Raw genomic sequence first — 222,358 nt, forward strand, 5'->3', positions numbered from 1 at the left:
AATAAGCTTTTGGCAGTAGGATAGTTCATCTTCCAATACATCAGTTGTGTTTTTGGCGGGGAACTTGTCCTTCATTGATTCATCTATTTTGTAAACGGCTTTTCTTAGCTTTTTGGACCGATCCATCAAGATTTCCTTGGGGGTCTTCTGATTATAGCGAGATTTCGTATGAGTGGCATCAACGATAATAGCTTTGCTTTTGATGATTTCCTTTTCGATCGCAATTTTTACGGTTTTATTGATCAACATATCCAAAAGGTTGAGATCTTTCAAACGCAGTTTGCGAAATTTGGTCAATGAACTCGGCTCAATAACTGCCTCTTCTGGTGCCATATGAAGAAAATACTTAAAAGACATGTCATATTTTGAACGCTCAACTACATCAACATCCGACAAGTCATAGATAGTCTTCAACAATAAATATTTGAACATCCGAATAGGGTCGATGGCATTTCGACCGTTATCAAGACAATATTTATCCTTTAAGTTCGTCATACAAAAAAGAGAAGTCAACCAGTTCGTTCATTTTTCTCAATAGATTATCCTTTGGTACGACTATATTATATATATCCATAAATGGACTGAGGATCATTGATTGTTGTTTTTGAATCATAGAACTCACCTACATGAAATTGATACTATAATTATAAAACAAAAAAGGTATAACTTCCTCTATATTATGAGGTGTTATACCTTTTTACTATAAGGACTTTTTCAGTGGCCTCGTAATTTCTGCGCTGTTTTTTATCTGGGAAGAACTTTTTCAATACAAAGAAGTTCGGGAGGATCATTAACCTGATTGGTCAAGCGTATATGAGCAACATTAAAGGTTTTTTGATTTAATGTTGCGGCAAAAGCTGCGAGAGCTTCTTTCTCCTCTTTTCCCCGTTCATGTCCCGGGTAGATAACTAATAAAATAAGGCCATCAGGCTCCAGAAGATCTAAACATTTCTGAACAGCTTGAAGTGTAGTGTCCTTTTTGGTTGTTATTTCATGATCTCCTTTAGGAAGATAGCCAAGATTAAACATAAATAAGCGAATTGGCTCCTTGATGTAAGAATCAATGGTCTCATGCCCATCACGAATTAAGACAGCTCTGTCCTGAAGCTTTAATTGCCCCAGCTTCTCTCTGGTATTTATAATTGCCTCTTCTTGAATATCGAAAGCATAAACCTTTCCTTCTTCTCCAACTAAGCCGCATAAGAAAGCAGTATCATTGCCGTTACCCATTGTGCAATCAGCCGCTTTGTCTCCCTGCCTTAATTTTAACTGACAAATTTGCTTTGCTAATTCAACAACGTTTTTAAACATGTTCCTTCTGTCATTCAAGAATAATCACTTCTTCATTAAAAATTCACACTACTGAAGTGAACCTATTATGTATAATTATACTCGAGGAAACTATGATAACAAGTTTCCAGCTCAATCCCCAAATGCTATTTAGACTCTCGATTTTCCTCGGCAGCAATCTGCCATTGAGCGCGAGCCATATTCAAGATCTTTGCTTCTTCATTACGCTTTGGATGTTCAATAATTTTGGAAAAGTAGGAAACGGCTTTAGTATATTGGCCAAGTCGGCGACTCAGCTCCCCGATCATAAATAAGATTCTCAGTTCAGACATTGAACTCCCGTTAAAATCGGAATAAAGATAAGATTCTTCATATTCCTGAAGGGCTAACTGCAAAAATCGCTGTTCATCGTTTTGCTTATTTTCTGTTCTGTATATCCAAGCCAACCGCAAACACAAACCAGCTAATACGGAATGTTTTTCTTTCTTCAGGGTAGCAGAATATATTGCCAATTTCAAGGTTTCAATACCTTTAGCTGTATCCCTGAGCTGTCCAAGATCGTGCTTTCTCCATTCATAGGATATTTTGGCTTTAATGATTTCTTTGGTTCCTGTAGGAAAGTTCTTGGAGAAATCATCCGAAAAGGCAAACCCACATTCCGGACAAACCCTAACATAGTAAAGATGCGGATTAGGTGTACCCTCTTTGTAATGGGGACAAAAGTCACTATCAATTTTATAAGGAACAGCAGACCTGGAACGTACTTTTAAAGTACTAAAACTATGTCCGCAGCAAAGACAGTTTACTTCTTTTTCATAAAAATCTTCCAATTACTTGCACTCCTTTTTTGAGGGACTCAGAAAACACTTTATAAATATATATCTAATTTCGACTCCATTAGCTCTAATTCCTGCATATTTTACAAATCCAATCGCTCTATACCAATAAATGGGTTAATTTCATACTAATGGTTTAACATTTTTTTAATACAAACTATATGGCTGGTGAGCAAATCTAAGCTATAATAGTGTATGAACGTTCTTCGATTTTCCAAAGCCCCTCTCAACGAGGGGACTTTTTATAAATAAGAAACGATATTGTTCAACGGTTGACTAAAGAAGGGCAGGTAGAAGGCAGCTTTGAAAATAGAAAAAAAACGTGTAACCTATTTTTCACGTAGCCGTTGGGTTCCATTATTTTTGGGAATTTTAATGCTTTTAGTCTTGGGCAGACTTATAGACCTGCAAATAGTTCAGGCTTCCGATCTCAAACAAAAAGGCATCGAGCGACGAACAAACGATGAAAAAGTCCAACCCCAAAGAGGTGCTATTTTTGATGCTCAAGGAAACGTTTTAGCTCAAAGTATTCCCGTCAAAGAAGTTTATGCAGATCCCAAAACGTTGAATGACTTAATTTCCAAGAAGCAATTTAAAAGCACTAAAGAAGACGTTGCTAAAAAACTCGGAAGTCTCTTAGGAATCGAGCCCCAGGACATATTATCCGACCTTAATAAAACTAAACTTTCTTGGATTAGTCTGGCACATCACGTTGATGTTAAAATTGCAGATCAGATTATGGCCTTAAAAATTCCTGGAGTCGGCCTGACTGATGAAGAGAAACGCGTAAATCCTATGGGTAGTTTTGCAGCCTCAGCACTGGGCATAGTAACTCAAGATGGCCATGGTGTGGAAGGGATAGAAAGCTATTACGACAAAGAGTTGTATGGTAAGCCGGGATTTATCTCCCAAGAAGAAGATACCCGAGCGCGTTCCATTTTAGGTGCTCCTTCTCAAGGAGAAGCTCCAATTCCCGGCGATAACCTTACTTTAACCCTTGATTCAACCATCCAATATTTAATTGAACAGCAGCTTGACAATTTGGAGCAAACAACTAAAGCTAAGAGTGTTACAATTTTAGCGATGGATCCGAAGACAGGGCGCATTTTGGGGATGGGATCTCGCCCGACCTTTGATCCCTCCAACTATCAAAAAGTAACCCCTGATGTCCGCCGTAACCTTGCCATAAGCATGACCTACGAACCAGGATCAACGTTTAAGACAGTTACAGGCTCAGCCGCTTTGGAAGAAGGAGTAATAACCCCGAATTCAGTATTCTATGACCCGGGATATCTTCAAGTTGGACCTAAAGTAATCACGAACTGGGATTCTAATATAGCGTCCCGAGGAAACACCACCTTTACTCAGGGGATGCAATCCTCCTCCAACGTTGTTCTTGCACAAGTCGGCTTGAAACTGGGGATGGGCACCTTCTATACTTATCTCAGAGCCTTTGGATTTGGCGCTAAAACCGGCATTGATATTTCAGGTGAAGAAAGCGGCATTCTTGTTCCTCAGAACAAAGCCCGAGAGCTTGACCTGGCAACCATGTCCTTCGGCCAAGCAAATTCAGTAACACCTATTCAATTATTAACAGCAATTTCGGCTATTGCTAATGGAGGAACTCTTTACAAGCCCTATATTGTTGACAAAATAACAACACCCGATGGGCAGTTAGTCAAACAGCAAAAACCAACACCGGTTCGACAGGTTATTTCTAAAGAAACTGCGACTCAAATGACACAAGTCTTAGAGCAGGTTGTTAACGACGGAACCGGGTATCTGGCCAAAATCCCGGGAATTAATGTAGCCGGTAAAACAGGAACTGCCCAAAAGATTGATCCGGCCACAGGAGATTATTCAAGCACAGATTATATCGCTTCATTTGCATCTTATGCCCCAGCCGAAAATCCTAAAATTGCCTTGCTAGTTATAGTAGATACCCCCAAAATGGCAGATGGAGAACATGACGGTGGTCCAATCTGCGCCCTTCCTGCCAAAGCCATCCTCGAGGGAACTCTGCAATACTACGGTATTCCAGTAGCCAGCAATACCCAAAGCGATGTTTCAATTTCTCCCACTGAAGCCTCTGTTCGTCCCTCTCCAAAACCTGTAACACCTGAACGTACACCAAGTGCCGAGGAAACCGTTGTCCCTGATTTAACCGGACTAACCATGCGTCAAGCCGGAAGTGTCCTGAAAAAATCAGAACTTCACTTTAATTTTTCCGGAAGCGGTCTGGCAAATCAGCAATCACCTGCTCCGGGAAAAGTAGTCACTAAAGGAACAATGGTTAATATCACCTTTTCACCTTTATCGTCTCCATAACGGTCGCTGGAATAAAAAGCCGTATCTTTCAGTAATGAATTTTACGGCTTTTTTGTTTTGCAGCTGAATAATGAATTATGATTGATGTCACTGCTGTTATTCGAGTGAGAGGAAATAGTTCCCAAAGGCATGAGAACCGCTCCCACTTGAAGTGGGAGTCACACGATTGGATAAAAAAGTACCGATTGCCCAAATCGGTACTTACTTCTTAACTATGTAAACTTTCGGACAATATTTTTAACTATTTTTCAATTCCGAAATACCTTAATATCAAAGGAAAAAGATCTACAATCCGGGGATGTTTTAAATCAAATGGCATTCCTGTCACAATCATAGGTACTGTCGAATCCTCTTTTTCCAACGAGCCATGGCTGCCTCCTCCAGGATGAGTTGGTGCCCCTTCTGCATAATACTCAAACCCCGAGAGGGCAGAAACAACCACGCGATCACCCTGACGTGCTTCCAAAGCAGAGATAAGCCTCGAAAAAGCATCGGGATATTTACCAAACTCAATCATTTTCCTGTCGGTCACTTTGGCATCTACCACGGATAAATCTCCATCATAAGACCAACTTTGCCCGTAAACATCCAGAATAGGCCCCCCGCGGGAAAAGGAAAGCTGACTCTTAGTACCGCCCTGTAGAACAGTGTATTTATTTTCAGCGATTTTCCAGGAAATTTGGGCATTCCTCACATCTCTCGACAAGATATCGACAACTTGAGGTAAAATTACCTCTCGTCGTTGTAAGACATAAATGAAAGTCATTCGCTCATTGGGACAGATAACAATTTCGTGATGTTCTTCAGCCTCTTCCATTGGCCGTAATCGTCTAAAGGTCTTTAAAGCCTGATCTAAATTGATCAGGTATTCTGAGCCTAGCCCTACCGTAGACTGCGCATGATCTCCTGTAACAATAATGGCTGTTTTCTCAAGAGCCATTTCCCAGGAACCGAACTCATTGAGAATGGAAGCAATCTGCTGATCTGCCAATTCTAAAGAGGGAGCTGTTCGCAAAGGGCCGTAATGGTGAGAATTCTTATCATTATCTGGAAAGTAAACAACTGTAAAATCCGGCAGTACCCCCTCCTGAACAAGCTGACGGGCTATTGCACCGGAAAAAACATCATTAAAACCAAAACGATGAAAAGGCCCCCTCGGATAAGCAGATAACCGCTCGGAAAAAGGCAAATGGACAAGCTGACCTAACGTTAGATGAGAAGGTCCAAAAACCTCTGGCTCTCGAAGTTGAAATCCCGTTGCCAAAGCAATTGAAAAGGGAAGTTTTGCCTTAAATGGCTGAGATGCACGGTGCATAAAAAGATTGATATTCCCCGAACTAACCCCGAAAGCTTCTAATACTTCGTAAAGTGTCGGCGTTTCCACAGCAAGATGCTCATTATTTAGCTTTAATAACAAATTACGAATAACCTTTTCTGTGCCGATCTTTAAAACATTTTGCCAGGTTGCACCATAATCGACTATTTTTCGTATCGTTTCATTATACCAAATAAACCCGGGAACGCCATGTCGATCAGGTCCTGCTCCAGTAATCATAGAACTCGTGGCCACAGGTGTCATAGTTGGGAACGTCGAAACTACCTCTTCTATATAAGTCCCATGTTCCGCTAAAAATGCCAGCGCCGGAGCATTTCCTTCTGCCAGAATTCTTCCTAAGACGGTCGGATGCAAAGAGTCTATCACAAATAAGATGGCCTTTTTCATGATCGACCCCCTTTAAAATGTCCTGTAGAATTCATTATAGCAAAGTTTTCTCCCACTTGTCACGGAACACTCATTATAACAACAGATATAACAACCGTTATAACTGTTGTTTAAGAATTTCTTAAGTTGTTTTTAAGAATGAAATGATAGTGTAATTACAATAAGACTAGTGAGGAGAGTTGGACATGAGCATCATTTCAAACCAGGGCACAAGCGCAGCCTTCTTTACCATGGTACTATTCGTCACGGCCTGGTATCATGTTAAAAAAACAAAACAACAACTCCAGCGACAGAAAAATAATTAACCTCGAGCAAAGGTTTTAGATAACTTGTTCAAAGTGACCGCCACTTCAGCTCCAAACAGCACAATAATGCAGGAAATATAGACCCAGAACGTAAACAGCATAATGAAAGTCAAACTCCCATAGATCATCTCATAGCGTCCTAAATGCTCAGTGTACCAAACAAAAGCCACTCGTGAAAGATATATTCCTATGGTTGAAATCAAAGCACCTGCCAAAAGGTAAGGGCTGCGAATAGTTTGGGACGGTAAAAATCTGTAACAAAAAAGACATGTCAAATACAACAGCAAAGGAAAGGCTAAATGAGATATCCCATGGAAAAGAGCCAACCATAAAGGGATACTCTGATTGGGAGTAAGGAAACTTTTTACGAGAGCCAGAGATACAATCGTTGCCAAGGAGGAAATAATCGTTAGGCTGACGAGAATCATCAGCATGCCAAAGCCAACGAGATACTGTCTAATAAAAGATCGTCTCTTGCGCACTTCCCAGATTGTATCTAAAATCCGCTGAAAGGATACAAAACCGCCCACAGTAGTCCATAGCAGCCCAATAATTCCAATAACCCCCACTTTGTTCGAACCCAATAAAACCAATCTGGACACGTTTTGCGAGAAATAAAGTTTAGCATCCGGCAAAGCTGGAACATATGACTGATAAACGGCCGATATGAAGTTCTGTACAGTCTCCTGAGGAATAAAAATTGAAGCACCGTAGATCAAAAGAAGCAGCAGCGGAATCATGGATGAAAAGCCAAAAAAAGCTATAACTGCTGCCAGAGAAGCAATATTATGTTCCATAATTGACGTCATTAAAGTTCGGACAAAAGTTATGACCTTTTGGACCATAATCATCTGTTAATCTCACCAGCCTCTTGGAACAACTCTGATCTAGCATTCCCAAGAAACTGTTCCTTAAGCCAAATGCTTCCTAGAAAAGTTTACCTTAGAGTTTTCGACTTCCCGGTTTTATGGCAGGGATTCCCTGAGCACAAAGGGGACACTCCTCAGCAGCATAAGACTCAATTTTGAGCTGAAGCATAGAACTCTGGGGCACGCCAAAATCCACTGTCCCACCGCTGCGATCAACCAAAACCCCAACTCCCACGGGAACAGCTCCCATCTCTTGAACCACCGCAATGACTTCACGTACAGATCCGCCTGTTGTGACAACATCTTCCACTACCAGAACCCGTTCCCCAGGTGAAAGCATAAACCCTCTGCGCAGCCGCATGATCCCATTTTCCCGTTCCGTGAACAAGGCACGTACTCCGAGAGCCTTGGCAACTTCATGAGCTACTAGGATCCCCCCCATAGCAGGTCCTATTACAGTTTGAATTTTGAAGTCCCGAAAGAAATCGGCTAAGCCTTCTGCTAAAACTGCCGCCCGGTCGGGATACTGCAAAACTTGCGCGCATTGCATATACTGCCTGCTGTGTTTTCCGGACGTTAGGAGGAAATGCCCCTCTAACAAGGCATTGCTTTTTCTGAATAAGTCAAGATATTCTTCAGTTTTAAGTGTCTTACTTTCCTTCTTCATCTGATTTTCCGTCATTGCTTTTGCTCCTTTTTTTCTTTTCTTTGCTTTTCTCTATGTCTTATCTTAACAGGGTTTTATCTTAACCATAATCTCTCTAAAGCTTGTCTGGGATCCTGGGCACGAGTAATCGGCCTGCCAACCACAAGATAAGAGCTGCCCGCAGCTAAGGCTTCGTGTGGAGTTAAAACGCGCATTTGATCATTCGCTTCACTCCAAGCCGGTCGAATTCCCGGTGTCACAATCAAAAATTCCGGCGCAGTATTCCTGCGAATCTCCTTGGCTTCCTGAGCAGAGGCGACAACACCATCCAGGCCCGCCTTTTCGGCAAGTCTGGCCAACATACCAACATGATCTTCCAGTTTACGCTCTACTCCTAACTCTTCACGAAATTGGTGTTCCGACATACTGGTTAGAACTGTCACTCCTATAACTTTGGGCACAACTTCCAACGTATCTCCTTCGTCATGAACCGCAGCAGCAGCTCGGGCCATCATCTCATAGCCTCCGCTGCAATGGACATTGATCATATCTACTCCTGCTTGCACAAATCCTCGTATAGCCCGTTCAACAGTCGTTGGAATATCATGCAATTTTAGATCCAAAAAAATTGGGAATCCCAGTGCCCTTAATTCGCGAATCATTGCCGGGCCGGTATAAGCATAAAGTTCCATGCCGACTTTCAGCCAACAGCCGCTGCCTTGGAGAGCATTTGCTAAGACAAGAGCTTCTTCCCGCCCTTTGACATCCAAGGCGACCATAATTCTCTTATTTAAGTTTCTATCCACTCATAGCCCTCCTTTTTTCTATCGCTGATGTTCTATTAGGATTCTTGAAAAATCTAACCTCGATGGGCTAAACCTACTAATTCCTGTACCGAAGAATACCCTCTTTGTTCACAGTAATTGCGGATTCCTTCAACCACGTCCAAAGGAGCCTGGGGGTTATAGAAATTCCCTGTACCGATGCTGACAGCCGTTGCACCGGCTAAGAGAAATTCCACCGCATCCTGCCAGGAAGTAATCCCTCCCATCCCGATGATGGGTAAATCTACTGCCTCAGCCACTTGCCAAACCATCCGCACAGCCACAGGCCGAATCGCCGGCCCGGAAAGCCCTCCAAAGGTATTCGCCAAAACTGGACGCTGAGAATTGAGGTCAATACTCATGCCTAAGAGTGTATTAATCAGAGAAAGCACATCGGCTCCCCCTCGCTGGACTGCTCGCGCCATCTCCACAATATCCGTTACATTAGGAGAAAGCTTGGCAATAATGGGCAAATCCGTTTCAGCCTTAACGGCAGCCATGACTTCCTGTGCACTCTTGGGATCTGTCCCAAAATGCATCCCGCCATGTTTCACATTGGGACAAGATATATTAACTTCCAGAGCCGTTATGCCCGACCCCTTTTTTAAAGCCCGAGCCATACAGGCATAATCATCCAGAGAAAACCCCGATATATTAGCGATTACCGCCGTAGGAATCTTGCTTAGTTTGGGCAGATAAGATTTCAGGAATTCCTCCAGTCCCGGATTTTCCAGTCCAACAGCATTTAAAAGACCCGCCGGAGTTTCTGCGAGACGCGGAACAGGATTGCCCAAGCGAGGAAGCGGCGTGATCCCCTTTAAGGTTATCCCTCCCAACGCTTCAAGAGGACAGTAAGCCAGATACTCCTCACCAAATCCATAGGTTCCCGAAGACGTGATTATAGGATTTCGGAGGGTAATTCCGCCAAGCTGAGTTGTCAGATCAACAGGTTTCATTCCAGACAACCTCCTCGCCCCTAAAGATCGGCCCGTCTAAACAAACTTTTTTATGAATTAAGCGGCCGGCCTTATCTTTTAAAGTACATACACATCCCAGACATGCTCCCACAGCACAGCCCATTCGTTCTTCCAAGGAAACTTCTATGGGAACATCAAACCTTTGGCAGAGTTCAGTAACGCTTTGCATCATTCCTTTGGGACCGCAAGCAGCCACACTTACTCTGACTTCATTGGCTTCGGGTTTTGAGTCTGCCGGTTTAATTTGAGTTAACGCGCTATGAAGAGGTTCCGTTACTAAGCCCTTTTCGCCAAGGCTCCCGTCCAAGGTGCTGAGGCTTGTTTTTATTTCCAATTCCTTCCACGATGCCAATCCGGCACTTTCCATAAAGGACTTGCACTCTCCTCCCCAAAATAGCCGCACTTTCAAACCTTGACTAAGAGCACGCTGAGCTAAAGCAAACAATGGAAAAATGCCAATCCCTCCGGCAACCAACCAAAGTTCTCCCTCTTCAGGCAGTGAAAAACCATTTCCTAAAGGGCCCATGATACTAAGACTATCTCCGCAGCGAGCCTGAGCTAAAATTTCCGTTCCCCTGCCTTTAATTCTGTAAAGGAGCGTGATCTCATCACGCTCCGGAGAAATTTCGGCAATACTAATGGGGCGCCGCAATAAGGGATCAAAGGAAGCCCGCGCGGAATCCTGAACCTGAACCGTTACGAATTGTCCCGCCTGGGCAGTTTGAGCAGCAGGTCCTTGAAGAACCAGCCGTCTAAGCTTTTGATCAGTGTTGCCCAATTGTTCATGACTAACGACCAATCCCTGAGAAAGCATAGCATTCTCTCCTTTCTAAGGATACATTAAACTGTTCAGCTAAAGCTGAAGATCGGTGCTTCGGTGACGAAAGGGCCACCGAAGCAAGGTACGCAAACCACTCACACTTCGAAGTGGTAATCTTGATTGATAATAAGGTTCGCAAAATTGCGTGTCTGAGAATGATTATTTGTTTTCCACATCGTTACTTAGAGCGGCAGGAGACTGGGAGAAATGCTTTCCAAGACATGAAGCAGGGCCGCCGCCGTATCCAAACTCGTAAAACAAGGAATCCCATACTCTACTGCCGCTCTCCGGATGGCAAAGCCATCGCTTTCCTGAACCCGGCCATGAGTCGTCGAATTTACGACATATTGAATTTTTTGTTTCCGGATCCCCTCAATAATTTCATCGGAACCGTCATGAATCTTGGCAATCGGATCAACTCTTATTCCCTTATTCTTTAAATAGCGAGCCGTTCCTTCTGTAGCTAAGATACGAAAGCCAAGTTCCACAAAACGGCGGACGAGATCGACCCCTTCAGCTTTATCTCTATCCGCCAGGGTGACAAGTACCGTCCCGTAAGGGGTAAAGGAAAGCCCCGCACTTAAGAGCGCTTTATACAGTGCCTTTTCATAAGTCCTGTCCATCCCCATCACTTCTCCGGTGGATTTCATTTCCGGTCCTAAAGAAGGTTCAACCTTTTGCAGCTTGGAAAAGGAAAATACCGGCGCCTTGACTGCAACTCGATTCTCCAGCGGCCAAAGACCATGGGGTATTCCAATGTCCTCCCAACCCCTGCCTAAGATCACTTGGGTTCCCCAATCCACGATGGGTACGCCTGTAACTTTGCTCAAAAAGGGCACCGTTCTGCTGGACCTCGGGTTAACTTCCAGAACAAAGAGTTCCTTCTGATAAATAACATATTGAATATTTAAAAGGCCCTTAATGTTTAACGAACGTGCTAAGGACTCTGTCAGAGTAATAATTTTATGGCGCATAGCCTCTTCTAAGGATTGGGGAGGATAGACAGCAATCGAATCTCCCGAATGGACTCCTGCCCGTTCTAAATGCTCCATAATACCGGGAATAAAGACGTTCTCACCATCGGAAACTGCGTCAACCTCCACTTCCTTGCCGAGGAGATATTGATCCATCCAGATTTCTTGATCGGAAGAAGCACTGAAAGCACGCTTGACAACAAACTCTAACTCTTTCTCTTCATAGACGATTTCCATGGCCCGTCCGCCAAGAACGTATGAGGGACGAACAACTAAGGGGAAGCCTATCCGTTCTGCCACTTGACGAACCTCTTCCATAGTTGTTGCTCCTCCGCCTCGCGGCCGCTTAGCCCCTAATTCCTGTAAAACGCGATCAAAGGTTCCTCTCTCTTCTGCCCGGTCAATGTTTTCTACACTGGTGCCTAAAATACGATAGCCCCGTCTCTCTAAGCTGCCGGCTAAACTAATGGCCGTCTGCCCGCCAAACTGAACGATAACACCCTCAGGTCGTTCTTTATCGAGAATCGCCGAAACATCCTCCAGCGTCAAAGGTTCAAAATAGAGTCGGTCAGCAGTATCAAAGTCTGTAGAAACAGTTTCGGGATTATTATTGATAATAATACTCTCATACCCTCTCCGCCTCAAGGCCAAGACGGCATGCACGGAACAGTAATCGAACTCGATCCCTTGGCCAATCCGAATCGGGCCCGACCCTAGGACGACCACCTTAGGCTTCCTATGGACTTCTCCTTCATCTTCAACATCATAGCTGGAGTAAAAATAAGGAGTCGTCGCTTCAAACTCTCCGGCACAAGTGTCAACCATTTTAAATACGGGTAAAATTCCGTTCTTACGTCTAAAATAATAGATTTCATCTTCTGTGCAATGCCAGAACTCTGCAAGTTCAGAATCAGAAAAGCCCAATCGTTTACCTTTTCTTAATTTCTCTGTATCCCAAGGGAACCTTTTTAAAACTTCGGCAAAGTCTGTCAAACGTTTAATGATCATGAGAAAGTAGGTGTTCCAGCCTGTAAGATTGGTAAGTTCCTCGAGGGGCCATCCTCGTCTTATTCCTTCGGCCAGAACAAACAATTGGCGATCATCCGGGTGCTGACAGGCAGTTTTAAGCTCCTCATTCCTTAAATTCTCCAGTTCTTGCCAAAGAACACCGGATACTTTAATATCCAGCGAGCGAATAGCCTTCAGCAAGGCCGTTTCTAAATTCCTGCCAATGCCCATAACTTCTCCGGTAGCTTTCATCTGCGTGCCTAATTTGCGGTCCGCATCTGTAAATTTATCAAAAGGCCAACGCGGAATTTTAACAACAACATAATCTAAGGCCGGTTCAAAACAGGCAGAAGTTTTACCCGTTACGGCATTTCTTAGTTCCGTCAAAGCGTACCCCAGAGCGATTTTCGCTGCAACCTTAGCGATAGGGTAGCCTGTCGCTTTGGATGCAAGAGCACTGGAACGGCTGAGTCGAGGATTAACCTCAATAACTACATATTCCATCGTCGACGGATGAAGAGCAAACTGAACATTGCAGCCTCCCTCAATTCCCAAACCATTGACAATCCTGCGGGAAGCACTGCGCAGCATCTGAACTTCGCGATCGGTTAATGTTTGACAGGGCGCAACAACGATGCTGTCTCCCGTATGTATCCCCACAGGATCCATATTCTCCATATGGCAGATAGTAATACAGTTGCCAATACCGTCCCGCAAAACCTCAAACTCGATTTCCTTCCAACCGGCGACACTGCGTTCGACGAGTATCTGACTAATCAGACTTGCTTGCAGACCACTTCGGGCAATCTGTTCCAGTTCCTCATCACTTTCAACGATTCCGCCTCCCGTCCCCCCCAGAGTGAAAGCAGGACGCACAATCAAGGGATAACCCGTTTCCCCGGCAAACTTCAGAGCGTCCTCGATATTATCTACGATTTTGCTCTCAGGGATAGGTTCGCCTAAGCGCTGCATTAACTCCCGAAAACTTTCACGGTCTTCGGCTTGGTCAATGCTCTGCAAGGAAGTCCCCATCAGCGTGACACCACAACGTTCCAACACTCCGCGTTTTGCCAGTTGATAAGCTAAGTTAAGACCCGTCTGTCCGCCCATGGTCGGGATTAAACCGTCAGGTCTCTCTCGTTCGATAATCCGCTCTACGGATTCTACAGTCAAAGGTTCAATGTAAATCCGATCTGCCGTCTCGCGATCTGTCATAATGGTCGCCGGATTAGAATTGACCAGAATAACTTCAATTCCCTCTTCGCGTATTGCCCGACATGCCTGAGTTCCGGCGTAATCAAACTCAGCCGCCTGCCCAATTACAATGGGACCTGAACCAATAACCAAAACTTTTCTCCACTCTTGCTTGGGCATTACCTTCTCCCCTTCCTCAGGCTATTTTCGTCCACCATTTTCGTAAAATGATTAAAAATCTCACTATTTTCCTCAGGGCCGGGAGCCCCTTCCGGATGAAACTGGACGGATATTACCGGATATGTTGTATGCTCCATTCCTTCTACCGTTCCATCATTAAGATTACGCATGGCCACTTCAAAACCGGATCCTTTTAAAGAATCTTCCCTCACTGCATAACCATGATTTTGTGAAGTCATCGTTGCTTTACCTGTTCGCAGATCAAGGACCGGATGATTCCCTCCACGATGTCCATAAGGCAGTTTATAGGTCTCCCCGCCGGCCGCCAGAGCGAGAAGCTGATGCCCTAAACAGATACCTAAAACAGGCAGCTTATCATACAATTGACGGACCACATCAACGACTTCAGGCAGCTCGCTGGGATCTCCGGGGCCATTGCTTAAGACCAACCCCCTTGGGCGCTGCCTTAAGACTTCCTCAGCTGTTGATCCTGCCGGGAATACCATGATTCGATAGCCTCTCTGCTGCAGAGAGCGAAGAATATTTCGTTTGGCTCCAAAGTCAAGCAGGGCTATTAAAGGACCTGACCCCGGGATTTCATAAACTTCCTTAACTGTTGAACGATATACCCAATGTTCATTCGAACTGTCTTTCTGCTTCTGCCAAAAATCAAGCCCTTCTTCTCTTGTCTCAGTTAAAACTCCCGGCAAGGTGCCAAATTCCCTTAGATAGCGCGTCAGTGCTCTCGTATCAACACCTTTTAGTCCTCGAACATCATGCTGCTGACAATAGTCTTCCAAAGACCCCTCAGCATGCAGACTTCCCTCACCTTGAGAAAGCTCACGCACGATAAGCCCTTGCAGACGAGTTTTGTCAGCTTCATTTTCTTCATGATGCCAGCCATAATTTCCGATTTGTGGCTGAGTGAGTACCAGAATCTGCCCGGCATAGGATAAATCCGTAATCATCTCCTGATATCCACTCATGGACGTATTAAAGACTACTTCCCTTGCTGCCAATGAGGAAGAACATTTCTCCCACGCTCCAAACGTTTCCCCCTCAAAGGTTGTCCCATCCATAAAAACGAGATAAGCCACCTCGACACTCCCTCTCAACTCTCATAACATTTTAGGCCTTAAATTAAATAATACTAAGCAATGTTTCTCCATTAATTACAGAAGCATACGGTTTCTTTGGACTAACCGGCCCTCCACCCAGACCATCACTGGAAAACCTTGCAGGGTTTTTCCCAAAAATGGTGTATTTCTGGCTTTGGATACTAAATTGCTCGGCTCGATAACTTCCTTATAGCCCGGATCAAAAAGGACCATATCCGCAGGAGTTCCCGGCTTAAGCGTTCCTCCCTTTAACCCGAAGCGCTCAGCCGGAGAATAACTCCAGGCCTCAATTACCCGCTCCCAGGAAAGTTTTCCAGTGAGCACCAGATACTGATAGACAGCACTCAGAGCCGTTTCCAAGCTGGCAATACCAAAGGGAGCTTCGGCAAAAGGACGCGCTTTTTCTGCCTGGGTATGCGGGGCATGGTCTGTCGCAATCATATCGATAGTTCCATCCTGAAGCCCTTCAATAAGTGCTGCCCGGTCTTCTTGGGAAGCCAGCGGCGGATTTACCTTAAGGGCAGTATCTGTAAGATGAATATCTTCGTCACAGAATATAAGATGGTGAGGATTAACTTCCGCAGTGACATTCACGCCCCTTGCTTTCGCCCTTCGAATCAACTCCACGCTTTCCGCTGTAGAAATATGCGCTAAATGGAGTTTTCCGCCTGTTTCTTCTGTTAAAATCAAGTCTCGGGCAACAATGACACTTTCAGCGCTGGCCGGGATTCCTTTGAGTCCCATGCGCCCCGAGGCTCTTCCTCTGCGCATAAGTCCGTCTCCGGCTAAATAGTTGTCTTCACAATGGCTGATGATCGGCAGTCCTGTTAATTTAACATATTCTAAGGCCAGTCTCATAACTTCCGCATTCTGAATATTTTTTCCGTCATCCGAAAAGGCGACAACTCCGCCTTCTTTCATATCCGCCATCTCAACAAGTTCTTCGCCTTGCATCCCTTTAGTTACAGTTCCAATGGGCAGAACATGAGCATATCCGGCTCGTTCACCTTGAAGACGTACAAACTCCGCCAGGGCCCGCTTGTCAATAACCGGTTGTGTGTTAGCCATAGCTAAAATCGTCGTGAACCCTCCACGCACGGCAGCGCGAGAACCGCTTAAGATATCCTCTTTATCTTCCTGCCCCGGTTCACGCAAATGAGTATGAACATCGATTAAGCCTGGGAAAAGGAGCTTGCCCTGCCCGTCAATTGTCTCTATAGCTTCGCCCTGTACTTTAAATTGAACCTCTTCATCAGTCAGGGACGAGGAAATTGCCAGGATTTTTCCTTCTTTAACAAGAACACTCTGCGCACTCGCTAGTTTTTGACTAGGATCAACAACCCATACATCTTTAAGCCACAACATTAGCGGACCCTCCAATCAAGAGATAGATTAAGGCCATACGAATTGCCACACCGTTTGTCACCTGACGCTCAATTAAGGCTTGAGCACTGTCTGCCACCTCATCGGAAATTTCCACACCGCGGTTCATCGGACCGGGATGCATAACCACGCTTTGTTTACCGGTCTTCTTTAAGCGTTCACTCGTTAAACCATAAAGATGGCTGTATTCCCGCAGGCTGGGAAACAGTCCGCTTTTTTGCCGTTCCAATTGTAAACGCAGAGCCATCACCACATCGGCGCCCGGCAAAACGCTGTCCAAATCATGAGTCAGTTTAACCCCCAAGCCCCCCATCTCCGCCGGTGCCAAAGTCGGAGGACCCACCAAGGTAACATTGACTCCAAGTTTTCTCAGGCCCCAGACATTGCTCCGGGCCACACGAGAATGTAAAACGTCCCCAACAATAACCACATTTTTCCCTTCCAGGTCTCCCAGCTTTTCCTCCATCGTAAAAATATCCAGTAAAGCTTGGGTCGGATGTTCATGTTGACCATCTCCCGCGTTAATAACCCCTGCATCAAGAATATCCGCCAAAAAGCTTGCCGACCCCGAACTTGAATGTCTAAGAATGACTAAATCAGCGCGCATGGCCTGAATAGTTTTGGCAGTATCGTACAAGCTTTCTCCTTTGCTCACACTGCTTTGAGCTACAGCAATGCTTGTTGTATCCGCGCCTAAGACTTTAGCCGCCATTTCGAAGGACGTTCTTGTCCTTGTACTAGCTTCATAAAAAAGATTGACAACGGATTTTCCCTTAAGTGTCGGCAGTTTTTTAATGGGCCGCATCAAAATCCCCTTCATCACTTTTGCTGTCTGCAAAATCTGGCGAATTTCTTCCACATCCATCTCTTCTAACCCAAGAACGTCTTTACGCTGCAATTTCATCGTAACCCTCCTAATAATGCTGTCACTTTTTGGTATCCCCTTCGCTGCAACTTTTATCCAAAAACCAGATTGAGACTGAAAAAATCAAAAGTCCTCTCCCAAGAAGGGAGAGGACTAAAACAGGCATAGCCAAAAATCCTACTCGCCCCTTGCCCATCTCTCTGGATGGTATTTAAAGGGTTAGGTCATATTTTATTGGTATTCACTTGTTAACTTGCAATTAAACCCGTTCCAGGAGAAGTACCTCTTCTGCTTCATCAACTTCCTGCAAACAAACTGCGACGATTTCCCGGCGAGACGTAGGCAGGTTTTTGCCGACATAATCTGCGCGAATAGGAAGTTCCCGATGTCCGCGATCAACTAAGACAGCAAGCTGAATCCGCTCCGGCCGGCCTAAATCCATAGTGGCATCTAAAGCAGCACGGGCAGTACGTCCGGTATACAAAACATCGTCAATCAGTATTACCGTTTTCCCTTCAATGCTAACCGGGACATCCGTTTCATGGACAACCGGCTGAACATCAATCGTACTCAAATCATCCCGATACAGTGTTATATCCAAAATCCCCAGGGGTAACTGTACTCCTTCAAATTCCAGGATATACTTTTGGATACGCTCTGCTAAAGGTACGCCCCGACGCCGAATCCCTACTAAAATTAGTTTATCCGTTCCTTTATTTTTCTCCACAATTTCATGGGCAATCCTGATAACCGCCCGCCGAATTCCATCAGCATCTAATATCTTGCTTTTAACCGTTCCCTCCAAAGTATCCATCCCCTTCCTTCTGGAGTAACTTTAGAACACAGATCAGAGTGACAAAACAAATAGAACTGTCTCCCAAGCAGACAGTCCTTAACTTACTTCCGTCTGCCTTCCCAAGCCTCACAGGACTTCATTTAAAGGCCATTCAACTGTCATTAAGTTTACTTTAGGTTGGCAGAAATGTCAATCCTTCCTGCAAACACTTAAGAAGATTAGAGAACACTTCAGGCACCGGAACGTCAAACCTCATCCATTCCCCGCTCCGGGGATGTTTAAAGCCTAAATGGGCCGCGTGGAGAAGCTGTCCCTTTAGCCCGAACCTGTTTTTCGCAGGTCCGTAAACAGGATCCCCTAAAACGGGATGCTTCAGATAATTCATATGTACACGGATCTGATGCGTCCTGCCGGTTTCCAGATGTACTTCTATGTAGGTCGTATCCGGATAACGTTCCAGAACTTTGTAATGAGTGACAGCAGTTTTAGAATGATTCATAACAACAGCCATGCGCTTGCGATCCGACGGATCACGTCCGATAGGCGCATCAACAGTACCTGAAGGTTCATGGATCACGCCATGCACCAAGGCTAAATAGATTCGTTCCATACTGTGCACTTTAAGTTGACCAGCTAAGTTTTGGTGAGCATCATCATTTTTAGCCACTACTAAAATCCCTGAAGTATCCTTATCAATTCGGTGTACAATCCCAGGCCTTAAAACTCCGTTAATTCCCGAGAGATTACGACAGTGGAATAATAAAGCGTTAACAAGAGTGCCTGTCCAAGCACCGGGCGCCGGATGAACTACCATACCCTGCGGCTTGTTGACGACTAAGACATCCTGGTCCTCATAAAGGATATCTAAAGGAATATCCTCTGGCTCTGCCGTGGCCGGACGAGGCTTTGGCATTGACACTTGAACTCTGTCACCCTTGCGGACTTTATAATTTCCCTTTTTAATCTGCCCATTAACTTTAACGTATTCCTTGGCAATCAGATCTTGGACAAAGGACCTGCTCTTTCCTAAGACATGAGTCACCCCAACATCAAGTCGAATTCCTTCCGAAACTTCAAATTCTAAGCTTTCAATTTCCGTAGAACTATCTTCCAGTCCCAACTCAATCTCGTTAATTTCTTCGTTAAAGTCTTCATCAAGCTGTTCTGAGCCAACTACTTTTTTTGTTTCCACACCTAATTCTAACCATCCCATATTAAAATTCTATCATCTGCGTTCATTCTTGAATATTCGCTTTTAATGACTATATTTACCTATATTCTTTATTCGGTTTTTAAGACTCCCACTTTTATGAGTAGAGATGGGTCCTTCGTTAACTTCAGGTGGGGTAGAGTCCTCCTTCGCCGCTAAGTATTCCTATTGGGAAAGGCGGCCCCAACTTCTGCAAGCAGGAGCGGTTCTCATAGTAAAATTATTCCTGAGTATTGCTGGGCTTGAGATCCTGATCAGGAGTTTTGGGAACTTTCTCGTCCAGATATAACTTAAGCATCAGGAGTCCAACGCCAACAACGATCATACTATCAGCAAAATTGAAAACATAGGGCCAAACTTGCACGTCGATATAATCGACAACGCGGCCAATCACAAGGCGGTCATATAAGTTACCAAGAGCCCCTCCGCCAATCAAGCCAATAGCCAACCGCAGAAGCACTTCTTTTTGGGGAATTCGAAATTGACCATAAATTACCCCGCCCACAACCACAAGAGCTGTCACAACAAAAATCCAGGTACGTCCAGCCATCAAGCCGAAGGCGGCCCCTGGATTAAGGACATAGGTAATATGAAATACCTTGGGAATGACTATCAGTGATTCGCCCGGCACAAAATTCTTCTGAATCAACACTTTTAAGAGACGATCAACGATCCATACGCCAATCATTGCAAACCAGACCAACAATCCTTTAACCCCCCCTGTTCTTTCTCATCTTAACACAGGGGTTTAAGGAGAGCAAATTTTCCTTTTCGCAGGCAATTCATCTAAGTGCGCCCGTGTTTCTCACTATAATGGATTGTATTGCCTCGCCCTTCCGGTTCTCGGCCGGTCTCGATGGTTTCTATAAACTCGCTGGCTCCAATGACCTCATCAGAATCCTCATACAAATCATTGGGATCTGATATATCTCTATTCGTCCCTAAATCCTGAAGTGAATCAGACGTTCCATAACGGGCTACTGCCTGCCAAGCATCTTCACCATCAAATTCGACTCGATCCGTCCCGTCATTAAACGTTCGGGAAAAGGGACGATTGAGAATTTCATCTTCGACAGGTTCACGATGCAATGAATGCTGCTCCTCTTTTTCTTCCTCACGACTGCATTGAGTACATACCGTCGCATAGGGCACAAGTTCAAGCCGTTCATAGGGAATCTCTTGACCGCAGCGTTCACAGACTCCATAGGTGCCTTTCTCAAAACGCTCTAAAGCTGCATCAATAGCTTCAATCCTATGTACAGAACGATCATGATAGGCAACATCCTGGGAACGCTGATATACCTCAGTCGCCACATCGGCCGGATGGTTGTCCGCAACCGACAGTTCACCAAGAGACTCCCTCATATCTCCATTAATAAGTTCTGCTGCCATCTCCGTTAAGCTTTCCTTTTCCGCGCGCAGCGTATCGATTAGTTTTAGATAACGAGACCCATTATTCATCTCACTGCCCCTTTCCAATGCTCCAAGCAAGCTCCGTAAATTTTTAATCTCGTTTCAATAATCCTAGTGTTCCCACGCGCTGACTATTTACCCAAAAAACTTTAACAGAAAAAAACTCCGCATCACATAATTGTGACGCGAAGTTCGTCATCTATCACAGAAACTTAAGAACCTCAAAAATCTAATCCAAAAGAACCTCTAATTGCATGCCATTGGCGAGACTGAAAGCATTTCCTTCATCTGTATCAATGTGCATATCCAAGGCATAATTTGGGCTGACACGGATAAGAACTTGGTCGAAAATTCCGCCTCGTACACCTGGAACCACAACCCGGACATGGTCTCCATCCTTTAAGGAATATTTTTGAGCTTCTTCAGGTGTCATATGAATATGGCGAGCTGCAATAATAACCCCTTCATCAAGATGAACTTTTCCCTTAGGGCCTTCAACATCGATTCCTGGCGTCTCTGCAAGCTTTCCAGAGTCCCGGACCGGAGGTTTAACTCCTAATTTAAAGGTATCCGTGGCTGCTAATTCCACTTGAGACGCCTTTCTGGCCGGTCCTAAAACACGAATTCCCGGCATGGAACCTTTAGGACCAATAAGCGTCACCGTTTCTTCACAGGCAAACTGACCCGGCTGACTTAAATCTTTTGTTTTCGTCAACGTATGACCTGCACCAAAGAGTTCTTCGATATGCGCCTGGGACAAATGAATGTGTTTGTTGGAAATACCTACCGGAACCATAAAACTAGCCATTAGATTTATCACCCTCCATAGTTACTGCGAATGAAATCATAACATCTGCCCGAAAGAAATTTCCGGGTGCGAAATTTCATTAAATAATAGTATACTCCATTTCATCATAAAACGACACAAATCCAAGTATAAATATCATAATTAAATTTATGTTAAGCGATCTCATCTGAGCCTAGCGTTTCTTATTCCAAGTATCAGAACGATATTTGGAACGTAGTATTTCCTGCATTAAATATCGTTCAGTGTCTGTTAATTGACTTTGAATCAAGTCAATCTCCATAACTCTACAAAATCCGCGGCAGATCTCTCGCTCCAATTCCTCTCGCCCAATAGGCTGAGGCCAGATTTCATCCAAAGCACAAGCTTTTTTTTTAAATCGTTGCAGTAAACGTTCCCTCAGCTCTGCATTGGGAAATTTCAGAAGCCGAAACAGAAGATCGGCATCAAAATGGAGTAGGATCGATCCATGCTGCAAAAGCATCCCCTCTTTCCGCATCTGAGCGCTCCCCACCAATTTTCGGCCGTTGACAACAAGTTCATACCATGAAGGAGCATCGAAACAAGCCGCAGTAGTTGTTTCCTTCGCAACTCCGCCAACAGACATCTCTGCCGGAATTCCCAGGGCTTGAAATCCGGATAATAAGGCTTTGCTGATCTTCAAATAGGATTCCGTTACAGTCCCTGAAACATTCGGGTCCTTTTCCGGGGCAATGACACTATAAGTCAGCTCATATTGGTGCAAAACCGCCCGCCCTCCTGTCGGTCTGCGCACAATGTCAATTCCTTCCGCCTGACAGGCCCTTTCATCAACCTCTCGCTCATAGCTTTGAGCATAACCAAGGGATAAGGCTGCCGGGTTCCAGCCATAAAAGCGAAGAACGGGCTGAGGATCAGTAGCCTGAACCATCATCAGTAATAACGCCTCATCAATAGCCATATTTTCAGCTCCCGAGGCTGCAGCATAAGGCAGGTAACGCCACAAATCCATAGGATCACTCGCTTTCCTTTGATTTCTCCAAACCGCTCCGAACTTGAGCCCAAGCCCTTACCGCTTCATCTTGAGTCAGAGGCCTCGGATAATTATAGAGTTCTTGACCGGGCGTTTCGTTATAATACGGACGATTGCAGCCTGTACAACCCGAAGTTTGAAAGGGTATTCCCCCCCTTTTTTCTTTCAGCACATCGATAGAAATGCCATAGCTGATCAACTGTCCCTGTTCAAATATAAAATCGTCCTTCCGCCCTAAGTGATTTCGGATGAGATCATGAGCAACCTGAATCCGACGATAATGAGACAACTGAGGTTGAGCGACTCCTTCCATTCGCGTCCCCCGTACAGGGGTAAAAGCAAAGAGCGCTGTGGTAACACCATGATCGCAGAGAGATTGCAGACAATGAATCATTTCCTCGTCATTTTCCCCTAAACCGACAATCAAATGAGTTGCTATATGACCAGGAAACATTTGAGCAGACCTGAAAAGCAGATCCCTTCGTTCTTGCCATGAACCATCTTTACTGCGGGCATAAATCTCAGGAGTTGCAGCATCTAAAGCAATGCTTACATGATCAACACCGAGATTCAAAAGTTCCTCAACCTCCTCGAGGCTTCGGGGACCTGCCGACACGCAGATTGGCACTCCAGTTTCCGCTTGAACTGCTTTAACCCAATCCTTAGTCTCTTCTAGAGCTGCTTTATCCTGAACCACTTGAAAGCAAATTCGCTGCAGCCCATGATTGGCCTGAGAGACCCGTAATCCTTGGAGGAATACCTCATTGGCATAATCCGGCCAGCTAACCCTCGAGAGAAGATCTGCTCGAGCGCCACTCTCGCGGGCTTGTGCACAGAAAGCACAATTAAAGCGGCAGTGTTCTCCGACCATCAGGTAGGCAGTTGTAGGTAAAACATCAACCCTAACCTTTTTTAAACCCAAGACTTTAGCCGTACCCAGAGAACATCGTATCATAAAGCACAACACTCCTCACCGTGTATAACCTTAAGGCCCAATTCTTCTGCTCTTCGCCGAGCTCCCGGGGTCGGCATAACTAAACGATTCAAACCCAAATCAACGGCGGCTTCATCCAGAACCTGCCGGTATTTTCCCTTAGGACGCATGCATCCCAAAACTAAAGGTATCTTAGAGAAACGGATCCTTGCCCTAGCCAAAAAGTCAATAACCTCCTCCACAGGCAGAGGCCGCCTATCGGCATAGCGTGTTCCCGGTGTCGGAATAAACACATTAAAAATCAACCCCCGAATATCTAGTTCGGAAAGCACTTCCAAAGCCGCCTCTTCCCCCTGCCACTCTCCCCCTTTCAGGCCTAATGTTACATGGGGCATCACCGGCACTACGTCCTGCAAAGCAAGAAAAACCCGGCGGTAATCCTCCGGGCCAAAATCCAAGCCATACACTTCACGTATCGTTTCCCGATCTGCTACGAAGTCAAAAGAGATGACATCAGCCAAATCTTTAAGCAAAGGAACTTCCTCATCGCTTAATAATCCCACGTGAAAATTCAAACGAACATTTCTTTTAAGCCTGCGCAGAAATTCCAAATGTTCCGGGAAAGGGACCTTCCCCTCCCGTGTACACCCTCCACTGATAAGTGCACTGCGAAATGGATAACTCTGATTAAGAGCCCCGCGAATTTGAATCTCTTCGACACTAGACATCCCCGTCAGGTAATGTCCGCCGCAATGAGCGCAATTAAGAGCACAGGAATGACCTGTAAGAGTGATGCTCTCTGTCTGAGTGGGAAAGTCAAAGAAGATCTCATCGTTAAAATTCGCCCGCCGCACCATCCATGCCCGTTGAATAAGGCTCAAGCCATCTTCATGCTCCATCTCTCTTCATCCTCACTTAAATTAAAACTCATCTCTGATAGTACCGTATTATAACTTGGATATCTACCCCGAAAAGACTACAGACCATAGACCTCAAAGCAAGGCACCTTCGCCCCCAAGAGTGAACTCATTGCATGGAGAGGCGGTAAAGCCCACAAAGGCTGCGCGGGGCAGCGGAGCCAGTGGTTCACATCAGGTACTACCCTGTGGTTTGGCACGAAAGTGTCCAGTGGACATTTTCGCTCGAAGCGGCAATCCCCAAAGAGTACTTATCCGCTGAAGATAGCTGACCCTAGCGACCTAATTTCATTCTTCCAAAGGCGTCCCATTTAGGCTGCATGAGTACCTATCCTGGAAAAACTAGGGACTCTAAAGCAAGGCAGCTTCGCCCACAAGAGTGAACTCATTGCATGGAGAGGCGGTAAAGCCCACAAAGGCTGCATGGGGCAGCGGAGCCAGTGGTTCACATCAGGTATTACCCTGTGGTTTGGCACGAAAGTGTCCAGTGAACATTTTCGCTCGAAGCGGCAATCCCCAAAGATTACTTATCCGCTGAAGATAGCTCCCATGCGGCCGAGTGGGCGAGCCTCGGAATGCTGAGTGAACGGTGTGGGTGAAGATGCCTGACCCAAACGACCTATTTTCATTCTTCAATGGCTTTACATCCAGACCGTTAGTGGAAAAAAACCGCCCCAAAGAGCGGCATATTAAAATCACCCTAGTTCTCAGACAAATGAATTACTTCTTCCGATACCGCAAATCAGGCTTCCGCACCGCAGCCACCTCATCTAAACGAGTCACTAAAGTAGTATGCGGAGCATTCTTGACCAAATCCGCATCTTCACGGGCTTCCTCAGCAATCTTAATGAGGACCCGGGCAAATTCATCGAGAGTTTCGGCGCTTTCCGTTTCGGTAGGCTCAATCATCATTGCCTCTTCAACAATCAATGGAAAATAAATCGTGGGCGGATGATAGCCATAATCCAATAAGCGTTTGGCAATATCTAAGGTGTGAACTCCTGTCGCTTTCAAGGTCTTCGGCGTAATTACAAATTCATGCTTACAAGTACGATCGAAGGGGAGATAATAATGGTCTTTGAGCACTTGCATTAAATAATTGGCATTAAGCACTGCATTTTCAGACGCTGTCTTGAGCCCTTCTCCCCCCAAGGCCCGAATATAAGCGTAAGCCTTAACGAGCACCGAGAAATTAGCGTAAAATGAACGAACCCGGCCAATTGAAAGCGGCAGATCGTCCTCTAAGCCAAAGGTACCGTCATTCTTTCGAACCACAATAGGCTTGGGCAGGAAGGGCAGCAAAAATTCCTTTACTCCGACGGGACCGGCACCAGGTCCTCCGCCCCCGTGAGGCGTCGAAAAGGTCTTATGCAGATTAAGATGAACAACGTCAAACCCCATATCTCCGGGACGAGCAATACCCATGATGGCATTGGTATTGGCACCGTCATAGTACAATAAGCCGCCGACATCGTGAACAATCTTGGTGATTTCCAGAATATTTTCGTCAAACAGGCCAACGGTATTGGGGTTTGTCAACATTAGAGCAGCGACTTCATCGCTGGCAACTTTTCTTAGAGCCTCCAGATCTACGCCGCCACGCTCAGTGGAAGGCACCTGAATGATATCATAGCCGACCATTGCAGCCGTCGCCGGATTGGTTCCATGAGCTGAATCCGGAACGATGACCTTCGTACGTTTCCGATCCTGCCTATGTTCATGATAGGCTTTAACAATTAACATCCCCGTCATCTCTCCATGAGCGCCGGCTGCAGGCTGGAGAGTAAATCCATCCATTCCCGCCAGCTCACACAGATCTTCCTGAAGCTCGGCCATAAGCTGCAGAGCCCCTTGAGTTAAGACCTCCGGCTGATAAGGATGGAGGGCCGAAAACCCAGAGAGACGAGCCAAAGTTTCATTCACTTTAGGGTTATACTTCATTGTACAAGATCCCAGGGGATAAAATCCAGTATCTACTCCATGATTAAAGGTTGAAAGCCGAGTAAAATGCCGTACAACATCAACCTCGGACAATTCAGGAAGCTGAGGTTCCTGACGGGTAAGCATATGCTCGGGGATCATTGTCTCAACGGGGATTTCCGGAACATCACATTTTGGTAAACTGACTGCATTTCTGCCAGCAGCGCTGAGTTCAAAAATTAGCGGTTCTAATGCTTTCATTGGATTTCCCCCAATCTGGCCACAAGCCGATCAATGTCAGCTTTACATTTAGTCTCGGTCACACAGAAGAGAAGATGATGATCAAGTTCTGGGTAGAATCGCGCTAAATCCAATCCGCCAATGATTTGATCTTTGAGAAGAGCCTCATTGATTTTCGAGGGTTCCAACGCTGTCTTTACCACAAATTCGTGGAAGAAAGGCCGTTGAAAGGCTAAACTCATGCCTGGAAGCTTGACGATCTCCTGAGCGGCATAATGGGCATTTTGGAAATTCAAATTGGCCAATTCTGAAACTCCTTTTTTCCCCAAAGCGCTCAAATGCATGGTAAAGGCTAAGGCACAAAGGGCTTCATTGGAACAAATATTAGAAGTAGCCTTTTCTCTTCGAATATGCTGTTCGCGAGCCTGCAAGGTCAGAACATAACCTTTTCGCCCGTTTTTATCTGTCGTTGCTCCTACAATCCTTCCCGGCATTCTCCGCACATACTTGTCTCGACACGCCAAAAAGCCTAAATAAGGACCGCCAAAATTAAGAGGATTTCCAAAGGCCTGACCTTCTCCGACAACAATATCTGCCCCGCATTCTCCCGGAGTCTTCAGCAGGCCTAAAGACACGGGATTAACAGCCATCACGGCAAGCGCCCCTTTTCCGTGAGCAGCGACGGTAATTTGTTCTGCCTCTTCTATATTGCCGAAAAAGTTTGGTGTCTGCACCAGCACGCCTGCTATACCTTCCTGAAGCTTAGCTTCTAAGGCTTCAAAGTCTGTTACTCCATCCTTGGACGGAATTTCGATCAATTCAACCCCTCGCGGCGGCAAATATGTTTTAAGAACATCACGATATTCCGGATGGACTGTCTCCATAACTAAAATTTTGTTTCTCTTTGTGGCATCACAGGTCATGAGTGCAGCCTCAGCTAAAGCCGAAGCGCCATCATACATGGAGGCATTTGCCACATCCATTCCCGTTAACTCACAGACCAACGTCTGATATTCATAGATAGCTTGAAGCGTCCCTTGCGAAATTTCCGGCTGATAGGGCGTATAAGCAGTATAGAATTCAGAACGAAGCAATAACTGATCCACAAAACTCGGGATATAATGTTCATAAGCACCAGCTCCCAAGTAAGAACTGTACTCTTCAACGTTCTTATTTTTAGCAGCCAATCCTTTGACATGTTTAACTAATTCTTGTTCCGACATTCCTCCGCGAATATTGAGAGGCCGTTTTAAGCGAACTTCTTTGGGTACATCTGCAAAAAGGTCTTCTACGGACTCAACCCCAATACGGGCTAAGAGCCGCTCTTTTTGGCTGTCCGTATTTGGCACGAAGTTCATACTAGTGTTCCTCCTCAGCCACAAACTCCTCATACTCAGCAGCAGTCATTAAAGTATCCAAAGGGGACAAATTCTCTGCCTCAACTTTTATCAGCCAGCCATCTCCATAGGGATCACTATTTAACAATTCCGGTGAGTCGATCACTAAAGTATTTACTTCAACAACCTTACCGCTTACAGAAGCCGTGATATCTGAAACTGCCTTAACTGATTCAACAGTTCCATAGGATTCTCCCGCGGTTACCCTATCTCCTACTTCAGGCAGTTCAACGAAAACAACATCTCCCAGACTTTCCTGGGCATGATCAGTAATCCCAAACGTTACGATATTCCCTTCTGTCTTCGCATATTCGTGTTCTTTGTTATACTTTAATTCTACTGGATTCATGGTATCATCCTCCTCAATATTTTTGTTATCCGGTTTTCAAGACCCCCACTTCTATAAGTGGGGCTGGTTCCTTCGTAAACTTCAGGTGGGGTAGAGTCCTCCTTCGCCGCTAAGTATTCCTATTGGGAAAAGCGGCTCGGCAATAATGTCCACTGGACATTATTGTATCTGAGCCCCGATGTTCAGCTTTAGCGTAAGCAAGTTCACTTTATCCGCTAGCTCCGTTTATAAAACAAACTGGGAATAATCTTTGCTTGAACAGCCTTTCCGCGAATCACCACGTCTACCGTTTCACCTAATACCGCTAAATCTGTGCGAATAAGACCTAAAGCAATATTTTTATCAAGAGTCGGGGAGTAGGATCCTGAAGTAACAAATCCGATCTCTTCCCCATTCTTTTGCAAGGGATAATGAGAACGGGCAATCCCCCGTCCGATCATTTCCAGACCAACAAGCTTTCGCGGCACGCCTTGCTCCTTTTGCTTCAGGAGCACATCCCGGCCAATAAAATCCGACTTATCTAATTTGACAAAGATACCCAGTCCAGCTTCTAAAGGAGTAATGTTCTCCCCTAATTCATTGCCGTATAAGGGTAAGCGGGCTTCAAACCTTAAAGTATCGCGAGCACCTAAGCCAATGGGTTGTATCCCTTTTGCCGAACCGACTTCCAGAATCCTGCGCCACAATTGTCTGGCAGACTGAGAGGAGGCATATATCTCAAAACCATCTTCTCCCGTATATCCCGTGCGAGAAATCAGGCATCTGATATCGTCGACTTCTCCATAGCAAAAGGTATAATATTTCAAGGCCGACAAATCAACATTTGTCAATCCTTGGAGGATTTTTTCCGCTTGCGGCCCTTGCAAAGCCAACTGAGCATATTGGTCCGAGATATTCTCCACGGTGACCTGAAAATTGTCGACTTGCTCAAGAATCCAAGAAAAATCTTTTGCTGTATTGGATGCATTGACAACAAGCAAAAAATGCTCGGGAGTATGTTGATAGACCAATAAATCATCTACGATTCCGCCATCCGGATAGCACATGGGAGAATAAAGGATTTTTCCATCTTCCAGCTTACTGGCATCATTTGTAATTATCCTTTGTACAAAAGACAGCGCATCTTTTCCTTGAACATCGATTTCGCCCATATGGGAAACATCAAAAAGCCCTGCATTTTTGCGTACTGCCTGATGTTCCTCGATCACTCCGGAATACTGAACCGGCATTTCCCAGCCGCCAAAATCAATAAGTTTTGCTTTGGCCGCTTTATGTTCTTCGTAAAGTGGAGTTCGCTTCAGTTCTGCCATTTTGGCACCTCCTCAATTCTGTATAGTTTTAACTGAAAACTGAAACTTAACCTCTTCCATCGTAAAAAATTAACTAGCCGCCGTAGATACAAAAAAGGACAAAAAAAGATGCCTTTCGCATCTTCTCTGTCCTTTAACCTGAGAGATTCGCCGTCTTCCGGCTTCCCCTTTGGTGTTCCCTGTGAAGAGAAACTCTCCAGAGTACCGTCTACTAGCCGTACCTTTGCCTGAGAGTTTCCCCCCTTGAAAAGCGACTTCAAGGGATTTTCTCCTTCGGCGTCTGGGACTTCTCCCAAATCTCTCCTGCTAGTATCATTCGGTAGCTGTTATCGTTATACAATATACTATGCTTTTTTTTTCATTTCGTCTATACCCTTTTTAAAAGTTTGACTGATTTTTTTCAATATTTAATTACTCAATTCGACAATTACCAATATTCGTAAAGATTCCCAAACCTTCAGACTTCTATAATTCCGGCCCCATAAATAACTAAAATCCCGTCCCTCCATAAAGGGACGAGATCAATTACATACCACCCTTGTCACTAACATTTTCAATAATAATAATTCTCGTTTACTTAGCCAAAATAATTAGTTATGAGTCCTTCAAGATTACTTTACGTATAATCGTCACTAATTTTGCTTGTCCCTCAGAATCGATAGGATCAACCATCCAAAGACACAAAAAAGAGACTTTACGTTGTTTCCATTCCTGAACCAGCGGTTCCATCGCTTCCTTAGAAAGGTATAAATGAGTGGAGTCTTGACTGGGAGTCAGACTTACCACAACACAACGCTGCTCAAGATCATCCATAATTTGAAAGGCACGATCAAGCAAATCGTCGCTTCCGGTCATCAGTACATCCCCAGGACGAAAATGATTACTGGCTTCAGCAATTCCCACACAAAGAATTTTCAAATCTTTGGTTTCTAAATCTAAATTATGGAAGTCAGGTAAAAGTTGGATCTCTTGGCCTCCTACTTTACCAACAAAAATCTTCCTTTCATCCTCATGCAACCCAAATCCTTGAATGAGAAAGTCAGAAGATATCTCACTAATCAATCTATTCATCGGTGACAATCCTTCTCTTTCCAAGTTCTCTTTTAGAACATTTTACCACGAATGCAGACAGCTTAGCAACAACTCCAGCAGCCTTTAACCCTTTAGGCTATACCTTCATTTCGCTCTTGCATCGTTTCTAAATCAAGATGGGAGAGCAAAAAGGACTTGAGTTGACTTCGAATCAAATCGCGTTTCCTAGATAATTCCTGTATTTCTCCCTGTATTTCTTCCCACTTTTCTTGAGCTTCAGACACTTTGGCTAACTTATTCTGTTCAGCTTCCTTCAGCAAAAGTTCAGCCTCATGACGTGCAGCTTGTTTTACTTCTTCCGCAGTTTGCTGGGCTAAGACCAGGGTTTGCTGCAATGTATTCTCAATTTGACGGAAATGACTAATTTCGGACTCTAAAGCTTTTACTTTTTCGCGTAATTCGAAGTTTTCAGTGTAGGCGGATTCAAATTCCTGACTCACAGTATCCAGGAATTTTTCCACTTCTCCGCATTGATACCCTCGAATCCCTTTATTGAATTGCTTATTGCGTATATCAAGAGGAGTCATTTGCATCATTGTTCCCTCCTACTGGCGTTGTGACTTATAAAGAATAAGCTGCCAAGCCGTACGTTCCTTGCGAGTCTGAGTACACTCCAATAGCTTAATACGTCCGCGTCCCCGGCAAGAAATAGTTTCTCCAGGCTGCAGTTTAAGTTCCGCTTTGTTAACTACCAGGCCTTCGCACCGTACCTTGCCCTGGTTAATCCATTCCTGTGCTAAAGTTCTTGATACACCAAAGGAATGGGCAAGAAGAGCATCTAAGCGTGATGAACTTACTGTAATCCGTTTTTCTTCTCCCTTGTCGGACAGAATATTCGGCTTTTGGCTGCATAATGCCGCTTTAATTTTTTCCCGTCCGGCTAGTTTCCAATAATCGATGATAAAGGGAGCAATATCGGCCGAAGTCACTAAATAATACGCGCCTTGACCGGCACAGATGTCTCCTAAAACCTCCCGCTCTATACCCAAACCCAACAGAGATCCGAGAATCTGGCTGTGTTCGAGCCGAGCTTGAGGATTCGCAGGCCAAGCCTCAAGAATTGCCAGATTGGCATCCTCAGAATCTAACGCCTCTCCCCAGGGGCCAATAACAATACGAACGCGTTCCGCGTCCGGAAACCCGCCTGCCAGTAAATAAGCTAACCCTTCTTTCCTAAGAATCCCTTCAAACCAATCCCGCAGGGCAAAACTTAAAAAAGGAGTAACTTGTTTAGTGTTATGACGAAGTACTGTATCTAGTTGATCTAAAAGATGAGCAGCCGTCAAACGTAGGTCCTTTTCGTTCCAAAACCCAAGCACACTGCGATCTATAGAAGGTTTCATCTAATAGAAAAGCCTCACAATCAATGATTGAATCAGATTTAAGACGATAATAGCAATCAAAGGAGAAAAATCCAGTCCCATACCCCCTGAACTAATCTGAAAACGCTGAAACGGTTTCAGTAAAGGATCGGTCACATCATATATGATTGTGATTAGAGGGTTTGGTTTTAATCTCGGGATATATGAGAGGAACGTTCGAATAATTATGGCAAAAATCAGGATTGTAATCACTTTATCGATAATCTGCGCAATTAGAGAAATCAATTAATAATCCCTCCTATTTTGACCAAAACAGACCTTTAACTTTCAGCTCATCTCGCATTTCCCCGGAAATATCAACGTTATTGGGAACAAATAGAAAAATCCCGTTGCCAACTTTCTGCATATTGCCGTTTAGGGCATAGGTTGTCCCGCTGATAAAGTCAACAATCCGTTTTGCTAATACCTTCTCAGCATTCTCCAGATTGACAATAACCGGCCGTCGAGATTTCAGCTGATCAGCGATATTTTGGGCATCTTCAAAAGTATTCGGCTCTAAAACGACGACTCGCATTTGTTTTTGCGTATGAATACTAACAACGGGAGCATTTTTTCTGCTGGTGCGTATTTCTTCTTGGTCAATTTTCTCTTTTTCCTGTTCTTCAAAAGCATCCTCTTCCGGTTCATCATCCGCAAATCCCATAATGCCAATCATCTTATCAATCAATTTTGCCATAGCTGGCCCTCCCTTTCATATATCTCTTTACATAGAGCTAATACTTCTTACCTACTGACTAGCCGCGTTCACCGAAAATTTGACGTCCCACTCGAACAAGAGTGGCTCCTTCCTCAATGGCTAATTCATAGTCTCGGCTCATCCCCATTGAAAGGTCCCGCAAATCAACACCTGGCCAGCTGCGAGATTGCAAAGAATCACGGAGATTTCTCAGTTGGCGGAAGAATTCCCGAGTATCTTGCAAGCTGGCCTCCAGAGCTCCAATTGTCATCAAGCCTCGAACGTTAACAAAAGGATACTCCTTAATTAAGTTTAAAAAATCCGGAACCTCCTCAGGAGCTAAGCCAGCTTTGGCAGGATCTCGAGCAATATTGACTTGGACCAATGCTGCCCAGATCAAACCTTGTCGTCTTCCGTGTTCATTTAAGGCTTCTAAAAGTGAAAGGCGATCCAAAGAATGAATAAGAGCAACCTTGTCATTCAAATATTTAACCTTATTAGTCTGCAGTCTGCCCACAATATGCCATTCACAATCATCCGGCATATGTGAAACCTTCTCCTGCCATTCTTGGATTCGGTTTTCTGCGAAAGCTCGCTGCCCAACCTGGTAAGCCTCCTGAATTTTTTGAATAGGCTGGGTCTTGGAAACCGTCAACAATTTTACTGCGGCACAATTTCTGTTGCTCCGCTCAATAGCTCGAAGAATTCGCTGACGAACTTCTATTAAACGTTGTTGAATACCCAAATCTTCCATTTCCTGAATATCCCCTTCGCAAAGAATTCTACGCTTTTCCTCCGTTTCCTGCTACGAAAGTCTGAAGCTAGATATTTTTTACCTTGCAATTAGCCCCTCAAGCCCATTTCGCGGATTCGTTACAACAGGTATCCCCACCGGCAAATTATCTACGCAAGCTTGTTGATCATTTTTATCAAGGACTTTAACTTTCTTAAAATGAATTACCCCTTCAGCCGAAATAAAGACACCCTGTTCCTCTCCCTGTGTCCAAAGAGCGCTTATAGGTACAAGAACGCCACTGGTCTGGGGGGCATAGTTCCAAGTTATCTCTTGATGTCTTTCAGTTGCTGACCCATCCACATAATGAGGAAACTGAACGATTATACCCATAGGTTTTTCAGATTTACGCATAATTTGAGCATCCATCGTTTGATTTCCTGCTGTTAAACGAATTGTTTTTCCAACAGTGAGATTATCAATACTTGGCAATTGGAGGAAAGCCATGGTCGGCAAAAGATTATTCACGATTTTACCCACAATCTCTCCCGCCTGAACTGTCTGACCAGGGACTTTAACCTTAGAAGTTTGTGCAGCCAATTTTTCCAAATCCATCGACATTATGTTCTCACTGGTAATGATTGTTTCTAAGCCATCGCTTTGATGAAAGAATAACCCACCCATATCCGCAGTTATCACAGTGCTGCCCGGCGAACTCTGATTACTTCCGGAAGAAGCTCCATTTTGCAGTACGGCCGCCAAAGTTTCCCCGCGCCTAAAGCGCTGACCATCTTTGCCGACAAACTGTATCGTTCCTGAACTGGGAGCTTTGACGGGCAGCTCCTGATTCGCAAAAACAGCAGAAACTTTTCGGACATGAGTAATGGTTCCAGACTGAGCTGCACTAAAAGTTATTGTCCCAGCGGAAAAATTCTCTCGATAGTAGCAAAAACCTCCTCCAAACAGGATTAAGAATAGAATCACCCAAAGCCCATATGGATTTCTTTTTTTTCTCTTCTTTTTCTCCATGGACCCCTCCCAGAACCAGTCTCTTTTTTGATGTTCGATACATAAGATCATCTGGAAACATTACTTGGCTCGAGGTAAATCACAGGTAAAAACAGTCCCGACACCAAGTTGGGAAGTAACATCAATAGTTCCCCCTACTCCTTCGACCATATGTTTTACAATACTTAGGCCCAAGCCTGTTCCCCCTTGTTCTCGGGAGCGGGCTTTGTCCACACGATAAAAACGCTCAAAAATCCTGGGCAGCATTTCTTCAGGGATACCACAGCCGGTATCGCCAAACTCCAAGCGAAGATACTCCGGAAAAACTTGCGCATTCAGCCATACTCTTCCCTCAGTTGTATATTTCACAGCATTCTCTAAAAGATTTAAGAGCAGCTGACTTAACAAATCTTCGCCTATAGAAAGAGGCGGCAAATCATCCGGCAGATTAACTTCAACCTCGATATTTTTGACTTGAGCAAAACTAAGAATAACCGGCTGAATCTTTTTATAGGCTTGCTGGAGATAACTTATTTTGCCGGGAGCGAGTCCTCCTCGGTTCTCCCGCCCTTCAAAATGAGCCAGCGTTAAAAGATCTTCAATTAAGCGCTGCAGGCGCAAGGTCTCGGCCTGAATAATCTTTAAGAAACGTTCACGTAATGAAGGGACATCCGCCGCACCATCCAGGAGTGTTTCTACAAACCCTTTAATGGACGTTAAGGGAGTTCTTAACTCATGAGATACATTAGCAACGAATTCTGTGCGCATTTGCTCCAGACGACGAAGTTCAGTAACATCATGCATAACAATCACGGCTCCTCGCGGCTGACCATGTTCATTTAAGATCGGATTAACTTGACTTTGGATAGTCTTTTGACCAAAGCGGGTTTCCCTCGTCGCACTCGGTTCGCCAGAAAGGACATTGTGAATTAGATGTTCCAGTTCTGAATCATAGGTCAGCTCCAGCAAATATTTTAACTTGCGTTCCGTATCCTGACGTTCAAAAATTCTATTCGCTGCTGCGTTAACTAAAACAACCCTGCCTACATGATCAACTGAGACAACTCCTTCTTGCATTCCTGCTAATATTGCCTCCATCTTGTGAGCTTCTTGAGTTCCGTTTTGGACAATCATCTCAACATGCCTCGAAAGGCTGTTCAGTTCAGCCGTAAATTCTCCGATTTCATCGGTAGAATCCGCAAAATCAATTCGTTCAAAGTTACCTCTCGCAATGCGTTGAGTGGCTAGATGAAGTTTTTCCAATCGCTTAGCTAAATAACTGGCATAAACATAAACGGCTCCCGCCGGAAAGCAGATTGCCAGGATTACTACTTCAAAGTCTATCTCCTGTCCGATCATTTTTAATTTTACGCTCTCACCAACCCAAAACAAAAGCAAGGACAATCCTGTCATAACAATGTACAGTCCTGTTAAGCGCCATTTTATGCTCATATTATTACCCTTTAAAACGATAGCCGATTCCGCGCAGAGTTTCTATGTACTCTGGATTCGAGGGATCACGCTCAATTTTTAGCCGCAAATGCCGCACATGGACATCTACAGTACGGGTATCCCCATGATACTCATAGCCCCAAATGCGTTCCAAAAGTTCGTCTCTTGAATACACTTTGCCAGGGTGGGCAGCAAAAACGCGTAAAAGCTCAAATTCTTTTGGCGTTAGCTCAACTTCTTCACCTCGGATGAGAACACGGAAACCATTAATGTCAATACGCAGCTCTCCTCGTACGATCATAGCTTCCGAATCTTCCGGGATATTCAAGCGGCGTAAACGAGCTTTAATTCTTGCCAGCAATTCCCGAGGACTAAAAGGCTTTGTCATATAATCATCTGCCCCAAGCTCCAAACCCAGAACCTTATCGATCTCTTCACCTTTGGCCGTTAACATAATAATCGGTATCTGCTGAAACTTTGTATTTAAACGAAGTCTGCGGCATACCTCTAAACCGTCCATTCCCGGAAGCATGACATCAAGAACAAGCAAATCCGGCTGTTCCTTTTCGATAGCTCCTAAGGCCTCCGGACCATCTTTCGCCACCCGAACCTGATATCCTTCCTTTTCCAGGTTAAATCTAAGCAGTTCTTGAATGGGTTCCTCATCATCCACAACCAATATTGTTGCCACCTAAATCCCCCCAATTCTAATCCAACCTGCCATCCGTCCCGTTCGAGCACCATCACGACGATGAGAAAAAAACCATTCCGGGTTATCTTTTGTGCAAAGGGCCGCCACTGAAATATTATCCCGATGAACACCTTTTTCCAACAATGTAGTTATATTCGCTTCCCACAAATCAAGCTGGTACTGTCCTTCTGAGATCGGACGCAGAAAGGGAGTTTCTGCGTAGTTGGCACGAAATTGACTGGCAACACGTTCATCAACAACGTAGCAGCAGGGACCGATACTGGGTCCGATGGCAGCCCAAGCCTTTTCCGTGCTGCCTCCGGCTTCTTCAAAACACTCTAATGCTCTACGGCCAATTTTCTGTAAGGTTCCCTTCCAGCCCGCATGAGCGATGCCGACCGCCTTAAGATCAGGATAATAGAAATAAAGAGGAACACAATCTGCATAGAATGTCATGAGACCAACGGAACTCTTTGTAATAAGTCCATCGACACCTGGTATAACAGTTTCTTGATCGCGGAGACCTCGGCCGCCATCTTTCTCATCAACCCATACAACCTTAGCTCCATGAATTTGCTCTCCCACGACAGCTCCCTGCCAGGAGACATCCCACAGGCCAAGCCAACGTGAACGATTTTCCAAAACAGCCCCGGCCTCATCACCAACATGGAGTCCCAAATTTAAACTGTCGTAGGGAGAATGGCTGACACCTCCCTTACGTGTCGAGAAGCCTATATCAATTCCTTCTTCAAGCCACTTTGAAATTGTTAGAACGGTGCTTTCTCCTTTTTTTTGCCAGTTCCAGTTCATCCTCTGACTCCTTTAATTTCTTTTTTAATATATCATTTAATAACCATAAGAACAAACCTGCTATTAGTCCTATTTCGACTATTACTAAAAAACATTGGCGAATATCCGGATAATATTTCTATAAAACTTGCCCTGTGCTGAACTAATACAAATAAAGACATAAGCACATGTTCTTAGATTTAAGAACCGTGACTTATGCCTATTACCACAGCTTAAGTACTTTTATCGGCGATCATCATTCTCCGGATGGTATTCAGGCAGATCTTGGGCATCAACTAAAATAACATCCACGCCAATTTTCTTAACCCGTTCCCAAGGAATTATAAAATCCTCAGGTTTTCCGCCGCCAAAAAGCCCCCAACTGCCTCTGGCAGGCCCTGGTACCACCATTCCTTTAACAATACCCTTTTCTAGATCCAAATCGAGATCCTTAATTGGGCCTAACCTTCGACCATCCTTGATATTGACAATATCCAATAAGCGTAAATCTGAGATTCGCATAGATTAATCCCCCCTGATCGAGGCTCAACTGTCATATATCATTATATGAAGGATGGTCTTTAAATAGCCTTGACTTTAAATATTTTTTATACGTACTTGCGCATATGCTGCATAGCCGCCTTTTCTAAGCGGGATACTTGGGCCTGGGATATTCCTATCTCATCAGCTACTTCCATCTGTGTCTTGCCATTAAAAAACCTCAACGATAAAATCAGCTTTTCCCGTTCGCTTAAACGCCTAAGGGCCTCGCGGACTGCAAGCCCCTCTACCCATCCATTGTCTGTCTGTTTATCATCACCGATTTGGTCCATAACAAAAATAGGATCCCCCCCATCATGATAAATCGGCTCAAACAAAGAGATAGGTTCTTGAATAGCATCTAAAGCAAAAATAACATCTTCACGCGGCAGAGACAGCTTACTGGCGATCTCAGCAACCGTTGGTTCACGCGAACACTCACAAACTAATTGATCTCTTACTTGCAAGGCCTTATAAGCAATGTCTCTAAGTGATCGGCTTACCCTAATGGGGTTATTGTCCCTTAAGTACCGGCGAATTTCTCCAATGATCATGGGCACAGCGTAAGTTGAAAACTTTACGTTTTGGCTAAGATCAAAGTTGTCAATCGCTTTCATCAATCCAATACATCCGACCTGAAATAAATCGTCAACATATTCGCCTCGATTTGTAAATCTTTGAATCACGCTAAGTACAAGGCGAAGATTCCCATGAATTAATTTTTCTCGTGCACTGCGATCTCCGGCTTGATAAATCACAAACAGCTCTTTCATTTTCGCACTGGATAGAACAGGTAATTTCGAGGTGTTCACGCCACAGATTTCAACTTTATTTAATGCCAACTTAAGAGCACCTCCCCAGACAATTCTGTTGGAAAGTATGCCCGTTGACCGTTTTACTTATTCTAACCGACAAAATTCTTTTCGTAATCTACGAATTATTCTTTTTTCGAGTCTTGAAATGTAGGACTGTGAAATACCAAGTCGATCCGCCACCTCCTTTTGAGTTTTTTCTACCCCATTATCTAAACCAAACCTTAATTCCATAATAATTTTTTCTCGGTTTGTCAGTCTTTCCATAGCTAAATGCAATAACTGCCGGTCAACTTGTTCTTCAATAGGTTTAGAGATGACATCATTTTCTGTTCCCAGTACATCAGAAAGCAATAACTCATTCCCATCCCAATCAATGTTTAAAGGTTCATCAAAAGATACTTCAGAACGAGTCTTGTTATTACGTCTAAGATACATCAAAATCTCATTTTCGATACAACGGGAAGCATAAGTTGCTAATTTTATCTTCTTTTGAGGATCAAACGTGTTAACCGCTTTGATTAAGCCAATGGTTCCGATAGAAACCAGATCTTCAATGCCTATCCCGGTATTTTCAAACTTTCTGGCAATGTACACTACGAGCCTAAGGTTGCGTTCAATTAAGATATCTCTGATCGAAGGATCACCCATTTCGAGACGTTCTAAGAGCATTCCTTCTTCGTCCGAATTTAGAGGAGGGGGCAGGGCTTCACTGCTTCCGACATAATAGATACCTCGTACCGAAAAGAATTTCCGGCGAAACACGACCCAAAAACGGTTAATTTTATCGAGAACATTACTCCACCACATCAATTATTCATCTCCACCTTTCTGCAATAGTTCCGGGTGCAGTAACGCTTGATATTCACCCTCCGAACTTAATATTTGTTTAACAAGAGCCACAGTTGCCTGGATTTGGTGAGGTCCATCCTTGTCAAAACAAGTGACCCGAGCAGGCCTGATCCCCAGAAGCCAACTCCGGCGATCAATGGTTTGAAAGGGAATAAAAACAAGACGCTTCATTAAATTCGGATTTTCTTTCCATAAGAACGGCCATGGATCCTTACTTTCCTCCCAGGGTATTTCCAGAAAGGACTGTATTTCATCGGGTATCGAGGCCGCTGCAGCCTCTTCTTGCACGAGTAAGACTGGATTGCCATTCAACGGGTCCTTCAGCTGATTGCCTGTATCCAACAAGGCTTTAAAATTGATGAGTTTTTGACCATCACCTTCGAAATCAATTTCCAGCTCAAAAAGGTTTTTTTCTAAGCGGCAGCGTCCTGTCTGCCATCGCTGCCAGCGGTCTTGTAGTATCCACCATAAAAATCCCGACAAGGGCAAAATCCAAAAAGTTCCTTTGACAAGGGTAAGTGTGTTGTGATCTAGGCCCTTATCAAACTGTATCCACCCCCATAAAGCATAAACAAACCCCCCGAGTCCGGCGGAAAAAAGCCAAAACCCCAGGAAGACTTTAAGAAAAACTTTCAAACTCCGGATAGGATAGGCTGCTAAAACCATGAGAAAAGGGATGAGCCACTTGCTCAGAGTCGTCCAGGGCGGACAGGAATAGCACACTAAAATTACCGGAATTTCCCCAAGCAATACCCCAGCCAGTATTCGTTTCGACCGAATTGGCAAATGAATCATTCGGCCCACTAGAACAAGAAGCAGTGCATCTACACTTCCATTTATGAGCATATCTAAATCAAGATAAGTCATCGCTCCATTCATTGACGCATCCTTTCCAGATCTCTACTAAAAATTATAGCTTAGCGACAGAGGAAAAAGCTGTCGCTTTCAGTGGTCCTGTTTGGGATTTTTTAGGAGAATGAATACGAGTCGTGTAGTTTTAGATCAAACTTGGCTGTTGCCAAGCCTCCATGGATCGACGAGTTAGAAAGGTCGGGTAAGTACAAGCGAAAATATAATATAGCCGGAAGTTACAGTTCCGCCCCAGAAACAGAGTTTTGGTGGTACTATGCAGCATGGTGATCCGACACACGAAAAAACCTGTCGGGAATGCTTGGTTCATTCCCGACAGGCATAAATGACGATCTTGTAGAGGATTAAGTTAACACCCTTGCTGTAGTTCTTGTAAAACGGCAACCACCTCTTGTGAGGCTTGAGCCATCTCACGAAGCAGTTGTCCCCCTCTCGTTTTGTCGCCTTGTTCTATCGCTGCGGCCGCTTCACGAGCCAGTTCATGAACTAGTTTATGCGGCGCTTCCAGCTTGGTCAAAACATTGGAGGAACGGAAGTGTAGGGAGTGGCTGCTTTCAACCCATTGACCTAAACGACAGTCATGATGGTCACCGATTTGTTTGGCAGTCAGATGCTCATACCCCAAAAGTAAGTTGTAAATTCGCCATGTCCATAAGAGATGGTCTGTTTTACACAATTCCAAAGCTTGATAATCGGACATATTAGGAACTCTTGTAACTTCTTCTGAACGAATCGTTTCTAGATCCCGACTAAGATCATAAATTCCTTGACCGGTTACTTCGGCGATGTTTTTAATTTCTTCAGCGGCCAGAGTTAACGTAGAAATGCTTCCGGCCGCTTCTTGAACAGCTGCACTCTGCTCTTCACTGCTGGCAGCAATGTTTTGGATATCTTCTGTGATAGACGTGAAATTTTCGATGATTCCCTCTAAGGATGATGCTGCTTCCTGCATTATCGTTTTACCATTGTACATCGTTTGCGACAGTGTCACAATTTTCTGATTTGTTTCGAAAGAACTCTGACTAAGAACAGCAATTTTCTGATGGATATCAGTCACTGATGTCGTTGTATGTTCGGCAAGTTTACGCACCTCATCCGCAACCACAGCAAATCCGCGGCCCTGCTCACCGGCACGGGCCGCTTCGATAGCTGCATTTAGAGCCAATAAATTTGTTTGATCAGCCACACCGGCAATAACCGTCACAATTTTCTCAATGTCCTTCATGGAATTCAATACTTCTTGAACCTGTCGGCTGACTATGGAAAATTCATCAAATGAACGTTCAACAAAGAGAATGGCTTCTTGTATTTTTTCACCTCCGGAAACAGCTGCCGTCGTCGCTTGCTCAACAAACCCTGAGGAATTGGTAGCAGACTGGGCTACCTGATCCGAAGAAGCGCCCAATTCCTCAGACTGGGCAGCAAGGCTTGTTAAATGATCCGCTTGTTCCTCCACCTTATGCAGCATTTGACGGATTGAGGTCATACTAATCAGTCGCTTGACAGAGTTATCGATATCCTTCAATGAAGCCGAAGATGCCTCCTGTCTCTCGGCAATGACGCGGTTAAGAATTTCCACCACAGGATAAAGGGGACTTGAAGTCTCAATATCGACTTCCAAGGACCTGGTAAAATCGGATTGGCTTAAAGCCTTATACATCTTTTCACAATCGGAATTAGGCGTAAGAATTTCGGAACTCTTACCTTTGAATAATCCCATACAGACATCATCATCCTTCTAATCTTAAATTCCCTAATTATTTTGCAACATTCTACATTATTCTTCGATTTCCTTCATAGAAAACTAAGTTTTTAAAAATAATTACTATCTGAAACTTATAATAGCAATTAATCAGAATACTCCCTTCGCAAACGCCTGCTAAATCAATTCGCTAATTGAGGATAAGATTTGTCAAATATTAAAGCACTCCCCAAAGGGAGTGCTTTAATACAGCTAAGAGCAATAATCATTAAGATGTTTTATATTCACTTACGGCGCCGCAGAAACTCGGGAATATCAATATCTACTTCTTTAGTTACCGGTTTAATGATGGTAGTTTCCTGAGACTTACTTTGCGCTCCCGAAAGGCCTGCGTATTGCTGATCAAAACCAGTAGCAATAACAGTAACCCTTAATTCCTCTTTAAGATTCTCATCGATTACAGCACCAAAGATAATGTTAGCCTCGGGATCTGCCGCTTCAGAAATAATTCCTGCCGCCTCATTGACTTCAAAGAGCGTTAAATTGATTCCACCCGTGATGTTTAGCAGCACTCCCTTGGCACCTTCGATTGACGTTTCCAGCAAAGGACTGGAGATAGCTTTCCGGGCAGCATCAACGGCTCGATTCTCGCCTGTGGCTTGTCCGATTCCCATTAAGGCAGAACCGGTATTAGACATAATAGTCTTCACATCTGCAAAGTCTAAATTGATCAACCCCGGTACTGCTATTAAATCCGAAATCCCCTGTACCCCTTGGCGCAGAACATCATCGGCAATCCGAAATGCTTCATGGATCGTCGTGTGCTTGTCCACAACCTGAAGCAAACGGTCGTTAGGTATTGTAATTAAAGTATCTACTTTACTTTTAAGTTCTGCAATCCCCTTTTCAGCTTGCATAGCCCTTTTACGTCCTTCAAAAGTAAAGGGCCTGGTCACAACACCTACTGTGAGGGCTCCCATCTCCTTTGCCACTTCAGCAACAATTGGTGCTCCTCCTGTACCTGTGCCGCCGCCCATACCAGCCGTTACAAAAACCATATCCGCACCCTTAAGAGCCTTAGCCAATTCTTCGCGGCTTTCTTCCGCCGCTTTAGCCCCGATATCAGGGTTTGCGCCTGCTCCAAGGCCTTTAGTTAACTTTATCCCAATTTGCACTTTTTGACTCGCATGTGAAAGCTGCAGAGCCTGTGAATCTGTATTAACAGTTATAAAATTTACCCCTTGTAAACCAGCGGTAATCATACGATTCACCGCGTTATTTCCTCCGCCACCCACACCAATTACCCTTATTTCGGCTATTTGGTTTAAATCAGTTTCAAATTCTAGCATCTAGGTTTAACCCCCTCGCTTATTCTGACCGAACACAAAGAAAAATGAGCCTTGTTATAACAATTCTCTCTAAAAGCACCTTAGGCAATAGATTATAATTTCTAACAAACTGCCGGCGCGAAAACTTAAAATCCACTTGCTTAACATTTTAATACATATGACCTTACAAATTCTATATGTACAGGCCTTATCCCTTTTTTTTAAAATAAAAACTTTCAGCAAAATGCATAGTTTATGCCCTGTATTGCTACTTTTTTAACAGGTGGCGCCGAATACTTCCAAGGTTATTGAACAAGCGCACGCCAAAGGCTACAATTGCCGCTAAATAAAGATCAACTCCAATTCGATCTCCCACATAGGCTAAAGCCGCTGCTAAAAGCATGTTGCTAAAAAAGCCGCTTAGAAATACAGTACTGTCGAAATGGTCCTCCTGAGCTGAACGAATACCTCCTAAAACGGAATCCAAAGCAGCTAAAATTCCTACAGAAAAGTATTTGGCGTATTCTATCGGGACAGAAAAAGGACTGACATACCCAATTGCTAACCCTAGCACTAAGCCTAATAGCGGTAACCACATTTATAAGATCCTCCCCCGACTCAGCGGCCAATAACCGGTTTGGCTGCTGTAAAATCAATATAGCGTACCCCTTGCTGGAATGATTTATACTCTTTATCATTAATTAATTGCCAAAGAGCATTTAATTTATCCTTCCATTCATTTGCTTGTCCAAGCCGAACCTCTACACCGCTTGTTAAGAACAATGTCATTTGCTGGACCGAGTTAACATTAAGTTCTCCTATCTGCCCCAATAGTTCCTTAGGAGCTTGTCCTAACAAACTAAGAGCCGCAGTTAGAGAAGGATTGCTTAAATTCTGACCTGGCCCGATTGTGTCCGAGACTTTAACTCCCGTTATGACCGGATGATCTGTTTTAGGCCAACTCTCTAACCGCCGTAAAAAAGTTCCCTGGGCATCTACCTCCAATACTCCTTTTGGAACAGCGACCAATGCTGCAGGCGTCCGTTCAGTAATCTGAATCACTAAAGTGTGGGGCAGCACCCTCTTAAAAGTTACATCTTGGACGAGAGGATGCAGAAAAATCTTATTCTTGAGATCTTCTTGATCGAAGAGTAACAGATTCTGTCCTTGAACTCCGTTGGCTAATTTTAAAATCTCATTTTCCGGAATAATACTTAGGCCTTGAACCTTAATAGTTCGTACGACAAACGCACTGGAGCGAAAGAATAAAGCCAAACCCAGTGCGAGTAATATTGTCAATGCCGTCAGATAGAGGAAGGTTGTATTTGTTTTCTTGGAAGTCATAGCGATTCCTCCTTGTTCCAAGTATAACGAATACAAACCTATTCTGTCATGCCCTTTGAAAAATTTTTTCGAAATAAATTCTTTACATTCTTCAGTATGGAAGAAATCCCTAACCTTTAGGTGCGACCCTCAGCATTTTTGCACCTATATGACGGTATTTTTCTTCTAAATTCTCATAACCCCGATCGATATAATCGACTCTTTCCAAGACCGTCGCTTCTTCAGCAGCTAAAGCGGCTAAAAAAAGAGCGGCCCCGGCCCTAAGATCTGTGGCCTCTACGAAAGCTCCTTCTAAATTTTTGACTCCGCGAATAATGACAGTTCTGCCTTCAACCTTAATTTGAGCTCCCATTCGACACAACTCATCCACATGCTGAAAACGGTTTTCAAAGATCGTTTCAGTGATAACGCTGGTCCCCTCTGCGCAGGCCAGCATAGCCATAAACTGTGGCTGCATATCGGTCGGAAATCCGGGGTAAGGCATTGTTTTAAGATCTATACTATGAATTTTGCCTTTCCGCTCGACCCTAACTGCATCATCAAGAAGAGTAATCTTGGCCCCTGCCTGACGTAATTTAGCAATAACAGGCTCTAGATGTTCCGGGACAACATTCTCAATCGTTAAATCTCCCTCAGTCATAACGGCTGCTATCATATGCGTTCCCGCCTCAATTCGATCCGGGATCACTGTATGCTCAGCCGGTCTTAGGATGTCTGCCCCGTCAATTCTCAGGACATCCATTCCCGCCCCACGCACTTTAGCACCCATTTTATTAAGGAAGTTTTGCAAATCAACTATTTCCGGTTCACGAGCAGCATTACGGATCACCGTAGTTCCCTTGGCTAAAACTGCTGCCATCATGATGTTTTCGGTAGCCCCTACACTCGGTACATCAAGATAAACTTCTGCCCCCTCTAAGCGATCTGCCCAAGCTTCTATATAGCCATGTCTTTCTTTGATCTTCACTCCAAGCTGCTGCAGACCTTTAATATGTTGATCCATCGGACGAGATCCTATGGCACACCCGCCGGGCCGTGAAATTTTCACCCGTCCATAGCGTGCCAATAACGGCCCTAATATTAAATTAGAGGCACGCATTTTCCGCATCAACTCTTCATCAACATCACAAAATTCCAAGGCTGCAGCATCTATGTTTAACCCTTCATTTTGACGTTGTACTTTGCAGCCCAAGTGTTCCAGAACCTCAATCATATGTCTGATATCCGCCAAAGCTGGGATTTCTAACAACGTGGAAGTTCCTTCGGCAAGCAGAGTTGCCGCAAGTAAAGGAAGGGAAGAGTTTTTGGCCCCACTAACACGAATTGTTCCCTCTAACCTTTGTTTTCCCGTAATGACATAGCGATCCATAGCCATAGTTTTTCTCCTCCTTGGTGTCACTACTTTCCTGGCAAACCTTTTATCCAGTTTTTAAGACCCGCAATTCTCACTTCCCCAAATATTTTATTTCCGTCTGCAAAGCAATCCCATATTTATGTTGAATATCCTCCTGAATCTCCGCGATCAGAACAAGGACATCGGAGGCTTTAGCTCCACCCGTATTAACAATGAAATTAGCATGTTTCGTTGAAACCAGAGCACCTCCAACGCTCTTTCCTTTCCAACCGGCAGTTTCAATCAAACGCCCTGCGGAATCGCCGGGTGGATTGCGAAAAATACTCCCGGCATTAGGAACTTCAAGGGGCTGATTAATAGCCCTCTGTCTTAAATTTTCCTGCATACTGCGTAAAATTGCCTCCTTGTTTCCCGGCGAAAATTTAAGGGTAGCTTCCATAATCCAAGCCTCTCCGCTCAAGGAGCAATAACGATAACCAAACTCTATTTCCTCTCTCTTAAGCCTTCGCCAAGATCCCTCTGTTGTGAGAATCGATACACTTTCGATTTGAGAAGCAATTTCTCCGCCGTGTGCACCGGCATTCATGATCACTGCCCCCCCAACAGAGCCAGGAATTCCACGTGCAAATTCTAAGCCGCTCCATCCACGATCTCCGGTTTCCTGAGCTAAACGTGCCAAGGGGTATCCTGCTTGAACTCTAACTGAATAATCATCCCAGTCGATAGACCGCAGTGACGTGGTTACCAGCGTAATCCCCGGAAGACCTTGATCAGATATTAAAAGATTAGAACCCCGGCCAATCAGCCAAAGGGGAACTTTGGCCGCCATTGCTCGTTCTATAACCTCTTTAAGATCGTCTGTCGTTTGCGGCCAATAGGCGAACTCAGCAGGTCCGCCGATTTTCCATGTCGTTAACTCCTTCAGTGAGTAATTCTTCTCCACACGTCCGGGCATTCCATCCAAAACCATTACCGTTCCACCTCAAATTATCCGTCATTATGTTATCTGTCCAAGCGGACTTAAGGGCAAATGTTATGTCGAGCCAGGAAACTCCCAGGTTCAGGCACATTGCTATTGACGCCGCTGCGGAGGGTTCCTCCGCAGGATTGGGCCGCCTGGGCAAATGCCCTACATAAGTCTCGCCCTCTCCTCTATAAAAGTCAATCCCCATTTCGTTTCGTTTCCATAGGACTTCTGAACTAGAGTTGGCCAAGCATCTTCCCATGGTCTCTTTTCCTGCCAGCATCGATAACCAGGAATCCGGCAGAACCCAGATAAAGCCGGGCCTTTCCTCACATTTCCATGTTCTATCCTTAGTTTGCCAGAGGATGGAGGGTTCGAAACCTGCTTCCTTTAAGATATGCCCCGCCAAGGGGTAACCTTCAGTCAAAACTTCCTGCTCAGAAAACGGTATAACAATTTCGTTTTCAAAAAAATTATGTAAATATACATTAATAGATTGAACCGACAGACTGTACTTCAAAATCTGCTGAGGCCGCCAATCAACGTCGTCAAGACCAGGCCAAACAACAACTTCGGTAAAAGGGCCGATTTCATTGGCGCTACAGGCAAATGGTTTTTCCAGCCAATCCTGAGACGAGACAGAGCTAATTTCCGGTCCTGCAGGATCAAGCTCGACAAAATCGAGATTGAATTCCTTAAAGAGAGCTCGAGCCCCATCAATTCCCGGAGCTCCGGAAGGAGCAACTAAGAGCAATCTTCTTCTCGGCCACACACGCCTCACTCCTCTTCTTTATTACTGCCATATCCTATGCATTGAGGCCAGAAGGTGTGAGCAAAGGAGAAGTTGGTTATTCACGTTCAAGACTTAAAACTAGTGCCACGCTGTCTCCAAACAAAGATTCACAATTTTATTTAAGGCTTGTGGTTTAGCCATTGCACGGGATGCGATGCCCATTTCTTTCAGCCGAGCTGGAGAAGAAATTAATTCCTCAACATCCTGCCATAACTTTTCCCCAGTTAATACACGGTCTAAGATCATTCGAGCAGCGCCGGAATCCACCATGGCCTGGGCATTATATTCCTGGTGATTCTCAGCAGCAAAGGGATAGGGCACCAAAATGCCGGGAACACCGGCAACTTGTATCTCTGCTAAAGATGCAGCTCCGGCACGGCCTATAAAGAGATCAGAACAGGCCAAGGCTTCAGGCATATCTTTTAAGTACTCAAGGATACGCCATTGGGGACTTTTCCAGGGAATCCCTTGAGCTTCCAAACCCTCAATGGTTTCCTGATACGTAACATTCCCGGTAGCCCAAATCACCTGTATCTCCGGACGCTGAAGCAGATGTTCCAGGACCACGGTCATAGCCTGGTTCAGAGTTCTGGCACCACGGCTTCCGCCTGTAACGAGGACAGTTAACTGATCCGGCTGCAATCCTAAATGCTTAGCACCGATGCTGCGGGTTACCCGGCCAATGTCTGGACGCACTGGCAAACCGACTAATTCTAATTTATTTTGGGTTCCAAAACGGGCCATACTTTCGGGAAACGTAACCATCACCCGCTTTACAACCTTGGCCAGGAGGCGATTGGTAATACCCGGTAAAGCGTTTTGCTCGTGGAGCATTGTTGGAATATGAAACAGGGCTGCCGTAAGTACAACAGGCCCGGATACATATCCACCCGTTCCAACGACTAAGTCCGGATGGAATTTACGCAATAAATCCTTGGTCTGCCAGAGAGCTTTTATACTTTCTCCCATAACTTTGATCGTATCCAAGCTCAGCTTCCGCGGGAGACCTTTACCGGAAATCCCGGCGAACTCTATGCCGGCCTCCGGTACCAAACGAGCTTCCATTCCGTTTCGAGTTCCCACATAAAGGATCTTAGTTTCGGAATCCCTTGCCAATAATCCCTTAGCAATAGCCAAAGCAGGATAAATATGCCCGCCTGTTCCTCCGCCTGTCAGCATTACACGCACCGATCTATACCCCTTCCTTACCTAATTTCCCGGGAAATTCGAAGCAAGACTCCGACACCCAGCATTGTAAAAACCAAGGAGGTTCCTCCATAACTGATAAAGGGCAGCGTTATCCCTGTTACAGGCAATACACCGCTTACAACCCCCATATTGATCATAGCTTGAATGGATATCATAGCCGTTAGGCCAACTGCCAACAGACCGGAAAAAACATCCTCAGATCTCATGGCCACACGAAATCCTCTCCAAGCGAACAGGAAAAACAACATGACAACTAACGTAGCTCCAACAAAACCAAGTTCTTCTCCAATCATGGCAAAAATAAAATCAGTATGATTCTCAGGCAAATAGAGGAATTTTTGCCGGCTTTGCCCTAATCCCAAACCAAATAGCCCTCCCGGCCCTAAGGCTAACAGGGCTTGGATCGTTTGATATCCGTTACCGAGAGGATCTGCCCAGGGATCAAGGAAGGCAAAAATCCTCCGCATTCTGTAGGGCGCAGCAGCAATTGCCGCTACGACCAAACCTAATCCGCTTCCGCCTAATCCTAAAATATGTGAAGTTTTGGCACCAGCAGCAATCAACATAAAAAAGGTTGTCGCTGCAATTACTAAGGTTGTTCCCAGGTCGGGCTGGAGCATAATCAGCCCTGCAATTAACCCCATCAGACCGAGAACGGGCAAAACCCCTTTGCGAAAGGATTGAATCTTATGAGGGTTTAAGGCCAGAAGATGCGCCATCACTAAAACCATGGAAAGCTTGATTACTTCGGAAGGCTGTATAGATAAAGGACCAAGGCCGATCCAACGATCGGCACCATTTACTCGCCGACCAAGTCCAGGCACTTTAACCGCCACCAACAGGACAATAGCAATGTAAAGGGCTGGTTTCGCAAATCGGCGCAGCATTTGTAAATCAACCCTATAACTCACCAACATAGCTAACAATCCCAAGGACACCCAAATCGATTCAGCCTTGAGAAAATGATAAGGATCATCGAACTGAATGTATCCTCGCACTGCACTCGAGCTATAGACCATAATAAAGCCTATCCCCAGCAAGGCTAAAATCGCGCCCAACAAAACCAAATCCGGTCGGTGATACCTTCGCACATAGAGTTCCCCCTTTATTGTTCAATGGGTTCCCTATAATGCCTACGCACTAACTCCTTAAACAATTCCCCTCTTTCCTCATAACTTTTAAACATATCCCAACTTGTACAAGCAGGAGACAGGAGAACAACGTCACCAGGTCTTGCCTCGGCAATTGCTTTCTCAACACCGTCAGCAAAACTCGAAGCCCGAATAATTCTCTCAACGCCTTCATCTCTTGCCGCCTGTTCCATCTCGTCCGCCGCCATTCCCAACAAAACCAGACTCTTAACCCTTACTTTAACGATTTTCATAAAATCATGAAAGTCGAGCCCTTTATTTTTACCTCCGGCAATTAGGACTAAGGGTTCTTCAAAAGCCAGCAAAGCCTTAGCCGCCGCATCCGTGTTAGTTCCTTTGGAATCGTTCACGAAAAGAATATCGTCAAAGGTGCCGACAATTTCTTCTCTGTGTTCTACCCCCGGAAATTCTGCAAGGCCTTCGGCAATCTCGGTCCAAGAAAGCCCCAAGGCCTTAGCTGCTGCTGCGGCAGCCATGACATTTTCCAAATTATGTGCACCGCGCAATTGAAGCTTCCGGCGTGAAATGATAGGAATGATTCTACCGTTTTGCGCATAAACAATGTTGTCTTGATGTAAGCTGATACCATTTTCCAGAAATGATGTGGGGCTGAAATAAAGAACTTGGCCCGTCAATGCAGCTCCTAACTCACGAACATAGGGATCATCCCAATTTAAAATGGCTAAATCAGTTTCCATTTGATTCTCGAAAATTCGAGCTTTTGCTGCCAAATAGTTTTCTATCGAACCATGTCGATCCAGATGATCAGGAGTAAGGTTTAATAAGGTTGCAATATGAACTCTAAGTTTATGTATAAACTCTAATTGAAAACTCGATAACTCTGCAACAACAATCCCTGTCTCATCCATTCCTTCAACTTGTCCACTCAGAGCAACTCCGATATTGCCCGCTACTATAGATGGCCTGCCTGTCCGTTTGGCTAATTCTCCAATCAAGGACGTCGTTGTCGTTTTGCCATTAGTTCCTGTAACCCCAACACAAAGAGCAGGACAATCAAACATCGCCAGTTCAACCTCGCTCCAAACGTCTGCCTTCTGGCTCAGAGCGTCTTGAACCAAGGAAAGTTTTGGCGATACTCCTGGCGACAATACCAAAAGATCCGGATTAATATCTCGATACTCCGGTACAAAACCCGTCAACAAATGTTTATCATCAAGATTCAAACGTTCAACACCTTCAAGTTGTTCTAAGGACTTGCCATCAGTCAAAAAAACTTCTGCTCCTAATTTCTGGAGCTTACGCACAGCAGCCTGACCGCTAAGGCCTGCCCCGATCACCAAAACACGTTTATTCATCCAGTTATCCTCCATCGTGTTACGGGGACGGTCCTTTTAACACATTTTTTGGAACATTTTGGGGTAAAGCGTGTTAAAAGGACCGTCCCCCCAACACGCTGCGACAAATGTCGCCCTTCAACATTTAGCTTAGGGTTGGCATGTAGGCAACAATTCCCAGAATTGCACATGCTAAAGCCACCGCCCAGAAAACAAGAACCACCTTCCACTCGCTCCAGCCTCCAAGTTCAAAGTGATGGTGGAGAGGGCTCATGCGAAAAACCCTTTTTCCAGTAGTCTTAAAGGAAGCAACCTGAATAATGACAGAAAGCGCTTCCACGGCATATAACCCCCCAACAATAATAAAAACAAATTCGCTTTTAGTAAGAACCGCCAGGCAGGCTAAAGCCCCGCCCAAAGCAAGAGATCCTGTATCGCCCATAAACACGCGGGCAGGATGAGCATTAAAGCGCAAAAATCCTAAACATCCGCCGGCTAAAGCAGCGGCGAAAACGGCCATATCCGTCTCATGAGCTAAAACTGCCACTCCCTGAATAGCTGCCATCAGGGCGATAACGATATAGCCCATCCCGGCAATCATTGTACTTCCGGCGGCTAAACCGTCCAATCCATCGGTAAGATTTACAGCGTTAGTCATTAGCACAATGACAAGAGAAATTAAAACATAGTAAAACCAACCCAATTCAAGATGCACTGAGGTAAAAGGAATGGAGACATCAGTCCCTCTGCCTAACCAACGAACTGATATCCACATTAGCACAAAGGCCAAAGCAAACTGGCCAATAAGTTTTTGATAAGCGCGAAGTCCCAAAGAACGATGCATAACGACCTTTATAAAATCATCAATAAATCCGATGAGTCCAAAACCCAGCGTCGTTCCGACAAGAGTCACCATTTCCAGGGAGGTAGGTTGTTCTGCACAAAATAACGAACCGGCAATAATCCCGACAAGAAATATTATTCCTCCCATAGTCGGTGTTCCGGTCTTTTGCAAATGTCGTTTGGGACCATCATCCCGTACCGTTTGACCGAACTTTAGTATCCTTAAAATAGGGATCACAAAAGGACCCAAAACTAATGTGATTATTAGGGCTAACCCTCCAGCCATGACCAAACGCTCAGACATGCGCTATTCCATCCTTTTCTCTGATCTTTCGAGTTGTGCGGTGATCTCTTCCATTCTCATTCCCCGCGAACCCTTTATAAGCACCCAGGTTCCTGGGCCGCAATCTGTCAGAAGATCGCGGGCTTTTCTTACAGCCTCTTCACGAGTATCGAACATATAAATCTGATTTGCAGGGTATCCGGCCATTCGCGCTCCATAAGCTATATCCTGAGCCAATTTCCCCACCGTAAGCAAAGCACTGATTCCAAGTTCGGCAACAGTTTGACCAACCTCACGGTGCCCCGATACTGCGGAGGAACCCAACTCGTACATTTCCCCCAAAATGGCAATGGTTTTATTTTCCATTGCCCTTTCTCTAAGAATTTTTAAAGAAGCTTGCATGGAGACAGGATTTGCATTATAGACATCACTAATCAGCGTCGTTTCAGAAATTCCTGGCCGCAGCTCTAAGCGCATTTTGGAAAGTTCCAGTTCACGCAGACCTTTGCATCCTTCCGCTAAGGAAATATCAAAGGCTGTCCCCACAGCAAGGGCTGCCAAAGCATCTAAAACATTATGCCTGCCCGGCAAGGGCAGAAATGCTTCTTCTTTCTGCTCGCGGAAATTCACAAGAAATTTCGTCCCCAGAGCTCCCTCAGGACCAAGCTGCGAACCTTGAATATCGGGAGAGATTAATTCCTCACTAAGGCCATAGAACAATTTCACATGCGAGTCAAAACTTGCCTTACGGACAGATTGTTCATCTTCAGCATTCAAAATGGCAACACCTTCAAGGGGAAGGGCATCAATAAGTTCCCACTTCGCTTGGGCAATTCGTTCCTGAGTCAAAAGCAATTCCAAGTGAGTTGTGCCGATATTCGTAATCACTCCGATGTCAGGCTTCCCAATATCACACAAAGCCTTAATTTCACCCAGTCCCCGCATGCCCATTTCCAAAATTAAGATCTCTGTCTCCGGGGGGGCATTTAGAATCGTCAAAGGAAGCCCTAACTCATTGTTATGATTCTCCTTACTGCGATAGACTTGAAAACGCTGAGCCAAAACTGCTGCAATCATATCTTTAGTTGTAGTTTTCCCATTACTCCCCGTGACTGCAACGACCTTTGCTCCAAGTTCGATGCGCCAAAAACGGGCCAGCTCTTGAAGAGCTTCCTGCCCGGAATTAACCAAAAGGAGCGCTTTCCCCTCAGGGGCCCGTGGGATCTGTCCTCGTTTCTTAAAGTATCCTTCTTCCGCAATAACCAAAGCTGCCCCTTTTTCCCAAGCAGCGTTAACATACTCGTGTCCGTCCACTCGTTCGCCGGGAAGGGCAAAGAACATCTCCCCGCCCTGTGCCTGACGACTATCAAGAATACACCCTCTCACTTCAACCTTTGGGTCTCCGTATAAAGTCCCTTTGGTGATCTGAGCTGTTTTTTCAGCCGTCCATTTAAACATATCCCAGCCTCCTTAAGGATTCTCGGGCAACTTCACGGTCGTCAAAGGGATGAACCTCTGTTCCAAAAATTTGGTAAGTTTCATGCCCCTTGCCGGCAATTAAAACTGTATCTCCCGGTTTAGCCATGTGGCAAGCTTTCTCAATGGCTTCTCTGCGATCAGGCAAGGCCAGGTAATCTGTAGTTGAGATACCTTGAAGTATCTCTTGAATAATCAGCTGCGGATCTTCAGTTCGCGGGTTATCCGACGTCACAATCAGGAAATCACTCTCTTGTGAGGCAACCCTTCCCATTAGAGGCCGTTTTCCCCGGTCTCGGTCTCCCCCACATCCGAAAACGGTAATCAGCTTTCCTTGAGTGAAATCTCGTGCTGTACGAACAACATTTTCCAAGCCGTCAGGTGTATGGGCATAATCAACAATGACTTGAAAGGGCTGCCCACAGCGAACACTCTCAAAGCGCCCCGGAACACCGGGAATTTCGGCCAGAGCCTCAGCCACGTCCTTAGGATCATAGCCTCGCTCCACTCCCCAGACAAAAGCTGCCAGGGCGTTATAGACACTAAAAAAACCCGGTGTAGCGTAGGTGATATCCTGAATCTTCCCCTCAAAGCGAACCTTAAAAAGCACGCCATCAGCGGTAACCTGCACATACTCAGCCCGATAATCTGCTTCCTGATTATGGATCCCATAACTCACCACCGGAGCGCTTGATACCTTAACTAATTTCAAAAATGCCGGATCATCTCCATTAAGAATACTGAATTTCGGTTGTTTTTCGCCCTTCAGATTGGCGAACAATTTAGATTTAGCATTTAGGTATTCTTCCATAGTTTTATGATAGTCCAAGTGATCTTGTGTTAGATTAGTAAAAATACCCACATCAAATTCGCAGCCGGCTACCCGTCCTAAATCCAAGGCATGCGAAGAAACTTCCATGACGGCCACACTTACCCCTTCAGAGACCATTTCTCCTAAAAGTTTCTGAACCTCGATGGCTTCCGGTGTAGTTCTATCCCCCGGAATTTCCCGCCCATCAATCCGAGCACCCAAGGTGCCTATAATACCGGCTTTTTGCTTCTGATGTGAGGCGATTTTTTCGATGAGATACGTTATCGTTGTCTTCCCGTTGGTTCCCGTCACGCCGATCAATTCTAATCGTTCACTTGGAAAGCCATAAATGACAGCTGCAATTGGTCCCATCGCTTGACGAACACTAGCGACTTTTACCTGCGGAACTTCAAGAGGCAAAAAGCGTTCAACAAGCAAAGCTGCCGCTCCCGATTTAACAGCAGCTGCCGCAAAATCATGTCCATCCACTTTAAAACCTGGAACACAAGCATAAAGCTCTCCTTCTTTTACGCGGCGAGAATCCATGGCTATCCCTTTAATTAAAACTTCAGTATCCCCCGATGAATCCTGAACTTTAACGTCATTCATTATTTCAGACAGTGATTTTGCCATCGCAGGCATACCTCATCATCCCTTCATACGCTTTATTAATTAGTATAGACAATTCATTCCAACAACAGACCTAACTTCTTCATTATTGTCCCAAAGGACTCGCCGAAATAGGGACACGCCCTGCCAAACTATTAATCGCTTCAATGTCTTCGTCGTCATCTTCCCACCAATGAGCAAGTGTCGGCGCAGCTGCATCCTTACCAAGATAGAGAAGTACATTCGATCCTTCCTCGACTTGGGTATCTCCATGAGGAATCTGATCAAGAACCGTCTCACCCTGGCCATCTGTTTGAACTTTGAAACCAGCCTCACTTAACGTTTTTTCCGCCTCAGCAACGGGCATTCCCAAGACAGAAGGAACCGTTGCAGCTTTCTTCAGCGGCGGAAACTCCAAACCGGGCATCGGTTTCCCTGGTACCAAAGGAGCTTGGGGATCCGGCTTCACTCCTAAATATTTCAAAGAATCAAGCATAACACTTTGAACGACTGGCGCAGCAACAGCCCCTCCAAAAAAGGGCACTCCGTCAATTACTGCCAGGATAGCCAAGCGTGGCTTATCTGCCGGAGCAAAAGCCACAAAGGACGCAATGTATTCACCTTGTATATAGGATCCATTGACGACTTTTTGAGCCGTTCCTGTCTTTCCCGCCACTCTGTATCCAGGAAGAAACGATCGACGACCCGTCCCATTCGTAACAACAGACTCCAGAATTTCCCGTTCCAATTTAGAGGTATCTTCACTGATAACGCGGCGGACCTCCTCCTTCTCGAAAGGAGTAACGACTCGTCCACTTGGTCCGACAATCTCTTTCACCAGCTGGGGTTTCAATAGCGTTCCGCCGTTGGCCACAGCAGAAACTCCCGTCAAGAGCTGAATAGGCGTGACATTGTTCGTCTGCCCGATGGACATAGTTGCCAAATCTAGAGCTGTCGCTTTTTTCTTATTTGCTAAAATGCCCCGAGCCTCTCCGGACATCTCAATTCCTGTCTTTTGTCCAAATCCGAATTCGCGCAAGTATTTATAAAACGTGTCCATGCCCAAACGCTGTCCCATTTCAATGAAACCGGGATTGCAGGAATTCTCAGCGACCTGCACAAACGTTTGATCCCCATGCCCTCCTGCTTTCCAGCAGCGCACGTTTTTACCCAAAACGGTATAAGCACCCTTGTCAAAAAAATGTTCCGTTGGTTTAATTTTCTTTTCCTGTAAGGCTGCAGCCAAGGTAATAATCTTAAAGGTTGATCCCGGTTCATAACCATTTTGAACGGCAATATTTCTCCTCGCGCTGGGATCGGCATCCTGATAATGATTAGGGTCAAACCCAGGAGTGGAAGCTAAAGCAAGCATTTCTCCGGTATTAGGATCCATGACTAAAATCGAGGCACTTTTCGGTGATTGTCCGTTCATATTAGTACCTTGCCCAGCCATTAATTTCTTCAGTTCTCGTTCGGCAAAGGCCTGGATGTTTGCATCAATGGTTAAACGCACTGTATTCCCCTGCTTGGGCGCCAAATACTGATGCTCGGCTTGAGGCAGGGGGATGCCATTGGCTCCGAATTCCTGGAGTATACTCCCCGGAACTCCTTTCAGCTCCGAATCCCTGGTTAACTCTATTCCTTCAAGCCCCTGATTGTCAATCCCAGCAAATCCGATAATATGACAAGCTAAGGTTCCTTGGGGATAATACCGTTGACTGTCCTCGGTAGTCCCTATTCCGGGGAGCGCTAGCGCTCTGATTTGAGCCGCAACTTCAGGTTTAACCTGCTTTTGGATATATTCTAAAGCTGAACGTTTAGTTATTCGCGCCTCTATATCTGCCTCAGATTTTCCCAAGAGTTTAGACAAGGTTAGGGCTGTCTCCTTCGCTTTGCCTGCCTGTCTTACCTCAGCAGGAATTGCATAAACTGTCTCAGTGCTGATGCTCATAGCTAAAACATTTCCATTTCGGTCCTCAATATTTCCTCGTTTAGGAGCTACCGGAACCCCCCGATAATGTGAATCATCTGCTTTCTTACGCAAATCAGCCCCTTGGCTTAGCTGTACAAAACCCAAACGAATGATTAGGACAACTAAAAAGGCACAGACACAGAAAAAAAGAAAGGCGATTCGTTTACGCATGACAACTAAAGGACTCACGTGTCCTCACCCCTACCTTTCCAGGGATTCCTGCGTACCCAAAGCGCCCTTCTTCTTAACGTTGTGTAGAAGCAAAGAAACTTGTAAATAGCTTTGAAAATTGATGCAGTGGTGTAGGTTTAGCCTCGGCAGTTTGTGTGTTGGTAACTTTGGGCGGCGTAGTCCCCGTTTGATTTTTGACCGCAGAAATAGTACCAGCCATATACACTGTTCCCGCTGGCTTTTCCATGCCCATAGACAGCGCAACGCTCTCGATCCGACTCACTGACCTCAATTTATCAGCCTCTAACTGGAGAAGATCTTTCTGCTCCTTGAGCGTAGAAATATCCGTTTGTAAAGCTCTGATTTGTGCGCCTTTAACAACCGTCAGTTGAATCGTTTCCGCTCCGACAGCTCCAGTCAATCCAACTACGAAGGCCAGCATCAAAATACTTCTCCCATGATGAGACGACCTTTTTCTCTTTTTTATGATTCGTTGGCTTTGTCCGTCAGGTCTTAAGTCTATCGGCTCTTGATACATCATCTTTTCCTGCGCCACTACCAAGGGTATTCCTCCTCCTTTTGCTTTAGACCCTTATATTTTTTCAGCAATCCGCAATTTTGCACTTCTGGCCCGCGGATTTGTTTCAATCTCTTCTTCAGTAGGAAAAATGGGTTTGCGCGTTAATATTCTGGCCACTGCCTTAGCCCCGCACCGGCAAAGCGGTAATTCCGGAGGACATGTGCAGCGCCCCAGCCAAGATTTCATTCGTTCTTTAACCATTCGGTCCTCAAGGGAGTGAAACGTAATTACGCCCAAGCGGCCTCCTTGGTCCAAGCACCTTAAAGCCTGATCCAAAACACGATCGAGAACTCCCAGCTCATCATTTACAGTGATGCGAATGGCCTGAAACGTTCGTTTTGCTGGATGGGGACCCTCTCGTCGAGCAGCCGCAGGAACAGCGGCTTTAATGACGTTTACTAAATCTCCCGTCGTCTCCAGCGGCCTCTCTTGGCGTTTTTGGACAATAAATTGGGCAATTCGCTTAGCCCATTTTTCCTCACCATAATCCCAGATAATCTTAGCCAAATATTCTTCGCGCCAAGTGTTCACGATCTCTCTCGCTGTGATGGGACTTTCTGAATCCATACGCATATCGAGAGGTGCGTCCTGCATATAACTGAACCCTCTCTCAGCTTCATCCAGCTGAGGAGAGGAGACTCCCAGATCAAAAATTATGCCTTTGACAGGTCGGAGATCCAATTCCAACAGGGTCTTCTCTAAATTTTCGAAATTCTCTTTCACTAACAAAACGCGTTTATCTCCGCTAAAAAGATTTTGAGCGTGATAAATCGCCTGCTCATCCTGGTCAAAACAAATTAATTTCCCCTTGGAGTCAAGTTTCTCTAGAACTCTCCGACTATGCCCAGCTCCGCCAAGGGTGCAGTCAACATAAATTCCTGAGGGATCAGTAACCACTCTGTCGACGGTCTCTTTCAACAAAACCGTTACATGCTGAAAATCCAAATTAACCCGTTCCTTTCTATATACCAAGCTCTACCAAGGATTCAGCAGCACTAGCGTAATCAGCTTCTGCCTGCCGACTATAGTCTGTCCAGAGTGTCTGGCTCCAAATTTCCACCCTGCTGGACACCCCGACAAGAATTAAATCCTTTTCCAATTGCGCATATTCGCGTAAATTAGCCGGCAATAGAATTCTGCCCTGCTTGTCCAATTCACATTCCGTTGCTCCCGAAAAAAAGAAACGAACAAAGGCGCGAACATTAGGTTGAGTAAACGGTAAAGCGCGAAGTTTCTCTTCCAACACATTCCACTCGGCGATGGGATAGACAAACAAACAATGATCCAAGCCTTTAGTTACAATAAAGCGTTCTCCTAAGGCTTCGCGGAACTTTGCCGGTATAATCAGCCGGCCTTTCCCGTCAATTGTATGAATGTACTCCCCCATAAACATGTTGTTCGCCCCACTTTACCCCACTTCATCCCACTATTCTCCATTCAACAAGATTTTCCTGCTCTAAAATGAAAGTTTTCCAAAGAAAATTAAAAAATAGGAATAAAGTCCTTAGCTTCGGGGACACTTGGCCAATCCACACTGCAGGAGTATGCGTAATAAGATGCGGTTGGCGATAAGCTCGTCCGCTTATCGTCATGACCAGCGGCTTATATCAGGATTACATGGGATTTGGCACGAAAATATATCGCAAAAAAATGGCTGCAGCTAAAATAGCAGCAACCATTGTGTTAGTAAATAATTCTTTTGAATCTAAACCATATGCAATGGTTTTCCCATGATCCCATGAGCAGCCTCCATGATAGTCTCGGGAAGTGTAGGGTGGGCGTGAATTGTTCGGGCAATGTCTTCGGACTGAAGTCCTTTTTCCACTGCGATCCCTAACTCTGCAATTAAGCTGCTGGCCTGTGGTCCCATAATGCTTGCTCCTAAAACAATCCCTTTCTCATCCGCTAAAATCTTAACCATCCCAACGCTTTCGCCTAAGGCTAGGGCCTTGCCATTAGCCGAAAAGGGGAATTTACTGACCCGATAGTCAATACCGGAAGTCTTAAGCTCCTGTTCAGAGTATCCGACGGAAGCAATTTCCGGATGAGTAAAGATGGCACTGGGGATAGCCTTGTAACTCATCGAAACGGAACGCCCTGCTATGTGTTCTGCGGCAATAATTCCTTCAGCCGAAGCAACATGGGCTAACATAATTCCCCCGATCGCATCTCCGATCGCATAAACATGAGAAAGATTTGTCTGCATTTGCGCATTGACTTTCAAGGCGCCTCTTTCTAATTCCAAACCAAGGTTAGCCGTGTCAATGCCTTGCAAATTAGGCTTGCGTCCCGTCGCCAAGAGGACGCGGTCGGCCGGAATCGCCTTAATTCCTTTAGCATCTTCGACCCGCACAATGAGGTTGTCACCCTCTTGACAGATCTCTTTGACAGCCGTCTTGGTAAAGATCTCCATTCCGCTGCGTTTAAGCAACGGATTCAAGCGCTTAGGAATTTCCTCATCAATTGTCGGCAAGAGAGTTGGGAGCATCTCCACAACCGTTACTTTTACACCGAAGGCCTGAAAAACTGAAGCAAATTCTAAACCAATGACTCCCCCGCCTATAACAACCAGACGCTTCGGCAACTCCGTTTCATTTAAAAGTTCATCACTTGTTCCCACACCGGGAAGAGCTGCACCTGGTATTGGAATACGAACCGGTACTGACCCCGTAGCCAGTATAATATTGTCTGCATCGATTGTTTCAAAGCCTGCGTCCGTCGTTACTTCGAGCTTTCCCGGTTCTTTAAACTCGCCCCAGCCTTTGATAACCCGAACATTGGCCGACTTGAGTAATTTCTCTATCCCTCCGACAAGGGTATTAACCACCTGATCCTTACGAGCCATTACTTTAGCATAATCTACTCCTTTTTCTCCTATGGACAGCCCAAATTCTTCAGCATGCTGGATTTCACGCCAGAGATCTGCACTTTTAACAAGAGCTTTGGTCGGAATACATCCTTTGTTTAAACAGGTTCCTCCCAAGCGCTCCCCTTCAATCAGCACAACAGATAAGCCTAGTTGAGCAGCCCTTAAAGCACAGACATATCCACCCGGCCCGCCGCCAAGAATCCCAACCTGATAAGACACAGCTTCCACTCCTTCCACCATCTTTCTATAATATTTCGACTTTCTCCAACATTTTCCCTGCTAGCACTTTGGCGGGGAGGATTTTAAATTGAAAGCATAAAAACATAACACCTATACTATTCGCTGTATGTATCTTATGTATACGATTAGGACTATTGCAAAAGCCCCTAAAGACGAAAGTGAACTGTTAACGAAGGAGCCACCCCCACTTATAGAAGTGGGGGGCTTAAAAACTGGATAAAAGTGCTCCTCCCTGTAATTGACAGTTTACTATTTTGGCTGTCACACAGGGGGAGCATATAGAAATCAAAACGCACTTTATAGGGCTAATTTACTTGTTTATAGTTTATCGAAAACTATTGCTGCGTCTCTTTGGGATTTATAACGATATTTTCTTTCAGGTGTCAAAAGAACTCTAGTAAGCAGAAGCTCCAGGGATAAATAAGATTTGACCGGGATAAATCAGGTCTGGGTTACGCAAATCATTGGCCAGTATAATAGCCTGCATCGTTGTTCCATAACGTTTAGCAATTTTGTATACAGTGTCACCTTTTTTAACGACATAAACTTCATGAGCTGGAGTTGGTTCCGGCATAGTGCTGTGCACCATTGGTTCCGGAGGACACGGCATCGGGGGGCAAGGCATCGGACAACAAGGATCTGCATACATTCCTTGATGCATTCCCGCTTCCGGCATCCCCATCATTCCGGGCATAGCTTGAGCACCCATCATTCCAGGCATTGCCTGAGCGCCCATCATTCCAGGCATTGCCTGAGCGCCCATCATTCCAGGCATTGCTTGAGCACCCTGCATTCCAGGCATTGCTTGAGCACCCTGCATTCCTGCCATTCCTTGAGCATCCGGAGCCATACCTGACATTCCTGACATTCCACCCATACCAAGTGTAGGATTATAAGCAACGGAACGTAATTCCATATTAATTTCCTCCTTCAGTGTTCAGATCATTTAACATTAAGCGGCTGTTTTTCCTTTTGGTTAATAACAATATATGGTTTGCCAGTTATATTGTGTATGTACCATGAATTTCTTGCTATTTATTTGCATAACTATTTTCCTCATTGATGAATGTCCCATTTTAAGGATTGCATGTACCATTTCCATAACATCTAGCGAGAAAAGCCAACAGTAATTTATAATATTCACCCAGAATTCATCGCTTTCCAATTGACGCTTTAAAGTTAGTCCAAGTTTTTAGCTATTTCTTTAAAGAAATCCCGTTTTAGCTAGTCTTAACACAAATGAAGCCAACGACTGCACCCTCTACCAGGGGAAAAACTCATTGCTTGGAGAAGCGGTAAAGCCTATAAAATTGCGTGAGGGGAGATAGCAAAAAAGAGCCGACGAAAGTCAGCTCCCCCATGTCCCTGTAGCGCTAAAAAGCACTTTAACCTTTTCCCGTAATTGCCTCATTAAGCTGGGCAACTAATTTATTAGGATCCCGCCCATGAGTCAAGGCGGCTCCTTCCAGGCTTTCCGTAGCCGATGAAGGGCAGCCGAGGCAATGCATACCCAACTCTAAAAAAATCTGAACCGTTTGAGGATATAATTTCAATACTTGACCAACTGTCATCTCTTTTGTCAGCATTTCCTGCTCTCCTTCCTACACTGTTTATCCAATTCTAAGACTTCCACTTCCATCATGGGAGTAGTCCCTCTTCACTGCTATCCTGATCCTTTAATAACTTCCGATATCCACTAACAATTTATAAATATGTTCCGCTAACTCTTTACTTAACGTTCCTGTTCCGCAGCTGGGGGTAAGCATACTCTGCTGCCGCAGCAGAGACTCATCCACACCCCGTTTAACAAGTTCCCGAATATTGTCTTCCAGGCGTCTTCTAATAGTGTCACCACTTTCCTCCCAGGCATTATTATTTGTAGGCACAATCCCCCAGGACAGAATTCCCCCACGCTGCAAAAATTCATTGAGAGGCTCCCCTAAGACCATCATACTAGGCATATAGCTATAAGCATCAAAATTAAGGACTTTGATTGCGGAGTCAAAAATTAGTGTCCAATCCATTCCCGCACAAACATGAACCCCTGGAATTCCCCGCTGCCTGACAATTCCTCCGGCAATGATATTTAACTCCTCAATAAGCTGGGTTCTGTCGAGAGTCACGTGTGTAGAGGCACCAAAAGCATAGAGACCAGGATCATCAATAGTCATCAGTACCGGTAAGCCAAAGGATTGGAGTCGTTTCGTCTGCCACTCCGCATGCATCGCCAAGTTCTTGACCAGCATATCCCTTAAAGTTTCGTTATAATAACTGGCTTTTCTCTGATTATCCGTTATCTGCATTCCCAAAGTCAATGAACCGCTAAGCTGTCCCTTTAAGAGGACCGCATTGCGAGTTCCGTTTAATTCCAAGTCGCGGCAGAACAATTCAAAACCTTCCCCGCCTGCGTCACTAAAACCGAATTTTTGCAAAGCCTCTTCATCACCGTCCAAGGCCTTCAAATATAGTTCAAAGAAAGCAGTCATCCGCTCAGTCCAGTCTTTCGCTTCAATCTGGAACTTTGGGGCATTAACATCCTCGATAACCCCTGTTTCCAACAATGCATTAAGATATTGGGCCACAAAGGAACTTTCAGCCCCCAGTCCGGGAAGCTGGGGCCAATGAGGCGCTCGCGGGATACTCGACCAGATTAACTCCAAAGCCTCTTCGCCCCTAGTATGAGGGACACTGCCAACCCCCGAAATCAAGAAATTCGGTTTAAACTGAATGTTATACATTGGCCTAACCCCTTTCCTGCTGATACTTTAAAGAGAAAACTTAAAGGACAAGGATCTAAAATCCCAATTTTTCAGCAGATGCCACAAATAAATTCCATCTGCGTAGTGAAAAGCTCCCCAGACCAGGATAAAACCAACAAAAATTCCCGGTACCAGCAAAAATGGCAAGTAACGCCCACCAATGCGATGGATATCATGGACACGAAGAGGAAACAGCAAACAACTAAACAGCAAGTAGCCGAGCAAAGGAACGTATACTGGAATTCCCCAGGACAATGCGGCCCAGCCAAGGGCAACTAAAACTGCAAAGTAATAACGTCGTTCAAGCCAATAAAGAACTCCTAAGACATGAGGAGCATTAGGCAAATGGGGAGCGGCGACACCAACCTGTAATAGCCTCATAAGAATGCCTAACATGCTTACCAATCCCCAAATCAGCCAAGGAGATTGCTCCTGCAATGACTCGATGCCCGGCCATAAATGGACAAACCAAGGACTGAAATTCGTCGGAATACGATATAAAACCGAGGTGATCAGCCCGCCAATTAAGCCTTCCCGTGCCAGAACAAGCAATCCGTTCCAGAGCCACGCATTGCGCAAACGCCTTCTCGGTTTAGCCGCTCCTAATTCTTTATAACGCCATGTAACAGAACGGATATTCATCCAAGTTATGAAAATCATCAAGAACGTCCAGAATCCCGAAACTATCGGTTCTTTTGCCCAGACAGGACTGGGCAGAGATAATGATTCTGCCTTGACCTCTCCCCAAGATCCTTGAATCGTATTACCTTGCACCACCAAAGATTGAGCATCGGGCAGCCCGGTTACCGAACTCGGCATGGCTCTAATGACAAAAGCCAAATCAGGCTGAACCTTAGCTGCTGCTTGCTGCAAATAGGTCTGAGCCGTTGAATCGGAATCTAACCCCTTACCCACTGTCCAGGCCCAGAGGGAGGGGTGAATCATTTTTTCCGCAGAAATCCTAACCGCATCTTCAGGCTTAGCAAGCCGACTGGAAGGAACCCCGGCAACGGGTAATTCTGCCCATATACCCATCCCCGCCTGATCGGCCGTTTTCAGCCAGAGCTCATCAGGGTACTGACCAATGAAGTAGATAAGATTGATTCCTTTGCGCTGTTCACCCTTAAGCCAAGACGCCAATTGCCCAGTATGACGAATCTTGTATTCCTCATCAGGGGTTAAGGCTTCGCCTTTAATGGCAAGCGCTTGATCATTCAAAAGCCATTTCCCGGACGAAAAAGCAATCGTCCTTAGTCCAAGAGGAATTGCTAAATCATCAATATCTCCGCGGTTGTTCGTTACTGTCAGATGCAGCTGATAGAGAAAAGGAGATTGGGGGGTCCAGCGCCGGGCATTCGGAACTGTAAACAGGAGATTAACCGCTTGATGATCAGCATTATTCTTGGGCTGAACCGTGATAGTCTGTTCGGCAACACCGGCTGATCCGTCAGAAATAACCCCATAAACCGTCCAAGGACCTTCAGGGGTAAAGTCATGGTGCCAAAGCTCTGTAGTAACTGCAACCTGGGCAGTCGCATTATTCCAGGTAACCTTAAGCTGCGGCTCTGTCAACGTCGTTTCAACAACAGCCTCTAAATTAACGTCCCCGGTAATTCGTCCCAATTCCGGCCAGGATGACCCTAAAAACATGGTTCGCTGCTGAATACTTGAGGAAAGTGCAACGATTAAAATATTATCTTCTCCATAACGAAATGCCTTGGGAGGTATCTCTACAACGTCTGCCCCGCCGCTTCCCTCAAAGTCTCCGATTTTATCAGGGCTTGTTGTCCCATTTAAGTAAACTGACACATGCCCCTGCACCCCGTTTAAGGTAAGGAGCATGGTTCTGGAGCTCCATTCTGCCGGCACACGAAACCGCTTCGCCCCTATGGAAAACATTTCACTTGAAGGTAATGTCATAGGACGCCCGGCAGTTAAAATAGATTGGTTAGTTTTCCCTTGAGAACGTTCAGATTCCGTTGTCCAGGCCTGCCGTAACGAAGAAAAGCGATCCCACGTCCCATCCAAAGCTTGCGTATAACGGCTTGAACTTATTACATTTTGGCTCACTTGGAGAGCCAGTCCTGCAGGGTTGTGCCAGTTCCACCATAATGTTCCGATTAATAAAACAAATGCTGCTAAAAAAACAATGATGCGTCGATTGAACATAATAGCTCCCTCAATATCCAGAAGATTTATACGCATTATATTCGTGCAAAACCTTAAAAACCCTTGCCTTTAAAAAAATAAACCCACTTGGCAGAGGGTGACTTTGTCACTGCTGCACAAGAGGGTTCATTGGTCATTCATAACAATCCTGATCAGTTTAGCACCTCATCCTGGCGGCATTCCGGACAGATACCATAGAATTCCAGACGATGGCCAAGAATTACAAAACCGGATTTTTCCTGCGCTTCCTGAGAAAGATCAATGAGGGGGCGATGAAAATCTACGACCTTACCACATTTTGAACAGACTATGTGATAATGATTATGAGGATTGCCGTCAAAACGGCTTGACATATCCCCGTAAGACAATTCTAAAAGATGTCCATGAACTTTAAGCATGTTCAATGTATTATAAATGGTCCCTAAACTCACGCCTGGAAACTTCGCTTTGACATGATGATAAATCTCATCGGCAGTGGGATGAGTCGTAGTACCAAGGAGAAATTCCAAAATTGCCTGTCTCTGAGGCGTAAAGCGGACACCTTTATCCTTTAATTGCTTAAGAATTTCTATCGCATCCAAAGAGAAAACCCCCTTTCCTTATAATTAAAATAATTTTTAATTAAATTTTAAACTAATGTAAGTTATTTGTCAATGAAAAAGGAGAGTCATAACTCTCCTTTTTGTGATCCTTCAATCATGCCGTCAATTAAGCTGGATTTGGTGCTTCAACAGGACAAACACTAGCACAGGAACCGCAATCAATGCAGAGATCTGCATTAATAACATATCGATCTTCGCCTTCACTAATGGCAGAAACTGGGCATTCCCCTTCACAAGCACCACAACTGATACAATCGGTACTAATAACATATGCCATGATTAAACATCCCCTTTTTCTCCAACTTCAAAGTCAATATACCAAAGCTTAAGAAAAAAGGCAAGCATAAAAACGATGTTTCAGGGCATGATGTATAATTTCGTACCAGATTATAGATCGCGTTCCGGCCTATACGGCACCTGGTATAATCGGCGCATACAATATGAGCAATAAGGCAAGACACGATTACTCACATGATTTCTTCGAAAGAGTACGTGTTCTAAATCTTCATGTTCAAAACCGCAGGCTCTACATTTTTCCAACATTTTTCTTCCCTCACTTTGTGTAATTGAGAACAAATAGCTCATTTATAGTATGCTCTGTTTGCTCTCAGAATAAACACTGCCAGCTTAGAATTGTTGCTTCAAAATTTGAGTCAAATGGCCCAAAGTGTAGCATTCATACATTTGACAGCTGGGAAGAAATGCTTGAACAAAAGGAGTCTCTTGCCAACGACGTTTAGGAAGAGTATTCAGCCATAGAACTTCATGAACATGGCGCCGAATCTGTTCTAATAAAACCGCTGCCTTTTCTCCTTCTAAGGTTTGACCGTCACTGACTACGATTAAGAGTGTTTGTTTGGCAAGAGCTGCTGGAAAGGCTTGCTGCAGAGTCACCAAAGCATTGGCAAAATTTGTTCCTCCGCCCCATTCTTTTCCCGAAATTTTCAGGGCTTCCTTAACCATTTCCTCAAACGTTTGCTCTTTTTTTAATTGTCCCGACAAAGGAATGAGAGCTTCGCCAAAAGCGAAGGTTTTAATCCCTTTGACAGCTGCAGAAAGTCCATAAACAAATTGCCAAATAAACTCGGTATATTTGAGCATCGAGCCCGAAATATCACAAAGCAAAACAATTTTAAGTCGTGCCCTGCGCCGGGAGCGGTAACTCCGTTCCATGAGCACTCCGCCATAACGCAAATTCTTACGCAGCGTTGCCCGCATTTCCACCCCACCGCGCCTGTGATCAGCACGATAACGTCGTGTAACCTGGGTGGCAAGACGCTGACTCAGACGACGGATTAGGCGTGTCACTTCCGGCCATTCTTCTGCGGATATTTTTTTTAAGTCCCGGCTTAAAACGTCTGCTTCACGTTCCCGTAAAGCCCGTTCAACTTCTGACAATACACCATCCGTTGAGCTCGGCGAAAGAATCGGATCGTCCTCATTCAACCGTTTGCGCCAATATTCCAAAGAACCGCGCAGAACCCGTTCAACCATAGGCTGATATGTATGATCAACGGGGATCCCGCTTTTTGTCCCTTGCGCTGACTTATCCAGGAAATCTTTTAATCGCTGTTTATCGTTCTCAGGCAGACTTGCATAAACAGCCCTCTGTTCTTCCGTGATCTCCAACTCATTTCCCTGAAAACGCAAATCCTGCCTTGCCTGCTCCAACTGTTCCTGCCATTGGCTGGCTTTTTCCGCCGTTTCCTTCTGCCACACTTCTTTTTGCTTCATACTGGCAAAATAGGCCCGAAAGGCTTCTTGGAACGAGGGGATATAACGGACATCTTTAACAAGGGTTGCCTGCAACACTGCTTCAACCTTGTTCTTATCTGCCATCCCCAGTATCGTTAATCCTTGTGCAGCATCATAGATTTCCGAAGGACTGATCTTTAAGCCAACAGAGCGTAATAATTGGGCAAATTCAACTAAATGGCGGTCTAATTCACTCACTCTCTCAGGTTTATTTTCCATGAGCACGCCTTTCCTCTTGTCCCAGTTTGCTCGCTTCAAAGAGAAGTTGCTCCGCCCCCATTTCCCGATAAAACAAGTCTACATCATCTTGACTTTTTAATAACAAAGTCAATGTCGCCTCTACCCAGGCAGGATCCAAGCCGCTTTTTCCCATAACCAGCAGGGCTTTGGCCCAATCCATCGTTTCTGAAACTGAAGGCACCTTATTTAACGAGAGCCTGCCCCGCAAAATATGAACTGCACGAGCCACCTCTAAAGCTAAACGTTCCGGCAAATCAGCAACCTTTTTGCGCAAAATTCGGACTTCTTTGTTCACAGATGGAGGCTCAACATTAAGAAAAATACATCGCCGCTTTAGCCCATCGGAAAGATCCCTTTCCCCATTGGAGGTCAAAACGACTATCGGAGGTTCTTGGGCCCTGATTGTCCCCATTTCAGGGATGGTCACCTGAAATTCTCCTAATAATTCAAAGAGAAAAGCCTCGAATTCGGTATCGGTCTTATCAATTTCATCCACTAACAAGACACTCTTTTTGGGATTGACAAGGGCTTGCAGCAATGGCCGCGGAAGCAGGTAATCCGAAGAAAAAAGGTCTTCTTCCTTTAACTTTTCCTGACTCATTTGAATTTTCAAAAGCTGCCTTTGATAATTCCATTCATAAAGTGCCTTCGTTTCATCTAACCCCTCATAACACTGCAAACGAATCAAGGGCGCCCCAAAAACCTGGCTGAGAACTTTAGCAATCTCCGTCTTGCCAACTCCCGCTGGTCCGGAAATCAAAAGAGGCTTGCCTAACTCCGTCGCTAAAAAGGCCGTGAGAGCAATCCGATCATCCCTCTCTGTAATATAGCCAATTTCCTCCAAAGCATCTTCAAACTGATCAAGGGTCATCCGGTTCATAGTCCTCCCCCTTTCACATTTCCTAGAATTGTTCTCAATTCAAATTTTATCTCAGCTCCCGCTCAATGTCCTGGAACAATTTTCTTCAAGCCACTGAACCTGGGACTTTGAACCACACTCTCATACACCTTCTCATACTCCGAAACTGCCCGCTCCACCGGAAATGTCTCTCTGGCCCAGCGGACTGCCTGTTCAGAAAATGTTTTGTAACGTGCTTCATCAGAGAGCAGCTCCACAACTGCTTCACTCATTCCTTCAAGGTCTCCGACCTCCTTCAGGAAGCCCGTTTTCCCATGCTGGACAACTTCCGGTAATCCACCGACTCTGCTGGCAACGACAGGAACTCCACAAGCCATTGCTTCCAGTGCTGTTAACCCGAAGCTTTCTTGTTCTGAAGGAAGCAGAAAGACATCAACCATCTGGAGAATCTCATGAACGCTTTCTTGCTTGCCTAAAAATTGGACCTTGCCTTCTAAACCCAGTCTCACTACCTCCCGTTCAACCCGGCTCATCTCAGGCCCATCTCCTATCAGTAATAAACGACAATCTAGTCTCTTCTCAACCCGAGCAAAAATATCGACTACATCAACCACGCGTTTTACCTCTCGGAAGTTGGAAATATGGGCTAAAATCTTCTCACCTTGAGGAGCAAAATACCGTCTGCATCGTCGCGTTGAACTGCTTAAAGGACAATAAACTTTATGATCAATGAAATTGGGAATCACTTGAATTCCTTGATCTGTTTTCCCAAACGTCCTTTCTGTTTCCAGAGCAAGGGCTTGAGAAACAGATGTCAGACGGTCACTCACCTTTAAGGCTAAGCGTGTCAATTGAAAAAACTCTTCATAGGCTCCGACCAAAGTGACATCCGTTCCATGCAGGGTAGTTACTAAAGGCAGCGGCTTCGCCATCATCTGCACAGCTAAATAGGCACTGATACTGTGAGGAATTGCATAATGAGCGTGGATAATATCCAGCCCCGCAAAATTGGCGACATCAACAATTTTATTAGCCAGCAACAGGGTATAAGGTGCCGTTTTAAACAAAGGATAACTCACCTCGGTTACCTCATGAAAAAATAGCTGCTCATGATAGCGATGTAAGCGAAAAGGGCGAGACGAAGAGATAAAGTGGACTTCATGACCTCGCTCACCCAATGCATAGCCGAGCTCAGCAGCGACAACACCGCTTCCTCCATAACTCGGGTAACAAACCATTCCGATTTTCATTCTCAAGCACCCACTTCAAATCCGGCATAGCCTCTGTCAAGTCAGCCAAGAGGCCTTTCAAGGATTCATATCCTCAAAGCCGATAGGCATTGCATCCTGAATGGCCTCTCCGATGATCTTCTGGATATCATTAACCATTCGTGACACTTCAAATTCAGCCTCCAAATACTCCCTCGCTGCCGGATTAATGCTCACTAGACTATATAAACGTTCAAGCTCTTGCTGTTTTTCCTCGCTGACTTCTTGTTCCAACATTTGCGCCTCACGTATCTCCCATTGTTTTAATTGAAATTCACGAACCATCTTATGATTATTAGCATCACTCATAACCTTTGCTTTTGATTTGTAAAACTGCTTGAATTCAGCGGATTCTTTAAGTGTACGGGCCAATTCGTGAGCCAAATCATGTGCCGCCATTTCTTACCCCCTCTTTCCCTCTTCATCTAATGATTGTCAATATTATATAAAAATTTGCGGTATGAAACAAATAGTAAGTTTTTTAAAATGACGAGCTATGAAAGACGAGTTTTGCCAAAAGCTCAAAAGCCTGCAAACGACTGTACGCCAAAAATTCCTGCCATTGTTCCCGGCTAATTACCCAAGGACAATGAACCGCTTTCCAGCTTGCAAACCCTAAGGGATTTCCGCCATACATTTTCTCCAAGCGACGCTGCGCAAGACTAATAATTCCCCGCGCATGACAATTAACTGTAATGGGTTCAAGGCAGAGAACAGGCTCTTCTTCATAGGTAACAAGCAAGGAAAACTTAGTAAGTTGTTGGATGCCCACGTTTTCTCGTTGAATCACCTCTTCCAGCGGAAGGGGATCCGGCCGCAGAACTCCTCCGATTTTCTCCCAAAATGCTCGTTCATCCAGGCTTTGGATAGAGGCACAAACTCCTACAGCGCCCATCTGACCGGCGAAGCGAACGACAAAACGCGCAAAATCGTAATCAACCGAATCTTTCAGCTCTAAGCCATCTAAAAGCACCAAGCGTTCTGCCCTCCGCAAGGTCAGCGCTCCGACCCCTTCCTCTCCCATATGAACCACATTATATCCTAACGACCTGCTAATCTCCGGCTTCAACCCTGTTCCCTTTTCCGTCAGAAACGCCCCCAGAGCTAAGGCCCAATCTTCCAGGCCCTCTTCATTCCAATCCAACGAAGAATCAATTTCTATTTCCATCCAAGGCATGGACAAAACACCTCTCCTTTACAAAAACACTAACACTTGGATAGTGTTACACCGTTAGGGAGAGTCTATGCCACCCCAAAAGGGCAATTAGCGCAGCCTTTCAAGCAGTGTCCAAGCACGGGCTTGAAAATCATAAAACAACAACCAAATTATCGCAAAATCTGAAGGAGGAACTTGGATTTTAGAAGCATATACTTCAAAATCGACCATGTGAAAAACCGGAGAAACTACTCGAATCAACAGTGCAAGAGGATCTTGATGGCTATACCCTTTTGCTTTCTCGCTCTTTTGCTGAAGAAGAACATTCAGACGCCGAATATATTCTTCAATATATTCGGGAGGGTGACATTGCGCATGGGATCTGCCAAAGACAGCTCTCGCCTCTTCAGAATCGTAAAAAAGGTGTGTTACTTCTACTCCCAAACGACGTCCATTCTGTTGATTTTCGATGATGATATCCGGTCTGTCGGCATGCTTAGTAATCTTATAGTCTTTTCCTTGCTGACTGTTTAAGATTGCTACCAAGGCCTGAGCAGCGCCTTCTTCCATTAACCATTTTTCGTTGAGTGGATAAGACAAGGCTCCTCCCCCCTATGCTAAGGTGTATCTAAGTTTTTCAAAGCCTCTGAACCCAATAACCTCTTGCACTCCGATCTGCCGCAGCAGCATAATCGCTTCATCAATGTCTCGCCCGACAACTTCCGCGCTATGCGCATCCGAACCTAAGGTAACACTGATTCCCCGCCGTTTGATTTCTTCCAGAAGCCGCTTCTCCGGATAAAATTCCCGGACAGGTTTATATCTGCCATTGGTATTAATCTCCAAAACCAAGCCCTTTTCGGCAACTGCCGTTAAAGCCTCATCGGCAAGGGTTAAAATATCCGTAGTAGGCCGGACTCCAAAAATTTTGATCAAATCAAAATGGCCGATTGTTGTGAATAACCCACTTTGAGCTGCCTTGGTCACTAGGTTAAAATAATCTCGATAAAGTTTATCTGCCTCTTGCTGATGATGCCTCGGCTCTTCTTCCGGAAAATCGAAAGCCCAACCCGCAATTTCATGCACAGATCCAATCACAAAATCGAAAGGGAACTGACTCAAGAGGTTTTGAATTCTCTCTTCTTCCATCAGCCGATAGTCCGCTTCCAGACCAATTCGAACCTTCAGATTTGGATACTCCACGGCCGCCTCTCGGATCAAGGGAAAATTCATTTGCTCCCAATAATAATCATGATCGGCAAATCCGATTTCCTTTAGCCCTTTGCGGGATGCCTCTTCTAAAAAGGCCCGAATATTTTGCCGATTGGCCTCACGGTCTTCGTGCCCCAGAAGATGGACATGCAAATCCAACATCTCATTTTAACCCCTCTCGCTATAATTTCTGCACTCCGGTCCTTACCAAAAGATATGGATGCAGGCTCAAATCAGACCGCCCTAGCTTAGTTGTGGCTGCGGCCAAATCCTTAAAGAAATTTCCTGTTAATTTCACATCTACGCGTCCGACGATCTCTCCCTTAATAATTCGCAGACTATGGGGAGCGCTGAGAGAATACGATCCCGCCACAGCATCTTGAGTATGTAAGCCAAGAACCGATAAAATCAAAACTCCGTCCTCAATAGTACCCAGAATCTTATCCCAGGTTTCCTCAACAGTATGCTGTAAATATAGCCCTGCAGCCCCCTGGGGCAGTCCTGTCGGTTTCGAACCCCAACGAAGGGCATCTTTTACCCGCAGAAATGGCGTTTGCAGCTTTCCTTCATGAACCAAAGACGTTTGAAGAGCCGGCACTCCCTCAGAAGTAACCATGTAGGAGCCTAATTCAAGCGGCCGAAGAGGATCAATCGTCAGAGAGAACTGAGGATGAAAAACTTCTTTGTGCGTTTGGAAATTTTCCTTAGAAAAGGCTCCCTGCCCTTCAATGACTCGCTCCCCGGAGAAATTAGGGACGATAAACTGTCCCAAAAGTTCTTCAGTCATGGCAGGAGAAAAAATCACCTGAGTCTCAGGATTAACAGCAGGCGCCTCTCCGGCCAGGGCTTCATAGCGTTTCACCGTCTGAGTCCATAGCTTTTTTTGTTCTTCCGGACGAATAAGCCTCCGTTTGGCAAAACCGCCTCCCACTAAACTGTCAAAGGTAAACCAAGACACAAATTGAGATTGTTGATACGTCACCGCCAGCCCTGTAGACGTTCGCACATTGCGATATCCCCATGCGGCTTGGATACTGCCTTGAACTTTGGCCTGATCCGGTTTTTCCTCGAGCCACTGCTTGGCAAGGTCAAATAAAACGTTATCGTCGCCCTCGATAATTTCTCGGATAGTTCTGTCTTCAACAGCCACGAGAGGCAACGCTTCGGGAGCAGGAATATAAGAAGCCTCAGGGTCAGTGTAAGCAGCTTGCTTCCACTGCTGCATTTTCTGCTCCCAAAACTCTGCCATACTCTGAGGCTGCAGTTGAACTATAGCCTCGCTGCAAGTTCCATCTGCCCAGACTAAGAAAACCTCTCCGCTTTCCTTCTGCCGATAGCTTGGAGGAGTATATACTCCTCCGGGAGAATTATCTTTTATCCCCAGAGAGACAACTTGTGATTCATTGACTAACAGGCGCCAAGCAGATAAGCGCAAAGTCTCGTCTTTCGGTGCCTGTTGATAACGATAAAAAAGCTCCTCTAATTGCGCAACGAGTTTCATCCCTGTGTTCCTCCCAAACTGACTTGTTGATCAGGGTCCATAAGCAAATAGCGATGACTTCCACCGCTTGAAGGAACCGCTTGACCGCCCTTACCGCATGTTCCAATCGCATCAAAACAGCCTTCACCCAAACCGCCCCGAATTGCTTCCAAAGCCGAAAGGATCTTGCCGCTGAAAATCGAAGGTTGGTAAATCGGCAAATCCGGATCAGCAACATCAATGATTCCATCGCATTGAAAGACAAAATCTCCTGTTTTAGGATTAACTTGCCCGCCCCGATATCCCAAGAGGAGAAGATTTTTCTGTCCTTCCAGAATCTCCTCATTGTTTACGAGGATTTCGCGAATTGACTTCACCTCATCCATTAAGGACAGAGATGGAGGCAAAGGAAACGAGCGATCAACCAACAGTCGAATATTGCTCATGCGCGGCAAAGGAACATGGGTATAACTTTCTGCCCTCCCGGCTCCGGTAACCGGCATCCCGGCTTCAGATGCTGAAAAAACATCTCCTAGTCCGGCTTCCAAGACTCCATCTTTAACAATCGTCACCGTTTCCCGCAGAAGCCCGTTGGCTGAATAGGGCTGATAGGCCCAATCTCCCACAAGAGGTCCATCAATGATATGTACGCCTGTTCTTGCGACTCGCAAACCAATCCGCAGTTTTCCTTTTTCTCCAAGTACCGATTCATTAAGATGATCGGATTCTACCGCATGACCAAAAGCTTCGTGGGCCAAACCTTTAGCCAATCCATAGTCAATGATGAGGGGATAATGACCGCTTGGCAGCTGAGGAGCGGTACATACGGCTTGAGCAAACTTAGCCCTGTTTACCGCTTTCTCTTCCAGGCTGTGATCCTCTAATTCTGCATAGAGAATTGAAGCATCCATCCCGCTGCGGTGAATAAGTGTGCTTTGTGCTTTTCCTTCGGCCCGAACAGTCCCTTGATGCATCAGTACCGCTCGGGGAACTGCAAACGATACCAGGGTGCCATCAGTTCTCCCAATACACCAGATCTCTTCGGCTTGACGGTAACTGGTCTGCCAGACCGCTTGGGAAAAGACTGTTTTCATCCTTGAGTGCAAGGTCATAATCATCCCCTCTAAATCAGCCAAAGGGACTTCTTCGAAAGTCTTTTGTGCCGGATTCACCTCTTCTGCTCTAACCTGTGACGCATCCCAAATTTGACGATTGAGCTTCGTCCCAAGTGCTTCATTTCTGCGGGCAAGCTGAGTAGCCTTGGCCACCAGTTTACGCCCGATCTCTTTCTCTAAAACATCAGAGCTGGCAAACCCTGTCGCCCCGCTCTCGGTAAAAGCCTGAACTCCAAAACCATGGTCTTCGCCCGTTGAAACACGCTCAAAACGACCGTTGCTAAGACGCATGCTCCATTCCCGGCGAGACTGAGCACGTACTATCACATACCCCTCAAAGGATGAGGCTTCAGTCAAGACTGTCTGAACGAATGTTTTAAGCTCCTTTTGTTCCACAATTGCCCTCCTGTTTCCCTAGACTAAAGTGTTGACCTATAATTTCCCTTATTGATAGGGTTATTATACCATAGAGACAGACAAAACTCGTCTCGTACCCTACGTGCAAAGCGCCTTCTCTCTGACTAAAGATCGTAAGAAAAATATCCCGGGGTCTGTATAAATAAGAACTCCTCGGGATACACTTTAATTAGTCTCACGTTTTTCTTTTTTAATCCCCACTCCTCTCTTTTACTTCACTTGCGGCGAAGATCGTCGCAAGCTTTTTTTATAAACATTTGACCATGATTTTACGTTCCTCGACGAAACCGGACTTTTCATACAAGTGCAGGGCCGGAATATTATGACTGCTGCAGGCCAGCCCCAGATAAGCGATATCATGCTGCCGACAATATTCTTCTGCCGCCTTAAGCAACTTTTCGCCGATCTTTTGGCCACGCCATTCCGGAAGTACACCAAAATCCATGATCCATCCCTGATAAACACCTGTCAGCTCTTCGCGGGAAGAAGGATGGAGCACCAAATACCCCAGCGACTGATTCCCGTCTGGCCCCGTCATTGGAGTATTGTCACTAAACTCCTCTGCCGTAGCTTCCGCTATAAAGACAATTGACCCTGTCTGCTGAATCCAGGTCCAAAAACCTTTTAGAACAGCTTCCCGATATTTGAGAGTTTCCTCCAGCGGCTGCTTGCGCCATGGTGAAGCACTATCCGGTATATTGATTTTCCCCAAAGAATAGATAAATGGCCAATCCCGAATACTCCCTTGACGAACTCGCATATCATCACCTCTTATGGTAAGGTATGCACATGTCAAGGGAGTGTCACTTTAATGAACTCGGAAGTGGGGGGGAAATTCAAAGCCGCGAAATTATACAAGAACGTTCTTGATGCAGTTCCATTTCATATACTTTAACTGGCGATGAACCATGGCAAACGGAAGGTATTCATATCTTTCCGAAAGAAGGTGATTCCTTGTTTATACTTACTTTGATCATAGGTCTGGGTCTTCTGCTCTGGGGAATGAAGGTATTGAGACAGGGTCTGCAATCCTTTGCGGGACATCATCTGCGCAAATTTCTCCTTTGGATGACGGTAACCCCCAGCCGTGGATTTTGCACCGGAGCGATCACTACTGCCTTGCTTCAATCCAGTACTGCCTTAACGGTCATGGCTGTCTCTTTCGTCGATGCGGAACTGCTTCCCTTCGAAAATGCTCTGGCCTTAATTTTAGGCAGCAATATCGGGACAACGCTAACCACACAACTGCTCGCTTTCTCTGTAGAATCGTTTATTCCTTACCTTTTGATTCTTGGTGCTCTTGGTTATCTATTTATCTCTGGTCGAATTCGCTACCTTTTTTTATCTTTTTTCGGACTGAGTCTTCTCTTTTTTGCCTTGAATATGCTTCAGGCGGGCATGGCCCCTCTCGCCGACAAACCTTTCATTCAGCAATTTCTTCAGCAATTAGGAGATAATCATCTCAAAGGCGTTCTCGCCGGTACAATCCTTTCGGCCCTACTTCATTCATCCAGCGCCACAACAGGCATCGTCATGGTCTTGACGGAAGATGGCCGAATAACCCTCCCAACTGCCCTCGCCTTCATTTTCGGGGCCAATATAGGAACTTGTTTCACTGCCGTTTTAGCAGCCTTAGCCAGTTCAAGATCTGCTCAAAGAGTAGCTCTCTTTCACGTGCTGCTCAACATTTTTGGCGTTCTGCTCTTCTTGCCTTTTGTCAGTACCATAGCCAATGGCCTTGACCTTATGGGCGGAAGTCTTTCTCGCCAAGTTGCCAACGCTCATACACTCTTCAATGTTCTTTCCTCTCTCTTAGCCTTACCGCTCTTGCCCAAAACTGCACAACTCCTGGCAAAGATTCTTCCGTAAAGTCATAGGATAACCTATAATGTGCCCAGTGAACTCGTTCAGCTAAAGCTGAACATCGGGGATTCAGTGACGAAAGTGCCCTATGGACACTTTCGTCGAAAGCGCCCAGCCCCTAACAAATGCGATATGCATTACAATGAAAAACTAACCCTCTCCATCAGATGACTTTTCTCGCGCCCTAATTCCAAATAAAGATTCGATTAAATCGCAAATCCCTGAGGCATCATCTAACCCAAAGGTAGGAATGCCGAGATCAAAGTTTAGATCACTGACAATGGCTATAAGCTCTTCCGGCCGACAAAATAGTTTTTGGTGCACACCTGAGCGAAAAACTTCAATTTTTGGTTTATTGCCCGACTTATAGCCTTCTGTAAAAATAACATCAACACCCTGGATTCTGGCAATTACCTCATCTAAGGGTTGATCTTCTGTTACGTTTTCCATGACAGCAATCTTTTGGGGTGAACTAATGGCCACAACATCCGCTCCGGCTTGGGCATGCCGCCAGGAGTCCTTACCCGGCTGATCAAGATCGAAGCCATGGACATCATGTTTCAGGGTTCCAACTCTCCAACCGCGCTGCTTTGCCTCACGAATAATTTTTTCCAGCAGCGTTGTCTTGCCGGAATTTGAGCCACTGCCGACAATTGATATAACAGGAATCCGAGTTTTCCCTTTAGTTCCGATCATATTAATTCTCCCAAGGTTCTATCCAATTTGCCCATAATAACTCTCCCGGACTCACCGGACCATGATCTGCCGGCACATCGACCAACAGTTGACTGCCAACCATGGAACGCAGAACTCCTGAACCTTGGGCAGGCGCTAAATCCGCCCAAAGTTCCCCATCCTTGAATAACGCTCGAGCCCGCAAAAAACGCCGTTGTTTTCCTCCCTTGGCAAAGCCGTTAGCCATTTTAACGAAGCTTCTTTCCCCTTCGATTACTGAATAACCCGCAAGTTTGCGCAAAGCAGGACGAACTAAAAGTTCAAAGGTCACTACAGCGGCAGCAGGATTCCCGGAAAGTGAAAAAAATAGCTGCTGCCCCTTTCGGCCCGCCGCTAAAGGGGTCCCCGGCTTCAGGCGAAGCTTCCAGAAAAGCATTTCACAGCCAAATTGGCCAAGGGCATGGCGCATAACGTCATAATCCCCTACTGATGCGCCTCCCGTTGAAATAACAATGTCGGCATCAGCCACTCTTTCTAAGGCTGCCAATGTGTCTTCAATTTTGTCAGAAACAATCGGAACCGCTATGACCTCACAGCCAATATTTTGAATCATGCCGCGAAGCGTATAGCTGTTACTGTTATAGATTTTAGCAGGAAGCAGCGGCTGTCCGATAGCCATCAGCTCTGATCCTGTAGCAAGCAGACCAACACGCGGCCTACGGTATACCTTAGCCTGATCCCAACCCATTGCAGCCAAAAGGCCAACGGCAGGCGGCGTCAAAAAGCAACCACGTTTGAGAAGCAAATCCCCATTTTTGATTTCCTCTCCTTGATAGACTATATTTTGGTTGGGCATGATGGGACGCAGAATGGTTACCTGGTCCCCATCACGTTCCGTGTCTTCTTGACGTACTACACAATTTGCTCCGGGCGGGATCGGAGCGCCCGTATAAATCTTTGCCGCTTCGCCGGCCATAATTTCCCGCTCGGAAAAAGTTCCGGCAGGAATTTCACTCACGATCGCCAGATGCAAGGGATTATCTTCCAGACCTGTTGAACGATAAGCATAACCATCCAGCGGAGAACGGTCAAAAGGAGGCATATCAATCTTCGCAGTCACATCCTGAGCCAATACTCTCTGAAACGCATTGGCAAGGGAAACGTTTTCCTCCCCAACAGACCTTATCTCCTTAAGAACCAGTTCCTTAGCTTCTTCCAACTCAATCATAATTTTCATCTACTATTCATCTCGATTTTCCTCTCAAAACTCTATTTCATCATTTATCTTAGTGTATCGGCAATTCCAATCATTGTCAAAGAGACTAAATTAGCAAATTAGAGCAAAAGAGCAAGAGGGACGGTCCTTTTAACACAGCGTGTTAAAAGGACCGTCCCTCTTGCTCTTCCGTTTTGCACATTTTGCTCTAAAAAGGATTCGCCTTGAGTTTATCGACGTGTACGCGTCCATCCTCCCGATAAATCTCCAATTGTTTGCAGTCTTCTTCTATCTGAATAACTTCTCTTCCCGCTGTTATGATAACATTTTGATGACAATACGTCACAGAAAGTCTACTGTCAGATCCTATCTGAACATAGGTGGCACTAACTCCTGAACCTCCCAATTCATTGATCTTAACATCGCCTCCGGCAAAGATTTTCCCACCCCGGCATACACCTTCAATGGTGACATCTTCTTCAATATGAATTTCTGAGTTGTAGATTCCCTTTGAACACTTAAACGATCCGCCGCATTCAACGTTTGCCCCTTGTAGATAGCCTACTTCCAAGCTGAGTTTTTCCGGGATTTCGACGGACATATTTTCAACATATTGCCTCAAAACTTCATCAACTCGTTGTAAGGCCTGCACTGATTGAACTTCAAGGGGCCCTAAGCCAACCAAAAAGCGTTTTGCAGTTTGGATCGAAATAACTAAACCCTCGGATACCATTTCATCGTCTTTATGTTCCTGGATATATTTCTCGATTCGAGCACATAGTTTGGGAAGATTGGAATACTGCCTCTCCAGGATAAGTTTCAGACATTGTCCCGGTTTTAAGTTGTTGTTCCCTGAAGCCTTTAGCAAAACGGCTGTGTTAGCTAAACAGCTGTTCAGCTGATCCTGCAGATCAGACAACGATCGAAGCAGTTGCGAGCGAGCAACATATTTTTCTCCGATAAGGGTCTTGCCGCCCATAATGTTCCCATAAATCTTAGCGCCTTTTTCGGCCCTGATCTCGGCTCGGGAAACTGAACCTTTAATTTCTATTTTCCCCCCCGCCAAAATATGAAGCCCATCGTGAACATTTCCATTGACATAAACATCCCCTGGAAAATCAATACTTCCGCTTGCTAAATCAACATCCTGATTTTGAACATAGACGTTTTCTACCATGTACGTCTTTTCATCAACTCGTACCGGCTGCCCGGAACATGAGGCAATAACTTCAAGTCCATCCTCAGAAAGATGGACATTCTTTTTTAAGTGGAATTGAAAATCCTTGACTACGGCTGTTCCAAGCTCTTTGCCAAACACATCTTTTCCGGGAGTTCCCGGCTTTCCTGGTATTTTACGGGCTAAAACGGTTCCCTCTTCAACTAACTTCACTTTGGAGGCGTAAAAATCAACCTTATTCTCGTCCGAAGCAATGCTCTTCTGGGGCTCCCCCACAAAGTCCTCTAATTGAGCGTGCTGAGGCGGAACCACTGGAGTAGCTTCAGCAACAATAACTTCACCAAAACCTTTCACGGACAATATTTCTGACCAACTTTGAGGCCGACGTCCGTGAACAATCTGTAACTGTTCCAGATCTCTATTCAGCTTCGTTTCATCCCAGGCCTCGCTGCTTATAGGCAGGGATTCCCAGTAGGCAAATTGGGCCAAATCTATAGCTTCAGATGCTGGAAGTTCCTCCGGAATAAGATAGCGTCCCGGAAGTTCATGCCTAACTTTAGCAGCGACGGCCAATCCCTGATTACGTATTTGCAATTCCCAGGTCAATTGACCCGTTTGCTGCACAGGATAAAATTCCACTTGATCTCCAAAGTTAACAAAAAAGGGCTTGCTCTGAGGACTGCCATTCCGTTGAATTTCTCCCGCTCGAGGAAAAGGGATAAAGCGTTTTACACCTTCGCCGAAGACAAACGTATATTTGTTATCCTCCCGCTTAACTTGGGTAGGGGTTAGATGTAAATCCTCGGGAGTTTGCTCAATAAGATCATTCCAAGACAAACGAACCTTCCATTTTTTTGAAAAAAATCGAGGTTTTTCTAGAACTTCAATTCCGATCTCTTCTTGTGGCAACTTAAGCTTAGTCGCCCACTCTACTCTAATTTCTTCGAGAGAATCACCATGAACGACTTCTTCCGGCATCTTAATCTCCCCGCTTATTGAAAAAATCACCTTTGAATTTACCATATCAGAAATTTATCGAAAACCACATAGGCCTTTGGTCCTAAAAGCCAATAATATTTTATAATTTAGGATAATCTTCTGAAATCAGGGAGTAGTTTGGCTAGCTTCAACATTAAAAATCTCATAATCTGACGATTGAGTCCCATTCGGATCCCGACTGTTCCCTGGGACTTTGGGCAGGGGCTTACTGGGTGTTGGAATAACAGGTTTTAATAAGTCAACGGGCTCTTCGTCGATGACTCTGTCCGTCGTCAACCCTTGCTGCAAATTTGCAACAACTTTCTTAACATCCAGAGGATCAACCTGCCAATAACTAACCCCATCAACCTCTAAAAATGACCCCGGTAAGGTCTGGGAAATAACATTTGAACTATTAAAACCTACGGCCGTCTTAGCCACTGCCAAGATATCCTTGACGGATAAATTGGTCGACACGGCCTGCATTAATTCTGGAACAAGATAAGGCAGCTTTGGTAACGTGCTCAATTGAACCATTTCTTTGGCCACAGCCTTTAAGACAATCTGCTGTCGAGCCGTTCGGGAAATATCGGAAAGTGCATCATGCCGAAAACGAGCATACTCCAAGGCTTTCTCACCGTCCAGGCGCTGCAAACCTTTATGCAGATTAATATAGCCATCCTCTTGATCGCCGGTTTCATAATACATATCCTTTTCTACATTAACTGCGACCCCGCCCAATGTGTCAATTATTTTCTTGAAGCCTTGGAAATTTGTCAGAATATAACCTGAGATTGTCTCACCGGTTAAATCTGCCACACTGTTTTGCAAGACTTCTAAATTTTTCAGCGAAGCAATAGCATTGATTTTTATATATCCATGCCCTGTGAGGAAAATTCTTGTATCTCGGGGAATAGACAATAGACTTATCCTCCGCGTTTTAGGGTCAATGCTTGCGACAATAAGAGAATCTGTATTAAATTTTGTTTCCTCCAGTCTCTGATCAGCGCCTATGAGTAAAATATTGACCTGTTCGTCAAAGTTTTTGGCTGAATCATTAGAAGAATTTCCCTTGGAAATGGTTTTCCCAGAGCCACTGAATCCCTTATACCCCCAAAAACCAAGGGCCAGCACCCCACAGATCGTGATAGCTGTCAGCCTTGCGACCCATTTATTGATCATCTATAACAACTCCATTATAAAAAGCTCTTCCTTGAATTATAACCAAATTTTAGCATCTAAAAGCCCTGTCTTAACATTTATATTAAAAATGATGATTACTTTTTAGGGAGCTCTTGAGAAATACAAATAGTCCGAAAGGATGCGTTTAACGCTTTTAAACCTTTCGGACCTTTTTCTTTTGCCAAAAATACTATAGCAAAATCTTCTGTTCGCAAAAATCCCCTGTTAAAGGAAGTTCAGCAATACGATCAACGAAACCCTCACCAAACAGCGTAACAAAGTACAAAGGATTTAGGATCCGCTCCTGTCTCCCTTTATTAGGCGTAATCCCATCCTCAAGCACCCTCAAACCCTCGAGAACCGCACCATATTTCTTACGCTGAGCTTGCCAGAGTTTTTTCCTTAAGTATTCAATTTGGAGATTAACTTTCATTTCGTTCCGAATTATCCAATCATGAACATTAGCATGAATGTCCTCAAGGGGACCCAATTCTTTATAGCCTTTTTCGATAACAGACCTCAACTGCTGTATACGATGCTCAATATCCAGAGAATCCCGATCGCGAATACAACGTTCTTTGTAACCATCTAACCCCTGATAAACATCAGCCAGCGTCAATCCTTCTTTGCTAAGCGATTTCTGCCAGGAAGGTGTCACGATAACTGCCGACAACCGGGGAAATAAGATGGGCATAATAAACCCAAAGGATAGAAACACTTCTCCCAGCTGAGCCCAATAATTCAATTCCCCAGGACCGGGAACATAGGCTAAGGTGGGGAATAAAAATTCCTGAACAATTGGTCGAGTCACAACGTTGGGAGAGAACATTCCAGGATTTTTCCTTAACAACATAGGCAAAACGTCATTATCCAAGATTTTGTCTTGGCCCCTTAAATAATAACTGTGACCCTGATTTAAAATTGCCCGGCGTTCTGGATTGGCCAGGAATAAGTTCACTTCGCCTCCCAGGGGCTGAATCTGGGCTGAAAAACCAAGTTTTGTCCAAGCCTCAGTTCGCCGGAACAGAGCCTCCCGAACACTACTATGTAGTTTAAGGATTTGTTCATACATTGGAGCCGCCAAACGTTTGAATTCCGGCAGCAAAGGATCAAACAAGATCAGGCCCCATTTTTTGAGCAGCCACTGTAAAGTTAAGGCAAACCATTGGGCGAGATTTTCTGCTTGATTAAGGAAACGCCGGCAATGCTGGAGAACTAAGTCTCTAAATTCGCCATCAGGCAGCTGCAAAAGTTGCAGCTCAATAGCTTCCCAGGAGGGAACAGGCAGAATTCCCACTGATTTTCCTTCTTCTCCGTCACCCGGGAGACTGCAGGGAAAAGGCTTCCCTTTATAATTTAGAAAGAAGGTTTTATGTATTTCTATCCAGTCATGATCCTCACTGGCAATCCAAAACACCGGTACTACAGGCCGCCCAAGCCTTTTCCGTTGTTCCTCGGCAAGGCGAATAATCGTCATCGCCTTATATAAGGTATACAAAGGTCCGGTCAAAATACCTGCTTGTTGGCCGGTAATAACGACCAGGGTTTCATTACGCCTCAGCTCGTCAATCATTTGCAGCGTTTCCTTGTTTGCCCCTAAGAAGCGGTGATAGGCTTTTAATGTATCAACAAGTTCTTCTCTTGGATAATTCCTGGAATCCAGATACCTTGCTCGCCGCTCAAAACTTTCTTGAAGCCGCGGATTGCCGCTGGGAAAAAAAAAAGCTACTTGTTCAAAACAAGTAGCCAAGGCTTGCATCGGATCTCTCATAATTCATACCCCCGCTACCTTCCAATATACGGGGTATTTTATCATGGGTGCAGGGAAATCGCAATTTTTCCGGGCTGACCGGCGCAGACTCGTCCGATCACTGCGGCTGCCGGCGTTTGAGCAATAGTCAGCTGTTTTAACAAAGGTTCCAGATGATCTTGGGAAACTGCAATAAGAAGTCCGCCTGAAGTTATGGCATCACAGAGCACAACCTGCAATTCCTCGGGTACATCTGAAGCAAACTCTATCCAACCTTCCAGGTGGCGCTGATTAGCTCTTGTCCCTCCGGGAATCGCCTGTTGCTCAATACATTGCCAAACACTCTCTAAAACCGGGACATCACCAGCATATACTTCAGCACTTGAGCCGCTTGCCGAAAGCATCTCATGTAAATGTCCCAACAACCCGAAACCTGTTATATCCGTAACCGCGTGAACACCTGCTTCAACTGCAGCTTCAGCAGCTCCCTTGTTCAAAGCTGCCATGACCTGAATAACTTCTTGTTCTGCCTTGGCTGAAACAATACCACGCTTTATTCCTGTCGTAATAATTCCTACACCGAGAGGTTTCGTAAGAACTAAGTAATCTCCATCCTCAGCTTTAGCATTGGAAAGAACGTTATCTGGATGAACAACTCCGGTAACGGAAAGTCCATATTTCGGCTCAGAATCATCAATAGAATGTCCTCCGACCAAAACCGCCCCCGACTCCCGGATTTTATCACTTCCGCCCTGAAGAATTTGGGCTAATACTTCCATTTTTAATTTACTAATAGGAAACGAGACTAAGTTCATCGCCGTCAAGGGTTTGGCCCCCATGGCGTAAATGTCACTTAAAGCATTGGCCGCAGCGATTTGACCAAAAGCATAGGGATCATCTACCACGGGAGTAAAGAAATCGACGCTCTGTACAAGAGCCTGTTCATCGTTAATTCGATATACTCCAGCATCATCAGAAGTATCCAGACCTACAATCAAATTAGCATCTTCTTGATTTGGAGGTAAGCAGCACAAAACTTGTGCCAGGTCCCCAGGACCTATCTTGCATCCTCAGCCTGCTTTTGTTGAGAACTGGGTCAAGCGGATTTTATCTTGACTATTGAGACCAAGTTCCATTCTAGTCACCACCAAAATTTAATATACGTTATGGCTATACATCACGTTGTAATTATCATTATAGCTAGATTACTCTCAACGTCAACCTAACGCAGAGTGAACTCCTATTTCCAATCATTGATGCGTTGAGCTATATCCTCAATGTCTCCGTCGAGCAAAGTTCGTACATCGAAAAGTATCCAATCCTTCTGAATGCGGGTTAAAATCGCTGCTGGGCCCAAACGGAGGAACTTTTCCAGTTCGTTAACACTTCCTTGCTTGGGACGGACAGAGCAAACCCATGTCGGCAGATTCACTGTGGGCCATGCCCCGCCTCCTACTTGCGATACATCCTCTCTAATTTCAACGGAAATAGTCTTACTCGGTTCCAAAACAGTTTTCAGTTCCTCTGCCTTGGCTTTCAACTCCTGGGAAGAATACGAGAGCATTCTCCAGACAGGAATTTCCCCGCCCTCTCCATTTAAGTACATACGGAGTGTTCCTTCTAAGGCGGCTAATGTCAACTTATCAATTCTGAGAGCTCTCGTCAATTGATTCGTTTTCAGGCGATCAATAAAACAACGTTTGCCGACGATAATCCCGGCCTGCGGACCACCTAACAATTTATCACCGCTGAACGTGACCAGATCCAGTCCAGCCTTTACCGTTTGCTGAACCGTTGGTTCAGGAGGAAAACCCAAACTTATCCCATCAAAAAAGCTCCCACTCCCTAAATCCTCCATGACAGGAATACCCCGTTTTTCTCCAAGCTCCACTAACTCTGCTCCAGCAACGGCATGAGTAAAGCCTTCCAGGCGATAATTACTGGTGTGAACCTTCAAGAGAAGTGCTGTTTCCGTGGAAATCGCATCTTCATAATCTCTGTACCAGGTCTTATTCGTGCTTCCAACCTCAACAAGTTTCGCCCCTCCGGCTTTTAAAACTTCAGGTATTCGAAAGGACCCTCCGACTTCAACTAATTCGCCGCGGGAAACAACGACTTCTTTGCCCAAGGCAAACGTATTCATCATCAGCAGTACAGCCGCAGCATTATTATTGACTACCATAGCCGCTTCTGCACCGGAAAGTTCACACAGGAGCTGCTCAACAAGAGTATAGCGTGAGCCCCGTTCTCCGGTCTCAATATTCAATTCCAGATTACTATAGTGTTCAGCTTGAGCAGCCACGAAGCGGGCGATTTCCGGTGCAAGAAGTGCCCGGCCGCAATTTGTATGTAAGACAACGCCAGTGGCATTAATCACGCGGCGCAAATTTGTTTCAGGATTGGCTAAGGCTTGATACAGTTCGTCTATCAGCCACGGCCATAACTCCGCTTCAACATCCTCACCCCAATCCGATGTATTACTGTAGACATTTTCGCGCGCTTTTTGTAAAAGCTGTCGAACGCAATGTTTTATCCGGGGCAAGCTTCTCTTATTCGTCAAGAAGGGACCGAATTCCGCCTCTGCTTCCAGACGAGCCAGCACTTCATGAACTGCTGGAAGTGCTCTTAAACGCCGTTGTTTATCTTCCTCCATCGGTTACCACTCCTTACAGGCCGTTTTTTAAGCGGCCAATTATACATTCTTAAGGCTTGCACACTTTTTAGGATTTCGACATCCAAATTAGCATATGATATAGTCACAAGCTTAATTGAGGAGGAATTTCATTGTCCAGCACAAAATTGACTCAGCCATTACACCAGCCAGCTCAACAAGCTGTTATTATTTCATTTTCTGAACTTGCTCACAGAAAAAACCGATTCCAGCCCTGCATCTTTTGCGGAGAAACCATGGAGGTTCACAAGTTTAAAGGTAAAAACGTTTGCACCCGCTGTTTGCACCAGATACCGGCAATATTTTCCTTCGGCTGAGGCAAATCACCTTTGACTTACGTATGTCTTATCCTCGAACTCTTGGAAGCTGAGGGTAAGCTTAATATTAAAGATTATAATTAAGAGCCTTCCGTCACTTACGTGTCGTGAAGGCTCAATTTTCAGATATCATTCATTATCTTATTGACAGTCCCAAGCCCCTGGTTTACACCGAAGCCTCGATGTTTAGTTTTACCTGAACGAATTTACTCATTCTCCTTTGGCTCAAGCTTATTAAAGGAATTATTGAGTACCTGCACTGCCTTTTCGGGAATAATAACCGTCCCATGTTCACCTAAGAAAGCGCTCGCAATGGCTACAATCTCCCCGTATTCATCGAGAACAGCTTCGGCCAAGAGTCTCTTCTTCCCTGCTCCCATCCGACTTAAGATAAGGTAATATTCATCTTCAAACAGATAGAGGCTTGAACGCAATTGGTTAAATACAGGTAATCTTCCTACGGCAGAAACCACATCTTCGAAATCAGCAAAAACATAAACTAATTCCGTCACACGTCCCTTTACGGGTTTGCGTACAGCCTTTTCTTTGATCAACCCTTCCAGTTGTTCTTCTTGCTTCATAATGGTAATGACAAACTCATCATTGGTCGCCACAGTAGCCTGAATCCAAAAGGGTTGGTCTAAATTGAATTCAACTTCTTCTCTCGCTTGCGCAATAAGTTCCCAAAACAATTGTTCCGTTTTTGCTGATCGTTGAAACAAATCAGCCATCGTAATATCCCTGTCAGTTAATTCTGTCAAGGAGATAAAGATGCGGATGGTATGCTCATTAACTTTTTGTACACGCATATCCCCACTCTCCTTTCCGCATCAAGTTCATACCCTATCTTATTCTCATTATATCATATTAAGCCAGTACTTTTTCAGTTAAAACCATAGATATTGACGATCTTTATAAAACTTTAATATATTCAAAATATCAGTCATTAATCCCTAAAATTGTTTTCAGTCCTGGAAGTAGTCTTTCCTGGTTAAGGCTTGATCAACCCCCCCTTGCTATCCAATTTTAAAGGAATTTTTACTTTAATGCAAACTTTTGAGAACCTCACAGCTCACAACATCTCTCCGCACGGGTAAAAACGTTAATTTAACCTGGTCTTCAAGCTTAATCTGCTCATAAGACTTCTGATCAATATAAAAGGGCTGTTGTTTCTTGTTATCCCCAACTTCCAAAACATAAGCCCCTAATCTCGAGTCATATGCTTTGGCCATAACTGATCCTTGAATAACCCCTGGCTGCTTAAACCAGTCCGGCTGGGACAGTAATAACATTTCTGTATAAACACCTAAGAATCCTGCCCAAATCAGAACTTTCAACCCAAACACTATAAAACCCAAGGCATCATGTTCAAACCGCCAGGTATACCTGAATTTCCAACCCAAACGCCCAAGAACAAGCCCCCAGATCAAAAAAAGCCCGATCAGATCAGGCCAGGTCGCACTCCAAAGATAGCGATAATAAGCTGCCATCATTTACCCTCTTTAAAAGTTTGTTTATCCAATCGTAAGACTCCCTCTTCTACAAGTGGGAGTGATTCCCACACCGAAGCCCTGATGTTCAGCTATAGCTTAACGAGTTCACTTGATTTTAAAAATTGTTTTCTTTAAAGTCAATACAAATTAACATTTTGTTTAAGTAATTATCTTCCAATTTTAATAATTTGCTTCAAACCAAAAATAACCTCGCATAGAGGTTATTTTTGGTTATGATACAACAGAATTCATATCCAGGGTATAAGTATTACCTGAGCTGTCAATCACCTGGATCTCTATTTTTTTCCCTTTTAACGAGCTCAGTTTTGCACTGAAATTCCCATTTTTATCAGGTTTCACCGAGTTTAGCAATTTCGGAGTTGTCGGCAACGTATCGTAGATATTGACAACTGCATCAAGATTTACACTTCCGGCAATTACAGTAGTCGCAGCGTCAATTCCGCTTAAAACGCCTGATCCATCGTCTGTGAGCGGCGAGTTAAGCTGTAGTCCAAGTTTATTTATGGGATCCTCCACATTGACTGTCTCCAGCGGCGTGACCATTTGCCCGCTAGATACTGTCAACTTATAACTGTGTTTCTTGTATTCTGAACTTTTCCCATCAACCACTAAAGTGTAAGTACCGGTAGGCAAATTAACCTTAAAATTCCCGTAGGAATCAGTAGTGGTACTCCAAGTAGTCGTGGAGTTCGATATGTTCACGGCTACAGGTGCAGGCCTGATTGACTGTAAGTTCAAATTGTCGGGCACAATACTACCGCCGATTGACCCTGATTTGCCCTTGTTTATCCCTTCTTCTGTGGGAATTACCAAGGACACCTTTTTGACCGACGATGACCCGTTTGTCGGCACTGTAATCTTTGACAATTTAACAGTTTCCGTCGTCAACATATTATTGACTAAACTTATATATTTTATGAAATAATCACCGCTTTGTTCTATAGAAAAGGTGAATTTTCCTGTTGAATAGTCATTGAAAGTCGGTGCCAAAGAGTTCCCTTCGGAATCAACCAAAGATAGGGCGCCCAAGCTATAGCCGGGTATAATCTGTTTAAGATCGTCAGTAACATCGACTTCAAGTGAAAGACCGCTCAAAGAGTCCACAGTGAAGGGAACAACAACCTGCTCGCCGAGTGGAGCACCTCCCATAGACATTATCCCATTGGTTATATATAAATAATAATCGTCTCCTGATTGGTATGGACCCGACGGTGTCACGACAGCAGAAAGAGCATCATCCGATAGTTTAACTGTTGTCGCAAATTTACTTTGCTTGCTGTCTGTTACATATATCGTCTTGCTATTAACACTTGAACTCAAAAGAGGTGTGTTAAAGGAAATTTTCCAAACCTTGTTGACATCATTGACTGTAACTGTAGGCCATATTTTAAAGCCTAAGGCAGATGCAGGTGAGGTGGCCGCTAATACTGATGAAGCTGGCTGAAGCAATAAAACAATTGTCAAAAAGCAAGCGATCCACCAAGTTCTTTTATTCACGCTACCATCCTTCCTAATAATTCTACACTTTCCAATCTCTTCGATTCAACCCGGCCATTATTTTTTGGACATAGTTTTGAGTTTCTTTATAGGGCGGAATGCCCTGATACTTATCTACAGCACCGGAGCCGGCATTATAGGCAGCTAAAGCGAGGGGAATGTTCCCTTGATAATGATCCAGTAAGTTCTTCAAAAGATGGGTCCCCCCGTCCAAGTTTTGCAGCGGATCATAGGCATTCCCGACACCATAGGCTGCAGCAGTACCCGGCATGAGCTGCATTAAACCCTTAGCCCCTGCGGGTGACATAGCATGAGAATTAAATCCCGATTCTGCCTTGACAACCTGTTTTATAAGGTTTGAATCAACTCCATATTTTTGGGCCATGGAATTTATGAGGTTATCGAGTGAACTGGGGCTTTTATTGACAGACTGAAGATCAGTGGAACTCTGATAATTCTGTATTGGAGATCCTCCAGATCCGGTCAATTCTTGAGAAAGAGTATTGAATCCTTGAAGATCTGCTGTTTCGCTTCCCATAGCAGCTTGGAGCAAGGAAGCAAAAAGCTGAGACCCGGAAGTTCCGCTGTTTCCAAGGTCATACAGCCCCTCATTCCCCTGCTGAGACTGCCAGGAAGCATTCAGCTGCTGAACTTGAAAGAGTAGAAGCATTTGGGCAATATTCATTCCGATACCTCCTTTCCTGCCCCGATCCTAAGTCTAACCGGCGATTATGACCGTAATTGACTAAGCCCTTCAACCTCGCCGCTGCGAAGAATCTCCTCGGGATTAAGTTGAATGACAATCCTGCCGGGGAGATTGGCAATACCACCAATGAAAGGGGCGTTCAATAGCGGAGGCGGTGGTGCGATATTCTCTAAAATTCGAACCTCCCGGACTTGATCGACGGCAAAACCAACATTCGCGCCATGAACCTCGGTAATTAAAGCAAAAGTATTGCGTTCCTCCTGCGGAATTTCCAAGTCCGCTTTATCCTTTGTTCCTCCGAAACTAAATCGCTCGTGCAGATCAATAATGGGGATGGCCTCGTCCCGCAGGTTGATCAAGCCGCAAACATAGGCAGGCGCCTGCGGAATCGTCCGCATTTCTCCCAAGCGAGTAATTTCACGAATAATATCGATGGGCATGGCATATTCTTCTTCATTTAATTTAAAAATAACCACCTGAACTGGCATGAATTCACCTTCTTAACTAAATCTTCCCGACATCATTAACAGCCTTACTCAACATCTCATCTTGAGTCTGAATCACTTTTTGATTCGCTTCATAGGCTTTCATGACCGTCATCATTTGAACCATTTGTCCCGAAAGGTCAACGTTCGATGCTTCGATAGAACCCTGAAGCACTTGAGGGTTTGCAGACCCTTGAACCGCCTGAGAGGAGCTGTAAAGTGATTGTCCTTCACGAGTTAAGGCTGTTTCCGGAATATCAACAATCCGCAGGCGATCGACCACTTGCCCTTTATCATTAACAGTCCCATCGGCCGTAACGCTAAAATCAGGGCTAAGAGGACCAATAGAACCTTTTTGGCCCTGCACTGCATACCCATCAGGAGTCTGAAGCATTCCATTGGCATTGAGCTTAAAATGACCGTTACGGGTATATCGTTCTCCTTGCGGCGTCTTAACCACAAAATATCCCGGCGAGGTTAAGGCTAAATCTGTCTTAAGGTCTGTCTTTTGTAGAGCACCCTGGGCATTCGACACAGAACCGCGGTCGACACTGACTCCTGTTACCATGGAACCGATTGGTGTAACTTCCGAACCCACGTTTCCAGAGTCTATACGGTCTGTAAGAATGGAGTCAAAAGCCCGATTGCTGGCCAGCTCCTCTTTATACCCTGGTGTCCTTACATTTGCAATATTATCGCCAATAACTTCACTTTGGGTTTGAGTTGCCAACATTCCCAAAGCTGACGTATATAATCCTCGAATCACTCGACTCCCCGCCTTATTGATCCAAATTTAAACCCCAGTTTCTTTAATGAAGAGGGAATTTCCAAAAACTTACTTTTGCTCAATAACCATCCGCAGCAATCCTAATTGAGAAGAGATCGTATGGGCGAGAGACTCATAATAAAGGCCGTTTTCGGCGACATTGGACATTTCCTTATCAATATCCACATTGTTGCCGTCATTTCGTAATGACGTGGATTGATCTAGAACAACTCCATTATTATCCGGCCCTAAGACACCGGAAAGGTGCTGGGGAAGAGTCTCTTTCATAGGCAATATTTCACCGTCTTTCCCTAATGCCGCCCCCAAAACCGTTTGAAAGTCTACATCAGAGCGTTTGAAATTTGGAGTATCAACATTGGCCACATTATTGGACAATACCTGTTGCCGTAAACTGGATGCCTCAAGGCCTTTTTGCAAAACACTTAAGACCGGCCCATCTAACCAACCAGACATTTTTCTTACCTCCTAATGGTATTGGCGATACCCCACATCTCATCTCCGTCGGAGATTAAACGGGCATTCAATTGGTAGGCCCGCTGGGCCTGGATTAGATCTGTCATCGAGGCGGCCAAATCTACATTGGATTGTTCCAGAGACTGGCCGCGAATCGTTCCTAAGGTGACGTTCCCCATGGTGTTCCCCGGCTGGCCAACCTGGGGTGCCCCGGAATTAACTGTTGCAGTATAGAGATTATCGGCATTTTTAGATAACCCTTCAGGGTTTTGAAAGCCTACAAGAGAAATCTGCCCGAAAGTCGTCTCTTTGCCCGCCACATCGCCCGATACTTTTCCCTTAGCTGAAACCTTTAAGTTTGTCACTCCGGCAGGAATTTTGATGCTCGGTTGAAGCAGATTCCCTTGCATATCCGCAAACTGCCCCGAACCATCAACTTGAAAATTTCCCACCCGTGTATACGCTGTATTTCCATCTGCCGTCCTAACCTGAAAGAATCCCGCCCCATCAATGCCCAAATCCAAGGGACGATCTGTAGGAGAAAGCGTGCCTTGTTGGAAGTTGGTTCCGATGCCACTTGTCAGAACCCCGGCCCCAACCCCGGTAGTAATCGCTGTATTCCCGGTAAATTTGGGATTAGCCGTTTGCACTTGCGTCGACAAAGCCTCGGCGAAATCCACCTGACTCTCTTTATAGCCCAAGGTATTGACATTAGCAATATTATTTCCTATCGTATCCATCGCCAGCTGCTGCGCACGAATCCCCGCCGCACCAGTTCCTAATAGGCGCATGAAGCAGCCCTCCGTAATTCTTAGAAGTAAATGCCTTCCGATCCAATATTTTAGCTCTTTGTTTTACCCCTTAATGGGCGAAGATTAACTACGTTTGAGATCAATCAGTTCTTGCAAAAGGGTATCGGAAACGGTAATAACCCGAGAGTTAGCTTGAAATCCACGCTGAGCAGTGATCATATTGGTCATCTCTTGAGAAAGATTAACGTTGGACATCTCCAGAGCACCAGTCACTAAGGTAGTTCCTGAAGGATAATTACTGGAACCTCCGTTTCCGTACAGGGCAGGATTAGTAGTGTTAGTAGAATCCCCTGAATTGTTTGACGGTAAGTAATAGTTATTTCCTATGCTTGTCAATCCAGAAGGATTGGCAAACAAGGCAATTCCGATATTTCCTCCGTAACTCGTGTCTTCCGAACCATCAGACTTATAAGCGGTTACTTTTCCTGTAGAATCAATACCATAAGTATCACCATCCGGAATTTGAATATACTTTGGACTAGCGGAAGTAGAACCCTGAGGTACTGTACTGCTTGCGTCTAGCACATACGCCCCAGTCGTGGAATCTACTAAGAACCCATCGGCATTAAATTTAAATGCGCCTGAGCGAGTATATACAATCTGATTACCATTCTGTAAAGCAAAGAATCCATTCCCTTGAATCATCATGTCTGTATCAACCCCAGTAGACTCATTACTTCCCTGTGACATATCTTGGTCAATCGCTCCCACCGTAGTCCCCAAACCTACCTGAATCGGATTTGTACCACCGGTATCTCCAATGGCAGGAGAACCTGCTGACGCCACATTTGGCGCGCCTGCACCTCTAATAGATTGGCTCAAAGCTGTAGCAAAGTCCACCCGACTGCTCTTAAACCCCGTAGTATTAACATTGGCAATATTATTTCCAATAACATCCATATCTGTTTGATGGGCTTTTAACCCGGAAACTGCTGAATAAAGCGAACGCATCATGGCCGTATTTCCTCCTTTTTATGTTTCCCGTTCGAAATGTAAATCCTATCCTTTAAATAATGACTTCTTTTGACTAAGTACCAGAAACGAATATAGTTTCTTAATTAGTAGTTTTGCTTGTATTCGATGGATCAGTTGAATTTGTTGTATTCGATGCAGAGGAAGCATCCTGAACCTGCGTAATCATACTCATATCCAAATCCGCGAGTGTTCCGTCGGACTCACGAACTTCCAGCATAGGATTTCCGTCAGACCACTTTACCAATTCAACCGTACCGGAAATAGTTGTTTTACCATCTTTATCCAGGCCGCTCACCGATTTGCCGATCATCGCAGCTCCTTGCGAAAGTAAGGATTGTTGATAGTATTCCGAAAAGGTTTGATTCAACGTATTCATAGCTGTAGCAACATTAGTCATCTGCTGCAGAGCACTAAACTGTGCCAATTGAGCAACAGATTGTGTATTATCCATCGGACTCGTAGGATCTTGATTTTCCATCTCGGTTACAAGTAAATCGAGAAAATCATTTTCTCCGAGGGATGCATTGCTGTTAGTACTGTTTGTACTGTTTGTACTGTTTGTACTGTTTGTGGAATTAGTCGTATCAATTGCAGTACTCAAAGAACATACCTCCCCTTATGCCGTTACATTAATTTGATTGCTTCCATCTTCTTCAAAGACAGAAATTTTATGGGCTGGTATAATATCTTCGTCCTCAGCAACGTTTATTTTGGGTTGACGAGTTTGGGAGGACTCGTTACCATGAGAGTTCCGTTGGTCTTTACCGCCCATGCCCATTTGCAGCATGCCGCAGTTTATTCCTTGATTCTCCAGAGCTTGACGCAGATCCGGCAACTGATTTTGCAGCAGCTGGCCTGTTGCGGCTTGAGAAGCCTGAACTTGAAGGTGAACCTGCCCATTTTCCCAGCGCAGATCAATTTGAATCTTGCCCAAATCTGCCGGCTGAAGCTGAATGTCCAACTGTTTCAAAACCTGCGGCTTGTTCATAAGCTGCTCACTAACTGCCGCAGAAATTTGTTGATAGACCGGTATAGCGGTTGTCTTGCCGTCTGTAACGTTAGCTGCTGTAATATTATTGGTTAGCCCTATATTCAAAAGAGGATTTTGATCTTGATTTTGCATAGCTTTTACTTCTGAAGGTTCATTGGATTTCGTGCCCGTTTCATTAATCAGTTCTTTGTTTAGAATTCCTTTAACCTTCGTCAACAAGGCTGCATCTTTGGAGCTTTCGCCTCCATTACCGGCAAGCGAATTCAAAAAGGTTTGTAAGAAAGACTTTGCGCTCGAAACAAAGCTGTTCTTGTCAAACCCAGCGACCAAACCTTCAGTCTTAGACGACAAAACTGTATCTTCAGCACCCTTGTTTTCTTCGCTAAGCAAATTGCTTAGAGTCGTCAACAAAGAAGTTTTTGAGTCCTGAACCGATTTGTTCTCGTTAGACCCCGTGACCGAGCTATCGAGCTTGGCGTACAAATCTGTATTTTGATTGCCTTTTTCTCCTTCATCCTGTAAGAAACCGAGAATACCTTGTAAAAAAGTATTCAAATCCAAAGTCGAGGCGTTATCCTTACCAACCCCTATTGTCAGGCCGGCAGACGATTCTTGACTTACTTGTTGCCCATTTACATCCATAAGCCAGCCTTGGATGATTTTGGCTAAATCTTGGTTAGACTTAGCATCAACATTTTTCAGATCAATTCCTGAAATTGAGGCAGTACTTTTTCCTGAAATATCAGTAATTTTACCAGAAAGTTCTTTCAATAGATCTGCGATAACCTGTTTATAATTATCCAATTCCGAAATTGCTGGGTTACCCCCCTGAGATTTCACCATTGTCGTCCCTAACTGGGAAGAAACCTCATCTGAAGACTGAGAGAGAAGATTCACCAGAGCTAACTCCTGGTTCTTACCGTCTAAGAGCGAACCCTTAGACATTGATGAGTTAACAGTCAATGAATTCCCTGCCTCCAGGCTTGCTTCGTTTCCGGAATTAGCCTCCTTGCCTGCCGGAAATTTGTTCTGCAGCCTCATCTGAGCAAGAAAAGACAACGCCAAATTAGCATACCCCATCACACTTCCCTGTTCATTGGACGTGTTCTCTGAGATATGCTTGGAGTTTTGACTATTCTGCTTTTCCTGTGCATCGTGACTTGCTCCAGAACTCTGCCCTTTCGTATCTGCGGCTGATTTGCTTTGAATCTGACCGTTAAGCATTTGTGCGAAAGCACTTGCAGCGTTGCCAGAACTGTCTGCCGCAGTTTTTCCCTTGGTGGTTGATGCATTTCCTGTCTTGCTGCCGCCCTTAGGAACTTCCGAAAGGACATCAATACTTGCCATGCCTGCCATCACCTCCTTCATAACTCTATTAGTTTTATCGACAAAGTTCCCCTAAAACATTAGAACGTTTAGAACAAATTTTTCTTTTGACGGCTAAGTCTTCCCCGCAAGCGCATAATCGCTTGGGAATGGAGCTGGGATATTCTGGATTCTGATAATTTTAAGACAGCGGCAATTTCCTTTAGCGTAAGTTCTTCTTGATAATAAAGAGCAATGACTAACTTTTCTTTCTCCGGCAATTTTTCCACAGCCAGAGCAAGGATCTTTTTTTGTTCTTCTTTTTCAATCGCCTGGTAGGCCTCTTGAGCGTCATCATCAATAAGTAAATTAAGGGGCGAGCCGCTGCTGTCACCTTCATTATCGACTGTCGTTTCATCAAAGGACGTCAAGGTCAGCACCTGAGCTTGTGCCAAAATCCCGTTGATTTCTTCAACCTTAACGTTCAGCATTTCAGCAACTTCTTCAGAAGTAGCTGCACGCCCCAGCTGATATTCCAGCTCTGCAAAACCGTCTTGAACTCGTTTTACCTTTTGTCTGGCAGAATGAGGGACCCAATCCATCGTTCGTAATCCATCGATCATAGCTCCTCGAATCCGTATGGAAGCATAAGTTTCGAATTTAAACCCGCGAGCAGCTTCGAAACGATCAATGGCATCGAGCAGCCCGAAAACTCCATATCCTATGATATCATCTTCCTCAATATGGGGCGGGAGAGACATAGATAAACGTCCGGCAATACGTTTGACTAAAGGTAAATACCGTTCAATATACTCTTGTTTCAATTGTCCCCGTGAAACGGATTCATAAGCATTTGGTATCAAGTCTACTCACCTCCCCAACCCATTCGACGTATAATATCGGCTTGTTTCTTGCTGTCCGGTAAGCCTAAACTTAAATCTTTGTCTACCTGCCCGGGAACATCAGAACTTTGCATAAATGAGGTAAGATCATCCTCTCCGACGGAAAAATCAACTAACCCTCCGCGTCCCGCTTCGTTCTTATCCGGTCCAGGCTGCGGCAAAGCAGTTTTCTCAAAGGCTCTTAAGGTTCCTATTAAGAGCAGAAACATTATTCCAAAGGAAACGCCCGCCCGCACAATGACATTAAATATCTCCACCCCATTGATCCAACTAAGTAAAGCAACAATCAGAGCAACTACAATAGAAATGCGCATCAACCAGACCGTGAAATTCGGGTTGCTTTTCATGGTCGCTAAACCACCTTTTCCCCATGATTAATGGTTCGAATGCGTAGTTCCCCTGTCGCCACATTAAAATGAATCGTTCTGCCAAAACTTCCGCCGACATCAGAAACCAACAGCGGAATTCTGTGTTTTTTCAGTTCTTGTTCTACTGCTTCAGCATTGCGGTCTCCGATCTTGAGAACAGGCGTTTTTCCCGGAAACGAAAACATCTGTGCACCGCCAGCGATTTTAGCTTTAAGACGAGATTGACTTGCTCCCATATCTAATATTTGCCTCAACATGAGCTCCAGAGCAGTGTCTGCGTACTTCATCGGGTTCCCGCCTTGACTTCCTATTGAAGTAGGCAGCATAATATGGGCCATCCCACCCAATTTTAGAGCTGGGTCATAGACGCAAATTCCGATGCAAGACCCTAATCCGGCTGTCATTAATAGATCCGGAGATTTCGCAGTTTTAAAATCAGCCATGCCGACAGTGATAATCCCACTCATAATCCCATTGCCCCTAATAATTTTTCCAAAGAACCTTCATCAGGCAGAAAGATGAATTGTCCTTCAATTTTTGGCAATCCGGAAAGCTGCGTATCAATAAACAACACAGTATCGTCCAGCGTCCCTTCCTCGAGAAAAATTGCGTCTAAAAGTGCCCCTATCATATCTACGGACAGCGCCGGTACTGATGCTTGAAGAGGGATACCAGAAAACTCCGTTAAAGCAATCAGGAAAGAACTCACCAAGATGTTTCCAACCTCTTTCAAAGCCGACTGTGCCATCTCATCGCTGAAAAGATCCCTTTCTTCGCCGGTCCCGAAAAGAGCCTGAACGACAATTCCAGCACTTTCGACAGGGAAGAAAAAAACCGCTTTCCCGGGAGCATCCCCTTCAACTTTGACATAAATGACCGCCTGAGGTGTGTCCAATTGTCCCACGATCGCCGTAATCTGTTCAAAAGGAACTGCCCAAACTTCTGGTACAGACATATCAATCCGTCGTTGTAAGAGGGTGGATAAGGCCGTAGCAGCATGGCCGGAGCCAATATTTCCGATTTCACGCAAGGCATCCAGTTGGCACTGTGTTACTTCCATAGTTCTATATCAACCCTTTCTTGCGCATTTCTCGTTGTCGTTCAAAAACACAGCGAATGATATGGTCTCTTTCTCGTTCTGTAAGATCACTAAACTCGACAGTAACATCATAACGCTTCGTTTCTTCGATCTTCGCTGTCCGGCAAACACGGCCTGAAGTCTGAATTTCTCCGTTAGGAATACCTAAAAGAACATAAAGCAGCGCTTTATTCTCCACCGATTCATTGGTAATAAAGCGTACACCCCCGCCGCTTAAGTCAACCATCGTACCTCTGAAAAGATCACTTAGCCCTTCATCAGTCACAGTTCTATAGGAAATAGAAAAGGAGGCAGGGACTCGAACAAAATTTCGGCGCTGAACTTTTTTAATGGCATCAGGAAATTTCAAGACGAAAAGCGGTATGGGAACAGCAATCCGTTGCATAATCTCCCCCTCAAACTCATAAGCCGATAAATTATCCCAAAAAGTAATAATAACCTTCGTCCCTTCACGCAGGGGCACAACTTCGCCTTTTTCGTAAGGTGCGCCTACTGTGAGGATTTTTTCTCCTACTTCCTCAATGCGGGTTCGATATTTTCCACAATATTCTCCATCGAGCACGATAAGATCTATAGCAAGACCGTGTGAAAGCTTCTCACTATATGCCAAAATCATTCCCCCCTTTAACTTATTGACTTGGCCTTACGAATGGGAACGAAGCAATTTGCTCAAAAAGCCCTTGATTCCCTCAACTTGACGAGGCGGATGATTGTTTGCCCCAACAATCGTGCTGGCAATCCACTGTATGCAGCGATAGGCTGAACTTTCAGGATAGCCGATTCCCAAAGGAACCTGCTGCATAACAGCACGGCCCATAAAAGGATCATCATAAACCCAGCCCCAGGAGTCAATCGATTCTTTTAGAAACCTGCTGGCTGCAGTTTCCAGGCGCGTAAAGGTCGCCTGTGCTTCACCTTCTGTTCGTACCCTGTTGGCAACAACATGCGTTGGTACCTTTATCGCTTCTTTATTCAAGGTTTTAAGTACACCATAAGCATCAATCAAAGCCGTGGGTTCCGGCGTTGTCAGGAGTATAATCTCGTCAGCTCCCCGCAGAAAGTTGGTTACTGTGTGCCCAATCCCTGCTCCCGTATCAATTAGCAGCACATCAGCTAACCCCTCCAGACGTCCAAGATTCGTTAGTACATTAGCAATCTTGTCCCTTTCCATGTTGGCAAGATCTTGAACTCCGGCACCACCCGGAATGATCATAATCCCCTGAGGACCAGTAAGGAGAATCTGCTCAATGGATTTTTCTCCGGCCAATAAATGTTCAATAGTATACTTAGCGGTAAGGCCAAACGAAATATCAACATTAGCAAGGCCTAAATCTCCGTCAAGAATAATGACGCGTTTTCCGTATCCAGCTAAGGCCAAGGCAATGTTAACCGTGAAATTAGTTTTCCCTGCCCCCCCTTTGCCGCTGGTCACAGCAAGAACTCTCATTTTCGTTTGTTCGTGTTTTTCATTCGAGACTAACTTACGCAAGGCGCTAGCTTGATCATTCACTGCGCTTCCCCTCTCCAAACACAAAGCGTACCAACCGATTTGAGTTAGCAGCAACAATATCATCCGGGACATTTTGACCGTTTGTTAAATAGGCTGTCGGGAGTTTTGCCTGATCCAAGAAATTCAAGATCATCCCAGGGCTCTCAGTCTCATCGAGCTTTGTAAAGATAAAATGTGTCGACAAGTCTTTAAAACGTTGATAGATCTTTAACTGATCCGCAAGCTGTGTCGTCGCACTCATAACAAGCATTGTGTAATCAGGGTTTGCCTTTTTCAAAAATGCCCTTAATTCCGACATATGCAAATCATGGTGGGGGCTTCGGCCTGCAGTGTCTATAAAAATCAAATCTTTATCCTGATGACGGCTCATGGCCGCCTGAAGTTCGGAGGGTGTCATTACGACATCTACGGGCACTCCTATAATCTCGCCAAAAGTTTTGATTTGCTCAACGGCAGCGACACGATACGTATCTGCCGTTATCAAGGCTACGTTTCGCTTATCAACAATACTAAAACCGGCCGCCAGTTTACCAATCGTTGTCGTTTTGCCAACACCTGTCGGACCAATGAGAGCAATGACCTTCGGCTTCTCTCTATCTGTCTGGATCGGACCCGTTGCTCCGCAGATTTGTATCATTTCTGCTCCAATCTGCGCATAAACTTGGTTGTCGTCCTCCCACTTATCTTCCGGCAGAATTTGTTGTACATGCCCGATTAGGCACTTAATCAAAGGTTCACTAACTCCTCGGTTTTGGAGACGATCTGCCCATTTTTGCAGAACTGAGGGCCAGACCTTTTTTTCACTTCCTAGGATCTCGATGTTCTGATTTAATTTTTTCAACAATAAATGCATAGACTTTAGATCATTTTGAAAAATTTCCTGTTGGACTGGAGGATCTAAAACGGGAGGAACTTTGCTTGCTCTTTCCTCGTCGCGCTTAAATTCATATCTCGGAGTGTTAAGGCCAAGTGCCGGTTTTTCCTCGATAGCCGCCGTAATTTCAACCTTCATCGTGCCAAAAAGACCGAGAAAGCCTCCTTCGCGAAATTCACGTGTCTGAAGAATAACGGCTTCTGATCCAAGTTCTCTTTTAACTTTCCCCATCGTTTCGGCAACGTTATCACCTACAAACCGCCTAACTCGCACGATCCATCCCCACCATTCCTATTGCTTGAACTTGTATACCTTGGACCAATTCGTTATATGAAAGCACGATGAGATGTGGAAGCTGCCGCTCAGTAACTCGTTTGATGTTAATTCTGACGAGCGGAGCACAAACCAGCACGGGTGAAAGCCCTTTAAGCATAAATTTTTCCACCTCTCGCGAAAGATTTTGGACAAAGACTTGTAATAGCTTCGGATCTAAGGCTAAGAAAGAGCCGTAATCAGATGGCTGAATACTGTCGAGAATTTGCTGCTCACTTTTCGGATCCAGCGTAAGGACAGACAACGTTTTATCCTTGCCGACTAGGGGCTGCGTAATCTGACGCGCTAATCCCTGTCTGACATGTTCTGTCAGGCGGTCAATATCTTTCGTGGTTTGAGCTTGATCGGCTAAGGTTTCTAAGATCGATACCATATCTCGGATGGAGACTCTTTCTCGCAGCAAGTTCGCTAAGACTTTCTGAACTTGTCCCAGACTGAGTATGTCTGGAATGAGCTCTTCGACCACGGCAGGAGCTTGTTCCTTGGCATGATCGATAAGCGTTTTTACATCTTGGCGATTAAGAATCTCCCAGGCATTCGTCTTAATGACTTCCGTAAGATGGGTGGCTAAAACTGTCGGAGCATCTACAACCATCCAGCCCTTAAGCTCTGCTTGTTCGCGGTACATAGCATTGATCCATTTCGCTTCAAGTCCAAAGGCCGGATCTCTGGTCGGTGTTCCCGGAATAGCATCGTCATCCATGCCGCTGCTCATGGCCATATAATGATCAGCCTGGATCTCACCGGCAGCAATTTCCGCTCCCCTAATCTTAATGAGATATTGATTAGGCTGTAAGTTCATATTGTCGCGAACCCGAATCACCGGAACGATAAACCCAAGCTCACTGGCTATTTGCCGGCGAATGAGCACGATTCTGTCCAGCAAATCCCCGCCTCTCTGAACATCAACTAAGGCTACCAGGGCATAGCCAAGTTCCAGTTCCATATGGTCAACATGCAAAAGGTTCAAGACATTTTCCGGTTTTTTGCTCTCAGCAATCTCCGATTCCCGAGCGGCAACAGTTTCCTTAACAACAGAAACCTTGGATTTTTTTCGGATTGCCAAACCGGCAAAAATTAAAAATGCTGCTACTATAAACATAGGGGTCGGCGGTAAACCTAAGAGAGCTAAAGTTATTAAAACTCCGGCCGTAATAAAAAGCGTCGTAGGATTTTGGAACAACTGTTTGCTCAAATCCTGCCCTAAACTGTTGTCTGAGGCTGCCCGAGTCACTACAAGGCCTGTCGCTGTAGAGATTAACAGCGCCGGTATCTGGGAAACCAAGCCGTCGCCGATGGTTAGAATCGTATATTTGTTCAGAGCATCAAGCAAAGGCAGGCCTTGCATGGCCACACCAATAATAAAACCTCCCAGGATATTAACAACCATAATAATAATAGCTGCGATAGCGTCCCCTTTAATAAACTTTGTGGAACCATCCATAGCTCCATAAAAGTCAGCTTCCCGCTGTATACCTTTCCGCCTTTCACGAGCCTGCAGTTCGTTAATCATCCCGGCATTAAGGTCAGCATCAATGGACATCTGCTTTCCGGGCATAGCATCCAAGGTAAAACGAGCAGCCACTTCTGAAACACGTTCAGCCCCTTTGGTGATAACTATAAATTGCACAATCACCAGGATAAAGAAGACGACAAAACCGACAACTGCGTTGCCGCGAATGACGAATTGCCCAAACTGCTGGATGACTTGTCCGGCATAACCGTCGAGAAGGACAAGGCGTGTTGTCGAGATATTTAAGGACAGCCGAAACAAGGTCATAGTCAATAAAAGGGAAGGGAGAGCCGAGAACTCTAAAGGCTCCTTGGCAAAAAAGGCAATCATTAAAGTTAAGACTGATCCCGTAATATTAAGAGTTATTAACAGATCCAATAAGGCTGCCGGCAGAGGGATAACCATCATGACCACGATGCCTACCATCCCGATTGCTGCTATAACGTCTGTATTATTTAATAACCGGCGTTTCATCGATACGGCCAAATAAGGTTCCTCCTTTAGTCATCCTCATGCTCGTTTCCTTTTCTTCAAACGATAAACAAAAGCCAGGACTTCGGCAACAGCCTTGTAAAGTTCTTCCGGAATTCCCTGACCAATCTCTACTTGAGCGTAGAGAGCCCGAGCCAGGGGCCTATTTTCCATGATTACAAGTCCATATTCTTTAGCCAATTCCCGCATCCGCAAGGCGATTTCATCTTGCCCTTTGGCAACAACGTAGGGCGCGCTTTGCACTTTCAAATCATAGCGAAGAGCAACTGCATAATGTGTTGGGTTGGTGACGACGACATCAGCCTTTTTCATATCCTGCATCATCCGGCTCAAAGCTAAAGCACGCTGTTTTCGCTTGATTTCCCTCTTGATCTCTGGATTACCCTCAGTTTGCTTAAATTCTTGTTTCAATTCTTCATGAGACATACGTAATTGTTTTTCATGATCCCAGCGCTGATAAAAATAGTCCAAAATCGCCAAGCCGAAAAAGGAAATTGAGATTTTCCAGCCCAGTTCCAGCACAGCCTGACCTAAAAAAACCGCCCCCTGCCCCAGGTCCAGTTGCTGAAGGGCAGGATAGATCTGAAGTCTGTCACGAACACTTGCATATAAGAAATAACCGATCAGAATCACTTTTGTCATTGATTTCGCTAATTCAACCCAAGCCTTGACGCCAAACATTCGTTTTGCGCCACCGATGGGACTTAAGCGGGAAATCTGCGGTTGCAAGGGTTCAAAGGTGAAAAGAATTCCAACTTGAAGATAATTGGCTGCTAAAGCAACAACTAAGGCAGCGGCTAAAATTGGCCCCACAATTTGAATCCCGATCCACAAAAGGTTAACCATAAGGCTGGCAACAGAACTCTCAGTCCATTCGAAAGAAAGGTTCAAAACATAGGGAAATAGTCCCGCCATACGCTCCAGCATAACCGGAAGCCAGAACTTGAGAACCGCCACAGCGGTTAAAAGCATAAAGGAAGAAATGATTTCCTGACTCTTAAAAATCTGACCTTTTTTACGCGCTTCACTGCGTCGTTTGGCTGTAGCCGGATGTTTTTTCTCACTCACTGCTTCCACCCCTGATATAAATTCAAGAGCCAGGTCATATCGATATTGAAGAGGTGAGAAACAGCTTCACCAAAAAATGGTACGGTAAGTATTAAAATAATAAGTCCAAAGATGACCTTTACGGGAAAAACAACGGAAAAAATATTAAATTGGGGCACGGTTCTCATCAAAAGGCCCACCCCGATATCTGAAACAACAAGGGCCCCAAACACAGGCAAAGCGATTTGAGCGGATAAAGAGAAAACATGAGCAACAAGACCGGCGAAATAGAGATAATCAATAGGCAGTTTTGACGGGTTAAGAGGAATGTAGGCATAACTCTTGACCATAGCCGCAATCAAATAATGATGAGCATTCGTCGCTAATAAAAGCATCGTAGCCAGGATCATTTGAAAGTTGCCCGTCAGAGGGCTTTGTGCTCCATAAACCGGGTCAATGGCTGAAGCCATCGAAAAACCCATCTGAAAATCTATAAGCTGCCCTGCACCCTGGAAAATGGCAGTTAGTAAATAAACAACATAGCCAATGACCAGTCCCACAAAAATTTCCTTCATAACGACTGCAATATAAGGTAATAGTTCACTGGGAATTGTCGGATGGGTGGCAAAGATCAAGGGATAGACAATCACTGTAAAACAACCCGCCAAACTGAGCCTGATAAATGTCGGGACACCTCTGGCGCCAAACACAGGAGCCAAGATTATCATTCCGGCCCAACGGGAAAGAATCAGTAAAAATAAGGAGAGGTTCCATTGGAGAATTTGCGCTAGACTCAATTTCTTCCCTCCTGTGTCAAGACGCTATTTTAAAGGTTCTATAAATTCCCAAATGAAGCCAGCTGATTCAGCAAGTTTGTGGTGAAGGCTGTAATGACGGACAACATCCAAGGACCCAGTATAAGAAGAATGGCAACTACAGCAATTACTTTAGGAATAAAGGAAAGGGTTTGTTCCTGAATTTGAGTCATAGACTGAAAGATGCTGACTAATAGGCCTACAATCAAGCTGGCACCAAGAACAGGTCCGCCCACGAGAATCACTGTTCCCAGAGCTTCTTTGGCTAAATATAGCACTGTATTCTGACTCACATCACGTTCTCCTTTTCCTTATTTGAAACTGGTCACCAGGGACTGCACTACTAAATGCCAGCCATCCACGAGAACAAATAGGAGTATTTTAAAAGGCAATGAGATCATCATCGGGGGCAGCATCATCATGCCGATAGACATGAGAGTACTTGAAACGATCATATCGATAACCATAAAGGGAATAAAGATCGCAAATCCCATCTGAAAAGCTGTCTTTAATTCGCTGATAACAAAAGCAGGAATGAGAACATATGTCGGAATATCGCGATACGTTTTAGGACGCTCCATTTTAGCCAGCCCTACGAAAAGTTCCAAATCCTTTTCCCGCGTCTGCTTAAACATGAAATCTCTTAAGGGCTCCTCAGCTTTGGTTAAAGCTTCAGTTTGGGTGATCTGATTTTTCATATAGGGCTGAATGGCATTCGTATTGATCTGATTCCAGGTCGGAGCCATCACAAAGAAGGACAGGAATAAAGCCAAACCCACTAAAACCTGGTTGGGAGGGAGCTGCTGGGTCCCCAGAGCATTTCGGACAAAGGACAACACGATTATAATGCGTGTAAATGAGGTCATCAGCATGAGAATTGACGGTGCCAGCGTCAAGACTGTCAAGGCCATCAATAATTGCAGAGATGTCCCCATTTGCTGTGAGGTAGACGTTCCAAGATCCAAGGTAACTCCAGCCGCAAAAACATTTTGGGGATCCGCCAACATCCCCATCCCCAAAGCTAAGCCTAATGGAATTCCCCACTTAAACAGTTTCTGAAATCTGCTTGAAGAATGCATTATTTTTCGTCCTCCTCAAGCAAACGGTCTAATTCTTCCGGAAAAATCCCCTTCCGGCGGAGATGTCTTCTTCGCCAAAGTTTGGCCAAATTCATAATCCAACCCTCAACTTTTTCAACAGGGCGTGAAGCTATCTCTTCCAAAATTTCTGCAGCAACCTCAGGATCATTAATCTCACTCAGCTTAAGGAGATGATGATCTGATCCCCCCAAGACCTGTAATTGACCTGCAATTTCGACTAAGTATAAGCTTTGTTGTCCACTTAAGACCTGACGGTCAAGAACCCTAGCCCAAGGAGCATTGAGGCTTCGAATCTTCGCCTGGTTGAGACGGCGAATGATCCAAAGTGATACGAGCAAGATTAAAAGGAAAACCACAAACGTTCCTATAAGCCCCCACCAAGAGGAGCCGGCTTGTGCTACAGGCGTAATGCTGCCACTCGAAGGAAACGATTGGTCTTGATTGAACATGACTATTTCAACGCCTTTGTGACAGCCTCAATAACACGATCAGCTTGAAAGGGCTTGACGACAAAATCTTTAGCCCCGGACTGAATTGCTTCGATAACCATAGACTGTTGGCCCATAGCGCTGCACATAATGATCTTCGCCTTCGGATCCCGCTTAACGATTTCTTTAACCGCCTGAAGTCCATCCATTTCCGGCATTGTAATGTCCATAATCGTTAAATCCGGTTGCAGTTCCATATACTTTTCCACGGCAATAGCCCCATTTTCTGCCTCACCGGCTACGGTGACCCCATTCTTGGTCAAAATATCCTTCAACATCATACGCATAAAAGCAGCATCATCAACGATCATTACAGAACTCACACAATTTTCCTCCTTTAAACTTCTAACAGTTTACTATAATTAGAGACATAACTTTTCATTTTATGGATTAACCATTCCAACAGTATGCAGTAACGGCATATCATAATGCTCTAGCCTAAGAGTTCAGTGAAATCCTTTCCGTTGGCTGAACAATATCGGTAATACGAATACCAAAGGTTTCATTAACGACAACCACTTCACATTTTGCGATCAGCTTACCATTGACAATCATATCTACTGCTTCTCCAGCCAAGCGGTCAAGTTCGACGACTGACCCAGGACCCATTTCCAGAATCTCCTTAATCGTTTTTTTCGTTCGTCCCAATTCCACGCTGATTTGCAGCGGCACATCGAGAATCAAATTTAGATTTTCAGGCTGCTTCGACATAACACCCTGCTGTAAAGGTGCAAACTGAACCGGTTGAACAGGGGTCTGGCTTCTAGTTTGAGGATTAGGTTGTCCACCCCCATAAGGCGGATAGCCCCCCGGCGGATATGCAGCTTCATAAGAGGGTGGTGATGGCGGTGACTGTGGTGACAACGGGGGAACTTGGGCGAATTCCTGGTTGGGCATGCTCTGCTGAGGAGGGGCTGGTTGTGAGGCCGCTGCCGCTGCAGCATCACCGTTCATGGCAGCCATTAACTTGTTAACCATCCCTTGAGCAACACTCAGAGGAATTACTTGAATTAACGTACTGTCGATAACATCTTCAACGATCATCCGGAAGGAAATCCGCACAAGAGGTTCATCAGGACTTAAGGTATCATGAATGACATCCTTATCTGCCGACAAATCATTCAGTACTAAGTCAGGAGGAGTAATGTCGACGGTCGCTTTAAACATTGTCGACATGGAGGTGGCTGCAGACCCCATCATCTGATTCATAGCCTCTGAAATTCCGCTGATTTGCAGGTCTGATAAGCCGGGGGTTGGGTTTTTTCCGTCTCCGCCCATCATTAAGTCTACTATTACTGAACCATCTTGCTGAGAGAGAATCAAGAGGTTGGAACCCTCGATCCCCTCTTTATACTTGACATTACAAATCACGGAGGGAACAGGATAATCTTTCATAATCTGTTCCGAAGTTGTAATATCAACTTTCGGTGTTGTAATATCAACCTTTTTGCCTAAGAGCAACGATAACGTTGTCGCTGCCGTACCCATGGAGATGTTGGCAATTTCGCCAAGGGTATCCTTTTCCATGTCGTTTAAAGTATCTTCAGGCGGCTTTTGATCAGAACTCGAATCGAGATCTAAAGTCCCCTGCAGCAACGCGTTAATCTCTTCTTGAGAGAGAATCTCATTCCCCATCTTCTTCCCTTCCTTCCTCTACGACTTCAGTAATCTGAACAGCGAGATGGTCTCCGTTTAGTCCTGGATTAGACTTGAATTTCATGTACTTTCCAACATAGATTGGAAGCGGCTCCGCCACAGCCTGCCGGAGAGGGATTACGTCCCCTACAGCTAGTTCAAGGAGATCCCGCACCAGAATCTCGGAGTGGCCCAAAAATGCCACAACATCCACCTTGGCCCATTCGATTTTTTTACGAATAGCAGCGATTTGTTCCGGAGAGCTGACTTTAGCCTTCGTGGAGAAGAGGAAATAGGTACTCAACTTTTCCAAGATAGATTCAAGTACCAAATAGGGTAAACACACTTCAATCATCCCTACTGTATCGCCCACAGTAACTTCAATAGTGACTAAAACAACCATTTCGTTAGGAGCAACGATTTGCACAAACTGCGGATTGGGCTCCATGGCGATGAATTGCGGTTTCAATTCATAAACTTCAGCCCAAGCCTCCTCGGTTAGATTGATCATATGGGTAAGGCGGTGTTCGACAAGAGTCTTCTCAATTTCTGTTAAATCTCTGTTTTTTTCAACTTCCTGGCCTTGTCCTCCCAGGATTCGATCCACAATGGTGAAAGCAAGTGAAGGGCTTACTTCCATCAAAACAGTTCCCTCCAACGGTTCCAAGGTAAAAATCCCCATAACTGTCGGGCTTGGTAAAGAACGTATGAATTCATCGTAAGTGATTTGTTCAATGGAAAGAACTTTACTTTCAATGGGCGAATGCAAGTTTCCGGAAAGATAGTTCGTCAGTGCGCGACAATAATTTTCATGAATGTTTTGGAGGGAATGAATCTGATCCTTTGAAAACTTATTCGGACGCTTAAAATCGTACACTCGAACCTTTTTCGTATTATCAGTTGACCGCATCTCTTCAGCGCTCAATTGTCCATCTGACAGTGCACTCAACAAAGCATCAATTTCGCTTTGGGATAAGACGTCTCCCATCGAATTCCCCCTCTCAAAAAGAATCGTTGTATTTATTTACTGCTGATAAACTATTTTCTCAAATAAAACATCGGTAATTTCATTATTAGCAACTCCATTGAGTTTCTTCAATAATTCCGCTTTTAACTTCGTTAAATTCTCAGGAGTTTGCACATCGGCAAGAGGTCTATTCAATAATACCGAGTTGACTTTATCATTTAAAATCGCAGTTTTAGCCTTTAGATCTGTCAATGCTTTAGCGTCCACAACTTCCAGCGTAATAGTTGTTCTAAGAATGGCACCGCCTTGCAAATTAATTAACAGCTCACCGAGAGATAGCAGCGGCCCGTCTTGTTTTGGTTGACTTACCTTGGCAGTACTTTGAGTTTTAAAGATCGTTTTCTGAGCTAGGATTGTCCCGCCTACACCGATTCCTGACCCCAGGAGAACGGCTATAATGATGAAAATCAGGGTTTTTCGATTCATTAACTTAATCACTCCTCAATCATTGGAAACTGTTGACAATTACGCCGAAACTCAATGATACGTTCAATCAGAACCTTGATACTCTCAGATACCACGAATTTATTTCCACCCGTCAACGTAATAACCGTATCCGGAGTTTCTTCCATCGTTTCTATCAAGTCGCAATTTAAGGCAAAGACTTTGCCGTTTAAGCGCGTGACATAAATCATAGCTTCATCCTTCCATTAGCACTGTAGAGAATGCTTTTTCTGCTGCCAGTGAAGAATCTGGCCTGTTTCATCGAGGATTTTTTGTTCCTTAAGTAATTCTTTCTGCAGAAACACCTTAAGTTGTTTCTCTTTCAGGCGCCGGAATTTCTCCGCTTCACGATGCGCCTCGATCAAAATAAGTCGCGTCTTCTCCACGATCTCTTCTTGTTCTAATTTCTCTGCTTCGCGTTTTTTTAGCCGGCTTCGCTGTTCAAAAACAAAGTTCTGCCAAATCGCTAAATCTTCCGGTGAGTGCATTCCTGCACTCCTCTGACCTTCTAAAGCATTATTAAAGATATCTCGCTGAGCTGTCAAGGCATCGACGCAAGCTTGCCAGCGCTGCATCTCTTGTGCAAACTCCCGCTTAGCCATGTCGAGCAATTGATCGGCAAGGCGTTGACTTGCCTCAAAACGAAAATGGAATCGGGCCACTTTCTTCACCCTTTCAGCCAATGTTAATCTTGGGCATAAATGGTCTCGAGGTGCTGAAGCATATCCTTAAATTCGCACGTCTCGCTGACATCTTGTCGAGTAAAGTCTTGAATCCGATCTATATGTGCAACAGCAGAATCAATTTTGGGATTGCTCCCTGAAGTGTACGCTCCAATATCAATCAGATCCTTAGCATCACGGTAAACAGCCAAATGTTCCCGCAATTTTGAGGCTAACTCCTTATGGATGGGGCTGGCCACATCATTCATAACCCGGCTAACCGATTGTAAAATATCAATGGCAGGATAATGATTTTGCATAGCCATTTCCCGTGTTAATACGATATGTCCGTCAAGAATTCCGCGCACAGAATCAGCAATAGGCTCATTATGATCGTCTCCGTCAACCAACACTGTATAAATTCCCGTAATACTCCCCTTCTCTGACATCCCCGATCGTTCTAATAATTTAGGCAGGAGTGCAAAGACTGAAGGGGGATATCCCCGAGTTGCAGGGGGTTCACCGACAGTAAGCCCCACTTCCCGCTGAGCCATAGCAAAGCGGGTTACAGAATCCATCATTAAGAGTACGTCCTTGCCTCGATCACGAAAATATTCAGCAACTGCTGTAGCAGTAAAAGCAGCCTTTAAGCGGACTAAAGCCGGTTGATCCGACGTTGCCACGATAATTACAGATCGCGCCAGACCTTCAGGTCCTAAATCTTTTTCGATAAAATCCCGCAATTCTCGGCCACGTTCTCCTACCAGAGCAATGACATTAACATCGGCTGCAGTATTCCTTGCCATCATGCCCAGCAAGGTACTTTTGCCTACGCCGGAACCTGCAAAAATTCCCATCCGCTGACCGCGGCCAATAGTGAGCAACCCATCAATGGCTCTGACGCCGACACTAAGGATATCAGTAATTCGCGGACGCAGGAGAGCATTTGGCGGCCTATTCTGCAAAGGATACGGGGTTTCAGTCTTAAGCGGCCGGCCATCAATGGGCTGCCCCAATCCATCGAGAATTCGTCCCAAAAGTTCAGGGCCCACTGAAACTGTCAGCCTTTGCCTTTGAGGAATCACACGATCACCCGGAGCAATCCCTTCCAGTTCTCCTAGAGGCATAAGAAGAACGGTTGAGTCCCGAAAGCCAACAACCTCAGCTGGAATCTCCTGTCCGCTGTAAGTGAGGATATGGCAATATTCGCCGACACTTACTCTTGGGCCGGCCGACTCAATCATCAGGCCCACAATTTTGGAAACTCTTCCTTGAGCCGAGATTGGGTCAAGCTGCTCCACCTTTTGAGTCATTAAGGTCCAGGCTCCCATACTTGAACTCCTCTCGTAAGGTGTGCTCTAATTTATCTAATTGAGCGTTTAGCCGGGCATCAAAGATCCCTTCTTGACACTCCAGGAAACAATCGCCTTGTGTTAACGATTCATCAGCAGTCCAAGGACAAGGTAATTGATATTCCTGAAGCCAGCCGGCATCCTCTTTCGCCACATGTAGCATCCATCCTTGGCGTTCCTGTGGCAAGAGGGTGAGAGCTTGAATCGTGCTTAGCATTTTCTCCGGCTCGACTGCCAAGGTCGATCTTACAATTCGTTCAGCAATTTTTATCGCCAAATGCAGCAGCTCTGCATCAACTTTGGCATATTCCTCTTGGACTGCATGCTGAGCCATCTGCAAAAACATAGTTGCACTTTTGGAGAAACGGCTCCCCTCGGCCAGTCCTTCAGACATCCCTGCTTGATACCCTTCAGCTTTAGCCGCAGGATAGACTTCAGCCCTTACTGACTCTCTAACCTCTGAGCGTAAACGTTCCACGTCATTTTGAGCTTGGGATCGAATAGTCTCAGCATCGGCCTCAGCCTGCTTCAGTATCTCTTGAGCTTCAGCGTCTGCCTTAGCCTTAATCTCCTGAGCTTCCTTTTTTGCTTGGTCCAGCGATACCACAATAACTTCCTGCGTTTCAGACGAAAGGGAAGACTCCAGAAGCTCATCTTGAGACGTATTCAGGTCAGTCAAGTCATTACTTGATTCTTTTGGCATAGGATCAGCTTGTACAACTTTCGGAGTCCATTTCACAAGATGTGGCGTAGATACCTCGACATCCCAACTTTTTACGACGCCCGTTTTAGTAAACAATTTCGTCTGCGCCTCCTCTTGAAATAACGATTGCGCCGCTCTCTTCCAGTTTGCGAATTACTTTAACAATACGCTGCTGAGCTTCTTCGACATCCCGCAGTCGAACCGGACCCATGAATTCCATATCTTCCCGCAGCATCTGTCCGGCCCTTGAGGACATATTGCCCATAACCTTTTCCACGACTTCAGGATTGCTCCCTTTCAGCGCCAATCCCAAGTCTTTTGTATCTACTTCACGCAGTACCATCTGAATACCGCGATCATCAAGGGTAATAATATCTTCAAAGACAAACATTTGTCGTTTGATTTGTTCCGCTAACTCCGGATCGTCTTGTTCCAAAGCATCCATAACCACTTTAACCGTTCCGGGGTCAGTCCGGTTGAGAACATCAACAATATTTTGGATACCGCCGGAACTTGTATAATCTGTCGGGGCCAGACTGGAAATCTTCCGTTCCAGAACTTTCTCGATTTCTTTGAGCACGTCAGGACTCGTCCGGCCCATAATCGCGATTCTCTTCGCCACATCGGCCTGTCTCTCTTGGTTAAGACTAGCCAGCAAGGTTGCCGCTTTATCGACAGGAAGATGGGTCATAATGAGGGCAATAGTTTGAGGATGCTCGCCTTGGATAAAGGAGAACAGTTGTTTCGGATCTGTCCTCCGCACCAAGTCAAAAGGACGCATTTTCAGATTACTTGCCAAGCGGCTGATAATCTCATTGGCTTTTGGCTCTCCAAGAGCCCGTTCCAATACTTCCCGCGCGTAATCCACTCCCCCGTAAGAAATATAATCATTTGCCAAACACATCTGATGAAATTCCTCAATAACATTATCCCGCTGTTCCGGAGTGATTTTACCCACATTGGACATTTCTAACGTTAATTTTTCAATTTCTAATTCATTAAGATTTTGAACTATTTTGGCAGAATTCTGTGAACCTAAAGAAATCATCAGAATTGCTGCTTTTTGGATTCCCGTTAAAGGCTGTGCTTGAGCCATTGTCATCTAACTCTCCTCTGCTAACCAGGTCTTAACAAGACGAGCGACTTCAGCCGGGTTATTCTGTGAATATTGTTCAACAGCCTCTTTCGTTTGTTGCATAAGGATCTCATCCTCAGTTTTTGCCTGTTTCTTGGCCATTTTGGCCTTCGCCTCTTGCTCCAGTAACTCTTGGGACATCATCAGTTCGGCATCAGCGAGAGTTACCGGCTGTTCACCATTCATACCTAACATTCTAACCGCACGGGCTTTCTTTGCTCGTCTGACCAGAAAAGCAATGAGTGCTGCTAAGCCAAGTAAAACACCGGCCCCAATTTCAGCGTAGGTCATCATCTGCTGCCGTTGTTGTGCGCTTGCCATGGCTTGTTTTGCTTGAGCCAACTCAGAATTATTAAAGGGAATGGCGGCAACTTGAATTTGATCTCCCCGAGTTAGGTCAATCCCAGCGGCAGATGCCACGATCGTCTTGATTTGATTAAGCTGGTTCGGGGTAACGACTGACGAATCCGCCATCACTGACACGGAAAGACGCTTAATTGCCCCTGGGCTCACCACTTGTTCTTCTTGACTGGAATCAACTTGATTATTAATTGTGTTCGTTGTCTTAGTTGAAGACGTTACCCCCTGTGTCGCCGCTTGATAGGTAGGCGCCCCATTGGTCGTCACACCTGGTGTTCCGCCGGCCGCAGAGCCGTTCGTAGTGTTTTCGGTAGAATTTTGCTGACTAACTACGGCACCGGGGCCATAAGTCTGTTTAGTACGTTTAATCTGGTCAAAATCCAATACCGCATTGATGCGAACGATGGCTGCATTTGGGCCCAATACCCTGTCCAGCATACTTTGGACAGATTTTCGTGTATCTTCCTCTACAGATTGTTCAAGCTGATACTGGGTTCCTGTGAGACGATTAGGATCATTACTTTTGCCAAGAACATCCGAGAGAACATTGCCTTGGGTATCCACAATCGTCACATTAGCCGGCTGCAGTCCTTCAACTGACCCTGCAATAAGATTAGCGATCGCACGAACTTGATCATCGCTCAGTTTATTTCCGGGAGCGATTTTAAGAGTTACCGATGCGGTCGCCGCTTTTTGAGTATCGGCAAATAATGAATCATCCGGCATGACTAATTGAACTCGAGCATCTTGTACACCATTCAATATTTTCAAGGTAGTCTCTAATTCGTTTTGTAAACCAAGGGTGTAGCGCAATTTGCGGTCGGCATCAGTTTCACCGAGGTGCATCGTGTCCAAATAATCAAAACTAAATTTGCTGTTTTGGGGAAGTCCTGCGTTAGCCAGTTGTAAACGGACGTCAGCAGCTGATTGTTGAGGAACCATAATCGTGGATCCGTTATCTGCTAATTGGTAATTAACTTTCAAGTCTTTAAGTTTCGTCGTTATCGCTCCGGCATCCGAATCACTGAGCTTTGTAAAAATAGCGACATATTGCGGACGGCTCGCCCAAGCAATTAAGGACACCAGCGCTACCATAACCATAAGAGGAGCAACAACCGTGATTACTTTCTGTGGCCGAGAAAGCTTATCCCAAAAATTCTTTACCGAGTTCTTAATCCCGGCCCAAGAATAATCCATTCTTCACACTCCTTTCCTTAAAGTGAACTCATTCAGCTAAAGCTAAAAATCTAAAATAATTTCCGTAAGACCCAACCAAAACAATAACTCCATCCGTATTAATAAATAAGAACATTTTTACTTTAAATTTACATTTGCATATTCATAATTTGATGGTAGGCGTCAAGGACTTTATTACGGACTTCAACAGTCAAAGATAAAGACAGATTAGCTTTTTCCAAGGCCACCATAGCTGTCGATACGTCTTGGACCTGACCTGTCGCGAGCTGCATACTGGCTTTGTCTGCATTGGTCTGCAGCGCATTGACCTGTCCTAAAGCATCACTTAAGAACTTCGCAAAATCCGTTCCCGCCTTTTGAGCCCCATCTCCAGAAGGAAGAGCAGCATTATTCCCAGTGCTTGCCGAAGAAATCGGATTCAGGATTCCTGGCGATGAAATAGGCGCTATTGAAATGCTCATTTTATCTTACCCCTTTCCAATTTCTAAGGCTTTCGAAGCCATTGACTTACTGACATTAAGGGCAGTAACGTTTGCTTCATAGGCCCTGGAAGCCGAAATCATGTCTACCATTTCTGTTACAATATTTACATTCGGCTCTCGTACATAGCCTACAGGGATTCCGGGTTCGGCCACTTTGGCAGCGTCGGGCGAATCCGGATTGTACTCTAAACGAAAAGGGGCTTCAGTATCCGGAACACTGCTAATGCTGGAAACCTCTACGCCATTGCCAACATTTTGCCCGCTCATTTTTTCCCCAAGCACATTAGAAAACGATGCTGCCGGGGGACGTGGGACAAACACAGCCACTTCCCTCTGATAAGGGATAGGGTTTCCGGCAGGAGTCAGCTGTCCCGTTCGAGTTGTATTAATATTGGCTATGTTACTGGAAATTAAGTCCATGCGCAAACGTTGGGCAGTTAGCCCGGAAGAGCTGATATCCATCGAACCAAATAGGCTCATTTCCTTACCCCCTTTTCATAACGCACTCCACAATTGTTCGTCCAATCTCACCAAGCGGTACGATTCGATCAGCTAAACCGGCATCAACTACAGACCTGGGCATACCGTAAACAACACAAGTCTCCTCAGATTCTGCAATAGAAAATCCTTCAAAAGCCTTAACATCTTTCATTCCCTTAGTCCCATCATTGCCCATACCGGTCATGATGACTCCCAGAGTTCCTTTGCCTACAGACTTCGCCAGAGAAAGCAGCATAACATCCACCGAGGGGTGATAAAGGGTAGGGATCGGAGCTTCATCGCCGATATTTAGTACTAGCTGCCCCGACTTACGCTGGACTTGCATTTGCTTCCCAGCCGGTGCCACATAAATTGTACCGGCTTTGAGAACTTCCCCGTGAAGGCCTTCCCTGACATTTAAGGGGCAAAGCCCGTTTAAACGTTGGGCGAGAGGCCCAGTAAACCCTGCAGGCATATGTTGAGCTACAAGTACAGGTACTGGAAAATTAGCAGGCAGTGAAGGAAGGACCGCTTGCAGGGCTGACGGCCCCCCTGTGGAGGTTCCAATCGCCACAATCTCAACTGCATGCTTAGGCAGAGAAGAACTTTTCCCCGTAATAAATGGACGTGGGGCTTGTCCTTTTGCCGGAAGAACACCCGCTTGAGGAACGGCCGAAGTTTCAACCTTTCTTCCAGGCGTTAAGTTAACAAGCCCTTTGTTCCCGGAAACCCCTGAACTAACAGGTAATCCCTTCCGTCCAAGACGAGAAAGGTTAACACCGGCGGCTGCCAATACCTTTTCAATTAAATCACGCGACAGTGCCTGGAGATCATTTCCTTGTGTCCCTGTCGGCTTCACAACGACATCCACGGCTCCTAAATCCAAAGCCTTTAAGGTCGCTTGTGCTCCTTCTGTTGTCACTGAACTTAAAATAATTATCGGCGTTGGCTGCCAGCGCATAACCTCGTCTAATGCCTGGAGGCCATCCATTACAGGCATCTCGACATCCATGGTAACTACCTGTGGACGAAGGGACTGGATTTTTAAAATTCCTTCACGCCCATCTCGTGCAGTATCTAAAACCTTAATATTAGGGCTTTGATTAAGAATCTTTTGCAAGGTCAAACGCATGAATGGCGAATCATCAACGATCAGCACCCCAACGGATGTATTTGGCCTTTCACTCATATTAATCCCCGCCCATAATTTGATCGAGTTCTAAAAGAATGAGTAAGCGCTCACCAGTTTTCCCAACTCCGCGTATGAACTGAGAGTCAACACCAACCGCTATTGGCGGCGGGGGTTCGATACTGTCACTATCCAAATGTAAAACTTCTGTTACGGCATCCACGCGAATCCCGAAAACTTTAGCTTGTACTTGAACTACAATAATTCGGCTAAGTTCCGTTTCTTCCGCACGAGTCATGCCGAAACGAGTTGACAGGCTCACGACCGGAATCACGTTCCCCCGTAAATTTATGACTCCTTCCACATAAACCGGGGCATTAGGAACCCGCGTAATCGGCGGAATTCGAATAATCTCCTGAACGCGCATAATATCAACGCCAAATTCTTCAGATCCTAAACTAAATGTTACTAATTGTTCTTCAGCCATGCTTTTCTCCCCCTTAGATTTTTCTCGTAACTAAAACGTCTTGAAGAAGAGATCCTATATCAAGAATTAACGTAACTTTGCCATCGCCTAAAATTGTCGCTCCGGCAATTCCTGGCAGGTTATTAAGAAAATCACCCAGGGACTTAATGACAACTTCCTGTTGTCCGCGCAATTCATCAACAATTAGTCCCAGCACTTTATCTCCAAAGCCCACAACAACAACAAAAACCTCATTTTGGAGAGTTTCCGCATCCGGAAGGCCAAATTTTTCTTGCAAAGAAATCAAGGGCAAAGTGTTTCCGCGCAGTTGAACCATCTGCAAACCGCCTACAGTCTTAATGTCCGAACGGTTAACGAGCAAAGTCTCCAGAACCGAGGACAGCGGAACAGCATAAATTTCATCCCGTACTTCCACAAGCAAAGCTTGAATGATCGCTAAGGTCAAAGGCAGACGAATTGTAAAGGTAGTCCCCTTACCTTTGCGAGTTGTAATATCGACCATTCCTCCGAGATTATTAAGGGCCTTTTTCACAACATCCATACCCACGCCTCGCCCGGAAATGTCAGTAACTTTATCTGCCGTACTAAAGCCGGGCAAGAAAATGAGATTGGCGATATCATTTTCAGAGAGTTCTTCCCGCTCATTAATAAGACCCTTAGTAAGAGCTATTTTCTTTATTTTGTCGAGATCTAAACCGCCTCCGTCATCGGAAATGAGAATCGCAATATGGTTGCCATCGTGATATGCATCCAAAGTAACCGTTCCATGAACCGGTTTGCCTGCCGCCCGGCGTTCTTCCGGAGATTCAATACCATGGTCCACCGAATTACGAATAAGGTGCATGAGAGGATCACCGATCACTTCAACGACGGTCTTGTCAAGTTCAGTATCTTCGCCCTTTAACACCAGATCAATCTCTTTACCCGTCTTTTTAGCCAGGTCCCGCACCAAGCGCGGAAAACGATTGAAGACAGTTCCAATGGCGACCATGCGTAAGCGCATAACACTTTCTTGCAAATCGTTCATTAACCGTCCTAAGTAAACATTCGCCTCATTTAAATTATTTACCATCGGGTCCGTGCTGTACTGAGATTTTAAATCCAAGCCAATTTGTACCAATCTGGTCCGGGTAATAACCATTTCGCCGACAAGGTTAATGAGATTATCCATTCTAACCGTATCAACACGAATTGTATGAACCTGAGTACTGCTTTCCCCATTCGTTGGCGGTTGTTCAGGAACAGCCGGCGCTGCCGCAGGTTTGCTTTTTTCTTTAGGTACGTCAGGTATACTCTGTTTAACAGTTTCATGATTCGCAGTTTCCTGGGGCACAATTTCGTTATTCGAAATATTCGGTTCTTTCACAGCACTCTCCGGCGTTAAATAGGGAAAAATGGCCACACTTGTTATGTCAGTGATCTCTAAAACTTCTTTTCGAATCTCTTCACCAGGTTCATCACTTAAAAAGAGAACAGAAAAGCCATCAGCCTGTCCCGCTTCCAACTCTTCAACACTCGGAAGAATTTTTATGACCTTCCCCATACCTTCAAGCCGTTGGATGGACATTACGGCACGAACTGCCTTCATGAGAGTATTAGGTGCAAGCTTGACATCAAGTTCAAAAACACCATGCCCCATACCATGGGCATCGTTAACTTTTTCACGTTCCTGCTCACTAAGAGAAAAGTCAAGCGGTACAAAACTGGCAGGCGCTTCCTCTTCATGGGCAAAGGTTTGCTCGGTTTTCTCTGAAGCCGCAGGGGCGGTTTCCCCATTTAATAAGGCTTTCATAGAATTCACTAAATCCTCAGATCCATATGTAATTTCTTGACGCTTCTCAACCTGTTCCAGCATAGCCTTGACCCTGTCAGTCACAGCAAGCAGAACATCAATCATTTCCAGCGAGACATCAATTTTCCCTTGTCTTAAGCGATCCAATAAATCCTCAGCGGCATGAGTTATTTCAACAATTGGAGTAAACCCCATCGTACCTGAAGCACCCTTCAAACTATGTGCCGAACGGAAAAGGTCGTTAATTAAGCCAATATTTCCGCCCTCTTTTTCCAATTGTAATAACCCTGCTCCGAGCCTTTCAATCTGCTCTTGAGAATCTAATAAATAAAAGTCTAAAAATTCCCCTAACTCAACCCCTTGGTTTTTGTCATCGTCCTGGCTCATCCATGTCACCTCAATCATTCAGGTTATTCCACAGTTAATAACTTCTCTCTATTTCCTAATCCGAGACATTGCAACTATTGCAATTCACCAGTTATCGACACATATCTTGTGGATTAGATATGTTCCTTCTATATATGTCTCTTCTATATTAAATTATTAACTCAGATACTTTTATTCGCCATCATTTATCATACTCCTCCACATATCCTTATGAATTTCCTAAATATGATAGTTCAAAATAATAATAAACCTTTTTTCGCATCGTGTTATATAGGACCTTTGGGTATAATTAAATGCTGCAGGTCGTATCCTCGGTAATTTGTTTAATTCCAATAATTTCAAATGCCAATTCATTATTTTCAAATCTTATAAATTTTCGAGTTAGTTTTTATTCTAGCATTTACTATGTTTATCGTATATAGTTTTTTCGACAAATTATACAGGAATATAATAGAAAATCGCAGGATAATTGCGAGAATTATCCTGCGATTTTCTATTATAGCTGTATTCGAATTTTGGACAAATCGAGCTACATAACCTTAACCATTTTTATCCACAAACTTTGGTTCAGCTGAGCGCATCTTTTGATACAACTGATTTTGGAGTTGTGTAGTTTTAAAACGAATAATCTGAGACTTTGTTCTTTCTCTGACCATTTCAGCTTGTTCCTTATACTGTTTATCGAAGGCTTGAATTTGCACGATGACTTTGTTAATGTTAGCGTTTGTTGTCGTTAGATTCTGATACAAGTCATGAGAAATATAGGGCTTTATTGACTCAAGCTCAAAATTTCCGAAATTAAGTACATTGATAATTTGGTTACCAATCATAGTAACTTCTTTATTTACTATCTCAATTTTATTAATCAGATCTTGACGCTGCTCGAACATTTTAATGAACAACTCAGCTTCATCATCAGGTGACTTCATTTCAAGATGTTGAGTTATTTTGAGCATTTCCTCAAAAGCTTCAAGGTTTAAAGTCATTTTCTCGTAAATGGCCTCACATAGATTACTAACTTCTTTGTTGATCATCTCAAGCCACCATCACTTTCGACCGTTCTTTTGATTTTGGCTTCCTTACTTGTAAGATAAAATACGATCCCTCTGCCAATCATTATTCAATCAGATCTGCCTTAAGCAAAGCATCCACAATAGGGTACATTTGATCGACAGGTAACCCTATGATCTCACTAATATCTAATAAATCATTACTCCCGTCAGCATAAGCAATAAAATTCATCATATTTCTGACGGTATTCCCAGATTCTCGTGTACTGATCGTTGGATAAAGGCCTCGCCTTCCTAATTGAGGTTCGCCCAAACATTTTATCCGGTATTTTCTATTTATCTCTAATAGTTTAATACAATCCTTCAAGACATCAAAACTTCCCTGTAAGCCCGCTGGAGAAATCAACGATAAATCGTCAAGCGAAGTGTGGTATTCCGGATATACTCCATACTTTGTGCGCATTATGCTCGCCATAGGCAAGTCAACTCCGGGGCTGCAGTATTGTCGTTCGTCACTTCCCCGTTCAAGATATGAATACCTTACGAACTCAGGATGTTTATGCGTCAAAACATTCAAAGCTACTCTGTCCGCCAATGTATTGCCATATCGAGAAGGTAGGAAAGAATAAGCCCTTTCATCGCCCACGCAAGATATATTAAACCCTGCAACAACATTCTTCTTCATTTCCTTAAGGTTTTTGCTTAAATAAACAAGTGATCCAATGGTTTCAGGTACAAAGACTATCCGATAAGTATATTTACGCCGCGGAAGCTCTAACAGCCACTTTGCTAAATAGGTTACAACCGCGGGCCCGGAAAGCTCGTTGTTCGCCATGGACGGGTGACAAACGTAAGTCGATAAAAATATCTCTTTCTCTGTTTCCCCAGGGATGATAAGCTCACCATAAGTTAAAGACCCCTGAGTCAAACTCGAATTAATACAAACCCGATATTGACCTTCTTTTAGCGACAGACGCAGTTGATGGGAAAGACAAAAGCCCCATCGCTCTTTGTAGTAAGAAGTAACATAAGGAATAGCTTCGGGCATGCTTTCTATAGAATAAAGATGCTGCTGCAGCTCCTGCAGGGACATTACCTGATCAATAGGGACGGAATAACCAACGACATGAAGATTATTCTTTTTGAAATCAATAACTTTGTTTCCCTCTTGGTCTTCAACGTACGCCTCAACAATATTCCACTCATTAGGCACTGTCCAATCAAAAGCCGACGAACCGCTGGGAACTTCTTTAATTTTAAGGGGAATATGCTCCTGAATAATTTTGAGTGTCTGCCTTACCCCCTCCCCGGTTATGCTGCGGCAAATAGGAAATAGTTCTTCAGCCAAACGATACATGGCTTCACCCGTCATAGTTGTATCAGGCATTTTATCAGCAATCCTCCTATATTAACGGACACATTATGCTCTCTACTGCAGTGAACTCGGTGGGGGACTCTACCCCCACCGAAGCAGAGTACGGGGGACCCACTCCCACTTATAGAAGTGGGAGTCTTACGATTTGATAAAAACTTATAGACTACAAATTGGGCTCCCCTTCTAAAAAGAAATAGGGGTCCGAATCCAGTAATTTACAACCTTCGGCAAAGAGCTCCTCTGAGCTGATGCATTGGATGATACCGTTTCCCAAAGTGACTTGGTCTAACAATCCCTTGCTCAGCAGATGTTTTTCCAAGGGGTTTGTATCTAAGTTAACATTTTTACCTAAATAGCGGACAAAAAAAGTATAGCTATCCTCGTAGACCTGATCATCATTTATGATCGTTCCTGAAAATGTCTTGATATATCGATAATTACAGCCGTGCATTTGTTCAATATGATGGATATAGGTACAAGAATGAAAGGGTGCACCCAAACATACAAATTTCCCTTTAACCCTGCGAAGCTTACCAAATATAGAATCATTATCAAAAGAATCGTGCCCAATGTTCATGAAAAAGTCTTGCTTTTCTCCCCAAACTGCCGCTGAAAATATGGGCTGCACTGTTCTTTTCACATCACTGCGTTGTCTAAAATGCTCTGTCAATACACCAACGGTCGATTTACTCTCGGCAACATTAAAGGACTCGCCATTACAAAAACTGTAACTGAAAGTTGGCATAATAATAGTACCCTGATCACCCACCACTTCAATAACAGCTTCAATAATACTGTCTAAGAGAAACTGTCGGTTGAAAACTGCCAGTTTACCAAATACAGCAATATCTGATGTCATATATACCGTATCACCCTTAGTAATACCTAAGTTTTGTAAAGCCTTCACAAAGTCCAGGGAAGAAATAGCTGCATCATTATAAGTAAATAATGGCGTAAGGAATTCTGCTTTAGGACTTTGAATTAAATCCACCTCAAGCACCCCGCTTCGCTAATACCAAATCCTGCAGTTGTTGAAATGTTTGTAATTCCTCAACTTCCTTCATGGTAAACTTAATGTTAAGCTGAGTCTCAATCTCGTTAATCAACATCATATGACCAAATGAGTCCCACCCCTCGGACTTGTTCCGAGTTAAAGACTCAGTAACTTCTTCTACACCAATCCCTAATACTTTAGCCGTTATGCTTTTTAAATCATCCATTCTATCACCCCATTATAACTTGAATAAAATCAGGATAAGGAAAATCGTGCCGCATATCAAACTCCCAGATTTGACGCTGTGCCTCTGTCCTCACATGCCGAAAACCATGTGAAACATAGAAATCCTGAGACGGTATGTTCTTGGCGGTTGGAATAAACTCTCCTTCAATTATTGATACCCCTGCTTGGCGAGCCTGTTCCCAAACATAAGCCAGCATTACATCTTCTATTTTCCGGCCTATAACTCGGCAGCTTAATAAGAAGTTGTCAATACGCCAGCGCTGGTCTCCTTTTTCAACCATGACCAAGCCAGTTATCCCATTATCGCCAAACTTATCTATGACCTGTACTCCGGCAATCAGATAGCGGTTACTGGCTGCCATTGCGCGTATTTGTCCTTCTTCGTACCTCCGTGTCGTAAGGTTGAACTGGTTTGTTTTTAACGTCATCTGAGCAATTCTGGGAATCGTGAACGTATTTGCAGGATGAATTTTAGCAGTCATACCAAGCCCGGATAAATAGTCCTCCACGCTGGCAGACGATTCAAGCATCTCTTTACGTTGACGCTGTGCAGTATACATCTGCCCTTTCTGTTGATCCTCAGCTGTAAACTGCAGTACATTCCAAATATTCAACTGTTGAACAGTAGTTAGGTACAAAGCAGGATCCTCAGGCAAATCCACCACCGTAACTTCCGGCAGTGAACCCTTGACTATTTCACGATTCAGCGGATCATCATCAATAAACACCATACTGTCCAGACCGATATTCAGTTCCTGAGCCAAAGAACGCAGGTTCTCTGCTTTATCTAACCAATTAATCCGTTCTGCAGCGAAGTGCTCTTCTCTCAGCAGCATATAAGGATGCTGAGCAAGAACCTGCTTTACTTCAGCAGCATTATTCTTGCTGTTAAGCGCTAAAATAATGCCCCGTTGATACAAGGCCAAGAAAAATTTTTGAAATTCCCAGTAGGGCCTTCCCTCGGCAGTCGGACCCAGACGAATGCCCTCTAACCCATCTTCACCTAAGACGCCGCCCCACAATGTATTATCCAGGTCTAAGACAATACACTTTACCAAAATACCCAGCAACGGTTTGAGATAGCCTAAATAAGCATCACATAACATGGGCATATACTCGAAACTTAATTTAACATCCCCCAAATAATAATACTTCGGATCACAAAGACTGTGCTGGCCGTAATAGGAACACCAGTTTTGATAATCAAACAATAGAACCTGATCATTGTCTTTCCAGACCTTCCGAAGATGCTGGTTCAGCAGCTGCACAGCTTCAACTATACCAAACTCTTGTTTGGATTCTAAAATACCCAAAGGCGAAAATGATGGCATTTCAAAGTTATGGACCATTACTTTAGCGGAGCAGTTCTGATTTAGAATACCGACAAGGTTAGTCAACTGATCAAGTTTTTCGAAAATCAGCGTTTTGCGCGCAGTGTTATTCAATTGGTAAGGCAAAAAATAGTAATCACCAAGCAACGTGCGCAAATCAATGAACAGCACAATGATATCCGGCTTAAAAGCATACAAGGAACTGTTTCTGTCCAAAATTTCCTGTGTGTACTGGTTATACGGCGCCGTATAGATATCCGGTTTGATACCATCTATTAGACATTTCACAGTCAGGATTTCCGACAGCGGTTGGATCGTGAAACTGCTTAATAAGGCAATCTTGACCTCACGCTCGCTCCCCCATTCCTCTCTCATCTCTGCAGTCAGCTTCCTATAAATACGCACATAATCTGCAGCAGTCTGCGGCAAATTTCCTCTCAGAAATGATCTCGCCGTTCCCATACATTACACCCCATTAAATATTTCGTCTAGATTCTTTTCAATTGTTCCTTTAATTTTTGCCCCTTTACTGGCATTAATAAAGATAACCTGAGGATTGGCTGCGATTGTTCTTTCAATCCAACGTTTATAACTCAATAAGCCTGAATTAGTATCCAACAGTTCTCCGTTAACACCTAAGACTTTAGCAGAACTGAAAAGAGCAGCGTCATTACTCGCTCCGTAAATTTCAGTAAAAACATTGGTATGGTGTTGGTTGTTAATGAATGCTAAATCCTGACCAACAAAAATAATCGGGCTGGCCTTACCTTTAAGAGCAATTGACAGCAGAGCTGTGGCAACGGACATACCTGTCTCAATGGTTATATTTCCTTGTTTCGGTTGATTATAGAAAATGTACTTAGGCCCCAGATAATTTGCCAGGGCTAAATGTGATGCCGTACTTAAAAAACAAAGAGGTATGTCAAGGTTTTCATAACCACTGAATTGTTTAGCTACTATATCCTGGGCATCAATAATACAAATCATATCCGGTATAATGTTATGATTCATTAACGTTCTCAGAGCGCTTCCTACACAAAAGAGCCTGAATTGGCTTCGATACCTCAGCAACTCTTCAAGCACTAAATCTAAGGATGGTCCGGCAGAAACAATAACGACCGGTTTATCTGCAAAAACGTCATGATTTAAATAATCCTCAATCGTATTGTAATCGAGCCTTTGATTGAGTTCGCTGTTTTCTTTGAGACTAGCTCCATGACGTTGAATTGAGATTTTGCCCATTTCGAAATCGAGAATCACATTTTTAAGATCCTCATAATCTCCGGGCAATATCCTCAAAGAAGGCTTATAGATTAAAAGATCTCCTGCATATTTAAGCTTCTCAGCAAATTGACTTAAAAAATCGTAATTATATCCCTCAATAAGCGTTACCCGCTGATCACTTAACACCTGTTGAACCGGTTCTCTAGTCCGTACTTTTTTTACAAAAGCTTGGTCCGGTTCAAATAAGAACACTCGGCAAGCGGGGCCGATTCTCTTGAGTAGTTCACGGACATGGTACCCCAAACCCAAACCATAAACGGCCACACTATCTTTATCTTGATAGATTCCTTGATTATGATCTATAAAGGCGACGGCTTCTTTCCCTGGATCATATTTGCTATGGAGCAGCATTTCGTTTACCGTCAACGTTGGCTGACCATTTTTGGCTTTGAAAAACCGGAGAACACGACCGTCTTTTAGTTTAATAACTTCATCCAAAAATAAAATCACTCCATCCGTTTTGGGATTTTAAAAAGCTACAGTCTAACCAGTTTTGTTCACTGATCAGGGTATTGAGCAGTTTCCATAACCTTTCTAAATTCCAGCAAAAGCGAGCCTAAATTTACAAAAAGATCCTGAAGCAATTTCGCTTTGCTGATAATAACCATCTCAGGAGCCTCACTTTTTCCGTCCCAATCAAAATAAACTGACATCACGCGAATAAATTCAGATCTGAACGTGTAAAAAAGCCATCTGTCTTTCATCATGTTCCGAACTTCATTTTCCATGTGCTGCAAATAACCTTGTTTTGCTTTTAAAGGCATCTCCGGATCTTCGATGTTCTTAGACAGTTTCATTCCTAAGCTGCACGCTGATTCAGATTCTCGTAACTTCTCTATACGTTTAGCAAAGGATCTGCGAATTCTGTTTAACATTTCTACATAAGGAACTGTCTGCTGCATAGACTGAAGCCAATCTGCAAAGGAATCTTTCGTTGCCGAATTAATTCCAACATATTGTTCCAATGCTTCATTTAACGGCAGCTGCCGGGTTCCCTTTATTTTAACTCCTCCCTCGGTTGCATTAATGACTAGGGAAGGGTATTTTTCTAAATAATCCTCATACCAATCTCTGAACAATTTCCAAGTCAGGCACGAAGAAACTTCTCCGCCATGATATCCTTCTAAGAAAACTCTATCAGAACTAGTAGATAACATCGTATTATGCTCATCATCAACACCATGCGTCTGTCCTTGATCACCAAAAGCTAAGTCCTGTCCAATTAAAATAATTGGCGCAGCCCCAATATGACGGGCAACAATAAAGGCAAAGTGCGCTACCGACAATCCAAGAGACATCACCTCACTGCCCATATCATGAGCAAGCTCATGTTGAAAGTAGCCGCCGCCGCCCAAGATCAAAAGATTCTGCTGAAAAAGGCTGATACATCGAGGATCTACCCCAGGATTAGCCACAAAGACTATAGACTTAGGAATTGGCTCTTGGCGTCGATAATGTCGTTCTGCCAAATCAGGTTGAATATCGATACTAAAGGCGGCATCAGGAATAATTCCATCATCCATTAAGCGATTGAAGACCGTATTGACACAAAATATTGTAACCCGATCCTGCCACTCTTTAAGTACATCAATATTCTTATCTAAAGACGGTCCGGCCAAAACAATCACAACAGGTTTGTGCCAAGTATCTGCGATTTGACTCGGATAGGGAGCCCGTGCCAGATAAGGAACATGTTCTACGGTATTTCTTAACCGTCGCAGCATCCAATCAATCTCATGATTCATGACCAGATAATGATTATTCAAAGCTTCCTGCACTAACCGGCGCATTCCTTGAACTTCTTGATTTTCACAATTTAATTTTGGTGCAAACGTTAAGAAATCGATCTTAAAAAGTTTTAACAACAGATCTTCTATCTTAAAAACGTCGTTCAAAATCGCCCTGATTTCCGGAAGGCTGCCAAATGCTAAAATAACTCTGCCTGTAGAGACTATCTCTTGAAAATCAATCACCTGCATCGCAGCTCTAATCATATCCCAATCAGTTTCCAGAACAAAAATCATCGACTCTGGAGATGTTTGGTTTAATAACTCGGCCAGATGATAACCCAACCCTAAGCCAAGAACAAAAATTGAGCTGTTCGCAGGAAACTTTTTGCCTGTAATTAATCTTGAAGCTTCAGTTATAGGATCGTAAGAACTATGCAGGAGAATATCCTGACCGCCAATCTGTTTGACCCCAGTAAGGTATCCTTTTTTTCCAGTCATTACGCGTACTGAAGAAGGTTCCTGGGATGTCAGCTTACATGCTTCAAATCCTTGCGTAAGCAGGAAACGAAAGTTTTTTCTGTAAAGCATCATCGTTTTAGTCCCTTCAATCCCTGCTGAGAAATTTTTCCTTAGCCTAAAGAAGTTTCCGCCTGTTATTAAGCCTTAGCTGTACCGCTTATCTCAGCAGCTTCTGCCCAAGTCTTGCGAAAAAGAGTTAGAAATCCTTCAACAGGTTGGAGCCGATCTATATTTTTTTCGACAGCAGCTAAGATCAATTCATGCTGATAGAATTCATAAAGCTTTCTTAAATTTTGAGCTATCTCCCCCTGATTCATATCCAGGGACGTGTTCAGTTCAACAAAGATATCCTGAAGCTTCCCCAGCCACTTGTCGACAGAGCCTTGATCCTGCTGTTCTAAAGCACTCCGCATTTGTTGCAGGAAACGCAGTGCTCCATCATACAACATGACGATCAGCATCTCCGGAGTGGCTGTTTCTATAGCTGAAAGATCATATGTACGATTGGCTATGTCAGTCGTTGATATATCGGACATAAAAAAACTCCTTTTATTATACTGCTTTTATACTTAACAACTTTTGAATACTTTCCTGCCACTGCTGCAGAATCGGAGTTACTTCAAATTCTAATAAATCGCTCATTGCAACAGTATCTCTTTTTTCCATAGCTTCATTAACTTGACTAATGATATCCATGATTCCTTCTATAGGGATCTTCTCGATTTGAACTTGTCGGGTCAGTTCAATAACTTGAACAAGCCATGATATCCCTTGAGCAATAAGGGCCACGAACTGAAAGCCCTCTGACTCCTGACCACTTTGGAAGAATACTGCGGCATCTAGAGAGCCTTTAATTAGCTTATTAAGATAGTCATCAGCTGTACGAAGCATTTCAATTTGTTCTTCCACTTTTGCACCTCTTCTGTTTCATTGTTAGCACCGCATCCTAAGTTCAATCAATTATAGCCTTGCGTTTCGATACCGGACATTCCAGCTATCCCTTTAATCTTAAGAAATCCCTTCTTAAAGCGGACCATTCCACGCAGCAATAATCCGATTCGCAATCCCCTGGGCAGTTAACCCATATTTATTTTGAAGAAAAGTATACTCCGCGGCTTTACCAAATTCATCAGGAATCCCGATTACAATCTGCTTCGGTACATTAGCCCTCGCGGCTTTATATTCAGCAATTGCCCCTCCTAAGCCTCCGACAACACTATGCTCCTCGACAGTGACAATTAACTTATAAGTCGCGAAGATCTCATCTAACATTACTGTATCCAACGGTTTAATGGTATGCATATTTACTACACAAGCCGAGATACCCAGTTTTTGCAAAATTTTTGCTCCGCGCAGTGATTCATTAACCATGGTCCCCGTGGCAATAATAGCCACCTCACTGCCTTCCCGCAGTTTAATGGCCTTGCCGACAGAGAATTCATAATTATCTTTATAGACCACAGGATTCCCCTCAACACCTGTAAGGCGGAGATAAGCCGGCCCTTTATGTTCAAATAACGATTCAATTACCTTTACTGTCTCAGTGCAATCAGCCGGTGAAATAACAGACATATTGGGAACCGTTCTGAGAAGTGCTATATCCTCTAAGCCGTAGTGAGTATTTCCGCTGACGCCCATACTTAAGCCGCTGGCTATTCCCACAATCACGACGTCCAAATCCATATAACCTAAATAAGTGCGGATCACCTCAAAGCAGCGCATGGAAGCAAAGGGAGCAAAGGAAACCACAAAAACTTTCATGCCTTCCTTGGCAAGCCCTGCCGCTATTCCAACCATATTCTGCTCTGCTATTCCTACATTGAGAAAGTTGTCTGGATACCTTTGGGCAAAGTCACTTAACCCCGCCGAACCTGCAACATCCGCAGCAATCACCATGGTATTGGGATGCATTTCCACTAACTCTGACATAACCAAGCCAAATGTTTTTCGTGAACTCAGCCGGGACCAGAGCAACGCATTCTTGGCATCATATCGCATTTCCCTCCGCCTCCAGTTCCGCTATAGCCTTTTCATAGTCCTCTTGGGACAAACGTCCATGATGCCAGCTGGGATTACCTTCCATAAAAGATATACCTTTTCCCTTCGTTGTGTTTGCAATCACAACATTGGGTTTTTCTTCATGTTCCAAATCAGAAAACACATCTAAAATCTCTTCCACATTGTTGCCATCAATTTCATGGACTTCCCAGCCAAAGCCTTTAAATATTGCGGATAAATTTGCCATCTTCATAACATTAGACGAATCTCCGTCCAACTGCAGCTTATTTGCGTCAATAATGGCTGTCAGATTCCCCAGCTTAAAATGAGCTGCAGCCATGATAGCTTCCCATACAGAACCTTCATTGCATTCTCCGTTGCCCAAAAGAACATAAACAATGTGGTTCTGCCCTTTACGTTTTGCGGCAAGAGCACTTCCGATTCCGAACGATAAGCCCAAACCCAAACTTCCGCTGGAAAGTTCAATTCCTTTCTCTAAATTCATGACAGAATGTGCTGGAAAAAGTCCTTCATTTTCTTCAAAGGAAAACAGCTCATTCTCAGTCAGAAATCCACATTCATAGAGGGCTGCGTAATGTGCCATCGCACAATGCCCCTTACTTAAAACAAACCGATCACGATTTTCAGCGAGAGGTTTGTGGCTGTCAACGTTCATAATGACTGCATACAGGGCTGCCAGGATCTCTACACTTGAAAAGGAACCGCCAATATGCGCCCCGTTGGCTCCGGCATTCAAGCCCATTTTTAAGAGGTTTTTCCGCATATTCAAGGCGCAGTTTCTAACTTTCTGAATTACTTCGGATTTGTTCTCTGCAAACACCCTACATTCCCCCATCAACGCGAATCACCTGCCCCGTAATGTATGAGGATAAATCAGAGGCTAAAAACAAAACTGTTTTTGCTACCTCATCAGGCCTTCCTTTTCGTTTCATGATTGATTTTCCCAACGTTTTCTCCATGAGTTCGCTATCCATGTTGCTGCTCATTTCAGTGTCAATTATCCCCGGTGCAATGGCATTCACACGAATATTATTGGGACCTAACTCAATAGCCAGCTTTTTACTTGCTCCGATCATAGCCGCCTTACTGGCGACATATTCGAGCTGAGCCGGATCTCCGTCAAGAGCGGCAATTGAAGCAATATTTATGATGCTTCCGCTTTGCTGCTTGGCCATAACCCTCGTTATATACTGGGTAAACTGCATCTGTTGAAAAAAATTTACTTCGAACACATTCTTTATTTTTGTCATTGAGGTCATCTGAAAAGAGCTGCTCTCCGCAATCATTCCGGCATTATTGACCAGGACATCAATTCTGCATTTACTTAACATAATGGTTTTAGCAGCAGCTTTGAGCTGGGTTTCATCGCAAAGATCAAAGTATATGGGTTCGATCCAAACGTTATTGTCTTTACTTAAACGTGAAATCCACGCTTCAAATTCATTATCTTGTTGTCTTGCGCATGCCCATATATTTGCTCCATTTTTTGCAAATAGCTCAATGATTGCCTTTCCAATACCGCCCTTAGAGCCAGTTATTATTGCGTTTTTTCCTTGAAGCATTTAAGGTCTATGCCTCCTAGTTCCTTAATTCAAGATTTATTTACCAGAATTCATTCTTGCTTAAAGCGAAAGTTAAGCCAATAATTATAGAAATTGTCAATTTCATGCTTACATCCAGTATATCGGCTTAAAGTTAACAAAAGTTAAATTAACAGCGAATAAAGCTCAAACCGTTTTAATACCTTAAAGATAAATAATTTTTATTTAAGGAAATCCAACCATCGGGTTGGATTCAATAACTAAAGTTTCGCACGCTCACTTTAAACAGACTATCGGACTTGAGAACATAAGCAGTAACACGATTCCCGGCCGGCTAAGGGGGGCTTCCGCCCAAAGTTGCTGAGATGATAATAAAGAACGTTGGATCACCCCTACGAAAGAGGTAGGCCAAAAGCTCTTAGACGAGCTCATTATCGAAGAATACGTATGAATTTCATAGAAGGACTTTTACAAGTAAACCAGAAACTTGTTGAGAAGAATGTAGTGCAACACCTCTGGGAACTATTTGAGAGAGTTACCTCAAGTTATAATCGACAGCATCACTAAGTCCGGCTCAGTAGACATTTTGGAGTTAGTAAAACAGTAGTTTAGAGGAGTGCAAAACTTCGCTAGTATAATTTATTCGTTGAACGGTATAATTTTGCCCTTGAACCCAAAAAATCTTAAGTCTCTCGTTATGTTTTTAAGAAACACAAAATTGGATACAAGAATTGCCTCAATTTTATCTGCATTAAAATCATCTAGTTTCACAACTGGAAGGCCACAAAAATCTCTCACTGTCGCGTACTTATCAATAAACTCTACCACAGAAATCTGAGTACCTTTCAACAGATTAAATAACAATTTTGCATTATCGTTAACACCATAAATGGATATTCTTTTATATCCTTTTTCAATTAATTTCTTTTCCAATGATTTTTGTGGTTCTGGATTACTTAAGAGTTTACTAAAGGCATCAAAATAAATCTTATAGTCATAATAGGGATGTTCTTTTTCTTCGTGAATATGGTGGGCACCCCAAAAGTAAACACGTTCATCCATAAGAATAGGATCTTTTAGTATTTCCATATATTCATTAAAATAAGGGTGTTTTGGATTTAAGATATCTTTAAACCAATATTCTTCTTTTGTTAATGCAAACCAATAAAATATAGGTTTTATGACTACGCAATCACATTCAAATTCCTCCAAGCAGCGATGCACAAATGAGGGCAACTCTCGATAATTTCTATCTTGAACTACAATCGAAATTTCAAATCGTTTAATTTTCCCTGTTTGTCTCAAGGACTTTATAAAATGTAAATTTTTAATTAGTGTATCTAAGTTATCATGGCCGCCACTTAAGTACTTATAAGCTAATCGTTCAAAACTGTTAGGGGTTACAGTTATAACAATATCGTTTTTGTACAAATGACTAATTTTTTCCCAGTGAATTTCATCGCACAAAACTCCATTGGTTTCCAACTGAAGCAAAAATTCATTCCTTTGCGGCCTTATTCTTTGAAGCATATCCATAACATAGGGACTGGCGAAACAGTCTCCATTACCGTTCGTACTTAAACTATCAGCCTGGTTTATAACTGGAACTAACTTATCTGAAATAATTTTTATATTCTTTATATAGTCGTCATTAGGTTTAAACACTTCATGTCTGCAAGAAGGGCAAGAATGATTACAAATGTAATCATATGCTGCATTAAATTCAGATGGAAGCCTTTGAGAAATTGTTTTCTCTGTAAATTCCTCTTGGCTTAGGTCGGGCAGAGTATTATTTGCTAAATAGGGACATACTTCATTATTGCACAGAGAGTAAGAACCATCTCTGATGGTATCACGAATTGTTTCTGCTTCGCTGCTGTTCCATACTTCCTCTATACTTTTATTTAAAATGTTTCCTATACATACATATGTCCAACCACATGCGCGAACATCACCATTCGGGAATACATATAACTGCTTAAACGGCCTGCTGCAATATTTCACTTTCTTTACCTCCATAATTGTTAAAATTTCACCGGCTTATCTTCCCCAAAAATTTTCCTATAATAAATCTTTTGTACAATGGCACTTACAGCAAGCTTCATTGATTGCAGGATACGGCCACTATCTAAAATCATTAATAGAACAACCTTTAAATTTTCAAAACTTTTATTGTTTAACAGCACAACTGCGGCACAAACAAGCTTGTCCTTTCTGGTATCAATCATTTGAAAGTCTTGGTGCAATTCTTTTTGCACATATTTTTCTAATTGTCTTAAATAATGATATTCCTCATATCTCCTGTTTTTTTTACGGGCCAAAGACTGCCAGTTGCCTTTTTCTTTTTTTTCAACTAAGCGATAGCATGACATTGATTCATCAATCCGATATACTTTACCTGATATAGAAAGAAGCAGTCCTATTGTTCGATCACCAATAAAATTATGTGCTCGATAGAGGATGCTGAAATCATGCTGGGAGTTTTTAAAAATATTTCGAAAAGCCATACTGCAAAAGTGTCCTGGATACTTGCCTTTTTCACAGTCTTCGAGTGTATACTCTGACTTAGAGTAATACCAGTAAGAATCTGTTTGATTCTGATTTTTTTCCAGGATCGCTTCGCCATCTTCATCAACAACTGTACACAGATGACTGCAACCTATATATTCTTCATTTTGGTTTAAAAAATCGATCTGCTTCTGTAATTTACACTCATCAGACCAATAGTCATCGCTTTCCAATTGGGCAATGTATTCCCCATTCGCACTTTGGTAGAGTTGAAATAAATTTTTAGTCGGACCGATATTGGTTTCTCTTAAAAACAATCTGAATATCTGAGGATACTTGCTTTCATATTCTTTTAATATTTCCTGTGATCCATCAGTAGAGCAATCATCGCCAACCAGAATTTCATAGTTAAAATTTACTTTTTGCATCAAAATGCTATCTATAGCCTGTCGGATATATGCAGCATGATTATAGGTCAAAACTATTATGCTTACCTGAATCAATGTCTCTTCTTGCATACTTTCCCTCTTAAATCAGATAGAAACGTATTAGTTTCTATCCTTGCTTTGTCCGTAATTAGCGCTTAGTTAATGGGGTTTTGCCATTTCTGCCAAAGTATAAAGCTTTGATTTCAAGATGCTTGACAGATTTAAAATTAAGTAACTGAGTTAGTTTCATAATTCATACCCCTTGATATAAGCGGGTTTTTTACACGTAAAAAAGGAGTACCTCCCCAAAATCTCGAAAGTGTAAGTGACCAAACAAACACCGAGAGGTTGAAGGAGAACTCCCAATGTTTAGTATTCGCCAAGAACGTCTATTTTCCTTGGAAGAAATCTTAGAAATGTCACCGAGAGAATCGTATCCGCTTCTATTAGATCCGCTGGATATCACTCCTTTATTGAGAGTGGTTTCCAAGAAGGCATTTTTGGGAGCTCCAACCACGCTTAACTATTCAGCCATGATCTATTCTTTATTCATTCGAGTGATCGAACGAATTCCTACAATTAAAGATTTACGAAAGCGATTAAAAAATAGCTTGGAATTCCGTTTCGACTGCGGCTTTACGATGGCTGATGCAGTTCCTAGCGAGTCCTCTTATTCAAAAAATCAATGGTTCTTCTGCTTTGGAAAAAATTCAAAATGAACTAGTCTCTCAGGCGTTTCAAGAAGGTTTCATCGATGGGGATGTTATAGCCATCGATGCTACTCATATTGAAGCGAGAGACCGTAAACCTGAGAGAAAGAAAGAAGAAGAGGTCCCAGTCAAGCAATCCTCTAAAAAACGCGGACGAAAACCCAAAGCAGAACGGGAGAAATGGCTCAAAGAACAACAGGAATTGGAAGAGAATCGCCCCCTTTTTGAGAAGAAAATTGAAGCTCAACTTCCTCTTGATTTCAAGACGATCGAACAGCAAATCCCGCAAGACCCTCACTGGGGAATTAAGAAAAACTCCGAGGGCAAAAACGTCTTTTGGTTCGGGTTCAAAGGTCATCTTCTCGTGGACTGTAAAAGCCAATACATTTTAAAGTCCTTACTTTCCTCGGGAAATGTCAATGATGGCAAAATGGCGATTCCTCTACTCAAGGCTCTTCATGAACTTCACCCCCAGCTGAAGCCTTCCTATTCACTTTTGGATGCTGGTTATGATTACAGCCCAATTTACCAACAAGCAAAATCCATAGGGTCAAGGGCCCTGATTGATTACAATCCACGCAACGAACAGCTACCCGAAGACAAGGACAAATACTTTTGCCCCAAGTGTCAAGAAGGTCATTCCTACCAATATGATAGCTATGATTCCCAATATGACACGTTGAAATATACTCAACCCAAGGAGTGCAAAGAGTGCCCTCTGAAAGAAAACAACCAGTGTCAAAAGGTATTCAAGGTTAAGGTTTCATCAGACCCCAGAAAATACACCGTTCCAGCCAAAGGAAGTGGGCGTTACTTTGAACTCTATAAACAGAGAACAGCCGTAGAACGTGTTAATGCTTATCTCAAAGAGTACTTTCAGTTAAACAACATTCGACATCGAGGAAACGTAGCCAAAGTAGACTTCGAGTTTTCTATCCTGACCTATACCCTCTGCAAATTAGCCGTAGACCGATTGAACAAGTTCAAACGTATAGCTGCAGCATAAATTTTCAAAAAATGTTACTAACGAAATTCTGAAGGTCTGAGCTTTAACAATTAAACATTATGAAATTGACTCACGTATATTATCATTAAATATGTTACACCCTAACTAAGGTCTCAAAGTCGCATAAAGCGCATTACAGGCGACTTTGTGAACTATAATTAAACATATTACATAGGAGGTTATTTGGGTGTTTAAACATGTCAAGGATATGGAATACACAGTTCACGTTGATCGGCCTGACCCTCGGTTTGCAGTACTGTTATTGGAACAGTTTGGGGGAGGCAATGGCGAACTTAAAGCAGCTATGCAGTATTTTTCTCAAAGCTTAGGCTGTAATGATCCGAAAATAAGGGATTTGCTGCAGGACATTGCTGCTGAAGAATTAAGCCATTTGGAGATGGTGGGAGAAGCTCTGGGGATGCTCATTGGACAAGTTGACAATATTCCCAAAGACTTTGCAGCGAATCATATGGCTTTGCTCGGGGGAGGCCCTCTGCTTGTAAATTCTGCCGGAGTTCCATGGATGTCAACCTATGTCAACTCCATGGGAGACCTGTATACAGACCTTTCATCAAATGCCGGAGCAGAATTGCGGGCAAAATTGATTTACGAGCGCCTTCTGCAGCAAACGGATGATGCGGGCGTTAAAGATATGATCCGATTCCTTTTAAGTCGCGAGGAGTCTCATAACTTCTCATTTATGAAAGCCATTGAGACACTGCAGGGATCAGGAGTGAATAAGGACTTCAGAGATTCGGATTTCTCGAAAAAATACATGAATATGTCCACTGGCCAAGGGGATAGCCGCGGGCCATGGAATCAAGGAAACGAGTTTTCTTATGAAGAAAATCCTAACGAGAAATATGGTGGACCGGCTCAATATGGAAAAGATCCTCAGCCAAACGGACAACGAGAAGTGGCACCTGGTTATATGGATCAGACCCGTAACAATCCTCAGTATGCCCAGCCACAACCGCCGAAACAACATTAATTATGCAAAAACAAAAACCAAAGGACGTTCCTGTCCTTTGGTTTTTAAGTAAAGAGATGGTGTTTGGGAAATTCTAAAAGTGAATATTTATGTTTGAACGGATTGACAAGAACCTGCAAATCAACTAATATATTTCGTGTACGAAATATACGTCGACGAAATATACGTTATCGAAATAAGTAAACAAAGGAAGTACGGATGATGGAAAATCCTAGTCAAAGTTATCAAATCGCTAAGCTGTTTCAAGAAATTATGATTCTTTTTAGACACAATAAAGGAAATGTCTTTGAAGAGAGCGGCATTACTATGCCTCAAATGATGGTTATGGGAATATTGGGTAAGGAAAAGACCCTTAAGATTACTGAATTAAGTGGGAAACTCAGCTTATCCAACAGTACCGTGTCAGGGATTATTGACCGTTTGGAAAACATGGGTCTTGTTGAAAGAAAGCGAAGTGAGGAAGATAGAAGGGTCGTGTATGTCAGTGTTTCACCAAAATTTGCCGAGATACATCAACGCTTACATCAACAAATCGTCAAAAATATCTCCGGCGCTTTAAGTACAGCAACATCGGAGGACCAAGAGAAAATTATCGAGGGGTTAGAACTTTTAAAGAAACTGCTTTATGATTACCAGCAATGTCCAATGGATAATTGATAGATTGTTAAGAGGTAGGGGGACGTTCATGATTAAATTGTATAAATCGTTAAGACATTTTTTACCCTATATTTGTGGCGTAATTTTGTTCCTTTTTGTACAAGTGCTTTCGGATTTATACTTACCAACGTTGATGGCGGACATAGTCGATCATGGGATTGTAAATAAAGACATCGGTTATATATTTCAAGTCGGTGGACACATGCTTTTAATTGCAGCCGGAGGGACTTTATGTGCTGTTGCCGCCAATTTTCTTTCTGCGAAAACTGCTGTAGGGTTTGGCAGGCTCTTGAGAAATAGAATCTTTACGAAAGTACAGAGCTTTTCACTACAGGAATTTGACAAGCTTGGTACAGCGACATTAATTACCAGAACAACGAATGATGTGACTCAAGTTCAGCAAGTCTCCGTGCTAATTTTAAGTATGATGATTTCTGCACCACTTACCTGCCTGGGAGGGATTTCCATGGCTATCCATGAGGATCCAGGTTTAACGTGGGTTCTCTTAGTTTCGGTTCCGGTGCTTTTTGCCATTATCGGAATTGTCCTGACCAGAGGCATACCTCTCTTTAAGTTGATGCAAATCAAACTTGATAAGCTCAATCTTGTTTTACGTGAAAATTTAACGGGAATACGTGTTATTAGAGCTTTCAATCGTATCGAAAAAGAAAAGAAGAGATTTGATGATGCCAATCTAGACCTTATGAACAATGCTGTAAAGGTTAATAAGATCATGGCTGTACTAATGCCTATGATGATGCTAATTATGAATTTCACAACGATTGCCATCATTTGGTTCGGAGGAATGCGTATTAATAATGGCGAGATGCAAGTGGGCTCTCTGATGGCCTTTATTCAGTATTCGACACAAATCTTATTTTCTTTCTTGATGATGACGATGCTCTTTGTAACGGTTCCGCGTGCTCAAGCCTCTGCTGCGAGGATCAACGAAGTTTTAGAAACTGAGGTTGAAGTTAAAGATCCAATCCAGACAAAGGTAGTGCCTTTAAAGAAAGGATATGTTGAGTTTCAGGGCGTTTCCTTTCGATATCCCGGAGCGGAACAGCCGGCCCTTAAGGAGATTAATTTCAGTGCTGGCCCCGGGGAGATTACGGCCATTATTGGAGGAACGGGCTCTGGGAAATCAACCTTAGTAAATTTAATGATGCGTTTTTATGATGTTGGGAGCGGACGGGTTTTAGTGGATGGAGTAGATGCCCGAGAAATGAGCCAAGAAAGTTTGAGAGCTAAGATTGGGTTTGTTCCCCAAAAATCTGTGCTTTTTTCCGGAACCATTGGTGATAATATCCGCTATGGCAAAGAGAATGCTTCCTTGGAAGATGTGGAACATGCTGCTCAAGTTGCCCAGGCTGTAGATTTCGTGGCAGGAATGGAAGAGGGGTTTGAGCATATCATTGCGCAAGGCGGGACCAATGTTTCAGGAGGGCAGAAGCAGCGCCTTTCCATTGCCCGCGCTTTAGTCAAAAGGCCCGAGATATATATCTTTGACGACAGCTTTTCGGCCTTAGACTTCAAGACCGATGCCAAATTGAGAGCAGCTTTGAAACAGGAAGTTTCAGAGGCTACGGTATTTATTATTGCTCAGCGAGTTGCAACCGTCATGGATGCGGATAGGATTATTGTCCTCGATGATGGTCAAATTGCCGGCATAGGGACCCATCAAGAATTGTTAAGGACTTGTGAGGTCTATCATGAAATTGTAGCTTCGCAGCTTTCAGAGGGAGAATTAGCATGAGCAGACAACGAGAAATGACAAGACCAACAGGTCCAATGGGCGGCAGACAGGGTGGACCTGGCGGATCTATTGGGAGACCTATTGAAAAAGCCAAGAATTTCAAAGGAACATTGCATAGACTTTTGGGTTATTTAAAGCCTCAGAGACTAAAACTCAGCTTTGTGGTTGTGTTTGCTATTTTAAGTACTGTATTTAGTATTATGGGGCCAAAGATTATGGGCCAGGCCACAACGATAATGTTTGACGGAATTATGAAAGGCGGAAAAATCAATTTTGATGCTATTTGGAGAATTGTCCTAACTCTGATCGTTCTTTATCTTCTCAGCTCTTTGTTTAGCTATACTCAACAATATATCATGGCTGGGGTGGCGCAAAAAATTGTTTATAACTTGCGTAAAGACGTCGATGAAAAACTTACGCTGCTGCCGCTCAGGTTCTTTGATGCTAGGACTCATGGCGAAATATTAAGCCGTGTGACGAATGACGTTGATAATATTGCCAACACCTTGCAGCAAAGTCTTACTCAACTAATTACCTCTATTGTGACAATCATTGGGGTCATCGTGATGATGTTGACGATCAGTCCTCTGCTGACCTTAATTGTTCTCTTGACTCTGCCTCTCTATATTTTAGTCACTTCGATGATTGCTAAACACTCACAAAGGTTTTTCGCTGCTCAACAAAAGTCCTTGGGAGAACTGAACGGCCATGTGGAGGAAATGTTTACCGGTCATGTTATCATCAAAGCCTTTGGCCATGAGCGTAAGTCTATTGAAACCTTTAAGGAAATTAATGATAGACTTTATGATGCGGGATGGAAAGCTCAATTTATCTCTGGAATCATCATGCCCCTTATGCGATTTGTCAGCAACCTGGGATATGTCATTGTCAGTGTAGTTGGGGGAATTTTCGTTACCCATGGCCGAATTAATATTGGAGACATTCAAGCCTTTATTCAATACTCCCGTCAGTTTACCATGCCGATTGTGCAGACTGCGAACATTGCCAATATTATTCAATCAACGGTTGCCTCGGCAGAGCGTGTTTTTGAATTATTAGATGAAGTTGAAGAAATTCCTGATTCTGAGGATGCTAAAGTAATACCCTTTCCTAACGGAAATGTGAGTTTTGAAAATGTTGATTTTAGCTATAAGGAACAAGAACCGTTGATCACTAAAATGAATATTGATGTCCGGGAAGGAAATACCATAGCAATTGTCGGACCGACCGGTGCAGGTAAGACTACTTTAGTGAATTTACTCATGCGCTTTTACGATGTGGATGAGGGCAAGATTGCTGTTGACGGTGTGGATATTCGGGATATTAAACGTGGGGAACTTCGAAATATCTTTGGTATGGTGCTGCAGGATACATGGTTATTTAATGGAACTATTTTGGAGAACATTGCCTATGGACGTGAGGGGGCAAGCGAGGAAGAAGTTATTAAGGCGGCCAAAGCAGCTCATGCTGATCATTTTATAAAAACTCTGCCTGATGGGTATATGACCGTCTTGAATGAAGAAGCCTCAAATATTTCTCAAGGGCAAAAGCAGCTGCTTACAATTGCCCGGGCGATTTTGGCAGACCCGGCTATCTTGATTTTAGACGAAGCTACGAGCAGTGTTGACTCAAGAACCGAGGTCTATATCCAAAAGGCTATGACAGAACTGATGAAGGGAAGAACGAGTTTTGTTATTGCCCATAGGTTATCAACGATTCGCGATGCTGATGTAATTCTTGTTATGAATAAGGGGAGAATTATTGAAATGGGCAATCATGGAGAGCTTTTGGAGCAAAATGGGTTTTATGCAGATTTGTATAATAGCCAGTTCAGCGGGGCGGACTTGGATCATGAGGTGGTTTGAATTTAAAGGAAATTAGTAAAAAACTACTGCTGTAAAACAGCTTCTAGAAAATAATTGGCAGAAAAACAAGCCCAAAAGGACGCTATTAACGCCTTTTGGGCCATTTTTTCAGCTTGATTTTAAAATACTTGAGCAAATTGCCATTACAGATTCATTTTGGAACTAACCCCTAACGTGCACTTCTTCTTAGTCGTTATGTTCACTATGGAAGCGATAATGGTTATGAGGATGGCTATGGCTATGGCTATGGCTATGGCTATGGTTGTGGTCGTGGTCGTGGTCGTGGTCGTGGTTGTGGTCATGGTCGTGGTCGTGGTTGTGGTCATGGTCGTGGTCATGGTTATGGCGATGGACATGTCCGTGGCTGTGTTCATGCCCATCCCCATCCCCATCCTCGGAATCGTGGTGGTGTGGGCGTCCAAGGGCATGGGCAATCTTATGATCTTTATCCGGAAGGGAATCGAACCAGCCGTTATTGGCATCCTCGACATTGTCTCTGAATTGAATGTAAGGTTTAATGTCAAGTAAAGGAGTTCCGTTAAAGGCGTCAATGCCCGAAATAATGATCTCGCTGCCCTGGATTTCCTTAATCTTGACAATACTTAAGCCAATAGGGTTAGGCCTTTTGGGAGATCGGCTGGCAAAGAGTCCAATTTCAAGCTCCGGTGCCCAAGGAGAATGGGTTAATAATTCCAGCGGAGAGTTTACTTGATCGAGATGATAAAGGACATAGACATAGTTGAAACTGTCTAAGGATTTTAGAGCCTGGGCATACTCTGGATTTAAAGTGATCCAGAAATCACCCGGCGCGTCAGGGAGAGATTGATGGGGGGCATTAAAGGAGAAATAAGGAGTATGAATGGTTCCGATGGGATGATAATTAATGTCCATAACGATCTCCTCTCATTTTAGCTATTCTTTATTCAATCGTAAGACTCCCACTTCTATAAGTGGGAGTGGGTCCCCCGTACTCTGCTTCGGTGGGGGTAGAGTCCCCCGTCGAAGTCTCGATGTTCAGCTTTAGCTGAACGAGTTCACTATTCCTAAGACCATTGGTTTTTAGGATTTTAAAAAAGGCCAAAGAGGATCCTATTGATCGACCTCCGTGGCCTTTACTTAATATCTAATATTCTCGTATCGAAGTATTCGAACCGAAGATGATTGGTTGTATATAGGTTCGGCCCCAAATGAACTTAATAAAATACAGGTTTGTCTAAGTTAGCTTAATAATGCTATTCGACATGGGTAAAGAGTTTCCTTCTTCTGGATCATACTGAAACAAAAATTTATGAATGTCTACATGTTTTGACCTTTTATCGGGAATTTTATGAGAGGTAGAAAGATTTTTGCAGAGGTGATTTGATATGCCAATGATCAATTTTGACGGCCCGGTTTTGACCATGGATCAGAAGAGAAGTTTGATACATGGTATGAGCCAAGCGGCCTCTCAAGCCTTGGGAATTCCCATGGCAGCTTTTACGGTAACTCTCGATGAACATGAATACAGCAACATGGGTGTAGGAGGAGAAGTCCTTACGGAGTCGGGTTATTGGGACAAATACAAAGAAATTAAAGATTAAATCAATGTCAGATGAAAGCGGCTGTTGGAAGCCGCTTCTTTCCTTGATAGGGTTAGTTTTATTCTGAATTCACTTATGATAAGATGATTTTTAATAACATCAAACTATGAAATAAGATGGGGACTGGGAATTTAAACGGGAAAGAAGGTGTCCAATGCCTACTAAGAGAGACGTAGAACATACATTGGAAAACCAGGATTGGGAGAAACTTATTAGCTTAGCGAAAGAAAATAGGAATATCCTTCGGCAGCTTATGGCGAGAATCTATGTTAAAGACGGGCTCATATTTTGGCGGGCAGTTGAAGCCTTAGGAGTGGTAACTCATGCACTTGAGCAGGATGAGAAAAATGTTGCAGTAGAGATTCTGCGACGGTATTTTTGGATGCTCAATGATGAGTCAGGAGGAACGGCTTGGAACTCTGCGGAAGCCATTGGCAGTATTATTGCTCATTGTCCGGTAACCTGCGGAAAGTTTAATTGGATGTTGTCAGGGTTATTGGAGGATGACAGTTTACGAGATGGTGTTTTGTGGGGTTTAGGTCAAATGGCTCAGAATGCTCCGCACTTGGTAGAACCTTTGGATGAGCGGATAAAACCTTTTTTGCAGTCTGAAGAGCCTTTGACACGGGGATTAGCTGCCTTTATTTATATGTTAATGAAACCTTTCCAAGAACTTATCCCCCTTTACCGCGAATCAGGGCCGAAATGGAAAGTTTCGGAAGATATGGATTTTAGCCTCAAAAATGATCAAAGTTTGTTAGAATTTTATCAAAACGAAGAGGTTAGAACGTATCATATTTCTGATCTTTGGCAGGCCTCGGTGATTTCATTTTGGACGAAAAAAGTTACAATTAAGGATCTTGAGACTGAATTGACTATTGCCTCTTCTGCGGAAGGAGTTTGCTGGCTGAGTCTCGGTTCGTCTGAGACCGAAGAAAAGGAACTTCAAACTTGGGTTTCGCGCTGGTTTCCGGGATCGTTTCTTATTCGGAGGCGCGAGCCAAACAGCAGGGCAATTCAGGAGTTGAAGGAGTATTTTGCGGGGACTCGCCATCAATTCTCGATTCCTATTCATTCCCAAGGAACTCCTTTCCAGCAGAAAGTGTGGGAAGAACTTCGGCGTATACCTTATGGTGAGACAAGAAGTTACGGTGAACTGGCCGTAAAACTGGGAAATCCGCAAGGGCAAAGAGCTGTCGGGATGGCCAATCATTGTAACCCAATCGGAATTATCGTTCCTTGTCACCGGGTTATCGGCAAAAATGGGTCTTTAACAGGCTATGCCGGCGGCGTGGATATTAAGCAAAAACTTTTAGAACTAGAAGGCGCTTGGAGCTTCTAAAAGTTAAGATAGGAGGATTGTTTTTGGAAAAGACCTCTTTGTTTACTGGGGTAGCACACATTGGGATAAAAGCTTTAGATATTGAGAAAGCCCTTCAATTTTATAGAGAAGTGCTTGGCTTTAGATTAATACAGCGGATTAGGCCTGGAGAGGCGGAATTGGTTTTTTTGGAATTAGGCAATACTGTTATTGAACTAGTTGAAGTAGTAGATAACCGTACGTTCGAAGATGGAGTTGTCAATCATTTAGCACTACGGGTGGAAGATATTTTCCAAGCGATTATACACTTACAAGAACATCATGTTGAGTTGCCTTCTCTGGAACCGATGCCCTTGGGCGAAGGACGGTATAATTTCTTTTTCCGTGGTCCAAGCGGAGAAAAACTTGAACTTTATCAAGAATGAAGAATGAAGAATGGAATTATAATGCCTGAAAAAAGATACGTAACATTTAATGAACATTTGCGTGAAAGATTTGGCGAAAAAGTATTTAAAGTTTCCTTAGATGCCGGTTTCACCTGTCCTAATCGGGATGGTACTCTGGGGCGAAAAGGCTGCATTTATTGCAGTGAACGGGGATCTGGTGACTTTGCCGGCCGGCAGGAGTTATCAATTCACGATCAATTCTCTGAAGTAAAGGAACGAATGAAGAAAAAATGGCCGAAGGCTAAGTACCTGGCTTACTTTCAAGCATTTACAAATACCTATGCCCCTATTGAACGGCTGCGGGAGTTATATGAAGATTCCCTTAAGCAGGAAGGGGTTGTGGGGCTATCCATCTCAACAAGACCGGATTGTCTTTCTGATGAGGTTATTAATTACTTGGAAGAATTAAATCAGAGAACTTATTTATGGGTCGAATTAGGATTGCAATCTATCCATGATCGTACCTTGGAGTTCATTGGACGAGGACATGATTATGAGCAATTCCTCCGTGGTCTTGAACGATTGCATTCAAGAGGAATTCGAGTATGTGCCCATATTATTCTTGGCCTTCCAGGTGAATCAAAAGAAGAAATGATGGAAACTGCTTCGGCGGTTGCTGATCTGCCTCTGCAAGGGCTAAAGATTCATCTGCTCCATGTTTTAAAGGGAACACCTTTAGCCGCTTTTTATCAGGTACATCCTTTTGACTTGATGACGAAAGAAGATTATGTTTCACTGGTAGTTGATATTTTGGAAATTTTGCCTCCACAGATGATAATTCATCGTTTAACCGGAGATGGGCCTCCTGATGATTTAATCGGGCCGCTTTGGAGCCGCAAAAAATGGGAGGTGCTCAATGCCATTGATGCCAAGCTCATTGAGCGGGATACCTGGCAAGGAAAGAAGGCAATCCTTGAATAACAGAGTGCAGACATGAGTGCAAAAAAAAGGCAACCCGTCAGGGTTGCCTTACAGAAGAAAGAGAAGAAAGAGAAAGAGAAGCTTTCAAGGGCAACTAAGGTTTTATCGTTGCCCTCAGAAATTTTACAGGAGGAATTTTATACTGAGAAGTTTCTCTTGATTTGATGGCTTGTTTTACAGATGGTTTATAGCTGGGAGCTAGGTCCAGGTAACGCTGCACGTCTGAATTGGTTTTAAGGATTCTCTGCAAAATTTCTTCATTGTTAAGGCGTTCATTCATGGTACATACGCTCCTCTCGCAAAAATTCTTTTAAAAGAAAAAGTCAAAATATTCATCAACACTAAGATCATCTTTAAGGGGTATCGTAATGGATGAGTTTGCCTTCCCAAGTTTGCAAAACGGCATGGTTATCATTAAGAGAAACTAAATATTGCGGCAGGATAGGGGTTTTGCCTCCGCCCTTAGGAGCGTTTATGATATAGGTTGGCACTGCGAGGCCTGAAGTATACCCTCTTAGGTGTCTCATAACTGCGAGCCCATCTTGAATTCTTGGCACAAAATGACGTGTTCCCTTGACGTTTTTGGCATGAAAAATATAGTAAGGCCGGATTCGTATTTTAAGCAGTTCCTGATTAAGCTTCGTCATAATCTCCGGCTGATGATTAATTCCTTTGAGCAAAACAGCCTGATTTCCCAAAACCGCACCGGCGGCTATGAGTTTGTCTGCTGCTTTTTTGGCTTCCGCGGTGACTTCCAGGGGATGATTAAACTGAGTATTGATGTAGATCGGCGGATACTTCGCTAAGATTGAGCATAAATCATCACTAATACGCATGGGAAGGGTTACGGGGACTCGAGTACCGAGGCGTTTGATCTCAACATGGGGAATCGAATGAAGTTCACCGAGAAGCCAGTCCAGAGTTTGATCACTCAAAAGCAGGGCATCTCCTCCTGTGATTAAAACGTCCCTTATTTCAGGGTTGGCCCGAATATATCCCAAAGCAGCCTTTAGGTCGGCGATTTTAGCGTGGGAATCGGTTTCTCCAATGTTGCGGCGGCGTTGGCAGTGGCGGCAATACATGGCACACATGTTCGTAACATTAATAATTAAACGATCTGGGTATCTCCGAGTAATGCATGGGGCGGGATTGGTAAGAGCCTCCCCCATAGGGTCCTCCTCTCCGAAATCATCACTGAGTTCTGCAAAAGTAGGCAGCCCCTGTAAGCGAATAGGGTCTTGAACATCGGTAATATCCATTAGGCTAAGATAATAAGGGGATATGGCCCAGCGGAAACTTCTTCCTATATGTTGAATTTCTGCGCATTGTTCGGCAGACAACTGAGGGAATAGGGCGCTTAAAGTGTCTGTATTTTGAATACGATGTTTAATTTGCCAGTGCCAATTCTCCCAGTCTTGATCCGTTGCCTGAAAATAATTCAAGATGTGATTACGACGCTGTTGTATCAGCGCAGCACTTAAAAAGCCTGTAGGGATCGAGTGGCATTTTTCAAGATAAGGGGTAATCTTCTGCTTAAGCTCAGATGCCCGCCGCAACGAAAATTGACGATTCGTATCCGGCGGATTATTCAGTTGTATGGCCATCAAGAATCCCTCCCTGTAGTACTGAAACTAACAACCTAATATTATCATCAAAGTTGTTAGTAGTCAAGAGCATGATGCCTCCTGAAGTTGGCTATGTTATAATAGATTATATAGTTTAAGGGGTGGAAAGAAGTTGGAACAAGCTCGTTATCAAGAGATAGCCATAGACATTGCTCATGCTATCATGATGGGAGAGTATCACGAAGGAGAAAAAATTCATGGCCGCTCAACGTTAGCGGGCCGTTATAACGTTTCTCCGGAAACAGTCCGCAGAGCAATTGCAATTTTGCAAAATGTGGGTGTTGTTATTGTTAACCAAGGGGTAGGAATTACCGTTACCTCGAAAGCAATGGCAGAGAAATTTGTAAGATCGTTTAATCAAAAAGGAGAAATCCAGATCTTTCTCGAAGATCTTAAGAAATTGATGGATCAGAGACGGGAAAATGATCTAAAAATAGAAAGTCATCTTAATAAGCTGCAAGGATATGTAGACCGCATTATGTCTCGTTGGTTAGACGTAGGCGAGATTGAAGTGGGCAAAAAATCCCCAGCCGTCGGGAAAACTTTACGTGAATTAAGGATTCGAGAACGTACGGGGACAACGATAGTTGCTGTCGTGCGAGACGGGTTAGAACAGTTTTCACCTGAGGCGAGCTTTGTCCTGCGCGCCGAAGATGTTTTACTGGCTGCAGGATCAGCAGAAGGACAAATGAGATTGCAAGAGTTAATTATGTGATATGGGGTAGAGTTATGTATCCAGGTGTAGATATTATCGAAATTGAACGAGTGGCGAAGGCTTTGGAACGTCAGCCCGGATTATCAGGAAGACTTTTTACGAGACGAGAACGAGAAAGTCTAGTAGATAAGGGGATACAAAGCTATGCGGCACGTTTTGCTGCTAAAGAGGCCATCCTAAAAACATTGGGAACAGGTTTGCGAGGTTTATCATGGCATGATGTCGAAATCATGACAACCCCAAGCGGCGAGCCTCTTGTCCTTCTTAGTTCCAAAGCAATGACTCTGGTTAAGGAAAGAGGGGGCTCACAAATTCGGGTGAGTTTGTCTCATAACCGAACCCAAGCTATAGCCTTTGCGATCTTGAGTTAGGATGAAGGGTCAAAGGAAAGACGAGGTGAAAGAAGTGCGCGTGGTCAACACTGAACAAATGCGGCAGATCGAAGAACGGGCTATTCAACAATACGGCATACCAAGTATGCTTTTGATGGAGAACGCAGCTTGGGCCGTTGTTGAGGAAATCCGTCGTTGTCTTGTTCAGAATGAAGGAGATTTGGCTGGTTTAAAAGCGGTGATTTTAGTGGGTAAGGGGAATAACGGCGGAGATGGTTTGGCCGTTGCCCGTCATTTAGTGTTGCAGGGGATGGATGTGACGGTCTTATTGTTTGCCGGAACAGAGCAGCTCAAAGGAGATGCTGCTCTTAATTTGCGTCTTTTCCAAGGAACGACGGGTAAACTTTTTGTTATCGAAGGAGAAAAGCAGCGGCTTGTGGCCCGTTTTGCCTTGGCTCAGGCCGATGTTATTGTCGATGCTCTTTATGGCATAGGCCTGCGTGGAGCTTTACCGAGTTTGATCGAAGAATATGTTAATGAGGTAAACAATGCTTCGGCCTGTGTAGTATCCGTTGACATTCCCAGTGGGGTCGAAGCTAATACGGGGAAGGTTTATCGGACTGCTATTCGCGCTCAAATAACAGTTACCTTTGGGCTGCCGAAGTGGGGCCTTTTTTTAGGAGAAGGCCCCATCTATTGCGGACGAGTTGCCGTTGATCCGATTTCTATTCCAGAAGCGTTTCTGGAGGATGAGAGTATTTCTACATATGTTTTAACCGATGATACAATAAGAGAAATTCTTCCCATTCGCCACTTTAAAGGACACAAAGGAACTCATGGTAAAGGTATACTTGTTGCAGGGTCCAAGGGAATGAGCGGTGCAGCTGTTCTAGCCGGGCGGGGTGCTTTGCGCAGCGGCATAGGATTACTGCAAATCGTTACCCCTCAAGGAATTGCGAAAGATGTGGATGCTAGTATTACAGAGGCGACTGTTTGGCCTGCACCCGGAGAGGATAGTCTTAACGAAGAATCTTGGGAAGTAATAGCAAGGCAGGCGGAAAAGGCTCAGGCCTTGGCTATCGGTCCGGGGCTTGCCCAAAATCCTGGATTTGGGCTTGTTCTGGAGGAGATTTTAAGAACTATAAGCTGTCCAGTTGTCCTGGATGCCGATGCTTTAAATTTATTGGCAGGGGAGTCTAGCCTAATTGAAGCCAGAAATGGGCGGGGACCGCTGATACTTACCCCACATCCCGGTGAAATGGCAAGGCTATGCCAATGTACTGTTGCCGATGTCGAAAGCAACCGCTTGGATTTGGCCTTGACTAAAGCTGCCGAGTGGGAGGCCGTTGTGGTACTAAAGGGTTCAGTGACTATTGTTGCTTCACCGGATGGGCGCGCTTTCTTTAACCCAAGCGGAAATCCCGGGCTTGGGACAGGAGGCACCGGTGATGTTCTCACTGGAAGTATTCTGGCCTGGCTGGCCCAAGGAGTATCACCTTTGGAGGCCGCTTGCTTAGGTGCTTATTTACATGGGAAAGCTGCGGATGATCTTGCCGAAGAGTATGGATGGTCTGGCTTTTTGGCCTCTGAAGTTGCAGACCGGTTGCCTAAAGTGCGGCGCTCTCTAGAATTGAAGCTAGGCTAAAAAGGATAGAGGAGGAGATCAATTGTGCGACAGGTTTGGGCTGAAGTAAATTTGCAGGCACTAAAAGAAAATTATTACAAACTTCAGACGTATACACAAAGTGAAATGATGCCCATAGTTAAAGCAGATGCATATGGGCACGGTGCAATTCCGGTGGTGGAGACCCTGATGAGTTGTGGGGCCAAGCGTTTTGGTGTGGCAATTTTGGAAGAGGCCTTAGAATTAAAAGCATCATTTCCTGAGCTGGATGTTATGGTCATTGGGGCACCGGAAAGTGATCAGTGGGAGGATTTCGTTAAAGAGGATATAATCCCGTCAATTTTTCATTTGTCCCAGGCACGTGCTCTTTCTGAAGCAGCTGTAAAATTTAATCGCAGGGCAAGATTACATTTAAAAATTGATACGGGAATGGGCCGAATCGGATTTCGTGATACTGATATTTCTGAAATTATGAAGGTTGCTGCCTTACCCAATTTATTTATTGAAGGGATTTTTACTCACTTCGCAACGTCCGATCAAAAGGATCTGACCTTTGCGAGACAGCAGCTTAAACGATTCCAACTCCTCTATGAGAAACTTAAAGGGGCGGGATTGAAAATTCCCATTAGGCATGCTGCTAACACTGCAGCCATTCTGCAATTTCCGGAAGCTCATTTTGAGTTTGTTCGTCCCGGTATCGGTATGTACGGTCTGGTTCCGTCTTCTCAAGTGGGAGGTAATGTCGGCTTAGAACCGGTAATGTCTTGGAAAGCCAAGGTATCTCATGTGAAAATAATCAAAACCGGGGAAACTGTAAGCTATGGCCGTACCTTTCAGGCAGCCTATCCAACAACAGTCGCAACCATTCCCTTGGGATATGCGGATGGGCTGAGAAGGGCGCTTTCGAATTGTGGGGAAATGCTGGTTCATGGCCGGCGCTCAACAATTATCGGCAGGGTTTGCATGGACCAAACAATGCTTGAAGTTACTAAGATTCAGGGCGTAAAAGTTGGTGATGTGGTTACAATTTTAGGAAAAGACGGTTACGAACAAATTACGGCTACGGAGATGGCAGAATGGCTGGGAACAATAAGTTATGAAGTCGTTTGCGGAATTTCTAAGCGAGTCCCGAGGATTTATCTCGATCCCATAGGGAATAATCAGTAAGGGATTTCACACGCTGACAAGATAAGGGGAAATTTATTTATGACTAGTAATAGTACTCATAATAGCTTATTACATTGGAGTAGTTTCAGGCTGAAATTAGTTTACGAAGGATTGGGCATTGGAGTCATTACCGGGCTAATAGTCGTATTGTACCGATTTCTGCTTGAACAGAGCGGAGTTTTGCTAATTCGACTTTATGATTTCCTCACCGCCAAACCAGTGCTCCTCCCTCTTTGGGTGGGAGTTCTGATATTAATAGGTTATATTGTTGGTTTGTTAGTCAAGCATGACCCTATGATAAGCGGCAGTGGTATTCCTCAAGTTGAAGGGGTTTTATTGAGAAAACTCTCGATGACCTGGTGGAAAGTTATCATTGGCAAATTCATAGGCGGCGTTTTAGCGATCGGAGCCGGTCTTTCTATGGGTCGAGAAGGTCCATCCGTTCAATTAGGAGCGGCTGTCGGGCAAGGCTTTAGTAAAGTACTAAAGAGAATTAAAATTGAAGAGAAATATCTTATCACCAGCGGAGCCAGTGCAGGACTTGCAGCTGCCTTCAGTGCGCCTTTAGCAGGAGTTATGTTTGCTTTAGAAGAAGTCCACAAAAACTTTTCACCCTTAATATTGCTGCCGGCTTTATCAGCGGCCTTATCTGCGGATTTTGTGACAAGCGAATTTTTTGGTCTAAAGCCGGTTCTGAATTTTGGCAACTTGCACGACTTTCCTCTGCGTTATTACTTATTTATAGTAATTTTGGGAATTGTTATTGGTGTTTTAGGCGTTGCCTTCAATGTAACTCTTCTGAAGACTCAGGATCTCTATGCAGGACAACGTTGGCTGCCCAAAAGGTTTTGGATCATTTTCCCTTTGCTGGTTTCCATAGTTTTAGGGTTCTTCCTGCCGCAGGTTTTGGGCGGCGGCAACGATTTGATTAGTGCACTTATTACGAAGGGCAACTTTACCTTGGAACTTTTGGTCATTTTAATACTAGCAAAGTTTTTCTTTACAATGATTTGTTATGGATCGGGGGCGCCGGGCGGGATCTTCCTTCCCCTTCTTGCGATAGGGGCAATTATTGGAAATATCTACGGGCTTGCCGTTGTTAACATTTTCCAAATTAATAATATGTATGTTAATAATTTTATAATTCTTGCAATGGCGGGTTATTTTACTGCTGTCGTTAGAGCCCCTATCACAGGGACGATTTTGATTACGGAAATGACGGGTTCGTTTACTCATTTGCTTTCCCTATCTGTGGTATGCATAACAGCTTATATCGTAGCAGACTTTTTAGGTTCTAAACCCATTTATGAATCCTTACTTGAAAAGTTCCTGCACAAAGAAGGGCATCACAAAATAATCGGCAATGAAAAAACCAAATCAATCTTAGAATTCGCTGTCTGTATGGGCTCCATGTTGGATGGCAAACAAATTAAAGAGATTAAATGGCCGGCTCATTGTTTGCTTGTATCCGTTAAACGCGGAGAAGAGGAGATTATACCAAAAGGTGACACAGTGATTTACCCAGGTGATTATTTAGTTGTTCTGACAAACGATGATAAAGTTTCTAAAATTAATGATGCTTTTAATCCACTGGTCGGAAGTTGTGAATTGTAATTTAATCAGTGAATGAAAGTTGAAGAAAGTGCAGAAGGCTTACCTCGAAAGTGAGCCTTTTGCCTTTTTCGGAGTAGCCTCCTAAACGAAGGTATGCTCTGGGACAAATAGGTATAAAAGGAATTATAATGGCATAATTCCACATAGAAAAACAAAGTTTCAATAAAAATACATAATACATAAAATTTTATGGGTTATTCTAATGACTTGAATATGTTAAAATATAAATTACACTCAGGAAGGAATTGTTATATAGTACTAACAACTTTCTTTGTAACTGTAATGATTCTAGTGAGCATTTTATGTTAAAATTATTAATTAATTAATTAAATTGAAGTCCATAAAGGGTGGGTATTATGCAAAACTATCATTTACCAAATAAGCAGGGCCTTTATGATCCCGCGTTAGAACATGATGCATGCGGTATGGGATTCGTTGTTAATATCAAAGGGGAAAAGTCTCATGATATCGTTGAAGAGGCTTTGACAGTTCTGGAAAATTTAAGCCACAGAGGGGCAAGCGGTGCGGATGAAAATACCGGCGACGGTGCAGGGATCTTAATCCAGATTCCTCACAATTTTTTCAAAAGAGAATGTGAGGTTCTGGGCTTTGATTTGCCTGCCAAAGGCGGCTATGGCGTAGGTATGATTTTTGCTCATAAATATCAAGACTTTCGTAAAACTCAAATGGAAACCTTTGAAAAGATTGTTTTAGAAGAAGGTCAGAGAATTTTAGGCTGGAGAGAAGTTCCCATCGACATGACGACCATCGGTGAAGGAGCAAAGGCTGTCATGCCGAGATTTATTCAGGTTTTCATAGCGAAGGATACAGCGATCACGGATCAAATGGATTTCGAACGGAAACTTTACGTTATCAGAAAGCGAGCAGAAAAGGTTATTGTTCCGATGTGTGAAGATAAGGGCGGAACGTTTTATATTTCCAGCCTCTCTTCGAAGACTATTGTTTATAAAGGTATGCTTACGGCAGAACAACTTAGGAATTTTTATCTTGATCTTTCCGATCTGGATTTTGCTTCTGCTTTGGCTATGGTCCATTCACGGTTTAGCACCAATACGTTTCCCAGCTGGGAGCGGGCCCATCCTAACCGGTATCTTGTTCATAACGGAGAAATTAATACCATACGAGGCAATGTTAACTGGATGAAGGCGAGACAGAAATGCATCGATTCGCCTCTGTTTGACGATCTTTCTAAAGTATTCCCTATTATTGATGAATCTGGCAGTGACTCGGCGATGTTTGACAATAGCCTTGAATTTCTCCATCTCACTGGAAGATCGCTCCCTCATTCGGTGATGATGATGATTCCCGAACCATGGGAGAAGAACGATTTAATGTCTGAGAAGAAAAAGGATTTTTACAGGTTTAATGACTTTCTCATGGAACCTTGGGATGGACCGGCTGCGATGGCGTTTACGGATGGTGTTGTTGTTGGCGGCGTTCTGGATAGAAACGGTCTGCGGCCTTCACGTTATTATGTAACGAATGATGATAAGGTAGTCTTGGCTTCTGAAGTGGGAGTCATAGATATTAAACCTGAAAATGTTAAATATAAAGGCCGTCTGGAACCGGGAAAGATGCTGCTTATTGATACAGAAGCGCAAAGAATTATCTCGGATGAAGAAATTAAAAGCAGCGTGGCGTTATTATATCCGTATAAAGAGTGGAATGAACGTCATATCGTTCGGCTCAGCGATTTGCCTGTCGTCAAGACTGAGGAAGAAAAGGTATCGGAGAACCTAATTCAACTCCAGAAAGCTTTTGGCTATACCTTTGAGGACCTTACCAAAACTATGGAGCCTATGGCGATACAAGGTGTTGATCCCGTGGGAGCAATGGGCATGGATTCTCCTCTGGCGGTTTTATCTGAGAAACCGCAAATGTTATATCTTTATTTCAAACAACTGTTTGCTCAGGTTACTAATCCCCCAATTGACGGTATTCGAGAAGAGATTATTACTTCCGGCAGTATTCTTCTTGGGGATACAGGAAACCTATTGGATCCGGACCAAAGGAACTCTGCCAGCTTGGCCTTGGAACACCCCATCTTAACCAATGAACAGTTAAATACCATTAAGGCTCTTAATAATGACAAGTTAAAAGCAGTAACTATTTCAATATTATATAATGTTTCCGAGGGTTCAAGAGCTATGGAAAAGGCTTTGGGCAGAGTCTTTCGGAAAGCTGATCAAGCGATCAGTGAAGGCACTAATATTATTATTCTCTCCGACCGAGGGGTAAATAAAGAATTTGCTGCTATTCCCGCTCTGTTAGCTTCCTCCGGACTTCACCATCATCTGATTCGCAAAGAAATAAGAACCAATATCGGTATTGTCCTTGAATCGGGTGAGCCCAGGGAAGTTCATCATTTCTGTACGCTTCTTGGCTATGGCGTTACAGCCATTAACCCCTATCTCGCCTACGAGACTCTTCAGGATCTTGCTGAGAGAGGTTTATTGGATGGCCTGACTTATGAAGAAGCTAAAAAGAACTACATCAAGGCTTCTGTCAAGGGTATTCTCAAAGTCCTTACCAAAATGGGAATTTCTACGATGCGAAGTTATCACGGCGCTCAGATTTTTGAGGCTGTGGGCCTGAGAAAGGATCTTATCGAAAAGTATTTCACTTCCACTCCTTCAAGAGTTGAAGGAATTGGTTTGGAAGAAATTGCTTTGGAAAATCAGATGCGCCATGAAAGTGCGTATCTTGAAAACTCTCCTTACACGGACACTCTTGAAGTTGGCGGATACTTCCAGTGTAAGGATGAGGGAGAAATTCATCTCTATAATCCGGAAACAATCTATACACTCCAGAAAGCCTGCAGGGAAGAGAACTACTCTCTTTATAAGGAGTTCTCGAAAAAGATTACTGAAGAGGGAATTTATACTTTAAGGAATCTCCTTGACTTTAAGGTAAATTCAGGAGATACAATTCCTGTTGAAGAAGTAGAATCTGTCGATTCTATTGTCAAAAGGTTTAAGACCGGGGCGATGTCCTACGGTTCTATCAGCAAAGAAGCACACGAATGTTTAGCTATTGCTATGAATAGATTGGGCGGAAAAAGTAACACCGGTGAGGGCGGAGAGGATCTCGAGCGGTTTACGCTGCTGCCTAATGGCGATTCCAAGAACAGTGCTATCAAACAGGTTGCCTCAGGACGTTTCGGTGTGACCAGCAACTATCTTGCTAATGCCAAAGAAATTCAGATAAAAATGGCTCAGGGAGCTAAACCCGGTGAAGGCGGCCAGCTTCCGGGACGCAAGGTTTATCCGGAGATAGCCAAAGTCAGACATTCTACGCCGGGTGTTGATCTTATTTCACCGCCGCCCCATCATGATATTTACTCTATTGAAGATTTGGCTGAGCTGATTCATGATTTGAAGAATGCCAACAAAGAGGCACGTATTAGTGTCAAGCTTGTTTCGGAAGTTGGTGTTGGAACTATTGCTGCCGGGGTGGCAAAAGGAAAAGCAGACGTTATTCTGATCAGCGGTTATGATGGAGGGACGGGAGCTTCGCCAAGAACCAGTATCAAAAATGCAGGTCTTCCCTGGGAACTGGGACTGGCTGAGACTCATCAAACCTTAGTACTCAATAAACTTAGGGACAGAGTAGTTGTTGAAACTGACGGCAAGCTGCTTACGGGCAGGGATGTTGTGATCGCAGCTATGCTTGGGGCCGAAGAATATGGATTTTCGACGACACCTCTTATCGCTATCGGATGTGTCATGATGAGAGTGTGCAATCTTAACACCTGTCCCGTCGGAATCGCCACTCAGGATAAAACATTAAGGAAAAACTTTAATGGTAAGCCTGAATACGTTGAGAACTTTATGCGTTTTGTTGCTCAAGAAATGCGTGAAATTATGGCGAAACTAGGCTTTAGGACTGTTGACGAAATGGTCGGACGCACAGACAGGCTAAAGACCAAAGAGATTATAAAAAATTGGAAAGCCGCTAATCTTGATTTGTCTCAAATTCTTTATCAGCCCTATGCTGGTGCTGATGTCGGCCGGTTTAATACGCAAAAACAGAATCATATGCTGGAGAAATCACTGGATATTAAAAAGCTCCTTAGAATGTGTAAACCGGCGTTGGAAAACCAGAAGCCGATTCGGGCGAAATTAAAGATCAATAATGTTGACAGGGTTGTTGGTACCATTGTTGGAAGTGAAATCTCCAAGAGATTTGGTGAAAACGGACTGCCGGAAGACACAATCAAATTAACCTTTGTTGGTTCGGCCGGTCAAAGCTTTGGAGCCTTTATTCCCAGGGGTATGTCCTTAGAGTTAGAGGGAGATGCCAACGACTATTTAGGTAAAGGACTTTCCGGCGGTAAAGTTATCGTCTATCCCCCCAAAGCGTCAAACTTCCAGCCTGAAGAGAACATCCTGATCGGCAATGTGGCCTTCTATGGAGCTACTTCGGGAGAGGCCTATATCAATGGGATCGCCGGGGAAAGGTTCTGTGTAAGAAACAGCGGGGTCAAAGCGGTTGTTGAGGGAGTAGGCGATCATGGCTGTGAATATATGACAGGCGGTAAAGTCGTTATCCTCGGTAAAACAGGAAGGAACTTTGCGGCAGGGATGTCCGGCGGGGTAGCTTATATTCTGGACTTTGACGAAATATACTGTAATAAATCGATGGTGTTACTGGAAACGATTGACTCTGAGGAAGAAATGAATGAAATCAAGAGCATGATAGGAAAACATGTTGAGTACACCGGCAGCCCCTTAGGCAAGAAAATTCTTCTGGATTGGACAGGTTATGCTCAGAGATTCACCAAAATAATACCTAAAGATTATAAACGTATGCTTCAAAACATTGATAAGGCTCACAAGGCGGGCTTAAGCGGTGAAGAAGCCTTGATGGCAGCGTTCGAAGAGCATTTTAAAAATTAAAGGACTATATGATTAAGGTGGGACTTACAATGGGAAAAGCGACCGGGTTTTTAGAGTATGAAAGAATAAATCCAAAAAAACGTTCTCCTGAAGACAGAATTAAAGACTGGGAGGAAATGCGGCTTCATCAGGATCCTGAGCTGATTAAGACTCAGGGAGCAAGGTGTATGAATTGCGGCGTTCCTTTCTGTCAGGGCGGAGTTCTGCTCAACGGAATGGCTTCAGGGTGCCCTTTGCATAATCTTATTCCTGAGTGGAATGAGCTGGTTTATAAAGGTCAATGGGAAGAGGCCTATAAAAGACTGACTCGCACCAGCCCTTTCCCGGAATTCACCTCAAGAGTCTGTCCTGCACCTTGCGAAGGCGCTTGCACAGAAGGCTATATTCTGGAACCTGTGACCGTCAATAGTATTGAGTATGAGATTATTGAGAGGGCTTTCGCAGAAGGATGGGTTCGCCCGAGAAACGCTAAAAAGACAGGAAAGAAGATTGCCATTGTCGGCTCGGGGCCGTCAGGGATGTCGGCAGCCTATTATTTAAATGCTGTTGGCCATGATGTGACCGTCTATGAAAGGAACGACAGGGTCGGGGGGCTGATGATGTATGGCATTCCCAACATGAAGCTTGATAAACGAGTCGTGGAACGACGTCTTGAGTTGATGAAAGCTTCGGGAATTCAATTTGTGTTGAATACTGAGGTAGGCAAAGATATCCCTGCTCAGGAACTCGTGAACCAATATGATGCGGTTATACTATGTGCCGGAGCTGCCAAGGCACGGGGACTCAATGTTGAGGGTAGTGATTTAAAGGGAGTTTACTATGCGGTAGATTTTCTCAAAGCGAATACCAAGAGTCTTCTTGATTCCAATCTTCAAGACGGCAGTTATATAAACGCTAAAGACAAAGATGTTATTATTATTGGCGGAGGGGACACAGGGACCGACTGTGTGGCTACGTCCCTGCGACACGGCTGCAAGAGCGTTCAGCAATTTGAGATTATGCCTGAACCTCCTGAAAAACGCAGAGAAGCATCAAATCCATGGCCGGAATGGCCCCTAAAGCTTAAAGTCGATTACGGTCAGGAAGAGGCTATAAATCTCTCTGGCAGGGACCCCAGAAATTATCTCATTTCTACTAAAAAAATTGTTGGGAATGAGAATGGAGAAGTCAAAGAGGTTCATACTGTAGAGATAACCTGGGTTAAGAATGATTCTGGAAGAATGGTGCCTCAGGAAGTGCCAGGCAGCGAAAAAGTCTGGAAAGCTGATCTCGTACTTCTGGCCATGGGCTTTTTGGGTCCGGAAGATACCATTCCCGCTGAACTTAAACTGGAGAGGGATTCCAGAAGTAATGTGAAAGCCGAATATGAGGTTTTTGAGACGAATGTAGAGAAAGTCTTTGCCGCAGGCGATATGAGAAGAGGTCAGAGCCTTATTGTCTGGGCAATCCAAGAAGGTAAGCTTGCTGCTCGAGAAGTTGATAAATATCTCATGGGCAAAAGTGTCCTATAGGCGATTTTATCTCCCCCAGACTGAAAATTAGTTTGGGGGATTTTTATCCAGTTTTTAAGGCCCCCACTTCTATAAGATTCATAAATCCTTACCTTGAATAATAGAAATAGAAGATTAGGGTTTACAAGGTGCTTATCTTACTGATGAGTCTTTGAGGGAAAAGAGGAGGTAACGGCGAATGAATTATGTTGTTGTGGGAAATTCGGCGGCAGCTATTGGAACTGTTGAAGGGATTCGCAGCGCCGATAAAAATGGTAGGATCACGTTAATTTCGGACGAGCCTTACCATACATATTCACGGCGTCTGATTTCCTATTATCTTTCCGAAAAGCTGCCTGTTTCTAAAACGTATTATCGTCCCAAGGATTATTATCAGCGGTTGGATATTGTCCCCAGGCTTGGCGAACGAGTTAGCGCGTTAAAGCTTGAAGATAAACTTGTAGTTCTGGAATCGGGAGAAACTATTCCATATGATCGCTTGATGCTGGCTACTGGCGGAAAACCCATTATGCCTAACATACCCGGCTGTGATTTGAAAGGCGTACATACATTTATAAAATGGGATGACGTCCTGGGCTTGGAAAAAACATTGGCACCGGGAAAACGAATTGCGGTTATCGGGGCAGGACTGACTGGCTTGAAGGCTGCGGAGGCTCTAATCAAGTGCGGGGTTGATGTTACTGTGGTTGAACTTGCCGGTCAGGTTTTAAATACAGTTCTAGATGAGCCCGCTGCCTATCTTGTTCAAAAAAAGTTAGAAGATCATGGAATAAAGTTCTGCCTTCGTAATGTAGTCACGGGGATTATAGGAAGGAAAGGGAAGGTGTTGGGAGTATCTATTCAAGTTGGAACAACTCTTAAATGTGGGCAAGTAATCTTAGCCCTTGGGGTAAGTCCGAATATTGATTTAGTTAAAGATACACAGATTCAAGTTAACCGTGGAATACTTGTGGATGAGCATATGGCAACGAGTGTGGCAGATGTTTATGCCGCCGGTAATGTTGCTGAAGGATATGATACTATTTATCGGCAGCGGAGGGTATTTCCTATATTAGCCAATGCGTATAAGCAGGGCTTTAATGCCGGTTTAAATATGAGCGGCAATGTTAGATCCTATTGCGGCAGTTTTGCGATGAATTCCATTGGCTTTTTTGATTTACCTATGATTACTGCCGGTATTTTGAAACCTGAGGGAGAAGGGTTTGTCGAATTGGTCGATTCTCTATCCCCCGAAAATTATCGCAAAGTCGTTTTAAGGGAGGGGAGAATTGTTGGGTATACAGCCTTAAATAAGGTGGACGGTGCCGGGAGTATTTCAGAACTCATGGAAAAAGAAATAGATGTGAGTAATTTTCAGGAACAATTGTTTAAAGAAAACTTTGACCCGGTTAATTTTCTTCAAGAAGTTAAAAGAGAAACGTTATGAACCAAGAGTGACATTTTAAGTAAATTAGGTATTGGACGGCATAAAACTTTGAGCTGACACATAAGTTCTGGCAAGGGGGGAGTGTCATGACCTCTTTGGATCTGACAACTTGGATGAGTTATGCCTTTTTTATGCTTTGCCTGATACTTGGCTGGGGTGCTGCTGGAGTCCTGGATTATGACGGAATCTTACGCCGTTCGACGTCCCGATTGAGGAGAATTCTTTTAAGATTTGGCGTGACTTTGGTGCTCGCTGAAGGATTTCGCCTGTTTCTCAGCTTTGTTTTGGGCCCATTGTTAGATATGTTAGTGAATCAGAGCATTAATGGTTTCAAAGCGTTCTAAGCCGGTAATTGATACATATACACATAAATACCAAAAGGCTGAAGCAGGCTGCCTAGTTATATTGCCGAGTAACGAGGGATTGGTAACAAACTAATTTTTGTTTGTTGCCAATCCCTTTTTCTAACGGATCTCTATGCTGCAAAGCAGCACCACTGATGAAGGAAAAAATGCACTTGAAATGTTTGCTGGGATATCATTTTGGTTGATAATACAAATATGCGTGCTAAAATGAATAGGACAACAATTAAAGGAGTAATTATGAAACGGACATGGCGTTTTTGGGTTGCCCTATGGGTGGGTAAATTCATCACAATAGGTTTGCAAATCAGCGGAAAAAAAGGGACAACATTACCAGGAAAAATTGCCCAGAAGATAGCCCCGGAGATTATGAAACATTTATCCGCCTCCTATACAGAAGGAATCGTGATTGTCACCGGTACTAATGGTAAAACAACCACGGCTAATCTATTAGCGAGTATTTTACGCGAGGCGGGGAAATCCTTTGCCTTTAATCAAGCCGGAGCAAACCTTGTTACGGGTATTACCGGCGCTTTGCTGCAGAACACTCAATGGAATGGTTCCTCAAGTACCAAGCTCGCTTTGTTAGAGGTAGATGAGGCTACTGTACCTAAGTTTTGTGGACAAGTAACTCCCAGTTTGGCAATTGTGACTAATTTCTTTCGTGATCAGCTTGATCGATATGGTGAATTAGATACTACGGTGCATTTGGTCAAGGAATCATTATCGCCAGAAACTCTACTCATTCTTAATGCCGATGATCCTCTAGTGGCTCAATTTGGATTAGGTTCTGTGCGAACCTGCTTTTATGGTGTTGAATCGACACCTGATAGTTGCCTTGAGAGTCATGAAACTAGGGAAGCTAAGTTTTGTCCCGCGTGTGGTATTGAACTTAAGTATTCTCTCTTTCATTATGGGCAGTTGGGGTTCTATCATTGCCAGGGGTGCGGATTTCATCGCCCTGAGCCACATGTTTTAGCGCAAAATGTAGTTGCCGCGGACGATCTGCTAAACTTTCAGGTGGGCGCTGCTGCCTTTTCTACCTCTTTGCAAGGTTATTATAATCTCTATAATGCTTTAGCCGCGTTAACTGCGGCGCGTCAGCTCGGAATAGAAGATGGCCTGATTGCAAAAGGATTACGGGCGTTTATTCCTCAAGCTGGGCGTATGGAGCGCTTCAGGCTCACGGGAGGAGAGGTTACCTTAACTCTTGTTAAAAATCCAACAGGGTTTAACCAAGTTATCCAAACGATTCTAAGTGCGGACAAACCGTTAAGGATTATGATAGGAATTAATGATTTAGCAGCTGATGGACGGGACATCTCTTGGCTTTGGGATGTCGACTTTGAACGCTTGGGGATGAGGGAGGAACGAATACAACATATAATTTGCAGCGGACTTCGGGCAGAAGATATGGCCCTGCGGCTTAAATATGCGGGAATTCCTGAAGATAAACTTGTAATTGAACATTCCTTGCCTGCGGCTGTCAATTTGCTGCAGCAAGGCCGTCGGGGAGATGAGGCAGCTTTCCTATTGCCAACATATACCTTGCTTTTTACTCTGCGTGAATTATTGGCCGAACAACAGCAGAAAGCTGGCTTAACAGTTATTGAGGACAGAACTCGAAAGGAGGGGGCCGGAACATGAAGCTAACGATTTGTCATCTTTATCCGGATTTGCTCGATCTCTATGGCGATCGGGGTAATATTTTAGCCTTAGCTGCACGCTGCCGTTGGCGAGGGATTGAACCTGAAATCCAAGAAGTTTCCTTAGGAGAAAGCCTGGATTTTACAGGAATGGATATTCTTTTTCTCGGAGGCGGCTCAGACCGCGAACAAGGTATACTAGTTCAAGATTTAATGCGCAGAGAAAAAGACCTGCGCCAAGCCATTGAAAATGGCTTGGTAGTTTTAGGTATTTGCGGTGGATATCAAATGCTGGGGAACTATTATCAAATGGCGGGTGGAGAGAAAATTCCTGGATTAGGTATCCTTGATCTTTGGACGATTGCCGGTACGAAACGTTTAATCGGAAACGTTGTTGCTGAATTACACCCAACTGCCTTAAAAATTGACTCAGAGTCCAATCTTGCCCGGGATAATTCTGAGCTTAAATTAAGGACATTAGTTGGTTTTGAAAACCACTCAGGCAAAACGTATCTTGGCAAAGGGGTTAGCCCATTGGGAAAAGTTTCGGTGGGTCACGGTAACAATGATCAGGATGGAACGGAAGGGGTCCGATACCGTAATGTTTTCGGGACTTATCTGCATGGTCCGCTTTTGCCGAAGAATCCACATCTTACGGATATATTGCTGGAGCTTGCCCTGATCAGGCGAGGTTTTGACAGTTGTTTGACAGAACTTGATGATTATTTGGAAACCCTTGCCCATAAAACGATGGTTAATAAGCTTTTGAAGCAAGCATAGATTTCGGCAGATCATCGATTTCGAACAAAAATGAGTATATCAAGCATGCTATACTGGTATACTATCTATAGATTCAATGATTTATTAGTAAAAATTGCTTAATACCATGCTTTACCAGAATTTACATGACGAAATAGTTCTATTTTCGCGGTGATTTAGCTTAATTACTCTTCAAGTTCGTTGACACTTTTTTGTGTTATTGTCTATAATAGAGTATAGCTTTGGCTAAAAGACTTGGGGGTGCTAATGTGGCAGAGAGTAAGCGGATTATGATCAGTTTGCCGGAGAGTTTGCTTGCAGAAGTGGACGGAATCGTCACAGTGGAGAAACGTAATCGCAGTGAATTTATCCGAGAAGCGCTCAACAGCATTCTTCATGAACGTCGAAAAAAAGGAATTCAGGAACAAATGCGCAAAGGTTATATTGAAATGGCTCAGTTGAATCTGTCGATAGCAAGAGAACTGTTCTCAACGGAACAAGAAGTGTTAGAGTACTATGAAGAATCGATGGTGGAGTGTCGGAGATGATCATAAAGCGCGGGGAAATTTATTACGCAGAACTTAACCCCGTTGTCGGCTCTGAACAGGGAGGAACTCGTCCGGTCCTCGTGATTCAAAACGACATAGGGAATCAATTCAGCCCAACCACAATAATTGCTGCGATCACATCACAAATAGCAAAGGCAAAGTTACCTACACATGTTGAAGTAAGAGCTCGACGCAGTGGTTTAGAGCGAGACTCCGTCATTCTTACCGAACAAATCCGAACCATCGATAAAAGTCGCCTGAAGGAGAAAGTGACAGTTCTCGATGAAGAAGTGATGCTTAGGGTGGATCAAGCCATTGAGATTAGTCTTGGGTTGGCTGATATATAGAAAATTGTTTTTGAACACGAGGCAGCGTAGCGGCGATGAACCGACGCTGTTTTTGTATTCTTAGAGGGGAGATTAAGAATAATGGGAAGACAACGACCTGTGATAGGGATTACTGCTGCACATTATTCTGAAGAATTAAAGACGTTTCCGCGGGCCTTTTATGTGGACAGTATTCGAAACGCTGGGGGAACTCCGATTATTCTGCCGCCGGTTCGGAATAGCGAAGAAAGCCGAGAGGTTTTAGATCTTATAGATGGTTTATTATTAACTGGTGGAGGAGACATTTCTCCTACCTATTTAAAAGAAGATCCTCAGCGCGGAATTGAAGCTTGCTTTCCTGAAAGGGATTTTAGCGAGCTGTTGTTGGCGAAGGGGGCTATGCAGCTGGATTTACCTCTTTTAGGAATTTGTCGAGGAATTCAGGTTTTAGCAGTTGCAGCTGGTGGGAAAATCTATCAGGATATTCCAAGTCAGTATCCGGAAGCGATCGAACATAAGCAAACTGCGCCCCGTCAATACACATGGCATAGTATTGAAGTAAAGCAAACGTCTTTGCTTTTTACGCTGTTGAAGGAGACGGGCATCGATGTCAATAGTCTCCATCACCAAGCTGTCCATGAGATTCCCTCAGGCTTTCAGATAAATGCCCAGGCAGTAGATGGTATCATTGAGGGAATTGAAAAAACGGCCGCAAAGTTTTGCTTGGGAGTTCAGTGGCATCCTGAAAGCATGCTCGAAACTGAGAAACATAGTCGTGCTTTATTCAGCGGATTTATTGAAGCATGTATTGAGAAATAGACATTTGTAGATAGAGATAAGGTTATGCGGTATTTTTCGAAAATGAGAGAGGGAAGCAATGCTTCCCTCTCTCATTTTCGAAAAATACCTGGCAAACAAGCGATTGGCTTGCCGTCCATAGCAGGCATTCTTCCCATTTTCGGATGCGTTTTAAAACGCAAACTCAATGTCAGCTCTTGCACAGTTTAAAGCAGATTAGTTATATTGTCAAATTAATTTTTATTCATAAGAAATTCACAAGTTTTTCACGAGAATGTCGTATTAAACGCTTAAACTTAAGTCATAGAAACCGCTGAATATCCCTAAGTCTTAAAAGGAAAAAGTCTACTAATTTGAGGAGGGCTGAAAATAAGTTTAAACAAAGTAAGGCTTAGTTGTTAAAGAAGGAAAATTGGGCAAGATAAAATCGAGACTAAAATGCATAGGTTTCAGTTTAAGCATGGCTAGGGCTAAAAGATAAAGGGGGAATTAATGATGTTTGGCTTAATAATTTTATTGATTATTGCTTATTTTATCTATAAAGAATCACATTCCGGAGAGTGGTTTGGGGGGCATCCTGCTCATACCCGTAATCCTCTGGATATCTTGGATGAACGCTACGCACGTGGTGAGATTAGTCGAGAGGAGTATTTTGAACGTAAAGCGGGGCTAAGCGGGCGCAAACAAACTGTTTCTCTTGAAAAGACCAATCAGGAGTAAGATGAATTTCGTAGTTCGTATTAGTAAATTAGTAAATTAGTAATTAGTTTCATTACTTGATGTATTCAAATTTAAAGGAGGAATTTATATGATGAGTGGTTGGGGACGCATGATGGGTGGCTGGGGTAATGGTTATGGTTACGGAGGTTACGGCGGCTACGGAATGGGGATGATGGGCTTTTTTATGCCTTTGATATTTGGAATCGCCATTATTTTACTCGCTGTCTATTTCTTCCGCCGCAGTAAGTCAAGAGTTCAGTCTCAGGGATTTAGCACCCATAATAGCGCCCTGGATATACTGCGTGAACGTTATGCACGAGGAGAGATTGATTCCGCTGAATTCCAAAGCAAAAAACAAGATTTGGAAAGCCGCTAGTATTTGGTTTGTCAAAAAAGAAGCATCACATTACAAATCGGCCTGCTGATGGATAATCATTGGCAGACCGATTTTGTTATTCTGTCAAGCAACGGTTCGCTTTCGCTTTCGCTTTCGCTAAGGCTCAGAGAAGCAGGGCTTTCAAGTGAGTGCGTGATTGGAAAATTTTTGATCCAGCCAATTAAGTAATTCTTGAGGGCTGTTTACGGTTAAACCATTATTGGTTTTTGCTTTTCTGACCAGAACTATATCCAAACCAAGCTCTAAAGCTGCCGAAATCTTTGTGTCTGTCCCTCCGGCGAGACCACTGTCGCGTGTTAGAACAATATCTGCGCCATAAAACTTAAAAAGGGCTTTATTAATTTCTTTGGAAAATGGGCCTTGCATAGCCACAATATCCCGGGGATGTAAACCGGCTTCCCGACATTTTTGCACTAAATGCCCTTCGGGTAAAATTCTTGCCACGAGACGCACTGATTGGGCAAAAGAACTACTGGTAATTGATTGAAGCTGATGGCTTCCTGTTGTAATAAAGACGGTAATTGTCCGGTCTTTTAGCTTGCGCAAGGTGTTAATACGTTGCTCAAGCAGGACTAGAGCTTCTTCCCAATGGTAGACAGGGAAAATTAAAGGGCTGGAGGGAACTTTAGTTTCCGGCCGCTCTAAGCGGATAAAAGGAATGTTCAGTTCCTCGCACCGACGTCGTAAAGCAGTAAATTTACTGCTCACAGAAGGGTGACTTGCATCAATAACTAATGCTGGATGAGATGGCAGGGGAGTTTCTTCAGACCAGTATTGTCTCTGAATAACATCAATTTTTCTAGCGGTTAGCTGTGTATTTAATTCACGTGCTGCTGCAGATTCCCCCAAAAGAATGATCATGTTTGTTAACCTCCGTTAGTGATCAATAGCAATAGCGCGAAGGGGAATTAATTCAGGCAATTTTCTAAATCCATAACTTTCCATATGATATAGGAAACTGCCCAAGTAATAACAAAAAGACCGACAAGTATGTAACCGATAGAACCAAAGTTGAGACTTTGGATCCAGACCCAAAAACTGCTATGATAACCCAGCTTGGTTGAGAGTATCTGAGCAAGTTCAATAATACCAATGACGAGGGCGGCAATAACCGATAAACCTGTAACCGAAAGATTATAATAAATTTTGCGCAGAGGGGTAGAAAAAGCCCAATGATATGCTGTCGTCATAAAAACCCCGTCTGCTGTATCCATCAAACTCATGCCTGCAGCAAATATAACAGGCAGAGAAAGAATTGCTGTCATGGGCATGCCTTTAGTACCGAGTGTAGCAGAAATGGCCAGTAAAGCAACTTCCGAAGCTGTATCAAAACTAAGCCCGAAGAGAAAGCCTAAAGGATAAACATGCCAGCTTTTATTTATAAATCGATAGAGTGGTTTAAAAAAACGGCTTACGAATCCTCGATTCAATAAAAGTTCGTCAAGGTTTTCTTCGTCAAATTCACCTTGACGCATTCTCTTGAAAAAGCCAAAGATATCAAACCAAATGTAAAGATTAAACAGTCCTATAAGCAAAAGAAATCCTCCGGCAACTGCGGTTCCTATTATACTGGCGAAATTTTGTATTTGGGGGATGTTTTGTTGTGCCCAATGCATAGAAACAGCAGTAATGATGGACATGATACAGACAACGGTTGAATGACCAATCGAGAAGAAAAAGCCGACCCCCATAGGGTCTTGTTCTTGTTGAATCATTTTGCGAACTGTATTGTCTATGGCCGCAATATGGTCCGCATCAAAGGCATGACGCAGGCCTAAGGTATAGGCGAGAAAAGCAAATCCCAGTAACTGAGGAAATTGTTTTAAATTTAATAGCAGCATGATTATACCTAGCAAGTGTATACCAGTCACAGAAACTCCATAAGGAAGCCAGCGGTGACGATCCCAAATATCTTTGGCAGCGTTATTCATAGTCTCTCTCTCCTAATAAGTAATTCACTGCATTGTTCAACCGCGTCAGACAAAACGAAAAGCCCGTCTCCTAAGAGAAGGGCTTAAAGATAATACAAATATATACCCCCTAACATTCCCGTAGGTAGTTTGGCTTAAGAATAAGCAGGTCTCCTGGCTCAAGATCATTATCAACTCACGTCTTCCCAGGTTTGTCCCAGTGACATTGTGTGAATTGATTCCCTTTTACAGTGGCGGGCACCGCGTCAGCCTTTAACTGACTTTCCTTTTCAATCCTTTTCCCTCAGGAAGGGATCACTTATTCCTAACTATTTAGTTAATTCTAATAATAACATGAATGAAGTGATTTTGTACAGCAAGTTCATTAAATGTAAACCTTGTGTTATAGTTATAAAATCGGGGGTGAAAGTGTTTAAATGATTAATCCGTTTTTCATTCTAATAGGAGTTGTTTTCTTTCTTGTCTATGGAGGAATTAATTATTATATCGGCCTGCGTGGCTGGCAAGCTTTATTTAGCTATGTCCCCTTTATTCCTCTAAAAGTTTATTGGCTTGTTTTTGGGCTGATTTCATTGTCCTATTTAATTGCCCGCTTTTTGCAAAAATATCTGCCGCAGGGGCTTTACGAAGGGTTAAATCTCATTGGGGCCTATTGGATGGCCTTTATGTTTTACTTTTTATTAATCATTGCTGCCATCGATCTCATGCGTTTAGTAAACTATAGTTTTCATCTTATTCCTCTGAAGGAGGGTCTAAATCCGGCTTTCGGATTGGCGATCTTCGTTCTTGTGCTGGGAATTGTAGGCTACGGGGCCTGGAATGCGCGAAACCCGCGCATAAATCATTATGATATTACCATAGCCAAACAGGCGGGCTCGCTGAAACAATTGCATGTTGTGATGGTATCGGATATCCATCTCGGTACGATCATTCATAATAGTTATCTTACTAAGATGGTTGGGATGATCAATCAATTGCAGCCTGACCTTGTACTGTTTGCGGGCGACGTATTTGACGAGAATGTTGAAGCGGTTAATAAGCAGGAAATGACGGAAGCCTTTGAAAAATTGAAAGCTCAGTACGGGGCCTTTGCCGTGTTGGGCAATCATGAGTATATTGGAGGAAATGCTGAAGAAGCCGTCAAATATTTGGAGGCAGCAGGTGTAAGAGTTTTGAAGGACAGCAGTCAGGAAATCGATGGAAGTTTCTATTTAGTTGGCAGAGATGATCGATCCGGAGCTCGTTATAATGGGGTTCAGAGAAAATCTCTGCAGACCTTGCTTCAGGGAGTTAATCATTCTCTGCCTATTATCGTTATGGATCATCAACCATTACAATTGGAGGAACCTGTTCAGCAAGGGGTTGACCTACAGCTGTCAGGTCATACTCATGCAGGACAGTTGTTTCCGATTCGCTTAATTACTCGCCGAATCTTTGAAGACGATTGGGGCTACCTTAAAAAAGGAAACTTTCAACTCATCGTTTCCTCAGGATATGGAACTTGGGGCCCGCCGATTAGGTTGGGAAATACGCCTGAAATTGTAGATATCACTATTAAGTTTAAGTAGTCCAGTTGTTAACTGAATGAAGTTTCTTGGCAGATGACCGGATTTCTCTGAAAAGGGGGCAGATGATGGCTAGGGAAGGCAGAAGCTTAGTGGAAGATGTCGCGGAAGACATCCTGGCAATGATTACTATCGACAAAAAATTTTCAGCAGGGGATAAGCTTCCCAATGAGAATGAGCTTGCAGGAAAATTACAAGTGAGTCGTACGACACTGCGAGAAGCTATTCGCATCTTAATTGCTCATAATGTTTTGGAAATCCAGCGTGGTAAAGGAACTTATGTCAAAGACAACCTGGATTTGAACAAGGCATATGGCTTAAAAGAGCTTTCTGCATTTAAACCAGATATCCAAGATCTCTACGAAATGCGGCTTATTTTTGAACCCCAATCAGCCTATTATGCCGCAAAACGTGCGACTGATAAAGAACTTGAGCGAATTTTGTATTATGGCAAGTTAGAGGAAGAACTGATCATTAAAAAAGAAGATCGAACTGAAGTTGAACAGGCCTTTCATCAAGCCATTGCTAAAGCGACCCATAATGAGTTTATGAATCAACTGATGCCTGTTCTTTACCAAGCTATCAACAAAGGAGTTCCTTTGTCGGATACCAATGAAGAAATGGTTCGCAATACGCTAAATGACCATCGCATGATTATGGAATTTTTGGCAGCTCGAGATGCTGAGGGAGCTAAAACTGCTATGAAGCTGCATATTATTCATGCTATGAGAGGTTTTGGATTTGTGGAAGATTAAACATAGTTTCGAACTTGTTTTCTGAGATTTATCCAATCGTAAGACTCCCACTTCTGCAAGTGGGAGTTGTTCTCATACCTTGTTTTAATGATAGAGAAAAAGAATTTTTGAGAAGTATTATTTCGCCAATAGACATTAGACATCATGCAAGATATAATGATGTTACACAACCTAAAAGAGAGAGGTGTTCAAAATGAATAGTGATGCAGTAACAAAGACTGTGCCTCATCGTGCCTTGTTTCATGCCCTAGGTTTAACCAATGAGGAAATGGAAAGGCCGTTAATTGGCATTGTCAGTTCGAAGAATGATATCGTTCCAGGGCATATGAATCTGGATAAGATTGTAGATGCGGTCAAGCTGGGTGTCGCTATGGCCGGAGGTACTCCTCTTGTTTTCCCGGCAATTGCTGTCTGCGACGGACTCGCCATGGGACATCAAGGAATGAAGTACTCCCTTGTCACTCGAGAATTAATCGCTGATTCTACGGAAGCGATGACTCTGGCTCATGCTTTTGATGCCTTGGTCATGGTCCCAAACTGTGATAAGAATGTTCCCGGATTGTTAATGGCTGCAGCGCGGTTGAATATACCAACCATCTTTGTCAGCGGCGGGCCAATGCTGGCAGGAATTGTTGATGGGCAGAAAACAAGTTTTTCCAGCGTTTCGGAAGCCGTCAGTGAATTTCAAGCTGGGAAAATTTCTAAGGAAAAATTACTGGAATATGAAAATAAAGCTTGTCCGACTTGTGGTTCCTGTTCTGGCATGTATACCGCTAACAGCATGAACTGTTTAACAGAAGTATTAGGGATGGGACTTCGAGGCAATGGGACGATCCCGGCGGTTTATTCTGAGAGGATTCAGCTTGCTAAATATGCCGGGATGCAGATTATGGAGCTCCTGAAAAAGAATATTCGGCCGAGAGACATTATGACCGAAGATGCTTTTAGAAACGCCTTGACTCTTGATATGGCTCTGGGCTGCAGTACGAATAGTATGCTGCATCTTCCGGCCATTGCTCATGAATGTGGCGTTAAATTAAACGTAGATATCGCTAATGAAATTAGTGATCGAACTCCGAATCTCTGCCATCTTGCACCTGCCGGTCATACCTACATCGAAGAACTTCATGAGGCAGGCGGTATTTATGCGGTAATGAATGAAGTTAACAAACTCGGTTTGCTCAAAACAGATTTGCTCACCTGTACTGGTAAGACTGTTGGCGAGAATATTGATGGCTGCATTAACAAGAATACAGAGGTCATTAGGTCTGCTGAAAATCCCTATAGCAAAACGGGAGGGATTGCTGTCTTAAAAGGTAATCTGGCTCCGGATTCTTGTGTTGTCAAACGTTCCGCAGTGGCTCCTGATATGTTGAAACATGAAGGGCCGGCTAAAGTCTTTGATTGCGAAGAGGACGCAATGCTCGCTATTACAACGGGTAAGATTGTTGCCGGTGATGTGGTTGTCATTCGTTACGAAGGACCGAAGGGCGGTCCGGGAATGCGGGAAATGTTAAATCCCACCTCTGCTATTATGGGAAGCGGACTCGGCGAAAGTGTTGCTCTGATTACTGATGGACGTTTCAGTGGTGCAACGCGAGGGGCAGCCATCGGTCACGTTTCTCCTGAAGCAGCAGTTGGAGGAAATATCGCTTTAATCGAGGACGGAGACATTATCCAAATTGACATTATGGCCAATAAAATCAACGTTAACCTCAGCGAGGATGAACTGGCAATGCGCAGAGCTAAATGGGTGCCGAGACAGCCAAAAATTACGACTGGATTCCTGGCCCGCTATGCCGGAATGGTTACGTCCGGCAACAGAGGTGCAGTTTTAGAACTTCCTAAGCAATAAGCACAAGTGAACTCGTTCAGCTAAAGCTGAACATCGGATTAGCGGCGAAGGAGGACTATTCCTCACCTAAAGTTAACGAAGAACCCACCCCCACTGAGAAGTGGGGGTCTTAAAAACTAGATAAAAAGCAACCAACAGATCGCTTTAAGCGACTTGTTGGTTGCTTTTTAATATCCTTTTACCGAGTTGATCAGAAAACTTTTTTGTTAATCAGTAAAATCAGCAAAAAACTGGGATAATACGCGTTCTTTTATGGCTCTGAGTTCCGGGTTTTCCAGAGAGCGGGGATATGGAAAAGGCAAAGAAATGACGTCTCCGATTCTGCCTGGATTTGAAGGCAGAATAATGATTTTCTGGCCGAGAGTTAACGCCTCATTGACATCATGGGTAACATGGATACAGGTCTTATGGGTCCTTTGCCACAAGTGAAGGAAGTCTGTCAATAGTTTACTACGGGTCAGGGCATCAAGGGCTGAGAAGGGTTCATCTAAGAGCAAGATGGCAGGATCTACAGCCAGGGCGCGGGCAATAGCGGCTCTTTGAGCCATGCCGCCTGATAATTGGCTGGGCCAAGCCCTGGCAAAACCTGTAAGTCCAACCATTTCCATGAGGTCTGCAACGGTTTTATAGTTTAATTCTCTAGACATACGCCCTTTTATGCCGAAGGCAATATTCTCCTCTAAGGTCAGCCAAGGAAATAGGCGGGGTTCTTGGAACACCATTCCTCGTTCTCTTCCCGTATCCTTAAGAGCCTGGCCATTAAGAATGATCTCTCCTGAAGTTTGTTTTTCCAGTCCGGCAATAATTCTGAGAAGGGTTGTTTTTCCACAGCCGCTTTTGCCAATAATGCAAATCAATTCACCGGAGGCTACTTCAAAGCTAAGGTCCCTTAAGGCCCAAATCTGCTCGGAACCTATTGTATAATTCTTGCTGATTTCTTTGAGTTCTAAAAAGGCTGCCATTTAGGTACCTCGCGTCTCTCTTGTGTATCCCGCCAGGGTAAGAGCGTTTTTTCCAGCCGTAGAAATAGAAAATCCAAAAATAAGCCGGTGAGTCCAATCATCAAGACTCCCGCAAGCATTAGATCGGGTTGAGCCAATTCTCGTCCTTCCTGAATGAGGTAACCAATTCCCTTGGAGGCTCCAAGAAGTTCAGCAGCAACGAGTGAACGCCAACAAAAGCTCAGCCCAAGTCTCATTCCTACAAAGACAGAAGGAGCTGCAGAGGGAAGATAGACTCTGACAATAATTTGCCAGGGTGAGAGACCGAAGGTTGAAGCTACTTCTTTCAGTTTCGAGTCTGTGTTGGATATACCGTGCATAGTGTTCAGAAATATGGGAAAAAAACCAGAATAGGTGATAATGGAGATTTTAGATGTTTCATCAATTCCCAGCCAAAGAATGAACATGGGTATCCAGGCGATAGCTGGAATCTGCTGCAAGAAGTTTAAGAAGGGAGATAAGTAATCTTGGGCTCTTGGTACCAGACCTAACAAGAAGCCTAAGGGAAGGGCAAGAAAAAACGCCAGACCAAAACCGCAGCCAACGCGGTAGAGGCTAGCGCTTAAATGTTTTAACAAAGTCCCATGATGGGCAAGGGCAAAAAGCTGGTCTATAATTCCCGAGGGTGGGGGAAGAAGGTAATTGTTGAGCCAGCCCATCTGACTGAATAATTGCCAAACAAGAACAAGGACAAAGGGGAGCAGTAAGGCCATCATTGTTTTTTTTAAGACGTTAGTCATAGCAAATCGGTCTCCTCTGGATGAAGGAATGAAGATTCATTACTTGGCAGGCAGGAAGTTTGGATCTACTAAATCGTTGACAAGTTTATTGAGATCAACATTCGGCTGAAGCATACCCTGGCTTTGCAAAAACGTTGCGGATTTTAACAAGTCACCTTTTACCTGATCAAGACTCATAGAAAAGGAAAATTCGGGGTATAGAGCCTTAACAGCAGGAAGGGGCATTTTATTTTCGCTGGCGGTAAGAGTTAAGGCCTCGTTAAGATGGGATTGGGTCCAATTAAGCGAGGATTGATGGACGGCTAAATAGCGTTTAACGATGTCTGGATAGGCTGCTGCAAAATCACTGCGTACGGCAATAACGGATAAGCCGGGGATTAGTCCTTCAGCAGATATTAATTTCTTTGCCTTGCCGGCGGCTACAGCCTTGGAGAGCAGGGGTTCCGGAAGTATGGTGGCATCGACCTGACCTGAGGCTAAGGCAGCGGCTCCCGCAGTGGAATCCATGTCGACAATTTCCAAATCTTGAGCTGTTAAATTTGCCTGTGCTAGGGCTCTAATTAACATCTCATGCAGCATGGTGCCTTTTTGCAGTGCAATTTTTTTCCCTTTGAGGTCTTGAATGGTTTTAATGTTTTCCTGAGGATTGACGACAAGACTAATTCCTTTGGGAAAGCGGGAATAGGCAGAAATTATTTTAAGGTCATTCCCGTGAGCTTTTGCTAAAATTACTGAGACATAGTTAAGGCTATTGGCAAAATCAAGAGACTTGGAGGCCAGGGCTTCGAGTTGATTGCTCGGGTCTGAAAGATCATGCCACTGAAACTTAATGCCGTCTTTAGAAAACTCTTGTTCAAAAAGCTGTTTATTTTTGGCGACAATAGATGGAACATTAATAGGCCGACTGACATAAGAGGCATTGATTACTTGGGGCTTTTTCGCGGGGGTATTGCTTGTCGTTTGTTTCGCAGCAGAACAGCCGCTGAGAATTGTTGTGCTTACAAGAAAGAGAAAGCTTAAGAGAATTATAACTATAGATTTAGACCGAACCGTAGTAATCACCATCCTGACTTCGTTTGTTTTTGTGTCTTGTTCTTAAAGGCACTAATTCAATAATAGCATTTATTCGTCGATAATCCAGATAAAATTTGGATAAACATCTATATTTAGGGGTATTTTACGTTTACCGTTCCATGGCTTCAGAGACACTTTGCCAAGGGTTATGTGTAATGACATGGCTAGCGGTTCAAATCAGGGATGTGGTTTGACTTTTGAAGCTTTGAGATTGACAAAACCAAAACTTATGATATTATAAAAAAATAAGTGAGTAATCACTCATTTAGATATACGAAACAATATATCGGAAACGAGTGTAACTTTTAAATTTAACTAACTTTTGATTTTAATAGAAGGGAGTAGTAAGCAGATATGAGCGAAAATCAAAGAGTTCGCACCAAAAAAACTGTAGAAGAAAGGCGACAAGATATTTTAGAAGCGGCCCTTAAGGTGTTTTCAGAAAATGGCTATAAAGGGGCTACCACTGCCGAAATTGCCCGCCAAGCAGGGGTAGCTGAAGGAACTATTTTTCGACATTTTGCCACGAAGAAGGAATTGCTGACGGCGGTTTTAGAACCGAAAATTGTGGAAAGTTTAATCGTTTTAGATCAAGAGAAGCGGGAGAGTAGTCCGGAAGAATTTTTTCGCTGTTTTCTTAAGAATCGCTTAGAGCTGATGCAAGAAAATGCCGATCTGTTTCGTTTGATGTTTGCCGAAGCCCAGTATCATTCCGAAGTTCGGGAAGCAATGTTTCATGGAATTCTTGGTCCGGGGATAGGTCTAATTAAGCCTTGGTTTGACAAAGGAATTGCCCAAGGGGTGTTTAAGCCGCTGCCCTTTATACCAACGATGCGTAGTTTTATGGGGATGGCTATGTTTTATGGGGTCTTTGGCTTTTTGTTTCCTAATTTGTCTCCTGAAAAAACTGTCGACGAGGCAGCCGACCATATTGCGGAGCTTTTTCTGCATGGGTTAGTGCGGGCAGACAGCTAATTATTTATTCATTTACTAAAATGTTTCAGTAAGAGAAGCGTTAACTAGAGTCAGGAGGAGAAGCTATGAAGAAAAAGTTGCTGGCTTTCATCGTTGGATTAGGCGTAATAGCCGCTTCAATCTGGGGGAATTCCTATCTTAACCGTCCTCAGGATCAAGATACGTTTTCAGGAACTATTGAAGGGACGGAAATACCGGTCCAGCCGGAGCTGGGAGGCAAGATTGTTGAGCTGAAGGTACAAGAGGGGCAAATGGTTAAAAAGGGAGACGTCATTGCCAAGCTTGATGACAGTCAGGCTAAGATTTCCTTAGAGACCGCTGAGAGTCAACAAACTCAGGCTCAGGCGAAACTCAATGACCTGCTGGGAGGGACCAGGGCAGAAGAACTGCGCCGATTGGAATCTGTACTGGCTCAAGCCAAGGATAATGCTGCGGCTTTGGCTCCGAGTCTTCAATTGGAAGAAAATAACCTGGCGAATGATCAAAAACTTTATCAAAACGGGGCTATAAGCAAACAGGACCTGGATACTCAACAAAACAAATACGATACTATCAAGGCTCAGTATGAAGCTGCCCAAGCCAATGTAAATGCAGCTCAAGCAAGCCTGGATCAAGCTCAGGCGGGGTATACTCAGCCGACCATTCAGGCTCAAAAAGCGGCTGTAGATATGGCAGCGCAATCCGTTGCAGCGGCGGAATTGAATCTCAGCAAATTTATGATTACGAGCCCGATCGACGGGCAGGTGCTCTATAAACAGGTTGAGCTTGGGCAAGTGGTCAATGCAGGCTCGACGTTAATTACCATACTCGATCCAAATGACCTGTGGATTAAAATCTATGTTCCTGAAGCAAAGCTTAACAAGGTAAAAGTAGGCAGCGCAGCTAGTATTTCAGTAGATTCCTACTCAAATAAAACCTTCAAAGGACAGATTCAATATATCAGTACTCAGGCTGAGTTTACGCCCAAAGATGTTCAGACCAAGGAAGAACGGACGACTACGGTCTATGCAGTCAAAATCAGCATCACCCAAGGTCAAGACCAGCTAAAAGCAGGTATGCCTGCTGATGTGACCCTGAATTAGAGGAGTGAGAGATAATGAGTCTGGCAATAGATTGTCAAGGTTTAATTAAACGATTTGGCACGTATACGGCTGTTCAGGATGTCACTTTTCAAATCCCTCAAGGAGCCATAATGGGTTTTGTGGGACCCAATGGGGCGGGTAAGACGACCACGATCCGTATGTTGTGCGGAGTTCTGGTGCCCACCGACGGGAAAGCAACGGTCTTGGGTTTTGATGTCAAGAGCCAGCCTGAGGATATTAAGCAGCGTATCGGCTATATGTCCCAGAAGTTTAGTCTCTACGATGATTTAACCGTGGCAGAAAACCTTGCTTTTTATGCCGGGGTGTACAATTTGCGGGGAAAAGAGGCTGCACTTCAGAAAAAACGAGTTGTCGAACGAATTGGTCTGGGTGAACGAACTTCCCAGTTAGTTTCCTCTCTCTCCGGTGGCTGGAAGCAGCGAGTAGCTTTGGCCTGTGCGCTGCTGCATAGTCCCCAATTATTAGTTTTGGATGAACCGACCGCCGGTGTAGATCCTGTTTCACGCCGAATTTTTTGGGATATTATCCATCAGCTGGCCGAAGAAGGTATGACAATTTTAGTCAGCACCCATTATATGGATGAAGCAGCCTCCTGTGATTATTTGGGTTTTGTATTTTATGGACGATTAATTGCCTTTGGTTCTCCTGAGGAGATGAAACAACGAGAGGGAAAAGAGACCTTGGATGACCTCTTTATTTATTATGTAGAACGTGAGGCTTCGGAGGATCCTCGTAATACAAAGGCCGGAAGTGGAGGGGCAGGCTGATGCTGCGATTTTCGTGGACCCGCTTCTTAGCGGTTTTAAAAAAAGAATTTATTCATATCCGGCGGGATCGAGCCAGTTTAATTATGGCTATCGCTATGCCCCTCGGAATGCTGCTCTTGTTTGGCTATGCTGTTAATACTGATGTAGAGCACCTTCCGACAGTGGTTTGGGACCAATCCCAAACTCAGGAAAGCAGGGATTTCGTGTCTTCTGTGCGCAATACTCAATATATGGATCCCGATTATTATGTTTCCGGATATAAGCAGATTGAAAATTATTTAGACAGCGGTAAAGCACGGGCCGCCGTGATTATTCCTCCGGATTTTGGTAAACAGTTGCAAGAGCAGCAGGCATCGGTTCAGGTTCTGGTCGATGGTTCCGATCCTACGATCGCTCGGGCAGTTACCTCGGCAGTACAAATGTTAGGCTTCGATAAATCTCTGAAATTACAAAGTCAACGTTTGGCGTCCATGGGGATTTCCGGAGGAACGACGTTACCCCTTGATATTGAAACGAGAGTCTGGTATAACCCTGATATGAAGTCGAGGAATTTTAATATCCCAGCTTTGATTGGTCTGATCCTGCAAAATGTGATTGCAATGTTAACTTCCTTCTCTATTGTCCGTGAGAAAGAACGTGGTACTATGGAGCAATTAATTGTAACGCCAATACGTTCGCTGGAACTTCTTTTGGGCAAACTCTTGCCTTTCGTCTTGATCGGATTCGTTTCCCTTTCCTTAATTTTGGTAACCGGTATTTTTTGGTTCGGAGTTATGCCTATGGGAAGTATTCCTTTATTGGTCCTATTGTCGACAATATTTTTATTCACCATTTTAGCGATTGGACTCCTTATCTCCAGTATTGCCAAGACACAGCTTCAGGCTATGCAAATGACCTTTATCTTAATCTTGCCGTCTATTCTTCTGTCAGGGTTCGTTTTTCCAAGGGAGACAATGCCTAAATTGCTGCAATTAATGGGCGGATTACTTCCTTTAACGTATTTTTTAGAGATTGTCAGAGGAATCTTTCTCAAAGGAGTGGGACTCCAGTTTCTTTGGCAAGATACTTTGGCCTTATGTTTATTCGCTGTGATTTTGCTGGCAGTGGCTTCGAAAAAGTTTAAAAAGAATTTAGACTAAGAAGCAATGGTTCCTTTTCTTGCTAATTATTAAGCAGTGCATTACTACTGCTTTATGCAGACATTAGAAGCCTGATTTGGTATTTTAACCGAGGATATGCTAGGATTATGAGGGAGTTGCCTCATCGAGCTTGAGCAGCTTAAAAGGTGGGCAAAGATGCCTAATAATTATTGGAGGACGATTTCGCATGAAAAAGGTTCAAAAACTAAGCATGTTGTTATGTTTACTCACAGTAATTTTTGTAATCCTTGGATGTGGGATACAGACAAACAACTCTGCATCACAAGGGTCGACAAAAAACAACCAAACTGCCCCTAATTCAACGTCTTCTACCGCACCTGTGCCAACAACAAATAATAAGAACAATCCTGTCGTGACCATAACAATGGCTGACGGAGGAGTGATTAAAGCTGAACTCTATCCGGACATTGCGCCCAACACGGTGAAAAACTTTATTTCTTTGGCCAAAAAAGGTTTTTATAATGGCCTGACTTTTCATAGGGTTATTCCAGGGTTTATGATTCAAGGCGGGGATCCGAGCGGTAATGGAACCGGTGGTCCGGGGTATACTATTAAAGGGGAGTTTACCAATAATGGCTTCAAAAACGACTTGAAACATACGCGGGGAGTTCTGTCGATGGCCAGAACTCAAGATCCTAATTCAGCCGGTTCACAATTCTTTATCATGGTCACTGCGGCGCCGAGTCTAGACGGTGATTACGCTGCTTTTGGGAAGGTGACAAGCGGGATGGATGAAGTTGATAAAATCGTTAATACGCCGAGGGATCAAGCGGATAAACCGCTGCAAAATCAAGTGATGAAGAGTGTAACAGTCGATACCTTCGGTGTAAACTACGGTGATCCTGAAGTTATTAAGAAGTAAAATTCCTGACAACTATACTTTTAGCCCCCGCTGTCTGTCAGCAGGGGCTTTTTAGACAAATTAGTTACAAATTTGGACAATTAATGACAAATAAACATGATACAATATTTAGAGGCCAAATCTATCTCCACATAACGGTTTTCAGCATTTTTAGGGGATTAATTAGAAAAACCATTGTTGTATAAAATGGAATGGAGTGATAATATGCCTGCAAAACGTTTGGCAGGGCTTAGTGCTTCAGTTTTTACGGAAATGGATAATTTAAAGAAGACATTAGAGCAAGAGGGCAAATCATTAATCAATTTGAGTATTGGAAGCCCGGATCGGGCTCCGGCGGAGGAACTACGCCAGATTCTCAGCCAGGCGGTTCTTGAGGAAACTCAATATGGTTATACTTTAACCCGCGGAACTGGAGAATTTCGCCAGGCTTGTGCCCGATGGTATCAAGAACGGTTTGAGGTTTCTTTAGACCCAGACTCTGAAGTATTGCCTTTAATGGGTTCTCAGGATGGTTTGGCTCATATTTTTTTAGCCTATATTAACCCCGGCGATTTAGCGTTCATACCAGATCCCGGTTATCCTATTTATTCAGCAGGGTTGTTGCTGGCAGGCGGAGAGAAGGTTCCTCTGCCGCTGGAAGAGAAGAATAACTACCTGCCGGATCTCCAAGCAATTAATCCCGAATTGGCGCGAAGAGCTAAACTTATGTTTTTAAATTACCCTAATAATCCCACGGCTGCGGTGGCTCCCCTTTCCTTCTTCGAAGATGTTGTAGAGTTCGCCAAAACCTACGACCTTCTTATTTGCCATGATGCCGCTTATTCTGAATTAGCCTTTGAGGGCTATCGACCGGTGAGCTTTTTACAAGCGCGCGGCGCTAAAGATGTAGGCATAGAATTTCATTCCGTTTCTAAAACTTATAATCTGGCGGGAGTTCGTTTGGGCTTTGCAGTGGGAAAGGCAGAAGTTATTGGTACCCTTTCGCAACTGAAATCCAATATTGATTACGGAGTATTTGGCCCAATCTTGAGAATGGGGGCGGCCGCACTCAGTTTGCCTCAAAGTTCCATAGACGAAAATCGACGGGCTTATCAGAGACGAAGAGATCTTTTGGTAGAGGGCTGCGCTCGCGCGGGTTGGAAGATGCCGCTGCCTCAGGGTTCCATGTTTATTTGGGCTCAGGTTCCGACGAAGCAGGATTCAAGATCCTTTGCCAGGGAGTTAGCCCGGGAAGCGGGGGTCATCGTGGTTCCGGGAGTGGCCTTCGGAGATTATGGCGAAGGGTATGTGCGTATAGCCATGGTTCAAGACGAAGGCGTTCTGAAAGAGGCAGTTCGGCGTATTCAAGACTATTTGCAGGGTAGGTTGATCCAATCGTAAGACTCCCACTTCTTTCCATTATATGGATTATAATGATATAATAATATAATTAAAACCATTAACATCAATGATGATTAGCAGATTTAGGGAGGAAGTAGGATTTTGAATTTTAGTCAAGTTATTGCTAAAGAACTTGGATTAAAGCAGGCACAAGTGCAGGAAGCAGTCAACTTATTGGATAGCGGAAATACAATTCCCTTTATAGCCCGTTACCGTAAAGAGGTTACCGGGGAACTTGATGAAAATGTATTGCGCGATATTGTTGAACGATTAGATTATTTACGACGCTTGGAACAACGGAAAGCTGAGGTCCTGCGGCTTATTGATGAACAAGGGAAACTCAGCGACGAACTGTCGGCTCAAATTACAGCTGCGACAGTACTTCAGGACGTTGAAGATCTATATCGGCCCTACAAGCAGAAACGTCGGACACGGGCTACTGTGGCCAAAGAGAAGGGTTTAGAACCTTTAGCTTCATGGCTGCTTCTTCAATATCCGGGAGTTCGCGTTGACCCTCAGGGAGAGGCTGCGAAGTATCTGAATGCTGAATTAGATGTCACGACGGCCGAAGATGCTTTGAATGGTGCCATGGATATTATCGCCGAGCTTATTGCAGATGATGCTGCTTTGCGCAAACAGATACGTGAAGAGACCTGGCGAATCGCTGATGTGGTTGCTGCAGCGTCGGCTAAAAAGGGTAAGGAACGTTCTGCCTACGAAATGTACTATGAATACCGTGAACCAGTTCGTAAGATTCCTCCCCATCGGATTTTAGCCCTCAATCGGGGCGAGATTGAAGAGTTTATAACCGTCAAAATTGAAGCTCCCTTGGAAACGATCCAACGGCTTATTGATATGCGTTATGTAAAAACTGGGCCTTGCGCCGACTATGTTCGCAGGGCGGCTGCAGATTCTTATAAACGCTTAATAGAACCTTCTATTGAAAGGGAGATACGCGCGGAGCTCTCCTCCCAGGCGGAAGAGCAAGCGATAAAAGTGTTTGCCGCCAACCTTCGGCAGCTACTGCTTCAGCCTCCCGTACGCGGCAGAATAGTTTTAGGTCTTGACCCGGGATTCCGGACCGGATGTAAGTGGGCTGTTGTTGATGAGACGGGAAAACTTATGAAGGTGGGAGTAATTTACCCCCATACCGGGAAAAAGCAGCGTGAAGAATCAAAAGTTGCTTTAAAAAAGGCAATCACAGAATTTGCAGTCGATATCATTGCTATAGGCAATGGCACAGCTTCAAGGGAAACTGAAGAAGTTGTAGCGGAAATGATTCAGGAAGAGGGAATAACCGCCGAATTTATTTTAGTCAGCGAGGCAGGGGCTTCTGTCTATTCAGCTTCGAAATTGGCCGGCGAGGAATTTCCTGATTTTGATCTTTCTCTGCGGAGTGCGGTCTCCATTGCCAGACGGCTTCAAGATCCTTTAGCTGAGCTGGTTAAGATTGAACCCAAAGCCGTTGGTGTGGGTCAGTATCAGCATGATGTTCAGCCCAAACGGTTGGAGGAATCCCTCCATGGAGTTGTGGAAACCTGTGTGAATGTCGTTGGTGTTGATCTCAATACTGCTTCGGCTTCCCTGCTTCAATACGTAGCCGGGCTGAAACCGGCAGTGGCGAAAAACATTGTTGCCTGGCGTGACGAGAACGGGAAATTTAAGTCACGAGCCCAATTGAAAAAAATACCTCGTCTTGGTGCCCAAACATTTATCCAATGTGCCGGGTTTATTCGTCTGCCCGATGGGGACAATCCTCTGGAAAATACGCCGGTTCACCCGGAATCGTACCAGCTGGCGGAAAATATTTTAAAAAAGGTTGGTCATACGCCGCAGGATTTAAAGGATCAGCTTAGAGAAGTTCGTCAGAAACTCGCCGAACTAACAGCTGAGGAATTGGCCGAAGAATTTGGCGCTGGGGTACCGACAGTTCGTGATATTTTAGACGCTCTGCAAAGGCCGGGACGAGATCCCCGCGAAGATTTGCCCCGACCGCTGCTGCGGCGGGATGTCACTCACTTAGAGGACCTCAAGGAAGGCATGATCTTAGAAGGAACCGTTCGCAATGTGGTGGATTTTGGCGCTTTTGTGGATATAGGAGTTAAACACGACGGACTTGTTCATATTTCTCAGTTGAGTGATAACTATATTAAACATCCGATGGAGGTTGTAGCTGTAGGAGATATTGTCAAAGTTCGTGTCCTGGGGATTGATAAGGAGAGGGAACGGGTGAGCCTTTCCATGAAGGAACTTTTGCCTAATGCGTCCCTAGCCTAACATATTGAGCTTTATCCCACCAAAGTATCTTATGCTAAGGTGGCAGCAGGTTAACTTTTGATAGAAATGAGGGCCGTTTTCAGTGCAAAAGGTTCGAATGCAGCGTTGGCAGGGAGTAGGTGCTGTCCTAACAGCGGGAACTGGATATGCCTGTATGTCTATTCTCTTGAAAGGGGCTTACAGCCTTGGACTTGGCCCAATCCAAGTTATTGCGTTACAGTCTTGGGTAGCATCTATTCTCCTCTTTAGTTATACAGTTCTCTTTAAACGGGAGATTTTCAAAATTTCAGGACGGATGTTTGGCTGGCTGCTGCTCCAAGGTGTCGTGGGAACAATGGGAACAAGCTTGTTGTATGCTTACGCGCTTATATTCCTGCCCGTTTCCGTAGCTATACTTCTTCTTTATCTATATCCGGCCTTAGTTCTTGCGGCGAGAGTCTTTTTATGGCACAAGCGAATCGGTCATAAGGAATTGGCGGCTCTCTTCTTGACCTTAGGCGGGACAACGTTGGCCAGCGGGATATTTTCGGGTGTCAGTGGAGTAGCTTGGGCCGGTATTCTCTTAGGTTTGGCTGCGGCAATAGGTTACGCGGTTTTCAATCTTGTGGGAGAAGTTGTGCTGGCTGAAGTGTCTCCCTTGGCGGCCATGTGTTTTAGCCAGTGGGTATGTGCTGTTTCTCTGCTCATTGTCTCGAAGGGAGAAATTATGAGCATCCCTTGGCAGAATGTACACATCTGGGAAACAGGACTTTTGCTGGCTACTATTGCCTCAATTATTCCTTTTTATATGACTTTGTTGGGCATTGAACGTCTTGGCTCTGATCAAGCGGCTATTTTGAGCACTTTTGAATTGCCTATGACGTTTGTCTTAGCTGCAATTTTTTTAAAAGAATTTCCCACCATGATCCAGTGGATTGGCGGGGGATTTGTTTTAGCAGGAATTTTATTATTAAATTGGAGGAGCAAAAAGAATGAGGAAACTTCTAATAAAGAACGGTCAAATTTATACGATGGCAGGGCGTGATTTCGTGGGAGATCTTTTAATCGAGGGATCGAAAATCGCGGCTCTTGGAGAAACATTGGAAGTTCCGGGGGATGCTGAGGTGATCGATGCTTCCGGATGTCTCGTTTTACCCGGTATGATTGATGCTCATTGTCATGTAGGCATTGGTGAGGAGATCTACCGTTGGGAGGGAGAAGACTTTAATGAAATGACTGATCCGGTGACACCGGATATGCGGGCCATTGATGGTATAAATCCTGAGGATGAAGGTTTTCGCGACGCCCGCTTAGGAGGGATAACGGCTGTCTTTACCGGCCCCGGCAGTGGTAATGTCATTGGCGGAACGGGAGTTGTCATGAAGACAGCAGGAAAAATTGTCGATAAAATGGTCGTACGAGATCCTGCCGGTTTAAAAATTGCTTTTGGTGAGAACCCCAAAATGGTTTATGGTGAACAAAAGAAAATGCCGATGACCCGAATGGGAACGGCAGCACTCCTACGTCAAGCTTTAGTTGATGCTCAGGTTTATAAAGGTAAGCTTGAGGATGGAAAAAAAGATCCGGATAAACTTCCTGAGAGAGATTTGGGCCTGGAAGTGCTTGTGAAGGTCATTCAGCGGGAAATTCCCTTGCGCGCTCATGCCCATCGCGCAGATGACATTATGACGGCAATTCGTATTGCCCGGGAATTTGACGTTGATTTAGTTATTGAACATTGTACGGAAGGTCACAAAATTGCTGAAGAACTGGCTGAGTTGGGATATCCCGCGGTGGTTGGCCCGCTTTTGACAAACCGCTCGAAAGTAGAATTAAAGGACAAATCTTTCCAAACCCCGAGTATCTTGGCTAAAGCAGGCGTTAAAGTAGCTATTATGACTGATCACTCGGTTACTCCCATAGAACAGCTTCCTTTGTGTGCTGCTCTGGCTTACAAAGCAGGAATGGATAAGGAAGATGCTCTTCGTTCCATCACCATCAATGCGGCGGAAATTCTCGGTGTTGCTGATCGTATCGGTTCTTTAGAGGCTGGTAAAGACGCTGATATTGTTGTTTGGCGTGAACATCCCTTTCAATTGGGTGCACGTCCTCTTTATGTCATTATCGACGGGAAGATGGTTTGTCCGGAAGTGAGGAAAGCTGGTAATGGATTATAAAGTAACGAGTGTAACGGCCGAACAAACTCGCAACTGGGGAAAATATTTAGCGGCGTACTTGCTGCCCGGCGACGTCCTCGCCTTAATTGGGGATTTGGGCGCCGGAAAAACTGCCTTTGCTCAAGGAATCGGCGAAGGTTTAGGGGTTACGAGACCGATGGCCAGTCCGACCTTTACCTTGATTCATGAATACGAAGGGCAATGCCAAGGAACTGAGATTCACTTAGTTCATATGGATTTGTATCGTTTACAGCATCCTCACGAGGTTGAAGTCATCGGTGTTGAGGAATCGTTTTCAGGGGATTCTATTTGTTTAATTGAATGGCCGGAAATTGCAGAGGATTATTTGCCGGAAAATCGCCTGGACGTTGAGATTCTTGGGAGCGGAGAACAGCCTAGGGAAATTGTCTTTCATGGCAATGAAGGTAATTGGGAACAACGGATTACAGCCATGATTCACTCTAAGGAAGAAAAGCTTGGGGGATCCTAATGAAATATTTAACCATAGATACAACAACAAAAGTTAGTGCTATTGCCTTAGCCGAAGATGGAAAGGTCGTTGCAGAAGGTTTCTTGCATACTTCAAAGACACATTCGGAACGAATTATGCCAATGCTGGACCAGCTTTTTGCTGCTGCTGCTTGGACATTGTCTGAACTGGAGTTAATAGGGGTTGTGAGAGGACCGGGTTCATTTACCGGGATAAGGATTGGCATCGCCACAGCTCAAGGGCTGGCACAGGTCTTGAATTTGCCGTTGACAGGGATACTCTCCCTTGATGCTCTCGCCTGGGCCGGTTGGGGGAGAAACGAAGATATAGTCCCTATATTGGATGCGCGCAAGAATGAATGGTATACAGCCCGCTATCGTTGGACAGCGGAAAGTACTTTTGCAGAGTGCCTAATGACTCCACAAGCCCTTTCAATCAGCGAATGTTTAGAGCAGCTAAAGGAACTTGAGCAGCGGATTTGTTTTGTTGGAGATGCTGCCGGAAAAGCTAAACAAGAAATTGAAGCTGCTCTTGGAGACAGAGCTATTGTTTTGCCGGATTATTTAAGCTTACCAAGGGGGGCTTATGCGGCCCAAGAGGTATGGAGACGCTGGCAAGAGATTGGTGCAGGCGAAAAGGTTGAGCCCTATTATATACGTTTTTCGGAGGCCGAGGTCAATTGGGCCAAAAAAGAGCGGGCACGCAAAGGAGAGAACCATGAATAAAGGATTGGTGCGTCCTATGCGTACGGAAGATCTTGAGGCCATTATGGAAATCGAACATACTTCCTTTTCAACTCCCTGGTCGTTACAAGCCTTTGTGGCAGAACTTAAGGACAACGAATATGCTCAATATCGTTGTCTGGAGCTGGATGGCCGAGTGATCGGGTATATGGGGCTGTGGTTTATTCTTGACGAAGGACATATCACGAATATTGCTATTTCTCCTGACTATCGGGGGCAGCGCTGGGGAGAATTTTTGATGCGTTCCGTGATGAACGAGATGGTTAATTTAGGCATGGATCGGATGACCCTTGAAGTACGTGTCTCTAATTATCCAGCCCAAGATTTGTACAGGCGCATAGGTTTCAGTACAGCCGGGGTCCGCAAAGGCTATTACGCAGATACGGGAGAGGATGCCTTGATTATGTGGGCGGAATTGGGGAGGAGTGATGACAGATGACGGGGAGTCAGGAGAAGCAGATTACTATTTTAGGCATTGAAACGAGCTGTGATGAAACCTCTGCCGCTGTTTTAGTTAATGGAGTTAACTTACGCAGCCATATTATTTCTTCCCAAATTATGACTCATCAGAAATATGGAGGTGTGGTACCGGAAATAGCTTCTCGCGAGCATAGTCTTCATATCCGTCCGGTGGTGGAACAATCGTTAGCTGAGGCCAACGTTGGGTTTAAAGACCTTTCAGCAATTGCGGTAACTTATGGACCGGGACTCGTGGGTTCACTGCTGGTGGGCGTTTCCGGTGCCAAAGCTATGGCGTATGCTGCCGGAATTCCGCTGTTGGGGATAAACCACTTGGAAGGGCATATTTATGCCAATTTCCTGGAACATCAAGATCTGGAATTTCCTCTTTTGGCCCTTTTAGTTTCTGGAGGACATACGCATCTTATCGTCTTTAAAGATCATGGAAGATACGAAGTTTTGGGATATACTCGGGATGATGCGGCTGGAGAGGCTCTGGACAAAGTGGCCAGAGCTTTGGGCTTGGGTTACCCGGGAGGACCCCAGATTCAAAAAACTGCTCAAGAAGGTAATGAGCAAGCTTTTAAATTTCCGCGCGCCATGTTAGAGCCTGGAAGTTTGGATTTTAGTTTCAGCGGAATGAAGTCAGCTGTTTTGAATGCCTTGAATTCTGCCCACATGCGGGGTGAAACCTTAAATGTCCCTGATTTAGCTGCTTCTTTTCAGCAAGCAGTTGTTGACGTTCTAGTTCACAAAGCACTGCTTGCTCTTCAACAGACTGGGGTTAAAACGCTTCTCTTAGCGGGTGGAGTTGCAGCAAATCGTTTATTAAGGGAAACTCTTGAGTATGAGTTAGCTCGTCAAAACGTGCGTTTAGTTTATCCCTCACCGGTGTTTTGCACGGACAATGGGGCAATGATTGCTGCGGCAGGATACTATCATTTTCTCGCAGGAGACGCGGCACCTTGGACATTGAATGCTGTTCCAGGGTTAAATTTAAAGTCGCAATAGTTATTATTGTGGTTTAAATGAAAATGAATTCGACGAAACAAAGCGAGGACGTTAGATTTCCTCGCTTTGTTTCGTATTCTCTTGAAAGAAAAATCTCTTTGACATTAAGGCACTGTGGATAAGGTAAAACTGTGGATAATGTGGATAAGTCTGTAGATAAGTATAGACAGCGGGTTGAGAGTTTTAAGATAAGAGTGGATAGTTGGGATAAAGTTACCCACAGGCCCTGTGGATAATGTTGATAACTTTCCAGGAACGCAGTTAAGCTGGGTATTAGGCTGTGGATAAAAATGTGTGTTAAAAAACGTTAAGACTTTTCCTAAACATGTCCGTATAGATTGAAAAAATGTGAACAACTTCGAAATAATGCAAACTCAATAATACATTTATAGTTAAACTTTAATTCTAGAATTAATTAGCGCAATTGTCTAATTAATGTAGAAAATTATCGCATTATGCTATATACCACCAAACATCCCCTGAATTCAAGAACGCAATTTTTTGGCATAAGAGGTGTTCGAAAATTCTAACTATACACAATAAAAATTAAAATTTGGAAGAAGGAGTTTGCCGCTATTGATCGAATATTTCTAATAAACATGTGATTTCACCGAAAGGCAGTGCAAGAGATGAGTAAGGAGATATCGTTGCAAAAGGGTATAACACGCAAATCCTGTTTAGCTCAGCGCGCAAGTTTGGGGGAGAAAGAAAGAGATAACAAGAGTTATTTGATTCAGGAGAAGGTTATGGCCTTACCAGAATATAAACAAGCTCAGACTGTTATGTTGTTTCTTAACTTTCGCGATGAGGTAGAGACGACAGGTTTAGCCGAGGCTGCCCTGGCCATGAAAAAGCGACTTATCTTGCCTCGCTGTGCGCCTCAAGGGATACTTCTGCCAATTGAAGTATGCAATCTTAGAGAGGATGTTGAACCGGGACTTTGGGGAATTCGTGAACCTAAATTGAAACTTGGTGAAATAGAGCCTTCTGAGATTGATTTAATCCTTGTGCCCGGTGCAGGTTTTGATCTGCAGGGGAAACGTCTGGGATACGGAGGGGGCTATTATGATCGGTTTTTTATGCGGATCAGGCCGGCCGTACCTAGAATTGCCATAGGTTTTGAATGTCAAATCATTGATCAAATCCCTGTGGATGATCATGATGTTAAAATGACCATGTTGATAACTGAAAAGAATGTTTACCATTTTGAATCTAGGAAACAATAGGGGGTATTTATTTGTGCACTGCGTGTGAGGATCTCGTCGATCCTAAAGAGATCAAATTGGATGAAATCATTGCCAAGTATCAAAACGAAAAGGGGCCTTTGATTCCGATTTTACAAGAAGCCCAAGAGGTCTATGGATACTTGCCTGCTCACGTTCTTAAACACATTAGCAAAGCGACCCGCATACCGTTATCCAGAATCTATGGTGTGGTAACATTTTATGCCCAGTTCCGCTTAACTCCCGTAGGACGCAACTTGATTAATGTTTGTATGGGAACGGCCTGTCATGTTCGCGGGGGAGCCAAAGTATTAGAAACTTTGGAAAAGGAATTAAAAATTAAAGATGGCGCTACAACGGAAGATGGACGTTTTACGTTGGAAATTGTAGCCTGTATTGGAGCCTGTGGACTTGCCCCGGTAATATCCATCAATAATGAGGTTCATGGACGATTGCTGCCGGAGAAGATAGCCGGGATATTGGCCAAATACGAGTAGGGGGTTAAGGGATGGCTGAGAATCAAAAGATTCTAGTGTGTGCAGGGACAGGTTGTGCTTCTTCAGGAGCACTTCCGATCATTGATATTTTAAAAGAGGAAATAAAGCGTCAAGGACTGGAAGAGACCGTAACTATTGTAGGGACAGGATGCCAAGGATTCTGTGAAAAAGGACCAACTATTGTAATCGAACCTCAACATGTCCTTTATACTCGGGTTCAAGGAGAAGATATTGCAGAAATCGTTGCTTCGGATGTTATGAAAGGTGAAAGGGTTGAACGTTTATTATTATTAGATACAGAAACGCAAAAACCTGTAACTAAAATGTCCGACATCCGATTTTTCGCCAAGCAACATCGAATTGTCCTGAAAAACTGCGGGGTTATTGATCCCCAGCGTATTCAAGATTATACGGCTCGCGACGGTTATAAAGCCCTTGAAAAGGTGCTTAAAGAGATGAAACCGAACGAAGTCATTGAAGAAGTTAAAAAATCGGGATTGCGTGGACGAGGCGGTGCAGGATTCCCGACAGGTTTAAAATGGAGTTTCTGTCAACAAACGCCGAGTGACAAAAAATATATTATTTGTAATGCCGATGAAGGAGATCCGGGGGCCTTCATGGATCGCAGCGTTCTTGAAGGAGATCCGCATTCCGTTATTGAAGGAATGCTGATCGGAGCTTTTGCAATGGGTGTTGATGAAGGATATGTTTATTGCCGTGCGGAATACCCCTTAGCTATTAAACATCTCAGTATAGCCATTAAGCAGGCTGAAGAGGCAGGTTTTTTGGGGGACAATATTCTTAATTCCGGCTTCAATTTCCGCTTAAAAGTATTCGCCGGTGCAGGAGCCTTTGTCTGCGGTGAAGAGACTGCGCTGATGGCTTCCATCGAGGGCAAGCGAGGAATGCCGCGTGTTCGTCCGCCCTTTCCGGCTGTGAGTGGTTTATGGGGGAAACCGACAAATATTAATAACGTTGAAACCTGGTCAAATATTCCGCACATCATCCGTCATGGAGCAGAGTGGTATGCTCAATTTGGAACGGAAAAGAGTAAAGGGACGAAAATTTTCGCTTTGACCGGAAAAGTAAATAATACAGGTTTGGTTGAAGTTCCAATGGGAACAACCTTGCGGGAGATTATCTTTGATATTGGGGGCGGAATTCAGAACGGCAAAGCCTTCAAGGCTGTGCAGATTGGTGGACCCTCAGGCGGATGCTTGCCTGAGAACATGCTCGATCTATCCGTTGATTATGAAACCTTGACTAATGCCGGGGCGATGGTCGGTTCGGGCGGACTCGTGATTATGGATGAGACGACGTGTATGGTCGACATTGCCCGTTTCTTCGTAAACTTTTCCCAGAAAGAATCTTGTGGTAAATGTACCCCCTGCCGCGAAGGCAATAAGCGGATGTACGATATTCTGGATAAAATAACGAAAGGTGAAGGGAAAATTGAAGATCTCGACACCTTAGAGAATCTAGCCTTGACGATCAAAGAAACATCCCTCTGCGGCTTAGGCCAAAATGCCCCAAATCCTGTCTTGGCAACTCTCAAATATTTCAGACATGAGTTTGAGGCCCATATTTTAGAGCATAAATGCCCCGCGCATGTCTGTTCAGCGTTATTGAGCTATGCTATTGATGCCGATAAGTGTAAAAAATGCGGCCTTTGTGCTAAAAACTGTCCGGCTAACTGCATCAAAGGCGATAAAAATACTCCATATGTTATTAACCAAGATGAATGTATTAAGTGCGGTACTTGTCTGGATAAATGTAAGTTCGGAGCAGTCACCCGTTCGTAGGTTGAGTTTGCGTTGACAATATTGCTATGGTTATAGATATACTGAGAGGAGTGAAACACTTTGGAGTGGTTTACAATAACTATTGACGGCCGTGAAGTAAGCGTTCCCAAAGGAACGACTGTGCTGGAAGCCTGCCGCATGAACAATATCCCAATTCCTACGTTGTGTCATGATCCTGAACTTACCCCTTCTGGTGCCTGCCGTTTATGTGTGGTTCAAATTGAAGGAATGAGAAATCTTCCTCCCTCTTGTGTCACCCAAGTGGCGCAAGGCATGAAAATTGAGACGCAAAATCCGAAGGTTCGCGCCGCACGTAAAACCATTTTAGAATTATTAGTTGCCAATCATCCTTTAGATTGTATGACCTGTGAAAAAATGGGGAATTGTTCTTTAGCAGAATATGCTTATGAGTATGGAGTAAAAGGTGACGTTTTCGCAGGAGAGAAACGCGACCTTCCCGTGGATGATGCCAATCCTTTCATTATTAGAGATCCTAATAAATGTATCTTGTGCGGGAAATGTATCAAGGCTTGTACAGAAATCCAAGGGAAAAGCAGGTTAGACTTTTCCTTCCGCGGCTTTAACACTCAGGTAGGTCCCGCCTATAATATACCCCTCAACGAATCGGATTGTGATTTTTGCGGTTCTTGTGTTTCAGTATGCCCTGTGGGTGCACTGACAGAAAAACAAATGGCTGGGAAAGGACGTCCTTGGGAAGTCACTAAAGTTCAAACGACTTGTCCGTTTTGTGGTGTGGGATGTAACTTTGACCTGAATGTTAAAGATGGTAAGGTCATTGGTGTGACATCGAATCCGCAAGCTCCTGTAAATGGCAAGGCCCTTTGTGTAAAAGGTCGTTTTGGCATGGATATGATTTATAGTTCCAGACGCATAACGACCCCGCTTATTCGCAAGGATGGTGTTTTAGTTCCAGCGGAATGGGATGAGGCTTTAGATTTAGTGGCCTCGAAATTTCGTGAAATTAAGGATGCTTATGGGGCTAATGCTCTTGCATCTTTAAGTTCAGCACACTGTACTAATGAAGAAAATTATTTAATGCAAAAATTTATGCGCGCGGTGATCGGAACCAATAATGTTGATCACTGCGCCAGGACCTGACACGCTCCCACAGTGGCCGGTCTGGCCACCTCATTTGGCTCAGGTGCTATGACGAATTCTATCAACGAAATTCCAAATGCCGAGGTTATGTTTGTCATTGGTTCCAATACAACGGAGGCTCATCCGGTTATTGGGACGAAGATGAGGCAAGCGTTAGCTAAAGGCGCAAAACTAATTGTAATAGACCCACGCTGCATTGACTTGGCTGAACAGGCAGATGTTTGGTTAAGACTTCGTCCAGGGACGGATATTGCGCTGGTTAACGGGATTATGCACATTATTCTTGCCAAGGGATGGGAAGATCGTAAGTTCATTGCAGAACGTACGGAAGGTTTTGAAAAACTCAAAGAAACCGTTAAGAAATATACCCCCGAGTTCACCAGTCAGATTACCGGTGTACCGGCAGAACAACTTGAGGAAGCAGCAAGGATTTATGCAACCGCTGAACGGGCACAGATTTTCTATACCTTAGGGATTACTGAGCACTCCTGTGGAACAGATAATGTTTTGAGTCTGGCCAACCTTGCCATGCTTACCGGGCATATGGGTAAGGAATCAACAGGAGTTAATCCGCTGCGCGGGCAAAATAACGTTCAGGGTGCCTGCGACATGGGAGCTCTGCCTAATGTTTATTCCGGTTACCAACAGGTTAGCAACCCAGAGGTGAGAGAAAAGTTTGAAGCTGCTTGGGGAGTTCCCCTTGATCCGAATCCGGGCTTTATGATTCCTGATATGTTTGATGCTGCGGTGAATAAACAACTGCGTGCTTTGTATATCATGGGCGAAGATCCTGTAATGACGGATGCGGATGCCAATCATGTCCGCAAAGGCTTAAAAGCTCTGGACTTCCTCGTTGTGCAGGAAATTTTCCTCTCGGAAACAGCCCTGCTGGCTGATGTTGTCCTGCCAGGCGCTAGTTTTGCTGAAAAAACAGGAACCGTTACTAACACCGAGCGGCGGGTTCAGATGGTAAATCAGGCCATAAAACCCTTAGGGAATGCTAAGCCTGATGGCGAAATTATCTGCGAACTGGCAAATCGAATGGGTTATCCTTTCCCCTACGCATCGTCCGCAGAAGTTATGGAAGAGATTGCCCAGTTGACACCTCAATTTGCCGGAATATCCCATCAGCGTCTGGGAACTCAAGGCCTGCAATGGCCGGTCCCAACTGCGGATCATCCTGGGACTAAGTTCTTGCATGAAGGAAAGTTTAATAGAGGCAAAGGGCTTTTCGTTCCTTGTGAAAATCAGCTGCCTCATGAACAACCTGACGGAGAATATCCACTCCTCCTCAACACAGGACGGAAACTTTCCCATTACAATGTATTTACGCAAAGTTCAGAGGGGTTAATTAAGAACTCTCCGGAAGAATTGGCAGAGCTCAACCCTGCAGATGCTAAGCAAATGGGAATCGGCGATGGTGACGTTGTAAAAGTAGCCTCTCGCCGCGGAGAACTTAATACGAAGGTTAAGGTAACTGATCGGGTCCCTGCGGGCATGCTCTTTATGACTCTTCACTACGCCGGATCACCGACCAATGTTTTAACGAACGGAGCTTACGACAAAGTCACTAAGACCTATGAGTACAAGGTCTGTGGTGTAAAAGTTTCAAAACTCTAGTAAATACTAAAGGGGCTTTCGTATTTAGCGAAGGCTCCTTTTCAATTTATTATTAGTACAGGGAGACTTGAGAAATTGATACTTTATGACACTATAAAACAGCTTCCTAAGCTCGAGGCGACCGGAGTTTTGCTGGCCGGAGGAAAAAGTTCGCGCATGAAGAAGAATAAAGCTTTCTTGGAATTAGAAGGTAAGCCTCTTGTGGAACGTACTTTAGAAGTTTTGAATAAGACCTTTTCCGAGGTCCTAATTAGCAGTAATGAGCCGGAACTTTATAAGAACTATAATTTTTCAGTTATTCAAGATGAGTATCGTAATCAAGGACCATTAGCAGGACTTTATCAGGGCTTGAAAGCTGCAGGCTACCCCTCTGTTTTTTTTGTTGCTTGTGATATGCCTTTTCTGCAAGGAGAGCTCATTCGTTTTCTGTTTCGTTGGGCACCGGAATATGAGGTCGTAGTTCCCCGGTTTCGGTCAGTAATACATCCCCTCCATGCTTTTTATCATCGGAACAGCCTGCCGACAATTAAAAAAAATCTTGAGGCCGGTCGCCTCAAGATTACCGATTTATTTTCTGGATGTTCTGTGAAATATGTGGAGGAAAATGAACTGACGAATTTTTCGGGTTTAGATGATGTTTTTTGTAATGTGAATACTCCGGAGGAATGGTCAAATATCTTTAAACGATAACTCGTTCGGGACAGGTATATATATTCAAGCGCTGTTCCCGTGCAAAGCCAATGACAGTAATGTTTAAGGCAGTGGCTTGGGATAACGCCATATCAGTTGGGGCGCCACGAGCGATAAGAATGGGAACTTTCATTTTAGCAACTTTTAAAAGAATTTCAGAAGATACTCGGCCGCTAAAGAAAATAACATGGTTTTCAAGCTGTATTCCGGAGCGAAAGGCACTACCGTTTAATTTGTCAAAAACATTATGGCGGCCGATGTCGTAACTTGTTAAGACCACTTCGCCTTGATACCCTACCCCGCCGCTGTGGACTCCTCCGGTTGCTTGAAAAAGCGGAAGATGGTTCTGTAAAAAACCAGCGTATTTGTAGGCTTCTTCAAGAGAAATACTATAAGTTGAGGCGAGTGGCTTAACCATAAGCACATCGTTAGCGAAGCAAAATGAAGCTCGGCTTTTTCCACAGCAAGCTGATACAAATCGTTTGCTCATAAGTTCTTTTTGCAAAAGGCAAGGCTTACCTTCTACCCAAACTAAATGATCAGCGGGGTCCTGGCGGAGTTCATAGACATCATTAGGAGTTTGGATAAAGCCCTCATTGAGTAAAAAGCCTAAGGTGAGTTCTTCGGTCTGTGAAGGAGAACATAAAAGGGTGGCGATTTCTTCTCGGTTATAGTGAACGGTCAAGGGAATTTCTTGTACTACACAGTCTTCAACCTCTTCAAGCCGAAGGCCGTTGGCTTTTAAAATGGTATGAGTTACTATTTCCTTTGTCATGTATACCTCCTCGTACCCTGGTAACTTTAGTTTACATTATTTTAAGACAAATCTAAATATATTTTTTTCGCAAATCAAATACTGCAATATATGGAGGATTTTTTTTTCTTATATCGAAAAGAATAAGGTATACTTAATACAGTGCACTCGTTCAGCTAAAGTTGAACATTGGGACTTCGGTGGAGTCTTACTGCTGGATAATTATTCCGGTTCAACATTATGCAACTGTTAGCTTGTGCGTTTTTTATGTATGAAGATTCAAAAAAATTATGAACGCTCCGAAGCTGGCTTCCCTAAGGCAAATGCTATGGTAACCAGACAAGTGTCCTGAGACACTCGGGTATTGCAGGAAACTGTAATATCTCCCATTGGAAAGGAGTCTGTTGACAGGAGGAAATAATCCCCCGGTTGTTTACAGACCGTGGTTTTTTTTATTTGCACTAAAAAGAGGGGGATTTTATGCTGGATCAATTTCAAAGACAAATTGATTATCTAAGGATTTCCATAACTGATCGTTGTAATCTCCGCTGTAAGTATTGCATGCCAAGTCAAGGTGTACCGTGGATGCCCCATGAGGACATCTTGAGCTTTGAAGAAATTCTTCGCTTGATGAGGCTTAGTACGCAGCTGGGATTTCATCGTTTTCGCATTACCGGGGGAGAACCGCTTGTCCGCAGAGGGATTATTGATTTTCTTCGTAAAGCGGCACAAATTCCCGGGATTGATGACTTGATGCTTACCACCAATGGGATATTACTTTCTGAAGCAGCCTTCGATTTAAAAGCAGCAGGTGTAAGGCGTGTAAATATTAGTTTGGATACAATGAATCCTGAGCGGTTTGCTGAGATTACACGCGGCGGAGATGTTTCGAAGGTGATTCAAGGGATTTTTCGCTCCCTTGAAGCCGGGCTGAAGCCGGTCAAAGTTAATGTTGTTGTTGTTCGGGATTTTAATACTCAAGAGTTGCCGACTTTTTTAACATTAGCCAAACAGTATCCTATTCATATTCGTTTCATAGAACTCATGCCGATTGGCTCAAGTTCTGAAAGACGGAGTGATTTTGTTCCTATTCAAGAGATGAAAGAATTGTTAGGACTTAAGCAATATGTTCCTTCAAAGGAGATTCTAGGCGGAGGGCCGGCAGAATATTTTCAGCTCCGTGACTATAAAGGAAACGTAGGCTTTATTAGCGCTTTGAGCCGTCATTTTTGCAGTACTTGTAATCGCATCCGTTTAACACCTGACGGTAAACTCAGGCCGTGTTTGCATAATAAGTTGGAAATTGATTTAAGAGAAGCATTACGAAATGGCAGTACAGATCAGAAATTGTTAGATATCTTTGCCCAAGCAGTATGGTGTAAGCCTGCGGAGCATCATATGAATGAGGAAGCTCTGCAAGGTCAGCGTATTATGTCTCAAATCGGAGGTTAGAGAATGGAAGATTTAACCCATTTTGATGAACAAGGTCGTGCCCGAATGGTCGATGTCAGCGATAAAAGTGAAACCTTCCGCGTTGCTGTAGCTCATGGAAATGTCCAGATGAAGCAAGAGACTTTAGCTCGAATTCGCAGCGGGGGAATTGCTAAAGGGGATGTCTTGGCGGTTGCTCAGGTTGCAGGGATTATGGCTGCCAAAAAGACGTCTCTGCTGATTCCAATGTGTCATCCATTGGGAATCACAGGTGCCAAACTGAGTTTCAATTTGAAAGACCCGGGGGAAGTTGAGATTGAAGCGGTTGTAAAAGTTCAAGGAAAAACAGGAGTTGAAATGGAGGCACTGACAGCAGTGAGTATTGCCGCCTTAACCATCTATGATATGTGTAAAGCTATTGATAAATCCATGACGATTGGAGAAATATATTTAGTAGAAAAACAGGGCGGCAAAAGCGGTCATTATGTGCGCTGATCAAAGGTAAGAATAAGAGATACAGTGAACTCGTTCAGCCAAAACTTGAACATTGGGGCTTCAGATACAATAATGTCCAGTGAACATTATTGCCGAGCCGTCTTTCCCAATAGGCCCCCAACGTATAGAAGTGGGGGTCTTAAAAACTGGATAATAAGCTAAACAATAAATATCATATTGTTCAATTTCTATTTATACGGGACGAGTAAAGGGAAATTAAGGGAAAGAATGGTGATGAAGGTGGGTAAAATCGTTGCTGTCTGTGTTAGTGAACGAAAAGGAATGCGTAAAAAAAATATTGGTGAGGGAATCTTAAAGGTCGGTTTTGGACTAGAAGGCGATGCTCATGGCGGAAATTGGCACCGAATGGTCAGTTTGTTAGGTATGGAAAGTATCAAGACCATGCAGGACAAAGGGCTGGACGTGGGCCCAGGAGATTTTGCCGAGAACTTAACGACGGAAGGGTTGGAATTATATTCGCTTCCCATCGGCACAAAGTTAAAAATAGGTGCAACAAGTATTGGAGAAGTGACCCAAATCGGCAAAGAATGTCACTCAAAATGCGCAATCTACCACCAAGCAGGAGATTGTGTCATGCCCAAGGAAGGAATATTTATTCGCTTACTGGAAGGCGGAGTAGTTCGTGTCGGGGATACTATTGAGGTGATAGAATAGTGGTAAGAGTTGGAATTATTACAGCAAGTGATAAAGGCTCACGCGGAGAACGAGAAGATCATTCAGGTCCAGCCTTAAAAGAGCTGATTCGTGAAATGGGCTGGGAGGTTGTCGAATATGCAGTGCTTCCTGATGATCAATTGCTCCTTGAAAAAACCTTGTGTTTATGGTCCGATGAAATTAACTTGGATTTGATATTGACGACCGGCGGTACTGGGTTTTCGCCCCGAGATGTCACACCAGAAGCAACACTGGCTGTCGCAGATCGGTTAGTACCGGGCATAGCGGAAGTGATGCGTCAAGAAAGTTTAAAAGTGACTCCAAAAGCAATGCTAAGCAGAGCGGTGGCTGTAATCAGAAAGCGAACTCTTATTATCAATATGCCTGGAAGTCCTAAGGCTGTTCGCGAATGTTTTACAGCGATTTCTTCGGCTTTACCACATGGTATTCAAATTCTTAAGGGAGAAGCAAGCGAATGCGCCACTCCCGATAAATAAGATAACTTAGTGAACTCGTGGGAGTCTTACGATTGGATAAATAATGCCTTATAGTTAAGGGCTTGCACACTTTTGTGAAAGCTCTTTATCTTTATCTTTATCTTTATCCCTTTGCTTGTCACTCTTGTCCAGGGGTTAGCGTATGATATTACAGAGGTGGCTTGAAAGGTGATGATAACAATGACAAAAGCCATTGCGTTTGTTGATTACGAAAATATCTGGACAAGTTTACTTGAACGAGGTTATGAATTGACACCGGAACAGTTAGTTCAATATTTACAAACTTACGCTCAAAAAAACACCTTGGATTTACAAGCTATTTATTTGTACGCTAATTTTGATCGTGAGGAATTTTGGCGTACGCAAACAACCTTTGAGAAGACAAACGTCTTCACAAGACATGTATTTAGTAAGAATAATTATGCCAGTACCGGCTTGCGTCGTAATGCTGCTGATTTGGAACTGATGCTGGAAGCCCAAGAAATTTTGCTCACACGAACAGCGACCTTCGACTTGTTTTTATTAATTACAGGTGACGGAGATTTCCTTTCCCTTTTACGCAAAATCAGAGCTTGGGGTAAAGACGTACAAGTTATTGGGGTAGGCGGCAGTGTCCATCATTCTTTGCAGCCATATTGCGAAGAGGACGACCTTTTAGAATGGGTGTTTCATGAGAACCCGGAAGCAGAGTATCAACCGCAAACGGATTTAGAGCGGGGGGTTCAAATTATTGGCTCGCTTCAAATCCGATTACCTTATGTGGCTTCAACAAAGGCAAGAGCAGCCTTAGCTGAACTTTTAGGGCGCTCTATTCCTCAAGTCAAAGAGTTGATTCGGTATTTGTTGAAGGAAAATATGCTTTCTGAGAAGGAGCATCTGGACAGTAATTTGAAAATAGGTAAAACTAAGATCTACCTTCTTAACCAAAAACACAAGAAAGTTAGGGAAGCCCTCGGGCCAATGCTTGATGAAGTAAGCCAACGCCAATTAAAACTAATTTCGGAGGAGTAGATGAATAAAATGGTAATAATATGGAAACTATAGTTTCTAGTGATTTAAAGGCCTTTGAGTAAGTTCTAAGCTATATAATCAAACGGCCTATATAGTAAAATGAAGAAAATGTGATATAATTTAGGTACAAGAGTATATTTGGCTAATTGGGGGGGTTGCTTTCCGCTGTCCCCTTGCATATTATTATAGTGATATTGTTAGCACTCAATAAAGCCGAGTGCTAACAAATTATAAAATAACAAATAACATTAAGGAGGGTCTTTTCTTCATGAACATTAAACCTCTCGCAGATCGGGTAGTCATTAAAGCGCTCCCGATGGAAGAAAAAACAAAGAGCGGAATCATTATGCCAGATACGGCTAAAGAGAAACCGCAAGAAGGCGAAGTTGTGGCTGTAGGACCTGGCAAAATGGAAAAAGGGACTCGCATTGCACTTGATGTTAAACCAGGTGATAGAGTCATTTATTCTAAGTATGCAGGTACTGAAGTTAAGTATGATGGTGAAGACTACCTAATTTTAAAAGAAGCAGATATCCTAGCTGTTCTCGGTTAATTAATTAACATTTACTTAAGGAGTGAATAACGTGGCAAAGCAAATAGTTTTTAATCAAGATGCTCGACATGCTTTAGAGCGTGGTGTAAATGCTCTCGCAGAAGCTGTTCGTGTTACTCTCGGACCTAAAGGCCGTAATGTTGTATTAGATAAAAAATTCGGATCTCCCTTAATCACTAATGATGGAGTTACCATTGCCCGTGACATTGAACTCGAGGATCCGTTTGAAAATATGGGTGCTCAACTTGTTAAAGAAGTCGCTACCAAAACTAACGACGTTGCCGGTGACGGAACAACGACCGCAACAGTTTTAGCCCAAGCCATCATTAGAGAAGGTTTAAAGAATGTCGCAGCCGGCGCCAATCCTATGGGAATTAAACGTGGTATTGAGCAAGCAATTGAGCTTGTTGTTGCAGACATTAAAGCCAATGCTAAACTTGTAGAAACAAGCGAAGCTATTGCCCAAGTTGCCTCAATTTCTGCCAGTGATAAAACAATTGGCAGCTTAATTGCTGAAGCTATGGAAAAAGTAGGCAAGGACGGAGTTATCACCGTTGAAGAAGCTAAGGGCATGACGACTGAGTTAGAAGTTGTTGAGGGTATGCAATTTGACCGCGGCTACATTTCGGCTTATATGGTTACTGATACCGAAAAAATGGAAGCGGTGCTCAACGATCCTTACATCCTGATTACCGATAAGAAAATCAGCTCAATTCAAGATGTTCTGCCTGTACTTGAAAAAGTCGTACAAGCAGGCCGCCAACTGTTGATCATTGCAGAAGATATTGACGGAGAAGCTTTGGCAACCCTCATTGTTAATAAATTAAAAGGCACTTTCGTTTGTGTTGGTGTTAAAGCCCCTGGCTTCGGTGATCGCCGCAAAGCTATGCTGGAAGATATCGCCGTACTTACTGGCGGAACAGTTATTACTGAAGATCTTGGCCTGAAACTGGAAAATACTACTATCGAGATGCTTGGACGTACACGTCAAGTTCGCGTTACTAAAGAAAACTCCACTATCGTGGAAGGTGCCGGTGACGTCGAGGATATTAAGAAACGTGTTGAAGCAATCAAGAGACAAATTGATGAGACCACTTCAGACTTTGACCGCGAGAAACTCCAAGAACGCTTAGCAAAATTATCCGGCGGCGTTGCTGTAATTCAAGTCGGTGCAGCTACTGAAACTGAAATGAAAGAAAAGAAACTTCGAATCGAAGATGCTTTAGCTGCTACGCGTGCTGCCGTTGAAGAAGGTATTGTTGCCGGAGGCGGTACAACATTGATTGATGCTATCAGCGCTTTAGATAAACTTGAACTGACAGGCGATGAAGCAACAGGAGTTATGATTATTCGCCGTGCTTTGGAAGAACCTCTGCGTCAAATTGCTAACAATGCCGGTCAAGAAGGTTCGGTTGTTGTTGAGAAAGTTCGCTCCTCCAATAGAGGAACCGGTTTCAACGCTGTAACCGAAGTTTATGAAGATATGATCGCAGCCGGTATCGTGGATCCTGCTAAGGTTACACGTTCTGCTCTGCAAAACGCCGGTTCCATCGCTGCAATGTTGCTAACCACCGAGTGCTTGGTCTCTGACCTGCCGTCTAAAGACAATGGTGCTGCTGCTATGGCTGGTATGGGCGGCATGGGTGGCATGGGCGGAATGGGCGGCATGATGTAAGTCAACGCCTGAGACCTTTGATACAAGCCGGACGCGACTTGTACAAAACCTTTAAATTCGTTAAAAGTAACGAAAAAGTAACGCATTTACGTTAAAAGATAGCCCATACCTCTTAGGGGGTATGGGCGTTTTAGAGGGTTTTCATAAGTTCGCTGAACTTACGAGAAGCCTCTTTTTTCATACTCTTTGTAGTGTGCATATGAAAGAGTGAAGAAACGGAAACATGACGGGCTGGTGGTATTACAAAGCGAGCAGGCGGAAATCGTTATCGGGGATAGCAGCGGTACTTTGGCGGTTAATGTAGTAATTCCTAACAGCAGTGATTTTCCTTACTCGGAACTTGGAACTTTTCTCATTTTCGCGGCTCAGTCTTTTTCGTACTTGCCCAAGGCGTTGGTACTACAAATACGTTTTGAAGCTGGACGATCCGCTTCAGGCAACCTTCCTGAGACTGATCATTATATAGAAAGAAGCAACGCCAAAGACGCCAAAATTGTTAGATATAAGAGGTATATCAAAGATAGTGTAGAATGTTATTTTTGTATTAATTGTGTTTGCATAACATTCTAAGTCCTTAAGTTCAGATGGATTATAAATAGCTTTAAAATACCAGGTACCGCTTTAAACAACATAATATAATCATATTAGGAGTGAAAAGAATGAGTTCTCCTCGCGAAAGGCAAAAACAATTAATTAAACTAATTGCCAAAGAGCCTTGGCGGCATTCTATAAGGTCACTCTCTGAGCAGTTGAAAACTAGTGATGATAGTCTTTTGAGAGACTTCAAAAACCTGCGAAAACGTGGTTATAAATTCACTGAAGATAAAAATAAATGTTTTTATCTTGAGGAAATTGGATGGGAAGAACAAAAGTCCTTAGATGATTCGACAATTCGGCAGATAAAAATATTGAGAATGCTTCGTGCTAAGAAAAATGGTCTTTCTAAGACTCAAATTGAAAATAATTTTCCTGAAGTTAAGCAAATGGAAATAGATCAGGATCTTAGGGAGGAACCCAGGGATAAAGAGACTCAATTAAGCAAAAAGACGATAAGTAATGATGTGGATCACTTATTGAGAAAGGGCCTGATTGTTAAAGATTATCTTGGTTTCTATCGTTTTAACTGGGCAATGACCTTGCCTCCGTTATATCTTAATTCTTCCGAGCAAAATCTTCTTTTAGCTGCGTTGGAAGTAGCTACTGATTCCAAACCTCTGGCATGTGATTATGAAGTTTTGCGAGCGAGATTGGCACCCCAAATTGATTCCATTCTTTCAAAAAGGCAAACGATTTTCGTACACGGACGAAGGCCTTGGCAACATATTAAACGAACGTATATTTGCCATATATTGTCAACAGCCATTCGACATAATCAGCAACTGATTCTAATCTATCGACTGAGCGGTCAGGAGAAGGCCAATGAAATTCTCGTCAATCCTTTAGGTTTAGTATTTTATTGGGCTTTAGACAACTGGTACTTATGTGCTGAAACTTGCAAGAATCCTCGACAAATTAAAACCTACGCAATTGATAGGATACTATTAATTGAGGAGAATAGGAGTAAATTTATTCCGCCTAAAAATTTTCAGCTTGATAAATTCTATCAGGATTGTTGGGGGATTTACCGCACCGGCCATATAGAAACTGTAAAACTTGAATTTGATAAGGACCCTATTGTCGCCTCCCGTTTAGATGAAGAATTAAAAGGCCGGACGCACTGTCAGGTTACTGAAGATGAGGCCAAAGGCAAAATTTTGGTTGAAGATCGGGTCGATGGACTGTATGAAATGGCTGTTTGGCTGCGTTCTTTTGGTCCGAAAGTAAAAGTAATAGCTCCGTTAGAACTGAAGAATATACATATTGCAGACTTTCGCAAAATGACGCAAATCTACGGAGAGGAGAATTGATGTTGCTGGACCCAGTCGATCGCATTCATAAAATTATGGAATTGTTGGCAGCCAGTTCGCAGGGTTTAACAATTTCGGAATTAGCTCGGATTTGTGAAGTGGATGTCAGTGTAATCAAAAATGATCTTGAACAAATGGAATGGAAACATCCGCTTTTTCCACTGTGGACAAATCAATATGAGTTCGAGGAAGGTCAAGATAGGGAAGAGGACGAAGAAGAAAACGAAGATGGCAAAGAACTTTACGATCCGGCTTATTCAGATGAGGCGCGCTGGTATTTCAGACCGGATTATGAGCAGTTAATCCCAGTCTATTTTAAACCTGAGGAATTTTTTAATCTTGCTGAGTTACTAACTATCTTACCGGAGTCGAGTTCAGTTTCGGAGATCTTGGAACGACAAGTCAGTGCAATAGTAGGTGATGATTTGTACAAGCATCAGCCGGTTCAATACACCAAGGGAAACTTAGATCCATATCTTCTTGATGAGCAGCTTATTACGGTTGTTCAAAATGCTATCGAACAGGAAAAAATGATTACCTTTGATTTTCACAACCATGAGACCGAAGTAGGGCCTTTGGGATTAGTATATTACTCTCGACTGAGGCGTTGGTATATTGTTGCAGTTCATAAGGGAACAGTAAAGAATTATTATGTAAAAAATGTTAGTAATATTAGTATTTCCACTCAACCTTTTCAATGTCCGGAAGACTTTTCGGTTAATGAATGGCTCCAGACACGTTGGGGTACTGAATTTGGTGATTCGTTTCACGTTAAAATAAAGTTTAAGAATCAATCCCAAACAGTGTCGAAAGTTAAAAAAGATGTAGCCCATCGAGTGTGTCAACTCACAACGGAGGACAATGGGGATTTACTTTATGAGGATACTATAATAGGAAGGAATGAGTTTCTGACCTGGCTGCTCGGATTCGGAGCCACAGCGGAAATTCTGGAACCGGCTGATCTAAGAGGACAAATGAGAAAGATTATTACAGAAGTTTTAGCCGGTTATAACGAAATTTCTTAAGTCAATTGAAATTCTATTGGGAAACCGCAAAAATATTTCTTAGGCATAGGTTATAATGACATAGTCAAGAAGCACGATCGCGATACTAGAGTGAAATTTACGTGAGTCAAACAAGAAAGAGCCTTAATTACAGGGCTCTTTTTTGTTTGACCAAAGCAAAAAAGAGAGGAGCAAAACATGAATAATAACTCTGATAACTTAGTGAGTACTGAAATCTGTGGTAGTCAGAACACACAATCCCAGTCCATTAATAAGATAATCCCCATAAATGATTCGGCTAAGATGGGCAGGATGAATCTTGATTCTTTATTCAACGGGTTAGTCGGACTTCAAACAGTTAAAAATGAGTTTTACAAACTCTCGCGGTTGATTAAGAATATGGAAATTAGAAATGAAATGCTGGGCCTGAATGATCGGGTTAACTATAATTTGCTTCTCGAGGGAGTTCTAGACCGATTTGCCTGCATATGACTTTTACCGGTATCCAGGAACAGGTAAGACGACTGTCGCGCAAAACGGATGTGAACAAGATTATTGGCTTCGGACAGAGAATGAAATGAAGGAAAATAAAAGTAGGGGGTCATGAGAATTTGCTAATTAGATGTTTGAAACATTTCATAAATTTGTTAAAAGTTAAAGGATAACCATAGAATGTTGTTGAAATTAAGAGAAATGTTAATAGGAGGAAAGGCACTTTAAGATAGCTAGTGATTAAAGGGAAAAAACTGAATGGAGTTGACTAACTTGGACTATATTCAATTTTGCGAAAAAATATGGCGAGATTGGCACGCTGAAAAATTATCTATTGATGGTGATAGAGTACTAAAAACCTTAGAAAAGAAACTTGATTACGATGCTTGTCCTGAGCCATATCTTTCATTTGGTGAATGTGATGATTATAATAAAACCTTATTCTTTTTGACCACGAATCCTGGTCAGGTGCTGGAATTTCAAAAAAGAAGTAATATTTTATCAGGAAAATCATTTATAGAACCAGGAAAAGGTTACAAAGAAATATCATTAGATCTTGGAACTTATTATGAAACAGGTAATCATGTTAAGCCAGCTTCCAATGAATCAATAATCCTACGTAATCCTAAAGACCATATTTCGAAAATGAAGAAATTAGCTAATTTGTTGGGCTTTGAAAACTTTGTAGAGATAGAGACTATTCCCTTTCATAGCCACGATTTACCAAAGAATCGTATACCCGAATTGGCGGAGAAAAATCCTGAAGAGGCGATTACTTCGATTTACTTTAAAAGTGTAAGGGAATTCCTGAGTGATAAAAATGTTATTTGTGTTCAAGCAGCAGGTTCGGATTGTAAATTAAGCGATTGGCTTAACTGGCTAATGAAAAGAATCATAGGGATAGAAGAACCTAAAAGCCATATTTTAAAGACCTTGAATAACAAGACTACTGTTTCCCTTATACTAGATACGGCTGATCAAAAACTAATTAGAGGTTTAACTTTAAAAAATGGGGCTAAGGGGTTACCGGAGTCTTTAGAAAAAATTGCATATATAATAAAAAACCGTTGTTAGTTGAAAAGAGTTGGATTGAATTTTATTTTTCTAGTAGCAAATAGGGTTTTGGAATTCAGATATAGTATTAGAAAAAAATTAATTATACTGCAGACTCATGTTGCTGAAAAACTGCAATTGTTCTTTACCCAAAAAGAACCCTGTAAAAATTGAGGACACTGAAAAACTTTATCCCCGAGAAGGTCAGTACCATATATAGTGCTGACTTTCCATTTTCCTGCTGTATATGGTGGCCTTGAATAACCAAACAGTAGATTTTCCTAGATTTTCAGTGGCCTCGTAAAATTGAGGGTTCTTTTTTATGTCTTTACCGAAGAAAGAAAGAGAAAATAAATATGTCCTGTTTTAGATTTAATGTGGAAGAAGTAGCTTAAATTTTGTTAATGGTTATAAGTGCAGGGTAATTTGCGATAGAGATGATTCATCTTAAACTAGGGTCCCGATTTCGGGATGTAATTCTGGATGACTTTTAACGTGGTGATATGGGATGCAGGTCGTTGTTGATATAGTACCGCAATTAAATTTCCCTTCCTTATGTTATATTAAACAAACGTCGATTAAATTAATAAATTTTATGGAGGTTAGAAATTTGAATAAGCAAGAATATGATTTTTGGGTTAATTACGTAATAGAGGGTTACTCTGCGGCCATAGGTATAGTGATTGACAAATATGAAGACTGGCATTGTCGAGCCGGGTTAGCCAAATTTCTATGTCAAAGGAAAAAGTATGAGCCTGCTATCGATTTATTTCATTCTGTCATTGATGAAGTTCCTGAACCCAGTAAAAAAAATGAAGATAATATGATAACTGAATACGAAGAAATTATATGGTGTTACCATGATTTGGGACTATCATTATGGCATCTCAACGGTAATCCTAAAGAAGCTCTTATATACGTGGATAAAGCTTTGAAGATGGCTGAGTCTTCAAGTTTGGAGTTTATGTTTATGGTGAGGGGTGAGATCTGGAAGACACATTTGGATTTGAAATATGAAGCCAGGTTTATGAATGAAGCATTAAAAGAAGTAGACGATAAGATTGTAAAAATTAAAGTTAAAGAAGGCAAGACGAACAGTTATCTGTTCTATGGTTATCTTTTTAAAGCTGAAGTTGCGAAGGCAGAGGGAAAATTAGAACAGGCCTTAGAGTTTTTGAGGGAAGCATGTAGATTTCATGAACTAGGGCGGGAAGAGTCTGCAAGGCTTAATATAATCTGGAAGAACAGAGCAGACAACCTTGTAAAGGCTTACGATGAATTTTGGGATATACGGACTCACGACAATGTTTTTTGGGATAATGAAGCTGACAGATCAAAGCACGGCCGACTTAACGAAGAAAATTCAGAGGGCTGAACTGCTGGAATTTCTTTATCTGCCAATAAGCTATAATTTTCCATAAAATTAACATTTATATAATTTTCGATAGAACCCTGTTCGCGCGCAGGGTTCTTTTTTATCTTAATTTAAACTCGATAAATGAAAGAAAGAGAGATTCTAGTTCGTTTCAGGTTGGAAATATGACCCTACAATACAATCTGCGCTTACGCCTCTCACACCGTTTGAAAACTTTAAGGCGCGCTTGATAGGAAGGCTTCAAAAGCTTCAACTTGTTTTCACAAAAGAATTTGAGCAATACTTTGACCGCGAATGGACCGACCTTTTTTGGCGGACTTATTATGAACAAGGGAATAAGCTCTACTGATTCAGATTGGTCGAACACGCTTGACTATGAGAAGATTGAAGCAGAAATATTTGAAGCTGCGTTTTATACGATGAATTTCCTATGCAACAATCCTGGCTGTAAGTTGGTACATCGTCTTGTCTTCAACGCATTAACTGAAAGACGCACATATCAAGATAGAGTCTTATTCCATGCTGGGACTACCTATATGTATATGGCAAAAGGTATTGAGAACGACTCATTAACACAATGGCTCCGGATTATCCAAAACTTGACCCTCAACACTCAAATTGACACCACAGCTTTGTATCGCCGTGCAATAGATGGGAGTTAATAAACTTGCACGCAGTTGGGACAGTTTGCTTGTATATTTCTCCCAAAAAGGTAACGTTACTGGATTCTCTCAGGAGCAAATTGAAGAAGAGCAAAATAAGGCACAAATAATCTTGCGGAATGAGGAGTTTGCGAAGGCGATTTATAAAGGTGAGCAGCAGCCCTATTTTTGCGGGCAAATTCGCTCTGCGCTATACTCTGCCAGTAGGAGCATACAAAACACTGTGTGTTGACGATCCGAACGAAGCGGCAAGTACACCGAGTTTGAAACGAGAACAGATAGTCCAGTAACTGAAGCAGCTAAATATCTTCTTAACGGTTAATGAAATATCCTTGAAGTAGCAAGGTAAACAAGCTACTGCTATTTTCTTAATTGTCATTGCATTACCTTATCCTGAATTTTGGAAAGGACAAGGTGCATATGCCACTGTACTTGGGACAACCCCTCGTGTTGTTATCGCATCTTGGGGTACAGTACCGGGAAGCGTTTTATTGCAGATGATAGTTTTGCAATATATTTGGAAAGTTTCCTACGAAGTTATTTTAACTCCAGTGACATATCACATTGTTGGGTGGATTAAGCAAAAAGAAGGTATTGATACGTTTGATGACAAAGTAAAATATAATCCTTTTAGCTTAGAAGTATAAAAATGTGAGTGATGATTAAAACAGGTTAATAGTAAATATCAAGTGGATATTAAAGAGAATCAAGGCTGAAGCCGAATAATTAATGAATAATATATGGAAATAAGGACAGCTTGAGCTGTCCTTTTCGTTTAAAGCTTAGGTATTACTATTGAAAAAATCGTCTCGGTACCTGGGGTTATAGAATAATTAAGTTTACCATGGAGTTTCTTGCATAACAGTTTACAAATATATAAACCGAGACCACTATGCTCGCCAGTTTTAGTTGTATATCCAGGCTCAAATAATCTTTCTTCAATTTCAGTTGGAGGTGAACCGGGATTTATGACAGAAACAGATAGAAATGGTCCTTGTTCCTTTATAAAGACCTTAATCCATTTTTCATCTTGCTTATTTAATTCTATCGCTTCTATAGCATTATTTATTATGTTATCCAAGATGCGTGTTAAATCAAAAGCTCTAGCTTGTAAATTCGAAAGTTTGGCAGTGATCTCGATCTGCAGGTCAATCCCTTTCGATTCGGCCTTTGTTATTTTTGAATTTAATAAGGCTCCGATAAAAGGGTTATCAATCTTAAGTACATTATTTAATATCACGATGTCGTTTGTAAGTTGACGAAGGTAGGCGTCCAAACCGTCCAGATCATGAGCTGAGAAAAGGGAATTTATGATCTGAACATGATTGATAAAATCATGACGTTGGCTTCGGACAGAGTTTAATAGAGAAGCTAAATTATCAGTCATGATGTCGCTGCTAACAGCAATAACTTTTTCTTCAGTCTTACTAATAGTTCTAAATAATATAAAGAGACTTACTAAAATAATAAATATATTAATAAGAATAATTATTAGAAACCTCAATGGATTAACATCATAGGTAAGGTTATTTGTATAATCAAATATTAAAGCCGATAGAAGAAATAATTGTAACAATATTGCTATTGTAACTGAAGAGATCCGTTGATAATTCATAAAGATGTTTATCTTTTTCAGAAAGGTGACTATTGGAATTCTAAATTTGTGCAAAGATAACGGTATAATTATTGAAAAAGACTCGAAAAGGGCAACTTTTATTAATAATAAAGGGTTATTAATTATGTTATTTGTAGTTAATTTAAGGACTGCCATTAAAGCATAAAGAATAATTATTTGGGAAAGACACCCGAAAAACCAATAAAAGATTAAAAACTTCATAGTGCTCCAAAAACGAGTTTTGAGTATTAGTTTAAGTAATATAAAACTCACTAGTATGTTTGTTAATATTCTTAAGTGATTTAAATCTAACATATCCCAAAATTGAAAAGTCAGTGTATCATAAAATCCGTAAATTATTGCAAAGGAAAATATTTTTGGGATTAAAGGTTTAACATCTTTTATCTTATTACTTAAAAAAATTTCCGCAGAGGATAGATAAATTATGCATTCTAATATAGATGCAATTAAATCACCTAATACTTTAGAATTCAATACTTATTCACCTCGCTAGATAGATTCATCATTTCATATAATTCATCCAACTTTTTTCTAATCATAGTGGCATGATGAGGGCAATTGTAAAAATAAACATTATATATTCTTTCGGCTATAGGAACAATTCTCTCAATCTTCTGTATATTGACTATAAACCCTCTGTGACAACGGAAAAAATTGCCCTTAAGCCTTTTTTGAAGACTATTTAATGTTTCCGATGTATCATACTCGCCATTTTCTGTATGAACTATCGTCTTTTTAATTACCTTCTCAATATAGAAAATAGTCTCGGGGCGGATAAGGTAAGTTTCACTCTTGTTTTTTAGAACTAAAAGTTCCTTAAGAGCTTTGTTATTGTTGTTTTGAATATTGCTATAGTCTAAGTATTTTTTAACTCTCTTTATGGCCCGTTCGATTGATTCCTTCGATATTGGTTTTATCAAATAATCGGTTGCCTCGAGTTGAAAAGCTTCTGCGGCATATTGAGCATGGGCAGTGACAAAAATGATAAAAACGTTAGGTAGTAACTCTCTTATTCTTGCCGCAGCAACCAATCCGTTTAATCCAGGCATCTCAACGTCTAAAAATATGACTGTGGGAATATTCTTTTCTACGAGTGCCAGAATCTCTTCTCCGTTTGATACGGAACCAATAACTTGAACTTCAGGAAATATAGATAAATATGATTCAATCAGTTCACGAGTTGGTTGATTATCTTCTGCGATAATCAACTTAATAGTTTTGTCCGTTTCCATGTATACATTGAGACCTCCTCCAGGCACAATATTAAGAATTATTTGAATTGTATTCTAGGAAAAGCCTCGAAATCCTTCATGCCATAAAACCGAGATTTTAGGTCTATAAACCGTGACTTCGGGATTCAAATACTTGAAGCATATATATTTGAGAGATATATTGAAATTGCTATTACAGAATTTAGGATAAACAAAATCAATATCTCAGGCTTATTGATTGACGTAGTTATACTTTTCGTGTGTAGGAGTTGATTTAAAGTTTAAGGGTTTCCAGAAGACTAAGCTTATAGAAAGAGGAGTAGGTTTAATGAAAAAATTGGTTGTTATTCTAGTCATGGGGATCTTGGTTTTAACAGGCTGCTCAGGCGAAAATTCTTCTTCAACTAACCCTTCTACTGTAAAGGTGGAAACAAAAACAGAGCAACCTCTAAACTCACCGTCTGAACAATCGGCAGTGACTTCTCGTTCTCAAGTAACATCAACCCAACCCAAGTCTGCTCCGCCTACACCGCAACCACAAGTGACACTACAAACTCAGGAACCTCAACAAATTTCATTCAAGACATATACAAATGCGAGATTTGGTTTTTCTATTGAGTATCCCAATACATTTATTACTAAGCAATTACCGTTTAATAATGATGGGATAATACTCCAGTCACCGGATGATAGCGCAGAACTAACTGTATCCGGTATAAACAATGTTATGAATGAAACAGTAACATCGCTTTATAACCAAACCTTAAGCGAGCATAGTAATGCTTCATACAAACAAAAAGGTAGCGACTGGTTTACAATTTCGTGGTTAGAGGGAAATCAAATTGCGTATCAAAAAAGTGTTGTCGGGAGCGGGTCTATTAATACATTTCTAATTAAATATCCCTTGAGTCAAAAAGCTGCGTATAATCCGATTATAAACCGGCTTAATTCAAGCTTTAAAACGCCTTCAATAGAGCAGAGTCATGGTGTGGCAGGCGAATAATATGATTCAAGAAATTAAAATATACAAGCAGGACGATTAATCTAACTTTACAAGGAATAGATTGTTTGTATAACTACTATTAGGTTGTTTATCTTTAGAGAGAACAACCTAATTTGCTTTTCAGTTAGGATTTAAAAGAACATTATGTTGCACAAATTTTTTTTATACTTCTAAACCGAGATTTCAGATCAGATAGTCGGCATTATGGGAAAGACCACTAGTAAACTCGTTTTTTCAAGGTAATATGTATTGTGAAACCGGTGGGTTTGAGAATACTCATGGAATAGAGAAAGAAAGGGGACGAAAACGGTGGGAATTTTTAAGGGGTATACTAATCGTGCTATTTTTGCAGTCGCTATGGTCATTATTTTGGCAATAAATCTTGGCATAAGTGTATATTTGGGATTAGGAGAGGCAGTCTCAAGTGTATCTTCCCTAGCAAAGGGCAGCGCTGAACCTAGAGCTCAGATGTTTTTAATCTCAGCTTTGGTTTTGGGTGTAATTGATTTTATCGGATTGGTTTTTGCAATTCGACGCGGCAATGAAGCTCAAAGCAAATTGGTTCCAGTTCTTTGAGTAGTAGGAATGATTTTTGACATTTTTGATTGGTCCTTTTTATTTTTGCTAAGGCCAATTACCTTTTTCTTGTTATCACTTATTATCGGGTTAGCTTTAGCACCAAAGGGTGATTTGCCAACTAGCAACGTTGTTTAAACAAGAAAACCGTTTTGTGATCTTAATAGACTGAAAAGTATGACTACTACTTCAACGAGGAGGGAGCATAGTGAAAAAACATTTTATTAACAAATTAATAGCTCAAGTTGTTATAACGCTATTTCTAATAACGATAGTCTTCCAGAATCAAGCTTTGGCACAAATATCAAACCCAATAATAACGTCACCGACAAATGGGCAGTCGATAGAAAAAGGCAAGGATTTAACTGTGACATGGAATAGTGTGCAGGGTGCAGTTGACTACCAAATAGTAGTTGGCGACCCTAGTGATATTATAATTAGAGGCGGAGCCACAAGAAGTGATGGTGTAATACCAGGAGTAAGCACAAATGGTCAGATTACATTCACAATTCAATCAAGTTATTTGTTAAAAACGGGGCAATATTGGATATGTGTTATGGCTGTAGATTCAAGCGGTTACACGAGGGCAGGGTATTCGAGATTTAATGTTACCAAGACACTTTCTGTAGTAGATACAACTCCTCCAATGGGTAGTATCTCAATAAACAATGGTGCACCATCTACGTCTTCCCAGAATGTGAAACTGAGTCTAAATGCGACGGATACAGGATCTGGTGTGGGCCAGATGATGGTATCTAATGATCCTGTATTTAACGGGGCTTCATGGGAACCTTATGCAACTTCCAAGACATGGGTTCTTTCGTCAGGTAACGGGACAAAGTATGTCTTTGTTAAATTCAAAGATAACTCTGGGAATGCCTCCCAGTACGTTGCTTCTATAGAACTAACAGTTCCAGATACAACTCCAGCGGTGCCAGTTATACCACCTGTGGTTGTATCGACTCTCCCAGCACCAACGAATTTTACAGCAACAGCAGTAAGTAGCAGTACGATAAACCTCAGTTGGAGTGCTGTAAGTGGGGCAACCACTTATAGCGTTTACCGGTTAATTGGAGGGCAATATTCCAAGATAAAAAGCGTAACTACTCCAAGTTTTAGCGATTATGGATTGTCGGCCAATAGCACCTATCAATATGTGGTAAAAGCCGCAAACAGTGCTGGAGAAAGCAGTCCAAGTTACGCTTCCGGGATTACAAAAACAGCAACGATAACAGTAACAACTGTACCAACAGCACCGACAGGATTAACAGCAACAGTAGTAAACAGCAGCACTATAAATCTCAGTTGGAATGCAGTTAACGGGGCAACATCTTATTATATTTTTAGAGCAAGCTCTTTAAGTGCACCGTTTAGTCAAATCGGGACAGCTACAGTTACAAGTTTTAGCAGTACAGGATTATCAGCAGGAGCAACCTATTACTACAGAGTTAAAGCAGTCAATAGTGCGGGACAAAGTGTGTACTCGGGAGTAACTTCAGCGACAGCCAAAGTAACGGTAAGTTTACCAACTGTGACTATGGTAGCAACACCAACATTTAGTGTATCAGAAGGGACATATACTTCAGCTAAAAGTGTAGCGATATTGTGTGCCACAAGTGGTGTAACGATTAGATACACAACGAACGGCAGTGAACCGACTTCGACTTCAGCGCAGTATAGTAGTCCCATATCCATCGGGACTACAATGACCTTAAAAGCGAAAGCATTTAAGACTGGGATGGCAGATAGTTCGACGGCTTGTGCAACGTATACTATAAGCAATCCTGTGACTGTTATTTCCCCGCCTAAATTTGATAACTTTAAACAACAAATAGAACAAACAGTTGGTATGGCTGTGCCATTACAAGGTACTATTACATCCAATAAACCATTACTGGTAGTAAACGTTCTATTCTATGATCAGAACGGTAAGGCGTTGCCTGAAAATGGAAATAAAAAAGATAATAGTGATGGTATCTATCGGAAGACGTTTTTGACAATAGATAACAAAATGAGTTTGAATCTTGCAGATTTACCACGTAATTCCTTCCCTGAGAACAATGGTTTTGTATCACCTGGTACGTATACCGCAAGGATTTATGCTCAATCAAGTGGTGAACAACCGGCCCAAATCGGAAGTTATCTTATTAAGGTAAATCCAGCCTATGATAGAATCGATGGACCAAAAGCCCCAAATGGTGATTCAACAAAAGTTTACACAGCAATCTTTTTAGCAGCAGGTGTAAAACCAACATCCTCGCCAAGCGTAACGGTAATGAATGGAAATTCTATTATAGGAACCTATACATTAGTTAATCAACCGTTAGGTAGTAATGGTTACGAAACTCCTCAGCCCTATCTATCTGTGGCGGATATAGCGAAATCTGGTAATTTACCACCGGATTCAGACGTAACACTGACATGGGTTTTTCAAGTACCAGGTTATGATAATTCGCCTGGATCATATTTAAATAAGGATAATACTTTCAGTTATCAGATTCATACTCCAAAAACTCCAATTTCACAACAAGATTTGGCGGTTAATTATCGAACCTTAGTTTACCAATTCCCTGCTTCAGCCAAAGGGTACAGTAATATGATAGACCGGTCTGGGAAAAAATACGACATTGATCCCAATTTAATTGCGTGTGTTATAAATCAGGAAAGTGGTTTTAATCAATTTGCGAAAAGTGGTGTTGGAGCAGTAGGATTAATGCAATTGATGCCAAAAGAGGCACAAACATATGGAGTACAAGATCTGACCAACCCAGAGCAAAACATAGATGGAGGCACACATAAACTAAAAGACCTGATTTTTGAATGGAATAACTCACCAAATGTTAAATTAGCTCTAGCAGCTTATAATGCCGGAACACCACAAGTTAACAAATGGATAAGTGATGCTGTTAAAGATAATTACATGGATTATTGGTATCAAGACTGGGAGAAGATTAAGGGTTATAAAGAAGTTGCGGCCGAGACAAGGAATTATGTAGACAGCATCTATCCAGCGTGGAGTAATACCTTTACGTCCCTCCCTACTCAAACTATATCTAGCCTGCCAACTTCATACAATAATCTTACAGATGATGATTGGAAGATTAGAACATCGCCTGATGGAACTCTACTTGAGGCTTTTGCTAATACTGGTGGCGTAAAGGCTTCTGATGATGTCCACATATATCTAGTAATAAATGAAGGTAACAAACCTGTATATCTAGGTGATTCTAATACAGAATTGACTTGGAATAATCCAGACTTACCAGCAGATTGGCCAGGGAGATATTATGGTCAGTGGTTGATTAATAATGATCTGCATTTAACTAAGGGAGAAATGTATTCGTTTTCTATTAAAGTTACAGGAAGCTCGGTTCAAAATGCTACAACCCAAAAGTCATTAATTTTACCAGTTTATTATGGTATGTATCAAAAGGATTGGGCGGGTCATCCGTATTACCCCAAAAACATGGCACAAAATGGTCGAGTTATTTCAATAAATGGCTGTGGCCCAACATCAATGGCAATGATCGTAGCGAGCCTTGGGAATCCGAATGTTACACCGGCAACAATGGCAGATTACTCAATGGATCATAAATTTATCGATTCAAATTATGATACAACTTATGGTTTATTTAATGGATCTGGAAGTGCGGCATATAACTATGGGTTAAAAGTAAAAACTACAAGGAGTATTGATGAATTGCAACAATTATTATCCGATGGGACTCACATTGCGATTGCATCAATGGGAGTCGGGCATTTCACAAAAGGTGGGCATTTAATTGCCCTGATGGGTGTTTCAAATGAGGGCGGAAATATGCGGATCATAGTTTATGATCCTAATACAACAAATAGTAGCTATGGTTCAGATAGAGAAATAATCAAAACAGATATTCCTGGGATCGTTCTCGCTAATCCAAGTGTAATAGATAAGGAGACAGTAGGTAGTGTATTTTGGATCTATAGCAAATAATAAGTTTGCTCACCGGGAAGTAGCCTAACGGCTTCTTCCCTTAGGGAACGGCCCCAACATAATTTACCATGATCTAAATTCTTTGGTAAGCGGTGGCGCAAAAACGTTACATTTATAAAACCATCAGTAAAAATATCGTTTCACTGTCATCCAGCGGTTTAACTGCATTCGTAGGTTGACTGATTTGGGTTTCAATGAAGTAACATCAACACACGTTGAGACAGATGTATGAAGAAAACAGATACTCTGAAAGCTGCTATTCATGTTGGTTTTAGAATAGGAATGGTTGCTTCATCAATACTGAATAAGGAAGTATTACCCTTCCGAGGCATAGTAAAGATTACCCAATCGTATCATGGAAGGGAGGTACAATTTACGCTTTCTTTTCTGCAGCAATCGCATCTTATGGTTAGAAGATAAGCTAGTCTATTACAATAGTAGTTTTGACCAAGTGATTAAAAAATATTTAAATCAGAATAGAAAGTACTTGGTGATTGAAAGCGTAAAGCTGGTCGTTATACAAAGTGTGGACACTATATTGTACTAACAGGTGTCAGCAGTGGAAAGGTAAGTGTATATGATCCGAATTGTGGCAATAGTTGCATCAGAGCTGCTGAAATAGATTCAAGTACCGGGAGGTACTAGGTGCTTTCCCAATGGGTGAACGATGATAGATTGAATTTTTGGGTTTTCAGTTGACAGTAACCAAATGTTTTCACTTCAGTTGGGAATATTCGTTTACTAAACAGCATAGGCTATCTGTGTTCTGCGATTTCTAATACATATTTTAATGGTTAAAAATAACAGTAGACATAACAGGTTAATTAGTAATGCACTGACTAAGCGCTAAAATGGCGAACTGATTTCTAAACCTTTTAAAATTTAGCTATTGACAAGATCAGCCGAACATGCTAATATACATATCTGGCTAAATTTGGTCAAACGATTAATTAAACAATTAATTAAGGGTAATATTAAAATGAAATGTTTTAAGTTGTTTTAAGTTGGTTATTGACAACGAAAGTTGGAAGTGCTAAGATAAAGTCCGACCTCAAACAGCAGAAACTAGAAATGGTCTTTGAAAACTAAACAACAAGGACAGCCAATGAGAGAAACTCGGAAGAGTTTCAAAAGAATCATGGAATCATGAGCAAGTCATCATCTTCTTTAAGGAAGTTGAAATAACTTTTTTGGAGAGTTTGATCCTGGCTCAGGACGAACGCTGGCGGCGTGCTTAACACATGCAAGTCGAACGGAGAGAATTCTAAGTTTACTTAGAAGGATCTTAGTGGCGGACGGGTGAGTAACGCGTGGGTAACCTACCCAACAAACTGGGACAACCCTTGGAAACGAGGGCTAATACCGGATACGCTTATAGGTTGGCATCAACGTATAAGGAAAGGCGGCCTCTGAATATGCTGCCGATGATGGATGGACCCGCGTCTGATTAGCTAGTTGGTGGGGTAAAGGCCTACCAAGGCGACGATCAGTAGCCGGCCTGAGAGGGTGAACGGCCACACTGGGACTGAGACACGGCCCAGACTCCTACGGGAGGCAGCAGTGGGGAATCTTCCGCAATGGACGAAAGTCTGACGGAGCAACGCCGCGTGTATGATGAAGGTCTTCGGATTGTAAAGTACTGTTTTTAGGGAAGAACGGTTTCTTCAGGAATATGGAGGAGACATGACGGTACCTAAGGAGGAAGCCCCGGCTAACTACGTGCCAGCAGCCGCGGTAATACGTAGGGGGCGAGCGTTGTCCGGAATTATTGGGCGTAAAGGGCGCGTAGGCGGGTATTTAAGTCCGGTGTGAAAGATCAGGGCTCAACCCTGAGAGTGCATCGGAAACTGGGTATCTTGAGGACAGGAGAGGAAAGTGGAATTCCACGTGTAGCGGTGAAATGCGTAGATATGTGGAGGAACACCAGTGGCGAAGGCGACTTTCTGGACTGTAACTGACGCTGAGGCGCGAAAGCGTGGGGAGCAAACAGGATTAGATACCCTGGTAGTCCACGCCGTAAACGATGAGTGCTAGGTGTAGGGGGTATCGACCCCTCCTGTGCCGGAGTTAACACAATAAGCACTCCGCCTGGGGAGTACGGCCGCAAGGTTGAAACTCAAAGGAATTGACGGGGGCCCGCACAAGCGGTGGAGCATGTGGTTTAATTCGACGCAACGCGAAGAACCTTACCAGGGCTTGACATCCTCTGAACCCTTTGGAAACAAGGGGGTGCCTTTCGGGGAACAGAGAGACAGGTGGTGCATGGTTGTCGTCAGCTCGTGTCGTGAGATGTTGGGTTAAGTCCCGCAACGAGCGCAACCCCTGTATTCAGTTGCTAACAAGTAAGGTTGAGCACTCTGGATAGACTGCCGGTGACAAACCGGAGGAAGGTGGGGATGACGTCAAATCATCATGCCCCTTATGTCCTGGGCTACACACGTGCTACAATGGCCGGTACAGACGGAAGCGAAGCCGTGAGGTGAAGCCAATCCGAGAAAGCCGGTCTCAGTTCGGATTGCAGGCTGCAACTCGCCTGCATGAAGTCGGAATCGCTAGTAATCGCAGGTCAGCATACTGCGGTGAATACGTTCCCGGGCCTTGTACACACCGCCCGTCACACCACGAAAGTCTGCAACACCCGAAGCCGGTGAGGTAACCCG

Annotated in this window: 210 protein-coding genes, 1 rRNA gene, 3 pseudogenes and 4 riboswitches; of the genes and pseudogenes, 70 read left to right on the plus strand and 144 right to left on the minus strand. The window is 43.6% G+C overall.

All coding sequences use genetic code 11. The annotated features are described in order from the left end of the window. The 3 genes and pseudogenes from DEAC_RS14195 to DEAC_RS14205 all read right to left on the minus strand — a co-directional run. A pseudogene (locus DEAC_RS14195) lies at nt 1-613 on the minus strand (transposase); the annotation flags it as partial. A gap of 131 nt (nt 614-744) precedes the next feature. Continuing rightward, a complete protein-coding gene (gene mnmM, locus DEAC_RS14200; protein ID WP_200903141.1) occupies nt 745-1,311 on the minus strand; it encodes a tRNA 5-(aminomethyl)-2-thiouridylate-methyltransferase MnmM in 567 nt (188 codons plus the stop codon). Between the two features lie 125 nt (nt 1,312-1,436). Then, the gene (locus DEAC_RS14205; RefSeq protein ID WP_047810741.1) at nt 1,437-2,120 is read right to left on the minus strand and encodes a DUF2225 domain-containing protein; all 684 of its coding nucleotides are present in this window, start codon (nt 2,118-2,120) and stop codon (nt 1,437-1,439) included. 381 nt (nt 2,121-2,501) lie between these two features. Here DEAC_RS14205 and DEAC_RS14210 point away from each other — a divergent pair, with 381 nt between their 5' ends. Beyond that, nucleotides 2,502-4,454: a penicillin-binding protein gene (locus tag DEAC_RS14210; RefSeq protein ID WP_047810926.1), complete on the plus strand. Its 1,953-nt coding sequence runs from the start codon at nt 2,502-2,504 to the stop codon at nt 4,452-4,454. Nucleotides 4,455-4,695: 241 nt separating this feature from the next. Here the strand turns inward: DEAC_RS14210 and DEAC_RS14215 are convergent, their stop codons facing one another. The 70 genes from DEAC_RS14215 to DEAC_RS14565 all read right to left on the minus strand — a co-directional run bounded on the left by DEAC_RS14215 (nt 4,696) and on the right by DEAC_RS14565 (nt 77,326). Then, nucleotides 4,696-6,177, minus strand: coding sequence for an alkaline phosphatase family protein (locus DEAC_RS14215; protein WP_047810742.1), 1,482 nt, complete (start codon nt 6,175-6,177; stop codon nt 4,696-4,698). Nucleotides 6,178-6,478: 301 nt separating this feature from the next. Continuing rightward, entirely contained in the window at nt 6,479-7,333 is an 855-nt protein-coding gene (locus tag DEAC_RS14220; RefSeq protein ID WP_047810743.1) for a YihY/virulence factor BrkB family protein, read from the minus strand. Between the two features lie 91 nt (nt 7,334-7,424). Then, nucleotides 7,425-8,033, minus strand: a complete 609-nt coding sequence (gene pyrE / locus DEAC_RS14225) for an orotate phosphoribosyltransferase (protein ID WP_427846268.1) — start codon at nt 8,031-8,033, stop codon at nt 7,425-7,427. A 59-nt stretch (nt 8,034-8,092) separates the two neighbouring features. Next, nucleotides 8,093-8,776, minus strand: a complete 684-nt coding sequence (pyrF, locus tag DEAC_RS14230; RefSeq protein ID WP_047810928.1) for an orotidine-5'-phosphate decarboxylase — start codon at nt 8,774-8,776, stop codon at nt 8,093-8,095. 80 nt (nt 8,777-8,856) lie between these two features. Continuing rightward, nucleotides 8,857-9,777 carry a dihydroorotate dehydrogenase gene (locus tag DEAC_RS14235; protein WP_047810744.1) on the minus strand — a complete coding sequence of 307 codons (921 nt, stop codon included), beginning with the start codon at nt 9,775-9,777 and terminating at the stop codon, nt 8,857-8,859. After that, the gene (locus DEAC_RS14240; protein ID WP_047810745.1) at nt 9,764-10,612 is read right to left on the minus strand and encodes a dihydroorotate dehydrogenase electron transfer subunit; all 849 of its coding nucleotides are present in this window, start codon (nt 10,610-10,612) and stop codon (nt 9,764-9,766) included. Before DEAC_RS14240 ends, DEAC_RS14235 begins: the two co-directional genes overlap by 14 nt. Nucleotides 10,613-10,800: 188 nt before the next feature. Next, on the minus strand, nt 10,801-13,974 hold the full coding sequence (gene carB, locus DEAC_RS14245; protein ID WP_047810746.1) for a carbamoyl-phosphate synthase large subunit: 3,174 nt from the start codon (nt 13,972-13,974) through the stop codon (nt 10,801-10,803). Further along, nucleotides 13,974-15,071: a glutamine-hydrolyzing carbamoyl-phosphate synthase small subunit gene (gene carA / locus DEAC_RS14250; protein ID WP_047810747.1), complete on the minus strand. Its 1,098-nt coding sequence runs from the start codon at nt 15,069-15,071 to the stop codon at nt 13,974-13,976. The genes carB and carA overlap by 1 nt, the downstream gene beginning before the upstream one ends. A 75-nt stretch (nt 15,072-15,146) precedes the next feature. Beyond that, nucleotides 15,147-16,457 carry a dihydroorotase gene (locus tag DEAC_RS14255; protein WP_047810748.1) on the minus strand — a complete coding sequence of 437 codons (1,311 nt, stop codon included), beginning with the start codon at nt 16,455-16,457 and terminating at the stop codon, nt 15,147-15,149. After that, the gene (locus tag DEAC_RS14260) at nt 16,444-17,379 is read right to left on the minus strand and encodes an aspartate carbamoyltransferase catalytic subunit (protein WP_047810749.1); all 936 of its coding nucleotides are present in this window, start codon (nt 17,377-17,379) and stop codon (nt 16,444-16,446) included. The genes DEAC_RS14255 and DEAC_RS14260 overlap by 14 nt, the downstream gene beginning before the upstream one ends. A 220-nt stretch (nt 17,380-17,599) precedes the next feature. Beyond that, complete coding sequence (gene pyrR / locus DEAC_RS14265) at nt 17,600-18,145, minus strand: bifunctional pyr operon transcriptional regulator/uracil phosphoribosyltransferase PyrR (RefSeq protein WP_047810929.1); 546 nt, start codon at nt 18,143-18,145, stop codon at nt 17,600-17,602. A gap of 163 nt (nt 18,146-18,308) precedes the next feature. Next, complete coding sequence (locus tag DEAC_RS14270; RefSeq protein ID WP_047810750.1) at nt 18,309-19,349, minus strand: RluA family pseudouridine synthase; 1,041 nt, start codon at nt 19,347-19,349, stop codon at nt 18,309-18,311. A 217-nt stretch (nt 19,350-19,566) separates the two neighbouring features. After that, nucleotides 19,567-20,052, minus strand: a complete 486-nt coding sequence (gene lspA / locus DEAC_RS14275; protein ID WP_047810751.1) for a signal peptidase II — start codon at nt 20,050-20,052, stop codon at nt 19,567-19,569. Between the two features lie 80 nt (nt 20,053-20,132). Beyond that, entirely contained in the window at nt 20,133-20,807 is a 675-nt protein-coding gene (locus DEAC_RS14280; RefSeq protein WP_047810752.1) for a TraR/DksA C4-type zinc finger protein, read from the minus strand. A 181-nt stretch (nt 20,808-20,988) separates the two neighbouring features. Beyond that, a complete protein-coding gene (gene pduL, locus DEAC_RS14285) occupies nt 20,989-21,567 on the minus strand; it encodes a phosphate propanoyltransferase (RefSeq protein WP_047810753.1) in 579 nt (192 codons plus the stop codon). Nucleotides 21,568-21,739: 172 nt separating this feature from the next. Then, complete coding sequence (locus tag DEAC_RS14290) at nt 21,740-22,555, minus strand: lipoate--protein ligase family protein (protein ID WP_047810754.1); 816 nt, start codon at nt 22,553-22,555, stop codon at nt 21,740-21,742. Nucleotides 22,556-22,559: 4 nt separating this feature from the next. Beyond that, entirely contained in the window at nt 22,560-23,531 is a 972-nt protein-coding gene (lipS2, locus tag DEAC_RS14295) for a LipS2 family lipoyl synthase (protein WP_047810755.1), read from the minus strand. After that, nucleotides 23,528-24,409, minus strand: a complete 882-nt coding sequence (lipS1, locus tag DEAC_RS14300; RefSeq protein ID WP_047810756.1) for a LipS1 family lipoyl synthase — start codon at nt 24,407-24,409, stop codon at nt 23,528-23,530. Before lipS1 ends, lipS2 begins: the two co-directional genes overlap by 4 nt. A gap of 738 nt (nt 24,410-25,147) precedes the next feature. Beyond that, nucleotides 25,148-26,608 carry an aminomethyl-transferring glycine dehydrogenase subunit GcvPB gene (gcvPB, locus tag DEAC_RS14305; protein ID WP_047810757.1) on the minus strand — a complete coding sequence of 487 codons (1,461 nt, stop codon included), beginning with the start codon at nt 26,606-26,608 and terminating at the stop codon, nt 25,148-25,150. Next, nucleotides 26,605-27,945, minus strand: a complete 1,341-nt coding sequence (gcvPA, locus tag DEAC_RS14310) for an aminomethyl-transferring glycine dehydrogenase subunit GcvPA (RefSeq protein ID WP_047810758.1) — start codon at nt 27,943-27,945, stop codon at nt 26,605-26,607. The genes gcvPB and gcvPA overlap by 4 nt, the downstream gene beginning before the upstream one ends. Before the next feature lies 1 nt (nt 27,946). Further along, a complete protein-coding gene (gene gcvH, locus DEAC_RS14315; protein ID WP_047810759.1) occupies nt 27,947-28,333 on the minus strand; it encodes a glycine cleavage system protein GcvH in 387 nt (128 codons plus the stop codon). A gap of 215 nt (nt 28,334-28,548) precedes the next feature. Next, complete coding sequence (gcvT, locus tag DEAC_RS14320) at nt 28,549-29,643, minus strand: glycine cleavage system aminomethyltransferase GcvT (protein ID WP_047810760.1); 1,095 nt, start codon at nt 29,641-29,643, stop codon at nt 28,549-28,551. Between the two features lie 124 nt (nt 29,644-29,767). Next, nucleotides 29,768-29,845, minus strand: a riboswitch (glycine riboswitch). 3 nt (nt 29,846-29,848) lie between these two features. Continuing rightward, nucleotides 29,849-29,959: riboswitch (glycine riboswitch) on the minus strand. A 278-nt stretch (nt 29,960-30,237) separates the two neighbouring features. Further along, a complete protein-coding gene (locus DEAC_RS14330) occupies nt 30,238-30,714 on the minus strand; it encodes a hypothetical protein (protein ID WP_047810762.1) in 477 nt (158 codons plus the stop codon). Between the two features lie 92 nt (nt 30,715-30,806). After that, complete coding sequence (locus tag DEAC_RS14335) at nt 30,807-31,268, minus strand: DivIVA domain-containing protein (protein WP_047810763.1); 462 nt, start codon at nt 31,266-31,268, stop codon at nt 30,807-30,809. Between the two features lie 12 nt (nt 31,269-31,280). Further along, a complete protein-coding gene (locus DEAC_RS14340) occupies nt 31,281-32,078 on the minus strand; it encodes a YlmH family RNA-binding protein (protein WP_047810764.1) in 798 nt (265 codons plus the stop codon). After that, nucleotides 32,079-32,342, minus strand: coding sequence for a YggT family protein (locus DEAC_RS14345; protein WP_047810765.1), 264 nt, complete (start codon nt 32,340-32,342; stop codon nt 32,079-32,081). It abuts the gene before it with no gap. 13 nt (nt 32,343-32,355) lie between these two features. After that, complete coding sequence (locus tag DEAC_RS14350; protein WP_047810766.1) at nt 32,356-32,793, minus strand: cell division protein SepF; 438 nt, start codon at nt 32,791-32,793, stop codon at nt 32,356-32,358. 58 nt (nt 32,794-32,851) lie between these two features. Next, on the minus strand, nt 32,852-33,538 hold the full coding sequence (locus DEAC_RS14355) for a YggS family pyridoxal phosphate-dependent enzyme (RefSeq protein WP_427846270.1): 687 nt from the start codon (nt 33,536-33,538) through the stop codon (nt 32,852-32,854). An 87-nt stretch (nt 33,539-33,625) separates the two neighbouring features. Further along, nucleotides 33,626-34,555, minus strand: coding sequence for a biotin/lipoyl attachment domain-containing protein (locus DEAC_RS14360; protein WP_047810768.1), 930 nt, complete (start codon nt 34,553-34,555; stop codon nt 33,626-33,628). 60 nt (nt 34,556-34,615) lie between these two features. After that, nucleotides 34,616-35,986 carry a HAMP domain-containing sensor histidine kinase gene (locus DEAC_RS14365; RefSeq protein WP_047810769.1) on the minus strand — a complete coding sequence of 457 codons (1,371 nt, stop codon included), beginning with the start codon at nt 35,984-35,986 and terminating at the stop codon, nt 34,616-34,618. 4 nt (nt 35,987-35,990) lie between these two features. Then, nucleotides 35,991-36,677, minus strand: a complete 687-nt coding sequence (locus DEAC_RS14370; RefSeq protein WP_047810770.1) for a response regulator transcription factor — start codon at nt 36,675-36,677, stop codon at nt 35,991-35,993. Beyond that, nucleotides 36,678-37,487: a peptidoglycan editing factor PgeF gene (gene pgeF, locus DEAC_RS14375; protein WP_047810771.1), complete on the minus strand. Its 810-nt coding sequence runs from the start codon at nt 37,485-37,487 to the stop codon at nt 36,678-36,680. A 222-nt stretch (nt 37,488-37,709) separates the two neighbouring features. Next, nucleotides 37,710-37,988, minus strand: coding sequence for a YlmC/YmxH family sporulation protein (locus DEAC_RS14380; RefSeq protein WP_047810772.1), 279 nt, complete (start codon nt 37,986-37,988; stop codon nt 37,710-37,712). 86 nt (nt 37,989-38,074) lie between these two features. Next, complete coding sequence (gene sigG / locus DEAC_RS14385) at nt 38,075-38,848, minus strand: RNA polymerase sporulation sigma factor SigG (RefSeq protein ID WP_047810773.1); 774 nt, start codon at nt 38,846-38,848, stop codon at nt 38,075-38,077. A 57-nt stretch (nt 38,849-38,905) separates the two neighbouring features. Then, nucleotides 38,906-39,628 carry an RNA polymerase sporulation sigma factor SigE gene (gene sigE / locus DEAC_RS14390; protein ID WP_427846269.1) on the minus strand — a complete coding sequence of 241 codons (723 nt, stop codon included), beginning with the start codon at nt 39,626-39,628 and terminating at the stop codon, nt 38,906-38,908. Nucleotides 39,629-39,631: 3 nt separating this feature from the next. Continuing rightward, entirely contained in the window at nt 39,632-40,537 is a 906-nt protein-coding gene (locus tag DEAC_RS14395) for a sigma-E processing peptidase SpoIIGA (protein WP_242847167.1), read from the minus strand. Between the two features lie 352 nt (nt 40,538-40,889). Next, nucleotides 40,890-42,260, minus strand: coding sequence for a methyl-accepting chemotaxis protein (locus DEAC_RS14400; protein WP_047810776.1), 1,371 nt, complete (start codon nt 42,258-42,260; stop codon nt 40,890-40,892). A 266-nt stretch (nt 42,261-42,526) separates the two neighbouring features. Further along, nucleotides 42,527-43,591, minus strand: a complete 1,065-nt coding sequence (gene ftsZ / locus DEAC_RS14405; protein WP_047810777.1) for a cell division protein FtsZ — start codon at nt 43,589-43,591, stop codon at nt 42,527-42,529. A gap of 247 nt (nt 43,592-43,838) precedes the next feature. Further along, the gene (locus DEAC_RS14410) at nt 43,839-44,168 is read right to left on the minus strand and encodes a small basic family protein (RefSeq protein WP_047810778.1); all 330 of its coding nucleotides are present in this window, start codon (nt 44,166-44,168) and stop codon (nt 43,839-43,841) included. 20 nt (nt 44,169-44,188) lie between these two features. After that, nucleotides 44,189-44,914 carry a cell division protein FtsQ/DivIB gene (locus DEAC_RS14415; protein ID WP_047810779.1) on the minus strand — a complete coding sequence of 242 codons (726 nt, stop codon included), beginning with the start codon at nt 44,912-44,914 and terminating at the stop codon, nt 44,189-44,191. Between the two features lie 109 nt (nt 44,915-45,023). Further along, nucleotides 45,024-46,289: a UDP-N-acetylglucosamine 1-carboxyvinyltransferase gene (gene murA / locus DEAC_RS14420; RefSeq protein WP_047810780.1), complete on the minus strand. Its 1,266-nt coding sequence runs from the start codon at nt 46,287-46,289 to the stop codon at nt 45,024-45,026. Nucleotides 46,290-46,359: 70 nt separating this feature from the next. Further along, nucleotides 46,360-47,238 (minus strand): UDP-N-acetylmuramate dehydrogenase, encoded by an 879-nt coding sequence (gene murB / locus DEAC_RS14425; protein ID WP_200903143.1) that lies wholly within the window; start codon nt 47,236-47,238, stop codon nt 46,360-46,362. Then, entirely contained in the window at nt 47,153-48,004 is an 852-nt protein-coding gene (locus tag DEAC_RS14430; RefSeq protein WP_047810781.1) for a hypothetical protein, read from the minus strand. The genes murB and DEAC_RS14430 overlap by 86 nt, the downstream gene beginning before the upstream one ends. A 99-nt stretch (nt 48,005-48,103) precedes the next feature. Further along, nucleotides 48,104-49,213, minus strand: coding sequence for an undecaprenyldiphospho-muramoylpentapeptide beta-N-acetylglucosaminyltransferase (murG, locus tag DEAC_RS14435; RefSeq protein WP_047810782.1), 1,110 nt, complete (start codon nt 49,211-49,213; stop codon nt 48,104-48,106). A 17-nt stretch (nt 49,214-49,230) separates the two neighbouring features. Next, nucleotides 49,231-50,325 (minus strand): stage V sporulation protein E, encoded by a 1,095-nt coding sequence (gene spoVE, locus DEAC_RS14440; protein ID WP_047810783.1) that lies wholly within the window; start codon nt 50,323-50,325, stop codon nt 49,231-49,233. A gap of 14 nt (nt 50,326-50,339) precedes the next feature. Then, on the minus strand, nt 50,340-51,701 hold the full coding sequence (murD, locus tag DEAC_RS14445; RefSeq protein ID WP_152671410.1) for a UDP-N-acetylmuramoyl-L-alanine--D-glutamate ligase: 1,362 nt from the start codon (nt 51,699-51,701) through the stop codon (nt 50,340-50,342). Between the two features lie 124 nt (nt 51,702-51,825). Next, complete coding sequence (gene mraY, locus DEAC_RS14450) at nt 51,826-52,827, minus strand: phospho-N-acetylmuramoyl-pentapeptide-transferase (RefSeq protein WP_047810785.1); 1,002 nt, start codon at nt 52,825-52,827, stop codon at nt 51,826-51,828. Between the two features lie 3 nt (nt 52,828-52,830). Beyond that, complete coding sequence (locus DEAC_RS14455; protein WP_047810786.1) at nt 52,831-54,264, minus strand: UDP-N-acetylmuramoyl-tripeptide--D-alanyl-D-alanine ligase; 1,434 nt, start codon at nt 54,262-54,264, stop codon at nt 52,831-52,833. Continuing rightward, nucleotides 54,257-55,735, minus strand: coding sequence for a UDP-N-acetylmuramoyl-L-alanyl-D-glutamate--2,6-diaminopimelate ligase (locus DEAC_RS14460; RefSeq protein WP_047810787.1), 1,479 nt, complete (start codon nt 55,733-55,735; stop codon nt 54,257-54,259). The genes DEAC_RS14455 and DEAC_RS14460 overlap by 8 nt, the downstream gene beginning before the upstream one ends. Before the next feature lie 73 nt (nt 55,736-55,808). Then, complete coding sequence (locus tag DEAC_RS14465) at nt 55,809-57,863, minus strand: penicillin-binding transpeptidase domain-containing protein (RefSeq protein WP_047810788.1); 2,055 nt, start codon at nt 57,861-57,863, stop codon at nt 55,809-55,811. A gap of 55 nt (nt 57,864-57,918) precedes the next feature. Then, nucleotides 57,919-58,407: an FtsB/FtsL family cell division protein gene (locus DEAC_RS14470; RefSeq protein WP_047810789.1), complete on the minus strand. Its 489-nt coding sequence runs from the start codon at nt 58,405-58,407 to the stop codon at nt 57,919-57,921. Nucleotides 58,408-58,437: 30 nt separating this feature from the next. Beyond that, nucleotides 58,438-59,370, minus strand: a complete 933-nt coding sequence (gene rsmH / locus DEAC_RS14475) for a 16S rRNA (cytosine(1402)-N(4))-methyltransferase RsmH (protein WP_047810790.1) — start codon at nt 59,368-59,370, stop codon at nt 58,438-58,440. Nucleotides 59,371-59,386: 16 nt separating this feature from the next. Next, nucleotides 59,387-59,818: a division/cell wall cluster transcriptional repressor MraZ gene (gene mraZ / locus DEAC_RS14480; protein WP_200903144.1), complete on the minus strand. Its 432-nt coding sequence runs from the start codon at nt 59,816-59,818 to the stop codon at nt 59,387-59,389. Between the two features lie 312 nt (nt 59,819-60,130). Beyond that, nucleotides 60,131-61,534 carry a dihydrolipoyl dehydrogenase gene (lpdA, locus tag DEAC_RS14485; protein WP_047810791.1) on the minus strand — a complete coding sequence of 468 codons (1,404 nt, stop codon included), beginning with the start codon at nt 61,532-61,534 and terminating at the stop codon, nt 60,131-60,133. Between the two features lie 394 nt (nt 61,535-61,928). Further along, on the minus strand, nt 61,929-62,450 hold the full coding sequence (locus tag DEAC_RS14490; protein WP_053006449.1) for a LysM peptidoglycan-binding domain-containing protein: 522 nt from the start codon (nt 62,448-62,450) through the stop codon (nt 61,929-61,931). 469 nt (nt 62,451-62,919) lie between these two features. After that, nucleotides 62,920-63,120, minus strand: coding sequence for a DUF1858 domain-containing protein (locus tag DEAC_RS14495; protein ID WP_047810792.1), 201 nt, complete (start codon nt 63,118-63,120; stop codon nt 62,920-62,922). A gap of 90 nt (nt 63,121-63,210) precedes the next feature. Then, nucleotides 63,211-64,272 (minus strand): methionine synthase, encoded by a 1,062-nt coding sequence (locus DEAC_RS14500; RefSeq protein ID WP_047810793.1) that lies wholly within the window; start codon nt 64,270-64,272, stop codon nt 63,211-63,213. A gap of 27 nt (nt 64,273-64,299) precedes the next feature. Then, nucleotides 64,300-66,498 carry a glycoside hydrolase family 2 protein gene (locus DEAC_RS14505; RefSeq protein ID WP_242847168.1) on the minus strand — a complete coding sequence of 733 codons (2,199 nt, stop codon included), beginning with the start codon at nt 66,496-66,498 and terminating at the stop codon, nt 64,300-64,302. A 116-nt stretch (nt 66,499-66,614) separates the two neighbouring features. Continuing rightward, nucleotides 66,615-67,043: a Fur family transcriptional regulator gene (locus tag DEAC_RS14510; protein WP_047810795.1), complete on the minus strand. Its 429-nt coding sequence runs from the start codon at nt 67,041-67,043 to the stop codon at nt 66,615-66,617. Nucleotides 67,044-67,170: 127 nt separating this feature from the next. Further along, nucleotides 67,171-67,341 carry a DUF362 domain-containing protein gene (locus DEAC_RS14515; RefSeq protein ID WP_047810796.1) on the minus strand — a complete coding sequence of 57 codons (171 nt, stop codon included), beginning with the start codon at nt 67,339-67,341 and terminating at the stop codon, nt 67,171-67,173. Between the two features lie 350 nt (nt 67,342-67,691). Beyond that, the gene (locus tag DEAC_RS14520) at nt 67,692-69,038 is read right to left on the minus strand and encodes a vWA domain-containing protein (RefSeq protein WP_047810797.1); all 1,347 of its coding nucleotides are present in this window, start codon (nt 69,036-69,038) and stop codon (nt 67,692-67,694) included. Next, nucleotides 69,028-69,930, minus strand: a complete 903-nt coding sequence (locus DEAC_RS14525) for an AAA family ATPase (RefSeq protein WP_083996190.1) — start codon at nt 69,928-69,930, stop codon at nt 69,028-69,030. Before DEAC_RS14525 ends, DEAC_RS14520 begins: the two co-directional genes overlap by 11 nt. Nucleotides 69,931-70,001: 71 nt before the next feature. After that, nucleotides 70,002-71,168, minus strand: coding sequence for an N-acetyl-alpha-D-glucosaminyl L-malate synthase BshA (gene bshA / locus DEAC_RS14530; RefSeq protein WP_047810799.1), 1,167 nt, complete (start codon nt 71,166-71,168; stop codon nt 70,002-70,004). 57 nt (nt 71,169-71,225) lie between these two features. Continuing rightward, nucleotides 71,226-71,585: a YlbF/YmcA family competence regulator gene (locus DEAC_RS14535; RefSeq protein WP_047810800.1), complete on the minus strand. Its 360-nt coding sequence runs from the start codon at nt 71,583-71,585 to the stop codon at nt 71,226-71,228. Between the two features lie 82 nt (nt 71,586-71,667). Beyond that, on the minus strand, nt 71,668-72,363 hold the full coding sequence (locus DEAC_RS14540; RefSeq protein ID WP_047810801.1) for a hypothetical protein: 696 nt from the start codon (nt 72,361-72,363) through the stop codon (nt 71,668-71,670). 87 nt (nt 72,364-72,450) lie between these two features. Beyond that, the gene (locus DEAC_RS14545) at nt 72,451-72,942 is read right to left on the minus strand and encodes a hypothetical protein (protein WP_053006450.1); all 492 of its coding nucleotides are present in this window, start codon (nt 72,940-72,942) and stop codon (nt 72,451-72,453) included. Between the two features lie 12 nt (nt 72,943-72,954). Continuing rightward, nucleotides 72,955-73,716, minus strand: a complete 762-nt coding sequence (locus DEAC_RS14550) for a histidinol-phosphatase HisJ family protein (RefSeq protein WP_047810802.1) — start codon at nt 73,714-73,716, stop codon at nt 72,955-72,957. A 19-nt stretch (nt 73,717-73,735) separates the two neighbouring features. Beyond that, nucleotides 73,736-75,055, minus strand: coding sequence for a metallopeptidase TldD-related protein (locus tag DEAC_RS14555; protein ID WP_047810803.1), 1,320 nt, complete (start codon nt 75,053-75,055; stop codon nt 73,736-73,738). Beyond that, nucleotides 75,052-76,545, minus strand: coding sequence for a TldD/PmbA family protein (locus tag DEAC_RS14560; RefSeq protein WP_047810804.1), 1,494 nt, complete (start codon nt 76,543-76,545; stop codon nt 75,052-75,054). Before DEAC_RS14560 ends, DEAC_RS14555 begins: the two co-directional genes overlap by 4 nt. 268 nt (nt 76,546-76,813) lie before the next feature. Then, on the minus strand, nt 76,814-77,326 hold the full coding sequence (locus DEAC_RS14565) for a GNAT family N-acetyltransferase (RefSeq protein WP_047810805.1): 513 nt from the start codon (nt 77,324-77,326) through the stop codon (nt 76,814-76,816). Between the two features lie 194 nt (nt 77,327-77,520). On the opposite strand from DEAC_RS14565, the gene DEAC_RS14570 reads away from it, so the two are divergent. Continuing rightward, a complete protein-coding gene (locus DEAC_RS14570) occupies nt 77,521-78,435 on the plus strand; it encodes a Na/Pi cotransporter family protein (RefSeq protein WP_083996176.1) in 915 nt (304 codons plus the stop codon). A 144-nt stretch (nt 78,436-78,579) separates the two neighbouring features. Here DEAC_RS14570 and mobB read toward each other — a convergent pair whose 3' ends face one another. The 7 genes from mobB to selA all read right to left on the minus strand — a co-directional run bounded on the left by mobB (nt 78,580) and on the right by selA (nt 88,060). Beyond that, complete coding sequence (gene mobB, locus DEAC_RS14575) at nt 78,580-79,125, minus strand: molybdopterin-guanine dinucleotide biosynthesis protein B (RefSeq protein WP_047810806.1); 546 nt, start codon at nt 79,123-79,125, stop codon at nt 78,580-78,582. 1 nt (nt 79,126) lies between these two features. Further along, complete coding sequence (locus DEAC_RS14580) at nt 79,127-80,341, minus strand: molybdopterin molybdotransferase MoeA (RefSeq protein WP_047810807.1); 1,215 nt, start codon at nt 80,339-80,341, stop codon at nt 79,127-79,129. A 187-nt stretch (nt 80,342-80,528) separates the two neighbouring features. Further along, the gene (locus DEAC_RS14585; protein ID WP_053006451.1) at nt 80,529-82,475 is read right to left on the minus strand and encodes a flagellar assembly protein A; all 1,947 of its coding nucleotides are present in this window, start codon (nt 82,473-82,475) and stop codon (nt 80,529-80,531) included. A 126-nt stretch (nt 82,476-82,601) separates the two neighbouring features. After that, on the minus strand, nt 82,602-83,657 hold the full coding sequence (locus DEAC_RS14590) for an LCP family protein (RefSeq protein ID WP_047810808.1): 1,056 nt from the start codon (nt 83,655-83,657) through the stop codon (nt 82,602-82,604). A gap of 190 nt (nt 83,658-83,847) precedes the next feature. Further along, nucleotides 83,848-85,428 (minus strand): bacillithiol biosynthesis cysteine-adding enzyme BshC, encoded by a 1,581-nt coding sequence (gene bshC / locus DEAC_RS14595; RefSeq protein ID WP_047810809.1) that lies wholly within the window; start codon nt 85,426-85,428, stop codon nt 83,848-83,850. 41 nt (nt 85,429-85,469) lie between these two features. Then, a complete protein-coding gene (selD, locus tag DEAC_RS14600) occupies nt 85,470-86,543 on the minus strand; it encodes a selenide, water dikinase SelD (protein WP_083996178.1) in 1,074 nt (357 codons plus the stop codon). A 104-nt stretch (nt 86,544-86,647) separates the two neighbouring features. Next, nucleotides 86,648-88,060: an L-seryl-tRNA(Sec) selenium transferase gene (selA, locus tag DEAC_RS14605; protein WP_047810811.1), complete on the minus strand. Its 1,413-nt coding sequence runs from the start codon at nt 88,058-88,060 to the stop codon at nt 86,648-86,650. 131 nt (nt 88,061-88,191) lie between these two features. Here selA and DEAC_RS14610 point away from each other — a divergent pair, with 131 nt between their 5' ends. Then, complete coding sequence (locus tag DEAC_RS14610; RefSeq protein ID WP_047810812.1) at nt 88,192-88,395, plus strand: hypothetical protein; 204 nt, start codon at nt 88,192-88,194, stop codon at nt 88,393-88,395. Nucleotides 88,396-88,601: 206 nt separating this feature from the next. Here the strand turns inward: DEAC_RS14610 and DEAC_RS14615 are convergent, their stop codons facing one another. From DEAC_RS14615 to DEAC_RS22310, 53 genes are all read right to left on the minus strand, one after another. Then, a complete protein-coding gene (locus tag DEAC_RS14615) occupies nt 88,602-89,204 on the minus strand; it encodes an adaptor protein MecA (protein WP_047810813.1) in 603 nt (200 codons plus the stop codon). Nucleotides 89,205-89,438: 234 nt separating this feature from the next. After that, on the minus strand, nt 89,439-89,885 hold the full coding sequence (locus DEAC_RS14620) for a hypothetical protein (RefSeq protein ID WP_047810814.1): 447 nt from the start codon (nt 89,883-89,885) through the stop codon (nt 89,439-89,441). Between the two features lie 234 nt (nt 89,886-90,119). Next, the gene (locus DEAC_RS14625; protein ID WP_047810815.1) at nt 90,120-91,406 is read right to left on the minus strand and encodes an Ig-like domain-containing protein; all 1,287 of its coding nucleotides are present in this window, start codon (nt 91,404-91,406) and stop codon (nt 90,120-90,122) included. Between the two features lie 22 nt (nt 91,407-91,428). Beyond that, nucleotides 91,429-92,091 carry a lytic transglycosylase domain-containing protein gene (locus tag DEAC_RS14630; RefSeq protein ID WP_047810816.1) on the minus strand — a complete coding sequence of 221 codons (663 nt, stop codon included), beginning with the start codon at nt 92,089-92,091 and terminating at the stop codon, nt 91,429-91,431. A 44-nt stretch (nt 92,092-92,135) separates the two neighbouring features. Then, entirely contained in the window at nt 92,136-92,600 is a 465-nt protein-coding gene (locus DEAC_RS14635) for a chemotaxis protein CheW (protein ID WP_047810817.1), read from the minus strand. A 16-nt stretch (nt 92,601-92,616) separates the two neighbouring features. Beyond that, nucleotides 92,617-93,363 carry a flagellar hook-basal body protein gene (locus DEAC_RS14640; protein ID WP_047810818.1) on the minus strand — a complete coding sequence of 249 codons (747 nt, stop codon included), beginning with the start codon at nt 93,361-93,363 and terminating at the stop codon, nt 92,617-92,619. A gap of 69 nt (nt 93,364-93,432) precedes the next feature. After that, entirely contained in the window at nt 93,433-93,837 is a 405-nt protein-coding gene (gene flgB, locus DEAC_RS14645; protein WP_047810819.1) for a flagellar basal body rod protein FlgB, read from the minus strand. A 5-nt stretch (nt 93,838-93,842) separates the two neighbouring features. Further along, nucleotides 93,843-94,628 carry a flagellar hook-basal body protein gene (locus DEAC_RS14650; protein ID WP_047810820.1) on the minus strand — a complete coding sequence of 262 codons (786 nt, stop codon included), beginning with the start codon at nt 94,626-94,628 and terminating at the stop codon, nt 93,843-93,845. 84 nt (nt 94,629-94,712) lie between these two features. Then, nucleotides 94,713-95,603, minus strand: a complete 891-nt coding sequence (locus tag DEAC_RS14655) for a flagellar hook-basal body protein (protein ID WP_047810821.1) — start codon at nt 95,601-95,603, stop codon at nt 94,713-94,715. Between the two features lie 100 nt (nt 95,604-95,703). Continuing rightward, the gene (locus DEAC_RS14660; protein ID WP_047810822.1) at nt 95,704-96,225 is read right to left on the minus strand and encodes a flagellar hook capping FlgD N-terminal domain-containing protein; all 522 of its coding nucleotides are present in this window, start codon (nt 96,223-96,225) and stop codon (nt 95,704-95,706) included. A 15-nt stretch (nt 96,226-96,240) separates the two neighbouring features. Then, nucleotides 96,241-97,962, minus strand: coding sequence for a flagellar hook-length control protein FliK (locus DEAC_RS14665; RefSeq protein WP_047810823.1), 1,722 nt, complete (start codon nt 97,960-97,962; stop codon nt 96,241-96,243). A 68-nt stretch (nt 97,963-98,030) separates the two neighbouring features. After that, on the minus strand, nt 98,031-98,783 hold the full coding sequence (locus tag DEAC_RS14670) for a FliA/WhiG family RNA polymerase sigma factor (RefSeq protein WP_047810824.1): 753 nt from the start codon (nt 98,781-98,783) through the stop codon (nt 98,031-98,033). A gap of 2 nt (nt 98,784-98,785) precedes the next feature. Then, nucleotides 98,786-99,169, minus strand: a complete 384-nt coding sequence (locus DEAC_RS14675) for a hypothetical protein (protein ID WP_047810825.1) — start codon at nt 99,167-99,169, stop codon at nt 98,786-98,788. A gap of 5 nt (nt 99,170-99,174) precedes the next feature. After that, nucleotides 99,175-99,657 (minus strand): chemotaxis protein CheD, encoded by a 483-nt coding sequence (locus DEAC_RS14680; RefSeq protein ID WP_047810826.1) that lies wholly within the window; start codon nt 99,655-99,657, stop codon nt 99,175-99,177. Continuing rightward, entirely contained in the window at nt 99,654-100,250 is a 597-nt protein-coding gene (locus DEAC_RS14685) for a chemotaxis protein CheC (RefSeq protein WP_047810827.1), read from the minus strand. The genes DEAC_RS14680 and DEAC_RS14685 overlap by 4 nt, the downstream gene beginning before the upstream one ends. Before the next feature lie 4 nt (nt 100,251-100,254). Beyond that, nucleotides 100,255-100,899, minus strand: a complete 645-nt coding sequence (locus tag DEAC_RS14690; RefSeq protein ID WP_047810828.1) for a flagellar brake protein — start codon at nt 100,897-100,899, stop codon at nt 100,255-100,257. Between the two features lie 33 nt (nt 100,900-100,932). Beyond that, a complete protein-coding gene (locus tag DEAC_RS14695) occupies nt 100,933-101,799 on the minus strand; it encodes a MinD/ParA family protein (protein WP_047810829.1) in 867 nt (288 codons plus the stop codon). Beyond that, the gene (gene flhF / locus DEAC_RS14700) at nt 101,792-102,946 is read right to left on the minus strand and encodes a flagellar biosynthesis GTPase FlhF (protein WP_047810830.1); all 1,155 of its coding nucleotides are present in this window, start codon (nt 102,944-102,946) and stop codon (nt 101,792-101,794) included. The genes DEAC_RS14695 and flhF overlap by 8 nt, the downstream gene beginning before the upstream one ends. After that, a complete protein-coding gene (flhA, locus tag DEAC_RS14705) occupies nt 102,936-104,993 on the minus strand; it encodes a flagellar biosynthesis protein FlhA (RefSeq protein ID WP_427846271.1) in 2,058 nt (685 codons plus the stop codon). The genes flhF and flhA overlap by 11 nt, the downstream gene beginning before the upstream one ends. Before the next feature lie 36 nt (nt 104,994-105,029). After that, nucleotides 105,030-106,079 (minus strand): flagellar biosynthesis protein FlhB, encoded by a 1,050-nt coding sequence (gene flhB, locus DEAC_RS14710; RefSeq protein ID WP_200903145.1) that lies wholly within the window; start codon nt 106,077-106,079, stop codon nt 105,030-105,032. Further along, nucleotides 106,076-106,855, minus strand: coding sequence for a flagellar biosynthetic protein FliR (gene fliR, locus DEAC_RS14715; protein ID WP_047810833.1), 780 nt, complete (start codon nt 106,853-106,855; stop codon nt 106,076-106,078). Before fliR ends, flhB begins: the two co-directional genes overlap by 4 nt. 38 nt (nt 106,856-106,893) lie before the next feature. Beyond that, nucleotides 106,894-107,166, minus strand: a complete 273-nt coding sequence (fliQ, locus tag DEAC_RS14720; RefSeq protein WP_047810834.1) for a flagellar biosynthesis protein FliQ — start codon at nt 107,164-107,166, stop codon at nt 106,894-106,896. A gap of 18 nt (nt 107,167-107,184) precedes the next feature. Beyond that, nucleotides 107,185-107,952, minus strand: a complete 768-nt coding sequence (fliP, locus tag DEAC_RS14725) for a flagellar type III secretion system pore protein FliP (protein ID WP_047810835.1) — start codon at nt 107,950-107,952, stop codon at nt 107,185-107,187. Then, the gene (locus DEAC_RS14730; protein WP_053006452.1) at nt 107,952-108,422 is read right to left on the minus strand and encodes a FliO/MopB family protein; all 471 of its coding nucleotides are present in this window, start codon (nt 108,420-108,422) and stop codon (nt 107,952-107,954) included. The genes fliP and DEAC_RS14730 overlap by 1 nt, the downstream gene beginning before the upstream one ends. 2 nt (nt 108,423-108,424) lie before the next feature. Then, on the minus strand, nt 108,425-108,772 hold the full coding sequence (locus DEAC_RS14735; protein WP_047810937.1) for a response regulator: 348 nt from the start codon (nt 108,770-108,772) through the stop codon (nt 108,425-108,427). Between the two features lie 127 nt (nt 108,773-108,899). Next, nucleotides 108,900-110,096, minus strand: a complete 1,197-nt coding sequence (gene fliY / locus DEAC_RS14740; protein ID WP_047810836.1) for a flagellar motor switch phosphatase FliY — start codon at nt 110,094-110,096, stop codon at nt 108,900-108,902. After that, on the minus strand, nt 110,086-111,084 hold the full coding sequence (fliM, locus tag DEAC_RS14745) for a flagellar motor switch protein FliM (protein ID WP_047810837.1): 999 nt from the start codon (nt 111,082-111,084) through the stop codon (nt 110,086-110,088). Before fliM ends, fliY begins: the two co-directional genes overlap by 11 nt. A gap of 36 nt (nt 111,085-111,120) precedes the next feature. After that, complete coding sequence (locus DEAC_RS14750) at nt 111,121-111,549, minus strand: flagellar basal body-associated FliL family protein (RefSeq protein WP_047810838.1); 429 nt, start codon at nt 111,547-111,549, stop codon at nt 111,121-111,123. 8 nt (nt 111,550-111,557) lie between these two features. Next, complete coding sequence (locus DEAC_RS14755; RefSeq protein WP_047810839.1) at nt 111,558-111,758, minus strand: flagellar FlbD family protein; 201 nt, start codon at nt 111,756-111,758, stop codon at nt 111,558-111,560. 15 nt (nt 111,759-111,773) lie between these two features. Continuing rightward, nucleotides 111,774-112,229 carry a flagellar export protein FliJ gene (locus tag DEAC_RS14760; protein WP_047810840.1) on the minus strand — a complete coding sequence of 152 codons (456 nt, stop codon included), beginning with the start codon at nt 112,227-112,229 and terminating at the stop codon, nt 111,774-111,776. Nucleotides 112,230-112,252: 23 nt separating this feature from the next. Next, nucleotides 112,253-113,560 (minus strand): flagellar protein export ATPase FliI, encoded by a 1,308-nt coding sequence (fliI, locus tag DEAC_RS14765; RefSeq protein WP_047810841.1) that lies wholly within the window; start codon nt 113,558-113,560, stop codon nt 112,253-112,255. Next, nucleotides 113,517-114,380 carry a FliH/SctL family protein gene (locus tag DEAC_RS14770; RefSeq protein ID WP_047810842.1) on the minus strand — a complete coding sequence of 288 codons (864 nt, stop codon included), beginning with the start codon at nt 114,378-114,380 and terminating at the stop codon, nt 113,517-113,519. Before DEAC_RS14770 ends, fliI begins: the two co-directional genes overlap by 44 nt. Then, nucleotides 114,370-115,380 carry a flagellar motor switch protein FliG gene (gene fliG / locus DEAC_RS14775; protein ID WP_047810938.1) on the minus strand — a complete coding sequence of 337 codons (1,011 nt, stop codon included), beginning with the start codon at nt 115,378-115,380 and terminating at the stop codon, nt 114,370-114,372. The genes DEAC_RS14770 and fliG overlap by 11 nt, the downstream gene beginning before the upstream one ends. A 6-nt stretch (nt 115,381-115,386) precedes the next feature. After that, the gene (gene fliF, locus DEAC_RS14780) at nt 115,387-116,976 is read right to left on the minus strand and encodes a flagellar basal-body MS-ring/collar protein FliF (RefSeq protein WP_047810843.1); all 1,590 of its coding nucleotides are present in this window, start codon (nt 116,974-116,976) and stop codon (nt 115,387-115,389) included. Between the two features lie 128 nt (nt 116,977-117,104). After that, on the minus strand, nt 117,105-117,437 hold the full coding sequence (fliE, locus tag DEAC_RS14785) for a flagellar hook-basal body complex protein FliE (protein ID WP_047810844.1): 333 nt from the start codon (nt 117,435-117,437) through the stop codon (nt 117,105-117,107). Nucleotides 117,438-117,443: 6 nt separating this feature from the next. Further along, nucleotides 117,444-117,938 (minus strand): flagellar basal body rod protein FlgC, encoded by a 495-nt coding sequence (flgC, locus tag DEAC_RS14790; RefSeq protein ID WP_047810845.1) that lies wholly within the window; start codon nt 117,936-117,938, stop codon nt 117,444-117,446. A 4-nt stretch (nt 117,939-117,942) separates the two neighbouring features. Continuing rightward, nucleotides 117,943-119,127: a protein-glutamate methylesterase/protein-glutamine glutaminase gene (locus tag DEAC_RS14795; protein ID WP_047810846.1), complete on the minus strand. Its 1,185-nt coding sequence runs from the start codon at nt 119,125-119,127 to the stop codon at nt 117,943-117,945. 1 nt (nt 119,128) lies between these two features. Continuing rightward, on the minus strand, nt 119,129-119,554 hold the full coding sequence (locus DEAC_RS14800; protein WP_047810847.1) for a chemotaxis protein CheW: 426 nt from the start codon (nt 119,552-119,554) through the stop codon (nt 119,129-119,131). A 13-nt stretch (nt 119,555-119,567) separates the two neighbouring features. Next, entirely contained in the window at nt 119,568-121,733 is a 2,166-nt protein-coding gene (locus DEAC_RS14805) for a chemotaxis protein CheA (RefSeq protein ID WP_047810848.1), read from the minus strand. Between the two features lie 539 nt (nt 121,734-122,272). Then, the gene (locus tag DEAC_RS14810; RefSeq protein ID WP_047810849.1) at nt 122,273-122,767 is read right to left on the minus strand and encodes a hypothetical protein; all 495 of its coding nucleotides are present in this window, start codon (nt 122,765-122,767) and stop codon (nt 122,273-122,275) included. A gap of 82 nt (nt 122,768-122,849) precedes the next feature. Next, on the minus strand, nt 122,850-124,130 hold the full coding sequence (locus DEAC_RS14815; RefSeq protein WP_047810850.1) for a DUF4910 domain-containing protein: 1,281 nt from the start codon (nt 124,128-124,130) through the stop codon (nt 122,850-122,852). A 151-nt stretch (nt 124,131-124,281) separates the two neighbouring features. Beyond that, nucleotides 124,282-125,109 (minus strand): AAC(3) family N-acetyltransferase, encoded by an 828-nt coding sequence (locus DEAC_RS14820; protein WP_053006453.1) that lies wholly within the window; start codon nt 125,107-125,109, stop codon nt 124,282-124,284. A 1-nt stretch (nt 125,110) separates the two neighbouring features. Next, the gene (locus DEAC_RS14825) at nt 125,111-125,338 is read right to left on the minus strand and encodes an acyl carrier protein (RefSeq protein WP_047810851.1); all 228 of its coding nucleotides are present in this window, start codon (nt 125,336-125,338) and stop codon (nt 125,111-125,113) included. 4 nt (nt 125,339-125,342) lie between these two features. Further along, on the minus strand, nt 125,343-127,151 hold the full coding sequence (locus DEAC_RS14830; protein ID WP_047810852.1) for an HAD-IIIC family phosphatase: 1,809 nt from the start codon (nt 127,149-127,151) through the stop codon (nt 125,343-125,345). A gap of 3 nt (nt 127,152-127,154) precedes the next feature. After that, nucleotides 127,155-128,411, minus strand: coding sequence for a motility associated factor glycosyltransferase family protein (locus DEAC_RS14835; RefSeq protein WP_053006454.1), 1,257 nt, complete (start codon nt 128,409-128,411; stop codon nt 127,155-127,157). A gap of 59 nt (nt 128,412-128,470) precedes the next feature. Further along, nucleotides 128,471-130,294 carry a motility associated factor glycosyltransferase family protein gene (locus DEAC_RS14840; RefSeq protein ID WP_047810853.1) on the minus strand — a complete coding sequence of 608 codons (1,824 nt, stop codon included), beginning with the start codon at nt 130,292-130,294 and terminating at the stop codon, nt 128,471-128,473. Nucleotides 130,295-130,359: 65 nt separating this feature from the next. Further along, nucleotides 130,360-130,758, minus strand: coding sequence for a flagellar export chaperone FliS (gene fliS, locus DEAC_RS14845; protein ID WP_047810854.1), 399 nt, complete (start codon nt 130,756-130,758; stop codon nt 130,360-130,362). Nucleotides 130,759-130,774: 16 nt separating this feature from the next. Then, complete coding sequence (locus tag DEAC_RS14850) at nt 130,775-131,131, minus strand: DUF8042 domain-containing protein (RefSeq protein ID WP_053006455.1); 357 nt, start codon at nt 131,129-131,131, stop codon at nt 130,775-130,777. A gap of 114 nt (nt 131,132-131,245) precedes the next feature. Then, nucleotides 131,246-132,220, minus strand: coding sequence for a transketolase family protein (locus tag DEAC_RS14855; protein WP_047810855.1), 975 nt, complete (start codon nt 132,218-132,220; stop codon nt 131,246-131,248). Beyond that, nucleotides 132,210-133,061, minus strand: coding sequence for a transketolase (locus tag DEAC_RS14860; protein WP_242847169.1), 852 nt, complete (start codon nt 133,059-133,061; stop codon nt 132,210-132,212). Before DEAC_RS14860 ends, DEAC_RS14855 begins: the two co-directional genes overlap by 11 nt. A 1-nt stretch (nt 133,062) precedes the next feature. Beyond that, nucleotides 133,063-133,803: an SDR family NAD(P)-dependent oxidoreductase gene (locus tag DEAC_RS14865; RefSeq protein WP_047810856.1), complete on the minus strand. Its 741-nt coding sequence runs from the start codon at nt 133,801-133,803 to the stop codon at nt 133,063-133,065. A 618-nt stretch (nt 133,804-134,421) separates the two neighbouring features. Beyond that, nucleotides 134,422-135,786 carry a radical SAM/SPASM domain-containing protein gene (locus DEAC_RS14870; protein WP_047810857.1) on the minus strand — a complete coding sequence of 455 codons (1,365 nt, stop codon included), beginning with the start codon at nt 135,784-135,786 and terminating at the stop codon, nt 134,422-134,424. A 20-nt stretch (nt 135,787-135,806) separates the two neighbouring features. Next, nucleotides 135,807-136,808 (minus strand): glycosyltransferase, encoded by a 1,002-nt coding sequence (locus DEAC_RS22310; RefSeq protein ID WP_053006457.1) that lies wholly within the window; start codon nt 136,806-136,808, stop codon nt 135,807-135,809. Between the two features lie 275 nt (nt 136,809-137,083). Between DEAC_RS22310 and DEAC_RS14880 the strand changes: the two are divergent. The 6 genes and pseudogenes from DEAC_RS14880 (at nt 137,084) to DEAC_RS24800 (ending at nt 144,231) form a co-directional block, all read left to right on the plus strand. Further along, nucleotides 137,084-138,434, plus strand: a pseudogene (locus tag DEAC_RS14880) (transposase). Between the two features lie 187 nt (nt 138,435-138,621). Beyond that, nucleotides 138,622-139,425, plus strand: coding sequence for a manganese catalase family protein (locus DEAC_RS14885; protein WP_047810858.1), 804 nt, complete (start codon nt 138,622-138,624; stop codon nt 139,423-139,425). A 201-nt stretch (nt 139,426-139,626) separates the two neighbouring features. Continuing rightward, on the plus strand, nt 139,627-140,082 hold the full coding sequence (locus tag DEAC_RS14890; protein WP_047810859.1) for a MarR family transcriptional regulator: 456 nt from the start codon (nt 139,627-139,629) through the stop codon (nt 140,080-140,082). Between the two features lie 28 nt (nt 140,083-140,110). Beyond that, entirely contained in the window at nt 140,111-141,838 is a 1,728-nt protein-coding gene (locus tag DEAC_RS14895) for an ABC transporter ATP-binding protein (RefSeq protein ID WP_047810860.1), read from the plus strand. Continuing rightward, nucleotides 141,835-143,703, plus strand: a complete 1,869-nt coding sequence (locus tag DEAC_RS14900) for an ABC transporter ATP-binding protein (protein ID WP_152671411.1) — start codon at nt 141,835-141,837, stop codon at nt 143,701-143,703. The genes DEAC_RS14895 and DEAC_RS14900 overlap by 4 nt, the downstream gene beginning before the upstream one ends. A 195-nt stretch (nt 143,704-143,898) precedes the next feature. Continuing rightward, nucleotides 143,899-144,231: a hypothetical protein gene (locus DEAC_RS24800; RefSeq protein WP_427846272.1), complete on the plus strand. Its 333-nt coding sequence runs from the start codon at nt 143,899-143,901 to the stop codon at nt 144,229-144,231. A 9-nt stretch (nt 144,232-144,240) separates the two neighbouring features. Here the strand turns inward: DEAC_RS24800 and DEAC_RS24805 are convergent. Then, nucleotides 144,241-144,594, minus strand: a pseudogene (locus tag DEAC_RS24805) (TrmO family methyltransferase domain-containing protein); the annotation flags it as partial. Between the two features lie 473 nt (nt 144,595-145,067). Between DEAC_RS24805 and DEAC_RS14910 the strand changes: the two are divergent. The 4 genes from DEAC_RS14910 (at nt 145,068) to mnmL (ending at nt 147,971) form a co-directional block, all read left to right on the plus strand. Next, nucleotides 145,068-145,283 carry a tautomerase family protein gene (locus DEAC_RS14910; protein WP_047810863.1) on the plus strand — a complete coding sequence of 72 codons (216 nt, stop codon included), beginning with the start codon at nt 145,068-145,070 and terminating at the stop codon, nt 145,281-145,283. 154 nt (nt 145,284-145,437) lie between these two features. Continuing rightward, a complete protein-coding gene (locus DEAC_RS14915; protein WP_047810864.1) occupies nt 145,438-146,625 on the plus strand; it encodes a DVU0298 family protein in 1,188 nt (395 codons plus the stop codon). 23 nt (nt 146,626-146,648) lie between these two features. After that, complete coding sequence (locus DEAC_RS14920) at nt 146,649-147,029, plus strand: VOC family protein (RefSeq protein ID WP_047810865.1); 381 nt, start codon at nt 146,649-146,651, stop codon at nt 147,027-147,029. A 21-nt stretch (nt 147,030-147,050) separates the two neighbouring features. Continuing rightward, complete coding sequence (gene mnmL, locus DEAC_RS14925) at nt 147,051-147,971, plus strand: tRNA modification radical SAM protein MnmL/YtqA (protein ID WP_083996192.1); 921 nt, start codon at nt 147,051-147,053, stop codon at nt 147,969-147,971. A 94-nt stretch (nt 147,972-148,065) separates the two neighbouring features. On the opposite strand, the gene DEAC_RS14930 is transcribed toward mnmL, so the two are convergent. Continuing rightward, nucleotides 148,066-148,251, minus strand: coding sequence for a hypothetical protein (locus DEAC_RS14930; protein WP_047810867.1), 186 nt, complete (start codon nt 148,249-148,251; stop codon nt 148,066-148,068). Nucleotides 148,252-148,324: 73 nt separating this feature from the next. After that, entirely contained in the window at nt 148,325-149,575 is a 1,251-nt protein-coding gene (eam, locus tag DEAC_RS14935) for a glutamate 2,3-aminomutase (RefSeq protein ID WP_047810868.1), read from the minus strand. 133 nt (nt 149,576-149,708) lie between these two features. On the opposite strand from eam, the gene DEAC_RS14940 reads away from it, so the two are divergent. The 16 genes from DEAC_RS14940 (at nt 149,709) to DEAC_RS15015 (ending at nt 168,439) form a co-directional block, all read left to right on the plus strand. Beyond that, nucleotides 149,709-150,311 carry a GntR family transcriptional regulator gene (locus tag DEAC_RS14940; RefSeq protein ID WP_047810869.1) on the plus strand — a complete coding sequence of 201 codons (603 nt, stop codon included), beginning with the start codon at nt 149,709-149,711 and terminating at the stop codon, nt 150,309-150,311. A gap of 14 nt (nt 150,312-150,325) precedes the next feature. Further along, nucleotides 150,326-150,682 (plus strand): holo-ACP synthase, encoded by a 357-nt coding sequence (locus DEAC_RS14945; RefSeq protein WP_047810870.1) that lies wholly within the window; start codon nt 150,326-150,328, stop codon nt 150,680-150,682. A gap of 34 nt (nt 150,683-150,716) precedes the next feature. Then, complete coding sequence (locus DEAC_RS14950) at nt 150,717-152,288, plus strand: bifunctional ADP-dependent NAD(P)H-hydrate dehydratase/NAD(P)H-hydrate epimerase (protein WP_047810944.1); 1,572 nt, start codon at nt 150,717-150,719, stop codon at nt 152,286-152,288. 21 nt (nt 152,289-152,309) lie between these two features. After that, nucleotides 152,310-153,434: an alanine racemase gene (alr, locus tag DEAC_RS14955; protein ID WP_047810871.1), complete on the plus strand. Its 1,125-nt coding sequence runs from the start codon at nt 152,310-152,312 to the stop codon at nt 153,432-153,434. Between the two features lie 39 nt (nt 153,435-153,473). Continuing rightward, nucleotides 153,474-155,048, plus strand: coding sequence for a ClC family H(+)/Cl(-) exchange transporter (locus DEAC_RS14960; protein ID WP_047810872.1), 1,575 nt, complete (start codon nt 153,474-153,476; stop codon nt 155,046-155,048). Between the two features lie 356 nt (nt 155,049-155,404). Continuing rightward, entirely contained in the window at nt 155,405-159,967 is a 4,563-nt protein-coding gene (gene gltB / locus DEAC_RS14965; protein ID WP_047810873.1) for a glutamate synthase large subunit, read from the plus strand. Nucleotides 159,968-159,996: 29 nt separating this feature from the next. After that, on the plus strand, nt 159,997-161,478 hold the full coding sequence (locus DEAC_RS14970; RefSeq protein ID WP_047810874.1) for a glutamate synthase subunit beta: 1,482 nt from the start codon (nt 159,997-159,999) through the stop codon (nt 161,476-161,478). A 178-nt stretch (nt 161,479-161,656) separates the two neighbouring features. Then, the gene (locus DEAC_RS14975; protein ID WP_047810875.1) at nt 161,657-162,904 is read left to right on the plus strand and encodes an NAD(P)/FAD-dependent oxidoreductase; all 1,248 of its coding nucleotides are present in this window, start codon (nt 161,657-161,659) and stop codon (nt 162,902-162,904) included. Nucleotides 162,905-162,990: 86 nt separating this feature from the next. Continuing rightward, complete coding sequence (locus DEAC_RS14980) at nt 162,991-163,248, plus strand: hypothetical protein (protein ID WP_047810876.1); 258 nt, start codon at nt 162,991-162,993, stop codon at nt 163,246-163,248. Between the two features lie 258 nt (nt 163,249-163,506). Then, entirely contained in the window at nt 163,507-164,913 is a 1,407-nt protein-coding gene (locus tag DEAC_RS14985; RefSeq protein ID WP_047810877.1) for a MurT ligase domain-containing protein, read from the plus strand. After that, nucleotides 164,910-165,692 (plus strand): type 1 glutamine amidotransferase, encoded by a 783-nt coding sequence (locus tag DEAC_RS14990; protein WP_047810878.1) that lies wholly within the window; start codon nt 164,910-164,912, stop codon nt 165,690-165,692. The genes DEAC_RS14985 and DEAC_RS14990 overlap by 4 nt, the downstream gene beginning before the upstream one ends. Before the next feature lie 248 nt (nt 165,693-165,940). Beyond that, nucleotides 165,941-166,219, plus strand: a complete 279-nt coding sequence (locus DEAC_RS14995; protein WP_047810879.1) for a CopG family ribbon-helix-helix protein — start codon at nt 165,941-165,943, stop codon at nt 166,217-166,219. Then, the gene (locus DEAC_RS15000; RefSeq protein WP_014825820.1) at nt 166,216-166,566 is read left to right on the plus strand and encodes a type II toxin-antitoxin system PemK/MazF family toxin; all 351 of its coding nucleotides are present in this window, start codon (nt 166,216-166,218) and stop codon (nt 166,564-166,566) included. The genes DEAC_RS14995 and DEAC_RS15000 overlap by 4 nt, the downstream gene beginning before the upstream one ends. A gap of 81 nt (nt 166,567-166,647) precedes the next feature. Further along, nucleotides 166,648-167,364 (plus strand): gamma-glutamyl-gamma-aminobutyrate hydrolase family protein, encoded by a 717-nt coding sequence (locus DEAC_RS15005; RefSeq protein ID WP_047810880.1) that lies wholly within the window; start codon nt 166,648-166,650, stop codon nt 167,362-167,364. A 474-nt stretch (nt 167,365-167,838) separates the two neighbouring features. Beyond that, nucleotides 167,839-168,063: an SHOCT domain-containing protein gene (locus DEAC_RS15010; protein WP_242847170.1), complete on the plus strand. Its 225-nt coding sequence runs from the start codon at nt 167,839-167,841 to the stop codon at nt 168,061-168,063. An 88-nt stretch (nt 168,064-168,151) separates the two neighbouring features. Further along, nucleotides 168,152-168,439 (plus strand): SHOCT domain-containing protein, encoded by a 288-nt coding sequence (locus tag DEAC_RS15015; protein ID WP_047810882.1) that lies wholly within the window; start codon nt 168,152-168,154, stop codon nt 168,437-168,439. A 141-nt stretch (nt 168,440-168,580) separates the two neighbouring features. Here the strand turns inward: DEAC_RS15015 and DEAC_RS15020 are convergent, their stop codons facing one another. Together DEAC_RS15020 and DEAC_RS15025 are read right to left on the minus strand one after the other, a co-directional pair. After that, nucleotides 168,581-169,321: a precorrin-6A/cobalt-precorrin-6A reductase gene (locus DEAC_RS15020; RefSeq protein WP_047810883.1), complete on the minus strand. Its 741-nt coding sequence runs from the start codon at nt 169,319-169,321 to the stop codon at nt 168,581-168,583. Between the two features lie 47 nt (nt 169,322-169,368). After that, complete coding sequence (locus DEAC_RS15025) at nt 169,369-170,391, minus strand: HoxN/HupN/NixA family nickel/cobalt transporter (RefSeq protein WP_047810884.1); 1,023 nt, start codon at nt 170,389-170,391, stop codon at nt 169,369-169,371. A 126-nt stretch (nt 170,392-170,517) separates the two neighbouring features. Then, a riboswitch (cobalamin riboswitch) is annotated at nt 170,518-170,708 on the minus strand. A 99-nt stretch (nt 170,709-170,807) separates the two neighbouring features. Between DEAC_RS15025 and DEAC_RS15030 the strand changes: the two genes are divergently transcribed. The 3 genes from DEAC_RS15030 to ilvD all read left to right on the plus strand — a co-directional run bounded on the left by DEAC_RS15030 (nt 170,808) and on the right by ilvD (nt 174,566). Beyond that, nucleotides 170,808-171,959: a metallophosphoesterase gene (locus DEAC_RS15030; RefSeq protein WP_047810885.1), complete on the plus strand. Its 1,152-nt coding sequence runs from the start codon at nt 170,808-170,810 to the stop codon at nt 171,957-171,959. Between the two features lie 65 nt (nt 171,960-172,024). Beyond that, complete coding sequence (locus DEAC_RS15035; protein WP_047810886.1) at nt 172,025-172,711, plus strand: FadR/GntR family transcriptional regulator; 687 nt, start codon at nt 172,025-172,027, stop codon at nt 172,709-172,711. Between the two features lie 193 nt (nt 172,712-172,904). After that, nucleotides 172,905-174,566: a dihydroxy-acid dehydratase gene (gene ilvD / locus DEAC_RS15040; RefSeq protein WP_047810887.1), complete on the plus strand. Its 1,662-nt coding sequence runs from the start codon at nt 172,905-172,907 to the stop codon at nt 174,564-174,566. A 206-nt stretch (nt 174,567-174,772) separates the two neighbouring features. Here ilvD and DEAC_RS15045 read toward each other — a convergent pair whose 3' ends face one another. From DEAC_RS15045 to DEAC_RS15055, 3 genes are read right to left on the minus strand one after another with little or no spacing between them, the layout of a single operon-like run. Further along, complete coding sequence (locus DEAC_RS15045) at nt 174,773-175,528, minus strand: ABC transporter ATP-binding protein (RefSeq protein ID WP_047810888.1); 756 nt, start codon at nt 175,526-175,528, stop codon at nt 174,773-174,775. Further along, nucleotides 175,513-176,307 carry an ABC transporter permease gene (locus DEAC_RS15050; protein ID WP_047810889.1) on the minus strand — a complete coding sequence of 265 codons (795 nt, stop codon included), beginning with the start codon at nt 176,305-176,307 and terminating at the stop codon, nt 175,513-175,515. The genes DEAC_RS15045 and DEAC_RS15050 overlap by 16 nt, the downstream gene beginning before the upstream one ends. Before the next feature lie 39 nt (nt 176,308-176,346). Further along, nucleotides 176,347-177,372: an aliphatic sulfonate ABC transporter substrate-binding protein gene (locus DEAC_RS15055; protein ID WP_047810890.1), complete on the minus strand. Its 1,026-nt coding sequence runs from the start codon at nt 177,370-177,372 to the stop codon at nt 176,347-176,349. A gap of 363 nt (nt 177,373-177,735) precedes the next feature. Here DEAC_RS15055 and DEAC_RS15060 point away from each other — a divergent pair, with 363 nt between their 5' ends. The 18 genes from DEAC_RS15060 (at nt 177,736) to mobA (ending at nt 197,715) form a co-directional block, all read left to right on the plus strand. Next, nucleotides 177,736-178,356: a TetR/AcrR family transcriptional regulator gene (locus DEAC_RS15060; protein WP_047810891.1), complete on the plus strand. Its 621-nt coding sequence runs from the start codon at nt 177,736-177,738 to the stop codon at nt 178,354-178,356. Between the two features lie 65 nt (nt 178,357-178,421). Then, entirely contained in the window at nt 178,422-179,438 is a 1,017-nt protein-coding gene (locus DEAC_RS15065) for an HlyD family secretion protein (protein ID WP_047810892.1), read from the plus strand. A gap of 14 nt (nt 179,439-179,452) precedes the next feature. Then, a complete protein-coding gene (locus DEAC_RS15070; RefSeq protein WP_047810893.1) occupies nt 179,453-180,226 on the plus strand; it encodes an ABC transporter ATP-binding protein in 774 nt (257 codons plus the stop codon). Further along, on the plus strand, nt 180,226-181,365 hold the full coding sequence (locus DEAC_RS15075) for an ABC transporter permease (RefSeq protein WP_047810894.1): 1,140 nt from the start codon (nt 180,226-180,228) through the stop codon (nt 181,363-181,365). Before DEAC_RS15070 ends, DEAC_RS15075 begins: the two co-directional genes overlap by 1 nt. Before the next feature lie 187 nt (nt 181,366-181,552). Further along, entirely contained in the window at nt 181,553-182,248 is a 696-nt protein-coding gene (locus DEAC_RS15080; RefSeq protein ID WP_083996187.1) for a peptidylprolyl isomerase, read from the plus strand. A 204-nt stretch (nt 182,249-182,452) separates the two neighbouring features. Then, entirely contained in the window at nt 182,453-183,628 is a 1,176-nt protein-coding gene (locus tag DEAC_RS15085) for an aminotransferase class I/II-fold pyridoxal phosphate-dependent enzyme (RefSeq protein WP_047810895.1), read from the plus strand. A gap of 102 nt (nt 183,629-183,730) precedes the next feature. Beyond that, nucleotides 183,731-185,905 carry a Tex family protein gene (locus DEAC_RS15090; protein ID WP_047810896.1) on the plus strand — a complete coding sequence of 725 codons (2,175 nt, stop codon included), beginning with the start codon at nt 183,731-183,733 and terminating at the stop codon, nt 185,903-185,905. Between the two features lie 82 nt (nt 185,906-185,987). Then, complete coding sequence (locus tag DEAC_RS15095; protein ID WP_047810897.1) at nt 185,988-186,929, plus strand: DMT family transporter; 942 nt, start codon at nt 185,988-185,990, stop codon at nt 186,927-186,929. After that, the gene (locus tag DEAC_RS15100; RefSeq protein WP_047810898.1) at nt 186,877-188,061 is read left to right on the plus strand and encodes an amidohydrolase; all 1,185 of its coding nucleotides are present in this window, start codon (nt 186,877-186,879) and stop codon (nt 188,059-188,061) included. Before DEAC_RS15095 ends, DEAC_RS15100 begins: the two co-directional genes overlap by 53 nt. After that, complete coding sequence (gene tsaE, locus DEAC_RS15105) at nt 188,051-188,551, plus strand: tRNA (adenosine(37)-N6)-threonylcarbamoyltransferase complex ATPase subunit type 1 TsaE (RefSeq protein WP_047810899.1); 501 nt, start codon at nt 188,051-188,053, stop codon at nt 188,549-188,551. Before DEAC_RS15100 ends, tsaE begins: the two co-directional genes overlap by 11 nt. Then, nucleotides 188,551-189,276 carry a tRNA (adenosine(37)-N6)-threonylcarbamoyltransferase complex dimerization subunit type 1 TsaB gene (gene tsaB / locus DEAC_RS15110; protein WP_047810900.1) on the plus strand — a complete coding sequence of 242 codons (726 nt, stop codon included), beginning with the start codon at nt 188,551-188,553 and terminating at the stop codon, nt 189,274-189,276. The genes tsaE and tsaB overlap by 1 nt, the downstream gene beginning before the upstream one ends. Then, nucleotides 189,269-189,733 (plus strand): ribosomal protein S18-alanine N-acetyltransferase, encoded by a 465-nt coding sequence (gene rimI, locus DEAC_RS15115; protein WP_047810901.1) that lies wholly within the window; start codon nt 189,269-189,271, stop codon nt 189,731-189,733. Before tsaB ends, rimI begins: the two co-directional genes overlap by 8 nt. Next, nucleotides 189,730-190,764, plus strand: coding sequence for a tRNA (adenosine(37)-N6)-threonylcarbamoyltransferase complex transferase subunit TsaD (tsaD, locus tag DEAC_RS15120; RefSeq protein WP_047810902.1), 1,035 nt, complete (start codon nt 189,730-189,732; stop codon nt 190,762-190,764). Before rimI ends, tsaD begins: the two co-directional genes overlap by 4 nt. A 629-nt stretch (nt 190,765-191,393) precedes the next feature. Then, nucleotides 191,394-191,990, plus strand: a complete 597-nt coding sequence (locus tag DEAC_RS15125) for a 5-formyltetrahydrofolate cyclo-ligase (protein ID WP_047810903.1) — start codon at nt 191,394-191,396, stop codon at nt 191,988-191,990. A gap of 11 nt (nt 191,991-192,001) precedes the next feature. After that, nucleotides 192,002-192,484: an NADH-quinone oxidoreductase subunit NuoE gene (gene nuoE, locus DEAC_RS15130; protein WP_047810904.1), complete on the plus strand. Its 483-nt coding sequence runs from the start codon at nt 192,002-192,004 to the stop codon at nt 192,482-192,484. Between the two features lie 11 nt (nt 192,485-192,495). After that, nucleotides 192,496-194,286 carry an NADH-quinone oxidoreductase subunit NuoF gene (gene nuoF / locus DEAC_RS15135; protein ID WP_047810905.1) on the plus strand — a complete coding sequence of 597 codons (1,791 nt, stop codon included), beginning with the start codon at nt 192,496-192,498 and terminating at the stop codon, nt 194,284-194,286. A 60-nt stretch (nt 194,287-194,346) separates the two neighbouring features. Continuing rightward, nucleotides 194,347-197,025, plus strand: coding sequence for a formate dehydrogenase subunit alpha (fdhF, locus tag DEAC_RS22825; protein ID WP_083996188.1), 2,679 nt, complete (start codon nt 194,347-194,349; stop codon nt 197,023-197,025). A 75-nt stretch (nt 197,026-197,100) separates the two neighbouring features. Continuing rightward, nucleotides 197,101-197,715 carry a molybdenum cofactor guanylyltransferase gene (mobA, locus tag DEAC_RS15150; protein ID WP_242847171.1) on the plus strand — a complete coding sequence of 205 codons (615 nt, stop codon included), beginning with the start codon at nt 197,101-197,103 and terminating at the stop codon, nt 197,713-197,715. On the opposite strand, the gene fdhD is transcribed toward mobA, so the two are convergent. Then, a complete protein-coding gene (gene fdhD / locus DEAC_RS15155; RefSeq protein ID WP_047810908.1) occupies nt 197,705-198,490 on the minus strand; it encodes a formate dehydrogenase accessory sulfurtransferase FdhD in 786 nt (261 codons plus the stop codon). The genes mobA and fdhD overlap by 11 nt on opposite strands. Before the next feature lie 264 nt (nt 198,491-198,754). After that, nucleotides 198,755-198,885, plus strand: a riboswitch (molybdenum cofactor riboswitch). A 64-nt stretch (nt 198,886-198,949) separates the two neighbouring features. On the opposite strand from fdhD, the gene moaA reads away from it, so the two are divergent. The 16 genes from moaA to DEAC_RS23605 all read left to right on the plus strand — a co-directional run bounded on the left by moaA (nt 198,950) and on the right by DEAC_RS23605 (nt 211,946). Continuing rightward, nucleotides 198,950-199,921 carry a GTP 3',8-cyclase MoaA gene (gene moaA, locus DEAC_RS15160; RefSeq protein WP_047810909.1) on the plus strand — a complete coding sequence of 324 codons (972 nt, stop codon included), beginning with the start codon at nt 198,950-198,952 and terminating at the stop codon, nt 199,919-199,921. A gap of 3 nt (nt 199,922-199,924) precedes the next feature. Next, a complete protein-coding gene (gene moaC / locus DEAC_RS15165; protein WP_047810910.1) occupies nt 199,925-200,395 on the plus strand; it encodes a cyclic pyranopterin monophosphate synthase MoaC in 471 nt (156 codons plus the stop codon). Between the two features lie 240 nt (nt 200,396-200,635). After that, complete coding sequence (locus tag DEAC_RS15170) at nt 200,636-201,070, plus strand: MOSC domain-containing protein (protein ID WP_047810947.1); 435 nt, start codon at nt 200,636-200,638, stop codon at nt 201,068-201,070. Further along, nucleotides 201,070-201,567, plus strand: a complete 498-nt coding sequence (mog, locus tag DEAC_RS15175; RefSeq protein ID WP_047810911.1) for a molybdopterin adenylyltransferase — start codon at nt 201,070-201,072, stop codon at nt 201,565-201,567. The genes DEAC_RS15170 and mog overlap by 1 nt, the downstream gene beginning before the upstream one ends. Before the next feature lie 180 nt (nt 201,568-201,747). After that, nucleotides 201,748-202,578, plus strand: coding sequence for an NYN domain-containing protein (locus DEAC_RS15180; protein ID WP_047810948.1), 831 nt, complete (start codon nt 201,748-201,750; stop codon nt 202,576-202,578). A gap of 268 nt (nt 202,579-202,846) precedes the next feature. Further along, the gene (groES, locus tag DEAC_RS15185) at nt 202,847-203,131 is read left to right on the plus strand and encodes a co-chaperone GroES (RefSeq protein ID WP_047810912.1); all 285 of its coding nucleotides are present in this window, start codon (nt 202,847-202,849) and stop codon (nt 203,129-203,131) included. 31 nt (nt 203,132-203,162) lie between these two features. Further along, nucleotides 203,163-204,806, plus strand: a complete 1,644-nt coding sequence (gene groL / locus DEAC_RS15190) for a chaperonin GroEL (protein ID WP_047810913.1) — start codon at nt 203,163-203,165, stop codon at nt 204,804-204,806. Nucleotides 204,807-205,013: 207 nt separating this feature from the next. Continuing rightward, nucleotides 205,014-205,376: a hypothetical protein gene (locus DEAC_RS24230; protein WP_242847172.1), complete on the plus strand. Its 363-nt coding sequence runs from the start codon at nt 205,014-205,016 to the stop codon at nt 205,374-205,376. Nucleotides 205,377-205,465: 89 nt separating this feature from the next. After that, entirely contained in the window at nt 205,466-206,713 is a 1,248-nt protein-coding gene (locus DEAC_RS15200; RefSeq protein WP_047810915.1) for a helix-turn-helix transcriptional regulator, read from the plus strand. Beyond that, nucleotides 206,713-207,738, plus strand: a complete 1,026-nt coding sequence (locus DEAC_RS15205; RefSeq protein WP_047810916.1) for a helix-turn-helix transcriptional regulator — start codon at nt 206,713-206,715, stop codon at nt 207,736-207,738. Before DEAC_RS15200 ends, DEAC_RS15205 begins: the two co-directional genes overlap by 1 nt. Nucleotides 207,739-207,915: 177 nt before the next feature. Then, entirely contained in the window at nt 207,916-208,209 is a 294-nt protein-coding gene (locus DEAC_RS15210; protein ID WP_047810917.1) for a hypothetical protein, read from the plus strand. Between the two features lie 273 nt (nt 208,210-208,482). After that, nucleotides 208,483-209,283: a hypothetical protein gene (locus DEAC_RS15215; RefSeq protein WP_152671413.1), complete on the plus strand. Its 801-nt coding sequence runs from the start codon at nt 208,483-208,485 to the stop codon at nt 209,281-209,283. Nucleotides 209,284-209,872: 589 nt separating this feature from the next. Further along, complete coding sequence (locus DEAC_RS15220; RefSeq protein WP_047810919.1) at nt 209,873-210,637, plus strand: tetratricopeptide repeat protein; 765 nt, start codon at nt 209,873-209,875, stop codon at nt 210,635-210,637. Nucleotides 210,638-210,891: 254 nt separating this feature from the next. Continuing rightward, a complete protein-coding gene (locus DEAC_RS15225) occupies nt 210,892-211,299 on the plus strand; it encodes a hypothetical protein (RefSeq protein ID WP_047810920.1) in 408 nt (135 codons plus the stop codon). A 119-nt stretch (nt 211,300-211,418) separates the two neighbouring features. Beyond that, nucleotides 211,419-211,589, plus strand: coding sequence for a hypothetical protein (locus DEAC_RS23600; protein ID WP_161796457.1), 171 nt, complete (start codon nt 211,419-211,421; stop codon nt 211,587-211,589). 201 nt (nt 211,590-211,790) lie between these two features. Further along, nucleotides 211,791-211,946, plus strand: coding sequence for a VUT family protein (locus DEAC_RS23605; RefSeq protein WP_161796458.1), 156 nt, complete (start codon nt 211,791-211,793; stop codon nt 211,944-211,946). 128 nt (nt 211,947-212,074) lie between these two features. Here DEAC_RS23605 and DEAC_RS15235 read toward each other — a convergent pair whose 3' ends face one another. Next, nucleotides 212,075-213,409, minus strand: coding sequence for a sensor histidine kinase (locus DEAC_RS15235; RefSeq protein WP_047810922.1), 1,335 nt, complete (start codon nt 213,407-213,409; stop codon nt 212,075-212,077). Next, nucleotides 213,406-214,167 carry a LytR/AlgR family response regulator transcription factor gene (locus tag DEAC_RS15240; protein ID WP_047810923.1) on the minus strand — a complete coding sequence of 254 codons (762 nt, stop codon included), beginning with the start codon at nt 214,165-214,167 and terminating at the stop codon, nt 213,406-213,408. Before DEAC_RS15240 ends, DEAC_RS15235 begins: the two co-directional genes overlap by 4 nt. A 307-nt stretch (nt 214,168-214,474) precedes the next feature. Here DEAC_RS15240 and DEAC_RS15245 point away from each other — a divergent pair, with 307 nt between their 5' ends. From DEAC_RS15245 to DEAC_RS15265, 4 genes are all read left to right on the plus strand, one after another. Beyond that, nucleotides 214,475-215,149, plus strand: coding sequence for a hypothetical protein (locus tag DEAC_RS15245; protein ID WP_053006458.1), 675 nt, complete (start codon nt 214,475-214,477; stop codon nt 215,147-215,149). Between the two features lie 309 nt (nt 215,150-215,458). Continuing rightward, nucleotides 215,459-215,725 (plus strand): hypothetical protein, encoded by a 267-nt coding sequence (locus DEAC_RS15250; protein WP_047810924.1) that lies wholly within the window; start codon nt 215,459-215,461, stop codon nt 215,723-215,725. 208 nt (nt 215,726-215,933) lie between these two features. Beyond that, nucleotides 215,934-219,698 carry a transglycosylase SLT domain-containing protein gene (locus tag DEAC_RS22315; protein ID WP_053006459.1) on the plus strand — a complete coding sequence of 1,255 codons (3,765 nt, stop codon included), beginning with the start codon at nt 215,934-215,936 and terminating at the stop codon, nt 219,696-219,698. Nucleotides 219,699-220,885: 1,187 nt separating this feature from the next. Beyond that, a 16S ribosomal RNA gene (locus DEAC_RS15265) occupies nt 220,886-222,358 on the plus strand; the annotation flags it as partial.

This window comes from Desulfosporosinus acididurans (assembly GCF_001029285.1).
Taxonomy (GTDB): Bacteria; Bacillota; Desulfitobacteriia; order Desulfitobacteriales; family Desulfitobacteriaceae; genus Desulfosporosinus; species Desulfosporosinus acididurans.

Excerpts from the sequence above, each read along its gene's own strand:
- DEAC_RS14590 (WP_047810808.1), bottom strand. The coding sequence starts at position 83,657 with ATGATCAATAAATGGGTCGCAAGGCTGACAGCTATCACGATCTGTGGG.
- fliY (WP_047810836.1), bottom strand. The coding sequence starts at position 110,096 with ATGGGGAATGAGATTCTCTCTCAAGAAGAGATTAACGCGTTGCTGCAG.
- DEAC_RS14865 (WP_047810856.1), bottom strand. The coding sequence starts at position 133,803 with ATGCTTCAAGGAAAAAACGCAATAATAACTGGCTCTAAGGGCGGTATT.
- DEAC_RS14340 (WP_047810764.1), bottom strand. The coding sequence starts at position 32,078 with ATGAAACCTTCTATAGATCGCAGTGTGCTTGGGTTTTGGAACGAAAAG.
- DEAC_RS14505 (WP_242847168.1), bottom strand. The coding sequence starts at position 66,498 with ATGCGTATAAATCTTCTGGATATTGAGGGAGCTATTATGTTCAATCGA.
- DEAC_RS15055 (WP_047810890.1), bottom strand. The coding sequence starts at position 177,372 with ATGGTGATTACTACGGTTCGGTCTAAATCTATAGTTATAATTCTCTTA.
- DEAC_RS14735 (WP_047810937.1), bottom strand. The coding sequence starts at position 108,772 with ATGATCGTTGATGATGCTGCTTTTATGCGTATGATGTTGAAGGATATT.
- DEAC_RS14985 (WP_047810877.1), top strand. The coding sequence starts at position 163,507 with ATGAAACGGACATGGCGTTTTTGGGTTGCCCTATGGGTGGGTAAATTC.
- DEAC_RS14665 (WP_047810823.1), bottom strand. The coding sequence starts at position 97,962 with ATGGCAAGTATTGATGTCCTTTCGGAAGTTCCTAAGGGCGGCAGCAAG.
- DEAC_RS14520 (WP_047810797.1), bottom strand. The coding sequence starts at position 69,038 with ATGGAAAATAAACCTGAGAGAGTGAGTGAATTAGACCGCCATTTAGTT.
- DEAC_RS14825 (WP_047810851.1), bottom strand. The coding sequence starts at position 125,338 with ATGGATGATTTAAAAAGCATAACGGCTAAAGTATTAGGGATTGGTGTA.
- DEAC_RS15050 (WP_047810889.1), bottom strand. The coding sequence starts at position 176,307 with ATGACTAACGTCTTAAAAAAAACAATGATGGCCTTACTGCTCCCCTTT.
- DEAC_RS14895 (WP_047810860.1), top strand. The coding sequence starts at position 140,111 with ATGATTAAATTGTATAAATCGTTAAGACATTTTTTACCCTATATTTGT.
- lipS1 (WP_047810756.1), bottom strand. The coding sequence starts at position 24,409 with ATGGAGCATGAAGATGGCTTGAGCCTTATTCAACGGGCATGGATGGTG.
- DEAC_RS14945 (WP_047810870.1), top strand. The coding sequence starts at position 150,326 with ATGTATCCAGGTGTAGATATTATCGAAATTGAACGAGTGGCGAAGGCT.
- DEAC_RS14975 (WP_047810875.1), top strand. The coding sequence starts at position 161,657 with ATGAATTATGTTGTTGTGGGAAATTCGGCGGCAGCTATTGGAACTGTT.
- DEAC_RS15000 (WP_014825820.1), top strand. The coding sequence starts at position 166,216 with ATGATCATAAAGCGCGGGGAAATTTATTACGCAGAACTTAACCCCGTT.
- DEAC_RS14655 (WP_047810821.1), bottom strand. The coding sequence starts at position 95,603 with ATGATGCGTTCGCTTTATTCAGCAGTTTCCGGGTTAAAAGCCCATCAA.
- DEAC_RS14350 (WP_047810766.1), bottom strand. The coding sequence starts at position 32,793 with ATGGCAAAATTGATTGATAAGATGATTGGCATTATGGGATTTGCGGAT.
- DEAC_RS15100 (WP_047810898.1), top strand. The coding sequence starts at position 186,877 with ATGAGGAAACTTCTAATAAAGAACGGTCAAATTTATACGATGGCAGGG.
- DEAC_RS14750 (WP_047810838.1), bottom strand. The coding sequence starts at position 111,549 with ATGAATCGAAAAACCCTGATTTTCATCATTATAGCCGTTCTCCTGGGG.
- DEAC_RS22310 (WP_053006457.1), bottom strand. The coding sequence starts at position 136,808 with ATGCAAGAAGAGACATTGATTCAGGTAAGCATAATAGTTTTGACCTAT.
- DEAC_RS15210 (WP_047810917.1), top strand. The coding sequence starts at position 207,916 with ATGAATAATAACTCTGATAACTTAGTGAGTACTGAAATCTGTGGTAGT.
- DEAC_RS14800 (WP_047810847.1), bottom strand. The coding sequence starts at position 119,554 with ATGGCTGAAGAACAATTAGTAACATTTAGTTTAGGATCTGAAGAATTT.
- DEAC_RS14685 (WP_047810827.1), bottom strand. The coding sequence starts at position 100,250 with ATGGAAGTAACACAGTGCCAACTGGATGCCTTGCGTGAAATCGGAAAT.
- fliG (WP_047810938.1), bottom strand. The coding sequence starts at position 115,380 with ATGGCTCAAGCACAGCCTTTAACGGGAATCCAAAAAGCAGCAATTCTG.
- DEAC_RS14915 (WP_047810864.1), top strand. The coding sequence starts at position 145,438 with ATGCCTACTAAGAGAGACGTAGAACATACATTGGAAAACCAGGATTGG.
- DEAC_RS15070 (WP_047810893.1), top strand. The coding sequence starts at position 179,453 with ATGAGTCTGGCAATAGATTGTCAAGGTTTAATTAAACGATTTGGCACG.
- DEAC_RS14855 (WP_047810855.1), bottom strand. The coding sequence starts at position 132,220 with ATGCGATATGATGCCAAGAATGCGTTGCTCTGGTCCCGGCTGAGTTCA.
- tsaB (WP_047810900.1), top strand. The coding sequence starts at position 188,551 with ATGAAATATTTAACCATAGATACAACAACAAAAGTTAGTGCTATTGCC.
- DEAC_RS15080 (WP_083996187.1), top strand. The coding sequence starts at position 181,553 with ATGAAAAAGGTTCAAAAACTAAGCATGTTGTTATGTTTACTCACAGTA.
- fliI (WP_047810841.1), bottom strand. The coding sequence starts at position 113,560 with ATGGGAGCCTGGACCTTAATGACTCAAAAGGTGGAGCAGCTTGACCCA.
- mnmM (WP_200903141.1), bottom strand. The coding sequence starts at position 1,311 with ATGTTTAAAAACGTTGTTGAATTAGCAAAGCAAATTTGTCAGTTAAAA.
- DEAC_RS14290 (WP_047810754.1), bottom strand. The coding sequence starts at position 22,555 with ATGGATTTGTGGCGTTACCTGCCTTATGCTGCAGCCTCGGGAGCTGAA.
- DEAC_RS14490 (WP_053006449.1), bottom strand. The coding sequence starts at position 62,450 with ATGGAATTACGTTCCGTTGCTTATAATCCTACACTTGGTATGGGTGGA.
- tsaD (WP_047810902.1), top strand. The coding sequence starts at position 189,730 with ATGACGGGGAGTCAGGAGAAGCAGATTACTATTTTAGGCATTGAAACG.
- DEAC_RS14830 (WP_047810852.1), bottom strand. The coding sequence starts at position 127,151 with ATGGGAACGGCGAGATCATTTCTGAGAGGAAATTTGCCGCAGACTGCT.
- DEAC_RS14755 (WP_047810839.1), bottom strand. The coding sequence starts at position 111,758 with ATGATTTATGTCACGCGCTTAAACGGCAAAGTCTTTGCCTTAAATTGC.
- flhA (WP_427846271.1), bottom strand. The coding sequence starts at position 104,993 with ATGAAACGCCGGTTATTAAATAATACAGACGTTATAGCAGCAATCGGG.
- bshC (WP_047810809.1), bottom strand. The coding sequence starts at position 85,428 with ATGAGAGATCCGATGCAAGCCTTGGCTACTTGTTTTGAACAAGTAGCT.
- DEAC_RS15240 (WP_047810923.1), bottom strand. The coding sequence starts at position 214,167 with ATGGAAACGGACAAAACTATTAAGTTGATTATCGCAGAAGATAATCAA.
- pyrF (WP_047810928.1), bottom strand. The coding sequence starts at position 8,776 with ATGGTCGCCTTGGATGTCAAAGGGCGGGAAGAAGCTCTTGTCTTAGCA.
- DEAC_RS14900 (WP_152671411.1), top strand. The coding sequence starts at position 141,835 with ATGAGCAGACAACGAGAAATGACAAGACCAACAGGTCCAATGGGCGGC.
- DEAC_RS14840 (WP_047810853.1), bottom strand. The coding sequence starts at position 130,294 with ATGATGCTTTACAGAAAAAACTTTCGTTTCCTGCTTACGCAAGGATTT.
- pgeF (WP_047810771.1), bottom strand. The coding sequence starts at position 37,487 with ATGAACTGGAACTGGCAAAAAAAAGGAGAAAGCACCGTTCTAACAATT.
- gcvH (WP_047810759.1), bottom strand. The coding sequence starts at position 28,333 with ATGAATCCAGTAGAATTAAAGTATAACAAAGAACACGAATATGCGAAG.
- DEAC_RS14330 (WP_047810762.1), bottom strand. The coding sequence starts at position 30,714 with ATGAATAGATTGATTAGTGAGATATCTTCTGACTTTCTCATTCAAGGA.
- DEAC_RS14930 (WP_047810867.1), bottom strand. The coding sequence starts at position 148,251 with ATGAATGAACGCCTTAACAATGAAGAAATTTTGCAGAGAATCCTTAAA.
- DEAC_RS14400 (WP_047810776.1), bottom strand. The coding sequence starts at position 42,260 with ATGGGATTATTCAAAGGTAAGAGTTCCGAAATTCTTACGCCTAATTCC.
- DEAC_RS15010 (WP_242847170.1), top strand. The coding sequence starts at position 167,839 with ATGTTTGGCTTAATAATTTTATTGATTATTGCTTATTTTATCTATAAA.
- DEAC_RS14990 (WP_047810878.1), top strand. The coding sequence starts at position 164,910 with ATGAAGCTAACGATTTGTCATCTTTATCCGGATTTGCTCGATCTCTAT.
- DEAC_RS14810 (WP_047810849.1), bottom strand. The coding sequence starts at position 122,767 with ATGATCAACAAAGAAGTTAGTAATCTATGTGAGGCCATTTACGAGAAA.
- fliF (WP_047810843.1), bottom strand. The coding sequence starts at position 116,976 with ATGGATTATTCTTGGGCCGGGATTAAGAACTCGGTAAAGAATTTTTGG.
- fliE (WP_047810844.1), bottom strand. The coding sequence starts at position 117,437 with ATGAGCATTTCAATAGCGCCTATTTCATCGCCAGGAATCCTGAATCCG.
- DEAC_RS14680 (WP_047810826.1), bottom strand. The coding sequence starts at position 99,657 with ATGAGTGGGATTATCACTGTCGGCATGGCTGATTTTAAAACTGCGAAA.
- DEAC_RS15030 (WP_047810885.1), top strand. The coding sequence starts at position 170,808 with ATGATTAATCCGTTTTTCATTCTAATAGGAGTTGTTTTCTTTCTTGTC.
- DEAC_RS14970 (WP_047810874.1), top strand. The coding sequence starts at position 159,997 with ATGGGAAAAGCGACCGGGTTTTTAGAGTATGAAAGAATAAATCCAAAA.
- ilvD (WP_047810887.1), top strand. The coding sequence starts at position 172,905 with ATGAATAGTGATGCAGTAACAAAGACTGTGCCTCATCGTGCCTTGTTT.
- DEAC_RS14215 (WP_047810742.1), bottom strand. The coding sequence starts at position 6,177 with ATGAAAAAGGCCATCTTATTTGTGATAGACTCTTTGCATCCGACCGTC.
- DEAC_RS14730 (WP_053006452.1), bottom strand. The coding sequence starts at position 108,422 with ATGTTCAATCAAGACCAATCGTTTCCTTCGAGTGGCAGCATTACGCCT.
- DEAC_RS14365 (WP_047810769.1), bottom strand. The coding sequence starts at position 35,986 with ATGAGCATAAAATGGCGCTTAACAGGACTGTACATTGTTATGACAGGA.
- DEAC_RS14635 (WP_047810817.1), bottom strand. The coding sequence starts at position 92,600 with ATGCCAGTTCAGGTGGTTATTTTTAAATTAAATGAAGAAGAATATGCC.
- moaA (WP_047810909.1), top strand. The coding sequence starts at position 198,950 with ATGCTGGATCAATTTCAAAGACAAATTGATTATCTAAGGATTTCCATA.
- DEAC_RS14675 (WP_047810825.1), bottom strand. The coding sequence starts at position 99,169 with ATGAAAAGCAACCCGAATTTCACGGTCTGGTTGATGCGCATTTCTATT.
- DEAC_RS15065 (WP_047810892.1), top strand. The coding sequence starts at position 178,422 with ATGAAGAAAAAGTTGCTGGCTTTCATCGTTGGATTAGGCGTAATAGCC.
- DEAC_RS14795 (WP_047810846.1), bottom strand. The coding sequence starts at position 119,127 with ATGAGTGAAAGGCCAAATACATCCGTTGGGGTGCTGATCGTTGATGAT.
- murA (WP_047810780.1), bottom strand. The coding sequence starts at position 46,289 with ATGGCTATGGATCGCTATGTCATTACGGGAAAACAAAGGTTAGAGGGA.
- DEAC_RS14455 (WP_047810786.1), bottom strand. The coding sequence starts at position 54,264 with ATGTTTAAATGGACGGCTGAAAAAACAGCTCAGATCACCAAAGGGACT.
- DEAC_RS14360 (WP_047810768.1), bottom strand. The coding sequence starts at position 34,555 with ATGGAGAAAAAGAAGAGAAAAAAAAGAAATCCATATGGGCTTTGGGTG.
- DEAC_RS15075 (WP_047810894.1), top strand. The coding sequence starts at position 180,226 with ATGCTGCGATTTTCGTGGACCCGCTTCTTAGCGGTTTTAAAAAAAGAA.
- DEAC_RS14805 (WP_047810848.1), bottom strand. The coding sequence starts at position 121,733 with ATGAGCCAGGACGATGACAAAAACCAAGGGGTTGAGTTAGGGGAATTT.
- DEAC_RS15035 (WP_047810886.1), top strand. The coding sequence starts at position 172,025 with ATGGCTAGGGAAGGCAGAAGCTTAGTGGAAGATGTCGCGGAAGACATC.
- DEAC_RS15045 (WP_047810888.1), bottom strand. The coding sequence starts at position 175,528 with ATGGCAGCCTTTTTAGAACTCAAAGAAATCAGCAAGAATTATACAATA.
- flgC (WP_047810845.1), bottom strand. The coding sequence starts at position 117,938 with ATGAGCCTATTTGGTTCGATGGATATCAGCTCTTCCGGGCTAACTGCC.
- DEAC_RS14585 (WP_053006451.1), bottom strand. The coding sequence starts at position 82,475 with ATGCCGGAAGAAGTCGTTCATGGTGATTCTCTCGAAGAAATTAGAGTA.
- DEAC_RS14550 (WP_047810802.1), bottom strand. The coding sequence starts at position 73,716 with ATGTTGGATTTGCATGTCCATCTTCTGGGGCACGAAGACCGTGAGGCC.
- DEAC_RS14260 (WP_047810749.1), bottom strand. The coding sequence starts at position 17,379 with ATGAAATTGCAGCGTAAAGACGTTCTTGGGTTAGAAGAGATGGATGTG.
- DEAC_RS14580 (WP_047810807.1), bottom strand. The coding sequence starts at position 80,341 with ATGAAAATTATGATTGAGTTGGAAGAAGCTAAGGAACTGGTTCTTAAG.
- DEAC_RS15200 (WP_047810915.1), top strand. The coding sequence starts at position 205,466 with ATGAGTTCTCCTCGCGAAAGGCAAAAACAATTAATTAAACTAATTGCC.
- DEAC_RS14555 (WP_047810803.1), bottom strand. The coding sequence starts at position 75,055 with ATGAAACTCGTTGCGCAATTAGAGGAGCTTTTTTATCGTTATCAACAG.
- DEAC_RS15015 (WP_047810882.1), top strand. The coding sequence starts at position 168,152 with ATGATGAGTGGTTGGGGACGCATGATGGGTGGCTGGGGTAATGGTTAT.
- lipS2 (WP_047810755.1), bottom strand. The coding sequence starts at position 23,531 with ATGATACGATGTTCTCTGGGTACGGCTAAAGTCTTGGGTTTAAAAAAG.
- DEAC_RS14535 (WP_047810800.1), bottom strand. The coding sequence starts at position 71,585 with ATGGCGGCACATGATTTGGCTCACGAATTGGCCCGTACACTTAAAGAA.
- pduL (WP_047810753.1), bottom strand. The coding sequence starts at position 21,567 with ATGGCTAGTTTTATGGTTCCGGTAGGTATTTCCAACAAACACATTCAT.
- groES (WP_047810912.1), top strand. The coding sequence starts at position 202,847 with ATGAACATTAAACCTCTCGCAGATCGGGTAGTCATTAAAGCGCTCCCG.
- gcvPB (WP_047810757.1), bottom strand. The coding sequence starts at position 26,608 with ATGAAAGCATTAGAACCGCTAATTTTTGAACTCAGCGCTGCTGGCAGA.
- DEAC_RS15245 (WP_053006458.1), top strand. The coding sequence starts at position 214,475 with ATGAAAAAATTGGTTGTTATTCTAGTCATGGGGATCTTGGTTTTAACA.
- DEAC_RS14615 (WP_047810813.1), bottom strand. The coding sequence starts at position 89,204 with ATGCGTGTACAAAAAGTTAATGAGCATACCATCCGCATCTTTATCTCC.
- carB (WP_047810746.1), bottom strand. The coding sequence starts at position 13,974 with ATGCCCAAGCAAGAGTGGAGAAAAGTTTTGGTTATTGGTTCAGGTCCC.
- DEAC_RS14240 (WP_047810745.1), bottom strand. The coding sequence starts at position 10,612 with ATGCTTTCTCAGGGATTGGTCGTTAGTCATGAACAATTGGGCAACACT.
- fliM (WP_047810837.1), bottom strand. The coding sequence starts at position 111,084 with ATGGGAGACGTCTTATCCCAAAGCGAAATTGATGCTTTGTTGAGTGCA.
- mraZ (WP_200903144.1), bottom strand. The coding sequence starts at position 59,818 with ATGTTTATGGGGGAGTACATTCATACAATTGACGGGAAAGGCCGGCTG.
- DEAC_RS14910 (WP_047810863.1), top strand. The coding sequence starts at position 145,068 with ATGCCAATGATCAATTTTGACGGCCCGGTTTTGACCATGGATCAGAAG.
- DEAC_RS24800 (WP_427846272.1), top strand. The coding sequence starts at position 143,899 with ATGTTCACTATGGAAGCGATAATGGTTATGAGGATGGCTATGGCTATG.
- DEAC_RS15020 (WP_047810883.1), bottom strand. The coding sequence starts at position 169,321 with ATGATCATTCTTTTGGGGGAATCTGCAGCAGCACGTGAATTAAATACA.
- gcvT (WP_047810760.1), bottom strand. The coding sequence starts at position 29,643 with ATGGCAGAACTGAAGCGAACTCCACTTTACGAAGAACATAAAGCGGCC.
- DEAC_RS15025 (WP_047810884.1), bottom strand. The coding sequence starts at position 170,391 with ATGAATAACGCTGCCAAAGATATTTGGGATCGTCACCGCTGGCTTCCT.
- DEAC_RS14415 (WP_047810779.1), bottom strand. The coding sequence starts at position 44,914 with ATGACTTCCAAGAAAACAAATACAACCTTCCTCTATCTGACGGCATTG.
- DEAC_RS15085 (WP_047810895.1), top strand. The coding sequence starts at position 182,453 with ATGCCTGCAAAACGTTTGGCAGGGCTTAGTGCTTCAGTTTTTACGGAA.
- fliS (WP_047810854.1), bottom strand. The coding sequence starts at position 130,758 with ATGTCCGATATATCAACGACTGACATAGCCAATCGTACATATGATCTT.
- DEAC_RS14410 (WP_047810778.1), bottom strand. The coding sequence starts at position 44,168 with ATGTGGTTACCGCTATTAGGCTTAGTGCTAGGGTTAGCAATTGGGTAT.
- DEAC_RS14380 (WP_047810772.1), bottom strand. The coding sequence starts at position 37,988 with ATGCGAATCTCAGATTTACGCTTATTGGATATTGTCAATATCAAGGAT.
- bshA (WP_047810799.1), bottom strand. The coding sequence starts at position 71,168 with ATGAAAATCGGAATGGTTTGTTACCCGAGTTATGGAGGAAGCGGTGTT.
- DEAC_RS14565 (WP_047810805.1), bottom strand. The coding sequence starts at position 77,326 with ATGCGAGTTCGTCAAGGGAGTATTCGGGATTGGCCATTTATCTATTCT.
- DEAC_RS14270 (WP_047810750.1), bottom strand. The coding sequence starts at position 19,349 with ATGGGATGGTTAGAATTAGGTGTGGAAACAAAAAAAGTAGTTGGCTCA.
- DEAC_RS14630 (WP_047810816.1), bottom strand. The coding sequence starts at position 92,091 with ATGAATATTGCCCAAATGCTTCTACTCTTTCAAGTTCAGCAGCTGAAT.
- lpdA (WP_047810791.1), bottom strand. The coding sequence starts at position 61,534 with ATGGTGGAAGGAGTGGAAGCTGTGTCTTATCAGGTTGGGATTCTTGGC.
- DEAC_RS15205 (WP_047810916.1), top strand. The coding sequence starts at position 206,713 with ATGTTGCTGGACCCAGTCGATCGCATTCATAAAATTATGGAATTGTTG.
- DEAC_RS14235 (WP_047810744.1), bottom strand. The coding sequence starts at position 9,777 with ATGAAACCTGTTGATCTGACAACTCAGCTTGGCGGAATTACCCTCCGA.
- DEAC_RS14495 (WP_047810792.1), bottom strand. The coding sequence starts at position 63,120 with ATGCTGACAAAAGAGATGACAGTTGGTCAAGTATTGAAATTATATCCT.
- mnmL (WP_083996192.1), top strand. The coding sequence starts at position 147,051 with ATGCCTGAAAAAAGATACGTAACATTTAATGAACATTTGCGTGAAAGA.
- fliP (WP_047810835.1), bottom strand. The coding sequence starts at position 107,952 with ATGCATTCTTCAAGCAGATTTCAGAAACTGTTTAAGTGGGGAATTCCA.
- fdhD (WP_047810908.1), bottom strand. The coding sequence starts at position 198,490 with ATGACAAAGGAAATAGTAACTCATACCATTTTAAAAGCCAACGGCCTT.
- DEAC_RS14515 (WP_047810796.1), bottom strand. The coding sequence starts at position 67,341 with ATGGCATATGTTATTAGTACCGATTGTATCAGTTGTGGTGCTTGTGAA.
- mraY (WP_047810785.1), bottom strand. The coding sequence starts at position 52,827 with ATGTCTGAGCGTTTGGTCATGGCTGGAGGGTTAGCCCTAATAATCACA.
- DEAC_RS14815 (WP_047810850.1), bottom strand. The coding sequence starts at position 124,130 with ATGCCTGATACAACTATGACGGGTGAAGCCATGTATCGTTTGGCTGAA.
- gltB (WP_047810873.1), top strand. The coding sequence starts at position 155,405 with ATGCAAAACTATCATTTACCAAATAAGCAGGGCCTTTATGATCCCGCG.
- DEAC_RS14890 (WP_047810859.1), top strand. The coding sequence starts at position 139,627 with ATGGAAAATCCTAGTCAAAGTTATCAAATCGCTAAGCTGTTTCAAGAA.
- murD (WP_152671410.1), bottom strand. The coding sequence starts at position 51,701 with ATGAATAAACGTGTTTTGGTGATCGGGGCAGGCCTTAGCGGTCAGGCT.
- DEAC_RS14460 (WP_047810787.1), bottom strand. The coding sequence starts at position 55,735 with ATGCCTGCGATGGCAAAATCACTGTCTGAAATAATGAATGACGTTAAA.
- DEAC_RS14525 (WP_083996190.1), bottom strand. The coding sequence starts at position 69,930 with ATGACCCTTGATCAGTTTGAAGATGCTTTGGAGGAAATTGGCTATATT.
- mobB (WP_047810806.1), bottom strand. The coding sequence starts at position 79,125 with ATGATCGGAACTAAAGGGAAAACTCGGATTCCTGTTATATCAATTGTC.
- DEAC_RS15125 (WP_047810903.1), top strand. The coding sequence starts at position 191,394 with ATGAGTAAGGAGATATCGTTGCAAAAGGGTATAACACGCAAATCCTGT.
- DEAC_RS14960 (WP_047810872.1), top strand. The coding sequence starts at position 153,474 with ATGACTAGTAATAGTACTCATAATAGCTTATTACATTGGAGTAGTTTC.
- rimI (WP_047810901.1), top strand. The coding sequence starts at position 189,269 with ATGAATAAAGGATTGGTGCGTCCTATGCGTACGGAAGATCTTGAGGCC.
- moaC (WP_047810910.1), top strand. The coding sequence starts at position 199,925 with ATGGAAGATTTAACCCATTTTGATGAACAAGGTCGTGCCCGAATGGTC.
- DEAC_RS14650 (WP_047810820.1), bottom strand. The coding sequence starts at position 94,628 with ATGCGCCTATTAGGAACTGGTGCGGCGGGGATTCGTGCGCAGCAGCTG.
- DEAC_RS14255 (WP_047810748.1), bottom strand. The coding sequence starts at position 16,457 with ATGTTGTGGCTTAAAGATGTATGGGTTGTTGATCCTAGTCAAAAACTA.
- DEAC_RS14210 (WP_047810926.1), top strand. The coding sequence starts at position 2,502 with ATGCTTTTAGTCTTGGGCAGACTTATAGACCTGCAAATAGTTCAGGCT.
- selA (WP_047810811.1), bottom strand. The coding sequence starts at position 88,060 with ATGGAGGAAGATAAACAACGGCGTTTAAGAGCACTTCCAGCAGTTCAT.
- tsaE (WP_047810899.1), top strand. The coding sequence starts at position 188,051 with ATGGATTATAAAGTAACGAGTGTAACGGCCGAACAAACTCGCAACTGG.
- eam (WP_047810868.1), bottom strand. The coding sequence starts at position 149,575 with ATGGCCATACAACTGAATAATCCGCCGGATACGAATCGTCAATTTTCG.
- DEAC_RS14500 (WP_047810793.1), bottom strand. The coding sequence starts at position 64,272 with ATGTATAACATTCAGTTTAAACCGAATTTCTTGATTTCGGGGGTTGGC.
- nuoF (WP_047810905.1), top strand. The coding sequence starts at position 192,496 with ATGGCTGAGAATCAAAAGATTCTAGTGTGTGCAGGGACAGGTTGTGCT.
- sigE (WP_427846269.1), bottom strand. The coding sequence starts at position 39,628 with ATGTGGTGGAGTAATGTTCTCGATAAAATTAACCGTTTTTGGGTCGTG.
- DEAC_RS15005 (WP_047810880.1), top strand. The coding sequence starts at position 166,648 with ATGGGAAGACAACGACCTGTGATAGGGATTACTGCTGCACATTATTCT.
- DEAC_RS23600 (WP_161796457.1), top strand. The coding sequence starts at position 211,419 with ATGAGGAGTTTGCGAAGGCGATTTATAAAGGTGAGCAGCAGCCCTATT.
- DEAC_RS14335 (WP_047810763.1), bottom strand. The coding sequence starts at position 31,268 with ATGCAAATGACTCCTCTTGATATACGCAATAAGCAATTCAATAAAGGG.
- DEAC_RS14220 (WP_047810743.1), bottom strand. The coding sequence starts at position 7,333 with ATGATTATGGTCCAAAAGGTCATAACTTTTGTCCGAACTTTAATGACG.
- DEAC_RS14540 (WP_047810801.1), bottom strand. The coding sequence starts at position 72,363 with ATGCCTTGGATGGAAATAGAAATTGATTCTTCGTTGGATTGGAATGAA.
- flgB (WP_047810819.1), bottom strand. The coding sequence starts at position 93,837 with ATGTCTGGTTGGTTAGATGGGCCGGTCTTAAGTGTTTTGCAAAAAGGC.
- murB (WP_200903143.1), bottom strand. The coding sequence starts at position 47,238 with ATGGTTTTGGATGGAATGCCCGGACGTGTGGAGAAGAATTACTCACTG.
- gcvPA (WP_047810758.1), bottom strand. The coding sequence starts at position 27,945 with ATGAACTTCGTGCCAAATACGGACAGCCAAAAAGAGCGGCTCTTAGCC.
- DEAC_RS14620 (WP_047810814.1), bottom strand. The coding sequence starts at position 89,885 with ATGGCAGCTTATTATCGCTATCTTTGGAGTGCGACCTGGCCTGATCTG.
- DEAC_RS15060 (WP_047810891.1), top strand. The coding sequence starts at position 177,736 with ATGAGCGAAAATCAAAGAGTTCGCACCAAAAAAACTGTAGAAGAAAGG.
- DEAC_RS14395 (WP_242847167.1), bottom strand. The coding sequence starts at position 40,537 with ATGACTTATCTTGATTTAGATATGCTCATAAATGGAAGTGTAGATGCA.
- pyrE (WP_427846268.1), bottom strand. The coding sequence starts at position 8,033 with ATGACGGAAAATCAGATGAAGAAGGAAAGTAAGACACTTAAAACTGAA.
- DEAC_RS14980 (WP_047810876.1), top strand. The coding sequence starts at position 162,991 with ATGACCTCTTTGGATCTGACAACTTGGATGAGTTATGCCTTTTTTATG.
- DEAC_RS15180 (WP_047810948.1), top strand. The coding sequence starts at position 201,748 with ATGACAAAAGCCATTGCGTTTGTTGATTACGAAAATATCTGGACAAGT.
- DEAC_RS14280 (WP_047810752.1), bottom strand. The coding sequence starts at position 20,807 with ATGAATAATGGGTCTCGTTATCTAAAACTAATCGATACGCTGCGCGCG.
- ftsZ (WP_047810777.1), bottom strand. The coding sequence starts at position 43,591 with ATGCTAGAATTTGAAACTGATTTAAACCAAATAGCCGAAATAAGGGTA.